Below are 196,958 nucleotides of genomic sequence, written 5' to 3'. Positions count from 1 at the left end.
GCTATAGAAGCTATTGATCGCAGTAGCCACCAGCGAGCCCAGCAGGATGCCCGCCGTCAGGCCGGAAGTCAGCGTCCCGCAGGCATAACCGACATGCCGTGCCGGTACCTGCTCGGCGACGAAGACCCAGGCCCCCGGTACCTCCCCGCCAATCGCGGCGCCCTGGATCACCCTCAGCAGGAGCAGCGCCAGGGGCGCCCAGATGCCGATCTGCGCGTAGGTCGGAAGCAGGCCCATGATCAGGGTCGGCACCGCCATCATGAAGATGCTCAGGGTGAACATGCGCTTGCGCCCGAGCAGGTCGCCGAAGTGGGCCATGATCACGCCGCCCAGCGGCCGCGCCAGGTAGCCGGCGGCGAACAGGCCGAAGGTTTGCAGCTGACGCAGCCATTCCGGCATGTCCGCCGGGAAGAACAGCTTGCCGACCACGGTGGCGAAGAACACGAAGATGATGAAGTCGTAGAACTCCAGCGCTCCACCCAGGGCGGAGAGGGACAGGGTCTTGTAGTCGCTGCGGGTCAATGGACGCTGGGCCGGCGCCTCGGGAGCATTCGCGGATGGCATGTCGGGATTGTTCTCTTTATTCGTTCAGCAAGCATGAGCGGGGTTCGACCGGCAGGCGTGTCGACCTGCGACCCGGGGACGCAGGAGCGAAACCATAGCAAATCGACGAATGTCCACACAGTCGGTCGAAGAGAGAACCGGGCGGTCGTCGGCCGCCCTACTCCTCTATATAATGCCCGGGCGCCTCTGAAAGCTGTCCCAAGACCTTGCACCGGCAGGCGTTTTGGGAGAGTTTTCCCCTAAACCGCGCTTGAACAAGAAATCCGGGGGGCACGAGGCCCTTACCTATGATCGAGCTTGAACAAGAAGACCCCATTCCCCAGGGAGACCTGGCCTTGCAGATTACCGCGCTGCCGCGCGAAACCAACGGTTTCGGCGATATCTACGGCGGTTGGCTGGTATCCCAGATGGACCTGGCGGGAACCGCCATGGCCAGCAAGATCGCCGGCGGCCGTATCGCCACCGTCGCCATCGACCGCATGGCCTTCATGGTGCCGGTCGCGGTAGGTGCCCAGCTTTCCTTCTATACCCAGACCCTGGAAGTCGGTCGCAGCTCGATCCGCATGCTGGTCGAGGTGTGGAGCGACGACCCGTTGTCCAGCGAATGGCGCAAAGTCACCGAGGCGGTGTTCGTGTTCGTCGCCATCGATGGCAGCGGGCGCACCCGCCCGGTCCCGCCACGCCGGGGCTAGACGCAGGAACGCCGGCTATCGCCGGCGTTCTTGTTTGCGCGTTCCTCAGGCCCGCACGGGGTTGCCGCGTACCGGCGCATCCCCGGCCACGTAGTACTTCGCCGTGCTGCGCGGCAGCGGCTGGCGACCGCGGATCCTGTCGGCGATCTTCTCGGCCATCATGATGGTGGTGGCATTGAGGTTGCCGGTGATGATCAGCGGCATGATCGACGCATCCACCACTCGCAGTCCTTCCATGCCGTGGACCCGTCCCTGGCCATCGACCACCGCCATGTCGTCGCTGCCCATCTTGCACGAGCAGGATGGGTGGAAAGCGGTCTCCGCATGGTTGCGGATGAACTCGTCGAGTTCGGCGTCCGACTGCACGTTCACCCCTGGGCTCAACTCGCGGCCCCGATAGGGGTCCAGCGCCGGCTGGTTCATGATCTCGCGGGTCAGCCGGATGCCGTCGCGGAACTCCTGCCAGTCCTGCTCGTGGGACATGTAGTTGAACAGGATGCTCGGATGCTGGCGCGGGTCCCTGGACTTCAGGTGGATGCGCCCGCGGCTCGGCGAGCGCATCGAGCCCATGTGCGCCTGGAAGCCGTGCTCCTGCACGCCCTTGCTGCCGTTGTAGTTGATCGCCACCGGGAGGAAATGGAACTGGATGTTCGGCCATTCGAACGCTTCGCGGGTTCGGATGAAGCCGCCAGCCTCGAACTGGTTGCTGGCGCCGAGGCCCTTGCCGAGGAACAGCCACTGGGCGCCGATGGCCGGCTGGTTCCACCATTTGGTCGCCGGGTAGATCGACACCGGCTGCTTGCAGGCGTACTGCAGGTAGAGTTCCAGGTGATCCTGCAGGTTGGCGCCGACGCCCGGCAGGTCATGCACCACCGGGATGTCCAGGTCGCGCAGCAGGGCCGCCGGGCCGACGCCGGAGCGTTGCAGCAATTGCGGCGAGGCGATCGCGCCGCTGCACACCAATACTTCGCGGCGGGCGTGGGCGGTGACCGGGTTGTCGCCGTTGCCCACCAGGTAGGAGACGCCGATGGCGCGCTTGCCGCTGAACAGGATGCGGTCGCTCAGGGCGTGGGTGACGATGGTCAGGTTGGGCCGGCCGCGGGCCTGGTCCAGGTAGCCGCGCCCGGTGGCGGCGCGACGGCCCTCCGGGGTGACGGTCCGGTCCATGGGGCCGAAGCCTTCCTGCTGGTAGCCGTTGAGGTCATCGGTTCGCGGGTAGCCGGCCTGCACGCCGGCCTCGACCATCGCATGGAACAGTGGGTTGTTGCCGGCCTTCGGCGTGGTCACGCTGACCGGGCCGTCGCCGCCATGGTAGTCGTTGGGGCCGATGTCCCGGGTTTCCGCCTTGCGGAAGTACGGCAGGCAGTCGAGGTAGCTCCAGTCCTCGAGGCCCGGCTCCTTGGCCCAGCCGTCGAAGTCCAGGGCGTTGCCGCGGATGTAGCACATACCGTTGATCAGCGAGGAGCCGCCCAGGCCCTTGCCGCGACCGCACTCCATGCGGCGGTTGTTCATGTAGGGCTCGGGGTCGGTCTCGTAGGCCCAGTTGTAGCGCCGCCCCTGCAGCGGGAAGGCAAGGGCCGCCGGCATCTGGGTGCGGAAGTCGAAGCGGTAGTCGGGACCGCCGGCTTCGAGCAGCAGGACGCTGACGTCGGCATCTTCGGTGAGGCGGGTAGCGAGTACGTTACCGGCAGAGCCGGCTCCGATGATGATGTAGTCGAATTCCTGGGACATGCAGGCCTTCCTCTTTTCTCGGCATGACACCGGCCGCGACGCTGGCGCGCCGGTGTCTGGAAGTTCGGAATGGCCGGTGTCAGGGAGCGTTGCCTGGGACCGGCCTGGTTAGGGGTTCGAGCGCTGCGTCGAGGCTCAGAACACCGAGGCGTAGTCGCCCAGCTCCACTTGCACGGACTTGATGCGAGTGTAATGAGCCAGGGTGGTGAGACCGTTCTCGCGACCGACACCGGATTGCTTGTAACCGCCGACCGGCATTTCCGCCGGCGACTCGCCCCAGGTATTGATCCAGCAGATGCCGGCTTCCAGGCGATGGATGGCGCGGTGGGCGCGGGCCAGGTCCTGGGTCACGACGCCGGCGGCGAGGCCGTACTCGGTATCGTTGGCGCGGCGGATCGCCTCGTCTTCGTCGTCATAGACCAGGATGCTCATCACCGGGCCGAAGATTTCCTCGCGGACGATGGTCATGTCGTCGCTGCAATCGGTGAACACGGTCGGCGCGACGTAGGCGCCATTGCCGAACGCTCCATCGGTCACACGCTCGCCGCCGCACAGCAGGCGAGCCTTCTGCGCCTTGCCGGACTCGATGTAGCCGAGCACGCTTTCCATGTGCGGGAAGCTGACCAGCGGGCCGAAGTTGGTGTTCTCGTCCTGCGGGTCGCCGAGACGGATGCGCTGCACGCGCTCCAGTACCTTGGCTTCGAAGCGGGCCTGCTGGGAACGGTGGATGAACACCCGGGTGCCGTTGGTGCAGACCTGGCCGGAGCTGAAGAAGTTGGCCATGACGGCGATGTCGGCGGCACGGTCGAGGTCTGCGTCGGGGAAGATGATCAGCGGGGACTTGCCGCCCAGCTCCATGGTCACTTCCTTCAGCGACGAGCTGGAAGCGCTGGCCATGACTTTCTTGCCGGTGGAGGTGCCACCGGTGAAGGAGATCTTCTCGATCAGCGGGTGCTCGGTCAGCCACTGGCCGACTTCGCGTCCGCTGCCGGTGAGCACGTTGAACACGCCGTCCGGCACGCCGGCCTCGGTGTAGATCTCGGCCAGCTTGAGGGCAGTCAGCGGGGTGACTTCGCTGGGCTTGAAGATCATCGCGTTGCCGGCAGCGAGGGCCGGGGCGGATTTCCACAGGGCGATCTGCACCGGGTAGTTCCAGGCGCCAATGCCGGCGACCACGCCCAGCGGCTCGCGGCGGGTGTAGACGAAACTGGTTTCGCGCAGGGGAATCTGCTCGCCTTCGATGGCCGGGACCAGGCCGGCGTAGTACTCGAGCACGTCGGCGCCGGTGACGATGTCCACCGAGCGGGTTTCCGCCAGCGGCTTGCCGGTATCCAGGGTTTCCAGGGCGGCCAGTTCGTCGTTGCGCTCGCGGAGGATGTCGACGGCGCGACGGAGGATGCGCGAGCGCTGCATGGCGGTCATCGCCGCCCACACCTTCTGCCCCTCGACGGCGCTCTGCACGGCCCGCTCGACGTCTTCCCTGGAAGCCCGCTGGACCTTGGCGAGCACTTCGCCGTTGGCCGGGTTGATGGTCTCGAAGGTGGCGCCACTGCTGGCCTCCACGTAGCGACCGCCAATGTAGAGCTTCTGTTCTTCGAATCGGGCCATGTTGCAGTCCTCTCTTATCGGTATCGCAGGCGCAAGGCGGCGCCGCGGGGGTTTTCGTCCCTACCCCGACTGTTTTGCCAACTGCTGGTCGAGGTAGTCGTAAGCGATGTTCAGGGCCTCGTCGGTATCGAAGGCGTCGCCGGTCAGCGCGCCACGCAACCACAGGCCGTCGATCAGGGCCGCCAGGCCGCGTGCCGCGGCGCGGGCGTCGTCCGCCGAGAGCTGGCGGCGGAACTGGTAGCACAGGTTCGAATACAGGCGATGGTCGTTGACCCGCTGCAATCGACGCAGTGCCGGCTGGTGCATGCTGGTCGCCCAGAACGCCAGCCAGGTCTTCATCGCCGGACCATTGACCTGGCTGTCGTCGAAGTTGCCTTCGACGATCGCTCGCAGGTGCGCCCTCGGACTGTCGTCGTAGAGCGCCGCGCGGCGTTCGCGTACGGCCTTGCTCAAGGCGCTGAGCAGGTGCCGCATGGTCGCTTCCAGCAAGCCGTTCTTGTCCTGGAAGTAGTGGCTGATGATGCCGTTGGAAACACCCGCCAGGCGGGCTATCAGGGCGATGCTGGCGTCTCCCATGCCGACCTGATCGACCGCCTCCAGGGTGGCGTGAATCAGTTGCGAGCGGCGGATGGGCTGCATACCGACCTTGGGCATTGCTATCTCCTCTCGTCGATGGGTGCGTGCGGGCACCGACCGACGTCATTGGTGGCCAGTCTATTTTGTTTTTATTGAACGTTCAATCAACTAAGAATAAGCTCGGCGTCCATGAGCGGCTCCCAGCCTGCGTGCAACCTGGCCCGCGCCGTTCATCACCTCGTCGCCGAAGTCCGCCAAGGATCGCAGAATCCGGGCTTCAAGTGGGGTGGCAATGCTGTGTCTGTAGTCCGCGGCCATAAGCCGCCATGCTTTCACTGCCATGGGGTCATCCTCCAATGAGTACTGCTTCGCCAATAAAAACAAACGAGCAGGTACGTCTGAATCCGATCGTGTTCTTCGGCTCGACCGCACTGATCCTGGTTCTGACCGCCGCCCTCATCCTCTATCCCGACAGCGCCGGAGCCTTGCTCGGCCGCATCCAGGCGTGGCTGTCGCACAGCTTCGGCTGGTACTACATGCTGGCCATCGGCGCCTACCTGTTCTTCGTCGCCTGGGTGGCCTTCTCGCGCTTCGGCACCCTCAAGCTCGGCGAGGAGCATGAAAAGCCGGACTTCAGCTACGGTGCCTGGGCCGGCATGCTGTTCTCCTCCGGGATCGGCATCTCGCTGCTCTACTTCGCCGCATCCGAGCCGATCGACCACCTCTACCACCCGCCCGAAGGCGTTCCCGGCAGCCCTCAGGCGGCGCGCCAGGCGCTGCAACTGACCTTCCTCCACTGGGGCCTGCACGGCTGGGCGATCTATGCCCTGGTCGGCCTCGCCGTCGGTTATTTCGCCTACCGCCATCGCCAGCCGCTGGCGTTGCGCTCGGCGCTCTATCCGATCCTCGGCGAGCGCTGGGTGAAAGGCGCCGCGGGCCATGCGGTGGATTGCTTCGGCATCTTCGTCACCCTTCTCGGGCTGGTGACCAACCTGGGCATCGGCGCCTTGCAGGTGTCGTCCGGTCTCGAGTACCTGACCGGCATGCCGCACAGCAAAGGCACCCTGCTGGCGGTGATCCTGGTGATGAGCCTGGTCGCCACCCTGGCGGCGGTATCCGGTGTCGAGAAAGGCATCCGCCGGCTGTCCAACCTGAATATCGTGCTGTTCAGCTCGCTGCTGCTGTTCGTGCTGGTCTGCGGTTCGACCCTGGAACTGCTCAACGGCTTCGTACAGAACCTCGGCGACTATCTCGACGGCCTGGTGCTGAAGACCTTCGACCTCTACGTCTACACCGGTGCCGGCGCCGGCAAGAGCGAGGAATGGCTGGGCCTGTGGACCCTGTTCTACTGGGCCTGGTGGATTTCCTGGGCGCCCTTCGTCGGTATGTTCATCGCCCGCATTTCCCGCGGTCGCAGCGTGCGCGAACTGGTCTGCGGGGTGCTGCTGATCCCGCTGGGCTTCACCCTGGCCTGGCTGTCGGTATTCGGCAACAGCGCCCTGGACCTGGTGATGAACCACGGCGCGACCGACCTGGGCAAGGCCGCGCTGGAACAGCCGTCGATGTCGATCTACCTGCTGCTGGAACACTATCCGCTGTCGAAGATCGTCATCGGCCTGTCGATCTTCGTCGGCTTCGTGCTGTTCCTCACCCCGGCGGATTCCGGCTCGGTGATGCTGGCCAATCTCTCGCGCAGCGGCGGCGAGCTGGACGAGGACGCGCCGAACTGGCTGCGCATCCTCTGGTCGGCCGTCGTCACGCTAGTCACCATCGGCCTGCTGTTCGCCGGCAACTTCACGGCGATGCAAACCGTCGTGGTGCTCGCCGGGCTACCGTTCTCGGCGGTGCTGATCCTGTTCATGTTCGGCCTGCACAAGGCCATGCGCGCCGACTACGAGGCCCAGGTCGGCGACCGCCGCACCTACCAGCCAGTGCCGGCGCCAACCCAGCACCAGACCTGAATCCGGCGCCGCTAGGGCGCCCTCGCCAATCAGGTGCGTACTTGGCCCGGCGTTTCGCCGGGCCTTTCTTTTCTGCCGCCCGGCGCCCGGCGCATGCCGCAGGAAACGGCGCGCGGGAGCGTGCGAAAGGAAGAACAGACGGAAAAAGCGCGGAGGATAAACGCGAATGCCCGGCAGCGCCGGGCATTCGCAGCGGTCCCGAGCGGGCCTTGGGGGTCAGCCGAGGTTCTTGCCCAGCAGCGCGTGGTACAGCTCGCTGTCGCCGAGCACCCCGACCACCCTGTCCTGCTCCTGCAGAACCAGCTTGTGGCCGGTCTGGTAGCGAATCTGCAGGGCATCGCGCATACGGATGCTGACATCCACCAGGGTCGGTTCGCGGCGCAGCTTCTCCACCGGGTCGCCCTGGCGCCAGCGTTGCAGGTCGATGACGTTGCTGCCCTGGCGCGCGCCCTTGAGCACGTCGCCTTCGCTGAGACCGATCCAGCAGTCGCGGCCCTGGTCGAAGCAGATCTCGTCGTTCTGCCGGATGCACTGGTCGAGGCCACGCATCAGACTCTGGCCGCACAGCACGTTGAGCGGGTTGGTATGGGCGACGAAGGTACGCACGTAGTCGTCCGCGGGGCTCAGCACGATCTCTTCCGGCTTGCCGTGCTGGATGATCCGGCCGTCCTTCATGATCGCGATGCGGGTGCCGATCTTCAGCGCCTCGTCGAGGTCGTGGCTGACGAACACGATGGTCTTGTGCAGTTGCCGTTGCAGCACCAGCAGTTCGTCCTGCAATTGCTGGCGGATCAGCGGGTCGAGGGCGGAGAACGGTTCGTCCATCAGCAGGATGTCGCCATCCATCGCCAGCGCGCGAGCCAGGCCGACGCGCTGCTGCATGCCGCCGGAGAGCGAGTCGGGACGCTTGTCGCGCCACTGCGAGAGACCGACCAGCTCGAGCTTCTCGTCGATCAGCTTCTTCCGCTCGGCGGCCGGGCGGCCCTGCATCTCCAGGCCGAAGCCGACGTTCTCGGCCACCGTCAGCCAGGGCATCAGGGCGAACTTCTGGAACACCATGGCGATGCGCTTGGTGCGCATGGCCTTGAGGGTCGCCGGCGAGCAGTTGGCGATGTCCACCTGCGAACCTTCGTGCTCGATCAGCAGCTTGCCGCGGCTGACCTTGTTCAGGCCGTTGATGCAGCGCAGCAGGCTCGACTTGCCGGAGCCGGAAAGTCCCATCAGCACGCAGATCTCGCCGCGGTTGACGTCCAGGCAGGCGTCCTCGACGCCGAGCACCTGGCCGGTGCGCTTGAGGATCTCGGCGCGGCCGAGGCCCTGGTCGAGGAGCTTCAGGGCTTCCTTGGTGTGGGTGCCGAAGATGACGTCCACATGGTCGAATCGGATCGCGGTCATGGCTTATTTCCCCTTCACGGCGCGCTGCTTGCACACCCGGTCGAGCAGGATGGCGAGCAGGACGATGGCCAGGCCGGCTTCGAAGCCGAGGGAGATGTCGGCGGTGTTCAGCGCGTTCACCACCGGCTTGCCGAGGCCATCGGCGCCGACCAGCGCGGCGATCACCACCATCGACAGGGAGAGCATGATGCATTGGGTGATGCCGGCGGCGATGCTCGGCATCGCGTGCGGCAGCTCGATGCGCGTCAGCAGTTGCCAGCGCGAGCAGCCGAAGGCCTTGCCGGCGTCGAGCAGCTCCGCCGGCACGTCCTGGATACCCAGGCAGGTCAGGCGGATCGGCGCGGCGACGGCGAAGATCACCGTGGAGATCAGGCCCGGCACCACGCCGAGACCGAACAGGGTCAGGGTCGGGATCAGGTAGACGAAGGTCGGTACCGTCTGCATCAGGTCCAGTAGCGGCCGCAGCGCGGTGTAGAACCACGGCTTGTGCGCGGCGACGATGCCCAGCGGCACGCCCACGGCGATGCACACCAGGGTGGCGAATATCACCTGGGCGAGGGTTTCCATGGTCTCCTGCCAGTAGCCCAGGTTGAGGATCAGCAGCAACGAGGCCAGGGCGAACACGGTCAGCCCCCAGCTGCGCTGGATGAAATGCACCAGCCCTACCAGCAAGGCGATCAGCACCAACGGGTTGAACCAGAGCAAGCCGTTGGTGACGCCATGGATGAGGAACTCCAGGGTGTCGGAGATCTTGTCGAAGAACGATGCGCCATGCAGGGTCAGCCAGTCGACGAAACCGGCGATCTGCTCTCCCAGCGGGAGCTTGTGATCAGTCAGGAACATAATCAGGGTCCATCAAGAGCGGGAAATGAACGACCGGTCGCCTACTTGGCGAACGCCAGCTTGGCCGCGGCTGCGGCAGGCTGCCCGTCGCGCGTGGTGACACCGGCCAGCCAGGCATCCAGCTGTTCCGGGTGATCCTTCAACCAGGCCTTAGCGGCTTCCTCGGGTTTCTTGTTTTCGTTGAGTACCGCGTCCATCAGCTTGTTCTCCATCTCGAGGGTGAAGCTGAGGTTCTTCAGCAGTTGGCCGACGTTGGCGCACTCCTGGGCGTAGCCCTTGCGCACGTTGGTGTAGATGGTCGCGCCGCCATAGTTGGGGCCGAAGAAGTCGTCGCCGCCTTCCAGGTACTTCATCTGGAAGCGGGTATTCATGGGGTGCGGCTCCCAGCCGAGGAACACCACCCACTGGTTGCGCCGGATGGCCCGCTGCACCTGCGAGAGCATGCCCGCCTCGCTGGATTCCACCAACTTGAACTTGCCCAGTTCGAAGGCGTTCTTGTCGATCATGCTCTGGGCGACGCGGTTGCCGTCGTTGCCCGGCTCGATGCCGTAGATCTTGTTGCCCAGCTTGTCGGAGAACTTCGCGATATCGGCGAAGCTGCGCAGGCCGCCGTCGTAGACGTACTGGGGAACCGCCAGGGTGTACTTGGCGCCCTCCAGGTTGGCGCGCAGCGTCTCGACCGTGCCTTTCTCGGCGTACTGCTTGATGTCGTTGGTCATGGTGGGCATCCAGTTGCCCAGGAATACGTCGAGGTCGTTGTTGGCCAGGGAGCGGTAGGTCACCGGCACCGAGAGCAGATTGACCTTGGTCTTGTAGCCGAGGGACTCGAGGACCTGGCGGGTGACCGCGGTGGTCACTGTGATGTCGGTCCAGCCGACGTCGGCGAAACGCACCGACGCACAGGATTCGGGCTCCGCGGCCTGGGCTGCCAGCGGTGCGCACAGAGACACGGCCAGCAGCCAAGACTTGCAACCTTTCATAGCGAACTCCTCTGCAGGGTAAGGCGCCGGCGCTACCCCGAAGGGCGCGGCGGTCTGTCTGTATCGGGCCGACCGGTAGCGGCCCTCAGCGGGCAATTCGTGAACGATCATGAAACAGGACGCATCCGTCGCCTACAGGGTGGGTCGCAACCAGTGCAGGCGGGGTCGCATTCAGTACCCGCTGTGTCGCATTCAATCATAGTGGTCTTTGCCGGCGACCAGCGGATGCCGTTTTCGGAGCGGCGCGAGCCCGTTCTCATTCCGACGCCGTGCAGGTGCAGACGCCCCTCGGCCGCAGAGGTTCCCCGATCCGGGCGCGGACGCGGCGCTTTTGGACATGGCCGGGTCGGTGGCGGATGCGGCCCGCCCCGGGGAAAGCCCGATGATGCGCAGGAATCGCGGGCGGAGGAGCCGCCACCCCCACTACGCAGGCACGGATGCCGCGGCAATCCCGGAGGCCGGCATGGCTATCAGTGTGTTCGACCTTTTCAAGATCGGTATCGGCCCGTCCAGTTCGCATACCGTCGGCCCCATGCGCGCCGCCGCGCTGTTCACCGCTGCCCTGCGCCAACGCCAGGCGCTGTCGGCGGTGCGGCGTCTCGAAGTGCGCCTGTACGGCTCGCTGTCCGCCACCGGCGTCGGCCACGGCACCGATCGCGCGGTGATCATGGGCCTGATGGGCGAATGGCCGGATCGTATCGACCCGACCCAGATCGCCCCGCGCATGGCCGCGCTGCTCGATAGCGGCCTGCTGCAACTGGACGGCCGCGTGGCGGTACCGTTCGACTGGGTGCGCGACATGCGCCTGCTCGACGAGAACCTGCCCTACCACCCCAACGCCATGACCCTGGTCGCCTACGGCGAGCAAGGCGAACTGCACCAGGAGACCTACTACTCGGTGGGCGGGGGCTTCGTGGTCGATGCGGCACAGGCCGCCTCGGGACAGCTCGACCAGGACCACACGGTGCTGCCCTACGACTTCTCCAGCGCCGAGGAACTGTTGCTGCTGTGCAAGCGCCACAACCTGCGGGTATCCGAGCTGATGCTGGCCAACGAACGCATCTGGCGCAGCGAGACCGATATCCGCGAAGGCCTGCGGCGCATCTGGCAGGCGATGCGCGATTGCGTCGACAACGGGTTGCGCAACGAAGGCATCCTTCCCGGCGGGCTCAACGTGCAACGCCGCGCCGCGCGCCTGCACCGCAACCTGCAGGAGATCGGCAAGCCCAACGTGATCGGCTCGACCCTCAGCGCCATGGAATGGGTCAACCTGTTCGCCCTGGCGGTGAACGAGGAGAACGCCGCCGGCGGACGCATGGTCACCGCGCCCACCAACGGCGCGGCGGGGATCATCCCGGCGGTGCTGCACTACTATATGAAGTTCAATCCCGACGCCCAGGACCGCGACGTCGTCGACTACCTGCTGGCCGCCGCCGCGGTGGGCATCCTGTGCAAGAAGAACGCCTCGATCTCCGGCGCCGAGGTCGGCTGCCAGGGCGAGGTCGGCTCGGCCTGCGCGATGGCCGCCGCCGGCCTGGCGGAAGTCCTCGGCGCCACCCCGGCGCAGGTCGAGAACGCTGCCGAGATCGGTCTGGAACACAACCTCGGGCTGACCTGCGACCCGGTTGGCGGGCTGGTCCAGGTGCCCTGTATCGAGCGCAACGCGATCGCCGCGGTGAAGGCCATCAACGCGGCGCAAATGGCCTTGCGCGGCGACGGCCAGCATTTCATCTCGCTGGACAAGGTGATCCGCACCATGCGCGACACCGGCGCCGACATGCACGACAAGTACAAGGAAACCTCGCGCGGGGGCCTGGCGGTGAACGCCATCGAGTGCTGAACCGGAATTGCTCACGAAACGATCGAGACGCCACTTTTTGGCGCATATGACGCGTGACCGGGCGGTCGCCATCCGTCACACTGCGGGGTAACGGCTCGCCGCCCGTCGTTACCTTTGTCGCCACGGCCGCTGCCCCGCCTTCTCGCCGGGGGCCGCCCTGGTGCTACCGAAATGCTCAAGCGCGCGGCGCGCCGCCAGTCGTCGCCCATGCTGTCGTTGTGCCAGGCCCGAGTGGAAATGCCGGGCTAAAGCCTTCCGGCTTTTTTGATTGAACGCCCAATCAATATAGGCATGGCATTTGCCTTGCTCTGGTTACAAGCAACGCCGACGGCGTGGCCCAAGCAGCCACCCGGAAATTCCAACAATCATAAAAAAAGCCTCGTGAGAGGCCTGCTTGCTCAGCGTGAGGAGATACACCCATGACCACGTACGCGCCCGGAGTTCCGCCACAGAACCGAAATCCGCAGTCCATCGGCTTCCTGCTGCTGGATAACTTCACCCTGATCTCCCTGGCCTCGGCGGTGGAACCGTTGCGCATGGCCAACCAGCTCTCGGGACGCGAACTCTACCGCTGGCATACGCTGAGCCTGGACGGCCGCCAGGTCTGGGCCAGCGACGGCCTGCAGATCACCCCCGACGCCGGTACCGACAACGCCCCGGCAGTGGATTGCGTGATCGTCTGCGGCGGCGTCGGCATCCAGCGCAGCGTCACCCGCGAGCACGTCACGTTCCTCCAGGCCCAGGCCCGCCAGGGTCGGCGCCTCGGCGCGGTGTGCACCGGCAGTTGGGCGCTGGCCCGCGCCGGCCTGCTCGACGGCTACGATTGCAGCGTGCACTGGGAATGCCTGGCGGCGATGCAGGAAGCCTTCCCCCGGGTGGCCATGAGCACCCGCCTGTTCTCCATCGACCGCAACCGCTTCACCTCTTCCGGCGGCACCGCGCCGATGGACATGATGCTGCACCTGATCGGCCGCGAGCATGGCCGCGAGCTGTCGGCGGCGATCTCCGAGATGTTCATCTACGAGCGCATCCGCAACGAGCAGGACCACCAGCGCGTGCCGCTCAAGCACATGCTCGGCACCAACCAGCCGAAGTTGCAGGAGATCGTCGCGCTGATGGAGGCCAACCTGGAGGAACCGATCGACCTCGACGAACTGGCGGTCTACGTCAACGTCTCGCGTCGCCAGCTCGAGCGGCTGTTCCAGAAGTACCTGCACTGCTCGCCGTCGCGCTACTACCTGAAGCTGCGCCTGATCCGCGCCCGCCAGTTGCTCAAGCAGACGTCCATGTCGATCATCGAGGTGGCCTCGGTCTGCGGCTTCGTCTCCACCCCGCACTTCTCCAAGTGCTACCGTGAGTACTTCGGCATCCCGCCGCGTGACGAGCGCCAGGGCCAGCCGCTGGGCCAGCCGGTGGTGCTGATGCCGATCCCGCAGGACCTGGCGCTGATGCCCAACTCCTCGGCGCTGTCGGCCCTGAGCCAGGCGCAGGGCGAGTCGACCTTCGCCAGCGTGCGGATCTGACCGCGCGTCCCTGCCCGCCCCGTCCACGGGGCGGGCAGGGCCTTGTCAGCCCCGCGGCACCAGCGCCGGCAGCAGTTGCCGGGAAATCGCCTCGCGCACCGCCGGCAGCAGCGTGGCGTGCCCGCCGAGCATGTCCTCCACCAGCCGCCGCAGCGCCTGGGCGCGCTCCGGGCTGAGGCCACGCACGGCGTATTCGCAGGCCTGCTCCGGAGTCGAGTCCGGCGGCACGCTGAAGCCCAGCGCCTGCAGGCGTTCGCGGAAATCGTCCTGGTCGATCAGATCGGCGTGCATCATCGCGGCAGCTCCTTCGATGGGGATTGCCATCGATTCTGCTGAGCCCACGTCGCTCCCGGCAAGGGGGCTGTCCCGCCTGGACATGGGCAGGTCGTTTTCGGCTAATTCGACCGTCAGCGACACCGCCACAATCACCTCCAGCGGCTTGCGGAATGCAGCGGACGGCTTCCGGAAAACGCCAGACTCACACTGAGGGCCGTTCCTGGCTCCTTTTTCATCCCCCTCCGCGCGTCGGGCGCGGCAGGGGGATCTTTTTACCGGGAGCCGGCTAGCCGGCGCCGAGTCCCGCCCGACAGTGTTCCCAGAAGTGCTCGAAGCCCGGCGAGAGGAACTTGTCGCGCTGGCGCAGCATGTAGAAACGCCGGCGCAACGGCGGCAGGCTGCTGCGCAGTTCGACCAGCGCGCCGGAGGCCAACTGTTCCTCGACCACCCAGCGCGACAGGCAACTGATGCCCAGCCCGGCGGCGACGCTGTGCTTGATCGCCTCGGAGCTGCCCAGGTCCAGGCTGTCTTCCAGGTAATGCAGGTGGCCCAGCAGGGCGTGGCTGACCTCCTCGCGCGTGCCCGAGCCGGGCTCGCGCAGCAGCCAGCGCGCACGGCGCAGGGCCTCGCGGGAGACCTGGGTGCGCAAGGCCAGCGGGTGGCCGGGCGCCGCCACCACGATCAGGCTGTCCTCGAGCCAGGGCTCCACCCGCAGGCCCGGCTCGTGGCAGGGGCCTTCGATGAGGCCGATGTCCGCCGCGAAGGTCACCACGTCCTGCACCGCCGAACCGGTGTTGCCGATGCTGGCGTTGACCCTCACCCCCGGCTGCTCCCGCTCGAAGGAGGCCAGCAGGCGTGGCAGCACGTAGTTGCCGATGGTGCTGCTGGCCGCCACCGTCAGGCTCGCCTGGGGCGCGGCGGAAACCGCGAACTGCTGCTCCAGTTGCGCCACCCCGTCGAGCAGGCGCAATGCCTGGGGCAGGAAGCGGCGGCCGACCTCGTTCAGTTGCAGGCGCTTGCCGACCCGGTCGAACAGGCGCGTGGAAAGCTGCGACTCCAGCTCGTTGAGCGCAGCGCTGGTGGCCGACTGCGACAGCGAGATGGATTCCGCCGCCGCCGTGGTACTGCCGCAGCGAGCCACCGCACAGAAGATCTGGAGCTGACGGAAACTGAGGGCCATGGACTCACCTACCTGTTTTTCAGGTATTTAATACAGAAACTATTCGTTTCACAAATTCATGCCCGCTACCTAACCTGCGTCCCGTGACCTCACCTGAGGAGCAAAGGATGCACACCCTCCCCGTCAAGACCGGTACCAGACCCCTGGCCCAGGTCCAGAAACTCATCCCCGGCCTGCTGCTCAGCGCCGCCCTGGCCGGCGCGGCGATCCTCCTGGGTCGTTCGCAATGGTTGCAGCACAACGGCATCAGCGCGCTGACCCTGGCCATCGTGCTCGGCATCGTCGTCGGCAACACCCTGTACCCTCGGATCGCCGCCGGCAGCGCCGCCGGCGTCGGCTTCTCCAAGCAGATCCTGCTGCGCGCCGGGATCATCCTCTACGGCCTGCGCCTGACCTTCCAGGACATCGCCGGCGTCGGATTGCACGGCGTGCTGCTGGACGCCCTGATGCTCGCCAGCACCTTCGGCCTGGCGTGCCTGCTCGGCACCCGGCTGTTCGGCCTGGACCGCACCACCACCCTGCTGATCGGCGCCGGCAGTTCGATCTGCGGCGCCGCCGCGGTGATGGCCACCGAGCCGGTCGTGCGCGGCCGTGCCGAACAGGTCGCGGTGGCGGTCTCCACCGTGGTGGTGTTCGGCACCCTGGGCATCTTCCTCTATCCGGCGCTGTTCCAGCTCGACCAGGACTGGGGGCTGCTGCCGCGCGACCCTGGCACCTGGGGCGTGTACATCGGTGCCACGGTGCACGAGGTGGCCCAAGTGGTCGCCGCGGGTCGTTCGATCGGCATCGAGGCAGCGGATACCGCGGTGATCGCCAAGATGGTCCGGGTAATGATGTTGGCGCCCTTCCTGATCCTGCTCTCGGCCTGGCTGGCACGCGACAAGGCGCACCGCCGGCAGCACAGCGGCGCGACCAAGATCACCATTCCCTGGTTTGCCGTCGGCTTCGTACTGGTCGCCGGGCTCAACTCGCTGGTCAGCCTGCCGCCGGCGCTGGTCAGCCACGTCAACGACCTCGACACCTTCCTCCTGGCCATGGCGATGGCCGGCCTCGGCCTCGGCACGCACCTCTCGGCGATCCGCCGCGCCGGCCTCAAGCCGCTGCTGCTGGCCGCCCTGCTATTCGCCTGGCTGGTACTCGGCGGTGGATTACTCACCCGCCTGGCGCTCGCCTGAGTCCTCCGCCAGGAAGCCCTGCACGGCCCGCCGCAAGGCCTCGTGCAGGGCTTCCACCTCGTCGATGCCGTGGCCGCGCAGGCAGCCATGGACCAGCCCGTTTCCCGGATAGAACCCTGCCTCGCCACCCGCCGCGCGTAGCGCTGCGCCATAGCGCTCGCCGTCGTCGCGCAGCGGATCGAATTCGGCGACCGCCACGAAGGCCGGCGGCAGGCCAGTGAAATCAGCGGCCTCCAGGGGCAGCGCCAGCGGCTGTCGGTGCAGCGCCGCCAGCGGCAGGTAGGCGTCCAGGCACGCCTGCACATCGCCGAGGCCGAGCAACGGCGCGTCGACGCAGTCGATCCGCGAGGGCGATGGCGCGGCGGACAGCAAGGGATAGAGCAATATCTGCGCAGCCGGCGACGGCGCGCCGCCATCGCGCAGGGCCAGGCACAGCGCCGCCGCCAGGTTGCCGCCGGCGCTGTCGCCGGCCACCAGCAGGCGTCGCCCATCCAGCGCTTCGTCCAGCTCGCCCAGGCTCAGCGCCTGCCAGGCACGCAGGCAATCCTGCAATGCCGCCGGGAACGGATGCTCCGGCGCCAGTCGGTAATCCACCGCCAGCACCAGCAGGCCCAGGCGCGCCGCCAGGTCGGCGCAGATGAAATCGTGTGAATCGAGGCCGCCGAGCATCCAGCCACCACCGTGCAGGTAGAGCAGCGCCGGCCAGCCACCGGGCGGTGCCGGGCGGTCGGGGCGATAGCGGCGCACGCGCACCGGCGGCGCGGCCGGCAAGCAGGAGTCGAGCACCCGCAAACCGGCCGGGCGCGGCGGCGCGAACGCCTGGCACATCCGCGCGTAGGCCGCACGTTGCGCATCCAGGCGCGGACTGTCGCTGGCGAACGCCCGGCTGTGCTCGACGAAGCGCCACATCGCCGGAGACAGCGGATACTTCGCAGCCATCGCGCTCAGCGCAGCGGCGGCAGGCCGATCACCCGACCGACACCTTCCGGCACGGGGAGCGCGCGATGTGCCTCGGCGAGCGCCTCGACCCGCGCCAGCACCTCGCCTGCGAACGGCACCGAGCGCGGGCCGTCGAGGCTGACGTGGAGCAGCATCTGCTCGCTCAGCGCCAGCGCCTGCCCGCTGCCAGGCAGGTACAGGGCATGGTGGATATGCAGGCGCTTGCGATCGTGACCGAGCAGTTGCGTGCGCACCTCGACCCTGGCGCCCTCCTTCACCTCGTGGAGGAAGTTCAGGTGGCATTCCAGGGTGAACAGCGAGTGTCCGCTGGCGTCGCGGTTCTGGCTGTCCAGGCCGATATGCGCCATCAGCGCATCGGTGGCGTAGCTGAACACCAGTAGGTAGAAGGCATCGCGCAAGTGGCCGTTGTAGTCCACCCACTCGGGCAGGACCGGCGTCTCGTAGGTCGTCAGGGCTTGGCTCATGGCAGGCTCCGTGGTTGCGCTCCGCCCGGCGGGGCGGAAGGCGCGTCATGTCACTCGGCGAAGGCGAAGCCGTGCCGGGCCTTGGTTTCCCTGATCGCCCCGAGCACCGCCAGCAGGCAGTCGTCGCGGTAGCGCTCGAGCTCGGCGATGCTGCGCGCGCCCTGCTGCTCGGCGGTGCCCTCCACCACCCGGTCGATCAGGGCCTCGGTGAGTTCCGGCGCCGGCAGGTAGGTCCAGGGCAATTGCAGCGCCGGGCCGAACTGCGCCATGAAGTGGCGCATGCCGGCGTTGCCACCGGCCAGGGTGTAGGTCAGGAAGGTGCCCATGAACGACCAGCGCAGGCCGGCGCCGAAGCGGATCGCATCGTCGATCTCGCCGGTCGTGGCCACGCCGTCGTTGACCAGGTGCAGCGCCTCGCGCCAGAGCGCCTCGAGCAAGCGGTCGGCGATGAAGCCGGGCACTTCCTTGCGTACGTGCAGCGGACGCATGCCCAGCGACTCGTAGACCCGCATCGCCGCCCGCACGGCCTCGACAGCGGTGCGTTCGCCGCCGACCACCTCCACCAGCGGCAGCAGGTAGACCGGGTTGAACGGGTGGCCGACCAGGCAGCGCTCGGGGTGGCTCGCCTCGGCGTAGAACTCGCTGGGCAGCAGGCCCGAGGTGGAGGAACCGATCAGCACGTCGGGCCGCGCCGCGGCGCTTATCCTGGCGTGCAGGTCGAGCTTCAGGTCGAGCCGCTCGGGGGCGCTCTCCTGGATGAAATCGGCGTCGCCCACGCATTCCTCGATGCTCGCGACGAAGCGCAGGCGCTCCTGCGCCGCGCCGGGCGCCAGGCCCTGTTTCCGCAAGGCCGGCCAGGCATTGGCGACGCGCGCGCGCAACGCCGCTTCGGCGCCCGGCGCCGGATCCCAGGCGACGACGTCGAGGCCGTGGGCCAGGGCGCGGGCGATCCAGCCGCTGCCGATGACGCCGCTACCGAGGGCGGCGAAGGTCTTGATCTCGGTGACGAAGGACATGGACATCTCCAGAGGTTGTTCCCGCCCCCAACGGGGCGGGGAGGAAGAAATCAGCGCGGCTTCAGGTTCATCCTGCGGCGCCCTTCCGCCGGGCTCAGGGCGCGCCCGCCGAGGCGCTCGATGATCTCGATGGCGCGCTCCACCAGGCTGCCGTTGCTCGCCGGCACGCCCTTGTCCAGCCAGATGTTGTCCTCCAGGCCGACCCGCACGTTGCCGCCCAGCAACATGGCCTGGGCGACCATCGGCATCTGCGTGCGGCCGATGCCGAAGCCGGCCCAGGTCGCCCCCGGCGGCAGGTTGTCGGCCATCGCCTTCATGGTCGTGGTATCGGCCGGCGCGCCCCAGGGAATGCCCAGGCAGATCTGGAACAGCGGATCCTCCAGCAGCCCTTCCTTGAGCATCTGCTTGGCGAACCAGAGGTGGCCGGTATCGAAGATTTCCAGCTCGGCCTTGACCCCCAGCTCGGTGATGCGCCGGGCGCCGGCGCGCAGTTGCGCAGGGGTGGAGACGTAGATGTAGTCGCCGTCGCCGAAATTGAGGGTGCCGCAGTCCAGGGTGCAGATTTCCGGCAGCAGCTCCTCGACATGCCTGAGCCGCTCCAGCGGGCCGACCAGGTCGGTGCCGGCACCGAACTCCAGGGGCTGCTCGCCCTTGCCGATCTCCAGATCGCCGCCCATGCCGGCGGTGAGGTTGATGATCACGTCGGTGTCGCTTTCGCGGATACGCTCGACCACTTCACGGTACAGCGCCACGTCGCGACTGGGCTTGCCGGTGGCGGGGTCGCGGACGTGGCAGTGGGCGACGGTGGCGCCGGCCCTGGCCGCCTCGATGGCGGCCTCGGCAATCTGTTTCGGAGTGACCGGGATCGCCGGATGCCGGCCGACGGTATCGCCGGCGCCGGTCACCGCGCAGGTGACGATGACTTCATGGTTCACGGTGGTAGCTTCCTGTATTCGGGGTGTACGAAGCCCCGCCCGGCCGCGCCGGGCGGAACGGATAGGTGCGGGTTACTTCAGCGAGGCCTGGAGCGCGGCCAGGCCGTCCTTGCCGTCGAAGGTGCTCACGCCATCCAGCCAGGCCTTCAGCGGCTCGGGGTTGGCCTTCAGCCACTGGCGCGCGGCGTCGAGGGGCTGGGTGCGATCGAGGATCGGCGCCATCACCTGGCTGACCTGGGCGCTGCTGAAGCGCAGGTTGTGCAGCAGCCGGGCGACGTTACCGCACTGCGCCTGGTAGCCGGCGGCGGTCATGGTGGAGACGGTGGCCGCGCCCTCGTCGGGACCGAACACATCCTCGCTGCCGGTGAGGTAGGTCATGTCGATCTGCAGGTTCATCGGATGCGGCTTCCAGCCGAAGAACACCACCCACTGCTTGCGCTTGATCGCCCGCTTCACCGCCGTGAGCATCCCGGCCTCGCTGGACTCCACCAGCTGGAAGCCCTTCAGGCCGAAACGGTTGTCGTCGATCATCTTCCGGGTGATGCGGTTCGAGCCGCTGCCTGGCTCGATGGCGTAGATGCGGCCGCCAAGCTTGTCCTTGAAGCGGGCGATGTCGGCGAAGGTCTTCAGCCCGCCCTCGGCGACGTAGCTCGGCACCGCATAGGTGGACTGCGCGTCGGCCAGGGTCGGCGGCTCGATCACTTCGATCCGGCCTTTGTCCAGGTAAGGCCTGGCGACCGGCTGCATGGTCGGTTGCCAGTAGCCGAGGAACAGGTCCAGCTGCTTGTCGGCCAGGCCGGCCAGGACGATCTGTTGCGAGGCGCTGGTCTGCTTCACCTGGTAGCCCAGGCCGTCGAGCAAGGCTTCGGCCACGGCACTGCTGGCGACCACGTCGGTCCAGTTCACCGTGCCCAGGCGCACCGTGCGGCACTGCTCGGGTTCGGCGGCCAGGGCGGCGCCACTGGCCAGGATCAGCAGGGCGCAGCCCAGCTGGCGAATCGTCGTCTTCATCGGTCTCCCCTCGTGCGGCTATTGATTGTTTTTCTGCGAGGTGGGCGCCGGCCCCTTGCGAGACCGACCCTGGCGACCAAGGTACGCAGCCGGGACGGCGGCGAAGCGCACTGCGGCGACCAGCTCTTGCACTGCAGCGACCTGGCCATTGCCAAGCGCGGCGGGCCTGCGCTACACACAGGCTGCGCAACCTCAACCCCGGAGCACCCCATGTCCCAGGACTTCTGGTTTCTCCTGCTGCCCGGCTTCTCGGTAATGGGCTTCGTTTCCGCCGTGGAGCCACTGCGCGTGGCCAACCGCTTCCACGCCGACCTCTACCGCTGGCACGTGCTCAGCGCCGACGGCGGTCCGGTGCTGGCCAGCAATGGCATGTCGGTGAACAGCGACGGCGCGCTGGAGCCGTTGAAGAAAGGCGACCTGCTGTTCGTGGTGGCCGGCTTCGAGCCGCTGCGGGCGGTCACCCCGGCACTGGTGCAGTGGCTGCGCAAGCTCGACCGCAACGGCGTGACCCTCGGTGGCATCGATACCGGCAGCGTGGTGCTGGCCGAGGCCGGTCTGCTCGACGGGCGCCGCGCGACCCTGCACTGGGAAGCCATCGACGCCTTCCAGGAGTCCTACCCGCAACTGAGCGTGACCCAGGAGCTGTTCGAGATCGACGGACCGCGCATCACCTCGGCCGGCGGCACCGCCTCCATCGACCTGATGCTCGACCTGATCGCCCAGGCCCACGGTCCGCAACTGGCGGTGCAGGTTTCCGAGCAGTTCGTGCTCGGCCGCATCCGCCCGCGCCAGGACCACCAGCGCCTGCAGGTGGCGACCCGCTATGGCGTGAGCAACCGCAAGCTGGTGCAGGTGATCGGCGAGATGGAGCGGCATACCGAGCCGCCACTGACCACCCTGGAGCTGGCCGAGCGCATCCAGGTCACCCGCCGCCAGCTGGAACGGCTGTTCCGCGTGCACCTGGACGACACGCCCTCGAACTTCTACCTCGGCCTGCGCCTGGACAAGGCCCGCCAGTTGCTGCGCCAGACCGACCTCAGCGTGCTACAGGTGAGCCTGGCCTGCGGCTTCGAGTCGCCTTCGTACTTCTCCCGCAGCTACCGCGCGCGCTTCGCCGCCAGTCCCAGCCAGGACCGCGCGGTGCTGCCGCTCAAGGCTCCCGCAGCCACGCCGCCAGGCGCGCCAGCAGGGCGTCGCACGCCTCGAGCTGAGCGAGGCTGACGAACTCGTCCGGCTTGTGGCCCTGGTCCATGCTGCCGGGACCGCAGATCACCGCCGGGATACCGGCCTGGTGGAACAGCCCGCCCTCGGTGCCGAAGGCCACGGTGGAGAAATCCGTCGAACCGCTGAGCAGGCCGATCAGCTCCGCCGCCTGGCTGTCGTCTGCGGTGAGCAGGCCGGGATAGGCCGATAGCGGCGTGAAGCGGATATCGGTACTTCGCTCTACCGCACGCATCCGCGGCAGCAGTTCGCTTTCGGCATAGTCACGGAGTTCCTCGGCGACCTGCCGCGGGTCGTCCGCCGGCAGCGCGCGGACCTCGAAGTCGAAGCGGCACTCGGCGGGCACGATGTTCAGCGCCCGGCCGCCCTGGATCAGTCCGGTCTGCACCGTCGAGTAGGGCGGGTCGAAACGCCGGTCGTGGCGCTCCGGCGCCGCCAGGCGCGCGCCGATCTCGCCGAGGCGGCCGATCAGCCGCGCGGCGTATTCGATGGCATTCACCCCCTGCGGCGCGTAGGCCGAATGGCAGGCCGCGCCGTGCACCTCGCAGCGCATGGCCAGCTTGCCCTTGTGGCCGAGCACCGGCTTCAGCTCGGTGGGCTCGCCGATGATGCACAGCAACGGCTTGTGCGGACGCCGCTCCAGCGCCGCGAGCAGCGAACGGACGCCCAGGCAGCCGACTTCCTCGTCGTAGGAGAACGCCAGGTGCACCGGCAGGCGCAACGGCGCGGCGAGGAACGCCGGGACGGCCGCCAGCACGCAGGCCAGGTAGCCCTTCATGTCCGCCGTGCCACGCCCGTAGAGGCGACCATCGCGCTCGCTGAGCCGGAACGGCGGCACGCTCCAGGCCTGGCCGTCCGCCGGCACCACGTCGGTATGCCCGGAAAGGCAGACGCCGCCACGGTCGCTGGGGCCGATGGTGGCATAGAGATTGGCCTTGCGGCCGTCGGCGTCGAAGAACAGTTCGCTGTCGACGCCGAAACCCGCCAGGTAGTCGCGGACGTAGTCGATCAGCGCCAGGTTGGACTCGCGGCTGACGGTGTCGAAGGCCACCAGGTCGGCGAGGATGTCGCGGCTGCCGGGCATGTCGGGCTCCAGGGCGCAGGTCTCGCGCTGCGCCGTCGAGGAAGGGAACGACCCGCTCACTCGTCGCCGGGCACGCCGTAGCTCGGCGCACGGGTCGGGTCGAGGGCGCGGGTCACATAGTCCTGCATCTGCGGCTTGTAGGCGAGCCACAGTCGCTCGAGCTGGCCGATGGGGTCGTGCTCGGCCCAGTCGACGCGCAGGTCGACCACCGGCCAGAGCAGGTCGCCGACCACCGACAGCGCCGCCGAATGCACCGGCCCGGCTTCGCCACCAGCGGCCAGCGCGGCACCCATCGCCGCCAGCAGGCGCTCGGCGAGCAGGCCTTCGGCGCTCTCGAAGGCATCCACCATCGCCTCGATCACTTCCGGCGCGGCCAGCAGGTTGCCGGCCGCCACGCATTGCTCGCCGGCCCGCGCATGGTGGACGCCGAGCGCCTCGCGGCCGGTGAACAGCGCGGTGCGGCCGTGCTGGTCGATCACCGTGACCTGGCGATACTGGCCATAGCCGTTGCTGCTCAGCGCCTGGTCCAGCGCTTCGCCAGGGGCCAGGCCCTGGTCGAGGCGGTCGAGGATCTGCGGGCCGAGCGCCGGCAGGGTGATGTTCTGCGTAGCCACCGCGCCGGTGCCGGCGCGCAGCCAGGGACAACGGGCGCCGACGGCGATGCTCGACGAGCTGATGGCGATGCCCAGCTGGCCGGTTTCGGCGCAGCGGCCGACGATGGAAAAGGTCATGGCGCGCGCCTCCTCATTGCTGCCAGTCGTCGGGAATCACCGCGATCACGTCGATCTCCATCAGCCACTGCGGCTGGCCGAGGGCCGAGACCACCAGTCCGGTGGAGATCGGGAACACCCCTTTGAGCCACTTGCCGACTTCGCGATAGACCGGCTCGCGGTAGCGCGGATCGATCAGGTAGGTAGTGGTCTTGACGATGTGCGAGAGGTCGCTGCCGGCTTCCTCCAGCAGTTGCTTGACGTTCTTCATCGCCTGCTCGGCCTGGGCGCGCGGATCGCCGAGGCCGACCAGGTTGCCGTCGAAGTCGGTGCCGACCTGGCCGCGCACGTACACCGTGTTGCCGGCGCGCACGGCCTGGCAGAGATCGTTGTCCAGGGACTGGTTGGGGTAGGTGTCCTTGGTGTTGAACATGCGAATGCGGGTATGGGTAGGCATCAGCTGACTTCCTGGAGGCTGGTTTGCGGAGCTTGCGAGGCGCGGTCCTGTTCCTGGCGCTGGGCGGCGTCGCGGTATGCGAGGTACTTGCGCTGGATGGCGATGTGGTCGGCGACATGGCGCGCGTCGTGCCAGACGCCCCAGATGAACGAGGAGCCGCGCCGCGATAGCCAGGGCAGGCCGATGAAGTACACGCCGGGTTCGCTGGACACGCCACGCTGGTGGCGCGGCTTGCCGTCGCGGTCGAAGGCATCGACCTGCAGCCAGCCGAAGTCGACGGCATAGCCGGTGGCCCAGATGATGCTGCCCACCCCGGCCTCGGCCAGGTCCAGTTCGAGGATCGGATCGGTCACGCACTGCGGGTCCGGCAGCCGGCGGCGCGCCTCGGGCTCTTCCGGCAGGTCGAGGCCGTTGCGGGCGACATAGGCGTCGGCGGCGTCGAGCAACGCCAGGTAGTTCTCGTCGCCGCGCGCCAGGTTCTCCGCCAGGTCCGGCCGGAAGGTCGCGACGCCGTCGACGAAGGATTCGGTCAGTCCGACCAGGGTCACGCCCTGATGCGCCAGGGCGCGGAAGTCCACGGTATGTCCGCCGCGGGCACCGCTCACGGCGATGGTCACATGCTCGCGCCCGGGCTTGGCGACTTCCGCATCCCATTCGCCGAGCACGCCCAGCCACCAGCAGAAGTCGCGGTTGCGGTAGGAACGCGGCGGACGGTCATGGGCGCCCACCGAGAGGTAGACCTGGCGCCCGGCACGTTGCAGCTCGTCGGCGATCTGTACCCCCGACGAACCGGCGCCGACCACCAGTACCGCACCTTCGGGCAGCTGCTGCGGGTTGTAGTAGTGGGCCGAGTGGATCTGCCGGATACGCTCGTCGCGCGGCGCGATCGGCGGGATCACCGGACGCTGGAACGGGCCAGTGGCGGCGACCACGCGGTTGGCCTCGATGGTCCCTGCGGAGGTTTCCACGGTGAAGCCGGGGCGGCCGACATTGCGCACCACCTTCCTCACCTCGACGCCGGTACGGATCGGCGCGTCGAATTTCTTCGCGTAGGCCTCGAAATAGGCCGCCACCTGGTCCTTGCCGGGGAAACCGTCGGGATCGATGTCGAATTCCATTCCTGGGAAGCGGTCGTGCCAGGCCGGGCCGTTGGCCACCAGCGAGTCCCAGCGTCCGCTGCGCCAGGCCTCGGCTATGCGGTTGCGCTCCAGGACCAGGTGCGGCACGCCGAGCCGGCTCAGGTGCTCGCTCATCGCCACGCCGGCCTGGCCGGCGCCGACGACGAGGGTGTCGGTCTTTTCCACGGTCCCGTCCGTGCGCGAGGGCAAGGCGGTGCGATTCAGGTCGGTCATGGCTCGGTTCCTCGGACTCTGGTCGTTCTTGTTCTGCGGTTGCGTGATGGCCGCATTCTGTTCAGAGCCGGGGAATAGCGAAATTATGATTTTTGTAGTCGCTGGCTAGGGAAAAGCTGCACGCCCGCGCGGTCGGCGGGCGGCAGAGGCGTCGCTCAGGACCTGCCGACGATCTGGCGAGCTGGAGAAACCGGGCGAAAACGGCCGGGGAAGCGGAGTCCCCGAACGGCAACCGAGTTTTCCGAAGCCGTTTCCAACGCGGTTTTGCCGACGTACAGAGTCCGCGAAGGTTTTCAGAGGATCGGCGAGACCAGCCGCGCCACGCGCATCCCCAGTTGCTGCAGGCGGCGCACGCTGCGGCGGTCTTCCGGAGTGAATTCGAGCGACTCGGCGAAGTCCGCCTCGAGCATCGCCTCCACCTCACCGGCGAAGCCCTCGTCGACGGTCACCACCATCACCTCGAAGTTCAGCCGGAACGAACGGTTGTCCAGGTTGGCGCTGCCGACGGCGGCGGTGTCGCGGTCCACCAGCACCACCTTCTGGTGGAGGAAGCCGGGCTGGTAGCGGAACACCTTGACCCCGGCACGGATCGCCTCCAGCGCGTAGAGGCTGGACGCGGCATACACCGTGCGGTGGTCCGGGCGCGAGGGTATCAGCAGGCGCACGTCGACGCCGCGCAGCACCGCCAGGCGCAGGGCGGCCATCACCGCTTCGTCGGGAACGAAATACGGCGAGGTGATCCAGACCCGCTCGTGGGCGGCGTTGATCATCTCGACGAAGAACAGCGAGCAGGTTTCCTGGGCATCCGCCGGACCGCTGGCGACTACCTGGCAGAGCGCGCCCTCGCTGTCGTACTGCGGCGGCAGGATCAGCGGCGGCAGGCTGTGGGTCGCCCAGTACCAGTCCTCGGCGAAGCTTTCCTGCAGGCACGCCACCGCCGGCCCGCGCAGTTCCATGTGGGTGTCGCGCCAGGGCGCCAGCGGCGGCTTCTCGCCGAGGTACTCGACGCCGACGTTGTGCCCGCCGACGAAACCGCACTCGCCATCCACCACCACGACCTTGCGGTGGTTGCGGAAATTCACCTGGAAGCGGTTGAGCATGCCGCTGCCGGTGCTGAAGCCATGCACCTGCACGCCGCCCTGGCGCAGCCGCTCGACATAGCGGTGCGGCAGCGCGTGGCTGCCGATGGCGTCATAGAGGAAGAACACCTCGACGCCGTTGGCCGCGCGTTCCAGCAGCAGTTGCTGGAGGCGCTGGCCGAGGGCGTCGTCGCGGACGATGAAGAACTGCACCAGGATCACCTGGCGGGCGGCGGAAATCGCCTTGAACATCGCCTCGAAGCTGGCCTCGCCGTTGACCAGCAGGCGCACCCGGTTGTTCGCCAGGGTCGGCGTGCGGGTCATCCGCACCAGCGCCTTGAGCCCCTTGTAGCCGCTGACCTGGCGGGCCGCCAGGGCCTCCTCGACCCAGGGACGCCAGTCCAGCTCGGCGGCCGCCAGGTGCATCTCGCGGTTGGCCTGGCGCCGCGCCTCGATGTAGGCGTCGAAACGGCTGCGACCGAACACCAGGTACGGCAGCAGGGTCAGGTACGGCATGAATACCAGCGAGGTGGCCCAGGCGATCGCGCCCTGGGCGGTGCGCACGGTGAGCACGGCATGGATGGCGGCGACGAAGCCGAGTACCTGGATACCGACCAGCAGCAGGCCGAGGTAGGTGGTGGAGGTCATTGCGCGAGGTCGATCCTTGTCCACTCCGGTGGCGGCCATCATAGCCCTCTCCGGGGTAGGTCTGGCCAGCCTGGCAAACAGCCAGGGGGCGAGGCGGGATTGGCAGGATCCGTGGGATCGACGTCATTCGGCCGCGCTCGCCCTGCCCTACGCTGTTCCCATCGAAAACCACCGCAGACCGAGGAGCCCGCCATGAGTGACGTCCGTCCCCCGCTTCCCCCCTTCACCGCCGAAACCGCCGCGCAGAAGGTCCGCGCCGCCGAGGACGGCTGGAACAGCCGCGACCCGCAGCGCGTCTCGCTGGCCTACAGCCCCGACAGCGTCTGGCGCAATCGCTCGACCTTCGTCCGCGGCCGCGAGCGGATCGTCGAATTCCTCAGCGGCAAGTGGCAGCGCGAGCAGGAGTACCGGCTGATCAAGGAACTCTGGGCGTTTACCGGCAACCGCATCGCCGTGCGCTTCGCCTATGAATGGCACGACGACTCGGGCAACTGGTTCCGCTCCTACGGCAACGAGAACTGGGCGTTCGACGAGCAGGGCTTGATGTACGAACGTCACGCCAGCATCAACGACCTGCCGATCCGCGAGGACCAGCGGCTGTTCCGCTGGCCGCTGGGGCGCCGGCCGGACGACCATCCGTCGCTCGGCGAACTCGGCCTCTGAACCCGCGCCGGCAGGGGCGCGCGCACTCCCCGTTGGCGGCCCCGGGCGGCCAGCGCCTGTTCCATCCGCGACATTGCCCTCCGTCGTTGCGGTCGCACGCTTGACGCTTTCGGCACGACCCTGGTCGTTTTCGGGCCGGGTCGCGCCGGGCCCCGACGATATGCTGCCCCCAAAGCGTCGGCACAAGTCCCGGCGCGCCCAGCCTGAAAGGGGTATGCCAGATGAGCCCAGCCGAATTGCACGCCGACAGCATCGTCATCGACGGTCTGATCATCGCCAAGTGGAACCGCGAACTGTTCGAGGACATGCGCAAGGGCGGCCTGACCGCCGCCAATTGCACCGTATCGGTATGGGAAGGCTTCCAGGCGACGGTGAACAATATCGTCGCCAGCAACAAGCTGATCCGCGACAACAGCGACCTGGTGATCCCGGTGCGCAGCACCGCGGACATCCGCAAGGCCAAGGAGCAGGGCAAGACCGGCATCCTCTACGGCTTCCAGAATGCCCACGCATTCGAGGACCAGATCGGCTACGTCGAGGTGTTCAAGCAGCTCGGCGTGGGCATCGTGCAGATGTGCTACAACACCCAGAACCTGGTCGGCACCGGCTGCTACGAGCGTGACGGCGGGCTCTCCGGCTTCGGTCGGGAGATCGTCGCGGAGATGAACCGGGTCGGCATCATGTGCGACCTCTCCCACGTCGGCAGCAAGACCTCCGAAGAGGTCATCCTCGAATCGAAGAAACCGGTCTGCTATTCCCACTGCCTGCCGTCCGGCCTCAAGGAACACCCGCGCAACAAGTCCGACGAGGAGCTGAAGTTCATCGCCGACCATGGCGGCTTCGTCGGCGTGACCATGTTCGCGCCGTTCCTCAAGAAAGGCATCGACTCGACCATCGACGACTACGCCGAGGCCATCGAGTACGTGATGAACATCGTCGGCGAGGACGCCATCGGCATCGGCACCGATTTCACCCAGGGCCACGGCCACGACTTCTTCGAGTGGCTGACCCACGACAAGGGCTACGCCCGGCGCCTGACCAACTTCGGCAAGATCGTCAACCCGCTGGGCATCCGCACCGTCGGCGAATTCCCCAACCTCACCGAGACCCTGCTCGAGCGCGGCATGCCCGAGCGCGTGGTGCGCAAGGTGATGGGCGAGAACTGGGTAAGGGTCCTGCGCGACGTCTGGGGCGAGTAACTCCCGGCCCATTCCCGACTCGTCGCCTCTCCCTCCAGGGAGGGGCATTGCATCGCACCCATCTTCCCTCTCCCCGCCTCTCTCCCCGAAGGGAGAGAGGGAGTCAAAAGAATCGGAGCTTACACCATGGCCAAACATGCCCCCCAACTGCCCATCGAGGTCGACAGCGAGACCGGCGTCTGGACCACCGACGCCCTGCCGATGCTCTACGTACCGCGACATTTCTTCGTCAACAACCACATGGGCATCGAGGAAGTGCTGGGCGCCGACGCCTACGCCGAGATCCTCTACAAGGCCGGCTACAAGTCCGCCTGGCACTGGTGCGAGAAGGAAGCCGAATGTCACGGCCTGGAGGGCGTGGCGGTGTTCGAGCACTACATGAAGCGCCTGTCCCAGCGCGGCTGGGGCCTGTTCGAGATCGAGCGGATCAACCTCGAGGAAGGCACCGCCGAGGTCCGCCTGCGGCACTCCGCCTTCGTCTACGTCTACGGCAAGGTCAATCGCAAGGTCGATTACATGTTCACCGGCTGGTTCGCCGGCGCCATGGACCAGATCCTCGCCGCCCGCGGCAGCAGCCTGCGCACCGTGGCCGAACAGGTCTACAGCGGCGCCGAGGACGGTCACGAAGACGGCCTGTTCGTCGTCAAACCCCTGTAAGCCGAGGAAAGGGTCATGGCCTTCGAAGCAATGTTCCAGCCGATCCAGATCGGCAAGCTGACCATCCGCAACCGCGTGCTCTCCACCGCCCACGCCGAGGTCTACGCCACCGACGGCGGGATGACCACCGAGCGCTACGTGAAGTACTACGAGGAAAAGGCCAAGGGCGGCATCGGCCTGGCCATCTGTGGCGGCTCCTCGGTGGTCGCCATCGACAGCCCGCAGCAGTGGTGGAGTTCGGTGAACCTGTCCACCGACCGGATCATCCCGCACTTCCAGAACCTGGCGGACGCCATGCACAAGCACGGCGCCAAGATCATGATCCAGATTACCCACATGGGGCGCCGTTCGCGCTGGGACGGCTACCACTGGCCGACCCTGATGTCGCCGTCGGGTATCCGCGAGCCGGTGCACCGCGCCACCTGCAAGACCATCGAGGTGGAGGAGATCTGGCGGGTCATCGGCAACTACGCGCAGGCCGCCCGCCGCGCCAAGGAAGGCGGCCTGGACGGTGTCGAGCTGTCCGCCGTGCACCAGCACATGATCGACCAGTTCTGGAGCCCACGGGTCAACAAGCGCACCGACGAATGGGGTGGCAGCTTCGAGGGGCGCATGAAGTTCGGCCTCGAGGTGCTCAAGGCGGTGCGCGCCGAGGTCGGCGAGGACTTCTGCGTCGGCATGCGCATCTGCGGTGACGAGTTCCACCCGGACGGCCTGTCCCACGAGGACATGAAGCAGATCGCCAAGTACTACAGCGATACCGGCATGCTCGACTTCATCGGCGTGGTCGGCTCCGGCTGCGACACCCACAACACCCTGGCCAACGTCATCCCCAACATGACCTTCCCGCCGGAGCCGTTCCTGCACCTGGCGGCCGGCATCAAGGAAGTGGTCGACGTGCCGGTGCTGCACGCGCAGAACATCAAGGATCCGAACCAGGCTACGCGCATCCTCGAAGGCGGCTACGTGGACATGGTCGGCATGACTCGCGCGCACATCGCCGACCCGCACCTGATCGCCAAGATCAAGATGGGCCAGGTCGACCAGATCAAGCAGTGCGTCGGCGCCAACTACTGCATCGACCGCCAGTACCAGGGCCTGGACGTGCTGTGCATCCAGAACGCCGCGACCTCCCGCGAATACATGGGCGTGCCGCACATCATCGAGAAGTCCGCCGGACCGAAGCGCAAGGTGGTGGTGGTCGGCGGCGGGCCGGCCGGGATGGAAGCGGCCCGCGTGGCGGCCGAGCGCGGCCACGACGTGACCCTGTTCGAGAAGAAGGAGCAGCTCGGCGGCCAGATCACCACCGCCGCCAAGGCGCCGCAACGCGACCAGATCGCCGGCATCACCCGTTGGTACCAACTGGAGCTGGCGCGCCTGGGCATCGACCTGCGCCTGGGCACCGCGGCCGACCCCGAGACCATCCTCGACCTGCGCCCGGACGTGGTGGTGCTGGCCAACGGCGGACATCCGTTCCTCGAGCAGAACGAACACTGGGGCGCCGCCGACGGCCTCGTGGTGAGCAGCTGGGACGTGCTCGACGGCACGGTCGAGCCAGGCAAGAACGTGCTGGTCTACGACACCATCTGCGAGTTCAGCGGCATGTCGGTGGCGGACTTCCTCGCCGACAAGGGCGCCCAGGTGGAGATCGTCACCGACGACATCAAGCCGGGCGTGGCCATCGGCGGCACCACCTTCCCCACCTACTACCGCAGCATGTATCCCAAGGAAGTGATCATGACCGGCGACCTCATGCTGGAGAAGGTCTACCGCGAGGGCGACAAGCTGGTTGCGGTGCTGGAGAACGAATACACCGGCGCGCGGGAAGAGCGGGTGGTCGACCAGGTGGTGGTGGAGAACGGCGTGCGCCCCGACGAGAGCCTCTACTACGCGCTCAAGCAGGGCTCGCGGAACAAGGGCCAGATCGACGTCGAGGCGCTGTTCGCGATCCAGCCGCAGCCCTGCCTGGACCAGCCCGGCGAAGGCTACCTGCTGTTCCGCATCGGCGACTGCGTGGCCCAGCGCAACACCCATGCGGCGATCTATGACGCGCTGCGCTTGTGCAAGGATTTCTAAGACACGCCTCGTGGCATCCGACCGGCACGGCCGGCCCCCCCCTCTCCCGCAAGCGGGAGAGGGGGCCGATCCAGCGCCGCCTGACGTCCCGCAGGGAGACCAGAAATGCTCGACACCCTCCTTCCCGTCCTACTCTTCGCCGCCCTGGCACTTGCCGTGCTCGGCGCCGCGAAGCGCTTCCTCATGTGGCGCCGCGGCCGACCCGCCAAGGTCGACTGGATCGGCGGCCTCTTGCAGATGCCGCGTCGCTACCTGGTGGACCTGCACCATGTGGTAGAGCGCGACAGGTACATGTCCAGGACCCACGTCGCCACCGCCGGCGGCTTCGTCCTGGCGGCGCTGCTGGCGATCCTGGTACACGGTTTCGGGCTGCACGGCCGGATCCTCGGCTTCGCCCTGCTGGCGGCCACGGCGCTGATGTTCGTCGGCGCGCTGTTCGTCGCCCGCCGCCGCCTCGACCCACCGTCGCGGCTGTCGAAGGGCCCCTGGATGCGCCTGCCGAAGAGCCTGCTGGCGTTCGCCGCGAGCTTCTTCCTCGCCACCCTGCCGGTGGCCGGCATCCTGCCGGAAGGCTTCGGCGGCTGGTTCCTCGCCGGCCTCCTCGCCATTGGCGTGGCCTGGGGCGTGTCCGAGCTGTTCCTCGGCATGACCTGGGGCGGGCCGATGAAGCATGCCTTCGCCGGTGCCCTGCACCTGGCCTGGCACCGCCGCGCCGAACGCTTCGGCGGCGGCCGCTCCACCGGCCTCAAGGCGCTCGACCTGGCCGATCCGCACGCGCCGCTGGGCGTGGAAAAGCCCAGCGACTTCACCTGGAACCAGTTGCTCGGGTTCGACGCCTGCGTGCAGTGCGGCAAGTGCGAGGCGATGTGCCCGGCGTTCGCCGCCGGCCAGCCGCTGAACCCGAAGAAGCTGATCCAGGACATGGTCATCGGCCTGGCCGGAGGCAACGACGCGAAGTTCGCCGGCAGCCCCTATCCAGGCAAACCGCTGGGCGAGCACGGCGGTGGCCCGCACCAGCCGATCGTCGCGCTGGATGGCAAGGCCCTGGTCGACGCCGACACCCTGTGGTCCTGCACCACCTGCCGGGCCTGCGTCGAGGAGTGCCCGATGATGATCGAGCACGTCGACGCCATCGTCGACATGCGCCGCCACCTGACCCTGGAGAAAGGCGCCACGCCGAACAAGGGCGCCGAGGTGCTGGACAACCTGATCGCCACCGACAACCCCGGCGGCTTCGCCCCCGGCGGCCGGTTGAACTGGGCGGCCGACCTGAACCTGCCGCTGATGAGCGAGAAGAAGAGCGCCGACGTGCTGTTCTGGGTCGGCGACGGCGCCTTCGACATGCGCAACCAGCGCACCCTGCGCGCCTTCGTGAAGATCCTCAAGGCGGCCGCGGTGGACTTCGCCGTGCTCGGCCTGGAGGAGCGCGACAGCGGCGACGTGGCGCGCCGGCTGGGCGACGAGGCGACCTTCCAGAACCTGGCCAGGCGCAATATCGCAACCCTGGCGAAATACCGCTTCACCCGCATCGTCAGCTGCGACCCGCACAGCTTCCATGTGCTGAAGAACGAATACGGCGCCCTCGGCGGCGACTACCAGGTACTGCACCACAGCACCTTCATCGACGAACTGCTGCGCGCCGGCACGCTGCAACCGGGCCGCAGCAAGGCCGGCAGCGTCACCTACCACGACCCCTGCTACCTGGGCCGCTACAACGGCGAGTACGAGGCGCCGCGCAACGTGCTGCGCGCACTCGGCATCGAGGTCAAGGAAATGCAACGCTCCGGCTTCCGCTCGCGCTGTTGCGGCGGCGGTGGCGGCGCGCCGATCACCGACATCCCCGGCAAGCAACGGATTCCCGACATGCGCATGGCCGACATCCGCGAGACCGGCGCCGAGCTGGTGGCCGTCGGCTGCCCGCAGTGCACCGCGATGCTCGAAGGCGTAGTCGCGCCGCGGCCGGAGATCAAGGACATCGCCGAGCTGGTGGCGGAAGCGCTGATAGAGCAGGCGGAAGCGCCGGCAAAAAAGCCGGTGCGGCGTGAAGCCGTGGCGGAGGTGCATTGATGAGAGTGTCGAGCTTCACATCGAATCCGCTGCTGACCGGGGCAGCACGGATAGCGGCCTCTCCCTCCAGGGAGGGGGCCGCGGGATCGGGTAGCCGCAGCCACAGGAAGCATTCCGCATGAACGACATCGTCCGTCGCGATCCACGCGCCGAATGGATCGCCCGCAACCGCCTGCATCCGCTGCATGCGGCCATGCACTCCGCCCAAGGCGGCGAGGTGCGCTGGATGGGCCCCCACGGCGTGGTCCGCAAGAACCCGCACGCCGTCGGCTTCGTCGGCCCCAACGGCATCCGCCGCATCGATCGCTCCGGCGGCCAGCAGGGCAGCGGCGCGCGCCGCGCCAGCGCAGTGCAGGAAGCGCAGTTGCCGCTGCATGTGGTCGAGCAACCGGCATTCCTCGTCGCGGTGGTCCCGGACATGGTCGGCGGCCGTCTCTCCAGCCACGACAAGGACCTCCTCGGACTGGCCCGCAAGCTCGCCGGCAACGACGGCGCGGTGCTCGCCGTGGTGTTCGGCGAACACAAGGAAAGCGCCTTCGACAGCGCCGGCGTCGACCGCCTGCTGCACCTCGCCGGCGGCGAGTACGACGGCTACGCGCCCGAGCAGCGAATACTCGCCCTGCGCAACCTGGAGAACCAGCTCGCCCCGCGCCACTGGCTGTTCCCGGACAGTCGCAACGGCGGCGGCGAACTGGGCCGGCGCCTGGCCGCTGCGCTCGGCGAACGGCCGGCCGGACGCGTCTGGCAGGTCGAGGACGGCCGCTGCATCGGCCGCGCCGGCGCCGGCCGCGAGGACATCCAGCGCGCCCTGCCGCGCCTGCTGCTGGCCGCGGCGGAATGCGCCGAGCCGGTCAGCGAGACCCGCCATGAGGTTCGCGAACTGCACATGGCCGCGCAGGTGGCGCGCAACCTGCCACGCATCGAGGACCTCGGCCCGGTGGCCGTGGACCCGGCGCGGATTCCCATGGCCGAGGCCGAGTTCATTCTCTCCGGCGGCAACGGCGTGCAGGACTGGGCGCTGTTCCACCAGGCCGCCGCCGCCCTCGGCGCCACCGAGGGCGCCTCGCGGGTGGCGGTGGACGACGGGCACATGCCGCGCAACCGTCAGGTCGGCGCCACCGGTACCTGGGTCACCGCGCGGGTCTACCTGGCGGTGGGCATCTCCGGGGCGATCCAGCACCTGCAGGGCATCGGCGCCTGCGACAAGGTGGTGGCGGTGAACCGCGACGCCGGCTGCGACATGATCAAGCGCGCCGATCTCTCGGTGATCGGCGACTCGACGGAAATCCTCCGCGCGCTGATCCGCCTGGCCGAGGCACACCGCAACGGCGCCGCCCGCGATGCGGCCTGAACCCGCTTCCACGTACCTTTCATCGGTATCGAACCATGACTGAGCTGAACATCGTCGCGCTGGTCTCCATCGGCGCCCACCCCGCCTCCGGACGCCCGCGCCGCGCCGAACAGGACGCCCGCGCGGTGGAACTCGGCCTGCGCCTGAGCGGCCCGCGCCTGCAAGTGCTGCACGCCGGCGACCCGCACGCCGAGGCGCTGCGCGGCTATCTCGGCATGGGCCTGGAACGCTTGTCCGTGCTGGAACAGCCGGCCGGCGCCGACGCCCTGCCCGCACTGGCCGAGCACCTGCGCGACTCCCGCGCGCAACTGGTGCTCACCGGCAGCCAGGCGGAAACCGGGGAAGGCTCCGGGATGCTGCCCTTCCTCCTCGCCGAGCGCCTGGGCTGGCCACTGGTGGTCGGCCTGGCCGAGGTCGAGAAGGTCGAAGACGGCAGCGCCCAGGTCCTCCAGGCTCTGCCTCGCGGCCAGCGACGCCGGCTGCGGGTACGCCTGCCGTTCGTCGCCAGCGTCGACAATGCCGCGCCGGTGGCCCGGCAGAGCGCCTTCGGCCCGGCTAGGCGTGGCGAGATCGAGGCCCATGAGGTGGAGGTGGTCGACGACCCACTGCTCGCCGAAGACAGCCTGCAACCGGCCCGGCCGCGACCGAAGCGGCTCAAGGTAATCAAGGCGAAGACCGGCGCCGAGCGGATGAAAGCCGCCACCGCCAAGGCCTCCGGCGGTACCGGGCAGGTACTCAAGGATCTTTCGGCGGAAGCCGGCGCCGAAGCCATCTTCAAGCTCCTGCGCGAGGAAGGCGTGATCCGCTGAAGCGGGTCAGAACGCACTGTGCGCCAGATCACAAGTTATGACGTGGTGACGATAAATTATTGTATTACGATAATTTATTCCCTAGTTTCGCCATCCAGACGCGAAACACACAGGGGAACCCGGCATGGCGCTGTCCACGTATCTCAGCAACCACAAGCTCTATCTGCTCGGCATGCTCTGCGCCATCCTGGCCTGGGGCATGGCCTGCATCGAACTCGGAGCGAACACCCACCTCTGGTTCTCCGGCCTCAGCGAGCAGGGTTACCTGCAGGCCTGGAGCGATGAAATGCCGCGCCTGGCCAGCGACGGCTTCGTCCTGTCCTGGAGCAGCCGGGCGCTGCTGATGCTGCTGGACTACCTGCCGACCCTGCTTTCCGCGTTCGGCCTGGCGCTCACCGGCCTGTTCTTCCGCCGCCTGGCCAAGGGCGAACGCTGGTCGCAGCGCAACGCCAGGACCCTGGTGCACATCGGCCTGCTGTCCTTCCTGGCACTCTTGCTCCAGCCATTTATCAATACGCTGCAAGGTCTTGTACTATCTCTCGACCTGCCCGACGGCGAGCGTGTCCTGAGCGTTTCGATAGGACTCACTTCCGAAGCGGCCTACGAGTTCCTCAAGGCGATCTTTCTCTGCTCGTTCGGCCTGATGATGAGCGAAGCCAGGAAACTGGACGAAGAAGTAAGAGCCTTCATATGACGACCCCATGATCATCATCCGACTAGACGTCATCCTGGCGAAGAACAAGGTCCGCTCCAAGGAGCTGGCGGAAGCCATCGGTATCACCGAACAGAACCTGTCCCTGCTGAAGAACGGCAAGGTCAAGGGCATCCGCCTCGACACCCTGGAGAAGATCTGCGCCTTCCTGGACTGCCAGCCGGGCGACATCCTGGAATACGTCGCGGACGACTGATCCCCGCTCCCCCCTTTCCCAACCAGAAACCATGAACAGACACCTGAACCTCTCGGGCGTTGCGCTCGCGCTCGCCCTGATCTCGGGCTGCGGCCCCTCCGTCCGCTACCAGTACGTGATGCCGCCGAGCGAGGCGGGACGCACCTGCGTCGCCCAGTGCCGCACGCAACAGAGCCAGTGCGAAAGCCTCGCGCGCCTGGAATGGCAGAACGAAAACCGCCTGCGCGAAGCGGAACGGCGCAGCTACCACTATTGCAGCCAGGGCAAGAGCAAGAAGCAGGCGCGCAAGGAATGCCTGGCACCAGGCTATTCCTCCTCGTTCGGCTACAACGGCTTCGGCGGCTCCGGCAACTTCAACTGCGGTTCCGACTACGACCGCTGCTTCACCGACATCTGCGGCGGCACCATCCGCCGCATCGTCGAGCAACCCTAATGATCCCCACCCACCGGAGTATCCCCATGAGCCGACGCCTCTTCCCTTTCCTGCCGTGCCTGTTCCTGGTCGGCTGCGCCCAGGGCTACCCCTCCTTCTCCGGCAGCCTTCCGGACTTCCGCGTCAGCGGCGACGAACGCAGCTACGCCGAGCGCGCCGATGACTGCCTGAAGCGGCGCAACTGCCCGCCGGCCACCGATCGCGATCCCTTCGTCGCCGACCCCGGGCACTACTCGCTGGGCGGCAGCTTTCACTGGTGAAGCCGGGTGCCGAAGCCTGGCAACCGACCACGGACCTGGCTTCGGCAGGCGCTTTTCTTTATCCTGCGCGCCCTTTGAACGACTGGGACGAGATCATGCTGGAGAACACCCTGGAACGCCTGGAAACCCTGGTAGCCGAGCTACTGCAACAGAACCAGGCCCTGCGCGACAGCCACGACCAGCTTCAGCAGCAGCTGCGCCAGGCCACCGAGGAAAACGAAACCCTGCAACTCTCCATGCTCGAGCAGGAAGAAAAGCAGAGCGGCACCCAGGCCCGCCTGGAAGCCCTGGTCGAGCGCCTCAGCGCGCAGCAACCGGTTAGCGCATGAGCCGCGACGGCGTCCAGGTCCTGTCGATCCTCGGCCGGGACTATTCGATCCGCGTGCCGGCCGGCGAGGAACGGGCCCTCGCGGACGCCGCCGCGTTGCTGCAGGCGGAAGTGGACGCCAACAAGCGCAAGTTTCCCTACGTCACCAGCAACGAGCTGGTGGTGCTCTCCGCGCTCAACCTCTGCGCCCGCCAGCTCGGCGCGAACGACGGCGAGTCGCCGCGCCTGCGGGCGGTGGAGCAGCGCCTGGAGGCGCTGGTCGAGCGGATCGCCGGGACATCGAGCTAGTCGCGCGCCTGCGGACTCGCCCAATACAGCTGCCGATGCCCGCGCGCCTGGTAGTCCTTGACCAGCGCGCAGGCCTCGTCGCGCGTCAGGTCGCGGCGCATGACGAAGGCATTGCCGTTGTCGTCCTGGCGCCACAGGCACCAGCGCGTTTCCTCCGCCGGCTTCGCCGCCACCGCCTCAGGCCTTCAGGGTCGAAGTCTTGCGCAGGCGCAGCGCGAGCATGACCAGCAGCACGCCGAAGAACACCGCGTAGGCGCCGATCACCCAGACCACCGCCAGCGCCCCGGCGCCGGGGTTGGCGATCATCAGCACGCCGAACAGCACCGAGATGGCGCCAGAGAGGATCATCCACCACTCGTTCTGGATCGACTTGCGCAGGCGGATCGCCGCGACGATCTGGAAGATGCCCATCGCCAGCGCCCAGCCGGCGATGATCAGGAGAAGGCCGATGGCGGTCAGTTGCGGCCAGAAGAACGCAACCAGGCCGGCCGCCACGCCGATCACCCCGACCAGCGCCAGCGGCCAGTTGAACTGCCCATCGCTGCGCATGTTGAACGCGGCGATCAGGGCGAACGCCCCGTCCACCAGCGCGTAGGCGCCCCAGAACAGCACCAGCACGGTCAGCGCCAGGGCCGGCGAGAGCAGGGTCAGGACGCCGAACACCAGCGCCGCCACGCCGCGCAGGGCCACCAGTTTCCAGTGCTTGCCCAGTTCGGCCCACAGGGGATTGTTTTCCACGCTTGCCTCCAGAGGGCGCCCTTGAGCGGCCCGTTCAGGTTGAGTCCTCCCACCTTAGTCCTTTTGCCGGGAGGCTGTCAGGGGGCGGAGGCGGGAGGCAAGGCGTGCGCGCGGGCTCAGGGCCGGGACTTCTCCGGCGGCCGCTGGCGGCGCCAGCAGGCGAACAGGTTCCAGGCCAGCAGCAGGCTGACGAAAGCGGAACTGACGTAGAACAGCAGGTTGTCCATGACCTTTCCTCCGCAGCGGCGCCCCGCCAGGGGGCGCCTCGTCCGGCTTAGCTGCCGGCCACCTTGCGCACGTGGGCGGACTCCTCGCCAAGGTTGTTCAGCATGCGCTCGCTGTACCAGTCGAGGAAATTGATCACGCCGAACTCGTAGGTCTTCGAGTATGGACCAGGCTGGTAGGCGTCGGAGTTGATCCCGCGCTGGTTCTCCTCGGCCAGCCGACGATCCTGGTCGTTGGTCGCGTCCCATACCTCGCGCAGGCGCGCCACGTCGTAGTCGACGCCTTCCACCGCGTCCTTGTGCACCAGCCATTTGGTGGTGACCAGGGTTTCCTGGGCGCTGATCGGCCACACGGTGAAGACGATCAAGTGGTCGCCCATGCAGTGGTTCCAGGAGTGCGGCAGGTGCAGGATGCGCATCGAGCCGAGGTCGGGGTTCTTGATCCGGCCCATGAGCTTCTTGCTGCCCTGCTTGCCGTCCATGGTCATCGACACGGTGCCGTCCAGCAGCGGCATGCGCACGATGCGATTGCGCAGGCCGAAGCTGGCGTGGGCGTACGGGATCTTCTCGGCGTCCCAGGCGCTGGTGCAGGCCGCCACCTGGTCCTTGAACGCCTGGCTGGCGCGCGGGTCGGTGACGTCGTCCCACTCCAGCAGGGTCTTCAGCAGCTCCGGGTGGGAGCCGTTGCAGTGGTAGCACTCGCGGTTGTTCTCGATCACCAGCTTCCAGTTGGCGGCTTCGCGGATGGTGGTCTGCACCGCCACCTTGGCGTTCTCCATGTCGTACGGCTCCATGTAGTGCTCGAGCGTCGCCAGGAAGTCGTCGATGGCCGGCGGGTTCTCCGCCAAGCTGATGAAGATGTAGCCGCCGGCGGTCTTCACCTGGATCGGCTTCAGGCCGTACTCCTTCATGTCAAAGTCGGCGCCCATCTCGGTGCCGGCGAACAGCAGGCGGCCATCCAGCTCGTAGGTCCACTGGTGGTAGGGGCAGACCAGCTTGGCCACCTTGCCCTTCTCGCTCACGCACAGGCGCGAGCCGCGGTGCCGGCAGACATTGTGGAAGGCATGCACCTGGCCTTCGGCGCCACGAATCACCAGGACCGGGTTCTTGCCGATCTGCAAGGTGAGGAAATTGCCCTTGGCGGGAATCTCGCAGGTCATGCCGGCGATCAGCCATTCCTTGTGGAAGATCTCCTGCATGTCGATCTCGAACAGGCGCTGGTCGCAGTAGAAGGGTTGCGGCAGCGAGAAGCTGTGGTCGCGGCTGCGCAGCATGTCGGCGGTGGCCTTGCGGGCCGGTTCCAGGGGATCGCCGAGACTCAGGGTGGAAGTGACGTCCATCGGTAACTCCTCATGCCGCCCCCGCGCGGGTGGCGGCGGAAAAAGTGGCTGATACGGTTGCTACGCAAGGTGGCGTTCACAGCCTTCCTCATCCCGGCGCGGCGTCCGGAATCCCGCCCTGCCGATGGACGGGCCCCGCCGTGGCGGGAATGAAGGTCAGTCGCTCTACACGTCCGGGCTCTACCCTCCCGGGGTTCATGCAAACCCTCGTCTCGGCTGGTCTGGAGTGTGGGCCCGCGCCCGCCGCCGACCTTATCCATGGGCGACATGACCGCATCCGTTTCCGACGCTCCGGGCCGCGCCCCAGCAGGCAGGTCGCGATAAGCATGTAAATGTCGCTGGCAGGTAAATGAGCGGCCACGGCGATGCGCACAATCCGCCCCATCAGGCCATCGTTCGGCCCCGTGCGCACGGAGAGATCATCATGTCGAGCAACTTCCTCAATCCGGTCACCACCCAGACCTGGGCCAACGGCCGGCACCTCGTGCGCTGCGTCAAGGTCATCCAGGAAACCTGGGACGTGCGCACCTTCTGCTTCATGGCCGACCAGCCGATCCTGTTCTTCTTCAAGCCGGGCCAGTTCGTCACCCTGGAGCTGGAGATCGACGGCGAGCCGGTGATGCGCTCCTACACCATCTCCAGCTCGCCCTCGGTGCCCTACAGCTTCTCCATCACCATCAAGCGGGTGCCGGGCGGGCGGGTTTCCAACTGGCTGCACGACAACCTCAAGGAAGGCCAGGAGCTACCGGTGCACGGTCCGGTCGGCCTGTTCAACGCCATCGACTTCCCGGCCGACAAGGTGCTGTTCCTCTCCGGCGGGGTCGGCATCACCCCGGTGATGTCCATGGCGCGCTGGTTCTTCGACACCAACGCCAACGTCGACATGGTCTTCGTCCACAGCGCCCGTTCGCCGAAGGACATCATCTACCACCGCGAGCTGGAGCACATGGCCTCGCGGATCGACAACTTCAGCCTGCACATCATCTGCGAGCGCCACGGCCTCGGCGAAGCCTGGGCCGGCTACCGTGGCTACCTGAACCTGCGCATGCTGGAACTGATCGCCCCGGACTTCCTCGAGCGGGAAATCTTCTGCTGCGGCCCGACGCCCTATATGAGCGCGGTGAAGCACCTGCTGCAGGGCCACGGCTACGACATGAGCCGCTACCACGAGGAAGCCTTCGGGCCGACTCCGCCGGAGGTCCGCGCCGACGTCAGGGAACTGGCCGCGGAAGCCGCCGAGGCGCCGGAGGTACCGGTCGCCGACCAGCACCAGGTGGAATTCACCGCCACCGGCAAGAGCATCCGCGTCAGCCCCGGGGAAACCGTGCACGCCGCCGCCGCCAAGCTCGGCCTGCACATTCCGAAGGCCTGCGGGATGGGCATCTGCGGCACCTGCAAGGTAATGAAGACCGCCGGCGAGGTGGAGATGGAGCACAACGGCGGGATCACCGACGAGGATGTCGCCGAAGGCTACATCCTCTCCTGCTGCAGCGTGCCCAAGGGCGACGTGGTCATCGACTACTGAGGGCGCGAGGGAAACGCCAGGCGCTCCCAGTAGCGCCGCCGCGGCAGTTCCTCGGCCGGCAGCCAGCGTCCGGCGCAGGCCTGCAGCGGCTCGGCGGGAGCCTTCAGCAGCGAGTCCAGGGCCAGCACGTAGCGCCCCGTCCCCGCGCAGCGGAAGCACAGGTCGTCGTCGAAGCTGTCGAAGCACGGGTACTCGCCGAGGTCGTCGCGGTAGCGACGCAACGTCCGCTCTTGCACGTCGAGCAGCAGCAGGCGCCACTGGTCCCGCTCCAGCTCGCTTTCCTCGTAGCGCTGGACGTGCCGGGTCAGCGCCAGGTAGCGACCGTCCGCCGACCAGATCATTGGCGCCGCCAGGTTGCCCAAGCCGATGCCCGACGCGGTCAGCAGGTAGCCGTCGCGGCTGAACCCGGCGCGCACGTCCTCGTCGCGGTGCATGCCCTCGTAGTGGAAACCGAAGCCCCAGGCGGCATCCTTCGCGCCCACTGACGGCAAGACGAAGTCGCCGTCGCTCCAGGGCCGCGGCGGTGCGTCCAGCCAGCGCGACGCGGGGCACAGCCGCCAGGCCGTGCCATCGAACGCCACCCGCGCCTGCTCGTAGTAATGCCGCCAGTCGTCGTGGAAGCGGCCGAATGCGTGCCAGGCGCCGGGCTCGGGCAAGCCTTCGTCGAAGCGGCGCAACAAGCCGGGGTCGCCTTCGCCCGGCCCGCCCGGCGGCTGGTAGGCGTTGCGGCCGAGCAGGTGGAGCAAATGCACCTGGCCATCGATGAAACCTTGCAGGTGTAGATCGGCCAGCGGCTCGGCGAGCCACTCCAGGCGCCGCTCCCGGCTATCGAGTATGGCCAGGCGCTGCGGCAGGGTCGGCGCCTCGGCGAAGGCCACCACGGCCAGGTAGCGACCGCAATCGGACACGCGGTGGTCGAGCGTCCACTCGCCATCCAGGCGCCAGTCGCCCAGGCGCAAGGCATAGGCGCCGCGCTCCGCCTCCTGATCGTCGCGCAACCACTCCCAGACGGCCCGGCTGCCATCGGCCAGCGGTGCGCTCTGCAACAGGCATCCCGGCCTGCCGGCCGCGCCATCCAGGGGCAGCAACAGGTCCAGGCGCGGCATGTCGGCCTCGCGCCAGCGCGGCCGGTCGTCCGCATCGCGAGCGTGCAGAAGGTAGAGGCTGGAATGGCTGTACGAACCCAGCGTGCCGTAGCGTTCGTAGGTCAGGCAGGGTTGCGCCAGGTCCAGGCCGAAACGCAGCCAGCCATCCTCCAGCCCGAGCAGTTCGGGTCCACCGGCATGGGGCTCGGCGGGCAACGCCGACCACGGCGCGCCCAGCGCACGCAGGCCGCCGTCCTCTCGCCAAAGCCAGTAGGTATCCTGCCCCAGGGGCTCGCCTGCTGCCTGCAGCGCCAGCGCCCGGCCGTCATCGTTCCAAGCCAATGGCGGCGCTTCCCGCGACAGGTAGAGGCCGCTGGCCTCGCCGTTTATCCACAGCTCGCCGCGGTTGGCGCGCAGCGGCGCGAAAGGATCGTCCAGGGCCAGCAGGCTGGCCGGCAGCCAGGGGCGGATTTCCAGCGCGGGCCCGCCAAGCGGGGACGGTAGCGGTTGCGCGCGCAGATCCCCGCTCCAGCGCTGCCATTCGCTTTCGGGCAGCCAGAGGTCACCGATGGCAACGAAGGCCTCGGCCTCGCTGCCGGCCTTGAGCGCCTGCAGCTCGAGGCGCTGCGGTGCGTTGGACGTCAGCGGGCTGTGCCGGCCGATCACCTCGCGCTCGGTGACGCTGTCCAGCTCCCAGAAGTTGTCCACGGCACAGCGGTAAAGCAACCGCTCCTGCCGGTCGAAGATCGCCAGGCCCCACGCGCCTCGGCTCGGTATCGGCGAAACGAAGTGGCGGCCATCGCTGGAAAAGCGTGCCGAAGGATTGCAGTCGGGGATGAAGCAACCGTCGGGCATCAGGTAGTGGCATACCAGCGGGCCGCCCATGGCGATCTCGCCGCCGTCGAACAGGCGGATCGGCTCGCCCTCGGGGGTTCGCTCGGGCGCTTCGCCGCCCCAGGCGCTACCTCCCGCCGGCAGCGGTACGTCCAGCGCCTGCGGAGCCTGGCGCTCCAGGCGCAGGCCACGCTCGAAACGGATCTGCAGCAGCACGCCGCCGATCACCGCCAGCAAGCCACCGCCCAGTCCCAGCCAGAAGCCCGGCAGTGCCTGGCCCAGGGCGATGCCGCCACCCAGAACCCAGAAGAACAGCGCCTGTTGCAGGCGATACGGCACCTTGCCGCGCCAACGATCCATGGCCCACTCGGCGCCCAGCAGCAGCGCCCAACCCAGCGCTACCAGCGGCAACGGCAGGAGGACGCCAAGGGCCACCAGCACGGCGATCCAGGCGATCTCGCCGAGGCCTTCGAGCAACAAGCGGCCGAGCGGCTTGTCTGACATCCGATCATCCATGATCCATCCCACTTTCCTGGCAAAAGCCAAGGGTAATCAAGGCTCCGGCCAACCACCAGAGCCATCGCGCAGCTCTGTCCTTCTCATACTTGAAAACACCAGGGCGCCAAGGTTGTCCACATTCGGACTGGAATTCCATACAGGTGTCTTCTCGCCACCTTGGCGTTCTCGACGATCGATTGTAAGCATTTGAAGTTAAAGGTAAAAACGACAACTTCAAGTTGGTTTCAGGCTCCAGGAACAAAGCCCTTGCCGATCTCTGGAGAGGCCTTTCGAGGGTAGGTTGATCACAGACTTATCCACAGACCGTGTGGTCCATGAGACCCCCTGATACCCCGCGGGTCAACGATCGCTATACCGACGATGTCCACTCGCCCTGGCGCATGGGCTCCGCCAGCACATCCGGCTACCCTCCGGGTGAATCGCGCTTCTCCTCCGCTCGCGCTAGGCGCAGTCTCCTGCTCATTTAACGATCAATCCGCCAGAGACCCCGCCGTCCGGCCGCCCCAAGCGTGAGCGAACAATTTTTCCACAGGGCTTTACACTCCCCTTGGGGAAAACCAGAAAAATATTCACAGGATGAAGAAAAAACCTGGCCTATTCTGGCTCTTCATCCCTTCCCGCCCGGCCTGACCATTTATTGACCAACTCCATGCAGGCCTTACCTTATAAGGCTTACAGAACTATCCATACAGGTTGTCCACAAGGCTTTCCAGGCCTTTTGTGAGCAACCCTGCGTTTGTGCACATGCCCCCTAAAGCAAGCCGGCAGCCTGTTGACAGAAAATCCGCTCAATTCTTGACCAATAGCCTGGAAGGCGCGGGCCCTCTGGCTCCCAGCATTCTATAAACAGGCTCTGCACACTGACCTCAACAGGAATTGGGGGAAATTCCCGGCGGCGGCCGCAACCGCTGTTCCAGCGCCATCGGAGCGGGAGAATTTTGTCTTTTTCCTCAAGCCGTTACGTCCGCGCAGGGGGTTTGCGGCATTTGCCCCCACTTCGCTCCTTGCTTTTCTATCCACAGGCCTGTCTGGGTCCCGCAGGGACAATGCCCGTCACCGTTTCGTCAGCGCTTTTCACCTGAACCTTCATCGTCCTTTCACAAACGGCTGTTTTCGCTCAAAAACCGACCAACCTCCGAAGAGCCCGGCAGGGCGCCGCGCGGAAGCGACTGCGAACACGTTATTCACATTCGACTCCACAGTGTTTGTGGATTGGCCAGGTTCTCCTGGCATGGGAGTGGAACCGCGTGGATAAAGGCTTTCAACACCCCCGGCGGAGATAGGGAGGGTGTTGCCGGGGGCACTTTTGCATAGCTCCCGAACAGTTAGCCCACAGAGTTATCCACAGGAGATGAGGAAAGAGCGGCCGCCCCGGTTCATAGAGGCGGCCGAGAGCGGACTCAGGCGCCCATCACCAGGCGGATGTCCCGCGCCAGTTCGCGGACCCGCTCGATATCGGTATCCCAGGAACACATGAAACGCGCGCCACCTTCACCGATGAAGGTGTAGAAGCGCCAGCCGCGCGCGCGCAAGGCTTCGATCGCCGGCTCGGAAAGCTGCAGGAACACGCCGTTGGCTTCTACCGGGAACATCAGGCTGACGCCGGGAACGTCGGCCACCAGTTCGGCCAACAGCCGCGCGCAGCGGTTGGCGTGATCGGCGTAGCGCAGCCAGGCATCGTCCTGCAGTACGCCGACCCAGGGCGCGGCGAGGAAGCGCATCTTCGAGGCCAGTTGGCCGGCCTGCTTGCAGCGGTAGTCGAAGTCCTCGGCCAGGTCGCGGTTGAAGAACAGGATCGCCTCGCCCACCGCCATGCCGTTCTTGGTGCCGCCGAAGCAGAGCACGTCGACCCCGGCCTTCCAGCTCAGCTCCGCCGGCGAGCAGCCGAGGAAGGCGCAGGCGTTGGAGAAGCGCGCGCCGTCCATGTGCAGGTGCAGGCCGAGTTCCTTGCAGGTGGCGCTGATCGCCTTCAACTCGTCCGGGCGGTACACCGTACCGACCTCGGTGGCCTGGGTGAGAGTCACCACGCGCGGCTTCGGATAGTGGATATCCTGGCGCTTGAGAGCGATGTCGCGGATCGACGCCGGGGTCAGCTTGCCGACCTCGGTCTGCGCCAGCAGCAGCTTGGAGCCGTTGGAGAAGAACTCCGGCGCGCCGCACTCGTCGGTCTCGACGTGGGCGGTCTCCGAGCAGATCACGCTGTGGTAGCTCTGGCACAGCGCGGCCAGGGCCAGGGAGTTGGCGGCGGTGCCGTTGAAGGCGAAGAACACTTCGCAATCGGTCTCGAACAACTGGCGGAAGTAGTCCGAAGCGCGCGCGGTCCACTGGTCGTCGCCATAGGCGCGCTCGTGGCCGCGGTTGGCTTCGGCCATCGCCGCCCAGGCTTCGGGGCAGATACCGGAATAGTTGTCGCTGGCGAACTGTTGGGTGTTATCGGTCATGTGGGCCTCGGATGGAACGGTTGCCGAGCCCTCGTGGGGCTCCGTGCGGTCGCGCCGGTACGGGTAGGTGCCGGCACAGTCTGTCAGGGTAGCTTGGTCAGCTTCATCTGCTCGACGAACGGCACCAGCACCTGGCGCATCGCCGTGGCGCTGCCGCCATTGGGCATGTCGCGGGTGCTGAGGGTCAGTACGTAGCGGTTCTTGATCACTCCGCTGAGGGTCGAGACGCCCTCCTCGCCCTTGGCCGGGACCATCACCCCCAGCGGGTCGCCCATTCGCGTGGTATCGATCAGCGGCAGGTAGTCCTCGCCGCCGAAGCGCTCGGCGGTGCCGTTCTTCAGGGCGGTCTCGCGGGTCTTGTGGAGCAGGGTCAGGTTGGTCTGGGTCATCTCGCGCAGCTTGTCCTGCGCCGCCCGATAGGCCACCGCGTCGCCCTCGGTCGGCGGCGCCGGCAGGCCGGTGTCGGTGAGGACGATCTCCAGGCGCTTGCTGCCGTCGGCGGCGCCGAAGACCACGGTGGCATCGTTGTAGCCGCACTGGCGGGAGAGGAAGTCGTAGCCGAACAGTGGCTTGCCGGCCGGCGGCAAGGCCACTTCGAGTTCATGGCCGGTGCAGGAATCGGCCGGCAGCGCAGGCGCGGCGGCCTGCTTTTCATCGCCGCCCCCGCACCCTTGCAGGGATGCGCCGAGCAGCACGGCGGAAAGGAAGATCAGCGGGCGTTTCATGGTGTTCTCGCAAGACGAAGAGCACGCAGTTTAGCGCCAGCCCGGGGCGTTCCGCATCGGTTGCCGAATCCCACCGCCATGTCGCAAACGCACCTCCCCGTGGCGTGCATAGGCATCTGGGCCGGCAGGGCCGGTCATACCATCGCTGGCAAAGGGACCGCGTGTCCCGTTGCAGCCATTCCGGCGCGGTTCCGGCGCCGCAGGGAGACCCAGCGATGTTCAGCAAGCATGACCAGATCCGCGGCTACGACGACGAACTGCTCGCCGCGATGGACGCCGAAGAGGCCCGCCAGGAAGACCATCTCGAACTGATCGCCTCGGAGAACTACACCAGCAAGCGGGTCATGCAGGCGCAGGGCAGCGGTCTGACCAACAAGTATGCCGAGGGCTATCCGGGCAAGCGCTACTACGGCGGCTGCGAACACGTCGACAAGGTCGAGCGGCTGGCCATCGACCGCGCCAGGCAGCTGTTCGGCGCCGACTACGCCAACGTCCAGCCGCATTCCGGTTCCTCGGCCAACGCCGCGGTGTACCTGGCGCTGCTCAACGCCGGCGACACCATCCTCGGCATGAGCCTGGCCCACGGCGGTCATCTCACCCACGGCGCCAAGGTGTCCTCCTCCGGCAAGCTGTACAACGCCGTGCAGTACGGCCTGGACACCGCTACCGGGCTGATCGACTACGACGAAGTCGAGCGCCTGGCCGTGGAGCATAAGCCGAAGATGATCGTCGCCGGCTTCTCCGCCTACTCCAAGACCCTCGACTTCCCGCGCTTCCGCGCCATCGCCGACAAGGTCGGCGCGCTGCTGTTCGTCGACATGGCCCACGTCGCCGGGCTGGTCGCCGCCGGCCTCTACCCGAACCCGATCCCCTTCGCCGACGTGGTCACCACCACCACCCACAAGACCCTGCGCGGCCCGCGCGGCGGCCTGATCCTGGCGCGCGCCAACGAGGAGATCGAGAAGAAGCTCAACTCCGCGGTATTCCCCGGCGCCCAGGGCGGCCCGCTGATGCACGTGATCGCGGCCAAGGCGGTGTGCTTCAAGGAAGCGCTGGAGCCGGGCTTCAAGGACTACCAGGCGCAGGTGATCCGCAACGCCAAGGCGATGGCCGAGGTGTTCATCGGCCGCGGCTACGACGTGGTTTCCGGCGGCACCGACAACCACCTGATGCTGATCAGCCTGGTTCGCCAGGGCCTGACCGGCAAGGAAGCCGACGCCGCCCTCGGCCGGGTCGGCATCACGGTGAACAAGAACGCCGTGCCGAACGATCCGCAGAGCCCGTTCGTCACCTCCGGCATCCGCATCGGCACCCCGGCCATCACCACCCGCGGGCTGCAGGAAGCGCAAAGCCGCGAGCTGGCCGGCTGGATCTGCGACATCCTCGACCACCTCGGCGATGCCGACGTGGAAGCCAAGGTCGCCACCCAGGTCGCCGGTCTCTGCGCGGACTTCCCGGTCTATCGCTGAGCCCCCCGAAGACGGTCGGGGAGCCCGACGCGCCCCGGCCCAACCCTCTCCGCGGGAGAGGGAGCAACAGTTCAGGAGCATCCACATGCAACGCTACTCCGGCTTCGGCCTGTTAAAGCATTCACTGAGCCATCACGAGAACTGGCAACGCATGTGGCGCACGCCCACGCCGAAGCCGGTCTACGACGTGGTCATCGTCGGCGGCGGCGGGCACGGCCTGGCCACCGCCTACTACCTGGCCAAGGAACACGGCATCAGCAACGTGGCGGTGGTCGAGAAAGGTTGGCTGGGCGGCGGCAACACCGCGCGCAACACCACCATCGTGCGCTCCAACTACCTGTGGGACGAGTCCGCGCTGCTCTACGAACACGCGATGAAGCTGTGGGAGGGCCTGTCCCAGGACCTCAACTACAACGTGATGTTCTCCCAGCGCGGGGTCTACAACCTCTGCCACACCCTCCAGGACATGCGCGACGGCGAGCGCCGGGTCAGCGCCAACCGCCTCAACGGCGTCGACGGCGAACTGTTGAACGCGCAGCAGGTGGCGGAGGAGATTCCCTACCTGGACTGCAGCAAGAACACCCGCTACCCGATCATGGGCGCGACCATCCAGCGTCGCGGCGGCGTCGCCCGCCATGATGCGGTGGCCTGGGGCTTCGCCCGCGCCGCCGATGCCCTCGGCGTGGACCTGATCCAGCAGACCGAAGTCACCGGCTTCCGCAAGCAGGACGGCGCGGTGATCGGCGTCGAGACCAACCGCGGCTTCATCGGCGCGCGCCGTGTCGGCGTGGTCACCGCCGGCAACTCCGGGCACATGGCCAGGCTCGCCGGCTTCCGCCTGCCGCTGGAGTCGCACCCGTTGCAGGCGCTGGTCTCCGAGCCGCTGAAGCCGATCATCGACAGCGTGATCATGTCCAACGCCGTGCATGGCTACATCAGCCAGTCGGACAAAGGCGACCTGGTCATCGGCGCCGGCATCGACGGCTACAACGGCTACGGCCAGCGCGGCTCTTACCCGGTGATCGAGCACACCCTGCAAGCCATCGTCGAGATGTTCCCGGTGCTCTCGCGGGTACGCATGAACCGCCAGTGGGGCGGCATCGTCGACACCACCCCGGACGCCTGCCCGATCATCGGCAAGACTCCGGTGCAGAACCTGTTCTTCAACTGCGGCTGGGGCACCGGCGGCTTCAAGGCCACTCCCGGCTCCGGAAACGTCTTCGCCGCCACCCTGGCCAAGGGAGAACCGCATCCGCTGGCCGCGCCCTTCTCCATCGAACGCTTCCACAGCGGTGCGCTGATCGACGAGCACGGCGCGGCGGCAGTGGCGCACTGACAAAAGCCGCCCGAAGGGCGAAATCCGCTGCCCCTCGCCCTTCAGGGAGAGGGTGCCGGTCAACCGGCAAGAACAGTTTCCGGAGGCTACAAAATGCTGAATATCTTCTGCCCCCACTGCGGCGAACTGCGTTCCGAAGAGGAATTCCACGCCAAGGGTCAGGCCCACATCCCGCGCCCGCTCGACCCGAACGCCTGCAGCGACGAGGAATGGGGCGACTACATGTTCTTCCGCGACAACCCGCGCGGCCTCCATCACGAGCTGTGGGTGCACGCCGCCGGCTGCCGCAAGTACTTCAACGTCACCCGCCATACGGTGACCTACGAGATCCTCGAGACCTACCTGATCGGCGAGCAGCCCAGCGTCGTCGCCGACGGTGAGAAGAAACCCGCCGTACAAGGGGAACCGGCATGAGCCAGATCAATCGCCTGTCCAGCGGCGGCCGCATCGACCGCAACCGCCCGCTGACCTTCAGCTTCAACGGCCAGCACTACCAGGGCTATGCCGGCGACACCCTGGCCGCCGCGCTGCTGGCCAACGGCGTCGACATCGTCGGCCGCAGCTTCAAGTACTCGCGGGCGCGCGGCATCGTCGCCGCCGGCGCCGAGGAGCCCAACGCGATCCTGCAGATCGGCTCCCGCGAAGCCACCCAGATCCCCAACGTACGCGCCACCCAGCAGGCCCTCTACGGCGGCCTGGTGGCCACCAGTACCAACGGCTGGCCGAACGTGCAGAACGACCTGATGGGAATCTTCGGCAAGGTCGGCGGCAAGCTGATGCCGCCCGGTTTCTACTACAAGACCTTCATGTACCCGCAGTCGATGTGGATGACCTACGAGAAGTACATCCGCAAGGCCGCCGGCCTGGGCCGCGCGCCGACCGAGGTCGATCCGGACAGCTACGACTGGATGAACCACCACTGCGACGTGCTGGTGGTCGGCGCCGGCCCGGCCGGCCTGGCTGCCGCCCTCGCCGCCGCTCGCAGCGGCGCGCGGGTGATCCTCGCCGACGAGCAGGAAGAGTTCGGCGGCAGCCTGCTGGACACCCGCGAGACCCTCGACGGCAAGCCCGCCGCCGAGTGGGTCGCGGACGCCGTGGCCGAGCTGCAAGGCCTGTCGGAGGTCATCCTGCTGCCGCGCTCCACGGTCAACGGCTACCACGATCACAACTTCCTCACCATCCACGAGCGGCGTACCGACCACCTCGGCGAGGTCGCCCCGCTCGGCCAGGTCCGCCAGCGCGTGCACCGCGTGCGCGCCAAGCGCGTGGTACTGGCCGCCGGCGCCCATGAGCGGCCGTTGGTCTACGGCAACAACGACCTGCCCGGCAACATGCTCGCCGGCGCGGTTTCCACCTATGTACGGCGCTACGGCGTGGCACCGGGCAAGAAACTGGTGCTGGCCACCAACAACGACTACGCCTACCGCGTCGCCCTCGACTGGCAGGAAGCCGGCCTGCAAGTGGTGGCCATCGCCGACGCCAGGGCCAATCCGCGCGGCGAGTGGGTCGAGGAAGCACGCCAACGCGGTATGCGGGTGATCACCGGCAGTTCGGTGATCGAGGCTCGCGGCGGCAAGCGGGTCAGCGGCGCCAAGGTCGCCCGGATCGACTTGCAGGCCATGCGCGCCAGCGGCGGCGAATGGCTGGACTGCGACCTGATCGCCAGCTCCGGCGGCTACAGCCCGGTCGTGCACCTGGCCTCGCACCTGGGCGGCAAGCCGGAATGGCGCGAGGAAATCCTCGCCTTCGTCCCCGGCGACGGCCTGCAGAAACGCATCTGCGCCGGCGCCGTGAACGGCGTGTTCGGGCTCGCCGAGGTGCTCGCCGACGGCTACCAGGCCGGGAGCCGCGCCGCCCTCGACGCCGGCTACAAGACCGCCGCCGGCAGCCTGCCGAAGGTCCAGCCGCGCCGCGAGGAAGCACCCGTCGCGCTGTTCCAGGTGCCCCACGAAAAGCCCACGGCGCGCGCGCCGAAGCAGTTCGTCGATCCGCAGAACGACGTCACCGCCGCCGCCATCGAACTGGCCTGCCGCGAGGGCTTCGAGTCCATCGAGCACGTCAAGCGCTACACCGCGCTGGGCTTCGGCACCGACCAGGGCAAGCTGGGCAACATCAACGGCCTGGCGATCGCCGCGCGGGCCCAGGGCAAGAGCATCGCCGACACCGGCACCACCATGTTCCGTCCGAACTACACCCCGGTGACCTTCGGCGCCGTCGCCGGCCGCCACTGCGGGCACCTGTTCGAACCGGTGCGCTTCACCGCCCTGCACGCCTGGCACGTGAAGAACGGCGCCGAGTTCGAGGACGTCGGCCAGTGGAAGCGGCCGTGGTACTTCCCGCGCCGCGGCGAGGACATGCACGCCGCCGTGGCCCGCGAATGCCGCGCGGTGCGCGAGGCGGTCGGCCTGCTCGACGCCTCGACCCTGGGCAAGATCGACATCCAGGGCCCGGACGCGCGGGAGTTCCTCAACCGGGTCTACACCAACGCCTGGACCAAGCTCGACGTCGGCAAGGCGCGCTACGGCCTGATGTGCAAGGAAGACGGGATGGTCTTCGACGACGGCGTGACCGCCTGCCTGGCCGACAACCACTTCGTCATGACCACCACCACCGGCGGCGCCGCCCGCGTACTGGAGTGGCTGGAGCTGTACCACCAGACCGAATGGCCGGAGCTGAAGGTGTACTTCACCTCGGTCACCGACCACTACGCGACCCTCACCCTGTCCGGCCCGAACAGCCGCAAGCTGCTCGCCGAAGTCACCGACATCGACCTGGACAAGGACGCCTTCCCCTTCATGACCTGGAAGGAAGGCAAGGTCGCCGGGGTGCCGGCGCGGGTGTTCCGCATCTCCTTCACCGGCGAGCTGAGCTACGAGGTGAACGTCCAGGCCGACTACGCCATGGGCGTGCTCGAAGCGCTCGCCGAGCACGGCGCGAAGTACGGCCTGACGCCCTACGGCACCGAGACCATGCACGTCCTGCGCGCCGAGAAGGGCTTCATCATCGTCGGCCAGGACACCGATGCCTCGGTCACCCCGGACGATCTCAACATGGGCTGGGCGGTGGGCCGCAGCAAGCCGTTCTCCTGGATCGGCTGGCGCGGCATGAACCGCGCCGACTGCCTGCGCGAGGATCGCAAGCAACTGGTCGGACTCAGGCCGAGCAACCCGCAGGAGGTACTGCCCGAAGGCGCACAACTGGTGTTCGACACCCAGCAGGCGATCCCGATGAAGATGGTCGGCCACGTCACCTCCAGCTACATGAGCGCCAGCCTCGGCCACGGCTTCGCCCTGGCGGTGGTGAAAGGCGGCCTCAAGCGCATGGGCCAGAAGGTCTACGCGCCGCTGGCGGACGGCCGCTTCATCGAGGCGGAGATCTGCTCCTCGGTGTTCTACGACCCCAAAGGGGAGCGGCAGAACGTGGATTGACCGGAGAGGGATGCGCTCCTCTCCCCGGCCCTCTTCCCGAAGGGAGAAGGCAGACAGGCTACCAGGGCGCGCGGCGCCCCAAGGTGAAAACGAATGAGCAAGGCAAACGTCTACCAGCAACGCCCCGAACCCGGCGTCCACGCCGAATCGCCGCTGCACCATGCCGAGCTGCACAAGCTCGCCGGCAAGACCGCCGCGAAGGCCGGTATCGTCCTGTGCGAGAAGAAGCTGCTCGGCCACCTGGTGCTGCGCGGCGATGCCGCCGACCCGGCCTTCGCCGCCGCCGTGCACCAGGCCCTCGGCCTGGAACTGCCGGTGGCCCTGACCCTGGTCGCCAGCGGCGAGACCTCGCTGCAATGGCTGGCCCCGGACGAATGGTTGCTGATCGTCCCCGGCGGCGAGGAATATGCCGTCGAACAGCGCCTGCGCCAGGCCCTGGGCGAGGAGCTGCACTACGCGGTGGTCAACGTCAGCGGCGGGCAGACGCTGCTCGAACTGAGCGGAGCGAACGTCCGCGAACTGCTGATGAAATCCACCAGCTACGACGTGCATCCGAGCAACTTCCCGGTGGGCAAGGCGGTCGGCAGCATCTTCGCCAAGTCGCAATGCGTGATCCGCCATACCGGCGAGGACACCTGGGAGCTGGTCGTGCGCCGCAGCTTCGCCGACTACTTCTGGCTCTGGTTGCAGGACGCCAGCGCCGAATACGGCCTGCAGGTAGCGGCATGAGCAGCCTTACCCGCTCCCCGGGAGGGGATACCGGACCCGGAGCCTCGCGATGAGCCGTACCCCCGACACCTGGATCCTCACCGCCGACAGTCCCAGCCTACTGGGCACCGTCGACGTGGTGACGCGCTACCTCTTCGAGCAGCGCTGCTACGTCACCGAGCACCATTCGTTCGACGACCGCCTGGCGCAACGCTTCTTCATCCGCGTGGAGTTCCGCGCCGGCGACGGCTTCGACGAAGCCTCCTTCCGCGCCGGACTGGCCGAACGGGTGGCACCGTTCGGCATGCGTACCGAGCTGACCGCGCCGGGCTACCGCAGCCAGGTGGCGATCATGGTTTCCAAGGCCGACCACTGCCTGAACGACCTGCTCTACCGCCAGCGCATCGGCCAGTTGCCGATGGACGTGGTGGCGGTGATTTCCAATCACCCGGACCTGGAGCCGCTGGCGCGCTGGCACGGCATTCCCTACCACCACTTCCCGCTCGACCCGAACGACAAGCCGGCCCAGGAAGCCAGGGTCTGGCAGGTGCTCGAAGAGAGTGGCGCCGAGCTGGTGATCCTCGCTCGCTACATGCAGGTGCTGTCGCCGGAACTGTGCCGACGCCTGGACGGCTGGGCGATCAACATCCATCACTCCCTGCTGCCCGGCTTCAAGGGCGCCAAGCCGTACCACCAGGCCTACCAGAAGGGCGTGAAGCTGGTCGGCGCCACCGCCCACTACATCAACAACGACCTCGACGAAGGGCCGATCATCGCCCAGGGCGTCGAGACGGTCGACCACGCCCACTACCCCGAGGACCTGATCGCCAAGGGCCGCGACATCGAGTGCCTGACCCTGGCGCGGGCGGTGGGCTACCACATCGAGCGGAGGGTATTCCTCAACGCCAATCGGACCGTGGTGCTGTAAGCGCGCCCTCTCTCCCCAACCCTCGCTGAAGGAAGAGCGCCAGGGAGAGGGGCGCTTCCCACGGCCTCGCGTCCCGAGCAACACCGACAGCCCGCCGGCTGCCAGCATTCTCCGGCCCTGTCGCGCAACAGACGACTTTCCAGTGCAAAGCCGCGCGGCCGTGGACGCCGCGCATTTGTACCCACAACGACAAAGAGGAAACGCGTATGTCTGGCAATCGTGGTGTGGTCTATCTCGGCCCGGGCAAGGTCGAGGTGCAGAACATTCCCTATCCGAAGATGCAGGACCCGCAGGGCCGGCAGATCGACCACGGGGTGATCCTGCGGGTGGTCTCCACCAACATCTGCGGCTCCGACCAGCACATGGTGCGCGGCCGCACCACCGCGCCGGAAGGCCTGGTGCTGGGCCACGAGATCACCGGCGAGGTGGTGGAGATCGGGCGTGGCGTGGAAACCATGAAGATCGGCGACCTGGTCTCGGTACCGTTCAACGTCGCCTGCGGTCACTGCCGTACCTGCAAGGAACAGCACACCGGCGTCTGCCTGACGGTCAATCCGGCGCGGGCCGGCGGCGCCTACGGCTACGTCGACATGGGCGGCTGGGTCGGCGGCCAGGCCGAATACGTGCTGGTGCCCTACGCCGACTTCAACCTGCTGAAACTGCCCAACCGCGAAGCGGCGATGGAGAAGATCCGCGACCTGACCTGCCTTTCGGACATCCTCCCCACCGGCTACCACGGCGCGGTCACCGCCGGCGTCGGCCCGGGCAGCACGGTCTACATCGCCGGCGCCGGTCCGGTCGGCCTGGCCGCGGCGGCCTCGGCACGCCTGCTCGGCGCGGCGGTGGTGATCGTCGGCGACGTCAACCCGACCCGCCTGGCCCATGCCAAGAAACAGGGCTTCGAGATCGCCGACCTGTCCAAGGACACCCCGCTGCACGAACAGATCGCCGCTCTGTTGGGCGAGCCGGAGGTCGACTGCGCGGTCGACGCGGTCGGTTTCGAGGCGCGCGGCCACGGCCATTCGGGCTCGCAGCAGGAAGCCCCGGCCACCGTGCTCAACTCGCTGATGGGCATCACCCGGGTCGCCGGCAAGATCGGCATCCCCGGCCTGTACGTCACCGAAGACCCGGGCGCGGTGGACGCGGCCGCCAAGCACGGCGCCCTGAGCATCCGCTTCGGCCTGGGCTGGGCCAAGTCGCACAGCTTCCATACCGGCCAGACCCCGGTGATGAAGTACAACCGCCAGCTGATGCAGGCGATCATGTGGGACCGGATCAAGATCGCCGACATCGTCGGGGTGGAAGTCATCACCCTCGACGATGCGCCGAAAGGCTACGGCGAGTTCGACGCCGGGGTGCCGAAGAAGTTCGTCATCGACCCGCACAACCTGTTCCGCGCGGCCTGAACCACCGGCAACAACCGACGCGGCCTACGGGCCGCGTCTTCGTTGGCGCTATCCGGGGGAACTGCCGGCGATAAAATGGATCGGTGATACTGCTGCCATCCATTCGCGTCCCGGAGACCGCCATGAGCACCGATAGCCCGATCAACCGCGTCGAACAGGTACAGGTCGACGACCTGGCCTGCTGGCGCATCCACACCGCCCATGGCGAGGCGCTGATCGCCCAGCAGGGCGCGCAACTGCTCAGCTACCAGCCCCACGAACAGCCGCCGCTGGTCTGGCTCAGCGACGAGGCCGGCTACCGGCGCGGGCAGTCGGTACGCGGCGGGGTGCCGGTGTGCTGGCCGTGGTTCGGTCCGCTGGAGCGCAACCCGCAGGAAGTCCGCGGCCAGGTGGAAGATGGCCTGAAGGCGCCCGCCCACGGGCTGGTCCGGGCGGTCGACTGGGAAATCGACGACATCGCCGAGGAGGACGGCGACCTCTGCGTCAGCTTCCGCCTCGACGCCCCCGATGGCCTCCCCGGCTGGCCGCACCCGGCGGCGCTGCGCATGCTGTTCCGCTTCGGCGAGCGCCTGACCTTGCGACTCACCAGCGAGAACCTCGGCAGCAAGCCGCTGGTGCTCAGCCAGGCACTGCACACCTACTTCGCGGTCAGCGACAGCCGCGAGATCGCCATCGAGGGCCTGGAAGGCGCGCGCTACATCGAGACCCTGGAGAACTGGGAAGAACGCACTCAGCACGGCGCGGTACGGGTCAAGGGCGAACTGGACCGCATCTACCTCGGTCTCGAACGCGACCTGCTGATCAAGGACCCGCGCTGGGAACGCAGCATCCACCTGCACGCCCTCGACTCGCGCTCGGCGGTGGTCTGGAACCCCTGGGTGGACAAGTCCCGGCGTCTCTCGCAGTTCGCCGACGACGCCTGGCAGCAGATGCTCTGCATCGAGACCGGGCGGGTCTGGGACGACCTCATGGTGGTCGCCCCCGGGCGCAGCGAAAGCTTTGGCGTGCAGATCTGGAGCGAGCCGCTGAAACGACCCTGAGCGGGTCGGCGAGCGGACGGGGCGGCTCGCGTCGTCCGCCATGGGCCGTTGCGCAGGTGCCGGCCCTACAGGTCCGCTTCCTCCACTACCTTCACCTGCGCCTTGTCGATGGCGTAGGCGGCATCGGCCAGGTCATTGCTCACCTGCTCGATCTTCAGCGTGCCGCTGACCCACAGCGGGGTGTAGATATCGGCCAGCTTCAGCCCCTGTGGATAACGCACCAGGACGATCTGGTTCGGCGGCGGCGGCGGCACGTGGATGCAGGCGCCCGGATAGGGCACCAGGAAGAATTCGGTGACGCGGCCCTTGGCGTCGTTCTCCAGCGGCACCGGGTAGCCGCCGAGGCGGATCGCCTTGCCATCCAGGCTGGCGACGGTCTTGGCCGAATACATCACCGCCGGCATCTTTCGGTCCGACTGCTTCAGGCCACCCTTGCTGGTGAAGGTGCCGGCGGCCTCCGGGGTGTCGTGAATGATGTCGGGCATTTCTTCCAGCGCCTTGCGGTCGGCCGGCGGCATCAGTTCCAGCCAGTCGGTCTCGGGCAGTTCGGCGTGGGCCAGGGGTGAGGACAACAGGGCGAGCAGCAACAGGCGGGCGAACGGGAAGCGGCGCATGATGGCGGGAATACCGGCGAAGTGAGGAAACGCCGGCCCCCGCGGGGGCCGGCCAGAGCCATCAATTCTTCTTGATCAGGCCGTAAATGACCAGCAGTACGACGGCGCCGACCACCGCGCCGATGAAACCGGCCGCCTGGCCGGCCTGGTAGAAGCCGATCGCCTGGCCGCCGTAGGTGGCCAGCAGCGAACCGCCGATGCCGAGCAGGATGGTCATGATCCAGCCCATGCTGTCGTCACCTGGCTTCAGAAAGCGTGCAACGAGACCAACGATCAGTCCGACGATGATGGTTCCGATTAATCCCATGACAGTCCCTCCTTACGGGTGTATGCGCATGTATTGCGCCTGCCATGGGACAGTGTAGAAAAGCCTTGGGTTCAGTGCCGCCCGCCAACCCAAGGATGGGCGGACGGCAATCGCTCACGCCTCGATCAGCGCCTCGACCTCGGCGATGCGCGCCTGCAGCGTCGCCCGGTCGGCACAGCGCAGGGTGGCGTGGCCAACCTTGCGGCCGTTCTTGAAGGCCTTGCCGTAGTGATGCAGGTGGCAATCGGCGACGGCGACCACCTGATCCACCGGGGGCACTGCGCCGATGAAATTGAGCATCGCGCTCTCGCCGACCTTGGCGGTCGAGCCCAGCGGCAGGCCGGCGACGGCGCGCAGGTGGTTCTCGAACTGGCTGCACTCGGCGCCTTCGATGGTCCAGTGCCCGGAGTTGTGCACGCGCGGGGCGATCTCGTTGGCCTTCAGGCCGCCGTCCACCTCGAAGAACTCGAAGGCCAGCACGCCGACGTAGTCGAGCCGGGCCAGCACGCGGCCGACGTAGTCCTCGGCCAGCGCCTGCAACGGATGCCCGCTGCTGGCCACGGAGAGCTTGAGGATGCCGCTGTCGTGGGTGTTGTGCACCAGCGGGTAGAAACGCGTCTCGCCATCACGGGCGCGCACCGCCACCAGCGAGACTTCCCCGGTGAACGGCACGAAGCCCTCGAGGATGCACGGCACGCTGCCCAGTTCGGCGAACGCGCCCTGCACGTCGGCCGGCTGGCGCAGGACCTTCTGGCCCTTGCCGTCGTAGCCCAGGGTGCGGGTCTTGAGCACCGCCGGCAGGCCGATGGCGGCCGCGGCGGCATCGAGGTCGGCCTGGGACTGGACGTCGGCGAAGTCCGGGGTGGGAATGCCGAGGTCCTTGAACATCGACTTCTCGAACCAGCGGTCGCGGGCGATGCGCAGCGACTCGGCGTTCGGGTAGACCGGCACGAACTGGGAGAGGAAGGCCACGGTTTCCGCCGGCACGCTCTCGAACTCGAAGGTCACCAGGTCGACCTCGTCGGCCAGTTGCCGCAGGTGCTCCTGGTCGCCGTAGTCGGCGCGGATGTGCTCGCCCAGGGAGGCCGCGCAGGCGTCCGGCGCCGGGTCGAGGAAAGCGAAGTTCATGCCCAGCGGGGTTCCCGCCAGGGCCAGCATGCGGCCCAGCTGGCCGCCACCGATGACACCGATTTTCATGGTTCGAGCCTTACCTTCTCAGAGCCTGTCTCACGCATCGCGCGGGTCGGGATTGTCCAGCACGGTTTCGGTCTGGTTGGCGCGGAACTGCTTCAGCGCCTCGTGGTACTGCGGGTGCTTGGCGCCGAGGATGCTCGCCGAGAGCAGCGCCGCGTTGACCGCGCCGGCCTTGCCGATGGCCAGGGTGGCGACCGGTACGCCGGCGGGCATCTGCACGATGGAGAGCAGCGAGTCGACACCCGACAGCATCGACGACTGTACCGGCACGCCGAGTACCGGCAGGTGGGTCTTGGCCGCGCACATGCCCGGCAGGTGGGCGGCGCCGCCAGCGCCGGCGATGATCACTTCGAGGCCGCGGCCTTCGGCTTCCTCGGCGTACTGGAAGAGCAGGTCCGGGGTGCGGTGGGCGGAAACCACCTTCACTTCGTAGGGGATGCCCAGCTTGTCCAGCATGTCCGCGGTGTGACTGAGGGTGCTCCAGTCCGATTTGGAACCCATGATCACGCCAACCAGTGCGCTCATCGTCGTGCCTCTCTCAAATGCGCCGTCCGGCGCGTCAGAAACCAACAAGCCACGCTTCGTCGAGGGGCGTGGCTTGTACTGGGCCGAGCCGGCGGGCAGTGCCGGTTCGAAGGCGGCGCAGTATACCGCAAAGGCAGGCCGGGCGCGCGCCGGGGGCTACCGTCCGTCCCGTTTTTTCGCGCCATGGCGGGAAACTTGCCGCAACTCAATGCGCGCCTGCCACGAGCGGCCAGACTGGTTGTCGCGGCGCGCTCCGAGGGAGCGGCGGCCGCGCCGGTTCCGCAGCCTGTCGCGGTGCCCGTCAAAGGCACCGCGACAGGCGCTCAGCCCCGTCCAAGGAGATGACCATGACCCTGCCACAGACCATGAAAGCCGCGGTCGTGCACGCCTACGGCGCGCCGCTGCGGATCGAGGAAGTCAAGGTTCCGCTGCCCGGCCCCGGGCAGGTACTGGTGAAGATCGAAGCCTCCGGCGTCTGCCACACCGACCTGCACGCCGCCGAGGGCGACTGGCCGGTGAAGCCGCCGTTGCCGTTCATTCCCGGTCACGAAGGCGTCGGCTACGTCGCCGCGGTGGGCAGCGGAGTGACCCGGGTGAAGGAAGGCGACCGGGTCGGCATCCCCTGGCTGTACACCGCCTGCGGCTGCTGCGAGCACTGCCTGACCGGCTGGGAGACCCTCTGCGAGAGCCAGCAGAACACCGGCTACTCGGTGAACGGCGGCTATGCCGAATACGTATTGGCCGACCCGAACTACGTCGGAATTCTGCCGAAAAACGTCGAATTCGCTGAAATCGCGCCGATCCTCTGCGCCGGCGTCACCGTCTACAAGGGGCTCAAGCAGACCAACGCGCGCCCCGGCCAGTGGGTGGCGATCTCCGGCATCGGCGGCCTCGGCCACGTCGCCGTGCAGTACGCCAGGGCCATGGGCCTGCACGTCGCCGCCATCGACATCGACGACGCCAAGCTGGAACTGGCGCGCAAGCTCGGTGCCAGCCTGACGGTCAACGCCCGGCAGGAAGACCCGGTGGAGGTGCTCCAGCGCGACATCGGCGGCGCCCACGGGGTGCTGGTCACCGCGGTATCCAACAGCGCCTTCGGCCAGGCCATCGGCATGGCGCGCCGCGGCGGCACCATCGCCCTGGTCGGCCTGCCGCCGGGTGACTTCCCGACGCCGATCTTCGACGTGGTGCTCAAGGGCCTGCACATCGCCGGCTCCATCGTCGGCACCCGCGCGGACCTTCAGGAAGCCCTCGACTTTGCCGGCGAAGGCCTGGTCAAGGCGACCATCCATCCGGGCAAGCTGGACGACATCAACCAGATCCTCGACCAGATGCGCGCCGGGCAGATCGAGGGGCGCATCGTCCTCGAAATGTGACCTGCGGGGCGGCGTCCCGGCGCCGCCCTTGCCTGTCTACTCGACGCTGCCCAGCCCGCCTTCCAGCTTGCGCCAGAGCAGGCGGATCGCCGCCTTGCGTACCAGCGCGCAGCGGTACAGGCGGATTTCCTGCGGCACGAACCATTGCGGCCCGCCACAGATCGCCAGCTCGCCGCGCTCCAGTTCGTTGACCACGCTCAGCCGTGGCACCCAGGCCACGCCCATGCCTTGCAGCGCCATGCTCTTCAGGCTGTCGGCCATCGCCGTCTCGTAGACCGTGGTGTAGCGCAGGTTGCGCTGTCGCAGCAGCAGGTTGACCCCGCGGCCGAGGAAGGCGCTGGCGCTGTAGGCGAGCAGCGGCACGCTCTGGCCGTTCTCCAGGTCGAACAGCGGCAGGCCCTCGGCGTTCACCGCGCAAACCGGCAGCATCTCGGTGCGCCCCAGGTGCAGCGAGGGGAAGATCTCCGGGTCCATCTGCAACGCGGCGTCAGGGTCGTAGAACGCCAGCATCAGGTCGCAGCTACCCTCGCGCAGGGAATGCACCGCCTCGCCGACGTTGGTGGCGATCAGCCGGCTGGCGATGTTCAGCCCCTCGTTGCGCAGCCGCGCGATCCACTGCGGGAAGAAGCCCAGCGCCAGCGAGTGGGCGGCGGCGAACTGCAGCACCTCGCCCTGCCCGCCTTCCAGGTGGTGCAGGTGGCGCACCACCTGGCCGAGCTGCTCGACCACGCTGCGCGCGGTGACCAGGAACAGCTGCCCGGCCTCGGTCAGTTCCACCGGCGTGCGCTGGCGATTCACCAGGGTCAGGCCGAGGGCGTCCTCCAGGCTGCGAATGCGCCGGCTGAAGGCCGGCTGGGTGACGAAGCGTTTCTCCGCCGCCTGGGAAAAGCTGCGGGTGCCGGCCAGGGCGATGAAATCCTCCAGCCACTTCAGTTCGAGGTTCACGACGGGAAAGGCTCCGGTAAGGCGATGACACGTCCGCCATCATACCAGCGTCACATCCAACATTATGCCGTTTGTGCATGAGGCAGCGTTTAACAGCATTGGCCACGAAATCGTCACATCCTTAGTCTAGTGGGCATCGCGGCACTGGCCGTGTCCCTCTGAGACAAATCCCGTCATGTCCCCCGTTGCATCTTCCCGTATCGAGAAAGACCTGCTCGGCACCCTCGAAGTGCCCGCTGACGCCTACTACGGCATCCAGACCCTGCGCGCCGTGAACAACTTCCGCCTCTCCGGGGTGCCGCTGTCGCACTACCCGAAGCTGGTCGTTGCCCTGGCCATGGTCAAGCAGGCCGCCGCCGACGCCAACCGTCAGCTCGGCCATCTCCCGGAAGACAAGCACGCCGCCATCAGCGAGGCCTGCGCCCGCCTGATCCGCGGCGATTTCCACGAGCAGTTCGTGGTGGACATGATCCAGGGCGGCGCCGGCACCTCCACCAACATGAACGCGAACGAAGTGATCGCGAACATCGCGCTGGAAGCCATGGGCCACACCAAGGGTGAGTACAAGTACCTGCACCCGAACAACGATGTGAACATGGCGCAGTCGACCAACGACGCCTACCCGACCGCCATCCGCCTGGGCCTGCTGCTCGGCCACGACACCCTGCTGGCCAGCCTCGACAGCCTGATCCAGGCCTTCGCCGCCAAGGGCGTCGAATTCGCCGGCGTACTGAAGATGGGCCGCACCCAGTTGCAGGACGCCGTGCCGATGACCCTCGGCCAGGAATTCCACGCTTTCGCCACCACCCTCGGCGAAGACCTCGACCGCCTGCGTCGCCTGGCGCCGGAGCTGCTCACCGAAGTGAACCTCGGTGGCACCGCCATCGGCACCGGCATCAACGCCGACCCCGGCTACCAGAAGCTCGCCGTCGAGCGCCTGGCCGCCATCAGCGGGCAGCCGCTGAAGCCGGCCGCCGACCTGATCGAAGCCACCTCCGACATGGGCGCCTTCGTGCTGTTCTCCGGCATGCTCAAGCGCACCGCGGTCAAGCTGTCGAAGATCTGCAACGACCTGCGCCTGCTCTCCAGCGGCCCGCGCACCGGCATCAACGAGATCAACCTGCCGCCGCGCCAGCCGGGCAGTTCGATCATGCCGGGCAAGGTCAACCCGGTGATCCCGGAAGCGGTCAACCAGGTCGCTTTCGAAGTGATCGGCAACGACCTCGCCCTGACCCTGGCGGCCGAAGGCGGCCAGTTGCAACTGAACGTGATGGAGCCGCTGATCGCCTACAAGATCTTCGACTCGATCCGCCTGCTGCAACGCGCCATGGACATGCTCCGCGAGCACTGCATCACCGGCATCACCGCCAACGTCGAGCGCTGCCACGAACTGGTCGAGCACAGCATCGGCCTGGTCACCGCGCTGAACCCGTACATCGGCTACGAGAACTCCACGCGGATCGCCAAGACCGCCCTGGAGAGCGGCCGCGGCGTCCTGGAACTGGTACGCGAGGAAAAGCTGCTGGACGAAGCCACCCTGGCCGACATCCTGCTGCCGGAAAACATGATCGCGCCGCGCCTGATTCCGCTGCGCGCCTGATCCGATACGAGATCGAGCGCGCCCAGGTCCGGCTGTCGACGCAGCCGGGCCGCAGCGCAGCCGATCGAAGAAGGCTCACCGGTAGAGGGGGAGTACTACCCCCTCGACCTTTAGGGATGGATACCCTTCATCCCTTCTTTTATACCCGGCGCCCCGGCCCAGCCGCGGCGCCACGCTCACCGGTCGAGAGGGATACCAACTTTCCCTCTCTACACTCTGAGGGACACGGCGACCTGCGGTGTCCCTTCTTTTTTTCACCGCTCAGGACGGCCCGCAGATCTTCCCCGTTGCCGAGGTGTTGTGTGGCTGCGCTCACCTGTGGATAACGTCTACGTCATACGTCCTACGAAGGCATATCCCCTCTCAACACCCCGTCAACCCTTGCTCCCGCCGCTCCTCCGGGAAGAAATAAGGCCTCAATACCCGTACCCCGACGCTGTTGCCGGCAAACGCCGCCACCAACCACAACCAGCCATGCAGGCTGCCGGAAGCGATCCCGCTGAAATACGCGCCGATGTTGCAGCCATAGGCCAGGCGCGCGCCGTAGCCGAGCAGCAGCCCGCCGATCACCGCCGCCGCCAGCGAACGGCGCGGGATGTCCAGGTTCGGCGCGAAGCGTCCGGCCAGGCCGGCGGCGAGCAGCGCGCCGAGGACGATGCCGATGTCCATCACGCTGGTGATGTCTTCCCACAGCGGCGCGGCCAGCGCCTTGGCGTTCGCCGGCGTCTGCCAGAAGGCCCAGGCGCCGACGTCCAGGCCCACGCCCTGGGCGATCTTCGCGCCCCACAGGGCGAAGGCCGACGTGATGCCCCAGGGGCGTCCGGCGAGGTACAGGGTGAGGAAGTTGAGCAGCGCCAGCGCAAGCGCGCCCCAGACCAGCGGCCAGGGGCCGCGGAGGAAGCGCCGCCAGCCGCGCCATTCGGCGCTCGGCGGGGTTTCCAGGGTGCCGTGGCGGGCCTTCTCCATGCGTACCGTGACCCCGGCGATGCCGATGAACACCGCCAGGCTCAACACCAGCGCCGGTGCCAGGCCCAGTTCGGCGACCAGCGAGATCGGCGGCAGCGACGGCAGGGCGAACCACCAGCCGACATGCTGGGTGGCGATCAGCGAGCCGAGGATGAAGAACAGCAGGGTCACCAGCATCCGCGCGTTGCCGCCGCCGACGGTGAACAGGGTGCCGGAGGCGCAGCCGCCGCCCAGTTGCATGCCGATGCCGAAAATGAAGGCGCCGACGATCACCGAAGTGCCGACCGGCGAGACGAAACCGCTCACCGGCTGGCCGAACAGGCTGCCCGCCGCCAGCGCCGGGAAGAACAGCAGCACCGCCAGCGCCAGCATCACCATCTGCGCGCGCAGCCCGGCGCCACGCCGTTCGCGGATGAATACCCGCCAGGCGGAGGTGAAGCCGAAGGCGGCGTGGTAGAGGGTTAGGCCCAGGGCGCCGCCGACGATGAAGAGGATGGCCTGGCGCGCGCTGACCGCGTTGAACAGGAACAGCCCGCCGAGCACCAGCAGGGCGAAGGCGATCAGGGGGGCGGCGAGCTTGCGCTCGGGCGCGGCGGAAAGGGCGACACTCATGGCTACTCCTGGGCGCGAGGGTGATCCGGGGGCATTCTAGTCAGTCGCGACGACGGGTCCAACCAGGGCCTCCCGCCGCCAGGCCTTGCGCAACGCCCGCAGCGCTTCGTCGATACGCGCCTCGGGTACTGCCGCGAAGCCCAGCACCAGGCCCGCGCGGTCGTCTGGCGCAACGCTGGAGTCGTCCATCCAGTAGTCGCTCAAGGCGCTGACTTCCACCCCGGCGGCTGCCGCCGCGGCGATCAGGGCCCGCTCGCGCGCCAGGCTGTCGACCCGCACGCACAGGTGCAGCCCCGCCTCCACCGCCGGCAACGGCTGGCAACCCGGCGCCTCTGGCCAGCCCCGCAGCAAGGCGTCGCGGCGGGCGCGGGCGGCGCGGCGCATGCGGCGGACGTGGCGCTGGAAATGCCCCTCGGCGATGAAGTCGGCCATGACCCGCTGGGTGCCCACCTCCGAATGGCGTACCTCGATGGCCCGCCGCTGGCGGAAGCGCTCGACCAGCGCCGGCGGGACCACCAGGTAGCCCAGGCGCAACGCCGGGAAGGCGATCTTGCAGAAGGTCCCGACGTAGAGCACCCGGCCCTGTCGGTCCAGCGCGGCCAGCGGCGCCAGCGGCGTACCGCTGTAGCGATACTCGCCGTCGTAGTCGTCCTCGACGATCCAGCCGTCGGCGCGCTCGGCCCACTCCAGCAGCTCCAGGCGCCGCGCCAGCGACAGGGTGACGCCGGTGGGGTACTGGTGTGACGGCGTGACATAGGCCAGGCGGCAGCCTGCGATGCCCGCGAGCCGGTCGCTGCGCAGGCCCTCGGCGTCGATGTCGATCCCGTGCGGTACCGCGCCGGTCGCGGCGAAGGCCAGGCGCGCCGCGCGGTAGCCGGGGTTTTCCACAGCCACCGGATCGCCGTTCTCGAGCAACACCTGGGCGCACAGGCGGATGGCCTGCTGCGCGCCATGGGTGACGATCACCTGTTCCGCCTCGCAGCGCAGGCCGCGAGCGCTGCGCAGGTAGGCGGCGATCAGCTCGCGCAGGCGCGCCTCGCCGGCCGGGTCGCCGTAGCCCAGGCAGTCCGCCGGCGGGTTGCGCCAGAAGCGCGCCTGTAGCCGCGCCCAGGTGTCGAAGGGGAACAGGTCGAAGGCCGGCACGCCGACGCGGAACGCTCGCGGCGCGCCTTCCGGTGGCGGCGCCAGGGCCGCCGGGCCGCGCGGCGCGGGAGCGCTCGGGGCGACGGCGGGGGCCCTGCCTGGGATTTCCTGCAACTCGGCAACGTAGGTGCCGTCGCCTGTGCGCCCGTCGATATAGCCCTCGGCGTGCAACTGTTCATAGGCCCGCACCACGGTGTTGCGCGAGACCTTCAGGGCCTGGGCCAGCTCGCGGCTGGCGGGCATCCGCGTGCGGCTGCCGAGGCGGCCATCGAGGATCCGTTCGCGCAGCGCGGCGTAGAGCTGGCGGGCCAGGCCCTGGGCGGGATCGAGGTGGATACCGGCGGCATCGAAGGGCAGTACGGTGGCCATGGCGGTCTCGGAGGGAAGAAAGCGCCAGTGTGGATTGGACCTGTGGAATTGACCAGCAATGGATCTTCTAGAGGACCATTTCCCGGCCTAGTCTGGAGGCACCTTTACCCGGACATGGAACCGAGCCATGAGCACGTCCCTGCAGATTCGTCCCGTCGGCGCCGCCGACCACGCCGCCTGGCTGCCGCTGTGGGAGGGCTACCAGCGCTTCTACAAGACCGAGATCGCCGCCGCTACCAGCGACGCCACCTGGCAGCGCTTCCTCGACGCCGACGAACCGATGAACGCCGCCCTCGCCTGGCTCGACGAGCGCGCCGTGGGCCTGGTGCACTGGATCTACCACCGCTCCTGCTGGACCGTCGGCGACTACTGCTACCTGCAGGACCTGTTCGTCGCCGAGGGCCTGCGCGGCGAAGGCATAGGGCGCCGGCTGATCGAGCATGTCTACGCCGAGGCCGGCGCCGCTGGCTGTTCGCGGGTGCACTGGCTGACCCACGAGAGCAACAGCGACGCGATGAAGCTGTACGAGCGCATCGCCGACAAGTCCGGTTTCCTTCAGTACCGCAGGATTCTCTGAGGCCCACCATGCGCGAACCCTTGAACTGGCGCCCCGTCGCCACTCCGCCCCACGCCCCGCTCGACGGCCGCTTCGTCAAGCTCGAACCGCTCGATCCGCAACGCCACGGCGACGACCTGTGGGACGCCCTGCAAGGGCCTGGCGCCGACCCGCTGCTGTGGGAATACCTGGCCTACGGCCCGTTCGCCGAGCGCACGGCGTTCGACGCCTGGCTGGCCGGCCAGGCGACCAGCCGCGACCCGCTGTTCTTCGCCGTGCGCGAGCGGCGCACGCAGCGCGCCGTCGGCCTGCTCAGCTACCTGCGGATCACGCCGAAGGATGGCGTCATCGAAATCGGCCATATCGCCTTCGGCGCGCCGATGCAGCGCACACCGGGGTCTACCGAGGCGGTCTACCTGCTCGCCGAACTCGCCCTCGGCCGCCTCGGCTACCGCCGCCTGGAGTGGAAGTGCAATGCCGGCAACGCCCGTTCGATGCGCGCCGCCGAGCGCCTGGGCTTCACCTACGAAGGCACCTTCCGCCAGCACATGGTGGTCAAGCAGCGCAACCGCGACACCGCCTGGTTCTCCCTGCTCGACAGCGAATGGCCGGCGCGACGGGCGGCGTTCGAGCGCTGGCTCGATCCTTCCAACTTCGACGCCGAAGGCCGCCAGCGGCAGACGCTGGAGGCGCTGCGCGACTAGCCCCTGGCAGGGACTGCCGGTCGCTCAACGGTACTCCGGCAGCCAGTGCAGGCTGGCCAGGATGTGCGCGACCGCGTTGGCCACGCCGAACAGCAGCACCAGCACGATCGCCGGCGTGCCGCCCCAGGCGCGGAACAGCGGGCTGCCGAAGCGCTTGCGCGACGCCCGCGCCATCAGCGCCGGAACGATCACCGCCCAGAACGCCGCGGCCAGCCCGGCGAAACCGATGGCGTAGATGAAGCCGTTGGGGAACAGCAGCCCGCCGATGGTCGGTGGGACGAAGGTCAGCAACGCGGTCTTGAAACGTCCGAAGTGGCTGTCGTCGAACCTGCACAGGTCGGCCAGGTAGTCGAACAGACCGAGGGTCACGCCGAGGAAGGAGCTGGCCACCGCCAGGTTGGAGAAGGTGGTGAGCAACGCGTTCAGCGAATCCGACGCGGTGATCCGGTGCAGGTATTCCACCAGGGTGCCGACGTTGCTGCCGCCGGCGATGATGCCCTTGAACTGCTCGCGCGGGATGGTGCCCAGGGTGCTGACCTGCCACAGCAGGTAGATGGCCAGGGCGATCAGGGTGCCGATCCACAGCGAACGGCTGATCCGCTGCGGGTCCTTGCCGTAGTACTTCATCAGGCTCGGCACGTTGCCGTGGTAACCGAAGGAAGTCAGGCAGAACGGCAGGGTCGCCAGCAGGTAGGGCCAGTAGACCGCGTCCGGCTCGCCGCTGTTGAACAGGATCGCCGGCTGGATGCGCCCGAGCAGGCCGCTGATGGAGAGGCCGAAGGTAATGATCATGCCGCCGAGCATCAGCGTGGTGATGCGGTCCACCGCGCGGGTGCTCCACCACACCACCAGCGCCACCGCCAGGGCGAACAGCAGCCCGGCGAGCTTTTCCGGCAGGGTCACGCCGAGGCCGCTGGACAGGGTGTAGCCGATGATCGAGCCGCCGCCGGAGATATAGGCATAGGTGAGGATATAGAGGACGAAGGCGATGCTCAGCCCGTTGACCACATTCCAGCCCTGGCCGAGCAGGTCGCGGGTGATGGTCGAGAAGCTCGAGCCCACCGGGTAGTTGAGGTTGGCCTCGAGGATCATCATCCCCGACAGCAGCATGCAGAACCAGGTGAGCAGGAACACCGCCACCGACCAGCCGAACCAGATGCCGGACATGGCGATGGGCAGGGAGAACATTCCGGCGCCGACGGCGGTGCCGGCGATGATCATCGAACCGCCGAGCAGCGAGGGCCGGCGGCTGGGCGTTTGAGCTGGAGAGGACGACACCTGGACTTCCCGATAGTCAGCGCCTGCGGCGCGACGCGCCGTTGGCAGAGGCGGCATTCTAGGCGGCGCGCGCGCCGGGCGCACCCTGGCAGGGCGAACAGCCGGCCGACGCGGCAACCGATGCCGATAAAAAAAGGGGAGCATCATGCTCCCCCAGGGACTTTAACCGTCTGTCGCGGTCAGCCCGCAATCTCGATCAGGATCTCGCCCGGGTTGACCCGGTCGCCCTTGGCCACGTGGATCGCCTTGACCGTACCGGCGATGCCGGCCTGGACCTCGGTTTCCATCTTCATCGCCTCGGTGATCAACACCGCCTGGCCGGCCTTGACGCTATCGCCTTCCTTCACCAGCACGTCGACGATGTTGCCCGGCATGGTGGTGCTGACGTGGCCCGGCTCGCTGGCATGCTTGCGGCCGCTGGCGGAGCCGGCGACATATTCGTTGAGCGGCTCGAACACCACTTCTTCCGGCATGCCGTCGATGGACAGGTAGAAGTGCCGCTTGTTGTCGCTCTTCACGCCGACCCCGGTGATGTCGACGCGGTAGGTCTCGCCGTGCACGTCGATGACGAACTCGGTCGGGGTGCCTTCCGCGCCGGCGGCGGCGACGCCCTTGCCGGTGGGAATCGGCAGCAGTTCCTCGGGCTTCAGGGTGCCGGCCTCACGCTCTTCGAGGAACTTGCGCCCGATGTCCGGGAACATCGCGTAGGTGAGTACGTCTTCCTCGGACTTGGCCAGGTTGCCGATCTCGCTGCGCAGCTTGTTCAGCTCCGGCTTGATCAGGTCGGCCGGGCGCACGTCGATGACTTCCTCGCTGCCGATGGCCTGGCGCCGCAGTTGCTCGTTGACCTCGCCGGGAGCCTTGCCATAGCGGCCTTGCAGATACAGCTTCACCTCGTTGGTGATGGTCTTGTAGCGCTCGCCGGCGAGCACGTTGAAGAACGCCTGGGTGCCGACGATCTGCGAAGTCGGCGTCACCAGCGGCGGGAAACCGAGGTCGGCGCGGACCCGCGGGATTTCCTCGAGCACCTCGCCCATACGGTTCAGCGCGCCCTGCTCCTTGAGCTGGTTGGCCAGGTTGGAAATCATCCCGCCCGGCACCTGGTTGACCTGCACGCGGGTATCCACGCCGGTGAATTCGCTCTCGAACTGGTGGTACTTCTTGCGCACCGCGTGGAAGTACATGCCGATCTCCTGGATCAGCTCCAGGTCCAGGCCGGTGTCGTAGGGGGTGCCGCGCAGCGCCGCGACCATCGACTCGGTGCCCGGGTGGCTGGTGCCCCAGGCCATGCTGGAGATCGCCGTGTCGATACGGTCGGCGCCGTTTTCCACGGCCTTCAGCTGGCACATGCTGGCGACACCGGCGGTGTCATGGGAATGCACCACCACGTCCAGCGGCAGGGCGTCCTTCAGGGCCTTGACCAGGTCGCCGGTGGCATAGGGGGTGAGCAGGCCGGCCATGTCCTTGATGGCGATGGAGTCGACGCCCATGTCGGCCATCGCCTTGCCCTGGGCGACGAAGGCCTCGATGGTGTGCACCGGGCTGGTGGTGTAGCAGATGGTGCCCTGGGCGTGCTTGCCGGCGGCCTTCACCGCCTCGATGGAGACGCGCAGGTTACGCACGTCGTTCATCGCGTCGAAGATGCGGAACACGTCGATGCCGTTGACCGCCGCCTTGGCCACGAAGGCGCGCACCACATCGTCGCTGTAGTGGCGGTAGCCGAGCAGGTTCTGCCCGCGCAGGAGCATTTGCAGGCGGGTGTTGGGCAGCGCCGCCTTGAGCTTGCGCAGGCGCTCCCACGGGTCTTCCTTGAGGAAGCGCACGCAGGCGTCGAAGGTCGCGCCGCCCCAGACTTCCAGCGACCAGTAGCCGACGCGGTCGAGCTTGTCGCAGATCGGCAGCATGTCCTCGGTGCGCATGCGGGTCGCCAGCAGCGACTGGTGGGCATCGCGCAGGATGGTATCGGTGACGCCGGTCTTCTTCGCTTGGATGGTGTTGCTCATGTTCTGCTCCTTCCCTTACAGGCCGGCGTGGGCCGCGATGGCGGTGGCGATGGCGATGGCCAGGTGCGACGGGTTGCGCTTGATCGAGTACTGGGTCAGTTCCGGGTGGCTTTCGACGAAGCTGGTGTTGAACTGGCCGCTGCGGAATTCCGGGTTGCGGAGGATTTCCTGGTAGTACGGCGCGGTGGTCTTGACCCCTTGCACGCGCATGTCGTCGAGGGCGCGCAGTCCGCGATCGAGGGCCTCTTCCCAGGTCAGCGCCCAGACGATCAGCTTCAGGCACATCGAGTCGTAGTACGGCGGGATGGTGTAGCCGGTGTAGATCGCCGTGTCGGTACGCACGCCGGGGCCGCCGGGGGCGTAGTAGCGGGTGATCTTGCCGAACGAGGGCAGGAAGTTGTTCTTCGGGTCCTCGGCGTTGATGCGGAACTGCAGGGCGTAGCCGCGATGGACGATGTCGTCCTGCTTGACCGACAGCTCCAGCCCGGAAGCGATGCGGATCTGCTCGCGGACCACGTCGATGCCGGTGATTTCCTCGGTGATGGTGTGCTCCACCTGGACCCGGGTGTTCATCTCCATGAAGTACACCTCGCCGTCGGCGAGCAGGAACTCCACGGTGCCGGCGTTCTCGTAGCCCACCGCCTTGGCCGCGCGCACCGCCAGATCGCCGATGTAGGCGCGCTGCTCGGGGGTGAGCTGCGGGCTCGGGGCGATCTCGATGAGCTTCTGGTTGCGGCGCTGGATCGAGCAGTCGCGCTCGAACAGGTGCACGGTGTTGCCGAAGGAATCGGCGAGGATCTGCGCCTCGATGTGCTTGGGATTGACGATGCACTTCTCGAGGAATACTTCGGCGCTGCCGAAGGCCTTGGTCGCCTCGGAGATCACCCGCGGGAACGCCTGTTCCAGCTCCTCGCGGCTGTTGCAGCGACGGATGCCACGGCCGCCGCCGCCGGAGGTGGCCTTGAGCATCACCGGGTAGCCGATCCGCTCGGCTTCGCGCAGGGCCTCGGCGAGATCGGCGACGTTACCTTCGGTGCCGGGGGTGCAGGGCACGCCGGCGGCGATCATGCTGCGGCGGGCTTCGGTCTTGTCGCCCATGCGGCGGATCACTTGCGCCGACGGGCCGATGAACTTGATACCGCGCTCGGCGCAGATTTCCGCCAGCTCGGCATTTTCCGAGAGGAAGCCATAGCCGGGGTGCAGGGCGTCGCAGCCGCTTTCCACCGCCAGGTTCACCAGGGCGCGCGGGTTGAGGTAGCCGGCCAGCGGGTCCGCGCCGATGCTGTGGGCTTCGTCGGCGCGCTTGACGTGCAGCGCGTGGCGATCGGCCTCGGAGTAGACGGCCACCGAGCGGATGCCCATCTCGGCGCAGGCGCGCACGATGCGGACGGCGATCTCGCCGCGGTTGGCGATCAGGATCTTCTTGATCACGGAGGTCTCCCTCTTCGGGGTTGGGAACCTGGTACGGTCGATCCGGATATTCCGGTCGCTGCATGACCGGCAGGCAGCTCCCGGTCGCGCTTTTACCCTACCCCCGTGAGGGTGATTAACAAAAATCAATAATTATTGGGATAGCCATTAGAAAAGCTTTATAGTCGCCCGACCGATCTCGGTCAGAGTGTGACTGGAATGCGTAAGTCGTTGATGCGTATGACATTACGGCAGCTTCAGGTTTTTCGTGCCGTATGCGAGAGCCGCTCCTACAGCCGGGCGGCGGAGGAAATGGCCCTGACCCAGCCGGCGGTCAGCCTGCAGATCCGCCAACTGGAAGAGCTGGTCGGCCAGCCGCTGTTCGAGTACGTCGGCAAGAAGCTCTACCTGACCGATGCCGCCGAAGCCCTGCTGAAGACCAGCACCGACCTGTTTCAGCGCCTGGAAAGCCTGGACATGCAGCTCTCGGATCTGAAGGGCTCGCTGCAGGGCCAGTTGCGCCTGGCGGTGGAGTCCAGCGCCAAGTACATCACCCCGCACCTGTTCAAGGCGTTCCAGAACCTGCATCCGGAAGTCAGCCTGAGCCTGACGGTGGTCAACCGCACCCAGGTGATCAAGCGCCTGGCCGACAACCGCGACGACCTGGTGATCATGTCCCTGGTACCGCAGGACATGGCCCTGGAGTTCCTGCCCTTCCTGAACAACCCGATCATCGCCGTGGCGCCGCCGGACCATCCGCTGTGCAACGCCGCGAAGCTGGCCCTGAAGGACCTGGAGCCCTTCCCGCTGCTGGTCCGCGAACCGGGCTCGGGCACCCGCAAGGCCTGCGAGGAGTTCTTCCAGCAACGCCGCGCGCACTTCTCGCAGATCCAGGAGATCGCCTCGCTGGAGTCCCTGCGCGAAGGGGTGATCGCCGGCCTCGGCCTGGCCCTGCTGCCGCGCCATGCGGCGCACCAGGAACTGGCCAACGGCTTGCTGCGCGAACTACCGGTGGAGGAATTGCCGCTCTATCGCAGCTGGTGCCTGGTGCACGCCAAGGGCAAGCGCCTGAGCCCGGTGGCCCAGGCGTTCGTCGCCTTCGTCCGCGAGGAGCGGGCGCTGATCAGCCAGCTCGCTGGGCGCTTCGCCGGCCCTGGCGGTTCGAGCTGAGGTAGGCGGCGGCTACCAGCTCGGGGTAGTCGGCCAGTTCCTGGCGCAGGCGCAGTTCTTCGCAGTGGTCCTCGATCGCCCGGCGGAATTGCATGCGCCGCTGGTCTTCGAGCTTGCGGCGGGTTTTCGAATCCACGTGCTGGGCATTGGCATCGCTATGACGGGGCATCTCGCGTCTCCCATGGCCGACTGGCTGGAGTCGCGAGCATCGCGCAGCAATGTGACGGTTTGGCGGCAGGCCGGTGAAGACTGCGTTATGCCTTCCCGGCGGCGCCTCAGGACGGCTCGCCGCGCTCTTCCTGGTTCTTCATCACCTTCGGCGACAGGCGCAGGCTGCGCAGGCTGCGCTTGACGCTCTTGAGGTGGTTGACCAGGTCCGGGCCGCGGGCCATGGCCACGCCCATCGCCAGCACGTCGATCACCACCAGGTGGGCGATGCGCGAGGTCAGCGGGGTGTAGATGTCGGTGTCCTCGTGCACGTCGATCGCCAGATTGACCGTGGCCAGGTCGGCCAGCGGGGTCTGGCTCGGGCACAGGGTGATCAGCGTGGCGCCGGCCTCGCGGACCAGGTTGGCGGTGATCAGCAGGTCCTTCGAGCGACCCGACTGGGAAATGCAGATGGCCACGTCGCTGGGCTTGAGCGTCACCGCCGACATCGCCTGCATGTGCGGGTCGGAGTAGGCCGCCGCCGACAGCAGCAGGCGGAAGAACTTGTGCTGGGCATCCGAGGCCACCGCGCCGGAAGCGCCGAAGCCGTAGAACTCCACGCGCTGGGCGTGGGCGATGGCGGCGATGGCGCGCTCCAGGGCGTGGGTGTCCAGGTGCTCGCGGACTTCCATCAGGCTGTGCAGCGTGGTGTCGAAGATCTTCAGGCTGAAGTCGGCCACCGAGTCGCTCTCGTGGATCGAGAACTGGCCGAAGCTGGCGCCGGCCGCCAGGCTCTGCGCCAGCTTCAGCTTGAGGTCCTGGAAGCCGCTGCAGCCGATGGCGCGGCAGAAACGCACGATGGTCGGCTCGCTGACCCCGACCCCATGGGCCAGTTCGGCCATGGAGCTGTGCATGACCGACGCCGGATCGTTGAGAACGTGATCGGCGACCTTGAGTTCCGACTTGCGGAGCTGTTGGCGGGACTGGGCTATGTGCTGCAGCAGGTTCACAGGCTGGACTCGATTCTCTGTAGTAACCTTGTAGTTATACTACAAACAGTCAGCCACGCCCAGCCAACGCCGTCGGGAGCTTGCCTTGAGTACACCAGCCACTCCAACGTCCTGCGACATCCTGGTCTTCGGCGGTACCGGCGACCTGGCCCTGCACAAGCTGCTGCCGGCGCTCTATCGCCTGCACCGGGAGGACCGCCTGCCGGCCGATACGCGGATCTTCGCCCTCGCCCGCAGCGCGCTGGACAACGCCGCCTTCCTCGCCCTCGCCGAGCGCAACGTCCGCGCGGTGGTGGCGCGCAGCGAGTTCGCCGCCGAACAATGGAAAGGCTTCGCCGCGCGCCTCGACTACCTGGCCATGGACGCCTCGCAGAGCGCCGACTTCGGCCGTCTCGCGCGGCACCTGAAGAGCAGCGAGGGCCGAGTGCTGGTGCACTACCTGGCGACCTCGCCGAGCCTGTTCGCGCCGATCGCGCAGAACCTCTCCATCGCCGGCCTCGCCGGGCCGCAAGCGCGCATCGTGCTGGAAAAACCGCTGGGCCATTCGCTGGACTCGGCGCGGGCGATCAACCAGTCCATCGGCCGGGTGTTCGACGAGTCGCGGGTGTTCCGCATCGACCACTACCTGGGCAAGGAAACCGTGCAGAACCTGATGGCCCTGCGCTTCGCCAATGCGTTGTTCGAGCCGGTCTGGCGCGCGGCGCACATCGACCATGTGCAGATCAGCGTCAACGAGACCCTTGGCGTGGAGAACCGCGGCGGCTACTACGACCACGCCGGGGCGATGCGCGACATGGTGCAGAACCATCTGCTCCAGTTGCTCTGCCTGGTGGCGATGGAGGCGCCGGTGCGTTTCGACGCCGAGGCGGTGCGCAACGAGAAGCTCAAGGTGCTGCAGGCGCTGAAACCGATCTCCGGGCTCGACGTGCAGGACAAGACGGTACGCGGCCAGTACGCCGCCGGCAGGATCGGCGGCCAGGAGGTGCCGGCGTACTACTTCGAGAAGAACGTCGACAACGACAGCGATACCGAGACCTTCGTCGCGCTCCAGGCCGAGGTCGAGAACTGGCGCTGGGCCGGGGTGCCGTTCTACCTGCGCACCGGCAAGCGCATGGCGCGCAAGTGCTCGGAAATCGTCATCCAGTTCAAGCCGGTGCCGCACAGCCTGATCGACGGCGGCGGCGGGCCGGCCAACCGCCTGTGGATAAGGTTGCAGCCGGAGGAGCGGATCAGCGTGCAACTGATGGCCAAGACCCCGGGCAAGGGCATGCAACTGGAACCGGTGGAGCTGGACCTCAATCTGGCCGAGGCCCTCAGCCGCAACAAGCGGCGCTGGGACGCCTACGAGCGCCTGCTGCTGGACGTGATCGAGGGCGACTCGACGCTGTTCATGCGCCGCGACGAGGTAGAGGCCGCCTGGGGCTGGGTCGACCCGATCCTCGCCGGCTGGCGCGAGCACTACCAGAGCCCGCGGCCCTACCCGGCCGGCAGCAACGGCCCGGAACAGGCGCAACTGCTGCTGGAACTGCAGGGTCGACGCTGGCTGGAATGACGCGGACATTGATCCGGCTCAGGATCGCCCGGCGCGCGCTCGGCTAGAGTCGCGCGCCCACGTCGTTGCGAGCCCGAACCATGACCGCCACCGCCCTCCGCCCCGAACTGCTGTGCCCCGCCGGCACCCTGAAAAGCATGCGCTATGCCTTCGCCTACGGCGCCGATGCCGTCTACGCCGGGCAGCCGCGCTACAGCCTGCGGGTGCGCAACAACGATTTCGACCACGCCCAACTGGCCGAAGGCATCGCCGAGGCCCACGCGCTCGGCAAGCGCTTCTACGTGGTGGTCAACATCGCCCCGCACAACGCCAAGCTGAAGACCTTCCTGCGCGACCTGGAGCCAGTGATCGCCATGGGTCCGGATGCGCTGATCATGTCCGATCCCGGCCTGATCATGCTGGTTCGCCAGCATTTCCCGCAGATGCCCATCCACCTGTCGGTGCAGGCCAACGCGGTGAACTGGGCCGCGGTGCAGTTCTGGCGGCAGCAGGGCCTGACCCGGGTGATCCTTTCCCGCGAGCTGTCGCTGGAGGAGATCGAGGAAATCCGCCAGCAGGTGCCGGACATGGAGCTGGAAGTGTTCGTCCACGGCGCCTTGTGCATGGCCTATTCCGGGCGCTGCCTGCTGTCCGGCTACATCAACCGCCGCGACCCCAACCAGGGCACCTGCACCAATGCCTGCCGCTGGGAGTACAAGGCGGTGGAGGGCCGCGAGGACGAGCTGGGCAACGTAGTGGCGCGGGAGCCGACCCTGGGACGCGGCGCGCCGACCGAGCAGGTATTCCTCCTCGAGGAAGGCAACCGTCCCGGCGAACCGATGGCCGCCTTCGAGGACGAACACGGCACCTACATCATGAATTCCAAGGACCTCCGCGCCGTGCAGCACGTCGAGCGGCTGGCGCGGATCGGCGTGCACTCGCTGAAGATCGAGGGCCGTACCAAGTCCCACTACTACGTGGCGCGCACCGCCCAGGTCTACCGCCAGGCGATCGACGACGCGGCGGCTGGCAAGCCGTTCGACCGCGGCCTGATGGACACCCTGGAGTCCCTCGCCCACCGCGGCTACACCGAGGGCTTCCTGCGCCGCCACGTGCACGACGAGTACCAGAACTACCAGCACGGCCATTCGCTGTCCGAGCGCCAGCAGTTCGTCGGCGAACTCACCGGCGAACGCCGCGACGGCCTGGCCGAGGTGGAGGTGAAGAACCGCTTCCAGCGCGGCGACAGCGTCGAACTGATGACTCCGCGAGGCAACCTGAGCCTGCGCGTGGAGGACCTGCGCAACGCCGCCGGCGAAGCCATCGAGGTGGCGCCGGGCAATGGCCACGTGGTCTACCTGGCGCTGCCGGAAGGCCTGGACCTGCGCTACGCGCTACTGATGCGCGATCTCCAGCCCGGCCAGGATACCCGCCAGCCGCAGGCCGAACGCAGCGGCGGGTGTGCCGGCAAGGGCGCTTGCGGCTGCGCTCACTGAGGGTTGAGCAGGAACACCACGTAGCCCCTGAACCAGGGGCTCTTTTCCAGGTAGTCGGGGGCTTGCCAGTCGCCGCCCTGGACCAGGCCGATCCGGTACGGCAGCTGCAGGCGGCTGACCCGCGGGAGGTAGGCGGCGTGGTTGGGAATGCTGTGGCGCCCCTGGTAGGTCTGCACCACCACTTCGTCGACCACGCCCTTGAGCCGGTTGATCGCCGCCGGCTCGGCGTTGCTGCCCCAGTCGAGCAGCCCGGTGATGCTCAAGCGGTATTCGCGGGGCAGGCGCCGGCGCAGGTCGCGGAGGAAATCGACGTACTCGTCGAGGTAGCGGGTACGCGCATCGAAGTCGATCTGGATGCCGACCACCGGGTTGCCGGCACGCTTCCAGCGCTGCACCTGGTTCAGCACGGCCTGGTAGATCTGCGGCGTCCAGCGCAGGGTATGGGCGCGGTACACCACCCAGACCTCGCCCCGCGCCAGGCGCGGCACCGAGATGCCCTGGGCGATCAGCCGCACGCCCTCGCCGGGGCGCCGGCGCGACTGGCTGATCTGTCCCTGCAGGATGTACAGCGTCTCGGCCCGCGCCAGCACCGGCTGCGGCGCGACGCCGCTCCACAGCCAGAAGGCGCCGTAGTCCTCGGCGCGCACCGCGGCCTCGACGGTCGGCAACAGCGGCAGGCCCAGCAACAGGCCCGCCAGCCAGGCTCGCCAGCGCCTCACCAGTAGTACTTCAGTTCCTTGGCCCAGGAGCTGTCGGCGTAGGTCGACTTGAGCGTACGGAACCATTGCTTGCGCTCGGCCTGCGGGATGTCCTGCTGGCCGCAGGTGTTGTAGCCGGCCGGGGCGAAGCAGTTGATCGCGCGGAACAGCGCGTAGGCCTTGTCTTCGCGCGGTGCCTTGGGGTTGTCCATGACCAGGCGATAGCCATCCAGCCGGGAGTACACCGCGCCCTTGAAGCCGCTCGGGGTGCCGCCCAGCTCGTTGGCCTCGGGCTGGCTGTCCAGCGGCATGCCGTCCAGGCCGTTGCGCAGGATGAATTCGCCCAGGCAGTTCAGGCCCTTCGGGTCCTTGTCATCAGCGGCCAGCGCCGCGGCCGACTCGGCGATGGCCGGGCAAACGTAGCCGGACTCGGCCTTGTCGCCCTTCCAGCGGAACAGCTCCAGGCTGTTGCCGGCGCCGTAGACATAGCCGAGGCTGGTGCCCAGCTTGGTCTGCGAGGGGGTTTCGCCGAGCAGCGCGAAGTCCTTGCCGAAGTCGGCGAAGCGGCTGCGGCGCAGGTCCTTGTAAAGGAGAGTGAACAGCGCGCTGTCGCGCTCTTCCGCAGTCGCCCCCTGCTTGGCCTGGCGGCGCAACAGCGCGGCGTCGGCGACGTTGCGCAGGAGGATGCTGCGCAGCAGCGGCTCCTGGACCGGTGAACCTTCGGCGAAGACCTTTTCCAGCTGGCCGCTGCGCTCGTAGTTGAGCGCCAGGGCCAGCTGCAACTGGCCCTTCTGGTACGGCTGCGCGGCCTGCGGCAACAGTTCCAGCCAGAGCGCCTCGGCGGCTTTCCAGTCCTTCTGCTGCTCCAGCGCCAGCCCGCGCAGGGTCTGCTGGCTGAAGCCGACGTAGTCGAGGCTGCCGACCTTTTGCGGCAGCGCTTCGAGGGTCTTCGCCGGGTCCTGGTCGACATAGAAGCGATAGGCCGCCTGCAGGTAGGCGAACAGTTCGGGATGCGCGGCGAAGCTGGCCTGCTGGGCCTGCAGTGTTTCCCAGGTGAAGCTGCGCGGGGTCGACGGATCGTGGGCGCGCATCTGCACCAGGTCGGCCACCGCCAGCAGCAGCGGAGTCTGGATGTCGCCGAGCTGGATACCGGTCAGGAGCTTGTTGTCGACCTCCTGGACCAGGTCTTCCAGGGCCATGTTGCGCTGCCCTTGCTCGGCTTCGGCGAATTGCGCGGCATAGTCCTGGGCCAGCAGCTTCTGGTCGCCGGCCAGCCAATGCACGCGCCGCTGCAAGCCCTTGGCCGAGGCGGCGTAGAGCCCCTTCGGATACGCCTGCAGGTAGGCCTCGAGGGCGCTGCGGGTCTGTTCCAGGCGAGCCTTGTCGACATTCTGCAACTCGGGGAAGCCCATGTCGTCGAAGGCGTTCTGCTGGGCGGCGTTGAGCAGGGTGCGCGCCTGCAGGTACAGGGCGGTTTCCTTCAGCCAGGGCTGCGACACGTCCTGCAACGCCTTGAAGCCCTGTTCGGCTTCGTCGAAGCGGCCGCTGTAGAAGTTGGCCGCAGCCTCCAGGTACGTGGCGAAGGCCTTGCCTGCGGCCGACTCGACGCCTTGCGCGAGCACACCGCCCAGTTCCTCTTGTTCCCAGCCGCAGGCACCGAGCAGGTCCAGGCGGCTGTTGGCCAGGGCCTTGGTCTCCGCCTCGCCCAGCCCGGCGTCACGCACCTGGCGAAGAAACGCCAGCGCGCTGTCCTGGTCGTTGCTGCGGCAGCGGCTGCCCTCGCCCTCGAAGAATTCGGCGCCGGCGATCTTTTCCGGTAGCGCTGCGGCGCCCATCTGCCGGGCCAGTTCGGCGAGCGGCGAGGGCGCTGGCGCAGGCGGCGGTGTCTCCGCCTCGCTCGCCGCCGGCGCAGGCGGCTGGCTGCCGTCGCCGGGCAGCAGGCGGAACAGGCCGAACGGCACCAGGCCGTAGCCTTCGAGCTTCTCTTCCTCCGACGGCGGCGCCTCCACCAGCCGCCAGTGGCCGGCGTCGGCCAGCAGCAGGCGCAGGTTGGCGCGGGTGTCGTTGGCCGGGGCGAGGAACGGCAAGGTATCGCAGACACCGCCGCCGACCAGCGACCAATCGGGATAGCAGGAGTCGTCGCTGCTGGCCTGGGCCAGCGGGGAGAGACCGGCGCCCACCAGCAGGAGGGCAGGAAGAAGCGGCTTCGAGCGCATGAATCGTCCTTAATTCGTGGGAGTCGAAAGTGCTACAGCATACTCCGCCGGATCGCGTTCAACGAGCCTGGCGCAAACCTTCCTCCAGGGCATGGGCCGGCAACGGCCGGCCGATCAGGTAGCCCTGCAGCTCGTCGCAACGCTGGGCCACCAGGAAGTCCCGCTGCTCGATGGTTTCCACGCCTTCGGCGACCACCTTCAGGTCGAGGCTGTGGGCCATGGCGATGATCGCCCGGATGATCGCCGCATCCTCGCTGTTCTGGGTCAGGTCGCGGACGAACGACTGGTCGACCTTCAGGTAGTCCAGCGGCAGGCGCTTCAGGTAGCTGAGCGAGGAATAGCCGGTGCCGAAGTCGTCGACCGATAGCTTCACCCCCATCTCGCGCAACTGGCGGAAGGTCGCCAGGACACTGTCGAGGGCCTCCAGCCACTGGCTTTCGGTCAACTCCAGCTCCAGTTGCGCCGCCGGCAGGCCGCTGTCGGCCAGCGCCGAGCGCACTACGTCGAGCAGGTCGCCCTGGCGCAACTGGTGGACCGAGAGGTTCACCGAGACCCGCAGGTTCAGGCCCCGCTGGCTCCACTCGGCGGCCTGCAGGCAGGCCCGGCGCAGGACGAATTCGCCGATCTCGCCGATCAACCCGCACTCCTCGGCCAGGCCGATGAAGGTCGACGGCGGGATCATGCCCTCCTCCGGATGGTGCCAGCGCACCAGCGCCTCGACCGAGTCCGGGCGGCCGCTGGCCAGGCACAGCTTGGGCTGGTAATGCACGTCCAGCTGGCCCTCCTCGACCGCCTTGCGCAACCGGGTTTCCAGGCGCAGGCGTTCGAGGGTGCTGTCCTGCAGGTTGTCGCGGAAGAACTGGAAGGTGTTGCCGCCGAGTTGCTTGGCATGTTGCATCGCCAGGTTCGCCTGGCTCATGAGCACGGAGATTTCCCGCGCCTGCTCGGAAAACAGGCTGATCCCCAGCGAGGCGCCGAGGATCAGCTCGTGGCCGAGCACGCTCACCGGCTGGCGCAACTGGACCAGCAGGCGTTCGGCCAGGCGCGACAGGGCCGCGGCGCCGGTGCCGCCATCGAGGAGGATGGCGAACTCGTCGCCGGCCAGACGCGCCAGGGTGTTGGCTTCCGGCGCGGTGCGCCGCAGGCGCTGGGCCATCTCCCTGAGCAACTGGTCGGCGACCTCGTGGCCGAGGCTGTCGTTGAGCAGCTTGAAGCGGTCCAGGTCGATCAGCAGCAGGGCCAGCCCGCCCTCCTCCTGGCGCGCCCGTTGGGCCGCCTCGTGCAGCCGCTCGCGGAACAACCGGCGGTTGGCCAGGCCGGTCAGTTCGTCGTAGTGCAGCAGATGACGCAGGCGCTCCTCGACGTCGCGGCGGGCACTGAGATCGGTGAAGAAACCGACGATGTGGGTCGCCTCGCCATTGCCGTCGCGCAGCAGGTTGAGCTGCAGCCATTGGGGATAGGGATCGCCATTCTTCCGCGTATCCACCAGTTCGCCCTGCCACTGCCCGTGCTGGCGCAGCTCGGCGCGGATCTGCCGGTAGTGGCGCTGGGCCTCGGGGGTATTCACCAGCAGGCTGGCGTTGCGCCCGACCACGTCCTCGCGGCGATAGCCGGTGATGCGACTGAAGGCCTGGTTGACCGCCAGCAGGTTGTAGGCCGGATCGAGGATCACGATGCTCTCGCTGGCCGCCTCGAACACTGTCGCGGCCAGTTGCTGCTGCTCTTCCAGGCGCTTGCGCGCGCTGATGTCGCTGCGCGTGCCGAGCATCCGCGTCACCCGTCCCCGCGGGTCGCGAGCCATGGCCCGGCCGCGATCCTCCAGCCAGCGCCAGCCGCCCTCCCGGTCGCGCACGCGGTACTCCACCCGGTACAGCTCGCTACGCCCCTTGAGATGTTCGGCGAGGGCGCGACGGATACGCGGCAGGTCGCCGGGGTGGATGCTTTCGATCAGCCTGCGATAGTCCTCGGGACCGTCCCCGGCGCTGAAGACCGCCTCGAGATAGGAATGCTGGACCCGGCCGCTCTCCAGGTTCCAGTCCCACAACCCCAGTTCGCTGGCCTCCAGGGCCATGGCCAGGCGCGCCTCGCTCTGGCTGAGCGCCTGGCTGGTCGCGCCAAGCTCCTCGGTGCGCGCCTCCACCCGGCGCTGCAAGGCATCGCGGGCGGCGCGCAGCTCGCGTTCGACCAGGCGTCGCTGGCCGACCTCCTGGGCGAGCTTGCGATTGAGCGCTTCGGCCTCGGCGTTGACGCGCTCCAGGTGCAGGTTCAGCGCCTGGGTCTGGAAGCGTCGCAGCAGCGCGCCCTGCACCAGCCGGTGGATCTGCCCGGCGACCACCAGCAGCGCCACCAGCAGGATCAGGCCGAGCACGCCCCAGCCCTGCAACAGGCTATGCGGCTGTAACAGCAGGAAAACGATGGATGGCAGCAGGCCCGGCAAGGCGAAGGTGAGGAAGGCCGGCAGGCTCACCGCATAGGCGACGCTGGCGGAGAGGATCGCCGCCGCCACCAGGCCGAACACCAGCACCTGCTGGAGGAAGGCATCGGCCGGGACCAGCATGATCACCGCGAACGCCAGGGTCAGGCCCGAGGCGCCGGCGCCGCACAGGAAGGTCCGCCGCCAGTGGCGGCTGGCCTGGCGACGGCTGTCGGCCTGCTGGAAGGCGGCGACCTGCAGCAGGCGCAGGACGGCGAGCAACACCAGCCAGACCAGCCAGCCACCGAGCAGCCAGCTGCTGACCTTGCCCCACACCAGGCAGGCGCTGGTCACGCCGCCGAGCAGCATGAGCAGGGTCGGCGTGCGCGAGCCGAGATAAAGGAGCCGGGTACGCTCGATGGCAATTTCGCGGGCGTAGAGCCGCAGTACATCGGTGCTGCCGCCCGGCAGCGCCAAGGGCTCGACATGGACGGTCATAGGCGCTTGTTCTTGTAGTGGTTTGCCTTGAAGTGGCCGGAGCATAACCGAGCAGGGGCAGGCTGCCCAAGGCCGGGATAGAGCATTTTTCCGCAGCCAGGCCCGACGCTGCGCCGGCCTGCGCCGAATGGCGGCCCGGTTTGCCCGGCTTTTCCCCGCCCCGGTAGAATGCCGCGATGAACGACGACCTCTCCCTCCTGCTGAACTCCCTCAACGACCCGCAGCGCCAGGCCGTGGCCGCGCCGCTGGGCCGCCAACTGGTCCTCGCCGGCGCCGGCTCGGGCAAGACCCGCGTGCTGGTGCACCGGATCGCCTGGCTGATCCAGGTCGAGCACGCCTCGCCCTACAGCATCCTGTCGGTGACCTTCACCAACAAGGCGGCGGCGGAGATGCGCCACCGCATCGAGCAGTTGCTCGGGATCAATCCGGCGGGCATGTGGGTCGGCACCTTCCACGGCCTCGCCCATCGCCTGCTGCGCGCGCACTGGCGCGAGGCCGGGCTGAGCGAGAACTTCCAGATCCTCGACAGCGACGACCAGCAACGCCTGGTCAAGCGGGTGATCCGCGAACTCGGCCTCGACGAGCAGCGCTGGCCGGCGCGCCAGGCCCAGTGGTTCATCAACGGGCAGAAGGACGAGGGCCTGCGGCCGCAACACATCCAGCCCGGCGGCGACCTGTTCCTCGCCACCATGCTGAAGATCTACGAAGCCTACGAGGCGGCCTGCGCCCGCGCCGGGGTGATCGACTTCTCCGAGCTGCTGCTGCGCGCCCTGGACCTCTGGCGCGACCATCCCGGCGTGCTCGAGCACTACCAGCGGCGCTTCCGCCATATCCTGGTGGACGAGTTCCAGGACACCAACGCCGTGCAGTACGCCTGGCTACGGATTCTCGCCAAGGGCGGCGACAGCCTGATGGTGGTCGGCGACGACGACCAGTCGATCTACGGCTGGCGTGGCGCACGGATCGAGAACATCCAACAGTTCAGCGACGACTTCGCCGACGCCGAGGTGATCCGCCTGGAGCAGAACTACCGTTCCACCGCGTCGATCCTCAAGGCCGCCAACGCCCTGATCGCCAACAACCAGGGACGCCTGGGCAAGGAGTTGTGGACCGACGGCGAGGACGGCGAGTCGCTGAGCCTGTACGCCGCGTTCAACGAGCACGACGAGGCGCGCTACGTGGTCGAATCGATCGAGAGCGCGCTCAAGGGCGGCCTGGCGCGCAGCGAGATCGCCATCCTCTACCGCTCCAACGCCCAGTCGCGGGTGCTGGAGGAAGCCCTGCTGCGGGAGAAGATTCCCTACCGCATCTACGGCGGCCAGCGCTTCTTCGAGCGTGCCGAAATCAAGAACGCCATGGCCTACCTGCGCCTGCTCGACGGCCGCGGCAACGACGCGGCGCTGGAACGGGTGGTCAACGTGCCGGCACGCGGCATCGGCGAGAAGACCGTGGAGAGCATCCGCGAATTCGCCCGCGGCAACGATGTGTCGATGTGGGAGGCGATTCGCCTGATGATCGCCAACAAGGTCCTGCCCGGCCGCGCCGCCAGCGCCCTGACCGGCTTCGTCGAGCTGATCGAGAATCTTTCGGCGAAGGTCATGGACATGCCGCTGCACCTGATGACCCAGACGGTGATCGAGCAGTCCGGACTGATCAGCTACCACAAGGAAGAAAAAGGCGAGAAAGGCCAGGCCCGGGTGGAGAACCTCGAGGAACTGGTCAGCGCCGCCCGCGCCTTCGAGAACAGCGAGGAAGAGGAAGACCTCACCCCGCTGCAGGCCTTCCTCAGCCACGCCTCCCTGGAGGCCGGGGAAACCCAGGCCGACGCCCACGAGGACAGTGTCCAGCTGATGACCTTGCACAGCGCCAAGGGCCTGGAGTTCCCGCTGGTGTTCCTGGTCGGCATGGAGGAAGGGCTGTTCCCGCACAAGATGAGCCTGGAGGAATCCGGCCGCCTGGAAGAGGAACGCCGCCTGGCCTACGTCGGCGTCACCCGCGCCATGCAGCGACTGGTCCTGACCTACGCGGAGACCCGCCGGCTCTATGGCAGCGAGACCTACAACAAGGTTTCGCGCTTCATCCGCGAGATCCCGCCGTCGCTGATCCAGGAAGTGCGCCTGTCCAATACCGTCAGCCGCCCCTACGGCGGCACTTCGCGCAACGCCGGCGGCAGCCTGTTCAGCGGCGCCGGGGTGCCGGAGACGCCCTTCTCCCTCGGCCAGCGGGTGCGCCACGCGCTGTTCGGCGAAGGGACTATCCTCAACTTCGAAGGCGCCGGCGCCCAGGCCCGGGTGCAGGTGAACTTCGAGAGCGAAGGCAGCAAGTGGCTGATGCTCGGCTACGCCAAGCTGGAAGCCCTGTAGCGGCGCAGCCCGTGGAGAAGGCCCGGAGGAGGACGACATGCTGGCATCCTGGGCCTTCTGGGCACTGCTTTCGGCGCTGTTCGCCGCGCTGACCGCGATCTTCGCCAAGATCGGCCTCGACCGGGTCGATTCGGACTTCGCCACCTTCATTCGCACCCTGGTGATCCTCGTCACCCTCGGCGGCATCCTCGCGGTCCTGGGCAAGTTCCAGGCCCCGGGCAGCATCCCGCCGCGCAGTTGGCTGTTCCTGGTGCTCTCCGGGCTGGCCACCGGTGCCTCCTGGATCTGCTATTTCCGCGCCCTCAAGCTCGGCCCGGCGTCGCTGGTGGCGCCGCTGGACAAGTTCAGCGTGGTGCTGGTGGCACTGCTCGGCGTGGCCCTTCTCGGCGAACGCCTGGACCTGCGCCAATGGCTCGGCGTAGCCCTGGTGACAGCGGGCGTGGTGGTCCTGGCAATCCGCCCATAAGCCCGCTGAATGGCGCTTCGACCTTGGTATAAAGGCGAAAAATCGCGGAAACCCTAGACTGGCGGCCTCTAATAATTCGTCGTCTGAGGTTCGTTCCATGTACCGTGATCGCGTGCGCCTGCCCTCCCTGCTCGACAAGGTGATGAGTGCGGCCGAAGCCGCCGACCTGATCCAGGACGGCATGACCGTCGGCATGAGCGGTTTCACCCGCGCCGGCGAGGCCAAGGCCGTACCCCAGGCGCTGGCCATGCGCGCCAAGGAACGTCCGCTGCGTATCAGCCTGATGACCGGCGCCAGCCTCGGCAACGACCTCGACAAGCAGCTCACCGAGGCCGGCGTGCTCGCCCGGCGCATGCCGTTCCAGGTCGACAGCACCCTGCGCAAGGCGATCAACGCCGGCGAAGTGATGTTCATCGACCAGCACCTCTCGGAAACCGTCGAGCAGTTGCGCAACCACCAGCTGAAGCTGCCGGACATCGCCGTCATCGAAGCCGCCGCGATCACCGAGCAGGGCCACATCGTGCCGACCACCTCGGTGGGCAACTCGGCGAGCTTCGCGATCTTCGCCAAGCAGGTCATCGTCGAGATCAACCTGGCCCACAGCACCAATCTGGAAGGCCTGCACGACATCTATATCCCGACCTACCGGCCGACCCGCACGCCGATCCCGCTGACCCGCGTCGACGACCGCATCGGCAGCACGGCGATCCCGATCCCGCCGGAGAAGATCGTCGCCATCGTCATCAACGACCAGCCGGACTCGCCATCCACCGTGCTGCCGCCGGACGGCGAGACCCAGGCCATCGCCAACCACCTGATCGATTTCTTCAAGCGCGAGGTCGACGCCGGGCGCATGAGCAACAGCCTCGGCCCGCTGCAGGCCGGTATCGGCAGCATCGCCAACGCGGTGATGTGCGGCCTCATCGAGTCGCCGTTCGAGAACCTGACCATGTACTCCGAAGTGCTGCAGGACTCGACCTTCGACCTGATCGACGCCGGCAAGCTGCGCTTCGCCTCGGGCAGCTCGATCACCCTGTCGCCGCGGCGCAACGCCGACGTGTTCGGTAACCTGGAGCGCTACAAGGACAAGCTGGTGCTGCGCCCGCAGGAAATCTCCAACCACCCCGAGGTGGTCCGTCGCCTGGGCATCATCGGCATCAATACGGCGCTGGAGTTCGACATCTACGGCAACGTCAACTCGACCCACGTCGGCGGCACCAAGATGATGAACGGCATCGGCGGCTCCGGCGACTTCGCCCGCAACGCGCACCTGGCGATCTTCGTCACCAAGTCGATCGCCAAGGGCGGCAACATTTCCAGCGTGGTGCCGATGGTCAGCCACGTCGACCACACCGAGCACGACGTCGACATCCTCGTCACCGAGCAGGGCCTCGCCGACCTGCGCGGCCTGGCGCCTCGCGAACGGGCCCGGGTGATCATCGAGAACTGTGTCCACCCGTCCTACCAGGCACCGCTGCTGGACTACTTCGAGGCGGCTTGCGCGAAAGGCGGCCACACGCCGCATCTGTTGCGCGAGGCGCTGGCCTGGCACCTGAACCTGGAAGAACGTGGACACATGCTGGCCGGCTGAGGCTGAACCGTTTCATCCGCAACTATTTCCAGCGCCCGGACGATTAATTCTTCCGGGCGTCTGGACAGGGCAGAAAAAACCACGTAAAAACATATTTCGGCGGCCTTTTCTCTTGCCGCCATCGCAACACGCCGACCCGGCCCTTCCGCTTTTCCTGCTGTAACACTTCGTTGTTTCTTTCGGTAACGCACCATGACGGTGCAGAGCGGTACAGTTACGCACCGAAACAACCCATACAGTTCGGAAACACACCCCGGTGATCCAACGCAATTCTCCGCAACTGTTCCTATTCTTGTTGACCTGTTAGTCAGATCATATTGCTCAGTTAATCACTAGCAACCTGACTACCCACCACAAGTGGGAAGGATCGACACATCATGGAACGTACCCTCGGTTCCAACACTTTCGACATCGCTCGCTCCAACCGCCGCAGCAGCAGCCTGCTGGGCACCATGAAACTGTGGCAGCGCCGCATCCAGAGCCGTCGCCAGCTGGCCCGCCTGGACTCCCGCCTGCTCGCCGACGCCGGCATCAGCGAAGCCCAGCGCTACGCCGAGCTGAACAAGCCGTTCTGGCGCTAAGCGATACTGTAACGCCCCGGTTCGGCCCAGCCTGAACTGTACCGTAGGCCGCTCCTTACCGAGCGGCCTTCACGTATCTGGAAGAAGCCTTTTCCTCCAGCAGTTCACGGTACAGCTCGCTCCAGCGACGCCCCATCTCTTCGGCGGTGAACAGTTGCCGATAGCGGGCCTCCGCGTTCCTGCCCATTTCCTCCGCCTGCTGCGGATGCTCCCAGAGCCAGCGCATCGCTTCGCGAAACGCGGCCGGCTGGCTGGGCGGCACGACCAGTCCGGTCTCGCCATGGATATTGATGTAGCTGGTGCCGGTGCCGATCTCGCTGGAGATCATCGGCTTGCCGTACATCGCGCCCTCCAGCAGGGAGATGCCGAACGCCTCGGAACGCAAGTGTGACGGAAAGACCATGGCGTAGCTGAGTTGCAGCAGGGCGACCTTGTCCTCGTCGTCCACCTGCCCGAGGAAGTGCACGTTGCGCAACCCCAGCGCCGCGGCCTGGGCATACAGCTCGGCCTGCAACGGCCCGGCACCGACGATCACCACCGGGTAATCGGTGCCCTGCAACGCATCCAGCAGGATATGCAGGCCCTTGTAGTAGCGCATCACCCCGACGAACAGGAAGAACCGCGGCCCGAGTTTCTCTCGCCAGTGCTCCAGACGCTGTGCCGCAGGCTTCGGGTAGCAGGCCTTGTCCAGGCCGTAGGTGATCACCCGGGTCTTTTCCCGGTACTGGCGGAGCACGTCGCTGGTGCTGAAGTAGTTGGGCGACGCCACCGCGATCCGATCGACGCTATGAAGGAAGCGACCCATCAGCGGCCGGTACAGTTTCAACAGGACGCGCTGGCGGATGATGTCCGAATGGTAGGTGACCACGCTCGGCTTGTTCATACCGGTGAGGAAATGCACCAGGTCCATGAACGGCCAGGGGAAGTGGTAGTTGACCACGTCCGCCTCCGCCGCCAGCTCGCGGAACTGCTTGAACACGCTCAGGGAAAACCCGGTGGAGGCGAGTTGCAGGTCGAGCCTGGCGCGATGCACCACATGTCCACCGAAGGGCACGACAGGCGGATGCGGATCGCTGCTCAGGGTCAGGACGTGGTTGTCGATCCCCCACGACCCGCTGCTCTCGCAAAGCTGGAAGATCACCTGTTCGATCCCGCCTACCGTCTCGCTCAGGTAGGTCTTGTAGAAGTGCAGTACCCGCATTCAGCCCTCCACGGCACGACGATAGGCTGCAGCGGTGAGATTCGCGCAACGTTTCCAGGAAAACTGCTCCGCCCGTCGCAGGCCGGCTTCCCGGCAGCACTCCCAGTAGACGGTATCCTCGGTCATGCGGACCAGCATGTCAGATAGCCCATTGGCATCATCCGGGTCAATATAGCTGCCCGCCTCGCCGGCCACCTCCGGCATTGCGGAGAGTCGCGTGAGCAATACCGGCGTGCCGCTGGCCATGGCTTCCAGCACAGGCAGGCCGAAGCCTTCGTAGATCGAGGGGAAGACCAGCGCCCGAGCGCCCGACATCAACTCGGCGACCCGCCCGTCCGGCAGGTAGCCGAGCAGCCGCACCGTCCCCGAAGCCAGCGCCTGGCGCAGTTCGTCGTCGAGCGAGCGACTTTCCCATCCCGGCATGCCGACGATCACCAGCGGAAAACGCTGGCGGACCGCCGCCGGCAGTTGCCCATGGGCGCGCAGGGCCAGCGACAGGTTCTTGCGCGGTTCGAGGGTTCCTACGCAGAGGAAATATCCGCGCGGCACCAGGCCATGCGCGCGCAAGGGCTCGCGCAGGGACTCCCGGTCCCGCGGACGGAACCGCGCGGCATGGCCGAGGGGCGCCACCACGAAGCGCTCGCGCGGCAGGCCGAAATACGCCTGCGCCTCGTCGGCGATCGCCTGCGAGTCGGTCAGGATCAACCGCGCCTTTTCCATTCCGCGCGCCAGCCGGCGTTCTATTTCGCGCAAGCGGGCGGCGGGTTGCGTCGCCGGATAATGCAGGTGGGTCAGGTCGTGCAGGGTCATCAGCATCGGCCCGTCGAAGTCCAGCGGCCAGAGACTGGGCTCATGGTAGAGATCGACCGGCGGCCGACCGCTATCGAAACGCCGCTGCTCCAGCCAGCGTCGTGCCCGGTAGGCTCCGGGCAGGTTGCGCAGCCAGGGCGACAGACGCGAATAGCCGGGCAGCGCCGCCGCCGGCAGGTCGCCGCTCCAGCCCCATCCATGAAACAGGGAAAACTCGAAGTCCGCGTGCGCCTGCAACGCGCCCAGCAACTCGACCAGGTAATGTCCGATGCCGGTCCGCGGCGCCTGGAGAATCCGCGCGTTAACCGCAATCCGCATGTACTGCCTCGCCATGCGTCGGGGCCTTGCCGAGGGCGAGCAGGATCCGCGCGATCAGTTGCCGACTCGCTTCGTGCCAGCCGATCCAGCGCCATTCGCCGACCGGTCGCTCGGCCGGGAACTCGCCCGTGGCTTCGAAGCGGGTGACCAGGTTCGCCAGGGTCTGCGGATCGGCGAGGTCGAAGTAGGCCATGAATTCGCCGCCGATCTCGCGGAACACCGGGATGTCGCTGCCCATCGCCGGCAGGCCGCGCTGCATGGCCTCCACCAGCGGCAGGCCGAAACCTTCCACATAGGACGGGAAGACCAGCGATGCGGCATGGGAGTATGCGTACTCCAGGCTCTTGTCGGAGAGGTCGTTGAACATGAACAGGCGCTTGTTCAGCTCCGGATGCTGCCGCACCCGTTCCACCAGCGCCTCGCACTTCCAGCCGATGCGTCCGGCGATGCACAACCGCACCTGCGAACCCTGGGCCCAGGCGCGCTCGAAGGCATCCAGCAGGTAACCGTGGTTCTTCCGCGGCTCGATGGTGCTGACCATCAGGAATACCGGCGCCTTGGCCTTGAACATGCGCAGCAGGTCGGGCTCGACGGAGGCGCCGTCCTCCACCAGGTCCAGCTCCGAACCCAGGTGGAAATAATCGAACCAGCGTTGCGCGACCTTCTCCGGGCCGATGCGCCGCAGCATCTCCGCGCGCACTTCGTCGCGGATGGTCTCGGAAATCGCGACGTAGCCGTCGGCGGTGGCCGCGATCCAGTCGAACCAGTGGTTGAACACCTTGACCAGGCCGGCATCGCAGAATTGCGGATGGGTCAGGGGAATCAGGTCGTAGATCACCGAGACGATGCCCACGCCCTCGCTCTTGAGGCGTTCCGCCAGCGGGAAGAAATCGGCGTGCCAGGAGGAGTCCAGCAAGACCAGTTGGTCGCCGGCCCGATGTTCGAGCGGGGTCGCGCGCACGGGTGCAGGCTGCTGCTTGCCGAGGATGCGGTCGAGCAGGCGCAGCGGAATGCTGAGGAAGGCGAAGGCGAACAGGCGGCAGGCTACATAGAGAAGGCGCCGGGCCCACGGCGAGGAACGGAACGGGCGGCGCTTTTCCAGGGTGCGCTGGCCCAGCCAGAAGTAGTTGGCGGCTCGCTCCACCAGGATGCGCAGGCGTACCAGCGGCGAATGCGGCCGCGGGTCCAACGGCGCCAGGCTGTGGACCTGGTACAGGGTGCCGTCGAGCATTGCCACCGGGATGCACTCCACCGTCTCGTCGGCTTCCGGCAACTCGCGGATGACGTTGCGCACCACCCGCTGAATACCGGAATTGACCTTGGGATGCTCGAACACATAGGTGCATTCGACCAACAGACGCGTCATGGAGTGCTCTCCGCGGAAGTGGGGTCCAGAGCCGCCTCGCCGGAGCGGCTGATATGGGTTTCGGCGCCCAGCCAGGAGCAACCGACGAAGTCTTCCTGGCGGTTGTTGATGACATGGAAGACCAGGCCGTAGTCGCGCCATTCGAAGTTGCGGTCCAGGTGCGAGTCCAGCCGCGACAGGCTCAGCGCCACCGAGTAGTGCCCCTTGCCCAGGCGCATGTCGAAGGCGAAGCGGTAGGTGATGCGCTCGCCGGCCTTCAGGTCGGTGAGGGCCTTGTCCAGGCGGTGGGTATTGATCCCGTACATCGGCTGGCCGAGGCGGTCCTTGATCATGAAGCCGAGGATCAGCCGCTCGATGTCCTGGCGAACCTCGACCTCGACTTCCAGCGTCACCGCCTGGCCTACCTCGACCACCTCCAGCGCGCGCTGCCGCTGGTCGACCATCCGTACGTCGAGGATCGCTGCCTCGCCGGTGCCGGAAATCGTCCGCACCTGGCCGTCGGCGAGCATTTCCTGGCGCACGGTCTGCCCCTCGCGCTCGGCGAGCAGGGCGTTGTAGTAGTCCATCACCTCTTCCGGCCGCCCGCGCATGGCCATCCGTCCCTGCTCCAGGAGGATCGCGGAGTCGCAGATGGACTGGATCGCCGAGCGGTCGTGGGAAACGATCAGCAGGGTGGTGCCGGCCTTGCGGAAACTGCGGATGCGCTCGAAGCTCTTGTGCTGGAAATAGGCATCGCCGACCGACAGGGCCTCGTCGACGATCAGGATGTCCGGCCGCCGGGCAGTCGCCACGCTGAACGCCAGGCGCATCTGCATGCCGCTGGAGTAGGTGCGCACCGGTTGCTCGATGGCCTCGCCGATTTCGGCGAAGGCCTCGATCTCCGGCATCAGCGCCTGGATTTCCTCGACCTGCATGCCCAGCAGTTGCCCGGCCATGAAGACGTTCTGCCGGCCGGTGAAGTCCGGGTGGAAGCCCATGCCCAGCTCGAGCAGCGCGGCGACCCGGCCGGCCACGCGGATCTCGCCGCAGGTCGGCTGGGTGGTGCCGGCGATCATCTTCAGCAAGGTGCTCTTGCCGGCGCCGTTGACCCCGACGATGCCGACCGCTTCGCCCGGCTCGATGGTGAACTCGACCTCGCGCAGGATCCAGTGCAGGTGGTGGCGCGGAGGGCTGAAAGGCACCAGCCATTCGAACAACCGGCTCCAGCGATTGGGATACTGTTTGTAGGCCTTGCCGAGGCCGGATACGCGTATCTGTCCCATCAGAGTTCATCCACCATTTCGCCGACCCGCTGGCGGAACAGACGCAGGCCGAGCGCGCACAGCAGCAGCGCCAGCAGGGTGATCGGCAGCAATGAAGGCCAGTCCGGCCATTGCCCGTGGAGGAACAGCTGCTGGTAGCTGCGCATCAGCGCGGTCATCGGATTGAGTTCGATCAGCGAGCGGATACCCTCGGGCAGGATGCCGATCGGATAGACGATCGGCGTCAGCCAGAACCAGAACTGCAGGCAGATGCCGAACAGCTGGCCGACGTCGCGGAAGAACACGTTGAGCACCCCGAGGATCATCCCCAGTCCCGCCGCGAACAGCACCTGGATCGCCAGCAGCGGCACCAGCGCGAGCAATGCCGCGCCCGGCAGGCGCCCGCTGAGGGCGAGAAAGCCGAGGAACAAGGCGAGGATGATGGCGAAATTGACCCCGGCGTTGAGCAGTACGATGACCGGCAGGCAGATGCGCGGGAAGCTGATCTTCTTCAGCAGGTTGGCGTTCTCGATGAACATGCTCTGGCTGCGCGAGGTGATTTCCGCGAACAGGCCCCAGGTCAGCAGGCCGGCGCAGAGATAGACGCTGTAGGCCAGGCCGTCGTCGACGCCCGGCAGGCGCGCGCGCATCACCTGGGAGAAGATCACCGTGTAGACGACGATCATCGACAGCGGATTGAGCACCGTCCACAACGCGCCGAACAGCGACCCGCGGTAGCGCGACTGGAACTCGCGCTTGACGCTGCCGAGAACGAAGCCACGATAGCCCCACAAGGAACGAGACAAGCCAAGAAGCATCAGACCACCCTGCCGTACTGGTCCTCGAAGCGGACGATGTCGTCCTCTCCCAGGTATTCGCCGCTCTGCACCTCGATCATCACCAGGTCGATGACCCCCGGGTTTTCCAGGCGATGCCGGTGGCCCGCGGGAATGTAGGTCGACTCGTTGCTGTTGACCAGCCGCGCGCCATCGCCATTGGTGACCCTGGCCATGCCTTGCACCACGATCCAGTGCTCGCTGCGGTGATGGTGCATCTGCAGCGACAAGCGCTCTCCCGGCCTGACCACGATTCGCTTGATCTTGAAGCGCGGCCCCTCCTCGAGGACGGTATAGCTGCCCCAGGGACGGTTGACGGTCCGATGCAGCCGATAGGCCTCGTGCCGCTCGTCCTTCAGCCGCTGCACCACCCTGCGCACCTCCTGGACCCGGTCGGCGCGGGCGATCAGCAGCGCATCGGAAGTATCCACCACGACCAGGTCGTCGACCCCGACCGTGGCGACCAGGCGCCCGTCGCTCTGCACGAAGGTGTTACGGGTGTCGACGAACAGGGTGTCGCCGCTGCCGCGATTGCCCTCTGCGTCCGCGTCGAGCAGCGCGCTCATCGCGCCCCAGGAACCGATATCGCTCCAGTCGAAGGCCGCAGGCACCACGGCGACTCGCGCGGAGCGCTCCATCAGCGCATAGTCGATGGAAATGTCCGGCAGCGCGGCGAAGGCTTCGCCCGCCAGCTCATGCTGGATGCCATCGGCCATCTTCACCGCCGCACTGGCGGCCAGGCAGGCCCTGGCCTGCTCCAGCAGGGCCGGGGCATGCTGCGCCAGCTCGTCGACCAGGGTCGAGGCCGTGAAACAGAACATCCCGGAGTTCCACAGGAAACCGCCACTTTCCACGTAGCGACGGGCGGTTTCCTCATCGGGTTTCTCGACGAAGCGGCGCACCTTGGCCGCCCCCTGTTCGTCCAGCCGGTCGCCCAGCTCGATATAGCCGAAACCGGTTTCCGCTGCGTCCGGCACCACGCCGAAGGTAACCAGGTGCCCGGCGACGGCGAGACGCGCGGCATGCCTCACCGCCTCGCGGAAGGCCTCCTCGTTGCGGATCAGGTGATCCGCCGGCATCACCACCAGTACCGCCGCGTCGCCATGTTCGGCTTGCAGCGCCAGGGCGGCGACGGCAATCGCCGGAGCGGTGTTGCGCCCGGTCGGTTCGAGGATGAAATGTCCCCGGTGCCGCCCCAGGCGGGCCGCCTGGAACTGGTCCTTGCTCTGGAAGTAATGCTCGCGGTTGGTCACCGTGACGATTTCGCCATGCCCGGCCAGGAGCCCGGCGGCACGTCGGTAGGTCTTGCCCAGCAGGGTCTGGCCATCGGGCAGGCGCATGAACGGCTTCGGCTGTCCTTCACGCGACACCGGCCACAGGCGGGTACCGGCGCCGCCGGAAAGCACCACGGGAATCAGCATGGCTTACTCCCGGGAAACGCGTCGCAGGTCCGCCTCGACCATCATCCGGATCAGCTCGTCCAGGCTGGTCCTGGGCTTCCAGCCGAGCACACGCTGGGCCTTGGCCGGATTACCCAGCAGCACGTCGACCTCGGCGGGCCGGAAGAACGCCGGGTCGATCTTGAGGAAGTCGCGGTAGTCCAGGCCCACATGCTCGAAAGCGATCTGGCACATGTCGCGCACGGTGGTAGTGACACCGGTGGCCACCACGTAGTCGTCGGCCTTGTCCTGCTGCAACATCAGCCACATGGCTTCGACGTAGTCCCCGGCAAAGCCCCAGTCGCGCTTGGCGTCGACGTTGCCCAGGCGCAATTCCTGCTGCTTGCCGAGCTTGATGCGGGCCACCGCGTCGGTAACCTTGCGCGTGACGAACTCGATGCCGCGCAGCGGCGATTCGTGGTTGAACAGGATGCCGCTGGAGGCGTGCAGGCCGAAGCTCTCGCGATAGTTGACGGTGATCCAGTGGCCATAGAGCTTGGCCACGCCGTAGGGGCTGCGCGGGTAGAACGGCGTGTTCTCGTCCTGGCGCTCGGCCTGGATCAGGCCGAACATCTCGCTGGTGGAGGCCTGGTAGAAGCGCGTTTCCGGGCTGAACTGGCGGATCGCCTCGAGCAGGTGGGTCACGCCCAGGCCGTCGACGACGCCGGTGGTCACCGGCTGGTTCCAGGAAGCCCCGACGAAGCTCTGTGCCGCCAGGTTGTAGACCTCCTGCGGCTGCGCCTTGATCACCGCGCGCTGCACCGAACAGGCATCGGCCATGTCGCCGTCCTCGTACTGGATGTCGCCTTCGATCCCCAGTTCACGCAGGCGCCAGCGCGTGTCGCTGCTGCGCCGCGCCACCAGGCCGTGGACCCGGTAGCCCTTCTCCAGCAGCAGCTTGGCCAGGTACGCTCCGTCCTGACCGGTGATCCCAGTTACCAGTGCACTTCTTGTCATTCTTCTCGTACCCGTGACTCCCAGTCGGACAGGATCGCCCGCAGGGACTGTTTTATGGTTATTTCAGGCTTCCAGCCCGTGGCGTCGTGCAGTCGAGCATGGCTGCCGCGAACCCGACGCTGTTCCGCCCGGCGCATCCGGGCAGGGTCCTGAACGATTTCCAGCTCGACCTGGGCGATGTCCGCCAGCAGTTCGATCAGCTCGCGAATCTTCTGCTCCTGCCCGGAACAGACGTTATAGACGGCGCCCGCCTCGCCGTGGGAGAGCAGGCGCAGATAGGCTGACAGCACGTCCTGGACATCGAGGAAATCACGGCTGACGTCGATGTCCCCCACTTCCAGCCGATTGGCCTGCAAGCCCTGCTTCATCCGGGCGATCTGCCGCGCGGCGCTGGCAATCACGAAGCTGTCCTTCTGCCCCGGCCCGATATGGTTGAACGGCCGCGCCACCAGCACCCGCCAGCCTTCGGTGATACCCCACTGCAGGCACAGCGACTCGGCCGCCAGCTTGCTGACCGCATAGGGATTGCGCGGGTGGGGGATGAGTTCCTCGTGGATCGGCAACGCCGCCTCGGCCACCTGGCCGTAGACGTCGCCGGAGCTGATGTACAGGAAGGTACCGGAGAAGCCCCGCGCCTTAAGCGCCTGGAGCAGGTTCAGGGTGCCAAGGAGGTTGATCTGCAGGGTCCGCGCAGGATCGCGGAAGGCCTCCGGCACATAGGTCTGCCCGGCCAGGTGGATGACCGCATCCGGCAGCTCCGGCCAGAGGTCGCCCAGCGAATCCGGCTCCAGCAGGTCGTAACGATGCGGTACGGGAAGGAGCGCCCACGGCGTGTGGGCCGCTGCCAGATAAGCTTGAAGATGCTTGCCTACGAAACCGGAGAGCCCGGTGACGAACAGACGCTGAGTCAAGGAAGCGGGCCTTTTATCTGATGCTACGCTCGGCGACGCTCTTCCTAGGAATACGACGTTCCAGAGGTCATGCCGGATAGCGTGTTGTTCTGATTATCGCGCTCCAATCTGTGCCAAGAATGCGCCAATTTCAACCGCTTATTCGTGACCGGTAGGTTCTCACTCGAACGGCATGACGTTTTCTCCGTCAGCCTTCACGTTTTTGCGAAAGGTATGTTTAGAATGCCTCTCGATTTCGTGCTTGACTGCCTCCTGTTCTGTTGATCGAACAGGTCGCGGCTGCGATAACAGAACAAGAACACGATGGGTCGACCAGTCCGCCGGGAAGGCTTCCGGACAACGAAGCAGCGCCTGGCCTCGCTCATCACCACCAAGCTGTCGAACGGGCAGTTTCATCACGAGATGCCATGAATTTCATCCTTTACTCGGATATCAACGAGCGCTCGATCGGCCACAACCTCGGTCGCCCCGAATACAGCTACTACTTCGTCCTCAAGGCCTACCGGCCAATCCTCGAATCGCTGGGACAGGTCCACCTGGTACAGAGCACGGACGAAGTCGACCCGCTCTATCGGCAACTGCATGAACAGGGCGAAGACTGCCTTTTCCTCTCCTTCACCCCGCCGCACAAGGCGGCGCGGGGCCTGCAATGCCCGATGCTGTGCGTGGTCGCCTGGGAGTTCGAGTCGATTCCCGACGTGGCGTGGGACGGCGATCCGGCGCAGGACTGGAGCCAGGTCCTGGCCGGCCATGGCGCAGCCATCACCCTCTCCGAGCAGACTGCCCGCGCGGTTCGCCGGGTGCTGGGCGAAGATTTTCCGGTGCTGGCGCTGCCGACGCCGATCTGGGAGGAGTTCGCCGCGATCCGCCAGCAAGGCGAACGGAATCCGGTCAAGTCCGGCGAGACCCTGCAACTCAAGGGCTGCGTCATCGACAGCCGCCTGCTGGGCCTTTCCGCCGACGGCCTCATCGCACCGATCAGGGAAGAGACCGAGGACGAGATCCTCGAGGACCTCCCCGAGACGCCCGCCGAGCCCGAGCCCGAACCGGTCCCTGAACCAGAACCAGAGCCAGAGCCAGAGCCAGAGCCGGTTCCTCTCGACTGGAGGCGCCGACTGGTCATCAGCAAGCACTACCTGCTGCTGTGGTACCGGGAAGCCGTCAGCGACCTGGTACCCATACCGGTACGCCGCTGGCTGTTCCGTCACCTGCGCCGGCCGCTGCCGCCCCCGCCAACGGCGCTGGAAACGCTGCCGGAGCCATTGCCCCAGGCCACCGAGCCGATGCCGCCCGCCGAGCCCGAGCATCCGCCGGCGCTGCTGCCGGACGTCGACCAGCACCAGCAGGTCGTCGTGGACGGGGTGGTCTACGTCTCGGTGTTCAATCCGCTGGACGGGCGCAAGAACTGGCATCACCTGATCACCGCCTTCTGCTGGGCATTCCGCGACACCAGCGATGCCACGCTGGTGCTGAAGATGACCCAGAGCGACCTGACGACCTACCACGTCGAACTGCTCACCCTGCTTTCCCAACTGTCGCCGTTCGCCTGCCGGGTCATCGCCCTGCACGGCTATCTCGACGCCGCGGAGTACGCCCGTCTGTACGGAGCCGCCAGCTACTACGTGAACGCCTCGCGCTGCGAGGGCCTGTGCCTGCCGCTGATGGAATTCATGTCCTGCGGCACCCCGGCGATCGCTCCGGACCATTCGGCGATGGCCGACTACATGGACGCCCAGGTGGGCTTCGTGGTCCGCTCCAGCCAGGAGCCCGCGGCCTGGCCGCAGGATTCGCGCCGGTTGTACAGCACCCGGCGCTACCGGCCGAGCTGGGAGTCCCTGAAGGAGGCCTACCTGGAGAGCTACCGGGTGGCCCGGGAACAGCCGGAGCGCTATCGGCAGCTGTCCGCCGCGGCCAACCAACGCATGCGCGGCTACTGCGCCGGCGACGTGGTCCGCCAGCGCCTGGAACCCTTCCTTTCCGCTCGCAAGGCAACCCCTGCGCCCGGCGTCGAACTGGCGGCCACCGCCACAGGCAACGTTCCATGCTGATCATCATCCACTCCGAGACCAACAAGACCACCATCCGGCAGAACCTCGGGCGCCCGGAGTACAGCTATTACTTCGTCCTCAAGGAATTCCGTCCGCTGCTGGAAGAGATCGGCCAGGTGGTCGAAGTCAGCGATCCCGACGAACTGGTGGACCGCCTCTACCACGACTGCCGCAAGCGCGGCGAACCCTGCGTCTTCCTCTCCTTCTCGCCGCCCCATCGCACGCCGATCCACCATGCCTGCCCGACCATCCCGGTGTTCGCCTGGGAGTTCAGCACCCTGCCCAGCGAAACCTGGCACGGCGAACCGCGCCACGACTGGCGACACGTGCTGCGCCACAGCGGACGGGCCATCACCCATTCCAGCTTCACGGTCGACGTGGTGCGCGCCGCCATGGGTCGCGACTACCCGGTACTGAGCGTGCCGGCGCCGGTCTGGGATCGCTTCGCCAACCGCGCCTCGCAGCAGGCGGGCCGTCCCGAAGCCCGGGATGTGCGCCTGCGCCTGGACGGCCTGCTGGTGGACAGCCGCCAGCTGGACCTGGCCGTCCATGCCGACCCCGAGCCCTCGGCGGAGGTCCTGGCCCTGCCGGACCGCGCGGCGAAACAGGTCGAGCTGAGCCTCGACGGGGTCATCTACACCTCGGTGTTCAACCCCTACGACGGGCGCAAGAACTGGCAGGACATGATCAGCGCGTTCTGCGCCACCTTCCGCGACCAGCCCGACGCCACCCTGGTGCTGAAACTGACCCACCACAACGTCGGCGAAGCGCTGGCCGACATGCTTCACCACCTGTACAAGAACCAGTCCTACCGCTGCCGCATCGTGCTGATCCACGGCTACCTCGCCGACCCGGACTACGAGCGGCTGGTCGAGGCCACCAGCTACGTGGTGAACACCTCCTACGGCGAAGGCCAATGCCTGCCGCTGATGGAATTCATGTCCAGCGGCAAGCCGGCCGTGGCTCCGCGCAATACCGCGATGATCGACTACATCGACGCCGACAACGCCTTCATCGTCGACTCCTCGGAAGAAGCCACCGCCTGGCCCCACGACCCGCGTGCGGCCTACCGCACGCTGCGCTACATCACCGACTGGGAGTCGCTGTGCCGGGCCTACCGGGCCAGTTTCGAGGTCGCTCGCCAGGAGCCGGAGCGCTACGCACGCATGTCCGCGCATGCCAGCGCCAGCCTCGAACGCTTCTGCAGCCGCAAGCTGGCCGTGGAGCGCCTGCGTCGCTTCCTCGACGAAGCGGCACAAGGCGACCCCGCCGCCTTGCAAAGCATCCCGGCATGATCCGCGCCCTGCTCCAACGCTGGCGTTCCCGTCCCGCTGCGGCGAGCGAACCGGTGTCGCCACGCATGTGCGGTCTGCGCGATGCGGTGCTGGATGGCTGGTTCCGCAGCGAAACCGGCGAACTGCTCGCCGGCTTCGCCATCGGCGCCCAGGACACCCTGCTCGATCTCGGCTGCGGCGAAGGCGTCGCCACCCTCTTCGCCGCCCGCCAGGGCGCTTCGGTGATCTTCACCGACAGCGAGGAGGACAAGGTGCGGAGCCTGGCGCAGCAGGTCGAGGCGGTGGCCCGGCGGCCCTTCACCGGCCTGGTCAGCGACAGCGATCCGCTGCCGCTGCGCGACGCCTGCGCCGACAAGCTGGTGTGCATGGAAGTGCTCGAACACGTGGCCAACCCAGCGCGGGTGATGGACGAACTCGTGCGTCTCGGACGCCCTGGCGCGCAGTACCTGCTGAGCGTGCCGGACCCGGTCGGCGAACACCTGCAGCAGGGCATCGCCCCGGCCGACTACTTCCGGGCGCCCAACCACATCCACATCTTCTCCCGCGACGACTTCGCGCGCCTGGTGCAGGACGCCGGGCTGGTCATCGAGCACCGCCAGGCCAGCGGCTTCTTCTGGGTGATGGGCATGATCTTCTTCTGGGCCAGCGAACGGGCCGCCGGCCGTGAGCTCGGCGGCGCCGTCCGCGACCGTATCCAGCCGCCCTACCCGGCGCTGATGGAAGACTGGGCACGGCTCTGGGAAAACCTCCTGGCCCGTCCCGACGGTCTGGAGATCAAGCACCTGCTCGACCATTTCATGCCCAAGAGCCAGGTGATCATCGCGCGCAAGCCGCTCGACCCCGGATCGTCGCGGACATGAGCGGCAAACGCATCCTCGACATCGAACTGTTGCGCGGGCTGGCCGTGCTCGGCGTGGTATTCCACCATCTGCACGGCAACCTGTTCAGCGGCTCCCCGGCACTGCTGGACGGCATCAACCAGCGCGTCCAGTTCTGGTGGGGCGTGGACCTGTTCTTCGCCATCTCCGGCTTCGTCATCGCCCGCACCCTCATCCCGCAACTGCGCGAGGCGCCCACACGCCAGGCATTCTGGGAACAGGCGCGGTACTTCTGGATCCGCCGCGCCTTCCGCCTGTTGCCCTCGGCCTGGCTGTGGCTGGCGCTGATCCTGGCCTGTTGCCTGCTGCTGAACCGCTCCGGAGCCTTCGGCAGCCTGTCGGCCAACCTCGCGGCGAGCCTCGCCGGTTTCCTCCAGGTCGCCAACTTCCGCTTCGCCGACAGTTTCTACCGCTACGAATACGGTGCCAGCTTCGTCTACTGGAGCCTTTCCCTGGAGGAACAGTTCTACCTCCTGCTGCCGCTGCTGATCCTCTGCCTGCGTCGCTACCTGGGCTGGGCCCTGCTGGCGCTGGTGCTGGTCCAGTTCTTCAGCCTGCGCACGCCGCTGCTGATGGTATTGCGCACTGACGCCCTGGCCATCGGCGTACTGCTCGCCCTCGCCTCCCTGCAGCCTGGCTATGCCCGCTGGAACCCCACCCTGCTGGGCCGCGCCTGGAGCGGGCCGTTGCTGCTGGTCGCCGTGGCCGCGGCCCTGGGCGTGCTGGCCAGCGAAGCGTACAGCCTGGTCGCCGTGCGGATCGGCGCCATCGCGCTATTGTGCGGACTGCTGGTGTGGATAGCCTCCTACGACCGCGACTACCTGCTCTCCAACGGGCCGCTGAAGCGCTTGCTGGTCTGGGTCGGCGCGCGCTCCTATGCGATCTACCTGATCCACATCCCGGCGTTCTATCTCAGTCGCGAACTCTGCTTCCGCCTGGGCTGGGACGCCGGCGAGCGGCCCCTGTCGCTGCTCGGCACCAGCCTGGTCCTGATCGTCGTACTCAGCGAGCTCAACTACCGCTTCGTCGAGAGCCCCTGCCGCGACCTGGGCTCCCGCCTGGTCAAGCGCCTGAGCGCCGCCCGCCGCGTCGCCACCACTTCCGGAGCCACCTCATGCTGAACTTCCTCAAGAAGATCGTCTCGCCGCCCAGCCCCGCCGCCCAGCCCGTCGCCGCGCCACCCACCCCCGCGCCGGTCGACCCGTACATGCTCGGGTTGCGCGACGCGGTGCTCAGCGGCTGGTTCAACCAGGAGACCGACGAGCTGTTCAGCGGCTTTCCGATTTCCGCCGAGGACACCGTGCTCGACGTGGGGTGCGGCGACGGCGGCAACGTTCATTTCTGCGCCATGCGCGGCGCTCGCATCATCATCGCCGACATCGACGCGGAAAAGATCGCCAGGACCCGCGAGCGCCTGGCCGATACCCCGGCCCGCGAACTGGAATGCCTGGTCAGCGACTGCGACCCGTTGCCCCTGGCTGACGCCACGGCCACCCGGGTGGTCTCCACCGAGGTCATCGAGCACGTCGACGATCCGCGGCAGTTCCTCGCCGAGCTGGTGCGGGTCGGCCAGCCCGGCGCACTCTATCTGCTCAGCGTGCCGCATCCCACGTCGGAAGACCTGCAGAAAGACTTCGCCGCCGACGAATACTTCCGCAAGCCCAACCACATCCGCGTGCTCGGCGAGGAGCAGTTCGCCGCACTGGTGCGCGAAGCCGGGCTGGAAATCCTCAGCCACAGCCGCTACGGCTTCTACTGGTCGCTGTGGATGCTGCTGTTCTGGGAGGCCAAGGTCGATTTCGGCAATCCCGACCATCCCCTCCTCGAACACTGGGCCAGGACCTGGCAGGCGCTGCTCGACTCGCCGCGCGGTCCGGCCATCAAGCAGGCCCTGGACGCCGTGGTCGCCAAGAGCCAGGTGATCATCGCGCGCAAGCCCGCCCAGGCGTAGAGCCACCGGAACAGTTCCGCTACAGCCGGGCGGAACAGTTGCCGGGGCCACCGAACTGTTCCGTCCAACTCCCGCGTGGTTGCCCCTGAGCAAGCCAGCGGTCCCGGCGCATCATGAGGTTCCACACCCCGCCCCCATCCCCGGGATGGGAAGGAACGCACGATGAGGACATCCCCGCACCCGCACGCCGGGAGCTCCAGCGGTCTCCCGGCTGCCCATCCACATCTCGCCGCCCTGCTGGAAAAATTGAATTCCTGGCGACAAAACGCTCGATCGCGCAAGCATCTTGCGCAAATGTCCGAACACGACCTCGCCGACCTGGCGATCAGCCCGAGCGAACGCTACGTAGAGATTTCGAAACCTTTCTGGCGCTGAGCCGCTGGTGACGTGGCGCACAGTTGGTTAGTCTCAGCGTTGACACGGCCGCGCGGATGCGGCCGTCTACGCTGACTTCGTTCGGAGCAACTCACATGAAACGTCTGCGCCTGATCGGTGCCGCTGCCCTGCTCGCCTGCGCCTCCAGCGCGTTCGCCAGCAGCTTCGTGGTCACCACGGATACCCTGGTCCGCGCCACCGGCATGACCTCCAATGCCACTTCGGACATCACCAATTCCTTCCGCGACGACAAGATCGTCCTCGAAGCGCGCGACGACGCCGCCAGCTTCGTCGCCAGCCAGGGCGACATCCGCGGCTCGCACCTGGAAGCCGCACTGCGCCACATCCGTGGCAAGCTGCCGAGCCTGGCCGCCAACGACATGCAACTGGCCCAGGCGATCCTGACCATCTGAGTCGCCCGCCCCGCCGCCGCAGCCGCCCGGCTGCGGCGATGACCCGGCCGACCGGCCACACTGGCTCCGCGCCGCACATTCCGTTAGCCTTGGCGGCTGTTCCAGTCCTATTCCGCTCAACCCCATGCGTTACCGGTTCTCGTTGTTCTTCTGTTGCCTGCTGGCGCCCGCTGCGCACGCCTTCGATACCACGACGGCGTTCACCGCGAAGTCTCTTTACGTCACCAGCAAGCTGACCAGCACGCCGTTCGAGAACAAATTGTTACGCGATGCCCGGGGCGATGCGGCCAGTTTCGTCGCCAGCGATGGCAGCATCCGCGGTGCGCGCCTGGAAGCGGCATTGCGCTGGCTGCGTGTCGCGCACCCCGAGCTGGCGGCCAGCGATCAGGAACTGGCCGAAGCAATTCTTGCCCAATAGGCGATCACCACCGTTCCGGAGAACCTCCATGCGCCGTAGCTCCATGCGTCATAGCCCCCTGTTCGCCGCCCTGCTGCTGGCGCTCTGCGCCACGGCCGCGGAAGCACGCTCGGTGGTCGCGACCAGCAATATCATCGTCCGCGCCCTCGACCGCAGCATCGACTTCACTTCCGACACCACCACTTCCGTGCGCGACATGAAAGTGGTCACCGAGGCGCGCGACGACGCCGCCAGTTTCGTCGCCAGCGACGGCGCCATTCGCGGCGCCCAGCTGGAAGCCGCGATGCGGACCCTGCGCAGCCGTCTGCCGGAAGCCCGTGAAGCCTCCGACCAGGTACTTGCCGAAGCCATTCTCGCCCTGTGAGGAAGGCCTGCGCCTGGCTGCTGGCGCTGGCCCTCTGCGGAGCCGGCAACGCGACGGCGGCCCTGCGCCTGAAACTCGACGCGCCTGGGCTGGACCCTGCGCAGCGCGAGGCCAGCCAGCAACTCTTGGACGAAGCCGCGGACAAGCTGCCGCCGGCCTTCCGCGAACGCCTGGACCGCGAGATCGAGGTCGAGTGGCGCGACGACCTGCCCGCCAACGGCATGGGCCAGGCCCGTGGCCCGCAGCGCATCGCGCTGAACCGCAAGTACCTGGCCGATCTCACCGACGGCAGCGCCGCCAGCCGCCAGACCGGGCGCGTGCACGGCACCGAGCGGCGCGAACTGCTGGCGACCCTGCTGCACGAGCTGACCCACGTCTACGATCGCGCGCGCCTGTGGTCGGCGGAGGAAAAACGCGAGATCCGCCGCTGCACGCGCCAGGAAGAAACCCTCGGCCGGATCGCCCAGCCCACCGATTGCCGCGGGCAGAGCGGGCGCCGCTTCACGCTCTCCGACGACCCGCGCCTGCTCGATCTCGCCGGCTGGCCGCAGCGCGCCGGCCAGCGCGGGCGGCGCGAGGCGCACAATGGCTTCGTACTGCGCAGCCCGGACGTCTACGAGCTGAGCAATCCGCGCGAGTTCGTCGCGGTGAACATGGAGTACTTCCTTCTCGATCCCAGCTACGCCTGCCGCCGCCCGGCGCTCTACCGCTACTACCAGCAACGCTTCGGCTGGGCGCCGGAACACAGCGCCTGTGCGCAGAGCTTCGCCTACCTCAACGCCGGCCGCGACTTCGGCCAGCAGCCGCTGGGCCAGCTCGACCCCGAGCGGGTCTACGAGGTCGACTACCTGCTGGCCGAGGCCAACGACAACCTGGTCAGCCGCTGGGGCCACACCATGCTCCGCCTGGTGATCTGCGCCCCCGGCCGGCCGCGTGGGCCGGACTGCCGGCTGGACCTCGACCAGCATCTGGTGCTGTCCTACCGCGCCTTCGTCGGCGACCTGCAATTGTCCAGCTGGGACGGCCTGACCGGCGCCTATCCGTCGCGCCTGTTCGTCCTGCCGCTGTCGCAGGTGATCGAGGAATACACCAAGGTCGAGCTGCGCAGCCTCGCCTCGGTGCCGCTGAAGCTGGACCGCGAGGAGGTCGCCAGCCTGGTCGAGCGCGCCGCGCAGAGTCACTGGAGCTACGACGGTCAGTACTACTTCATCTCCAACAATTGCGCGGTGGAAACCCTCAAGCTGCTGCGCAGCGGCATCCCCCGGCGACCGCTGCAAAGCCTGGACAGCATCACCCCCTACGGCGTGCTCGAGATGCTGGAGAACCGCAAGCTGGCCGATCCCAGCGTGCTCGACGACCCCAAGGAAGCCCTGCGCCTGGGCTACCGCTTCGACTCCTTCCGCGACCGCTACCAGGCGATGTTCGACGTGCTCAAGCAGCGCCTGCACATTCCCCAGGACAAGGTCGAGGACTGGCTGGCGCTGCCGGCCAGGGAGCGCCAGCCCTGGTTCGCCAAGGCCGACCTGCGCGCCAGCGCCGCGCTGCTGCTGCTCGAGCAGGCCTCGCTGCGGCGCCAGCTGCTGCTCGCCCAGGACGAGTTGAAGCGCCTGTACCTCGGCCATCTGGACAAGCCGGCCGGCGACCAGCGCCTGGAAGTGGCCGGCAAGACCTTCCAGCAGATCCTCGACGACAGCGGCTTCCTCAGTCGTCCGGCGGAACTCCTGGAGGGCGGCTACGGCCTGCCGCAGGCCGCCGAGTGGAAGCACCTGGAAGAGCAGACCCGCGAACGCCAGGCGCGCCTGCGCCGGCTCAGCGACGACCTCGACCGCGAGGTCCGCGCCCTGCTCGATCCCGAGCGCCGCGCCGAGCTGGAAGCCAACGAGGCCAACATCAAGGAGGTCGGCGCGCACCTGCGCGAGCTGCACAAGGCGGCCGGCGGGCTGATGCTGCCCTGAGGGAGGCGCCTGCAGGACGCGTCCCGGGCGCTCTTCCAGCGCCTCGCAGACGGCGGATAACGCTCTGCGTTATTCGCCCTACAGGTGCCACCTCCGGTCTTCGCTCACGGGGCGTCCGCTCCGGCGATGAACTCCTCGTCCTCTTCGGGCAACTGCGGGTCGAGGTGTAGCCATGGCAGGCGGCTGCCGACCCAGATGTGCCGGTTGGCGGGGGCGCGCTCGGGATGGTCGAGGCTGGCCACGGTGAAGTCCAGGGTATCGGCGCTGAGCCGGGTGAACAACGCCAGGTTGGCCCCGCAACGCGGGCAGAAGTAGCGCGTGCAGCTGGCCGACGAGGCATATTCCGCCGCTTCGCCCGCCAGCCAGCGGAACGCCGCGCGCGGCACCGTGGCCCAGGTGGTGACGATGCCGCCGGTGGTGCGCCGGCAGATCGAGCAGTGGCAGTGAGCGACATCGTCCAGCGGCGCGGCGACGGCGTAGCGCAGATAGCCGCAATGGCAACCGCCGGTATGGGTCTCGGGCATGGCGAATCCTCCTCGCGGGAGTGCCAGCATAAGCCGGACTTGCCCTGTGCCGCAGCCACCTCGCAAGATGAGCGGATTCCACTATCCGGGGGTGCCCGTGACCGCTCTGCTCTACTCCCTCTGGCCGCTGTTCGCCCTCATCGTCGGCGGTTACGCCCTGCGCCGCTGGGACTTTCCCGGCGAAGCCTTCTGGCCTGCCGCAGAACGCCTGAACTACTTCATCCTGTTTCCCGCGCTGCTGTTCAGCAACCTGGCGACCGCGCCGCTGGACGACCCCGGCCTGGCCCGCCAGGCCCTGGCCGTACTGCTCGGGCTCGGCGTCGCCTGGCTCGCCCTGCTGCTCTGCAAGCGCTGGCGCGGCTGGGACGCCGGGCGCTTCGGCGCCATCGCCCAGGGCGTATTGCGCTTCAACACCTATCTCGGCCTGGCCGCGGTCGGCAGCCTGTACGGCAAGCCGGGCCTGACCCTGGCCGCGCTGATGCTGGCGCTGATGGTGCCGACGGTGAACGTGATGTCGGTCTGGGCGCTGACCGCCGAGCGCGGCATCAGCCTGCGCGCGCTGCTGCTGCCGATCCTGAAGAACCCGCTGATCCTCGCCTGCCTCGCCGGCGCACTGGTCAACCTGGCCGGCGTCGGCCTGCCCGGCGGCAGCGATCGCCTGCTCAACCTGCTGGCGGTGGCCAGCCTGCCGCTGGGCCTGCTGTGCGTCGGCGCGGCGCTGAAACCCCAGGAACTCGGCGGCGAAGTCGCGGCCCTTGGCTGGAACTGCGCGGCGCGGCTGCTGGCGATGCCCCTGCTGGCCTTCGCCATCGCTCGCGGGCTGGGCCTGCCGAGCATGGAAAGCGCCGTGCTGGTGCTGTTCTTCGCCCTACCGACGGCGCCCACCGCCTATGTGCTGACCCGCCAACTGGGCGGCGACGGCCACCTGATGGCGGGCATCATCACCTTGCAAACGCTGCTTTCCGGCGCCACCCTGGTCGGCGTACTCCTCGTGCTGCAAGGAAGCCCATGACGACAGGACGCGTGGCCGCCGCCCTCACGGCGCTCTGCCTGCTCTGCCAACCGGCCTTCGGTTTCATCAAGGTGTTTCCCGAATTCGACGACGAACCCGGCGCCGCCACCTTCTTCTGGGCGGCCGTCACCACCGTCGGCCCGTTCATCGGCAGCACCGTCAGCGCACAGGAGTCCAGCGCTGACGAGGGCGACAAGCTCGTCCAGGCGCGGGACGACGCCGCCAGCTTCGTCGCCAGCGACGGTGCGATCCGTGGCGCGTACCTCCAGGCGGCCTTGCAGGTCCTGCGCCAGGCCCCGGAATACGCCGGGTACAGCGACCTGCAACTGGCCGCGGCGCTCCTCGCGCGGCAGCCCTGATCGACCACATATCCGAAATTACCCGCACGTTTCCCGCCGTTATCCAGCGAAAGCTGCCTGAAAGCTTCCCGCCGTAGCATCCGCCCACCACCGGCAGAAGACCGGTCACGACGGCGCGTCCATGAGACGCCCGCTTACCCGTACAAAAACAACAATGGTGATTGCCATGCCCCGTTCCGCACACGCCTACAGCCGCACTCCGTCCGCGCGACGCCTCCCGCCCGCCGCCTGCTGACCGCACGCCGCACGCCCGTCCGCCGTCTTCCCCGGAGTGAATCCATGCTGACCCTGCTCGCCTTCGCCATGGTGGCGACCTTCATGTTCCTGATCATGACCAAGCGCCTGTCCGCGCTGATCGCGCTGATCCTGGTCCCGATCGCCTTCGCCCTGATCGGCGGTTTCGCCGCCGGCCTCGGCCCGATGATGCTCGACGGCATCCGCACCCTGGCGCCGACCGGCGTGATGCTGATGTTCGCGATCCTCTACTTCGCCATCATGATCGACTCCGGGCTGTTCGACCCGGCGGTGCGCAAGATCCTCCGGCTGGTCAAGGGCGACCCGCTGAAGGTCTCGCTGGGCACCGCGGCGCTGGCGATGATCGTCTCCCTCGACGGCGACGGCTCGACCACCTACATGATCTGCGTGGCCGCCGTGCTGCCGTTGTACAGCCGCCTGGGCATGAGCCCGCTGGTGATGGCCTGCCTGATCATGCTCTCCAGCGGCGTGCTCAACATGACCCCCTGGGGCGGCCCGACCGCACGCGCGGCGAGCGCCCTGCACGTCGACCCGGCGGATATCTTCGTGCCGATGATCCCGGCGATGATCGCCGGGCTGCTGGCGATCTTCGCCATCGCCTGGATCTACGGCAAGCGCGAGCGCGCCCGCCTCGGCGAGCTGCACCTGCCCACCGACCACGAGGACCTGGCGGAGATCAGCGTGTCGCAGTATCCGGAGGCGCGCCGGCCCAGGCTGCTGTGGTTCAACGCCATTCTCACCGTGGTCCTGATGGCGACCCTGATCGCCGGCCTGCTGCCGATGCCGGTGCTGTTCATGATCGCCTTCGGCATCGCCATGATCGTCAACTACCCGTGCATCCAGGAGCAGAAGAAGCGCATCGGCGCGCACGCCGAGAACATTCTCGCGGTGGTCTCGCTGATCTTCGCCGCCGGGGTGTTCACCGGCATCCTCTCCGGCACCGGGATGGTCGACGCCATGTCCAAGAGCCTGCTGGCGGTGATCCCGCCGGCGCTGGGCCCATACCTGGCGACCATCACCGCGCTGGTGAGCATGCCGTTCACCTTCTTCATGTCCAACGACGCCTTCTACTACGGCGTCCTGCCGATCCTCACCCAGGCCGCCGCCGAATACGGCATCACCCCGGTGGAAATGGCCCGCGCCTCGATCGTCGGCCAGCCGGTGCACCTGCTCAGCCCGCTGGTGCCCTCCACCTACCTGCTGGTGGGGCTGGCCAAGATCGACTTCGGCGACCACCAGCGCTTCACCCTGAAATGGGCCGTGCTGGTGTGCCTGGCAATCCTCGCCATGGCCCTGCTGCTGGGCCTGTTCCCCCTGTTCAGTAACTGACCGAGACGAGTGACCGCTTCATGGAATGGCTGACCAGCCCGGAAATCTGGATTGCGTTCTTCACCCTGACCGCCCTGGAGATCGTCCTCGGCATCGACAACATCATCATGATCTCGATCCTGGTCGGGCGCATGCCGAAGCACCTGCAGCCACGCACCCGCTTCTTCGGCCTGGCCCTGGCGATGGTGACGCGGATCCTGCTGTTGCTGTCGATCACCTGGGTCATGCGCCTGACCGCCGACCTCTTCCACCTGTTCGGCCAAGGCATCTCCGGACGCGACCTGATCCTGTTCTTCGGCGGCCTGTTCCTGCTCTGGAAAAGCAGCTCGGAGATCTACCAGGGCCTGGAAGGCGAGGAAGAAAGCGGCGAGGAACCGAAGGGTTCGGCGGGCGGCTTCATCGGCACCGTCATCCAGATCGCGATCATCGACATCGTCTTTTCCCTGGACTCGGTGATCACCGCCGTCGGTATGGTCTCCCACGTGCCGGTGATGGTCGCGGCGATCATCGTCGCGGTACTGGTGATGATGCTCTGCGCCGGCGCCATCAGCGACTTCATCGACAAGCACCCGTCGCTGAAGATGCTCGCCCTGTCGTTCCTCATCGTGGTCGGCACGGTGCTGATCGCCGAAGCCTTCGAAGTCCATGTGCCGAAGGGCTACGTCTACTTCGCCATGGCCTTCTCCCTGGCCGTGGAGGCGCTGAACATCCGCATGCGCGGCGCCGCCGCGCGCAAACGGGGCGAAGAGCCAGTGAAGCTGCGCAAGGAAGTGCTCGGCGACTGAGCCGCTCAGGCCGGCTCGAAACGCTCGCCGCGGAATACCCGGCGAGCCGCGCCGCGACTGATCCGGCCGTGGGCCTGGCGGCGCTCCGCGCGCAGCGCGTCGGCCGCGCTGCTCGCCTGGTCCGCGAGGCGCCGGGCGATCAGCAGGATCGCCAGGCGTTTGTTGGCGTGCTGGCTACGCTGGCTCTGCACCCTGACGCTGATGCCGCTGGCCAGGTGGGTGGCGCGCACCGCCGAGTCGGTGGTGTTGACATGCTGGCCGCCGGGGCCGGAAGAGCGCAGGGTCTCGAAACGGATCTCGCCCTCCAGGCTGGCCGGCGGCGCGGCGAAACGCTCCGCGCCGATGAACCAGTTCTTGCGCGCATGCCTCGCCCGGTAGGGACTGGTGCAGATCCACTGGATACCGCCGCACCAGTGCTCGGCGAGCGCTTCGGCGGCAATGCCGCGCAGCCCCAGGAGCAGCGAACGCCAGGTGCGCGGACGCTCGCCGGCCACCTCCTCGAGCACCTCGACCTCGACGCCGGCTTGCGCCGCCTCGAGGCACAGCCGCTCGAACGCCTTCGCCACCGCCAGGCAGCATTCCGCCGGGCCCTGGGCCGCGGAGAGTTGCAGCAGGATCATCGGCAGCACTCCCCACGGGTCTTGTAGGTCAGCACCGGCTTCAGGCGGGCGACCAGGCGCAGCAGGCCGGCTTCGAGCAGCGCACCGACCACCGAGTCGATACCCTTGTAGGCTTCCGGCGCTTCCTCGTAGATCAGCTGGCGGTCGCCGCAGATCACCCGGCTACCAAGGCGCGTGCGGCCCAGCTGGTCGACGCTGAAGCGCGCCGCCAGGCGTTCCCGACACTCGCCGCGCTGCCATTTGCGCCCGGCGCCGTGGGCCAGGGAGAACAGGCTCTGCGCGCTCGGCACGGGCTCCACCAGGTAGCTGTAGTCGCCGCGCGAGCCGGGGATCACCAGCACACCCTGGTCGGCCGGGGTGGCGCCCTTGCGGTGCAGCCAGCCGTCGACGCCATCGACCTGTGCCAGCGCCACCAGGTTGTGGTTGACGTCGAGCAGTTCCAGGCCGTCGCAGCGCAAGCGTTCGAGAATGCGCCGGGCGATGAGCTGGCGGTTACCCTCGGCGAAGCGCAACGCATCGGCGTGGCGCGCCAGGTAGGCGGAAGCTTCCAGGCTGCCGTCGAGCAGGCCGGCGTGGCCGTGCAGGCTGACATGCTCTTGCAGGATCGCCTGGCCGAGCCCGCGCGAGCCGCTGTGCACCAGCAGTTGCAGGCGATCGGCATCGAGGCCGAGGGCGTGCAGGGCAGCCTGGTCGAACACCGTCTCGACCTGCTGTAGTTCGGCGAAGTGATTGCCGCCACCGATCGTGCCGAGCGCGCGCCAGTGCTCGCGGGCCGGCAGCTCCAGGGCTTCGATGCAATCGTTCCAGGTCTCGTCCAGCGGCAGGTCGAGATTGCCCAGGCGCTTTTCCAGTTTGTCCGCCGACAGCTTGCCGGGGGCCAGGCCGGTTTCCCACAGGGCCATGCCACAGCCGATGTCGTTGCCGACCAGCGCCGGGTAGAAGCGGCCGACGGAGAAGAACGCCGCGCCGACCGGATAGCCGCGACCGGGATGCAGGTCCGGGAGACCGACGACGCGGCGCATGCCGTCCAGCTCGGCGGTGGTTTGCAGTTGCTGGATCGCCTTGCCTTCGATCCAGGTGCTGTCCGAGGCGATCAGTGCGACGCCCGCGGACAAAGGCTTGATGTAGTTGCCCATAATCCAATCCATGTGATTGAAACGGTAGATCCGGGGGGCAGACCGAAGCCGAGCGGGCACTCGCGGAAGGGCGAAGGGCGTCTAACGGAGAAGTGAAAACCTGGGGAGCGGTGACCGCGGCAGCCGATGACCTCTCGCCGGAAGCTTGCGCGGACGCAAGGGCGGGAATCGTTCAGCGGTGCAGGGGGTCGAGCGGTAGGTTTCGGTGGCCGTTAGGCCAGGCGCAGCCTGCAAAGGGTAGAGAACTGAATCATCGATGTAACCTCCTTTGCGGTGCGTGAGTGGGGGAAATGAAGGGCGAATCCTAGGCGTTTCATTCCCGCCGCGCAAGCCCCGGAAAGGCTCCGCGGTGGAAATGAGCGGCGCATCACTGCGCCGAAAGGGCCTGCACGGCGCCGGGCACCTCGCTGTTCCAGCGCTGGTAGAGCGCCCGCAGCTCGCCGGACGCCGCCATCTGCCGTACCCGCGCGTCATAGACCTCGCGCAGGAGCCGGCCGCTGGCGCTGTCGGCGAAGGTCATGAAGGACTCCTTGCCGGGCGGCAGTTGCGCGATCGGATAGGCATCGGCCGCCAGGTGCGCTTCGCTGCGCTGCTTTTCCAGTTCGTCCGGCTCGTCGAGGAAGAAATCCAGCTCGCCGTTCTGGACCTGCTCGGTGCAACGCTCGGGGCGGACGCACTCGACCAGGGTGAAGTCGCGCTGCTCCGCGGGGATCAGGTTGTAGCTGTGGCGCCAGCCGACGCGCTTGCCGGTGAGGCTGGCGCGGCCGGAAAAGGGCGTCTTCGCCGCATGCATCACGCCGTGGTACTCGATGTCGATCGGCAACTGGGCGTACAGCTTGCCCTCAACGCCGGGGATCTCGCCCGGCACGCCATCGACCATGGAGCCCGCGGTCATCAGCTTGTTGGCACGGTTCCAGGGCATGTTGATGAATTTCACGTCGAGCCCGTAGGGCGCATAGACCTGCTTCAGCAGGTCCCAGTACAGACCGCTGCCGTCGGCGTTGGTATAGCCTTCCCAGGCCGGCGCGGCGAAGGTCGCCTTGCGGATGTGCGCCTGCTCCAGGCTATCGCCCAGCGCATCGGCCTGAACCACCGGCGCTCCCCCTACCCCGAGCGCCAACACCGCTGCCGAGAGGCAGCCACTGATCCCCGCAAATCGCATCCGCACCACTCCTCTGTATCCCTCTAGACCGGGGCTTTTCAAAAGGTGCAAAGGATACCCTTCCTGTCGGCTAATTCCATGGCCTGTGGCGCAAACGCATGCATCGAACGGAAGGCGAAAAAATCCTCGCCGTTTCGCGGCGCGCACGCTTGAATGAAGGGTAGGCGCCCTGCCGCTCGGGCTGCCGGGACGAACTCCCGCGGGGGGCGCCTGTCCAAATATGACGTTCGTGTTACAACTCGCCTGAACGCTGCCTTTCCATCGTGGCCGTTGGCGCCGTTGTCCGGGCTCTGCGGCGCAACGCACGCGGGACCTGGCGCGAGGTTGGCCATTCGTCGTAGTGCCAGGGGGGCCACGCCATGCTGAAACTGCTCGACCTGCTCTCTGCCGTCGCCCTGCTGGTGTGGGGCACGCATATCGTCCGCACCGGAATTCTCCGGGTCTACGGCGCCGACCTGCGGCGCATCCTCAGTCGCAGCGTGGAAAAACGCCCGCTGGCGTTCGCCGCCGGCATCGGCGTCACCGCTCTGGTGCAAAGCAGCAACGCCACCGCCCTGCTGGCCACCTCCTTCGTCGCCCAGGGCCTGATGGCACTGGCGCCGGCCCTGGCGATCATGCTCGGCGCCGATGTCGGCACCGCGCTGATGGCGCGGGTGCTGACCCTCGACCTGTCGTGGCTGTCGCCATTGCTGATCTTCTTCGGCGTGATTTTCTTCCTCAGCCGCAAACAGACCCGCCTCGGCCAGCTCGGCCGGGTATTCATCGGCCTCGGCCTGATCATCCTGGCGCTCCAGCTGATCGTCGCCGCCGCCGAGCCGATGACCCAAGCCAAGGGCGTCAAGGTACTGTTCTCCAGCCTGACCGGCGACATCATGCTCGACGCCCTGACCGGCGCGTTGTTCGCCATGATTTCCTATTCCAGCCTGGCCGCCGTGCTGCTTACCGCGACCCTCGCCGCGTCCAAGGTGATCTCGCTGAAAGTCGCGCTGTGCCTGGTGGTCGGCGCCAACCTCGGCAGCGGCATCCTGGCCATGCTCAGCGCCACCGCGCAAAACGCCGCCGGTCGCCGGGTGGCCCTCGGCAGCCTGTTGTTCAAGGTCGCCGGCTGCCTGCTGGTGCTGCCCCTGGTGGGGCCGCTGGCGGACTGGATGGATCACTGGCAGTTCAGCACAGCCGAACTGGTGATCGCCTTCCACGTGCTCTACAACGCCGCGCGCTGCCTCGCCTGCCTGCCGCTGACCAACGCCATGGCCAGCTTCTGCACCCGGGTGATGCCCGACCGTGCCCTTCCCGACGACGTCGCCCGGCCGCGCCATCTCGACCCCGCCGCCCTCGACACGCCGAGCCTGGCGCTGGCCAACGCGGTGCGCGAGACCCTGCGCATGGGCGACACCGTCGAGCAGATGCTGAACAATCTGATGCAGATCATCCGCGGCGGCGATCCGCTGCTCGGCAAGGACATCCGCAAGCTCGACGACGACGTCGACGCCCTCTACACCGCGATCAAGCTGTATCTGGCAAGGATGCCGCGCGAGGACCTGTCCGAACGCGACAGCCGGCGCTGGGCGGAGATCATCGAGCTGGCGATCAACCTGGAGCAGGCCGGCGACATCATCGAGCACATGCTCGCCGCCGTGCAGGACAAGAAGACCTCGCGCAGCCGCTCGTTCTCCGACACCGGCCTGGAAGAGATCGGCACCCTGTACCAGCAGTTGGTCTCCAACCTGCGCCTGGGTCTCTCGGTGTTCCTCAACGGCGACCTCGACAGCGCCAAGCGCCTGCGCCGGGCCAAGCAGCGCTTCCGCCTGCAGGAACGGCGCTACGCCCATGCCCATGTCGACCGCCTGCACCAGCAGGTGGTACAGAGCATCGAGACCAGCTCGCTGCACCTGGACCTGATCAGCGACATGAAGCGTCTCAACTCGCTGTTCTGCGCCATCGCCTACGCCGTGCTGGACAACCCTGACGCGCCGAGCAGCGCGGCCGACGAGGGCGTTCGCCAGGACGAGGACGACTGGGCCGACGAGGTCGACGACATGACCTCGGCGCCGCTGGCCGAGCCAGCGCTCGTCGAGGAGCGTGCGGAAACACGCCGTTCGCGACATTAGCCGTTCTGCGGGTAGGTTCGTCATGAAGCATCCGCTATTCTCGGTATTTTCAGTTCCAGGCTCGGCCCATGCGTTCGTTGTCCACCCTGCTGCTGTTCTGCCTGCTCTGCCCCTGGTCGTACGCCGACCAGCGCAGCGAGGTCGAAGCCTTCCAGCTGGAAAACGGCATGGGCGTGCTGCTCAAGCCCACCGAGCAGCGCCGGCACGTCTCGATCCGGCTGGTGGTGGGGGTCGGTTTCGCCGACTTCTCGTGCCGTGAAAAGCAGTTGCCGCACCTGCTCGAGCACCTGTTCTTCAGCGGCCTGAACGGCGGCGACGAGGCCGACCTGGAAGCCCGCATGCAGGCCCTCGGCGGGCAATGGAACGCCTATACCAGCGAAGGCGACACCACCTTCGTCATCGAGGCGCCTGCCGCCACCCAGCGGCAGGTCCTCGACCTGTTGCTGGACACCATCACCCGCACCGAACTGGACGAGCCGCGCATCGCCGCCGCCAAGCGGGTGATCGAGCGCGAAGGCGGTGGCCATTACTCGCACCTGCAGCGCTGGCTCGACCGCGAGAACCTGGGCCGTGGCGCCATGGACCAACTGGCGGTGGAACTGGGCCTGGCCTGCTCCCAGCGCGCGCCGTTGGCGCCGCTTGGCGCGGAGCAGCTGGAGCGGCTGCGCAGCGACTGGTACGTACCGGGCAACATGACCCTGATCCTGGTCGGTGACCTCGACCCGCGCCTGCCGGCCTATCTGACCCGGACCTTCGGCACCCTGGAAGACCACGAGCTCCCCGAGCGCCGCGAGCTGCCGGCGGCCAACGGGCATGCCGAGGCCAGGCGCACCCTGATCACCCGGCCATTCGGCGAGGGTGCGATGCTGCACTGGATCTATCCGGAGCCGGACGACGCCGACCCGGACGCCATGGTCCTGCTCCAGGCCTATATGAACGACGCGCTGTACGCCGACCTGCGTGTGCGTCGCGGACTCACCTACGGGCCATCGACCGATCGCCAGGTGTTCGCCAACCAGGGCTTCTTCAGCCTCGACGCGGATGTCGAGCGCAGCGACCTGCCCGCCACCGAGGCCGCCCTGCGCGAGTTGCTCGACGGCATCCGCCAGCATGGCCTGGACCCGGTGCGTTTCAAGCGGGTGCAATTCGCCGAGCGCGCCAGGCTGGCCTGGAGCACCCAGGGCAACGCGGCGCTGGCGGACTATTACTGGGGCTCGCTGGCCGACTACGAGGACGGCCATTTCCCCAATGAGGAGCGCCGCCTGGCGAAGGTCAGCCTGCAACAGGCGAACGCGCTGGCGAAGCGGCTGTTCGACGGCGAAGGCTACCTGCGCATCGAAAAGCCGCTGTTCGACGACGACATGCTCTACCCGTTGCTACTCGCCGCCGGTCTCCTGGCCAGCGGCCTGCTCTGGTTCGGCCTGCGCCGCCGGCGCGCCTGACCGGGCTACAGGGCCAGGCGGTGGATGACCTGGGTCGAGTCGTCCGGGTCGCGCTGGCCGACGAAGCCCAGTGCGCAACACAGGTCGCGCATCGCCCGGTTGGCCGCCGAGTCCACCGAATACATCTGGCGGAAGCCGTTGCGCCGCGCCACGTCGATCAGATGGCGCATCAGCACGGCGTCGAGGCCCAGTCCCTGGTAGTCGTCGGCGATGGTTACCGCGCATTCGCACTGCCCTTCCTCGCAGCAGGCGGCGTAGCGGCTGATACCGACCTCGCGCAGCTCACCGTCCTCGTGCACCAGGGCAACGAAGGCCATGCTCTGCTGGTAGTCGATGTCCATCAGTTGGTCGAGCAGCGCCGGGCTGGCTTCCTTGATCTCGCCGAGGAAGCGGAAGTGGCGGGTCGCCGGGGACAGCCGGTTGATGAACTGGCGTTCGCGCTCCCGGTCCTCCTCGCGCAGGGGACGGATCAGCACGTGGCGGCCATCGTCGAGGGACTCGACCCAATGGTCGCCCTCCACCGCCGCGAACGCGGAAGACCGGCTGGCATTTTGTACATTGGACATGATGCGATCTCCAGGAAGGGAAGGAAGTCGGTACAACCACTTCCTTCCTGTCTACGCGGTTTGGCGCAGCTCCGGTTGATCGACATCAACGCCGCCGCCGCAGCCCCGGCGGGAGCCGACGCACGGCATGCGGCGAAACGCCTCAGGCGTTGGCCAGCTCGGCCTCGGCGATCTCCTTGCCGCGCCGGCGGAACAGCACCAGGGTGGCGAGCAGCCCCAGCAGCGCCGCGCCACTGAGCCAGATGCCCGGAGCCGCGCGGTTGTCCAGGGTGTGGATCAGCCAGGTGCAGACCGCCGGGGTGAAACCACCGAAGGTCGCCGTAGCCAGGCTGTAGGCGAGGGAGAAACCGGTGGTGCGCACGTCCGCCGGCATCACCTCGGTCAACGCCACCACCATCGCGCCGTTGTAGCTGCTGTAGAGGAACGACAGCCACAACTCGACGCCGAGCAGGCCGGCGAAACTCGGCTCGCGGACCAGCCAGGACAGCGCCGGGTAGGCGGTCAGCAGTGCCAGCGCGGAGGCACCCAGCAACAATGGCTTGCGCCCGATGCGGTCGGAGAACGCGCCCATCACCGGCAGCCAGATGAAGTTGGACAGGCCGATGCACATGGTCACCAGCAGGCTGTCGAGGTCCGACAGTTGCAACTCATTCTTGCCGAAGGTCGGCGTGTAGGCGGTGATCAGGTAGAACGATACGGTGGTCATCACCACCATCGCGGTACCGGCCAGCACTACGCCGAAGTTCTGCCCGATGGAGCGCAGCACCTGCGACAGCGACGGGCGGTGGGTGCGCGCCTCGAACTCCGGCGTTTCCTCCAGCGAGCGACGGATGACGAACAGCGCCGGAACGATCAGGCAGCCGATGAAGAACGGTACGCGCCAGCCCCATTCGCCCATGTCCTGCGGGCTCAGCCACTGGTTGAGGAGCACGCCGAGCAGGCCGGCGAAGACCACCGCGACCTGCTGGCTGGCCGACTGCCAACTGACGAAGAAGCCTTTGCGTCCTGGCGTGGCGATCTCCGACAGGTAGACCGAAACCCCTCCCAGCTCGACGCCGGCGGAAAAACCCTGCAGGAGCCGGCCGAACAGCACCAGCAACGGCGCCGCCACGCCCAGCGTGGCATAGCCGGGAACGAAGGCGATCAGCAGGGTGCCCATGGCCATCAGGCCGAGGGTAATGATCAGGCCCTGGCGGCGGCCGTGGCGATCGATGTAGGCGCCCAGGAACACCGCACCCAACGGCCGCATCAGGAAGCCGGCGCCAAAGGTGGCGAGGGACAGCATCAGGGAGGCGAACGGGTTGTCGCCGGGGAAGAAGGTCTTGGCGATGGCGGTGGCGTAGAAGCCATACACCATGAAGTCGTACATCTCGAGGAAGTTGCCACTGACCACACGGAAAATGGCGACGCCTTTGGATTTATTAGAGGCCATGGGACACACACTCAGGCAGACACGGGGAAGCGGTCCATGGCGGCGTCGATGGCCACGCAGGCGGGTACGTCATCCATCGACCGAGTTGTAACCATATGTGTAAAAACTCCTGTCGAACAATCTAAAATTGCCCGAAAGGTGCGAATTGAAGGGGTTTGAAAGGCTGCCGAAAGCTTCGCGACCATCGGTCGGGAAAGCGACGCCTTTTTCCCTGGTCGCCCTCCGCGAAAGGAGAGCGGAGCCTCTGTCGGGCGAAGGAAACATTCGCCGCGCGGTAGCTGTCCTTCGTTCATACCCAGGAAACCCGGCCGGGGTTATGCTGCGCGCCCCGGCCGGCTGGCCGAGCAGATCCGATCGAGAACCCGCTGTTCCCCATGCCCAACCAACAACGCCCCATCCTCAAGGCCCGCCTGGAGCAACTGATCGCCCTGGTCGGCGGCCTGATGGCCCGCTATCCACGCACCATCGCCCTGTTCGGCTTCTGTTCGGGCGTGTTCAGTTTCATCATGGTCGACCGGCAGAAGGGCTTCGCCCAGGTACTCGCAATCATCATGCTGGTCAGCTGGGTCTGGTTGATCCTCGAGAACCTCCTGCGGGAGACCTTCGCCCGCCGCTTCGGCTGGGAGATCCCGGCGCCGCTGCTGCGCTACGCGACCCAACTGATCCACCAGGAAAGCCTGTTCTTCGTCCTGCCGTTCTTTCTCATCACCACCACCTGGAACAGCGGTCAGGCGCTGTTCACAGGGACGCTGGCCGCCGCGGCGCTGATCTCCATCACCGATCCGCTCTACTATCGCTGGCTGTCCAGGCGTCGCTGGGTGTTCCTCGCCTACCACACCCTGACCCTGTTCGCGGTGTTGTTGACCTCGCTGCCGATCCTGCTGCACCTGACCACCCCGGAAAGCTACCGGTTGTCGCTGGGCATCGCCGTCGTGCTGTCCTTCCCCAGCCTGCTCGTGACCTTCCCGCTACAGCACTGGTGGCGCGGCTTCCTGCTTCTCGGCCTGACCCTGGCGGTGGGCCTGGCCGGATGGTTCGGCCGCACCTGGGTACCGCCGGCCACCCTGTGGCTGACCGAAGTGGCGGTGAGCAGCCAGTTCGACGACCAGAGCCGCACGCCCGGCGACAGCCTGGAGCAGGTCGGCGCCAGCCAGTTGCGCAGCCAGGGCCTGTTCGCCTATACCGCGATCAACGCGCCGCGCGGCCTCGACGAGCGCATCTATCACGTGTGGATGTTCAACGGGAAGGAGTTCGACCGCATCGCCCTGGATATCCACGGCGGCCGCAAGGAGGGCTACCGGGCCTGGACCCACAAGCAGAACTTCCCCGGCGACCCGGTCGGCCACTGGCAGGTGAAGGTACTCACCGAGGCCGGACAGATGATCGGCACCCTGCGCTTCGACGTCACCCAGTGACGTCGAAGCCTGGCGACCTCAGGCGAAGAACCAGTAGCACACGCCGATGGAGGCGATGACCCCGGCCAGGTCCGCGGTCAGCGCGCAGCCCACCGCGTGGCGCGCGCGCTGCAGGCCGACCGAGCCGAAATAGACGGCGAGCACGTAGAAGGTGGTCTCGGTGCTGCCCTGCACGGTGGCGGCGACCAGCGCCGGGAAACTGTCGACGCCGTGGGTCTGCATGGTCTCCAGCAGCATCGCCCGCGCCGCGCTGCCGGAGAACGGCTTGACCAGCGCGGTGGGCAACGCCTCGACGAAGCGGCTGTCCCAGCCCAGCCCCTCGACCGCCCAGCGTATCCCGCCGAGTACCACTTCCAGCGCCCCGGAGGCGCGCAGCACGCCAACCGCGCAAAGCATCGCGACCAGGTAGGGCAACAGGTTCCTGGCAACGTCGAAACCTTCCTTCGCCCCCTCCACGAAGCTCTCGTAGACCGGCACCTTCTTCAGCGCGCCGACGATCAGGAACAGCACGATCAGGCTGAACAGCGTCAGGTTGCCCAGCAGCGAGGACAGCTGCGCCAGCGCGGTGGCCGAGAGCGTGCCGAGCACCGCCATGAAGCCGGCCAGCAGCAACGCGCCGGGGATCAGGTAGGCCAGCACCACCGGGTCCCACAGGCGCAGGCGCTGCATCAGCGCCACCGACAGCAGGCCGGCCAGGGTCGAGGCGCTGGTGGCCAGGAGGATCGGCAGGAATACCAGGGTCGGATCGGCCGCGCCCTGCTGCGCGCGGTACATGAAGATGGTCACCGGCAGCAGGGTCAGGGACGAGGCGTTGAGCACCAGGAAGAGGATCTGCGCATTGCTCGCGGTGGTGCTGCTGGGATTGAGTTCCTGCAGCGCCTTCATCGCCTTCAGGCCGATCGGCGTGGCGGCGTTGTCCAGGCCCAGGCCATTGGCGGCGAAGTTCAGGGTGATCAGGCCGATCGCCGGATGCCCCGGCGGCACTTCCGGCATCAGCCGACGGAACAGCGGACCGAGCAGCACCGCCAGGCGCTCCACCAGACCGGCCTTCTCGGCGATGCGCAGGAAGCCGAGCCAGAGCGTCAGGGTGCCGAACAGCAGGACCATCACCTCGACCGCCAGCTTGGCCATGGCGAACAGGCTCTCCACCATCGCCGCGAACACCGTCGCATCGCCGCCGATCAACCAGCGCGCCAGCGCGCTCGCCGCCGCCACCAGGAAAAAACCCAACCACAAGCCGTTCAGCATTCAGAATCCCCCGCGTTGCGCGGATGATAGCGGCGCAGGCGGTGCCGGCGCCAGAAACGCCGAGGCCCCGGACGATGCCGGGGCCTCCTGGGCGGGAAGCCGCCTTATTCGAGGGTGGCCTGCTTGCCCTTGGCTTCGCCGACCGCCTGCCGCAGGTGCGGCAGCGAATCCCAGTAGCGCTGGCCCTTGGCCGCGTCGTACATGCCTTCCCACTTGGAGATGACCAGCACCGCGAGGGCATTGCCGATCACGTTGAGGGCGGTACGCGCCATGTCCATGATGCGGTCCACGCCGGCGATGAAGGCCAGGCCCTCGAGCGGGATGCCGACGCTGCCCAGGGTGGCGAGCAGCACCACGAAGGACACGCCCGGCACGCCGGCGATACCCTTGGAGGTCACCATCAGGGTCAGCACCAGCATGATCTGCTGGCCGATGGACAGGTCGATGCCGTAGAGCTGCGCGATGAAGATCGCCGCGATGCTCTGGTACAGGGTCGAACCATCGAGGTTGAAGGAGTAGCCGGTGGGCACCACGAAGCTGCTGATCGCCTTCGGCGCGCCGTAGGCTTCCATTTTCTCGATGATGCGCGGCAGCACGGTTTCCGAGCTGGCGGTGGAATAGGCGAGGACCAGGTCGTCCTTGAAGATGCGGATCAGGCGCATGATCGAGAAGCCGAACATCCGCGCGATCAGGCCCAGCACCACCAGGGCGAAGAAGACGATGGCCACGTAGACCAGGATCACCAGCTTGGCCAGCGGCAGCAGCGAGGCGAAGCCGAAGTTGGCGACGGTCACCGCGATCAGGGCGAAGACACCGATAGGGGCGTACTTCATGATCATGTGGGTGACCTTGAACATGGTCTCGGAAACGCCCTGGAACACCTTCACCAGCGGCTCGCGCAGGTCGTTGGGCAGGCTCGACAGGCCGAGGCCGAACATCACCGAGAAGAAGATGATCGGCAGCATCTCGCCACGGGCGATGGCGGCGAAGACGTTGGAGGGAATCAGGTTGAGGATGGTCGCGATGAACGCATGGTCATGCTGCACTTCCTGGGTGGTCTTCTGGTACTGGGAAATGTCCACGGTACCCAGGGTGCTCATGTCGATGCCGGTGCCGGGCTGGAACAGGTTGGCCAGCAGCAGGCCGACGACGATGGCGACGGTGGTGACGATCTCGAAGTAGATGATGGTCTTCAGGCCGATGCGGCCAAGCTTCTTCGCGTCGCCGACGCCGGCGATGCCGACCACCAGCGAGGAAATCACGATCGGCACCACGATCATCTTGATCAGACGGATGAAGATGTCGCCGGCCGGTTGCAGCACGTTGGCGATCCACCAGGCCTTTTCGGCGCTGAAATGGTTGAGCACTGCGCCGACGGCGATACCGAGTGCCAGACCGATCACGATCTGCCAGGCGAGGCTTAGCTTGGCTTTACCCATGTTTCGTCACCCTTAATTCTTGTGGAAGTCGGGAGTCGCTCCAACGGGAGAGTCGCTCCCGACAGGCGAAAGGGCGCAATGATTCATGCGCTCCCCTACCCCGTCTAATGCCGTAAGTGACTGCCCCATGCCGAATCGGCATGAGAAATCACTAATGAAACGTCCGTCCCACAGGAAATTGCCCTTGATTTTCGTACAAGAACAGGGAGCGGAAGGCACTCCGTGCAAGGCCCGGGAGCCTCGTGCCCATCCTGGGAAGTTGAAAGTCGCTCATCATCGCTGCGATGGATGGTCGCAGGACACGCAACGCCGTCCGGCACGCCATCGCCGGCTGTGGATAAGCGGCACTCTGTGGATAACCGCGCGGTAAAGCCCTTCTGGGAGGGCGCCTCGGAACGCGCGGGTGGTCGATTGTAAAACGACTCAGCCATCCATAAGCATTGATCGATATCAGGGAAGTTCGCGGAGTATCGGTGCGGAAGTCGACGCTCCGCCGGACGGCGGAGCGTCGTACCCCTTCTATATATAGAAGCGCGCCGGAAGGCAGCGAGACATCGGTGGCTCCCCTCCGGCGCGTTTTCGCCTGGCCCGACCCCGAAGGAGGTACTCCCTGTACCCCTGGCACCCGCCGGATCGACCTCACCCAGCGCATCCCGGTCCCCTGGCCATGCCCCGCTGCGGGCGGGGCGGTGTCACGCAAGCCCGTTCCGCCTCAGTACCAGTTCGGATCGGCCTTGAGTTGTTCGTCGAGGATCTTCTGTACCGCCGGCTCCGGCTTGCCCAGCCAGCGGAAGCTGGCGTGCTTGCTCGGCGACTTGTCCTGCGGCAGCCCTTCGGGCACCTGCACGTAGAGCCCGTAGGCATGACTCTTGTCCCAATCGAAGGCGACCAGCAGGCGCTGGCCCTTGCAATCGGACTTCTCGCAGAGACCGCCGACCAGATACTTGTCGCCCTGGTCGTCGACGGCATGCATCGGCGTAGCGGTTCCCGAGAGATTCATCACCCAGTCGGGCAAGCGGCTCTCGTCTTCCACCAGGTTCTGCCAGGCCTTGCGGTATCCGGCATCGGTGCTCTGCAATTCGTTCAAGCGGTATTCGCCGTCCCTGTCGGCCGCCACCGCCAGCGAACTGGCGGCGGCACCGAGCAGCAGTGCGTTCATCAGGTTACGCATGAGTCGCATCGCTTTCTCCTTGGCATCCGGCTAGCCGCGACGGCGTCCGAAGAAGAACGAGACCACGAAGAGCACCAGGAACAGCACGAAGAGGATCTTCGCGATTCCGGTGGCGGCACCTGCGATGCCACCAAACCCGAGGACGGCAGCGATGATGGCGATGATCAGAAAGGTGATAGCCCAACTAAGCATGATGTTTTCTCCTGTGTGCCTTCGGAACTGTCGGTACCGCCTCGGGGCCGGGCCCATCGGGGTAGCGAACCGGCCTGTGTCCATTTTTTCTTCAGGGAGACCGTGACTACCTCATTGCACGCCCCATGCCAGCCTTTCTAAAAAATAAAAAATACTTTTAATTCAATAAGTTATAAAACAACCCAGGTAGTCTGCGCAGTTCATCCTGCACGACGCGACAAATTATTCCGGGCGTTTTGCACGATCGGCGCGGTACGCTGTCACATGCAACAGGGAAGCGACCCGGCACCTGCTACCCGGAGCCATCCGTGGAGCCGCCACGGCTTCCCGAAAACCCAAGAACAGCAACATCGGCAGGTTGCACGCCGCCCGGATGGGCGGCGGGGCGCTCTGCAACTTGCATGGGCTTTCCGGGGACTAACCCAGAAGCCGAATGGCAGTGAATTCCCTAGAGGATAAAAAGCAACGATGGAAACCACTTCCGAAAAACAGGGGCGCATCCTGCTGGTCGATGACGAGTCGGCGATCCTGCGCACTTTCCGTTATTGCCTCGAAGACGAAGGCTACAGCGTGGCCACCGCCAGCAGCGCGCCGCAGGCGGAGGCCCTGTTGCAGCGCCAGGTATTCGACCTGTGCTTCCTCGACCTGCGCCTGGGCGAAGACAACGGGCTCGACGTTCTCGCCCAGATGCGCGTCCAGGCGCCATGGATGCGCGTGGTGATCGTCACCGCGCATTCGGCGGTGGATACCGCGGTCGACGCCATGCAGGCCGGCGCGGTGGATTACCTGGTCAAGCCCTGCAGCCCGGACCAACTGCGCCTGGCCGCCGCCAAGCAACTGGAGGTGCGCCAACTGACCGCGCGCCTGGAGGCCCTGGAGGACGAAGTGCGCCGCCAGGGCGACGGCCTGGAATCGCACAGCCCGGCCATGGCCGCGGTACTGGAGACCGCGCGCCAGGTCGCGGCGACCGACGCCAACATCCTCATCCTCGGCGAATCCGGCTCCGGCAAGGGCGAACTGGCACGCGCCATCCACACCTGGAGCAAACGCGCGAAGAAGCCCCAGGTCACCATCAACTGCCCGTCGCTGACCGCCGAACTGATGGAAAGCGAACTGTTCGGGCACAGTCGCGGCGCCTTCACCGGTGCCACCGAAAGCACCCTGGGCAGGGTCAGCCAGGCTGACGGCGGCACCCTGTTCCTCGACGAGATCGGCGACTTCCCGCTGACCTTGCAACCCAAGCTGCTGCGCTTCATCCAGGACAAGGAATACGAACGCGTCGGCGATCCGGTGACCCGCCGCGCCGACGTGCGCATCCTTGCCGCGACCAACCGCGACCTGGGCGCGATGGTCGCCCAGGGCCAGTTCCGCGAGGACCTGCTCTACCGCCTCAACGTGATCGTGCTCAACCTGCCTCCCCTGCGCGAACGCGCCGAGGATATCCTCGGCCTGGCCGAACGTTTCCTCGCCCGCTTCGTCAAGGACTACGGCCGCCCCGCCCGCGGCTTCAGCGAAGCCGCCCGCGAGGCCATGCGGCAATACCCCTGGCCGGGCAACGTACGCGAGCTACGCAACGTGATCGAGCGCGCCAGCATCATCTGCAACCAGGAACGGGTGGATGTCGACCACCTCGGTTTCAGCGCTGCGCAATCTGCCAGCAGCGCGCCGCGGATCGGCGAATCGCTGAGCCTGGAAGACCTGGAGAAAGCCCATATCACGGCGGTGATGGCCTCCAGCGCGACCCTCGACCAGGCCGCCAAGACCCTCGGTATCGATGCCTCGACCCTGTACCGGAAGCGCAAGCAGTACGGCCTATGAGCATGCCGCTGCCGATGAAGCTCCGGACCCGGTTGTTCCTCAGCATTTCCGCGCTGATCACCGTCTCGCTGTTCGGCCTGTTGCTCGGGTTGTTCAGCGTGATGCAGCTCGGCCGCGCTCAGGAGCAACGGATGTCGCACCACCACGCGACCATCGAGGTGAGCCAGCAGTTGCGCCAGCTGCTCGGCGACCAGTTGGTCATACTGCTCCGCGAAAAACCCGACGGGCAGGCCCTGGAGCGCTCGCAAAACGACTTCCGACGAGTCCTGGAACAGGGCCGGGCGAATACCGTCGACGGCGCCGAGCAGGCCGCCCTGGATGGCGTTCGCGACGCCTACCTGCAACTGCAGGCGCACACCCCGGCGCTGCTCAAGGCGCCCATGGCCGACAACGACGGCTTCAGCGAAGCCTTCAATACCCTGCGCCTACGCTTGCAGGACCTGCAGCAACTGGCGCTGGCCGGCATCAGCGACGCCGAGACCAGCGCCCGCCACCGAGCCTACCTGGTCGCCGGCCTGCTTGGCCTGGTGGGCGTCGCCATCCTGCTGATCGGTTTCGTCACCGCCCACAGCATCGCCCGGCGCTTCGGCGCGCCGATCGAAACCCTGGCGCGGGCGGCAGACAGGATCGGCGAAGGCGATTTCGACGTGACCCTGCCGATGACCAACGTCGCCGAGGTCGGCCAGTTGACCCGGCGTTTCGGCCTGATGGCCGAGGCCCTGCGGCAGTACCGCAAGACCAGCGTCGAAGAGGTGCTTTCCGGCGAGCGGCGCCTGCAGGCGGTACTCGACAGCATCGACGACGGCCTGGTGATCTTCGACAACCAGGGGCGCATCGAACACGCCAACCCGGTCGCGATCCGCCAGCTGTTCGTCTCCAACGACCCCCATGGCAAGCGGATCGACGAAATACTCAGCGATGTCGATGTCCAGGAAGCGGTGGAAAAGGCCCTGCTCGGCGAAGTCCAGGACGAGGCGATGCCCGACCTGGTGGTGGACGTCGCCGGCGAGTCGCGCCTGCTGGCCTGGTCGCTGTATCCGGTCACCCATCCCGGCGGGCATAGCGTCGGCGCGGTGCTGGTGGTCCGCGACGTGACCGAGCAGCGCGCCTTCGAACGGGTCCGCAGCGAATTCGTCCTGCGCGCCTCCCACGAACTGCGTACGCCGGTGACCGGCATGCAGATGGCCTTCAGCCTGCTCCGCGAACGCCTGGACTTCCCCGCGGAGTCACGGGAAGCGGACCTGATCCAGACGGTGGACGAAGAGATGTCGCGGCTGGTCCTGCTGATCAACGACCTGTTGAACTTCTCGCGCTACCAGACCGGCATGCAGAAGCTCGAACTGGCTTCCTGCGACCTCGTCGACCTGCTCACCCAGGCGCAGCAGCGTTTCACTCCCAAGGGCGAGGCCCGCCGGGTCTCGCTGCAACTGGAGCTGGGCGATGAACTGCCGCGCCTGCAGCTCGACCGCCTGCAGATCGAGCGGGTGATCGACAACCTGCTGGAAAACGCCCTGCGCCATAGCAGCGAAGGCGGGCAGATCCACCTGCAGGCCCGGCGCCAGGGCGACCGGGTGCTGATCGCGGTGGAAGACAATGGCGAAGGCATTCCCTTCAGCCAGCAAGGACGGATCTTCGAGCCTTTCGTCCAGGTCGGACGCAAGAAGGGCGGCGCCGGCCTCGGCCTGGCGCTGTGCAAGGAAATCATCCAGCTGCATGGCGGGCGCATCGCGGTGCGCTCGCAACCGGGCCAGGGCGCGCGCTTCTACATGCTGCTGCCGGTGTGACCGGGGCCGCTCCCGGCAGGCTTTTCCACAGGCCTCAGGAAGTCGGCACCGCCAGCAGCAGCGCGGCGGTTTCCAGGTCCGGCTCGCCATCGAAGCGGGCCGGACGGTATTTCATCTGGAAAGCGCCGATGACGTCGCGGGTGTCCTTCTCCAGCTCGCCGGTCTGCGGCACCAGGTAACCGTGCCGCGCCAACTGCTGCTGGAACCAGCGCACATCCGGCAGCTGGCCGTTCAGTTCGGCGAGCCGGCGCGCCAATTCGCCGGGCTTCGGCCAGGGCACCAGACCGGCATCGGCGAGGCGCTTCCAGGGGAACAGCGGACCCGGATCGACCTTGCGGCCCGGCGCGATATCGCTGTGTCCGATGATCCGGTCCGGGGTGATGCCGTGGCGCTTGGCGATGTCCTTCAGCAGGGGGATGAGCGCCTGGATCTGCGCTTCGCTGAACGGATACCAGACCCGCCCCTGGGGTGTATCGCGATAGCCCTGGTTGACGATCTCGATGCCGATCGAGGTGGCGTTCAGCCAGGTCCGGCCCTGCCATTCACTGACCCCGGCGTGCCAGGCGCGGCGGTTCTCATCCACCAGGCGGTAGACGGTGGCCGGCTCGTCGTCGCCGATCAGGTAGTGCGCGCTGACGCCGCCGTGGGTGAGGATGCCCAGCGAATGCGGCAGATCGGTGGAGGTGTAGTGGAGGACGATGAACTGGACGCGGCTGTCCTGGTTCGCCGAGGTGTAGTCGGTATTCAGGCGCGGGCCGCTGGAGCAGCCGGCCAGCAGCGACAGGGTGAAAGCCAGTAGAACGAACGAACGCATGATGACTCCGAAAAAAATGGGCAGCGCGGTCAGGCGGCGATGTGCAACACGCTGCGCAGGTTGTCCAACAGCATATCGACGCTGAGCATGATCAGCAGCATGCCGGCCAGGCGCTCGATGGCGGTCAGCCCGCGCGGGCCGAGGAAACGCTGGAGGAACGCCGCCTGCAGCAGGATCAGCGCAGTAGCGGCCCAGGCCAGCACCACCGCCAGGTAAAGCTCCCACAGCGGACCGTCGAAGGTGGTGCGCAGGGTGATCAGCATCGCCAGCGCCGAGGGCCCGGCCACCGCCGGGGTGGCCAGGGGTACCAGCAGCGGCTCGCCGTCGGGCACTTCGCCGAGCAGCCCTTGGGGCGACGGGAAGATCAGGCGCATGGCGATCACGAACAGGATGATGCCACCCGCGATCCCGGTCGCCTCGCGGGACAGGCCGAGGCCGCTGAGGATGTGCTCGCCGAGGGTGAGGAAGAGCAGCAGCAGGCCCAGGGCGAAGGCCAGCTCGCGAAACGCCACGCGCAAGCGGCGCCCGGGGGCGACGCCTTTCAGCGCGGCGAGGAACACGGCGATGTTGCCGAAGGGATCGGTGACCAGAAAGATCAGGACGGCGACGCCGAACATATCCATGGGAGTTTCCAGAGCGGGACAGCCGGTCATTCTACCGGGCGGGACCATTCTAGCGAGCCGCGGCAACACCTGCAGGCGAGCCCGTCCCGAGTCGCCGGAATGTGCGCTGGTCGCCCTTCAGGCCACTTCCAGGCGATCCCGGCCGGCGCGCTTGGCTCGATACAGCGCTTGGTCGGCGCGCTCGAAAACCACTTCGCCGGCCTCGTTGCCTTCGAACGCGGTGATGCCGGCGGAACAGGTGATGCTCAGGGGCTCGCCCTTGAAATGGAACGGACAGGCGGCGATCGCCGCGCGCAGCCGTTCGAGCAGTTGCCGGCCGGCTTCCAGGGACGTGGCCGGGAGCAGGACGACGAACTCCTCGCCGCCGAAACGGGCGATGAAATCGGCCTGCCGCAACCGTTTGCGCAATTCGCCGGCAATGATCTTCAGCACCTTGTCCCCGGCCAGGTGGCCGAAGTCGTCGTTGATCCGCTTGAAGTGGTCGATGTCCAGCACCGCCAGCAGCAGATCGCCGCCGTCCCGGTGCCGGCGCGCCACCTCCTGTTCCAGGCGCTCGCTGAGCGCCGCGCGGTTGGGCAGCCCGGTCAGCGGATCGGTCAGGGCTTTCTGTCGCTGGTCCTCCAGGTGGCTGTGGAACGCCTTGGCATCCTGTTCCATGCTGTTGACCCGTTCCATCAGCGCCTGCAGGCGGCCGGACACCTCCTGTTCGTGCTCGGCCTGTTCGCGCTGGTGTTCGTCCATGGAGGCGAGCAGGCCGTTCAGCCGGCTGTCCACCGCCAGCTTGAGGCTGTTCAGGTCGGTCGCCTGCTGCACGCTGGCCTGCAGGCCACTGACCTGCTCACGCAGCGATTGGTCGAAGCCGCGCGCGTTGTCCAGCACGTCGGTATAGCCGGCGTGGGCGTCGCCCAGGTGGCCGAGGAAGCTTTCCAGGCGCTCGTTGAGTTGCCGCAGGTATTCCTCGAAGTCGCGCTGGCCACTGTCCGCCAGGGACAGCACCAGCACCGCCAGGTCGTCGAGTACCGGCACCAGCTCATACCAGTTCAGGCTGCCATCGATCCGCTCCCGCAGCGCCTCGGCCTGGGGCTGGTGGCTGCTCGGCAGGGACAGGCCGTCGAGCAGCCGCAGCAGGCTGGCCTCGATGTGCGGCGCCACCGCGCTGTAGCCGGGCTCCGGTATCGGCGGCGGCAGTTCGTAGGCCTCGTCTACCGCCTGCCCGTCGAGGTTATCCACAGGGGTGGCCGGAGCTTCGGGCGCGCTTTCAACGTCCGCCGGCACTGCGGGCGGCGACTCCGCACCCGCGTCTTCCAGCGTCTCGCTAAAGCTCAGGCCGGCCGGCAGCGGCAGGCTGTCGAGCCAGATTTCCCGAGGCTCATCCAGCAGGATCTGGTTCGGCTCGCCACGCTCGGCGACCCCGACCCAACCCGCTGGCGCGCTTTCGATGGCGGCGACCGTGCGGGCGGGCAACGGCTGCGGCGGACCGCCTGGCGCCTCGTCGTGCTCGGCGACCGGCAGGGACGGCGCGGCCGCCGCCGGTTGGATCGGTGTATTGCTTGCCGCCACAACGGACGGCACCGATGCGCTCGGCTCCGCGGCGGTTTCCGACTCCTTGCCGCCGAACAGGCGTTGCAACAGGCTCGGGCGACCGTCTTCGGCATCGCCGCCCTTGCGCTCGGCCAGCGCCTGGCGTTGCAGCCTGCTCAGCTCGCTGAGCAGGATCGGAATCTCGCGCGACTGCCGGGCGCGCTCCTCGATATCGCGGGCGAACTGCTTCAGCGGCTTGCGCAGTTCCCGCGGCAGGTTCAGGGCCAGCAACTGCTGGGCCAGTTCGCCGAGGGCATCGATGTTCTGCTGGGTGCGTTGCTGGCGGCGTTGTTCGGAGTCGAGCACGGCCTTTTCCAGGCGCGGAATCAGGCCCGACAGGCCGGCGTCCATGTCGTCGCGACGGAGGATCTCGCGCAGCTCCTTCATGCACTGGTCGACCGCCTTGTCGCTGCCTTCGGCCGCCAGACTGCTACGCACCAGGCCGCGACGCAGCAGGTCGATGCGGGCATCCCAGCGCCGTTGCAGGCGCTCCTGCTGCTCGATGTTCTCCAGGTACTTGTCTTTCCAGCGCTGGACGTCGTCGCGACTCATGGCGGACTCCCGGCATCCCCGCGCACGACCAAGGCCTTGTCGCGCAGGTTGTCCGGCAGGCGAATCTCCACCGATACCGGCAGATGGTCGGAGATCGGCTGGTCGAGCACGTCGACCCGCTCGAGAGCGAGATCGGAACTGAGCAGGATGTGGTCGAGATTGCGCTGCGGCCGCCAGCTGGGAAACGTCGCCTCGACCTGCGGCGCCATCAGGCCGAGGTCGCGCAGGGGCGAGTTTTCCAGAAGATCGACGGCATGGGTGTTCATGTCGCCCATCAGCACCTGGTGGCGGTAGTCGCCGATCAGCTCGCGGATATAGGCGAGCTGGCGGGTGCGGGTGCGAGCGCCGAGAGCGAGATGCATCATCACTACCACCAGCGCGTCGGCGCCTTCGCCAAAACGCACGAAGATCGCGCCGCGCCCCGGCGGACCGGGCAACGGATGATCTTCCAGCAGGGTCGGCCGCCAGCGGCTGAGCAGGCCGTTGCTGTGCTGGGCGATACGCCCGAGGTTGCGGTTGAGCTGCTGGTACCAGTAGGGGAACGCCCCCAACTGGGCCAGGTGCTCGACCTGGTTGACGTAGCCGGAACGCAGGCTGCCGCCGTCGGCTTCCTGGAGGGCGACGAGATCGTAGTCGGCGAGCAGTTCGCCGATCCGCTTCAGGTTGGTCGCCCGCCCCGCGTGGGGCAGCAGGTGCTGCCAACCGCGGGTCAGGTAGTGGCGGTAGCGCTCGGTGCTGATACCGACCTGGATGTTGAAGCTGAGAAGGCGCAGGCGGCCGTCGTCGGGCAGCTCCCGCGAATCGTCACAGGAGGGGTTCACTCGCGGGTCGCAGCTGCCTGCGACCCGAGGTTCACGCTGCCAGCGGCGCAACATGCCGAATCACCTTGCCTACTTCTTGGCCGCTGCGCGCTCTTTCTCGATCAGGTAGTCGGCCAGCTTGAGGGTTTCCTCCGGACCACCGGCGGAGCCGATGTCGAAGCGGTATTTGCCATTGACCACCATGGTCGGTACGCCGGTGACCTGGTAGGCCATCGCCAGCTTCTTGGCCTTTTCCATCTGGCCCTTGATGGCAAAGGAATTATAGGTGCTCAGGAATTTTTCCTTGTCCACGCCCTTGCCGGCGAGGAAATCGGCCATTTCTTCCGGAGTGGCGAGCTTCTTGTGCTCCTTGTGGATCGCCTCGAACACGGCGTTGTGTACGTCATGCTCGACACCCATGCTTTCCAGGGTCAGGAACATCTGCCCATGGACGTTCCAGATACCGCCGAACAGGGCAGGCAGGCGCACGAAATGGACATCTGCCGGCAGCTTCTCGCTCCACGGCACGATGGTCGGCTCGAACGCGTAGCAATGCGGGCAGCCATACCAGAACAGTTCCACCACTTCGATCTTGCCCGGCTGGGACACCGGCACCGGGCTGCTCAGCTCGACGTATTCCTTGCCGGCGGTATAGTCGTCGGCCTGGGCGGCCATGCCGAACAGGCTGGCCATGGCCAGCATGACGGTGAGAATCAGGTTACGCATCGTTCACTCCTAGGCGAGGTCAGTGCCGCTCTCCGGCCGGGTTCGGCCCGGTCAGTTCGACCGGGGGGAGCGGTCACGGGTTCCAGCATTGTAGCGATGGCGGACGCAAAAAAGGGCAGCCGAGGCCACCCTTTTTCATACATCTTTTTTGCCGTGCTACGCAGCGATCAGTGCAGACCCTGGATGTAGCTGGAAATCGCGGCGATGTCCTTGTTCGACAGCTTGGCGGCGATGGACTGCATGATCTTGGTGTCGCCGTCGTTGGTGCGGGTGCCTTCGCGGAAGTCGGTCAGCTGCTTGGCCACGTAGGTCGCGTGCTGGCCGCCCAGGTGCGGGAAACCGGCGGTTGCGATGCCGACGCCGCTCGGGGAATGGCAACCGGTGCAGGCCGGCATGCCTTCGGCGATCTTGCCGCCGCGGAACAGCGCTTCGCCCTGGGCCACCAGGTTCGGATCGGCCATGCCGACGCTCATCTTCTGGCTGGCGAAGTAGGCGGCGATGTCGGCCAGGTCCTGGTCGCTGAGGTTGGTCAGCAGGCCGGTCATTTCCAGCACGGTACGCTTGCCGTCCTTGATGTCATGCATCTGCTTGAGCAGGTAACGCTCGCCCTGGCCGGCCAGTTTCGGGAAGTTCGGCGCCGGGCTGTTGCCATCCGCACCGTGACAGGCGCCGCATACCGCGGCTTTCGCCTGGCCCGCGGCGGCATCGCCAGCGGCATGGGCAAGGCCGGTCAGACCCAGGGTCAACAGCAGACTCACGAGAAGTTTGTTCATCAGCTAATCCAATTACGGCTAAGGGTGAAAGATAGTGGGCTTCGGCTACTTCTTCACCATCCACTGGATGGTTGCCTGGTAGTCTTCGGCACTGCAGTCGGTGCACAGGCCGCGGGGCGGCATGGCGTTGAATCCGTTGGTCACATGCTGGACCAGGGTCGGCATGCCCTTGGCCAGCCGCGGCTCCCAGGCGGCATGGTCGCCCTTTTTCGGCGCCATCGGCAGCTGGCCGTCGTGACACGCGCCACAGGTCCGGTTGAACACTGCTTCCGGGTCCTGCGCCGCCTGCGCCGTAACGGCCACCGCAACGACTGTCGCTGCGAGCAGCAGTTTCTTCATGATCGTCCTCATCAGGGGGAACGCCCGCGTTCTACCGCGCGGAAAATGCTCTGTCCGTTCCCGCGCGCGCTCGACCCTGGGGGATAAAGCGCACACAAAATCCGCGGCATTATATACTTCCGATACCGAAACGGAAACGAAACAGCCCCCCGCGACACCGAGTCGCACCCCTGTGGATAACCCATGTCAGAGAAGAACCCCATCGTCGGCCTGTGCCAGAAGGCCAGCTTTCTCATCAGTGCCGCCCAGGTCGACCAGTGCCCCCCCGACGAGGGCCTGGAAGTCGCTTTCGCCGGGCGCTCCAATGCCGGCAAGTCGAGCGCGCTGAACACCCTCACCCACGCCAACCTGGCGCGCACCTCGAAAACCCCGGGACGTACCCAACTGCTCAATTTCTTCGCCCTGGACGACTCGCGGCGCCTGGTGGACCTGCCCGGCTACGGCTACGCGAAGGTGCCGATCCCCCTGAAGCAGCACTGGCAGCGCCACCTGGAAGCCTACCTGAGCAGCCGCGCAAGCCTGGCCGGGGTGTTCCTGATGATGGACATCCGCCATCCGCTCACCGACTTCGACCGACTGATGCTGGATTGGGCACAGGCCAGCCAGCTGCCGATCCATGTACTGATGACCAAGGCCGACAAGCTGGCCTTCGGCGCGGCCAAGAACGCCCTGCTCAAGGTACGCCGGGAAGTCCAGCAAGGCTGGGGCGACGTCGCCACCCTGCAACTGTTCTCCGCGCCCAAGCGCCAGGGCGTCGACGAGGCGCAAATGGTCCTGGCGCAATGGCTGGGCCTGCTGGACGAGGAACAAGAGGCGTTCGGGGAAGCCTGAATTCCAGGCAAAAAAAACCCCGAGCTTCGTATGGGGAGGGGGAAGTTCGGGGTTCAAGTCCGGACCGCTAGGGCGGGGTCCAGGAATCTGCCAACACTAAACACTGCAAAGGAGCATCGAAGGGCTCAAGAAGCCATTCGTGTGTTCTGACTGTCGGCAAAACGGGAAAGTTCAGCGCGCCGCGAAAAACTTTTCCACGGCACCCTCCGCGGGCACTCCGGACCTGCTCGCAAGGCCCGCCACACGGGCCTCGCAACCGTTCATCAGTGGGCTTCGTCCCAGTTCGAACCGACACCCGCCTCGACCACCAGCGGTACGTCCAGGGTCGCCGCGCCGCTCATCAACGGGCGGATTCCCTCGCGCACCTGCTCGACCAGGTCCTCGCGCACTTCCAGCACCAGTTCGTCGTGCACCTGGAGGATCACCCGGGCATCGAGGCCGCTTTCCAGTAGCCAGTTATCCACAGCGACCATGGCGCGCTTCATGATGTCCGCCGCGGTGCCCTGCATCGGCGCGTTGATCGCGGTGCGCTCGGCGGCCTTGCGCATGGCACCGTTCTTCGAATGGATCTCCGGCAGGTACAGGCGACGGCCGAACAGGGTTTCGACGAAGCCCTGCTCCGCGGCCTGGGCGCGGGTCCGTTCCATGTACGCCAGGACGCCGGGGTAGCGGGCGAAGTAACGGTCGATGTAGGCCTGGGCCTCCTTGCGCTCGACGCCGATCTGCTTGGCCAGGCCGAAGGCGCTCATGCCGTAGATCAATCCGAAGTTGATCGCCTTGGCGCTGCGTCGCTGGTCGCCGCTGACGTCTTCCAGCGGCACGCCGAAGACTTCCGCCGCGGTGGCGCGGTGTACGTCCAGGTCGTGGCGGAAGGCATCCAGCAGGCCGTCGTCCTTGGCCAGGTGGGCCATGATCCGCAGCTCGATCTGCGAGTAGTCCGCGGCCAATAGCTTGTAGCCCTGCGGCGCGACGAACGCCTGGCGGATGCGCCGGCCCTCCGCGGTGCGGATCGGGATGTTCTGCAGGTTCGGGTCGCTCGACGACAGCCGCCCGGTAGCCGCCACCGCCTGGTGGTATGAGGTATGGATGCGCCCGGTGCGCGGGTTGATCTGCTCGGGCAGGCGGTCGGTGTAGGTGCTCTTGAGCTTGCTCATGGAGCGGTACTGCATGATCACCTTGGGCAGCTCGAAGTCCTGCTCGGCCAGTTCGGCGAGCACCGCCTCGGCGGTGGACGGCTGGCCGGTCGCGGTCTTGCTCAGCACCGGCAGGCCGAGCTTGTCGTAGAGGATCGCGCCGAGCTGCTTGGGCGAGCCGAGGTTGAATTCCTGCCCCGCCAGGTCGTATGCCTGGCGCTCCAGGGCGACCATCTTCTCGCCCAGTTCGCGGCTCTGGATGCCCAGCAGGTTGGCGTCGACCAGCGCGCCGTTGCGCTCGATCCGCGCCAGCACCGGTACCAGCGGCATCTCGATATCGGTCAGGACCCTGGCCAGGGACGGGATCGCCTCCAGCTTCTGCCACAGGGCCTGGTGCAGGCGCAGGGTCACGTCGGCGTCCTCCGCCGCATAGGGCCCGGCCTGTTCGATGGCGATCTGGTCGAAGGTCAGTTGCTTGGCGCCCTTGCCGGCGATGTCCTCGAAACGGATGGTGCTGTGGCCGAGGTACTTCAGGGCCAGGCTGTCCATGTCGTGGCGAGTGGCGGTGGAGTCCAGCACATAGGACTCGAGCATGGTGTCGTAGGCTACGCCCCGCAGCGCGATGGGGGTGCTGGCATTGGCCAGGACATTGATGTCGTACTTGGCATGCTGGCCGACCTTGAGCTTCTTCGGATCCTCCAGCAGCGGTTTCAACGCACGCAGCACCGCGTCACGGTCCAGTTGCTCGGGAACGCCCATGTAGCTGTGGGCCAGCGGCACGTAGGCGGCCTCGCCCTCCTTCACGGCGAAGGACACCCCCACCACCTGCGCCTGCTGGGCGTCGATGCTGGTGGTCTCGGTATCGAAGGCGATCAGCTCGGCCTCCTCCAGCTTCTTCAGCCAGGCGTCGAATCCGGCCTGGTCGAGCACCACGTCGTAGTCGACCTCGGCCTGGATAGGCGTTTCCGCCTCGCCGTTCTCGCCGGCCTCCTTGGCCTCGCGCAGGAGGTCGTCCAGCCAGTTCTTGAACTCCAGCTCGCGGTACAGGGCGATCAGCGCTTCGCGCTGCGGCTCGCCGGGATACAGCTTGTCGATCTCCACGTCCAGTTCGACGTCGGTCTTGATGGTCGCCAACTGATAGGACAGGAACGCCTGCTCGCGATTTTCCTCGAGCTTCGCCGGCAAACCCTTGGCGCCGCGGATCGGTAGCTCGGGCACCTTGTCCAGGCTGGCGTAGAGCACCTCCAGGCCGCCACCGACGCCGGTCAGCAGGCCCAGCGCGGTTTTCTCGCCGACGCCGGGAACGCCGGGGATGTTGTCGACCTTGTCGCCCATCAGGGCGAGGAAATCGATGATCAGCTCAGGACCGACGCCGAATTTCTCTTTCACGCCATCCACGTCGAGGCGGCTACCGGTCATGGTGTTGACCAGCGTAATGTGCCCGTCGACCAGTTGCGCCATGTCCTTGTCGCCGGTGGAAATCACTACCGGGCGGCCGGCCGCGGCGCTGCTGCGCGCCAGGGTGCCGATCACGTCGTCGGCCTCGACCCCCTCCACGCACAGCAACGGCAGGCCGAGGGCGCGGACGCTGGCATGCAGCGGCTCGACCTGGACCCGCAGGTCGTCGGGCATCGACGGCCGGTTGGCCTTGTACTCGGCGAACAGCTCGTCGCGGAAGGTCGGGCCCTTGGCGTCGAAGACCACCGCGAACGGGCTGTCCGGGTACTGCTTGCGCAGGCTCAGGAGCATGTTCAGCACGCCCTTCACCGCACCGGTGGGCTTGCCGGTCGAAGTGGTCAGCGGCGGCAGGGCATGGAAGGCGCGGTACAGGTACGAGGAACCGTCCACCAGGACGAGGGGCGCTTGGCTCATGAGGGGAATCAACCTTTTCCGGAGACCAGGGCGTGTAGAATGAACCCTGGACGATTCGATAAAGGAGCAAGGTTACCATGCGTACGCTGAACCGCTTGATGCTCGCCGGACTGCTGGCGTTCGCCCCGCTCGTCGCGATGGCGGCGGACGACGACGCGCCCTCCGGCGAGCCCGACGTAACCATCCGCCAGGAGGGCGACAAGACCATCCAGGAATACCGCGTGAATGGCTTCCTCTACGCCATCAAGGTGGTTCCCAAGCATGGCAAACCCTATTTCCTGGTCCGCGCCGACGGCAGCGATGGCAACTTCATTCGCTCCGACCAGCCGGACAAGCTGATTCCACAATGGGAGATCTTCAGCTGGTGATGTGCACTTCCAACCTGGCGAGGCCGCGCTGACATGTCGGTGTTCACCCCACTCGAACGCTCGACCCTGGAAGCCTTCCTCGCCCCCTACGACCTGGGCCGCCTGCGGGATTTCCGTGGCATCGCCGAAGGCTCCGAGAACAGCAACTTCTTCGTCAGCCTGGAACACGGCGAGTTCGTCCTGACCCTGGTCGAGCGCGGGCCGGTGCAGGACCTGCCGTTCTTCATCGAACTGCTCGACGTGCTCCACGAGGACGGCCTGCCGGTGCCCTACGCCCTGCGCACCCGCGACGGCGAGGCCCTGCGCCGTCTCGAAGGCAAGCCGGCGCTGCTGCAACCGCGCCTGGCCGGCCGCCACGAGCGGCAGCCGAACGCCCACCACTGCCAGGAAGTGGGCGATCTGCTCGGCCACCTTCACGCCGCCACCCGCGGGCGCATCCTCGAACGCCCCAGCGACCGTGGCCTGCCCTGGATGCTGGAACAAGGTGCCAACCTCGCCCCGCGACTACCGGAACAGGCCCGCGCCCTGCTCGCCCCGGCCCTGGCGGAGATCGCCGCGCTGGATGCCGAGCGTCCAGCGCTGCCGCGCGCCAACCTGCATGCCGACCTGTTCCGCGACAACGTGCTGTTCGACGGCCCGCACCTGGCCGGCCTGATCGACTTCTACAACGCCTGCTCCGGCTGGATGCTCTACGACCTGGCGATCACCCTGAACGACTGGTGCTCCAATGCCGACGGCAGCCTGGACCCGGCCCGCGCCCGCGCCCTGCTCGCCGCCTACGCCAACCGCCGGCCGTTCACCGCGCTGGAAGCCGAGCACTGGCCGAGCATGCTGCGGGTCGCCTGCGTGCGCTTCTGGCTGTCGCGACTGATCGCCGCCGAGGCGTTCGCCGGACAGGACGTGCTGATCCATGATCCGGCGGAGTTCGAGATGCGCCTGGCGCAACGGCAGAACGTGGAGATTCATTTGCCGTTTGCGTTGTAGGCAGGAACCGCAGGAGCACGGCCGTCCTGCGGCCGCTCCCCCTTCAAAACCCATGCGGTTTGGCGTCTTGGGTGAGGCCGAGTTGACATCCTGTCGAGGCTTCGTCGTTCAGCCCACCCCCGGCCCGGCCATCCTGGCCGGTCGTTCGCATTGAAAAACGCATGCGGTTCGGCGTCTTGGGTAAGGCCGAGCTGACATCCTGTCGAGGCTTCGTCGTTCAGCCCACCCCCAGCCCGGCCATCCTGGCCGGTCGTTCGCATTGAAAAACGCATGCGTTTTTCAAGTGCTCACCCACATTTCGAGTGTCCGCAGTTGAGGCAGGTGGCGCAGCCGTCCATCTGTACCACCGCCATGCTGTTGCACTTGCCGCACAGTTGCGCGCCGGCGGGGAAGCCTTCGCCCGGCTCGACCTTGCTGGTGCCCTGGGCGGCCTCGTAGGCGGCGCGTTTTTCCGCGAGGAAAAGACGCTGTTCCTCGTCCAGTTCAGGGCCACGCAACAGGCCGATGGCCGTCAGGTGGCGCTCCAGCACGCCGCCGATCTCGGCGACGATGGAAGGCATGTAGATGCCGCCTTTCTTCAGGTAGCCCCCGCGCGGGTCGAATACCGCCTTGAGTTCCTCGACAAGGAAGGTGCAGTCGCCGCCCTTGCGGAAAACCGCGGACATGATGCGGGTAAGTGCGACGATCCACTGGAAATGATCCATGTTCTTCGAGTTGATGAAGATCTCGAAGGGACGCCGCTGCTCGTGCGCCGTGCCCGCGTTGAGGACCATGTCGTTGATGGTCACGTAGAGCGCGTGCTCGAACAGCGGCGACTTGATCTTGTAGGTGGCGCCGATCAGGGTATCCGGGCGCTCCAGGGTCTCGTCCATCTGCACCACCGACGCGGCTTCCGCGGCGGCGGCAAGGGCCTGCTCCTCGGCTTCGTTGACGACCTTGAAGCCCTTGATCTTCTGCGTGATCTTGACTGCTGACATATCGATTCCCCCGGCCTCAGTACTTGCCGTAATAGCCTTCTTTCAAGGCGTCGAAGAGGTTGGCGGCGGTATGGATCTCACCGTCGTACTCGACCTGCTCGTTGCCCTTGAACTCCACCACGCTGCCGTCCTCCAGTTCGAAGCGGTAGCGGGTCTTCTCCAGGTCGGACTCCTTGACCAGCACGCCCTGGAACGCCTCGGGATTGAAGCGGAAGGTGGTGCAGCCCTTGAGTCCCTGGTGCCAGGCGTAGCGGTAGATGTCCTTGAAGTCCTCGAACGGGTAGTCGGTGGGCACGTTGGCGGTCTTGGAGATCGACGAATCGACCCACTTCTGCGCCGCCGCCTGGATGTCCACGTGCTGCGCCGGGGTGACGCTGTCGGCGGTGATGAAGTAGTCCGGCAGGCGTCGCGCCGGGTCGTCGCTGTCCGGCAGGGCCTGGGCGTTGACCAGGGTCCGGTAGGCCAGCAGCTCGTAGCTGTAGACCTCGACCTTTTCCTTGGTCTTGCGGCCTTCGCGGATCAGGTTGCGCGAATAATGGTGGGCGAAGCTCGGCTCGATGCCGTTGGAGGCATTGTTGGCCAGGCTCAGGCTGATGGTCCCGGTCGGCGCGATGGAGCTGTGGTGGGTGAAGCGCGCGCCGGTTTCAGCCAACGCCTCGATCAGTTCCGGAGCATGTTCGGCGACCCGTTGCATGTAGCGGGAATACTTGGCGTGAAGCACGCTGCCGCGGATGCGGTCGCCGGCCTTATAGCCATCGGCGGCCATTTCCGGACGCTTGCGAAGCATTTCCGCGGTGACTTCGTAGTCCTGCGCCAGGATCGGCGCCGGGCCCTTCTCCCTGGCCAGCTCCAGGGCCACTTCCCAGCCCACCAGGGCCATTTCCCGCGCCACTTCCTCGGTGAATACGCAGGCCTCGGGACTGCCGTAGCGCAGCTTGAGCAGGGTCAGGGTCGAGCCCAGGCCGAGGAAGCCCATGCCATGCCGGCGCTTGCCAAGGATTTCCTGGCGTTGCTGTTCCAGCGGCAGGCCGTTGATTTCCACCACGTTGTCGAGCATCCGGGTAAACACCCGCACCACTTCGCGGAAACGGTCCCAGTCGAAGCGCGCCTCGTCGCCAAATGGCTGCTCGACGAAGCAGGTGAGATTCACCGAGCCGAGCAGGCACGAGCCATACGGCGGCAGCGGTTGCTCGCCGCAGGGGTTGGTGGCGCGGATCGCCTCGCACCACCAGTTGTTGTTCAGTTCGTTGACCCGGTCGATGAGGATGAAGCCCGGCTCCGCATAGTCGTAGGTGGAGACCATGATCATGTCCCACAGGTGACGGGCGCGGACCTGGCCGTAGACCTTGCAGGCGACCATCCCGTCGGCGCGCTGGACGTAGTCGTCCTGGATCGGCCATTCGCGCCAGACCACCGCGTTGGGGTCGTCGAGGTCGATCTCGTCGCGTTCCTTCACGTGCACGGGGAACACCAGCGGCCAGTCGGCGTCCTGTTCCACCGCCTGCATGAACTGGTCGGTGATCAGCAGGCTCAGGTTGAACTGGCGCAAGCGCCCGTCCTCGCGCTTGGCGCGGATGAATTCGCGGACGTCCGGGTGGCTGACATCGAAGGTGCCCATCTGCGCGCCGCGGCGGCCGCCGGCGGAGCTGACGGTGAAGCACATCTTGTCGTAGATGTCCATGAACGACAGCGGCCCGCTGGTGTAGGCTCCGGCACCGGAAACGTAGGCGCCGCGCGGGCGCAGGGTGCTGAACTCATAGCCGATGCCGCAGCCGGCCTTGAGCGTCAGGCCGGCCTCGTGGACTTTCTCGAGGATGTGGTCCATGGAGTCCTGGATGGTCCCGGACACCGTGCAGTTGATGGTCGAGGTGGCCGGCTTGTGCCCCAGGGCGCCGGCATTGGAAATGATCCGGCCGGCCGGGATGGCGCCGTTGCGCAGGGCCCAGAGGAAGCGCCCGTACCAGTGTTCGCGGGAGGCCTTGTCCTCGACATCGGCAAGGGCGCGGGCGACGCGTTGCCAGGTACCGTCGACGCTGGCATCCACCGGCGTACCGTCCTTGCTCTTGAGCCGGTACTTCTTGTCCCAGATATCCTGCGACGCGTCCTGCAGGGCGATGGTCCCGCGTTCGGTGCGGGGACTGCGTGCGTCTGTCTTGGCCATCCGCTGATTAACCTCCCGATGGTTGTTGGGGCGTCCGAAGCCGGCCACCGTACGCAACATCTAGTTATCCGTACCTGACGGGAATCAATATCTTGTGTCAGGTAGCAACAGACAACCTTAGTCATCGGGACGCCGCGCGCAAGAGGGCGCGGCCATCAGTCACGGGTTTTCAGAGCTTTTCCAGACAGCCGGCAAATTCGCCTGCCAGGTTGTTCAGAAGATTCTCATAGCCGTTGGCGTCCACGCTCACGTTCACGCCCAGGTCGTCCAGTTCGGCCAGGCGCACCGGCAGGCCTTCGCTGAGGGTGTCGGCCAGCCGCGGTCGAAGCGGCGGCTCGCTGAAGATGCAGGCCGGACCGGCGGCCTTCAGCTGGGCGCGCATGGCGGCGACATGGCGTGCTCCCGGCTGGACCTCCGCGGATACCGCGAACACGCCGGTATGGCGCAACCCGTAGGCTTCCTCGAAATAGTCGAAGGCTTCGTGGAAGACGAAGAAAGGCTTGCCGGCAAGCTTGCCCAGGCGTTCGCGGAGTTTCCCGTCGAGCCCGCCGAGGCGCTCCTCGAAGGCCTTCAGGTTGGCCCGGTAGCGCCCGGCGTTGGCCGGGTCGACCTGGGCCAGGTCCTCGGCCATCCGCGCGGCGATGGTGCGGGCGTTGGCCGGCAACAGCCAGAGGTGGGCGTCGAGCATGCCGGGACGATGGTCATGGTCGTGCTCGTCGTGCCCGGCATGCTCCTCTTCCTCGAAATTGACGAACTTGCGCAGGTGCATGCCCGGCAGGTCCTGCACCGCGACGCTGGTGCCCTGGCGGCCGGCGAGCACCTTGGGCAGGAAGTTCTCCAGGTCCGGGCCGATCCAGTAGAACAATTGCACCTCGCGCAGCCGCCGTACGTCGGAAGGACGCAGGGCGTACTGGTGTGGCGAGGCGCCCGGCGGCAGCAGTACGTCCGGCTGGCCGACGCCGTCCTGGATGGCCGCGGCGACCAGTTGCAGCGGTTTGATGCTGGTCAGCACGCTGACCTCGGCGCGCGCCGGCGAAGCCAGCAGGAACAGGGCGAAGCAGGCGGACAGCAGGGCAAAGGGACGCAGGGTCACGGCGGCACTCACATGAAAGGTGGTTAGCGGGTAATATAATAACGTCTCTACCCTCGAGCGTCGCAGCCCATGTACAAGATTGCGCCCAAGACCCCGCTGGCCTGCCAGCCCCATGACCACAGCCAGTGCGTCAGCACCGCGCTGGCCGAGGCCGATGCGCTGTGCGCGCGCCAGGGCGTGCGCCTGACCGAACTGCGGCGGCGCGTGCTGGAACTGGTCTGGCAGAGCCACAAGCCGCTGGGGGCCTACGATATCCTCGCGGTGCTCAGCGAAACCGACGGCCGCCGCGCCGCGCCGCCGACCGTCTACCGCGCGCTGGACTTCCTCCAGGAGAACGGCCTGGTGCACCGCATCGCCTCGCTCAACGCATTCGTCGGCTGCAACAACCCGGAGCACAGCCACCAGGGCCAGTTCCTCATCTGCCGCACCTGCCACACCGCGATCGAGCTGGAACAGCCGGATATCAGCCGGGCCATCGTCGCCGGAGCGAACAGCGTCGGCTTCGCCGTTGAAAGCCAGACCGTCGAGGTGGTCGGCCTCTGCGGCACCTGCCGGGACCAGAAGGACGCCTGATGGACAACGCGCTGGTGCGGCTGACCCAGGTCGGCGTGTCCTTCAACGGCCAGGCGGTGCTGAGCGATGTCGACCTGGCCATCGAGCCCGGCCAGATCGTCACCCTGATCGGCCCCAACGGCGCCGGCAAGACCACCCTGGTACGCAGCGTGCTCGGCCTGCTCAAGCCGCACGTCGGCGAGGTCTGGCGACGGCCGCGGCTGACCATCGGCTACATGCCGCAGAAACTCCACGTCGACGCCACCCTGCCGCTCAGCGTACTGCGCTTCCTCCGCCTGGTACCCGGGGTCAGGCGCGAGCAGGCGCTGGCGGCGTTGCGCGAGGTCGGCGCGGCGCACGTGCTGGAGCGCCCGCTGCAAAGCATTTCCGGTGGCGAACTGCAACGCGTGCTGCTGGCCCGCGCTCTGCTGCGCAAGCCCGAACTACTGGTGCTCGACGAGCCGGTGCAGGGCGTCGACGTTGCCGGCCAGGCCGAACTCTACCGCCTCATCGGCAAACTGCGCGACCGCTACGGCTGCGGTGTGCTGATGGTCTCCCACGACCTGCACCTGGTGATGAGCGCCACCGACCAGGTGGTCTGCCTGAACCGCCATGTCTGCTGCTCAGGGCACCCCGAGCAGGTCAGCGGCGACCCGGCCTTCGTCGAGCTGTTCGGCCAGGACGCTCGCAGCCTGGCGATCTACCACCACCATCACGACCACGCCCACGACCTCCACGGCGAGGTGGTCAAGGCCGGTCCCGGCGCCTTGCCTCCAGGCACCCGCTTCACTCCTGTCCACAAGCACGGCCCCGACTGCAACCATGGCTGACTTCCTGCTCAACGCCCTCCTCGCCGGCCTCGCCCTGGCCCTGGTGGCTGGCCCCCTGGGCTCCTTCGTGGTCTGGCGGCGGATGGCCTATTTCGGCGATACCCTGTCCCACGCCGCACTGCTCGGGGTAGCCCTGGGTTTCCTCCTCGATGTCAGCCCGACCCTGGCTGTGACCGTCGGCTGCGTGCTGCTCGCGGTGCTGCTGGTGACCCTGCAGCAGCGCCAGCCGCTGGCCGCCGACACCCTGCTGGGCATCCTCGCCCACAGCACTCTGTCGCTGGGCCTGGTCACCCTGAGCTTCATGAAGGAAGTGCGGGTCGACCTGATGGCCTACCTGTTCGGCGATCTGCTGGCGGTGAGCGCCAGCGACCTGCTGTGGATAATCGCCGGCAGCGCGCTGGTCCTGGCATTGATCTGCTTCCTCTGGCGGCCGCTGCTAGCGATCACCGTGCACGAGGAACTGGCGAAGGTGGAAGGCCTGCCGGTCGGAGCGATCCGCCTGGCGCTGATGTTGCTGATCGCCATCGTCATCGCCGTGGCGATGAAGATCGTCGGCGTGTTGCTGATCACCTCGCTGCTGATCATTCCCGCCGCCGCCGCCCAGCGCCATGCCCGCAGTCCCGAGCAGATGGCGGTCGGTGCCAGCCTGCTGGGACTGGTCGCGGTGTGCGCCGGCCTGGCCCTGTCCTGGTTCAAGGATACCCCCGCCGGCCCCTCGATCGTGGTCAGCGCCGCCGGCCTGTTCCTGCTGAGTTTTGTCCTGCCCCGCCGCACGGTGTAGAATCTGGCGATTTTTTGACCAAACGAGAACCCGCAGGAATGATGTCGTCCTTCTTTCGCCTGCTGTCCATCCTGGCGGCGGCGCTGCTGGTCAGCGCCTGCCAGGGCAATGCGTCGTCGCAACCGACGCCGGTGGTCGCGCCCCAGGCGCAGCCCGCCGATCCCTATGCCGAACTGCAGGAAACCCTGGCCGCCGGCAAGCTCGAACAGGCCGAGCAACAATGGCTGGCCCTGCGCAGCGCAGCCGCCGGCGACGAGCGCGTCGAAGCATTCCGCCGCCAGTTGGCCGAAGCCTACATGCAGCGCGGGGAAACCGCGCTGCGCCAAGGAGACCTCAACACCGCCACCAGTGCCCTCGGCCATGCCCGCGGACTGATGCCCAAGGCGCCGGCGCTGACCGCCGGGCTGGACGGTGCGATCAACCGCGCCAAGGTCGATCCCGCCCGCGCCGAGCAGGCCCGACGCATGCAGCAGGCGGCCCAGCAGCAGATGCAGCAGATCATCCAGACGCCGCCCGACGGCGAACTGAAGCCGCTGCCCGGCGCTCCCCACCTGATCGATCCGCAAGCGGCCAGCAGCGCCGTGCCCCTGCCGATGCTCGACGGCCCCGGCCAGGGCGGGCTCGGTGCGGTGCTCGATGCGGTGGCCGCGGATGTCGTCGCCTACCGTTGCAGGGTGCATATCGAAGTGCGCCGGGACAGCGACTATCCGCTGGTTTCCGACCAGCTCCTGGCGCGGGTGAAGAAGCTCTCACCCGATTTCGACCTGCATCTCAGCCATGTCGTACAGGCCGACAAGCCGACCCGATTGATACTTACCCCCCGGAATTGAGGCCGGTCCAGCCCCGGCCGCAGCAGAAAGCGCTTGTCGGGAGCGAGCCAGACGCTTATTCCATTTCAATGATTTTTCATCACCAATAAATATTAATAATGCATAAGAAAGCAAGGTAAAATGTTCGGTTTAGCTGACCGCCCATGCTTCCCGCCAAGCCCGTGCTCCAGCCGTAACAGCATCGCCGCACCCACAAGGTTCGCCCAGTGATCGAATTCCACGACGTCCACAAGACCTATCGAGTTGCCGGTCGGGAAATCCCCGCCTTGCAACCGACCCGCCTGAACATCCAGGCCGGGCAGATTTTCGGCCTGATCGGCCATTCCGGTGCCGGCAAGAGCACCCTGCTGCGCCTGATCAACCGCCTCGAGGAGCCCAGCGGCGGCCGCATCCTGGTCGAGGGCGAAGACGTCACCGCCCTCGACGCCGAAGGCCTGCGCCGTTTCCGCCAACGCGTCGGGATGATCTTCCAGCACTTCAACCTGCTGTCCTCGAAGACCGTCGCCGACAACATCGCCATGCCCCTGCGCCTGGCCGGCGGCTTCAGCCGTGCCGAAGTCGATGCGCGGGTCTCCGAGCTGCTCGCACGGGTCGGCCTGTCCGACCACGCGCGCAAGTATCCGGCCCAGCTCTCCGGCGGACAGAAACAGCGCGTCGGCATCGCTCGCGCCCTGGCCTGCCGGCCGAGCATCCTGCTCTGCGACGAGGCCACCAGCGCCCTCGATCCGCAGACCACCGCCTCGGTCCTGCAACTGCTGGCGGAAATCAATCGCGAGCTGAAGCTGACCATCGTCCTCATCACCCACGAGATGGACGTGATCCGTCGTGTCTGCGACCAGGTCGCGGTCATGGACGGCGGCGCCATCGTCGAGCAGGGCGATGTCGCCGATGTCTTCCTCCATCCGCAGCACCCGACCACCCGCCGCTTCGTGTTCGAGGCCGAACGGGTCGACGAGGACGAGCGCCACGACGATTTCGCCCATGTGCCGGGTCTCATCCTGCGCCTGACCTTCCGCGGCGAAGCCACCTATGCGCCACTGCTGGGCACCGTGGCGCGGCAGACCGGGGTCGACTACAGCATCCTTTCCGGACGCATCGACCGCATCAAGGACACGCCCTACGGCCAGTTGACCCTGGCCCTGGTCGGCGGTGACCTGGAAGCCGCCATGAGCCAGTTGAACGCCGCTGACGTACATGTGGAGGTACTGCGCTGATGGACTTCTTCGAAACCATGAGCTTCGCCAACATCGACTGGTACGAAATCTGGCTGGCCAGCGTCGACACCTTCTGGATGCTCGGCGGTTCGCTGCTGTTCACGGTGGTCCTCGGCCTGCCCCTCGGCGTCCTGCTGTTCCTTACCGGGCCACGGCAGATGTTCGAGCAGAAGGCGGTCTACACCCTGCTCTCGCTAGTGGTGAACATCCTCCGTTCGTTGCCGTTCATCATCCTGCTGATCGTGATGATCCCGCTGACCGTACTGATCACCGGTACCTCGCTGGGCGTCGCCGGGGCCATCCCGCCGCTGGTGGTGGGCGCCACGCCGTTCTTCGCGCGCCTGGTGGAAACCGCGCTGCGCGAGGTCGACAAGGGCATCATCGAGGCAACCCAGGCGATGGGCGCCAGCACCCGGCAGATCATCTGGAACGCCCTGCTGCCGGAAGCCCGGCCGGGCATCATCGCCGCCATCACCGTCACCGCCATCACCCTGGTCTCGTACACCGCGATGGCCGGAGTGGTCGGCGCCGGCGGGCTGGGCGACCTGGCGATCCGCTTCGGCTATCAGCGCTTCCAGACCGACGTGATGGTGGTCACCGTGGTGATGCTGCTGATCCTCGTCCAGATTCTGCAAACCGTGGGCGACAAGCTGGTGGTGCACTTCTCGCGCAAGTAAGCTTGCCGGCCAAGCCCAAAACCCTGAGCGCCGCGGTTATCCACAGCCGCCAGGAACACCTCGAAAGGAGTTGAAGATGAAAAAACTGCTTGCTGCTTTCTCCGCTGTCGCGGCGCTCGGCCTCACCGCCGCCCAGGCCGCCGAGACCCTCACCGTCGCGGCCACCCCGGTGCCGCACGCGGAGATCCTCAATGTGGTCAAGCCGCTGCTGGCCAAGGAAGGCGTGGAACTGAAGGTCAAGGAGTTCACCGACTACGTGCAGCCGAACGTGCAGGTCTCGGAAAAGCGCCTGGACGCCAACTTCTTCCAGCACCAGCCGTACCTCGATGAGTTCAACAAGGCCAAGGGCACCGACCTGGTCGCCGTGACCGGCGTACACATCGAGCCGCTGGGCGCCTACTCGAGCAAGTACAAGAAGCTCGACGAACTGCCTTCCGGCGCTACCGTGGTGATCCCCAACGACGCCACCAACGGCGGCCGCGCCCTGCTCCTGCTGGACAAGGCTGGGGTGATCAAGCTCAAGGACAACAAGAGCATCACCGCCACGCCGAAGGACATCGTCGACAATCCGAAGAACATCAAGATCCGCGAACTGGAAGCCGCGACCCTGCCGCGCGTGCTGACCCAGGTCGACATGGCGCTGATCAATACCAACTACGCCCTGGAAGCCAAGCTGAACCCGACCAAGGATGCGCTGGCCATCGAAGGCAGCGACTCGCCCTACGTGAACATCCTCGTCGCGCGGCCGGACAACAAGGACAGCGACGCCATGCAGAAGCTGGCCAAGGCCCTGCACAGCGCCGAGGTCAAGCAGTTCATCCAGGAGAAATACAAAGGCGCGGTGGTGCCGGCGTTCTGAGCCACGCTGCGTAACCGCCCCTGGAAAAAGCCCGGTCTTCGACCGGGCTTTTTCGTTTCCGGCCCGGCCGCACGTCTGCCTGCCGTGCCACGACAGCGGTCATTCGGTCGTTTTCGGGGAATGTAGTGAAAAAAACATTCCGTCACATATTGAACAATCTGAAAAATTCACTACACAATCGACCCACCTTCGAGGATGCCCCATGCAAGAACTAAAACAACGCCTGGCCTCCCCGCCCGCCGAACTGACTCCCGCGGAGCGCAAGGTGGTGCGTGCCCTGCTCGATGACTACCCGCGCCTCGGCCTCGGCCCGATGACGCGCCTGGCCCGGCACGCCGGAGTCAGCGACCCGACGATCATGCGCCTGGTGAAAAAGCTCGGCTTCGCCGGCTACGGCGACTTCCAGGAAGCGCTGCTGGCCGACGTCGACGACCGCCTGCGCTCGCCGCGCACCCTGCTCGCCGAACGCCGCGAGCGGATGGGCCGCGACGACACCTGGGCGCGCTACCTCGACCAGGCTGGCCAGAGCCTGCAACAGACCCTCGGCCTGACCCGCCCCGATGACATCCAGCGCCTCGCCGACTGGCTGCTCGACAGCCGCCTGCGCGTGCACTGCCACGGCGGACGCTTCAGCCGTTTCCTCGCCGGCTACCTGGTCACCCATCTGCGCCTGCTGCGCCCGCAATGCCGATTGCTCGACGACGGCGCCCTGCTCCCCGACCAGCTCTACGACCTCGGCCGCCAGGACCTGCTGGTCCTGTTCGACTATCGCCGCTACCAGAGCCAGGCCCAGCACGTGGCCCAGGCCGCCAAGGCACGCGGCACACGGCTGGTGCTGTTCACCGACATCTACGCCTCGCCGCTGCGCGAACACGCCGACCTGATCGTCAGTTCGCCAGTGGAATCCGCCTCGCCCTTCGACTCGCTGGTGCCGGCCATGGCCCAGGTCGAGGCACTGGTAGCGACCCTGGTGGCGCGCATGGGCGCGCCGCTCGACGAACGCCTGGAGGGCATCGACCAGCTCCGCAACGCGTTCAGCAGTCATCTTCTGGAGGAATGACCCGATGTTCAGCCTGCCCCACCACTCGCCGCGCGACCTGCCGTTCGGCCGCCGGCAGACCGCCATCCTGTTCGTCGACATGCAGCGCGCCTGGGTCGAGCCGGGGCGCGACCCGCACGTCGATCCGCAGGCGGCCGGCTACTTCTACGAGCGCGTGCAGAACCAGGTGATCCCCAACCAGCAGCGCCTGCTCGGGGCCATGCGCGCAGTGGACGAGAACGTCCTGCACACCGTCATCGAGAGCCTCACCGCCGATGGCCGCGACCGCTCGCTGGATCACAAGCTGTCGGAGATGCACCTGCCCAAGGGCAGCCCGGACGCCAGGGTGATCGACGCCCTGGAGCCGACCGCCAACGAGATCGTGCTGCCGAAGACCTCTTCCGGCGTTTTCAACTCCACCGCCATCGACTACGTACTGCGCAACCTCGGCACCCGCCACCTGATCGTCTGCGGGGTGGTCACCGACCAGTGCGTGGACATGGCCGTGCGCGATGCCGCCGACCGCGGCTACCTGGTCACCCTGGTCGAGGATGCCTGTGCCACCCATACCCCGGAACGCCACCAGGCCTGCCTGGAAGCGATCAAGGGCTACTGCTGGATCAGCGACACCGAGACCGTCCTGCAACGCATCGCCGCCCTCGGCCGGAGCAACCTGTGAACCGCCTGCAGCCGGTACGCCTGGTCAGCTTCGTCACCACCGACCTGGCCGGCATCACCCGCGGGCGCTCGCTGCCCCTGGCGACCCTGGAAGAGCAACTAGCCAGCGGTTGCGGCTGGGTACCGGCGAACAGTTCGCTGACCCCGCAGGACCTGATCGACGAGAGCAGCCCCTGGGGCAGCCACGGCGACCTGCGCCTGCTGCCCGACCCGAACAGCCGGGTGCGCGTCGAGCAGGGTCCCGACGCCGCTGCGCCGGCGCTCGACTACCTGCACGGCAACCTGGTGGAAACCGACGGCACGCCGTGGCCGGCCTGCCCGCGCGGCCTGCTGCGGGCCGAGGTGGAACGCTATCGCGACAGCGGCCTGCAGGTCATCGCGGCGTTCGAACACGAATTCAGCCTGCTCGGCCTGCCCGGCGAGCGTCCGGCCGCGGCGTTTTCGCTGCAGGCCCAGCGTGCCGCCGGGCAGTTCCCCGGCTGGCTGGTCAGCGCCCTGGCCCAGGCCGGCACCGAGCCGGAGATGTTCCTCCCCGAATACGGCCAGCGCCAGTACGAAGTCACCTGCCGCCCGGCGCAGGGCGTGGCCGCCGCCGACCGCGCGGTGAACGTCCGCGAGGTCACTCGCGAAGTGGCGCGGCAGATGGGCCTGCGTACCTGCTTCGCACCGCTGCCGGCACCCGGCGCGGTGACCAACGGGGTACACCTGCACCTGAGCCTGCAACATGCCGACGGCAGCCCGCTGCTGTACGAGCCCGGTCGACCCAACGATCTCTCCGAACTCGGCGAGCACTGGGCCGCCGGCGTGCTCGCGCACCTGCCGGCGCTGTGCGCGCTGACCGCGCCTACCGCCGCCTCCTACCTGCGCCTGAAACCCCACCACTGGAGCGCCGCCTACGCCTGCCTGGGACTGCGCAACCGCGAAGCGGCGCTGCGCATCTGTCCGGTGGTGAGCGTCGGCGGCAAGCCGTTGGGCAAGCAGTACAACCTGGAATTCCGGCCGATGGACGCCACCGCCTGTCCGCACCTGGCGATGGCCGCGGTGCTGATCGCCGGCCGCCTGGGCATCGAACGACGCCTGCCGCTGCGCGCCCTGGCCGATGTCGATCCGCACGGCCTCAGCGACGAAGAGCGCCAGGCCCGCGGCATCCAGGCCCTGCCGGCGACCCTCGGCGATGCGCTCGACTGCCTGCAGCGCGACGAGACGCTCTGCGCCGAGCTGCCAAAGCCGCTGCTGGACACCTACCTCGCCATGAAGCGCCACGAACTGGCACTGACGGCGGGCCTTTCCGACGACGACCTGTGCCGCCACTATGCCGAGCTTTACTGACAACCCCGAACTCGGCATCTACCAGCTGCCTCCCTACCGCTTGCTCAACCCCGAAGGGCGCAGCCCGGTGGTCCTGGTCTGCGAGCACGCCAGCCGGCACATCCCGCTGGAGTTGCAGCGCCTCGGCCTGGCCCAGGCCGCGGCGGAAGAACACATCGCCTGGGATATCGGCGCCCTGGCGCTGGCCGAAGAGCTTTCCCGGCGGCTCGACGCGCCATTGCTGGCGGCCGGCTACTCGCGCCTGCTGATCGACCTGAACCGACCGCTGGAGGCACCCGACAGCATTCCGCCGCACAGCGAGATCTACCCGGTTCCCGGCAACCGCGAGCTGTCCGAGACGGTGCGCCGCTATCGCCAGGATTGCCTGTTCCATCCGTTCCACCAGCGCCTGACGCAACTGCTCGACGAGCGCCAGGCCGCCGGCGTGCCGACCCGCGTGGTCGGCGTGCACAGTTTTACCCCGGTGTACCACGGCAGACCCCGCCCGCTGGTTGCCGGGGTGCTTTATCGCAACGCCGGCGCCTACGCCGGGCGCATCCTCGACGGTTTGCGCCGGCACGGCCTGGAAGTCGCCGGCAACCAGCCCTATGCGATCGACCCGGCGGAAGACACTACCGTTCCGGTGCATGGCGACGCACGCGGTCTGGAAGCGGTGCTGCTGGAGATCCGCAACGATGGATTGCGCACGCCGGATGCGGTGAGCGCCTGGGCCGAGCGTCTGTATCCCTGGCTCTGATGCGATGACCGGCGCCGCCGGTCGCCAATAACGAGAAAGAGGCCCGCTTCGCGTGCGGCGCCGATAACGACAATACGCTGCCTTTTCCCGAGGAGCCCGTCATGGCCATCGAACAGTTCGGATACCGGCAACAGCTGCGCCGCAGCCTGTCCCTGAGCGACCTGATCATCTACGGGATGATCTTCATGATCCCCATCGCCCCGTTCGGGGTCTACGGCTGGGTCCATGCCGACGCCCACGGCATGGTGCCGATGGCCTACCTGGTGGGCATGCTGGCGATGCTCTTCACCGCCCTCAGCTACGGAGCCATGGCCAAGGCCTTTCCGATTGCCGGCTCGGTGTATTCCTACGCCCAGCGCGGCATCCACCCCCATGTCGGCTTCATCGCCGGCTGGGTGCTGCTGCTCGACTACCTGCTGATCCCGCCGCTGCTCTATGTGTTCAGCGCGCTGGCGCTGAACCACTTGTTCCCGGCGATCCCCAAGCTGGCCTGGATGCTGCTGTTCCTGGTCTCGGCGACCCTGGTCAACCTGCGCGGCATCACCTTCGCCGCCCGCGCCAACCTGTTGTTCCTGATCGGAGAGCTGGTGGTCCTGGCGATCTTCCTGGTGGTCGGCTACCAGGCGCTGGAAGGCGGCCTGGGCAACGGCCGGCTGACCCTCGAGCCGCTGTATCGCCCGGAGGCCTTCGATCTCGGCCTGGTGATGAAGGCCGCCTCGATCGCCGTACTGTCGTTCCTCGGCTTCGACGCCATCTCCACCCTCGCCGAGGAGGTCAAGGGCGATCCCGCGCGACAGATCGGCCGCGCCGCGCTGATCGCGCTGTTCATCATGGGCGGCATCTTCATCGCGCAGACCTGGCTGGCCACCGACCTCGCCGCCGGGATGAACTTCAAGTCGGCGGACACCGCCTTCTACGAGATCGCCGAAGCGGCCGGTGGCCAGTGGCTGTCGATGCTGACCGCGGTAGCCACCGCGCTGGCCTGGGGTGTCACCGTGTCGATCACCTCGCAGGCAGCGGTCTCGCGCCTGCTCTACTCGATGGCCCGCGACGGCAGGCTGCCGCGCGCGCTGGCCAGGGTCCATCCGCGCTACCAGACGCCGCACGTCAGCCTGTACCTGGTGGCGGTGCTGTCGCTGGGAATCGGCTGGGCCTTCCTCGACGCACCGGACGTGCTCACCTCACTGGTGAACTTCGGTGCCCTCACCGGCTTCTGCCTGCTGCACCTGAGCGTGATCAACCACTACTACCGCCGCCAGCGCTCCGGCCAGTGGTTGCGGCATCTACTGTTCCCGCTGGTGGGCCTGGCGATCATCGCCTACGTGCTGTACAGCATGAGCCTCGACGCACAGTTGCTCGGACTGGCCTGGATCGCGGTGGGGCTGGTCTACCTGGCGTTGCTGCAACGCGGCGGGCGCCAGGCGCCAACGGAGTTGGCCAAGGATCTCTGACGCCTCGCGAGGGCTGCTTCAGGCCGGCTCTTCGCCGACGAAATCGCTGCGGCTGAGGCCATGCCGCAGCATCTTTTCGTTGAGTGTCCGGCGCGGCAGTTGCAGCAACTCCATCACCGCCTTGATGTCCCCGCGGCACTGGCCGAGCGCCTGGCGCAGGCACTCCGCCTCGAAGGCTTCCATGCGTTCCGCCAGCCCCGAGGTAAGGCCGCCGCCTTCCTCCGCGTCCCCACGCTCCAGGCCGAGGACATGACGCTCGGCGGCGTTGGCCAGCTCGCGTACATTGCCAGGCCAGTCGTGGGCCATCAGCCGCGCCAGTTCCGCCGGCGCGGCGGGCTGCGGCTCGCGGCCGAGGCGCTGGCTGGCAACGCTGGCGAAATGTTCGAAGAGCAGCGGGATGTCCTCGCGACGCTCGCGGATCGGCGGCAGGCGCAGCTCGGCGACGTTCAGGCGATACACCAGGTCCTCGCGGAAGCGTCCGGCACGTGCTTCGGCCAGCAGGTCGGGCTTGGTCGCGGCAATCACCCGCAGGTCGACGTGGATGCTCTGGTTCGAGCCGAGCCGCTCCAGTTGCTGCTCCTGCAGGACGCGCAGCAGCTTGACCTGCTGCGCCAACGGCATGCTTTCGATCTCGTCGAGGAACAGGGTGCCGCCATGGGCATGCTCGAGCTTGCCGATGCGCTTGCCCTGCGCGCCGGTGAAGGCGCCGCTCTCATGACCGAACAGCTCGCTCTCGAACAGTTGCTCGGGAATCGCCGCGCAGTTCAGAGCCACGAACGGCTTGTCGGCGCGCGGCCCGAAGTCGTGCAGGCAGCGGGCAACCAGTTCCTTGCCGCTGCCGGTCTCGCCACGGATCAGGACGTTCACCGGGGTCGGCGCCAGGGCCAGAACCTGCCGGCGCAACGCTTCCATCGGCTTGGACACGCCGAGCAGACGCGCATCGACCTGGTCCTTGAGACTGGCCTGCTCCTTCAGGCGCCGGTTCTCCAGCACCAGGCGGCGCTTTTCCAGCGCGCGCCGCAAACTGCCGAGCAGGCGCTCGGGCGTGAAGGGTTTCTCGATGAAGTCGTAGGCACCCTGGCGCATGGCCTCCACCGCCATCGGCACGTCGCCGTGCCCGGTGACCATGATCACCGGCAGGTCGCGATCGACCGCCTGCAGGTTGGCGAGCAGTTGCAGGCCGTCCATGCCGGGCATGCGCACATCGCTGATGACCACCCCGGCGAAGGACTTGTCCAATGCTCCCAGGCATTCCTCGGCGCGCAGGCACAGGCGCACCTCGAAGCCGGACAGCTCCAGCCATTGCTGCACCGCTTCGCGGATCGTCGCTTCGTCGTCGACGAAGATCACCTGGTCGCTCATGTCGTTACGCTCGTGTCATCGGGGGCCGCCGGCAGGATCAGGCTGAACACCGCTCCCGCCTCGGCATTGGCGACCTGCAGGCGGCCGCCGAGTTCGTGGACGATCCCATAGGATACCGCCAGGCCGAGGCCGAGTCCCTCTCCCACCGGCTTGGTGGTGAAGAACGGATCGAAGACGCTGCCCAGGTGCTCGGCGGGAATCCCGCCGCCGTTGTCGGCGACGCTCAGCACCCAGTCGCCGCCAAGCCGTTGCAGGGCCAGGCGGATCCATGGCCGCTCCTGGCCGGCAACGGCATCCAGGGCGTTGCGCAGCAGGTTGACCAGCACCTGTTCCAGGCGGATCGCGTCACCCATCACCCAGGCCGGCCAGAGCAGCGCCTGCTCGATCTCCACCCGTTCGGCGCGGATTCGCGGCAGCAACAACTGCTGCGCCTGTTCGACCACGTGGCCCAACTCGATACGCTCGCGCAGGCCGCCGGCGCTCTTGCGCGCGAAGGTCTTCAGGTGGCCGGTGAGCGCGGCCATGCGTTCGAGCATCTGGTCGATGCGCGGCAACGCCTGGCGCGCCTCGTCGTGGCGTCCGGCGTCGAGCAGCAGGCGCAGGCTGGCCAGTTGCATGCGCTGGGCGGTGAGCGGCTGGTTGATCTCATGGGCCAGGGCCGCCGACATCTGCCCCAGGGCGGCCAGCTTGGCCGCCTGCACCAGGCCGTCCTGCGCGGTACGCAGGTCGGCGGTGCGCTGCTCGACCAGGCGCTCCAGCTCCTCCCGGCTACGTTGCCGCAGGCGGGCGATACGCCAGCGCTGGTGCAGGAACAAGCCGAGGAAGACCAGCGCCAGCCAGGTGCCGGCGGCGGCCAGGCGCGCGGTGGCGACGTCGTCCTGGATGCTCGCGGTGTCGCGCAGCAAGTGCAGGGTCCAGCCGTCGTTGGGCAGGTCCAGCGATTGCCAGAGGTAGTCCTTCTCGCCGTCGGCGCTTTCCACCCGCGCCAGACGGCTGTCTTCGCCGTAGCTGCGCAAGGTCTGGTGGCGCAGGGGGGTCAGGGGCTGGCGATCGTATTGCCGGGTCTCCGCCAGTTCGAAGCGGTCCACGGTATCCAGCGGTTCCAGTTCGCGGTAGCGCCAACCGGCGTGGTTGGCGAGGAACACGATGCCCTTGGCGTCGCTGGCCAGGACCAGGTCGGGGGTCTGGTTCCACTGCCGTTCCAGATCGGGAAACTCCAGCTTGACCACGATTGCGCCCAGGAAGCTGCCGTCCTCGGCGCGCACCGCGTGGGACAGGAAATAACCGGGAATCCCGCTGATCACCCCGACCGCATAGAAACGTCCGGAGCCTTGGGCGATGGTCTGGCGGAAATAGGGACGGAAACCGTAGTTGTGGCCCACGTAGCTGGTCGGCAGGTTCCAGTTGCTCGCCGCCACGGCCAGCCCGGTACGGTCGAGCAGCTCCAGGGTGGAGGAGCGGGCGGCCAGGTTGATGCTTTCCAGCTTGAGGTTGAGGCGCTGCTGCAACTCGCCGTCGATCGGCCCGGCCAGCGCCGCGCGCAGATCCGGATCCAGCGCCAGTACCGCCGGCAGGCTGCGGAAGCGTTCGATCAGGGTCTGCAGCGAGCCGGCGTAGAGGTCCAGCTGCTTGCGCACCTGTTCGCCCTCGGCGCGTAGCGCCTGCTGCCGCGCCTGGCGACCCGCCCAGTCCATGGACAGCAGCAGGCCGCCGAGCAGCGGCAGCAACAGCAGGAACAGGCGCAGCGGACGGGACAAGGACATCGGCGGATCGAAACGGCGGCGGGAAGCGGCGACGATAGCACGGCGCCCGGTTACACTGCGCGCCGTACGAGGAGTCCGCCCATGTCGCTATCCCCCTGGTCCCATTCCTGCTCGGCCGGTTTCACCCTGCGCGGCTGGCGCAGCGAACCGAGCGGCAAGCCGTTGCTGCAGTTCCTCCATGGCAACGGCTTCTGCGGCCGCACCTACGAACCGATGCTGCGTCTGTTGGCGGAGGATTTCGACCTCTGGCTGTGCGACATCCAGGGCCATGGCGAAAGCGACCACGGCGGCCGCTTCCACGGCTGGAACCGCAACGCCGAGATGGCGGTGGAGGCCTTCGAGGCCGGGCGCGGTCCCTATGGCGATGTCCAGCGACTGGCCTGCGGGCACAGCTTCGGCGGCGTCCTCAGCAGCCTCGTCCTGGCCCGCCATCCCACCCTGTTCGCCCGCGCCGTGCTGCTCGACCCGGTACTGTTCACCCCGGCGATGATCGGCGTGATGGCACTTTCCGAGACCCTCGGCCTGCAATTGCGCGGCAGCCTGGCGAAGAAGGCGCGCCTGCGCCGCAGCCAGTGGCCCGATCGCGCAGCCGCCTACGCCGGCTTGCGCGGCCGCGGTATCTTCAAGGGCTGGACCGACGAGGCGCTGTGGGCCTACGTGGAATATGCGCTGAAGGAGAGCGACGGCGGAGTCGAGCTGAAGTGCCGGCCAAGCCGCGAAGCGGAGATCTTCAGCTCCTTCCCCAGGCGGCTGTGGCCGTCGCTGGACAAGATCACCACGCCGACCCGCGTGCTCTACGGTGACCGCACCTACCCTTTCGTCGCCAAGTCGGTGGCGCGCTGGTGCTCGCTCAACCCCCAGGTCAGCGCCCACGCGGTTGCCGGCGGCCACTGCTTCATGCAGGAAGACCCGGCCGCTGCCGCCGAACGCGTACGCGACTTTCTCCTGCCCAATCCATGAACGCTCCTTCCGTGGGGAATCCGGCGCTCATCCATCGGTCCCAGGGAGGATGACCCCCACAGGACCGAGCCATGCGCCCTCTCCTCTTCAGCGCCCTTCTCCTGCTCTCCGGGCATGCCCAGGCCAGCGAATGGAACGACAGCCAGGCCGTGGACAAGCTATTCGGAGCGGCCGGTGTGAAAGGCACCTTCGTCCTCTACGATGTGCAGCGGCAGCGCTATGTCGGCCATGACCGGGAGCGCGCGGAAACCCGCTTCGTTCCCGCTTCCACCTACAAGGTGGCGAACAGCCTGATCGGCTTATCCACAGGGGCGGTTAGATCCGCCGACGAGGTTCTTCCCTATGGCGGCAAACCCCAGCGCTTCAAGGCCTGGGAGCACGACATGAGCCTGCGCGACGCGATCAAGGCATCGAACGTACCGGTCTACCAGGAACTGGCGCGGCGCATCGGCCTGGAGCGGATGCGCGCCAATGTCTCGCGCCTGGGTTACGGCAACGCGGAAATCGGCCAGGCTGTGGATAACTTCTGGTTGGTGGGACCGCTGAAGATCAGCGCGATGGAACAGACCCGCTTTCTGCTCCGACTGGCGCAGGGAGAATTGCCATTCCCCGCCCCGGTGCAGTCCACCGTGCGCGCCATGACCCTGCTGGAAAGCGGCCCGGGCTGGGAGCTGCACGGCAAGACCGGCTGGTGCTTCGACTGCACGCCGGAACTCGGCTGGTGGGTGGGCTGGGTGAAGCGCAACGAGCGGCTCTACGGCTTCGCCCTGAACATCGACATGCCCGGCGGCGAGGCCGACATCGGCAAGCGCGTCGAACTGGGCAAGGCCAGTCTCAAGGCTCTCGGGATACTGCCCTGACGCTCTGCCGCCTCAGTCGCCGACCTTTTTCTGCCGGGACTGCCGCCACTCGTCGAGGCGAATCACCTCGGCGCTATGCACCGGCGGGTTGTCGACCTCGGCGGCCGCCTCGAAGCGATGCGGGGCCAATTCGATGGCGCCGAGGTGATAGCCATACATGACGATGCGCCCGGCGTAGCGTTCCTCGCCGCTGACGGTGAATTCGAAACCGAACTCGCGGCTTAGCCGCCACTGACCACGGTGGTCACGGGCCAGGCGCAGGCGCCGGCGCGCGACATTCTCGTCGAGCAGTTCCACGCCCTGCTTGGCGCAATGCTGTTTGGCCAGCAGTAACGCCCGCTCGCGCACGCCATGGGCGCGCCACCACCAGGCTGCGGCGGCGCCCAACAGGAGCATGACGAAAAGGTTACCCAGGGTCACGAGCGGAATCCGGTGTAGGGGGACGGCCAGCTTACCCGTTCTCCCGGCAGGCAGCGAGTGGGGGGTGTTTTCGCCATGTGAATTAGCCCCCATACTGCGCCGACTCAGCTGTAGGAAGTCGTCTCATGCCACGTACGCCCCACCTGCTCGCCATCCAGTCCCATGTGGTCTTCGGCCACGCCGGCAATGCCGCGGCGGTGTTCCCGATGCAGCGCATCGGAATCAACGTCTGGCCGTTGAACACGGTGCAATTCTCCAACCACACCCAGTACGGTCAATGGACCGGGCAGGTGCTGCCGCCGGAGCAGATTCCGGCGCTGGTGGACGGTATTGCCGGCATCGGCGAACTGGGCAACTGCGACGCGGTGCTGTCCGGCTATCTCGGCAGCGCCGCCCAGGGCCGCGCCATTCTCGACGTGGTGGCACGGATCAAACAGGCCAACCCTCGGGCGTTGTACCTCTGCGACCCGGTCATGGGCCACCCGGAAAAAGGCTGCATCGTGGCCCCGGAGGTCAGCGACTTCCTGCTGGAAGAAGCCGCCGCGGTCGCCGACTACCTGTGCCCCAACCAGTTGGAGCTGGACAGCTTCTGCGACCGCCAACCGAACTCCCTCGCCGACTGCGTGGAAATGGCACGGAGCCTGCTGGCACGCGGTCCCAGGGCAATCCTGGTAAAGCACCTGAACTATCCGGGCAAGTCCGGCGACACCTTCGAGATGCTGCTGGTGGCCGCCGATCAGGCCTGGCACCTGCAACGCCCGCTGCTGGCCTTCCCGCGGCAACCGGTCGGGGTCGGCGACCTGGCCTCGGGGCTGTTCCTCTCTCGCCTGCTGCTCGGCGACGACCTGCGTAACGCCTTCGAATTCACCGGCGCCGCGGTCCATGAAGTGCTGCTGGAAACCCAGGCCTGCGGCAGCTACGAGCTGGAGCTGGTGCGGGCGCAGGATCGGATCGCACACCCAAGGGTTCGTTTCGACGCAGTGCGCCTTTAGTCTCCATCCCAGTGGGTGAAAATCATCCACAGGCAGCTCAAAGAACGTATTTCCCCAGCATCAACCCACCGACCACCATCACCGCCATCAGCACGAAAGCCATGCCCAGGCGCCGCTCGATCAGGGTCTTCAGGCGTGGGCCAGCCCAGAACAGCAAAGCGCAGGTAGCGGCGAAGCGCAGGCTGCGGGCGACAAGGCTGAGGCCGACGAACAGCCAGAGGTCGAGCTGGGTCACTCCGCTGGTAATGGTGATCACCTTGTACGGCAGCGGCGTGAAGCCGCCGCCCAGCAGCACCATCAGCCAGCCCAGTTCGTTGTAGCGTTCGGCGACCTGTTCGAAGTTCTCCAGCAAGCCGTAGAACGCCAGGATCGGCATGGCCACGCTCTCGAACAGCAGCAAGCCGATGAAATAGCCGGCGATGCCGCCCAGCACCGAGCTGATCGCGCAGATCGTCGCGTAGCGCCAGGCCTTGGCCCGGTTGGCCAGGACCATCGGCACCAGCAAGGCGTCCGGCGGAATCGGGAAGAACGAGCTTTCGGCGAAGGTCACCCCGCCCAGGGCCAGCTCCGCGCGGGGATGGCCGGCCAGGCGCAGGGTCCAGTCGTAGAGACGGCGCAACATGTCAGGCCGACTGCGGCAGCGGTGCGTCGGCGCCGCGCTCGTCACGGTCGAGTCCCAGGCGATGGACCATGCCGCAGGCGATCTCGCGCTCGCCCATGATCACCAGGTTGGCGCCGTTCTGCTCCAGGTAGTCCACCTCGGCGTCGAAATGCGCCCGGGCGACGATGTCCAGCGGCGGGTTCACCGCGCGAGCGTGGCTGGCGATCTGCCCGGCCTCGAAGCCGTTGGGAATGGCGATCAGCAACCAGCGCGCCTCGGCGATGTTGGCCAGTTCCAGCACGCCGGGACTGGCGGCATTGCCGAGGACCACGCTGTAGCCCTGTTCGCGCAGTTCGTCGGCCTTGTCACGCTTGTCCACCACCACCACGAAGGGCGTCCCGGCGGCGCGCAGGCGAGCGCTGACCAACCCGCCAACCCGGCCATGACCGATCAGCACCGCATGCTCGCGCTCCAGGATCGGCGGCGGCAGGTCCTGCGCCGGCATCTCGCGAACCCCGCCAGCGGCCTCCGCCAGGCGCTGCTCCTTGCGTTGCTGCAGGCGATCGATGGCGATGAACAGCAGCGGATTGACCAGGATCGACAGGATCGCCCCGGCCAGCACCAGGTCGCGGCTCTGCTCCGGCACCAGTTCGAGGCCAATGCCCAGGCCGATGAGAATGAAGGAAAACTCGCCGATCTGCGCCAGGCTGGCGGCGATCACCAGTGCGGTGCTGTTCGGATGGCCGAAGGCGCGGACGATCAGGTAGGCGGCCACCGACTTGCCGAAGACGATGACCAGGAAGGTGGCCAGGACCGTCAGCGGCTCCTGCAACAGGATCATCGGATTGAACAGCATCCCCACCGAGACGAAGAACAGCACCGCGAAAGCGTCGCGCAGCGGCAACGAGTTCTCCGCCGCCTCGTGGCTGAGTTCGGACTCGTTGAGGATCATCCCGGCGAAGAAGGCGCCTAGCGCGAAGGACACCCCGAACAGCACCGCCGAGCCATAGGCGATGCCCAGGGCGATGGCCAGCACGGCCAGGGTGAAGAGTTCCCGCGAACCGCTGGCGGCGATCCTCTCCAGCACCCAGGGCACCACCCGGCGACCGCCGAAGATCATCAGGGCGACGAAGGCGGCGACCTTGCCCAGGGTAATCAGCAGCGGCCAGAGCAGACCGGCTTCGCCGCCGTCGGTCTTGCCGCCGAGGGTGCCGGCGAGCGCCGGCAGGAGTACCAGGGTCAGGACCATCGCCAGGTCCTCGACGATCAGCCAGCCGATGGCGATCCTGCCACGCTTGGTGTCCAGCAACTGGCGCTGCTCCAGGGCGCGCAACAGCACCACGGTACTGGCCACCGACAGGCTCAGGCCGAATACCAGGCCGCCGCCGAAGCTCCAGCCGAGCAGCTTGGCCAGGCCGATGCCAAGCAGCGTGGCGACGCCGATCTGCACCAGCGCCCCGGGAATGGCGATGGCCTTCACCGAGAGCAGGTCCTTGAGCGAGAAGTGCAGGCCGACGCCGAACATCAGCAGGATCACGCCGAGTTCGGCGATTTCCTGCGACAGCGCCTGGTCGGCGACATAGCCGGGAGTGAACGGCCCGGCCAGGACGCCCGCGAGCAAGTAGCCGACCAGCGGCGAAATGCGCAGGCGATTGGCCAGGGCCCCGAAGAGGAAGGCGAGGACGAACCCCGCGGCGAGTGTAGTGAGTAACGGCGTATGGTGCATCAGGACTCCCGGCAACACGGGGAACGCGTCCTCCGCGGCCTGGCCGGCGGACGACGACGTTCGAAATGGATCACGGACCCGCGCCCGTGACGGCAAGGCGGAAAGGCTTTCCGCCAACGGAGCCGGGCAGAGCGACCGGCCCATGGCATTCGAGCGACCCGACGGCGGCTATGGTTCCTGGAGAAACCCGGCGCGATACCGACAGGTTAACCCGTTGACGTTGCTGGAGTTTTAACAGGCACGCCGGTTTCTTATCAAGAAATGTCAGGAATGGACGCCAGCAGAGGCAAACTTCTGCGTTTTTTTATGAAAAGCTGCGAAAATTCGCGAAACGGCATCAGGTCCGAAGCGGGCTCGACCGGACACCGGCAGCCTTCTTCAACCGTCTTCGCGAATCGCCTGGTAGCGGGCCTCCAGCTCCGCGCGCAGCTGGCGGCGTTGCTGGGCCTGGGCGAAGCGGCGCTTCTGCTCGGCGGTTTCCAACTCCAGCGGACGGACGGCCACCGGCTTGCGCTCGTCATCCAGGGCGACCATGGTGAAGAAACAGCTGTTGGTATGACGCACGGACTGCTCGCGGATGTTTTCGGTGATGACCTTGACGCCGATCTCCATGGAAGTCCGCCCGGTGTAGTTGACCGAAGCGAGGAAGGTCACCAGTTCGCCGACATGCACCGGCTCGCGGAAGATCACCTGATCCACCGACAGGGTCACCACGTAGCGACCGGCATAGCGACTGGCGCATGCATAGGCGACTTCGTCGAGATACTTCAGGAGGGTACCGCCATGGACATTGCCGGAGAAATTGGCCATGTCCGGGGTCATCAGCACGGTCATCGACAGTTGGTTGTTTCCGGGTTGCATAGCGCTTTTTCTCTCATCAGGACGGGCGGGGGACACCATAGACGCAAACGAAGACGGCAGCGGCCACAAATTTTCAATCGTCATGATCGAAATCGCGCCGGGTCGTGCAGACATCCGCGGGCTTTTCTAGACTGGCCCTTTTCCACCGGGAATCGCGCCAATGCCTGCCGCCATTCGCATCCTTCTCCTGGCCCTGGCCGTGCTTGCCGGCATCGGTGCCGCTGCCATCCAGGCCGAGGATACGCCCTGCGCCACAGCCGCGGAATGCAACACGCGCGGCACCCAGGCTTATCGACAGGGGAGTTATCCACAGGCGCTGGACGCCTTCGCCTGGCAATTGCGTCTGGCCGAGCGCCAGGAACAGGGCGGAGCCGACTCGGAACAGGCGCTGAACAATCTCGCGCTGACCAGCCTCAAGGCCGGACAACCGGGACGCGCCCGCGCCTGGATGAACCTGGCGCTGGATCGCGGCTACAGCGGCAAGGCCACGCGCCACAACCTGGAACAGGTTGCCCTGAAAGTCGACTACCCGTCCCTCCAGGGCCTCGCCGGGCACTACCTGCGCTACGCCGGGCAGGCCGAATGGGAAAGCCTGCAGATCGAACCGGTGAAGGGCGGCTACCGGGCGAGCTTCGCCCTGATGCGCATCGGCAATCCGGAGAAACTGATGGAATATGGGCCCGCGGCGATCGGCGAGTTGTCCGGTCGGCTGGAGGGGCAAGGCGCCCTCTACCGGCTGCGCAGCGAAGGCCTGGGCGCCGGCTGCAGCCTGCTGGTATGGCAGGAAGGCATCGACCTGCGAGTGGTGGAGAGCCTTGGCGGGGACTGCCAGGGTTACGGCGGCATGGGCATCGCCGCCGCCGGTAACTGGGTGAAGATATCCAGTCAGGCCAGGGACGACTGAAACTTTTCCACAGGCCGCTCCAGCGGAGCGACCCGTGGAAAATCCACTCAGCGGCCAGCGGACAGGCCGAAGTCCACCGCCAGGTCGGCGCCCGTGATCGCTTCGGCCTGAGGGCCGCAGAGATACCAGACCAGCTCGGCGACTTCTTCCGGGCGGATGAAGCGTGCCGCCTTGCCCTGTGGATAATCCTTCAGCAGCGCGCGCTTGTAGCCATCCGGATTGCCCATCCCATAGCGTTCGGCCTGGTAGTCGAGCATCGGTGTGGCGATATCCGCCGGCGACACGGCGTTGACCCGCACGCCCTGCTCGGCCAGTTCCAGCGCCAGGGTCTTGCTCAGCATGGTCAGCGCCGCCTTGCTCGCGCAATACGCCGCCGAACCCCGGTAGGCCTGGCGTCCGGAGTCGCTGGAGATGTTGACGATGCTGCCCTGGTTTTCCTTCAGGTAGGGAATCGCGGCCTGGCACATGTAGAAGGAGGCCTTGAGGTTGACTCCCAGGACCAGGTCGAAATCCTCCTCGGTGAAGTTTTCCACAGGCCCCTCGCGCCAGACGCCCGCAGCATTCACCAGGGCGTCGAGACGTCCGGTGCGGGCGAGAATCTTCGACATCAGGGTATGGCAGTTATCCGCGCTGCGCAGGTCGGCGACCCCGCTGGCGTCCAACGGCACCTGCGCGTTCAGCGCGTGCAGGCCCTCCTTATCCACATCCGTGGCGGCGATGCGCCAATGACTCTGGGCGAAACGCTTGGCGATTGCCCGGCCCAAGCCGCCGGCTGCACCAGTGATAAGAACGACGGGCGTGCTCATCTGCTTTTCCTTACTCCTGTGCCGCGTGGAAAACACCGACGGCCAATCGGCCGCCCGCTTCAATGACTGACCGGCAACGCCGGCAGCCGTTCATTCAGGCCTGGTTGAGATACCAGCGCCAGTCCTGCTCGCCGACCTCGCCCATGAAGGCACGGTATTCGGCCTGCTTGATCGCCAGGTAGATCTTCAGGAAATCCTCGCCGAGCGCCTCGCGCGCCCAGGCCGAGCCCTCCAGCGCGCGCAGCGCGGTCAGCCAGTCGCTCGGCAACGCCTGGGTGGCTTGAGCGTAGCCGTTGCCGGTGATCGGCGCACCGGGGTCGAGTCGCTCGCGAATACCCAGGCGCACCGCCGCGAGCAACGCCGCCGCCGCCAGGTAGGGATTGGCGTCGGCGCCGCAGATGCGGTGCTCGATGTGCCGGCTGGACGGCGGGCCGCCGGGAACCCGCAGCGACACGGTGCGGTTGTTGATTCCCCAGGTCGGCGCCAGCGGCGCGTAGCTGTTCGCCTGGAAGCGGCGGAACGAGTTGGCGTTCGGACAGAACAGCGCCAAAGACTCCAGCAGGCACGCCTTCATTCCACCGATGGCCTGGCGCAACAGCGGGGTCCCGGCCGGGTCCTCGCTGGCGAACAGATTGTTGCCAGCGGCGTCGGCCAGGCTGACGTGCAGGTGCAGGCCGTTGCCGGATAGATCGGCGAACGGCTTGGCCATGAAGCAGGCCTGCAACCCATGGCGATTCGCCACACCCTTGACCAGGCGCTTGTAGCGCACGCCTTCGTCGATTGCCTGGAGCGCGTCGAAGCGGTGCTGCAGGGTAATCTCCACCTGCCCCGGCGCGTACTCCGAGATCGCCGTGCGCGCCGGCAGGCCCTGGGCCTCGCAGGCGGCATACAAGTCATCGAGGAATGGCTGCAACTGCTCCAGCTCGTAGACGCCATAGACCTGGGTCGCCCGCGGCCGCTGGCCATTCATCTGCAACGCCGGCAACGGCCGGCCGTCGCTGTCGCGTTCGCGGTCGAGCAGGTAGAACTCCAGTTCCACCGCCATCACCGGGTGGAAACCCTCCGCCTGCAGGCTGTGGATAACCCGCTGCAGCACATGCCGGGGATCGCCCGCCGCGGCCGGTAGCCCGAACTCGGGATGCATGCTGACCTGCACCTGTCCGGTCGGTGACCGCCGCCAGGGTTGCAGGGTCAGGCTGCCGGGCAGCGGGAAGGTCCAGCAATCGGCATCGCCGACGTCCCAGACCAGGCCGGTCTCCTCGACGTCATCGCCATTGATGGTCAGGCCGAGGATGGTGCTCGGCAGCGGCCGCCCGCTTTCGTAGACCGCCAGCAGCTCGTCGCGATGCAGCAGCTTGCCGCGCGGCACGCCGTTGGCGTCGATCAGGAACAGCTCGATGCTGCGCACCTCGGGGTGTGCGGCGAGGAACTCGCGGGCTTCCCGCGGATCGGCGAAATGCATCTCAGGCCTCCCGCGCGCCGGGTATGGCGAGCAGCTCGCCGAGCGCCTCGTCGAGGCTGGAGAGCAGGCGGTCGACGTCTTCTTCGCGAGTGTCCGGGCAACACAGGGTCATGTTGTGGAACGGCGTGATGAGGATGCCGCGGTTGATCAGATACAGGTGCAAGGCCATCTGCAGGCTGTCGTGGAACGCCGCCTCGGCGGCCGCGCCGTCGCGTGGGGATTGCGGGCAGAACTGGAACTCGCTGCGCGCACCGAGCTCGGTCACCGACCAGGCCAGGCCGTGCTTGTGGATAATCCTGCGGAAGCCCTCGGCCAGACGCGCCGCCAGGGGCAGCATGTGGGCGTAGGCGGCATCGGTCATCACCTCTTCCAGGTTGGCGCGCATACAGCGCATCGCCAGGGCGTTGGCCGACAGCGTGGTACCCATGCCGCTGTGGCCGTGGCCTTCGCTCTGCTCGCTGGCGCGTGCCCTGGCCAGTTGCATGGCGTTGGCCATCGCCGCGCTGCAACCATACACCGAGCACGGTACGCCGCCGGCGATCGGCTTGCCGAGGGTGATGAAGTCCGGCTCGAGCTTCCAGGCGCGGGTACAGCCGCCAGGACCTGTGGAGATGGTGTGGGTCTCGTCGATGATCAGCAGCGTGCCGTGACGACGGGTCAGCTCGCGCAGCTTCTGGTGGAAGCCGGGTTGCGGCAGGACCATGCCGATGTTGGTCATCGCCGGCTCGCAGAGCACGGCGGCCACGTCTTCGCTGGCCAGCGCCCGCTCCAGGGCCTGGAGGTCGTTGAACGGCACCGCGCGGCTGAACTGGGTGAGGTCGTGGGCCTGGCCGAGCAGGCCGGAGCGATGCACGGTGCGGCCGTCGCGGCAGCGAACCAGGGTGTCGTCGACCGTGCCGTGGTAGCAACCGTCGAATACCAGCACCACCTTGCGACCGGTGATCGCACGCGCCCAGCGCAGGACGAAGCGGTTGGCGTCGGTAGCGGTGGTCGCTACCTGCCAGAACGGCAGGCCGAAGCGCTGCGCCAGCAGCTCGCCTGCGACGATGGCATCCTCCCCCGGAAGCATGGTGGTCAGGCCGTTCGCGCCCTGCTCGGCGAGCGCCCGGGCGATCGGCGCCGGAGAATGGCCGAACATGCTGCCGGTGTCGCCCAGGCAGAAGTCCACGTAGGCGTGGCCGTCCACATCATGGAAACGCGCGCCGTGGGCACGCTCCACGAACAGCGGACAGGGTGTTGACCAATCGCTCATCCAGTGCATCGGTACGCCGTCGAACAAGGCGCGCCGGGCTCGCTCGGCGAGCGCGACGGACTGTGGATTCTGCGCAAGGAAACGTTGCTGCTCGCGGGCCATGAAGGTTTCCACGGCGGCTTCGGCGATGCCACTGGCGGTCATTTCGAACACCTCGTTTTTTATTTCGCACAACTTTCATTTGTGATCACAAAAAAGTCAATACAGTATTTGAAAGCACTGATAATCTGTTTTCCATGTCAATTTTGTGATCACAAAAATGAATGACTTTTCGAAGTGGACAGGTCAGGTCGCGCTCATCAGCGGCGCCGGCAGCGAACTCGGCATCGGTTTCGCCATTGCCCGGCGGCTGGCCCGCGAAGGCGTGCGCCTGCTGATCACCGCCAGCAGCGAGCGGATTAGGCAACGAGCGGAGGAACTGAGCGCATGTGGTCACGACGTGCGCGCCGCGAGCGCCGACCTGACCGACGAAGCCCAGGTGCAGGGCCTGCTGGACTGGGCCGAAGCCCAGTGGGGACGGGTCGACATCCTGGTGAACAATGCCGGCATGGCCCAGTTGGACAGCGCGGAGCCCTTCAGCGCAGTGGAAGCGACCTCGCTGCGGGATTGGCAACTGTCCCTGTCGCGCAACCTGACCAGCGCTTTCCTGCTCACCCGCGGCCTGCTGCCGGGCATGCGCGAGCGCGGCTACGGGCGGATCGTCAACGTCGCCTCCACCACCGGAACCCGCGGCAGCAACCCGGGCGAAGCCGCGTATAGCGCGGCCAAGGCCGGTCTGGTCGGCTGGAGCATGGGCCTGGCGCTGGAGGTGGCGAAGAGCGGCATCACGGTGAACAGCGTCGCGCCGGGCTGGATCGCCACCGCCTCGAGCACCGCCGAAGAACGCCAGGCCGCCCTGGCCAGCCCCAGCGGACGTGCCGGCCGGCCCGAAGAGGTGGCCGCCGCGGTGGCCTTCCTCGCCTCGCCCGAAGCCAGCTTCGTCAACGGCGAACTGCTGGTGGTGGACGGCGGCAACTGCCTGATCGAAAACAAACGGAGCTGAACATGCGCAACTGCAACCTGACGCTTTCCCAGCTTCCGGCGCCACCGGCGACCCGGAGCTGACCATGGCCGAGAATCTCCAGGAACGACTCTACCAACGACTGCGGGAAGACTTGCTGGCCGGACGTTTCCAGCCCGGCGAGCGACTGAAGATCCGCGACCTGGCGAACCAGTGGGGCACCAGCCCGATGCCGGTTCGCGCCGCCCTGCAACGGCTGGTGGCGGAAGGGGCGCTGGAGGGCGAGGCACAACGCTCGCTCAGGGTGCCGCTGATGACCCGCGAGCGTTTCCTGCAGATCCTCCAGGTGCGCCTGTCCCTCGAAGGGCTGGCGGCCGAAAGCGCCAGCGGCCGGCTGGACGAGCAGGCACTGGAAGGGCTCGAAGGATGTCTGCGGCGAATGGAGGACGCCTTGCGCCGACGCGAGGTACAGGCCTACCTGGAAGCCAACAGCGAATTCCACCTGACGCTCTACCGCGCCTGCGGCAACCCGGTGCTGCTGCGTCTCATCGAGACGCTCTGGCTACAGGTCGGGCCGTTCTTCAACCGGCTGTTCACCGAGGCCGACCTCTCCCTACGCCTGAACGATTTCCACGAGGACGCCCTGGACGCGCTACGCCGCGGCGACGGCCCGGCCGCGCGCGCGGCGATCGAACAGGACCTGGCCTACTTCGGCCAGTACCTGCTGAACCTCCTGGAGCTGGAGGCCCGGCCACGAAAGCGACACCGCTCCGGCGAGCACGCCTGACGGGAGATAAGCGCCGCTACTGCGGGCGAATGGTGCGCACATTGTCCTTCTTGATCAGGATGGTGTCGCCATTCAGCTGTTCGAACTCGTAGTAGTCATTGTATTTGTCGTAATCCGACTGATCCTTGACCAGGACCTCGCTGCCATCTTGCAAAGTGACCACCGCCTGGTTGGCGCAACCCGCCAGGCTGGTCAGCAGCAATGCAGCGAACAGAGCTTTGAACTTCATAGAATCTCCACACGGGGCAGCGCACTTGCCTACATCCGGAGCGACAAGTGCGGAATTGCCCTTGTGACCGTGGCAATCGAGGGAAATTCCTTAGCGCAGCGGCGCTTTGTCGGAGACGAAGCGCCGACGGCGGCGCGCAGGGCCTCCAGGCAGCCTCGCGCGACGTCGGGAAGTCAGCCGCAAAGGCACGTTGCAGAGCCTTTGCGGCGGTTCAGGTTCAGCTCTCCAGCCAGACGTCGCGAGCCCAGACCCACACCGAATCCCAGCTTTCATCGGTGAGGTCGCCATCGGCCCAGAGCACCACCTCGCCGTCCTCCGCCACGCAGTAGTAGCTGCCGTCGTCCTCGCAAAGCGGGATCAGCTCGCGCGGAACGCCCAGGTCCCAGGCAGTGGCCGCCACTTCGGGCAGGTAGGTGTGCGAGTGCGGATCGGTCACGGTCACCGGCTCCAGGCGGCCGTAGACCACATCGCTGACCAGCAGGAGGAATTCGCGGAATTCGGCGGGAATGCCGATCAGCAGCTCTTCCTCGATTTCCACCAGCAGTTCTTCTTCCGGCAGTTCCAGGGGCACCGGAACCGGTTCGTTGAGTTCACGCAGTTTTTCGATGACGTCTTCCACGACAGGCTCTCTCGCAACGGGTGGCGCGCTTTTTATACAGTAGCCGCACCGAGCGCAAGACAAGTGTCGTGGCTGGCCTTCGGCCATGGCGCCGGACGAATGGTCGGTCAACCCGCCAACGGAAATGAAAAACCCCCGCTCCCTGGCGGGAGCGGGGGTTTCGGCGGCCCCCCGAAGGGACCGCAACTACTCGGGATCAGTTCTGCCGGATACCGGCCACCAGCCATGGCTGGTTCTCGCCCTGGGCGCGCTCCATCCGCCAGCTTTCGCTGAAGGCTTCGCCCTGGTCGAAGCGCGAGGTCTTCGACACACCGCTGAAGGTCAGGGTGGCGATGGTCTTGTCGGCCTGGTCGTCGACGCCGTCCAGTTGCACGACCAGATTGTCGATGTAGGTGGACTGGTAGGCGTCGCCGATCTCGGCGCGCTCCTGCTTCAGCCATTGCAGCATCTGCGGGGTGACGAACTCGGCGATCTTGTCCATCTCGTTGGCATCCCAATGCTGCTGCAGGGACATGAAGTGTTCGCGAGCGGCACCGACGAAGCGCTCCTCGTTGAACCAGCTCGGCGCGTTGATCACCGGGCTCGGCGCAACGGCGGCAGCGGCGGTGGCGCCACCGAAGATCGGCGCCTGGGCCGGCATTTCGCGCTGCATCGGCGCGTGCCCGGCCATCGCCGGCTGCCCCTGGTTCTGCTGGCGTCGGCGAGCGGCGATGAAGCGGAAGGCAATGAAGGCCACCAGGGCGATCAACAGGATATCGAGCATCTGGATGCCTTCGAAGCCGTCGCCCATGAACATGGAGGCGAGCAGGCCGCCGGCGGCGATACCGGCCAGCGGGCCGAGCCAGCGCGAAGCACCGCTGGCGGCAGCGGCGGGACGGGCGGCGTTGGGGGCGGCAGCAGTGGCGTTCGGCGCAGTGGCCGGCTGCGCCTGGCGGGTCTGGTGGCTGGGTGCCGAGCCGAGGCTCTTGCCGCCGCCGAAGCGCTTGGCATTGGCATCCAGGCTGACGGTCAGCGCCAGGCAGAAGGCGAGGGCGATGCTGAGAACACGCTGCATTGTAGTCTTTCTCTCTTGGGGGAATCGACGCGCGTCATGTTGCGGCGGTACGGGCGGCAGGACCAGCCGGATTTTGTTTCGGGCTATTGCTCCGCGGCCGCCGTTTTTTCGCCCGCCGCGTCTGGCTCGCGGGTCGGCGCCAGGGTACACCGTCGTTGACGAGGATGACAGGCGCTATCCCGGATCGGCGGACGAACGCCCGCCCGGCGGCTGGAAAGGCGCAGCGCAAAGCCTTGCAGAAAGGTCTGTTACAGTTTTTTTCAGTACCCCGATCAAGCACTTGCCAGTGCTAGTCTGCGGCTCTGCGAGGCTTCCCGGTCGCGCGTTTGCCGACCCATTCCCACTCGAGCGAGGACCGCCGCCATGCATGCCGTCGATTTCATCCAGGACCTCGCCGTGATCATGCTGGTGGCCGGTGTGGTCACCATTCTCTTCCACCGCCTGCGCCAACCGGTGGTCCTCGGCTACATCGTCGCCGGTTTCATCATCGGCCCGCACACCCCGCCCTTCGGGCTGATCCACGACGAAGACACGATCAAGACCCTGGCCGAACTCGGGGTGATCTTCCTGATGTTCTGCCTCGGCCTGGAATTCAGCCTGCGCAAGCTCTTCCAGGTCGGCGCCACGGCGTTCATCGCGGCGTTCCTGGAAATCGTCCTGATGATCTGGATCGGCTTCGAGATCGGTCGCTTCTTCGAGTGGAGCACCATGGACTCGCTGTTCCTCGGCGCGATCCTGGCGATCTCCTCCACCACCATCATCGTCAAGGCGCTCGGCGACCTGAAGATGAAGAACGAGCGCTTCGCCCAACTGATCTTCGGCGTGTTGATCGTCGAGGACATCCTCGGCATCGGCATCATCGCCCTGCTGTCGGGAATCGCCGTGAGCGGTTCGGTGGAAACCGGCGAGGTGTTCTCCACGGTCGGCAAGCTCAGCCTGTTCATGATCGTCGCGCTGGTCGTCGGCATCCTCCTGGTGCCGCGCCTGCTGGCCTACGTGGCGAAGTTCGAGAGCAACGAGATGCTGCTGGTCACCGTGCTCGGCCTGTGCTTCGGCTTCTGCCTGCTGGTGGTGAAGCTGGAGTACAGCATGGTGCTCGGCGCCTTCCTGATCGGCGCGATCATGGCCGAGTCGCGCCAGTTGGTGCAGATCGAACGGCTGATCGAGCCGGTCCGTGACATGTTCAGTGCGATCTTCTTCGTCGCCATCGGCCTGCTGATCGATCCGAAGATCCTCGTCGAGTACGCCTGGCCGATCGCCCTGATCACCGTCGCGGTGGTGCTCGGCAAGATGTTTTCCTGCGGCATGGGCGCGTTCATCGCCGGCAACGATGGACGCACCTCGCTGCGGGTCGGCATGGGCCTGTCGCAGATCGGCGAGTTCTCCTTCATCATCGCCGCCCTGGGCATGACCCTGAAAGTCACCAGCGACTTCCTCTACCCGGTGGCGGTAGCGGTCTCGGCCATCACCACCCTGCTCACCCCGTACCTGATCCGCGCCGCCGATCCGCTCTCGCAGCACCTGGCCAACGCCATGCCGCAGCGCATGGCGAGGATCTTCGGCCACTACGGCGACTGGCTGCGCAGCATCCAGCCGCAGGGCGACCGTGCGGTGCTGGCGGCGATGATCCGGCGCATCCTGCTGCAAGTCGGGGTGAACCTGGCGCTGGTGATCGCGATCTTCCTCGCCGGCGGCTATTTCGCCGATACGCTTTCCGCCTGGATGAGCCAGTGGGTCGCCTACGATGGACTGCACAAGGCATTGATCTGGGGCGGCGCGCTGCTGGTCTCGCTGGCCTTCCTGATCGCCGCGTACCGCAAGCTCAAGGCTCTGTCGATGCTGCTGGCCGAACTCGGGGTCAAGCCGGAGAAAGCCGGACGCCATACGGCGCGGGTACGCCGGGTGATCTCCGAGGTGATCCCGCTGCTGTCGCTGGCCGGCATGATGGTGCTGCTGGCTGCGCTCAGCTCGAGCATCCTGCCGCCGGGCGAGTTGCTGGTCGTAGTGGTCCTGGTCGCCGGCCTGGTGATCGCAGTGCTCTGGCGCTGGCTGATCCGCGTGCATTCGCGGATGCAGATCGCCCTGATGGAAACCCTCGACCAGGAAAAGGGCAGCCACTGAGAGCCAAGCGATCCCGGCCTGCCGTCGAATCGGCGGATAACCACGCTGCGGTTATTCGCCCTCGCCTGCACCTGATGTCGCTATCGGACCCTTTGCCCTGAAGGATCGGCGGATTTCCGCTTATCCACTCTCCCGGTCGGCGGACTCCCGCTCGGCCAAGACCACCCCGCTCCTCTTCCAACCCAGTCCCCACGCGGCTTTCCCGCGTTGGCACGGCACCTGCTATCGAGCCATCCAATACGTCGCCCTCGCGATGTGCCGGTGTGCTGCGCCCTGATCAGCACATCCAAGACAACAACGAAAAGAGGAAACACGATGGAAAGCGCCAACGCCATTTCCGCGTCTGCCCAGCCCCGCACCACTTCGCAACGCATCAAGTCGATCTTCAGCGGTTCCGTCGGCAACCTGGTCGAGTGGTACGATTGGTACGTCTACGCCGCCTTCTCGCTGTACTTCGCCAAGGCATTCTTCCCCCAGGGCGACATGACCGCCCAACTGCTGAACACCGCAGCTATCTTCGCCGTGGGCTTCCTGATGCGCCCGATCGGCGGCTGGCTGATGGGTATCTATGCCGACCGCAAGGGCCGCAAGGCGGCGTTGCTGGCCTCGGTGCTGCTGATGTGCTTCGGCTCGCTGATCATCGCCCTGACCCCCAGCTACGAAACCATCGGCGTCGCCGCGCCGATCCTGCTGGTGGTCGCGCGCCTGCTCCAGGGCCTGTCGGTCGGCGGCGAATACGGCACCTCCGCCACCTACCTGAGCGAGATGGCGAACAAGGAACAGCGCGGGTTCTTCTCCAGCTTCCAGTACGTGACCCTGATTTCCGGCCAGCTCATCGCCCTGGCGGTGCTGATCGTCCTGCAACAGACCCTGACCGTAGAACAACTGGAAAGCTGGGGCTGGCGCGTCCCCTTCTTCATCGGCGCGCTGTGCGCAGTGGTGGCGATGTTCCTGCGTCGCGGCATGGAAGAGACCGAGTCCTTCTCGAAGAAGAAGGAAGAGCCGAAGGAAAGCCTGCTGCGCACCCTGCTGCGCCACCCGAAGGAAGTGCTGACCGTGGTCGGCCTGACCATGGGCGGCACCCTGGCCTTCTACACCTACACCACCTACATGCAGAAGTACCTGGTGAACACGGTAGGCATGAGCAAGACCGATTCGACCATGATCTCGGCTGCCACCCTGTTCCTCTTCATGCTGCTGCAGCCCATCGTCGGCGCCCTCTCCGACAAGATCGGCCGGCGGCCGATCCTGATCGCCTTCGGCGTACTCGGCACCATCTTCACCTACCCGATCCTCAGCACCCTGCACAGCGTCGACAGCTGGTGGGGCGCGTTCTTCCTGATCATGGCGGCGCTGGTGATCGTCAGCGGCTACACCTCGATCAACGCGGTAGTGAAGGCCGAACTGTTCCCCACCGAGATCCGCGCCCTGGGCGTCGGCCTGCCGTATGCCCTGACCGTGTCGATCTTCGGCGGCACCGCCGAATACGTTGCCTTGTGGTTCAAGAGCGTCGGCCTGGAGAGCGGCTTCTACTGGTACGTCACCGCCTGCATCGCCTGCTCGCTGCTGGTCTATGTGTTCATGAAGGACACCCAGAAGCACTCGAAGATCACGACCGATTGATTGAGCCTCGTGCTCATGGCCCCGACACACTCCGGGCCTTTTTATCCACAGGACGGCGACCTTCGGGTCGCCGTCCTGCTTTTTGGCGCGGCAACCGATTTCCCCACACCCGCCGGCTGTTGGTCCACGGCACGGCATCCCGACCGGAACCCTAGGGCGCGCAACGCCGGCGGAGTAATCCGCCGGTGCCCCTGCGTTCCACGGCGGATAACCGCAAGCGGTTATTCACCCTGCGGCTCGTCATTCCGGCGGGGCTGGAACCTTGGCGCGTAAACGCCGATCTCCTCGCGTTCCCACGGCGGAACAGCGCAAGGGGCCTGCCGTCCCCAGGCAGCGAGGCCCCGTCTGCGAGACCTACCGGGAATAAAAAAACCGCGCTCGAAGGCGCGGCTCTTTTCGTTGTCGGCGAACCGCCTCAGCGGCGCTTCTCGATCTTGAAGAAGAACATCTTGGTCGCCTGGCGGGCGACGATCTTGCCACCGCTGACACGCGGCTCGAAACGCCACTTGGCCATGGCCTGGCGCACTTCGCGGTCGAACATGCGCGACGGCACCGACTCCAGCACCTGGATGTCGTCGATGCGGCCATCGCTGGTGATGGTGAACAGCACCTTCACCCGGCCTTCGATACCCCGCGCCTGGGCCATCCGCGGATAGACCGGAGGATCCATGCGCAGCGGCTTGATGTCGCTGTCGTTGAGGCTGCCGCTGGGCAGGCCGGCCGGGCCTTGCGAGCCGCTGGGCGCAGTCTGCGCGCCGGGCGTGCTCTGCCCGACGGTAGGCGCGGGCGGCGGCGCGGCGCTGGACGGGCTGGGCTGGCTGGATGCTTCCGTGCTTGGCTCGGGTTCCGGCTTGGGTTTGGGTTCCGGCTTCGGCTTGGCCTTGGGAATGGCGTTTTCCACCGGTTTGGGCTTGGGTTTCGGCTTGGGCTTGGGTTTTTCCACCGGCTTCGGCTTCGGCGGCTCCGGCTTGGGTTCCTCGATCTTCGGCGGCGTCGGTTCCGGCGCGGCAGCCGGCGGCTGCGGGGTCGGCTCGGCCTTCTTCTCGAGCTGGACGAAATTCACCTGCATGGTCTTCGGCAGTTCGCCGTGGCCAAGGTTGAGTTCGGCCGGGGTCGGCATCACCCACACCAGCGCACCGATGATCGCCACATGCATCGCCACCGCCGCGCCGGAGGACAGCCACCAGCGCGACTTGGGCGGCTCGCCGGGGACGTCGTCGGGATCGCTGCCATGGGCGTAGGGGATCAGCACTTCCTCGACCGCCACTTCCTCGTCGCGGCGCGCACCGGAGCAGTCCACCACGCGCAGGTTGGGTTCTCCGCGCTGGGCATTCACGCATGGCAGGGACTCGCTTTCGTCTCCCTGGGCAGGAGCGGTGGGATGGTCTTCGGCGAGCGCGGCCAGCGAAAAACGGTCAGGCGACCGTGAAGGCTGTGGCGACATGAGGGCGACCTGCGGAGAAGTGAAAGGTAAGGAAGTAGAGTCTTCTGATAATTATTATCATTCAGTCGCGTCCTCAGAGCAACCTTGGCGGATCATTCTGCGACCATCCGACACGCCAGGAACGCCTCTTCGAGCGCCTCTTCATCCGCGCCTGCGGCGAGGATCAGTTCCAGCCGATTATCCCGTCGCCACGAGGACTTGCCCCAGTTATCCACAAACGGCGCGGCATTCGCTGCATACCAACCGTCCGCGCAATGCAGCACCGCCTTGGCCCGCCGCAGTCCGGACAAACGGCTCAGCCAGGCGTCCACTGCGACCCGATCGAAACGCACCGACGGCGCCAGCCGCCAGCCGATGGCCAACTGGCCGTCCTGCTCGCGCACGGCGCGCAGCGGTCGCTCGGCGGGCAGCACCGTTCCCAACTGAGCAGGCGCGTCCGGCAGGGCCGCCCAGGTCGTCGCGCTACCTTCCCCGGCAACGCTGGTCGGCAGATCGCGCAATGCCAGGTGGCCGCGCACGCTCCAGCGCAACGGCAGGACCGGCAGGCGCGCGCGCACGGCGCAGCGCTGCGTCGCGTCGAGCGCTTCGGATTTGTTCAGCAGCAACATGCCGGCCGCTTCCAGCGCCTGTTCCTGTGCCTCCGGCAGCGGTTGGCCGGAGGCCAGCGCGGCGGCATCCAGCACCACTACCAGGGGTTGCAGGGCCAGGACGCCGGACCAGGGAGGAGCCTGCAGCTGCTTCCACAGCGCCAGCGGATGTCCCAACCCGGAGGGTTCGATGAACAGCCGGTCCGGTCGTGCCCGACGCAACAAGCGACCGAGCCCCACCTGGAACGGCACGCCATTGACGCAGCAGAGGCACCCGCCCGCCACCTCGCCGATGGCCACGCCGTCGACGTCCGTGGCCAGCAGCGCGGCATCCAGGCCGATCTCGCCGAACTCGTTGACCAGCACCGCCCAGCGCTCGCCCGCCGGCTTCTGCGCCAGCAGCGAGCGGATCAGGCTGGTCTTGCCGGCCCCCAGGGGGCCGCCGATCAGGTGTGTGGGTATCTCTCGAAGCATCTGCGCAACCGGAATGTGAAAGCCTGTGGATCAATGCGGTCCTTGCCTGCGGGGAGCCAGGCCCCGTGCTAGAGTCGCGCCCGTCTGCAATGGAGTCCTCGCATGCGTCCGTTCCTGTTCTTCCTGTCCTGCCTGCCGGGCCTGGCCCTGGCCGAAGCCTGCATCGTCCATAGCCAGGCGAAGAATCTCGATGTGAAGGTCTGCCAGCAGAACCGCAGCATCCCGGCCAAGCTGTTCCGCGAAGGCTTCTGCCAGCCACAACTGCAGGGCCAGAAGGTCGAGGTGGCGTTCGCCGAGGAGTGTCCGACGGGCGCCTTCGGTGTCTGCCGCGACGCCAGGGTACCCAACGCGCCCTATCGGCAGGACATCTTCTACTACGGCATCGCGACCGACGCACGCTACCTGGAGCCGTTCTGCGCCAGCCAGAGCCAAGGCCGCTGGGAAGAGCCTAGCGCCGCGAAAAAGCCCTGAGCGCGTCATCAGCCTGTCACAGCGTCCGGGCTAAATGGGAGTCGGGTACCTCAGCACCCTTCGTCCCCATCCCCAAGGTAGGACGACTTTTTGGTGATAGGCCATCTGCGGATGGCCTTTTTTTATTCCTCGAAAGACACTTGTCCACAGGCTCAGGCAAGCCAGTCCAGGGTCAACAGCAGGCGCGCCAGCCCGGGCTCCGCTCGCGGCGAGCGATGCACCAGTCCGGCACCTTCGTTACCCTCCCAGCGTTCGCCCTTGAGCAGCGCCACGTCGCCTGTGGACAAGCTATGGATAAGCTGTTCATCGACAACGTCCGCCTGTGCTCCACCAAGCAGCCGACGGTCCAGGCCGGACTCGTCCAGCCATTCGCTGGCAGCGCCCTGGTAGGTGGTGACCAGCCGCAGCGGCACGTGGTCGACATGGAAACGCGGGCACATCGGTTTATCCAGAACGCGCAGGCGCAGGCCGATACGCCGCGCCCCGGTCAGGCAAAAGAAGGCCTCGACCAGCCAGCCCAGGTCGTCGAGGAAATCGGCTTGTCCCGGCAGTTGCCGCGCGTCGAGCAGGCCGTCCAAGGCGGGTAGCCGTTCCTCTTCCATCTCCAGCGTCTGGCTCAGCGCCAGTCCCGGCCGGTTGCGTACCAGGGCGGCGGCGAAGTCGCGCAGCGCCGGGTTCAGCCGGCGTGTCCAGACCGCCAGGTTGACCCCGTCGCGAAGCACCTCGGCCAGCACCTGGGGGTCTTCGCCGAACGCCTGGCGCGGCAACGGACTTTCCTGTGGCAGTGCGCTCATGCGGCGTGCCCCCAGTCCTCGAAGGGGTCGTCCAGGCCCTGCCAGCCCGGAATGCCCAGGTTCATCTCGGCATCATCCAGCAGGCAAGCATCGAGGGCTGCGCGCAGGGCCGTGAAGTCCAGGTTCTGGCCGATGAAAACCAGCTCCTGGCGACAGTCGCCGACGCCTTCCTCCCAGTGCCGCATGATCGCCCGCAGGCCCTCTTCGTCCTGTGGCCACTGTCCGGTCGGCACGAAGCGCCACCAGCGGCCCGCCAGGCCGTAGCGCATCAGGCCGCCGGCCTGCGACCAGCTGCCAGCCTCGCGGGGCCGGCTGGCGAGCCAGAAGAAGCCCTTGGAGCGCAGCAGCCGCCCCTGCTTCAGCGGATTGTGCAGGAAGGCGTGGAAGCGCGCGGGGTGGAACGGACGGCGCGCCCGGTAGGCCATGGAGGCGATGCCATATTCCTCGGTTTCCGGCAGGTGCTCGCCGCGCAGTTCCTTCAGCCAGCCCGGCGCGGACGCCGCGCGATCGAAATCGAAGCGACCGGTATCGAGGATCTTCGCCAGCGGCACCTGACCCATCACCATCGGCAGGATCTCCGCCTCGGCATTGAGCTGGCGCAGGATCGCCAGCAGTTCCTCGCGCTGCTCGCTGGAGATCAGGTCGATCTTGCTGACCAGGATCACATCGGCGAATTCGACCTGGTCGATCAGCAGGTCGGTGATCGAGCGCTGATCCTCCTCACCGAGGATTTCGCCACGGCTGGCCAGGCTGGCGGCCTCCTGGTAGTCGCGGAGGAAATTCATCCCGTCGACCACCGTGACCATGGTATCCAGTCGCGCCACGTCGGACAGGCTGCGGTCCAGCTCGTCGCGGAAGGTGAAGGTCTCGGCCACCGGCATCGGTTCGGAAATCCCGGTGGACTCGATCAGCAGGTAGTCGAAGCGGCCTTCCCGGGCGAGACGGCCGACCTCTTCCAGCAGGTCTTCGCGCAGGGTGCAGCAGATACAGCCGTTGCTCATCTCCACCAGGCGCTCTTCAGCGCGGTTCAGGCTGACATCGCGCTGGACTTCGCTGCCATCGATATTGATTTCACTCATATCGTTGACGATCACCGCAACCCGGCGGTTCTCGCGGTTCTTCAGCACATGGTTGAGCAGCGTGCTCTTGCCGGCGCCGAGAAAGCCGGACAGCACGGTGACAGGTAGGCGTTGGTTCACGGTTGGTAACCTCTTCAGTTGTGCCGCACGTGGCGTTCGCGCTTCTCCTGGCGCTCTTTCGCCTCGATGCAGAGGGTGGCGGTGGGACGCAACAGCAGGCGGCGCAGGCCGATCGGCTCGCCGGTTTCCTGGCACCAGCCGTAGTCGCCGCGGGCCAGGCGCTCCAGCGCTTCGTCGATCTTGTCGAGCAGCTTCTTCTCCCGCTCCAGCAGGCGAAGTTGCCATTGCCGCTGTTCCTCGCGGGAAGCCAGGTCGGCCTCGTCGCTGGGGCGTTCGAGATCGCGCAGCTCGCCGAATTCGCCTTCGATGCGCGCCTGCAGTTCCTGGCGCTGGCGCAGCAGCAGGTCGCGGAAGAAGTCCTGCTGGGCTTCGTCCATGTAGGCAGCGTCGGGCTGGGCAAGCAGTTCCTGTTCGGTCATAGGCTGAACCTGGGAAATTTAAAATGTTATACTATAACAATTAACACCACAATCGATGGCCCGCCAATCGCCTTCCGGCTACCCTGGGCCCACGTCATCCCGGGATCCACCGATGCGCCGCGTCCTCCGCCTTTACTGCCTGGCCCTCCTGCTGCTCGCTCCGGCGGCACAGGCGCAGGGCTTTCTTCCCGGCACCCGCCCGGCGGAATGCGCTTACCTGCGCACCGTTCTGGCCTGCATGGATCGGCTGGGCAACCACTACAGCGTCGCCACCGGCGGCAACGACACCTGGTTGCGCGGCTACGACGCGGCGAGCGGACGACGCTGGGCCCAGACCAATACGCGCTACGGGCGCCTGACCTTCTTCAGCGGCATCGCCAGCGACGGGGAAATCTGGGTCGGCCTCAGCCGCAACATCGGCTGGACCAGCGTCAGCCGCCTGAGCAGTTCATCGGGCCAGCGCCAACGCCTGACCTGCGGGCGGGTCAGCGGCTGCAGCGAAGGCCCTAGCCGGGAGGCTGCGCGCTGAGCGCCGCCAGGTAGCTGCCGGCGGGAGGGCGTTGCCGGAAGTAGCCCTGCACGCCAGCGAAGACCGCCTCGGCCAGGCGCTGGCGATGGCGTTCGTCCATCAACCGGCGACAATCGCCGCGATTCGAGATGAAGCCGGTCTCCACCAGGATCGAAGGGATGTCCGGCGACTTGAGCACGGCGAAGCCGGCCTGCTCGACACGCTTCTGGTGCAGCGCGGTGACGTCCGACAACTGGCCGAGAACGCTGTGGCCGAGGTCCAGGCTGCTGGCGATGGTCGAACTCAGGGCCATGTCGAGGATCACCCCGGCGAGTACCTTGTCGCGGCCCTGTAGCGGCAGGTTGCCGCTGTTGCCGATCAGGTCGGCGCCGTTCTCGCGATCGGCCATCCAGCGCGCCATGGTCGAGCTGGCGCCATGCTCGGAGAGGGCATATACCGATGCGCCGGAGGCGGTCAGTCGCGGCGCCGCGTCGGCGTGCACCGAGACGAACATGTCGGCGTTGTAGCGCCGAGCCACTTCCGGCCGCTTGCGCAGCGGAACGAACACGTCGCCGTTGCGCACCAGGCGCGCCTTGAAGCCTTTCTCGCGGTCGATCCGCCGCGCCAGCAGGCGGGCGATGGCCAGCGCCACGTCCTTTTCGCGCTCGCCCTTGCTACCGACCGCGCCGGGGTCCTTGCCGCCATGGCCGGCATCGACCACCACGAGGATGTCGCGGCCCGTCGAGGGTAGCGGGCGGGCCAGCGCCAGCATCGGCTCGGGGGGCGCCGCCAGCGCCTGTGGATAAAGGTCCAGGACCAGGCGATGACCCTTTCCTGCCTGCGGTTCCAGGGCGAAGCTGCGCGGCCTGACCGCCTGGCGCAGGTCGAGGACGATGCGCGTCCCGCCGCCACCCAGTTGGCCGCTGCGGATGGCGCGCACGGGGCCGTCCAGCGGCAGCTCGGAGAGCGTTGCGAGCAATTGCGCGTCGGGCAGGTCGAGGATCAACCGCTCGGGGGCCTGCAGGGAAAAGGTTCGATAACGCGGCGGGCCGTCCAGTTCCAGCACCAGGCGCCAGCTTTCCGAGGAGTTCCAGGCGCGGGCCTGGCGGATTCGTACATTGGCGCTGGCGGCCAGGAACGGCTGGAGGGCCAGGCCGGCGAGCAGGCTTTGCAGGAGGCGACGGCGCTTCATCGACGAAATACCCGATTGCAAGGGTCGGCATTAGCTAATACGTTATATTATAACATTTAAGCCATTTCCAGGCCTTGCCTGCCCTTCTTCGAGTTCTCCATGAATGCCTTGACGCTTCCCGATATTGCCCGCCAGACCACCACCGCCGATCTTCCCCTGGACTGGGTCGGCATGCAGGGCATCGCCCTCCCCGTGCAGATCGGCGGGCAGAGGGTCGCCGCCGAAGCCGATGCCGGTGTCAGCCTGGACGACCCGCAGGCCCGCGGCATCCATATGTCGCGCCTCTACCTGGCGCTGGCCGAACTGGAACAGGGCGAGCTGGACCTTTCCTGCCTGCGCGCCGTCCTGCAACGCTTCCTCGACAGCCACGCCGGCCTGTCGCGTCGCGCCTACCTGCGCCTGCGCCTCGCGCCGCTGCTGCGGCGTCCGGCGCTGGTCAGCCCGCTGAGCGGCTGGAAACGTTATCCACTGGTGCTGGACACGCGCCTGGAAGGCGATGACTTCCAGGCCGAAGTCCATCTCGAGCTGACCTACTCCTCGACCTGCCCCTGTTCGGCGGCACTGGCCCGGCAATTGATCCAGGAGCGCTTCGACCAGGACTTCGCCGGACAGCCGCTCGATCATGCCAGCGTGCTCGCCTGGCTCGGCAGCAGCGCCGGCATCGTCGCCACCCCGCACAGCCAGCGCAGCAGCGCACACCTGCGCATCGGCCTGGCGGAAGACTGCATCGGACTGCCCCTGGAAGAGCTGGCGGATCTCGGCGAAAGCGCCCTCGGCACCGCGGTGCAGACTGCGGTGAAACGCGCCGACGAGCAGGCCTTCGCCCTCGCCAACGGACAGAACCTGATGTTCTGCGAAGACGCGGTGCGTCGGCTGCACCGCGCCCTGCAGGGTTATCCACAGGCGAGCCGGTTCTCCGTACGGGTCGTCCATGCGGAAAGCCTGCATGCCCACGACGCCGTCGCCGAAAGCCACTGGCAGCGAGGTGCCGCATGATCCGCAAGAATCCCTCCGGCGACCTGCCGGTGATCGACGAATCGGCCTATGTGGACAAGACCGCGATCATCTGCGGCAAGGTGATCATCCAGGCCAACGTCTTCGTCGGTCCCTACGCGGTGATCCGTGCCGACGAAGTCGACGCCGACGGCGGCATGCAACCGATCGTGATCGGCGCCAACTCGAACATCCAGGACGGCGTGGTGATCCATTCCAAGTCGGGTGCCGCGGTGACCATCGGCGAGCACAGCTCCATCGCCCACCGCTCCATCGTCCACGGTCCTTGCGAAGTCGGCGACCGGGTCTTCATCGGCTTCAACAGCGTGCTGTTCAACTGCCGGGTCGGCGATGGCTGCGTGGTCCGCCACAACGCGGTGGTCGACGGCTGCGACCTGCCAGCGGGTTTCTACGTCCCGTCCACCGAGCGCATCGGTCCGCGCACCGACCTGGCGAGCATGCCGCGGGTCAGCGTTTCCGCCAGCGAGTTCTCGGAAGACGTGGCGCGCACCAACGTCGACCTGGTACGCGGCTACAAGTCGCTGCAGAACGAGTTCTGAACATGCAAAGCCTGCTGATCCGCAATGCCCGGATGGTCAACGAGGGACAGGTACGCGAAGGCGATCTGCTGGTCCGCCACGGTCGCATCGAACGCATCGCCGGCTGCCTGGAAAACTGCGGCGCCAGCCGGGAGATCGATGCCGCCGGACGCTACCTGCTGCCGGGAATGATCGACGACCAGGTGCACTTCCGCGAGCCGGGTTATCCACAGAAGGGCTCGATCGCCAGCGAATCCCGCGCCGCCGTGGCGGGCGGCATCACCAGTTTCATGGACATGCCCAATACCCGCCCGGCGACGCTGAGCCTCGAAGCGCTGGCGGAAAAGAAGCGCCTCGCCGCCGCCCATAGCGTGGCCAACTACGGTTTCCACTTCGGCGTCAGCCGCGACAACCTCGACACCGTGGCCGCCCTCGATCCACGCGAGGTCGCCGCGGTGAAGGTGTTCATGGGCGCCTCCACCGGCGACATGCTGGTGGACGACCTGCCGACCCTGGAGCGCCTGTTCGCCAGCGTTCCGACCCTGCTGCTGAGCCATTGCGAAGACACGCCGCGGATCGAAGCCAACCTGGCGCGCTGGCGACAACGCTTCGGCGAACGTATTCCGGCAGCCGCCCACCCGCGCATTCGCGACGCCGAGGCTTGCTACCGTTCCACCGCCCTGGCGGTGGAACTGGCGCAACGACATGGCACGCTGCTGCATGTCCTGCACTTATCCACAGCGCGCGAATTGGCCCTGTTCGAGGACAAGCCGCTGTGCCAGAAACGCATCACCGCGGAAGTCTGCGTCCACCACCTGCTGTTCGACGACAGCGACTACGCCCGCCTCGGCCATCTGCTCAAGTGCAACCCGGCGATCAAGAGCCGCGAGGACCGCGACGCCCTGCGCAGGGCGCTGGCCGGCAACCGCCTGGACGTGATCGGCACCGACCACGCGCCGCACGCCTGGGCCGAGAAGCAGCAGGCTTATCCACAGGCGCCGGCCGGCCTGCCACTGGTCCAGCATGCGTTGCCGGCACTCCTGGAGCTGGTCCGCGAAGGCTGGCTGTCGCTGGCCACCCTGGTGGCGAAGACCAGCCACCGGGTCGCCGAACTGTTCGCCATCGCCGATCGCGGTTTCCTCCGCGAAGGCTACTGGGCCGACCTGGTGCTGGTCAGCGAACTGGAGCACCCGGCGCTGGCCAGCGCCATGCCGCTGCTGTCGCGCTGCAACTGGACGCCGTTCCGCCACCGGGCATTCCACCATCGGATCGATACCACCATCGTCTCCGGGCAACTCGCCTGGCACGCGGGACGCCTGTCCGACGATTGCCAGGGACTGCCCCTGCGGTTTTCCCGCTGAAGTCTTGTCCACAGCCTGCTGTGGATATCCGTTCGCCCACGGCCCTAGCGCAGGGCTTTCACCGCCGCGCCAAGGAAGGCATAGGTCTCCTCCTCGCGATCGTCCATCTCCGGCTTCGGCCAGGCGCTCCAGACCACCGCCACGATCTTCTCCTTGCGGTTGATGTAGAGGTACTGGCCGAAGATGCCCTGGGCTTCGAAGGCGCCGCCGTCATGCTCGGGCAGGGCCTTGGCGCCCACCGGGAAGGTCCACCACTGGTAGCCGTAGCCGAGCGCGTATTCGCCATCGTAGAGCTTGCCCGGGGCCAGGTGGGAAGAAGCCTCGACGCGACTGGCACGATCGACCCAACCCTCGGGAAGGATACGTTCGCCATCGATCACCCCATCCTCGAGGACGAACTGGCCGAAGCGGCCATAGTCGCGCAGGGTCGCGCTCAAGCCGCTGCTGCCGATCTCTTGCCCGGCCGGCGATTCAAGTTGCCAGAAGCCGTCGCTCTCCATGCCCATCCGCGCCCAGATCCGCTCGGACAGGTAGTCGCTCACCGGAATGCGGGTCGCCGCGTGCAGCAGCTCGCTCTGCAGGTGCGACTCTCCGGTGCTGTAGGTGAAGTGGGTACCGGCCGGGTACTGCCGCGTCAGGCTCGCCAGCAGCCGCAGGATGCCACCGGGACGTTCGGCGAGCTGGGCGTCGAACATCTGCCGGCGGTCGGACTTCGGATCGCGATAGGTCTCGTTCCAGCGGACCCCGGAACTCATCTGCAGGACCTGCTCCACAGTCACCCCCTGGTAGGCGGAGCCGGCCAGGCTCGGCAGGTACTTGTCCACAGGCTGGTCGAGAGCCAGCAGGCCCTGCTGCACGGCGGCGCCCACCAGGGTCGAGGAGATCGACTTGACCACCGAGAACGAGGTCCAGCGCGTGCGTTCGTCGTTGCCCAGGCCGTAGCGCTCCAGGGCGACCTTGCCATCCTTGAGGACCAGCACGCCGCCAACGCGGTTGCGCCGCATGAAATCGTCGACGCCGTATTCCTCGCCGCCGATCCGGTAGCGCGGCGCGATGGCCGCACCCGCCGGCAGCGGACGGACCTTGGTCCCCTTGTGGATAACCCGGGTCGGATAGACCTTGTCCATGTTCCGATAGGTGTCCGGCTGGTATTCCGGGATCAGTTCATAGAGATCGGCGGCACGGCCGATCCGCGGGTTTTCCACAGCCGCGTCGGCGCCGGCCGAGCCGCTTGCCGAGACGAACAGCGCCAGCAGGGCCGGCCGGAAGACGGATATACAGCTACGCATGGACGTTTTCCTTATGACCGGAAGCAGCTCCGGCTTCGTCGTTTTTATGGATGTGGACTGGCGTCGCAGGGTTATCCACAGGACGTTCAGTCGCTCGGGTCCCGTATCGGACACGCCCAGAGTTCGACCGCCGGGCGCTCAGGGTCCGGCGGACCGATCCAGCGCGCCAGCGCATCGCAGCGCCCCTGACGGCAGATCCGGTAGTCGCCGGCCTCCGGCGTGCGCCCCAGTCGCAAAGGTTGCAGCGGCGGCAACACACGGCGGTAATGCCAGGCGCCGTCACGCAGCACGGCGCCCTCGGGAATCTCCATCCCCGCCCCGCTGCCCCGCACCCGGGCCTCTTCCAGCAGCAGGCCGCGCTCGCTCAGGCGATAGTCTTCTTCCCAGAGCACCTTCTCGACCGTATGTTGCCAGGCCAGGGTGAACGACTGCAGCGGCAGCGTCGCCCAGACGCTGCCGGCCATGCCCAGGCACAGCGCGATCACGCCACCGCCTCGCGCGCACGCTGGCGCCAGAGGTGCCAGCCGATCACCAGCGCGCCGAGGACGAAGCCCAGCTCGTCGCTGATCGGCAAGGCCAGGACCAGGCTGGCTCCCGCGGCGAACGCCACCAGGCGCTCCCACCAGGCCAGCGGCCCCTGCAGGTAGCCGATGGAAGCCATGCCCCACAGGCCGATGGCCAGCACCGCCTTGCAGGTGACATAGAGCGTCGCCCCCCAACCGCCTTCCTGCAGCATCAGCGCCGGGGAATACACCGCCATGAACGGCACCACGAAACCCGCCAGGGCGATGCGCACCGCCCAGAAGCTGATCTTCAATCCCCTTTCCTTGGCGATCGGCGCCGCCGCGAAGCAGGCCAGCGCCACCGGAGGGGTGAGGTCGGCGAGGATGCCGAAGTAGAAGACGAACATGTGCGAGACGATCAGCGGCACCCCCAGTTCCAGCAGCGCCGGCGCGGCGATGGAGCTGGTGATGATGTAGTTGGGGATGGTCGGGATGCCCATTCCCAGGACCAGGCAGGTGACCATGGTCAGGACCAGCGACAGCAGCAGGTTCTCCCGTCCCAGGTCGAGCACGTAGCTGGCGAAGGTGGTGGCGATGCCGGTCAGCGAAATCACCCCGATGATGACTCCCACCAGGGTGCAGGCGATGCCCACCGGAATCGCATGTCGCGCACCTTCTGCGAGGGCGCGGACGCAGATGCGCAGGGTTTCCCGGCCGCCACGGACGAACCAGCAGGCCAGGGCCAGGGCCGCGATCACAACGAAGATCACTCCGATGCCGAGGCGGAAGAACCCCGCGCAGAGCAGCCCCAGCGCCACCCAGAAGGCGATGCGCAGGCCGAGCGAGGACACCCGCAGGATGATCGCCGAACCAAGGATGACGATGGCGGTCAGCGCCAGACCAATGGTTCCGGAGAACAGCGGCGTGCGCCCGGAGAACAGCAGCGCGATCAGCACCAGCAACGGAATCAGCAGGAACCAGCGCTCGCGGACGGCACCCCAGGCGCTCGGACACTGCTCGCGCGGCAGGCCCTTGAGGTCGGCCCGGCGGGCCTCGAGATGGACCATCCAGTACACCGAGCCGAAATACAGCAAGGCCGGGATCAGCGCCGCCTTGGCGATCTCCACGTAGGGGACGTTGATGGTCTCGGCCATGATGAACGCCACCGCCCCCATCACCGGCGGCATCAGTTGGCTGCCCATGCTCGCGGTCGCCTCGACGCCGCCGGCGAACGCCGGCTTGTAGCCGAAACGCTTCATCAGCGGGATGGTGAACTGTCCGGTGGTGACCACGTTGGCCACGCCGGAGCCGGTGATGGTGCCCATCAGCGCCGAGGAGAATACCGAGACCTTGGCCGGCCCGCCGACCCGGTGGCCGAACAGGCCCATGGCGAAATCGGTGAACAGGCGGATCATGCCGGCCTGCTCGAGGAAGGCGCCGAACAGGATGAACAGATAGATGTAGGTTGCCGACACGTAGGTCGGCGTGCCGTAGAGACCTTCGGTACCGAACGACAGCTGGTTGACGATCTGGTCGAAGCCGTAGCCGCGGTGGGCCAGGTCGCCCGGCAGGTGTTCGCCGAACAGGCCATAGGCAAGAAACAGCGCGCAGATGATCGGCAAGGCGATGCCCATCACCCGTCGCGCCGCCTCGAAGACCAGGACGATCAGTACCACGCCGACGACCATGTCGGCCTGGGTCAGCTCTCCGGAGCGCTGGATCAGGTCGGCCTCGAAAACCCACTGGTAGACCGCCGTGCCCAGGCCGGCCATGCCCAGCAACCAGGCCAACGGCTGCCAGGGGCGACGTATGCCGAAGGCGGGATAGCTGATGTACACCACCAGCAACAGCAGTCCGACGTGCATTGCCCGCAGGACCTGGGTGGAAATCAGGGGAAAGGCCGCGGTGACGACCTGGAACACGGAAAAGGCCAGGGCCACGGCGAACAGCGCGCGCGGCCAGTTTTCCGCCTCGAGGTGCAGCCCGTTCTGATGATCGCTCATGCATCGACTCCCTACAGCCGGAAACGCGGGGAACCCGGTCCGCCGCACGGACCGGGGCTACGGAGAAACGGGCCTCACTCGGGCAGTACGCCCTTCTCCTTGTAGAAGCGCTCGGCGCCGGGATGCAGCGGAATCGGCAGGTTCTTCGCCGCCTTGTCCAGGGCGATGTCCTTGGCGGCAGCATGGGCGGTGACCAGGCGCGGCAGGTTGTCGAACATCAGCTTGGTCATCTGGTAGGCCAGCTCGTCGCTGACCCCGGAGTGGCTGACCAGGATATTGTCGATCGCCACCGTCGGCACGTCCTGCTCCTGGCCGTCGTAGGTGCCGGCGGGAATGCTCGCGGCGTGGTAGGCCGGGCTGTCGATCTTCGCCACCACGTCCGCCGGGATCGCGACGAAGGTGATCGGCATGGTCGAGGCCAGGTCGCGGATGGCCGCCATGCCCAAGCCGGAGGATTGCAGCGTAGCGTCGAGCTGGCGGTTCTTGATCAGCTCCACCGACTCGGCGTAGGGCAGGTACTCCACCTTGCCCATGTCCTCGTAGCTCAGGCCGGCGGCCTTGAAGATCGCCCGGGCGTTCAGCTCGGTACCGCTCTTGGGCGCGCCCACCGAAATGCGTTTGCCTTTCAGGTCGGCCAGGGTCTTGATGCCCGAGGCTTGGCTGGCCACTACCTGGATATAGTTCGGATAGGTATTGCCGATAGCCCGCAGCTTTTTCAACGGCGCCTTGAAGCCGGCGTCGGCGACCCCGTTCCAGGCGTCGGCGACCGAGTCGCCCAGCGCCAGCGCCAGTTCTCCACGCCCGGCCTGCAGCAGGTTGAGGTTCTCGACCGAGGCCTTGGTGGCCTGCACCGAGGTTTTCGCGCCCTGGATATCGTGCCCGTAGATCTGCGAGAGGCCGACCCCTATGGGGTAATAGACCCCGCTGGTGCCGCCGGTGAGGATATTGATGAAGGTCGGCGCGGCGAAGACCGCGGTACTGAAGGTCACCGTTGCGGCAAGCGTGAAAAGACCGAAGCGTCTGCTCAGCGACATGGGAAGTCTCCTGTTCTTATCGTTGTTGTCGCGCTGTCGCGGAAGCGTCCCGGCTTCCCTCGACCGCGCAGGACTTCGTGCAGACTAGACCGCCCCGCCACGCAGGACAATCCGCAAGGACCGATTGCGCGACCGGCTCCGCAAGGGAGCCGGTCGCCGGCGTTCAGGCGTACAGGTCGCGCCGCGACCAGGGCAGCTCGTGGGAGCCATCCTCGTGGGGGCGAATGGCGAGGATCTGGTGCAGGTTGATCCAGCCGCGCTTGAAGCCGTAGGCGCATCCGGCCAGGTACAGCCGCCAGATCCGCAGGGTTTCCTCGGGCACCAGGCGAGCCGCCTCCTTCAGCCTGGCTTCCAGGTTGGCGCTCCAGAAGTCCAGGGTCCGGGCGTAGTGCAGACGCAGGCTTTCCACGTCGACTACTTCCAGCCCGGCTTCGCTCATCCGCGCCACCGCCAGCGACAGGTGCGGCAGCTCGCCGTGGGGAAACACGTAGCGATCGATGAAGTCGCCGGCCCCCTTGCCCACCGGGCGGCCGTCGGTGTAGCGCGAGGTGATGCCGTGGTTCATCACCAGGCCGCCGGGACGCACCGCATCGTAGAGTTGCTGGAAGTACAGCCCCAGGTTGGCGTGCCCGACGTGCTCGAACATGCCGACGCTGACCACCTTGTCGAAGCGACCATCGCGCGGCAGGTCGCGGTAGTCCAGCAGCTTGAGGGTGACCCGGTCCTCCAGGCCTTCGGCCTTGACCCGCTTCCGCCCGAGCGCCAGCTGCTCCTTGCTCAATGTGATGCCAGTGACCTCGACGCCGAACTCGCGAGCGGCCAGGCGCGCCAGGCCCCCCCAGCCGCAACCGACATCGAGCAGCTTCTCGCCCGGCTGCAAACGCAGCTTGCGGCACAGGTGACGGAGCTTGGCCAGTTGCGCGGTGGCGAGGTCTTCCTTGCCGGTCTCGAAATAAGCGCAGGAATAGACCATTTCCGGATCCAGCCAGAGCTGGTAGAAATCGTTGGACAGGTCGTAGTGGTAATGGATGGCTTCGGCGTCGGTGTCCTTGTCGTGGCTTTCGCGAACCGGCGGCGCGCCGCCATCGGGTTCGCCGAGCGCTTCGCTGAGGGCATCGCCGATACCGATGACCTGGCTGATCGGTCCTTCGATGTCGAGACGCTTCTCGACGTAGGCCTTGCCCAGCGCATCGAGGCTGGGATGGGTGATCTCGGTTAGCAGCGAGGGATCGCGAATGACCATGGTTACCTGTGGATCCGGCCCCAGATCGAACGCCTGAGCATCGCCGATGCGGATCCGCAACGGCAGTTGCAGGGACAGCAACTCAGAGGGGAGCTGTGCAATCATGCCAAACCTCCTGGTCACAAGACGGAATCACTATAGTCCAGTACCTTGATAGAGTTTTGCTATCGGCTACTTAGCCTCCTATCTATCGATGCAAAACCCCTGAACACTCGGATTCAGGTTAGCAGCCAGTCTGCCTATGAATAATTGACAGTTTTGATATACAAACTTTCCCTTGCTGCAATAACGGAACGACGCATAGTCCGTGTCAAAGGAAAGGAAGCGATATAAGGAACGCCGATGAACGAGACCGTGTCCCTCGAAACACGCGAAGTACGCTTTCTCTCCGTGTTCGACTTCGACGGTACGCTGACATACCGAGACAGCTTCGTGCCCTTCCTGCGCTTCGCCTTCGGCAACCGAGTGTTCGTCCGCCGCATGCTGCGCATGGCAGGACCCAGCCTGGCCTATCTCTGCCGGCGTATCGGCCGCGACGACCTGAAGGCGCGCCTGATCGCCACCTTCCTCACCGATGTGCCCGTACATGTGCTGGAAGAACGGGCGCTGGCCTACCAGAACCGCTTCTGGGAAACACTGATGCGTCCCCACGCATTGACCGCGGTGGCCGACCAGGTCAGCAGCGGCAGCACCGTGACCATCTGTTCCGCCTCCCCTTCGCTGCTACTCAGGCCGTTCGCCGAGAAGCTCGGGGTGCACCTGATCGCCACCGAGCTGGAAGTGGTAGACGGCGTACTGACCGGCAGGATCGTCGGCCGCAACTGCCGGCGCGACGAGAAAGTCTGCCGCCTGGAGCGGCACTACGGTCCGCTGACCCAATACTCCCTACGCGCCTGGGGCGACTCGCGCGGCGATACGGAACTGCTGGCGGCGGCGCTGGAGCGCTTCTGGAAACCGTTCCGCTGACCTGTTGCCGGGTATGGTCTGGTCCGAGTATCAATCCAAAGTGGGAACCAAACCGGGGCGAATGTCGCGATATCCGGCAGGAGAGCAAAATTCGGCTAACGTTCCGATAGGGTAGTTTCTCCTGCGCTCCCAAGCCCGGGCGGTTCCGCTTGCGGCGATACTCCGAAGCCTTCTTCGATGAAATCGTGCACTGGCGCCCGGAATCTCGCTTCGTTCCCTTCTTTTCTCCCCGCCGTTCCCGCACCAGCCACACAACCATCCCCTCCATAGCCCGAGCGGTTCAGCCCTGGCGCCGGCTCCGCGAGCCGGCGCCCCCTTGGCGTTCGTCCGCTCATTCAGCCAAAGAGAACATCATGAACCAGAAAATTCCCCCGCCTTCACAGAAGCTCGACGGCCTGTTCCTGCTGGCCCTGTCGATGGCCGTGTTCTTCGTCGGCGTGACCGAGTTCATGCTGTCCTCCATGCTCGGGCCGCTGGCGCAGGCGTTCCACACCACTACCAGCGGCGCCGCCTGGCTGATCTCCAGCTACGCGTTCTCCTATGCGATCGCCGCGCCGTTGCTGGGCTACTTCTCCGACCGCATGCAACGCAGGAAGCTGCTGCTGCTCGCCCTGATCCTCTTCGCCGTCGATACCCTGGCCATCGTCATCGCCCCGACCCTGGAAATTGCCGTTGTCCTGCGGGTAATCGGGGGCATCGCCTCGGCAATCATCATTCCGACCACCTTCGCCCTGGTCGCGGAGGTGGTCGCCCCGCAAAGACAGGCCGGTGCCATGGGCCAGGTGATGCTCGGCATGACCCTCGGCATTGCCGCCGGCCCGGCACTGGCCGGCCTCCTCTCGGACTTCTTCGGCTGGGCGACGCCCTTCCTGATGGTCTCGTGCGGTTGCGTGCTGGTCTTCCTGATGGCGCGCCAGCGCCTTCCCGTGCAAGCCGTGGCACCGCGCGCCGAGGGCCACGCGCTGGGCTGGTGCAGGCAATGGAGCATCCTCAGGCCACTGATCGCCAAGGGGGCCTGGAACGGCACCGGGGTCGCCGGCCTGCTTCTCTCGGGAGAGGTGCTGCGCCAGCGCTACGGCTTCAGCACCGCGCAGATAGGCGTCAGCATCGCCGCCTTCGGCGTGGGCCTGGCCGTGGGCAACCTCGCCGCGGGTTACCTGCGGCGCTACCTGAAGCGCGACGAAGACATGCTCCTGCTGGTGCTGGCGCTCCTGGTGCTATCGATGTCGACCTTCATGCTCCTGCCGCTACCGTTGCCCGTGGCGCTCTTCTGCCTGGGCGCCTGGGGCACCGCGCTGGGCCTGGGCGCGCCGGCGGGCACGGTGGTACTCGCCTCGCGCTCCGGGCCGGACAAGGGCATGGTGCTGTCGTTCGCCGAGACGTTCAACAACATCGCCATTCTCGCCAGCGTGCCCCTGGCTGTGCGACTGCTGGAGCTGAAGGGGCCGCCCGCCACCCTGTGGGTATTGGGCATCGGCCTGGGGATCGGCGCCTGGTTCACCGTGCTGGACTG

181 protein-coding genes (2 of these 181 cut by a window edge) are annotated in these 196,958 nt (G+C 66.9%); 88 read left to right on the top strand and 93 right to left on the bottom strand.

The genetic code is table 11. The features are described from left to right. A protein-coding gene (locus FOC67_RS27015) for an MFS transporter (RefSeq protein ID WP_009315985.1) crosses the window boundary here: on the bottom strand, positions 1-564 show its 5' portion. Its footprint begins 753 nt before the window's first position; 564 of the gene's 1,317 nt are visible here — the first part of the coding sequence; it begins with the start codon at positions 562-564; its stop codon lies beyond the left edge, outside the window. A gap of 287 nt (positions 565-851) precedes the next feature. Between FOC67_RS27015 and FOC67_RS27010 the strand changes: the two genes are divergently transcribed. After that, positions 852-1,256: an acyl-CoA thioesterase gene (locus FOC67_RS27010; RefSeq protein ID WP_003096677.1), complete on the top strand. Its 405-nt coding sequence runs from the start codon at positions 852-854 to the stop codon at positions 1,254-1,256. A gap of 45 nt (positions 1,257-1,301) precedes the next feature. Here the strand turns inward: FOC67_RS27010 and betA are convergent, their stop codons facing one another. The 3 genes from betA to betI form a co-directional block, all read right to left on the bottom strand. Then, entirely contained in the window at positions 1,302-2,987 is a 1,686-nt protein-coding gene (gene betA, locus FOC67_RS27005; RefSeq protein WP_003136284.1) for a choline dehydrogenase, read from the bottom strand. 135 nt (positions 2,988-3,122) lie between these two features. Then, positions 3,123-4,595 carry a betaine-aldehyde dehydrogenase gene (gene betB, locus FOC67_RS27000; protein WP_003121323.1) on the bottom strand — a complete coding sequence of 491 codons (1,473 nt, stop codon included), beginning with the start codon at positions 4,593-4,595 and terminating at the stop codon, positions 3,123-3,125. A 60-nt stretch (positions 4,596-4,655) separates the two neighbouring features. Next, positions 4,656-5,249 carry a transcriptional regulator BetI gene (gene betI / locus FOC67_RS26995; RefSeq protein ID WP_003096684.1) on the bottom strand — a complete coding sequence of 198 codons (594 nt, stop codon included), beginning with the start codon at positions 5,247-5,249 and terminating at the stop codon, positions 4,656-4,658. 332 nt (positions 5,250-5,581) lie between these two features. On the opposite strand from betI, the gene FOC67_RS26990 reads away from it, so the two are divergent. After that, positions 5,582-7,132, top strand: coding sequence for a BCCT family transporter (locus FOC67_RS26990; RefSeq protein WP_003122396.1), 1,551 nt, complete (start codon positions 5,582-5,584; stop codon positions 7,130-7,132). Positions 7,133-7,348: 216 nt separating this feature from the next. Here FOC67_RS26990 and choV read toward each other — a convergent pair whose 3' ends face one another. The 3 genes from choV to FOC67_RS26975 are packed head-to-tail and all read right to left on the bottom strand — an operon-like array spanning position 7,349 to position 10,350. Then, on the bottom strand, positions 7,349-8,527 hold the full coding sequence (gene choV / locus FOC67_RS26985) for a choline ABC transporter ATP-binding protein (protein ID WP_003096690.1): 1,179 nt from the start codon (positions 8,525-8,527) through the stop codon (positions 7,349-7,351). A 3-nt stretch (positions 8,528-8,530) separates the two neighbouring features. Continuing rightward, entirely contained in the window at positions 8,531-9,370 is an 840-nt protein-coding gene (choW, locus tag FOC67_RS26980) for a choline ABC transporter permease subunit (protein ID WP_003096692.1), read from the bottom strand. A gap of 41 nt (positions 9,371-9,411) precedes the next feature. Continuing rightward, positions 9,412-10,350 (bottom strand): choline ABC transporter substrate-binding protein, encoded by a 939-nt coding sequence (locus FOC67_RS26975; protein WP_003104841.1) that lies wholly within the window; start codon positions 10,348-10,350, stop codon positions 9,412-9,414. Positions 10,351-10,813: 463 nt separating this feature from the next. Between FOC67_RS26975 and FOC67_RS26970 the strand changes: the two genes are divergently transcribed. After that, positions 10,814-12,190: an L-serine ammonia-lyase gene (locus FOC67_RS26970; RefSeq protein ID WP_003111339.1), complete on the top strand. Its 1,377-nt coding sequence runs from the start codon at positions 10,814-10,816 to the stop codon at positions 12,188-12,190. A 419-nt stretch (positions 12,191-12,609) separates the two neighbouring features. Continuing rightward, complete coding sequence (locus FOC67_RS26965) at positions 12,610-13,713, top strand: GlxA family transcriptional regulator (RefSeq protein ID WP_003096699.1); 1,104 nt, start codon at positions 12,610-12,612, stop codon at positions 13,711-13,713. Between the two features lie 45 nt (positions 13,714-13,758). On the opposite strand, the gene FOC67_RS26960 is transcribed toward FOC67_RS26965, so the two are convergent. Both FOC67_RS26960 and FOC67_RS26955 read right to left on the bottom strand, forming a co-directional pair. Next, positions 13,759-14,007, bottom strand: coding sequence for a hypothetical protein (locus FOC67_RS26960; RefSeq protein ID WP_003096701.1), 249 nt, complete (start codon positions 14,005-14,007; stop codon positions 13,759-13,761). A gap of 268 nt (positions 14,008-14,275) precedes the next feature. Then, on the bottom strand, positions 14,276-15,169 hold the full coding sequence (locus FOC67_RS26955) for a LysR family transcriptional regulator (RefSeq protein ID WP_009315993.1): 894 nt from the start codon (positions 15,167-15,169) through the stop codon (positions 14,276-14,278). 107 nt (positions 15,170-15,276) lie between these two features. Between FOC67_RS26955 and FOC67_RS26950 the strand changes: the two genes are divergently transcribed. Beyond that, positions 15,277-16,344, top strand: coding sequence for a YeiH family protein (locus FOC67_RS26950; RefSeq protein ID WP_009315995.1), 1,068 nt, complete (start codon positions 15,277-15,279; stop codon positions 16,342-16,344). On the opposite strand, the gene FOC67_RS26945 is transcribed toward FOC67_RS26950, so the two are convergent. The 5 genes from FOC67_RS26945 to FOC67_RS26925 form a co-directional block, all read right to left on the bottom strand. Continuing rightward, the gene (locus FOC67_RS26945) at positions 16,318-17,283 is read right to left on the bottom strand and encodes an acylcarnitine hydrolase (protein WP_004364692.1); all 966 of its coding nucleotides are present in this window, start codon (positions 17,281-17,283) and stop codon (positions 16,318-16,320) included. The two genes, FOC67_RS26950 and FOC67_RS26945, sit on opposite strands and share 27 nt — an antisense overlap. Before the next feature lie 5 nt (positions 17,284-17,288). Next, a complete protein-coding gene (locus tag FOC67_RS26940; protein WP_003096710.1) occupies positions 17,289-17,768 on the bottom strand; it encodes a thioesterase family protein in 480 nt (159 codons plus the stop codon). Between the two features lie 50 nt (positions 17,769-17,818). Next, positions 17,819-18,784 (bottom strand): L-carnitine dehydrogenase, encoded by a 966-nt coding sequence (locus tag FOC67_RS26935; RefSeq protein WP_003106031.1) that lies wholly within the window; start codon positions 18,782-18,784, stop codon positions 17,819-17,821. 50 nt (positions 18,785-18,834) lie between these two features. Then, the gene (locus FOC67_RS26930) at positions 18,835-19,719 is read right to left on the bottom strand and encodes a 3-keto-5-aminohexanoate cleavage protein (RefSeq protein WP_003096716.1); all 885 of its coding nucleotides are present in this window, start codon (positions 19,717-19,719) and stop codon (positions 18,835-18,837) included. A 72-nt stretch (positions 19,720-19,791) separates the two neighbouring features. Then, positions 19,792-20,730 carry a choline ABC transporter substrate-binding protein gene (locus tag FOC67_RS26925; RefSeq protein ID WP_003096718.1) on the bottom strand — a complete coding sequence of 313 codons (939 nt, stop codon included), beginning with the start codon at positions 20,728-20,730 and terminating at the stop codon, positions 19,792-19,794. Between the two features lie 210 nt (positions 20,731-20,940). Between FOC67_RS26925 and cdhR the strand changes: the two genes are divergently transcribed. Beyond that, positions 20,941-21,951 carry an HTH-type transcriptional regulator CdhR gene (gene cdhR / locus FOC67_RS26920; RefSeq protein WP_003096721.1) on the top strand — a complete coding sequence of 337 codons (1,011 nt, stop codon included), beginning with the start codon at positions 20,941-20,943 and terminating at the stop codon, positions 21,949-21,951. On the opposite strand, the gene argE is transcribed toward cdhR, so the two are convergent. The 5 genes from argE to cls form a co-directional block, all read right to left on the bottom strand. Next, the gene (gene argE / locus FOC67_RS26915; RefSeq protein ID WP_003121330.1) at positions 21,881-23,035 is read right to left on the bottom strand and encodes an acetylornithine deacetylase; all 1,155 of its coding nucleotides are present in this window, start codon (positions 23,033-23,035) and stop codon (positions 21,881-21,883) included. The two genes, cdhR and argE, sit on opposite strands and share 71 nt — an antisense overlap. 56 nt (positions 23,036-23,091) lie before the next feature. Next, complete coding sequence (locus FOC67_RS26910) at positions 23,092-23,766, bottom strand: DUF1028 domain-containing protein (protein WP_009315997.1); 675 nt, start codon at positions 23,764-23,766, stop codon at positions 23,092-23,094. A gap of 13 nt (positions 23,767-23,779) precedes the next feature. Beyond that, the gene (locus FOC67_RS26905; protein ID WP_003096732.1) at positions 23,780-24,202 is read right to left on the bottom strand and encodes a RidA family protein; all 423 of its coding nucleotides are present in this window, start codon (positions 24,200-24,202) and stop codon (positions 23,780-23,782) included. Continuing rightward, complete coding sequence (locus tag FOC67_RS26900; protein ID WP_009315998.1) at positions 24,202-25,554, bottom strand: NAD(P)/FAD-dependent oxidoreductase; 1,353 nt, start codon at positions 25,552-25,554, stop codon at positions 24,202-24,204. Before FOC67_RS26900 ends, FOC67_RS26905 begins: the two co-directional genes overlap by 1 nt. A 293-nt stretch (positions 25,555-25,847) precedes the next feature. After that, the gene (gene cls / locus FOC67_RS26895; protein ID WP_004364699.1) at positions 25,848-27,320 is read right to left on the bottom strand and encodes a cardiolipin synthase; all 1,473 of its coding nucleotides are present in this window, start codon (positions 27,318-27,320) and stop codon (positions 25,848-25,850) included. Positions 27,321-27,473: 153 nt separating this feature from the next. On the opposite strand from cls, the gene FOC67_RS26890 reads away from it, so the two are divergent. From FOC67_RS26890 to FOC67_RS26830, 13 genes are all read left to right on the top strand, one after another. Further along, positions 27,474-27,944 carry a DUF1348 family protein gene (locus tag FOC67_RS26890; RefSeq protein ID WP_003096740.1) on the top strand — a complete coding sequence of 157 codons (471 nt, stop codon included), beginning with the start codon at positions 27,474-27,476 and terminating at the stop codon, positions 27,942-27,944. A 221-nt stretch (positions 27,945-28,165) separates the two neighbouring features. Continuing rightward, positions 28,166-29,143 (top strand): dipeptidase, encoded by a 978-nt coding sequence (locus tag FOC67_RS26885; protein WP_003106042.1) that lies wholly within the window; start codon positions 28,166-28,168, stop codon positions 29,141-29,143. Between the two features lie 126 nt (positions 29,144-29,269). After that, on the top strand, positions 29,270-29,800 hold the full coding sequence (locus tag FOC67_RS26880; protein WP_003107282.1) for a DUF5943 domain-containing protein: 531 nt from the start codon (positions 29,270-29,272) through the stop codon (positions 29,798-29,800). Between the two features lie 15 nt (positions 29,801-29,815). Further along, positions 29,816-31,876 (top strand): dimethylglycine demethylation protein DgcA, encoded by a 2,061-nt coding sequence (gene dgcA, locus FOC67_RS26875; protein WP_003110060.1) that lies wholly within the window; start codon positions 29,816-29,818, stop codon positions 31,874-31,876. A 105-nt stretch (positions 31,877-31,981) separates the two neighbouring features. Next, the gene (dgcB, locus tag FOC67_RS26870; protein ID WP_009316000.1) at positions 31,982-33,943 is read left to right on the top strand and encodes a dimethylglycine demethylation protein DgcB; all 1,962 of its coding nucleotides are present in this window, start codon (positions 31,982-31,984) and stop codon (positions 33,941-33,943) included. Between the two features lie 118 nt (positions 33,944-34,061). Next, positions 34,062-35,294: an electron transfer flavoprotein subunit alpha/FixB family protein gene (locus tag FOC67_RS26865; protein WP_009316001.1), complete on the top strand. Its 1,233-nt coding sequence runs from the start codon at positions 34,062-34,064 to the stop codon at positions 35,292-35,294. A gap of 35 nt (positions 35,295-35,329) precedes the next feature. Then, a complete protein-coding gene (locus FOC67_RS26860; protein ID WP_003105716.1) occupies positions 35,330-36,103 on the top strand; it encodes an electron transfer flavoprotein subunit beta/FixA family protein in 774 nt (257 codons plus the stop codon). A gap of 124 nt (positions 36,104-36,227) precedes the next feature. Continuing rightward, a complete protein-coding gene (locus tag FOC67_RS26855) occupies positions 36,228-36,797 on the top strand; it encodes a hypothetical protein (protein ID WP_009316002.1) in 570 nt (189 codons plus the stop codon). A gap of 7 nt (positions 36,798-36,804) precedes the next feature. Continuing rightward, on the top strand, positions 36,805-37,011 hold the full coding sequence (locus FOC67_RS26850; protein ID WP_003096753.1) for a helix-turn-helix transcriptional regulator: 207 nt from the start codon (positions 36,805-36,807) through the stop codon (positions 37,009-37,011). A 31-nt stretch (positions 37,012-37,042) separates the two neighbouring features. Further along, entirely contained in the window at positions 37,043-37,444 is a 402-nt protein-coding gene (locus FOC67_RS26845; protein ID WP_009316003.1) for a hypothetical protein, read from the top strand. Between the two features lie 26 nt (positions 37,445-37,470). Beyond that, on the top strand, positions 37,471-37,704 hold the full coding sequence (locus FOC67_RS26840; protein WP_003096756.1) for a hypothetical protein: 234 nt from the start codon (positions 37,471-37,473) through the stop codon (positions 37,702-37,704). 95 nt (positions 37,705-37,799) lie between these two features. After that, positions 37,800-38,033: a hypothetical protein gene (locus FOC67_RS26835; RefSeq protein ID WP_003105710.1), complete on the top strand. Its 234-nt coding sequence runs from the start codon at positions 37,800-37,802 to the stop codon at positions 38,031-38,033. Beyond that, a complete protein-coding gene (locus FOC67_RS26830; protein ID WP_009316004.1) occupies positions 38,030-38,320 on the top strand; it encodes a cell division protein ZapA in 291 nt (96 codons plus the stop codon). Before FOC67_RS26835 ends, FOC67_RS26830 begins: the two co-directional genes overlap by 4 nt. Here FOC67_RS26830 and FOC67_RS26825 read toward each other — a convergent pair. The 3 genes from FOC67_RS26825 to gbcA all read right to left on the bottom strand — a co-directional run bounded on the left by FOC67_RS26825 (position 38,317) and on the right by gbcA (position 40,622). Next, on the bottom strand, positions 38,317-38,493 hold the full coding sequence (locus tag FOC67_RS26825) for a hypothetical protein (protein ID WP_003096763.1): 177 nt from the start codon (positions 38,491-38,493) through the stop codon (positions 38,317-38,319). The two genes, FOC67_RS26830 and FOC67_RS26825, sit on opposite strands and share 4 nt — an antisense overlap. Positions 38,494-38,497: 4 nt before the next feature. Then, a complete protein-coding gene (locus FOC67_RS26820; RefSeq protein WP_003096765.1) occupies positions 38,498-39,058 on the bottom strand; it encodes an HdeD family acid-resistance protein in 561 nt (186 codons plus the stop codon). 274 nt (positions 39,059-39,332) lie between these two features. Next, complete coding sequence (gbcA, locus tag FOC67_RS26815; protein ID WP_003096766.1) at positions 39,333-40,622, bottom strand: glycine-betaine demethylase subunit GbcA; 1,290 nt, start codon at positions 40,620-40,622, stop codon at positions 39,333-39,335. 424 nt (positions 40,623-41,046) lie between these two features. On the opposite strand from gbcA, the gene gbcB reads away from it, so the two are divergent. Then, positions 41,047-42,147, top strand: coding sequence for a glycine-betaine demethylase subunit GbcB (gbcB, locus tag FOC67_RS26810; protein ID WP_003096769.1), 1,101 nt, complete (start codon positions 41,047-41,049; stop codon positions 42,145-42,147). Here gbcB and FOC67_RS26805 read toward each other — a convergent pair. The 3 genes from FOC67_RS26805 to FOC67_RS26795 form a co-directional block, all read right to left on the bottom strand. Further along, positions 42,141-44,570, bottom strand: a complete 2,430-nt coding sequence (locus tag FOC67_RS26805) for a hypothetical protein (RefSeq protein ID WP_031627747.1) — start codon at positions 44,568-44,570, stop codon at positions 42,141-42,143. The two genes, gbcB and FOC67_RS26805, sit on opposite strands and share 7 nt — an antisense overlap. 1,415 nt (positions 44,571-45,985) lie before the next feature. Next, the gene (locus tag FOC67_RS26800) at positions 45,986-47,026 is read right to left on the bottom strand and encodes a low specificity L-threonine aldolase (RefSeq protein ID WP_003096773.1); all 1,041 of its coding nucleotides are present in this window, start codon (positions 47,024-47,026) and stop codon (positions 45,986-45,988) included. A gap of 83 nt (positions 47,027-47,109) precedes the next feature. Further along, complete coding sequence (locus FOC67_RS26795; RefSeq protein WP_003096775.1) at positions 47,110-47,751, bottom strand: hypothetical protein; 642 nt, start codon at positions 47,749-47,751, stop codon at positions 47,110-47,112. Positions 47,752-47,966: 215 nt separating this feature from the next. On the opposite strand from FOC67_RS26795, the gene FOC67_RS26790 reads away from it, so the two are divergent. The 8 genes from FOC67_RS26790 (at position 47,967) to FOC67_RS26755 (ending at position 58,066) form a co-directional block, all read left to right on the top strand. Continuing rightward, on the top strand, positions 47,967-49,220 hold the full coding sequence (locus FOC67_RS26790) for a serine hydroxymethyltransferase (protein WP_003148380.1): 1,254 nt from the start codon (positions 47,967-47,969) through the stop codon (positions 49,218-49,220). Between the two features lie 85 nt (positions 49,221-49,305). Continuing rightward, positions 49,306-50,556 (top strand): sarcosine oxidase subunit beta, encoded by a 1,251-nt coding sequence (locus FOC67_RS26785; RefSeq protein ID WP_003096779.1) that lies wholly within the window; start codon positions 49,306-49,308, stop codon positions 50,554-50,556. Between the two features lie 93 nt (positions 50,557-50,649). Then, positions 50,650-50,970: a sarcosine oxidase subunit delta gene (locus FOC67_RS26780; protein WP_003096781.1), complete on the top strand. Its 321-nt coding sequence runs from the start codon at positions 50,650-50,652 to the stop codon at positions 50,968-50,970. Further along, the gene (locus tag FOC67_RS26775) at positions 50,967-53,984 is read left to right on the top strand and encodes a sarcosine oxidase subunit alpha (protein WP_009316006.1); all 3,018 of its coding nucleotides are present in this window, start codon (positions 50,967-50,969) and stop codon (positions 53,982-53,984) included. The genes FOC67_RS26780 and FOC67_RS26775 overlap by 4 nt, the downstream gene beginning before the upstream one ends. Before the next feature lie 93 nt (positions 53,985-54,077). Next, a complete protein-coding gene (locus FOC67_RS26770; RefSeq protein ID WP_009316007.1) occupies positions 54,078-54,713 on the top strand; it encodes a sarcosine oxidase subunit gamma family protein in 636 nt (211 codons plus the stop codon). A gap of 49 nt (positions 54,714-54,762) precedes the next feature. Further along, entirely contained in the window at positions 54,763-55,620 is an 858-nt protein-coding gene (locus tag FOC67_RS26765) for a formyltetrahydrofolate deformylase (RefSeq protein WP_003096786.1), read from the top strand. A gap of 206 nt (positions 55,621-55,826) precedes the next feature. Next, on the top strand, positions 55,827-57,026 hold the full coding sequence (fdhA, locus tag FOC67_RS26760; protein WP_003096788.1) for a formaldehyde dehydrogenase, glutathione-independent: 1,200 nt from the start codon (positions 55,827-55,829) through the stop codon (positions 57,024-57,026). A gap of 83 nt (positions 57,027-57,109) precedes the next feature. After that, positions 57,110-58,066 carry a D-hexose-6-phosphate mutarotase gene (locus tag FOC67_RS26755; protein ID WP_016852274.1) on the top strand — a complete coding sequence of 319 codons (957 nt, stop codon included), beginning with the start codon at positions 57,110-57,112 and terminating at the stop codon, positions 58,064-58,066. A 65-nt stretch (positions 58,067-58,131) separates the two neighbouring features. On the opposite strand, the gene FOC67_RS26750 is transcribed toward FOC67_RS26755, so the two are convergent. The 4 genes from FOC67_RS26750 to purE all read right to left on the bottom strand — a co-directional run bounded on the left by FOC67_RS26750 (position 58,132) and on the right by purE (position 60,706). Next, positions 58,132-58,680 carry a DUF3299 domain-containing protein gene (locus FOC67_RS26750; protein WP_003142080.1) on the bottom strand — a complete coding sequence of 183 codons (549 nt, stop codon included), beginning with the start codon at positions 58,678-58,680 and terminating at the stop codon, positions 58,132-58,134. Positions 58,681-58,741: 61 nt separating this feature from the next. After that, entirely contained in the window at positions 58,742-58,987 is a 246-nt protein-coding gene (locus tag FOC67_RS26745) for a GlsB/YeaQ/YmgE family stress response membrane protein (protein WP_003096795.1), read from the bottom strand. Between the two features lie 114 nt (positions 58,988-59,101). Beyond that, positions 59,102-60,184 (bottom strand): 5-(carboxyamino)imidazole ribonucleotide synthase, encoded by a 1,083-nt coding sequence (locus FOC67_RS26740; RefSeq protein WP_003142082.1) that lies wholly within the window; start codon positions 60,182-60,184, stop codon positions 59,102-59,104. Between the two features lie 30 nt (positions 60,185-60,214). Continuing rightward, complete coding sequence (gene purE / locus FOC67_RS26735) at positions 60,215-60,706, bottom strand: 5-(carboxyamino)imidazole ribonucleotide mutase (protein ID WP_003106314.1); 492 nt, start codon at positions 60,704-60,706, stop codon at positions 60,215-60,217. A gap of 347 nt (positions 60,707-61,053) precedes the next feature. Here purE and adhP point away from each other — a divergent pair, with 347 nt between their 5' ends. Then, positions 61,054-62,082, top strand: coding sequence for an alcohol dehydrogenase AdhP (gene adhP, locus FOC67_RS26730; RefSeq protein ID WP_003096816.1), 1,029 nt, complete (start codon positions 61,054-61,056; stop codon positions 62,080-62,082). Positions 62,083-62,118: 36 nt separating this feature from the next. Here adhP and FOC67_RS26725 read toward each other — a convergent pair whose 3' ends face one another. Continuing rightward, entirely contained in the window at positions 62,119-63,027 is a 909-nt protein-coding gene (locus tag FOC67_RS26725; RefSeq protein ID WP_003122350.1) for a LysR substrate-binding domain-containing protein, read from the bottom strand. Positions 63,028-63,202: 175 nt separating this feature from the next. Here FOC67_RS26725 and aspA point away from each other — a divergent pair, with 175 nt between their 5' ends. Then, positions 63,203-64,627, top strand: a complete 1,425-nt coding sequence (aspA, locus tag FOC67_RS26720; RefSeq protein ID WP_003096822.1) for an aspartate ammonia-lyase — start codon at positions 63,203-63,205, stop codon at positions 64,625-64,627. A 363-nt stretch (positions 64,628-64,990) separates the two neighbouring features. Here aspA and FOC67_RS26715 read toward each other — a convergent pair whose 3' ends face one another. Continuing rightward, positions 64,991-66,205 carry a YeeE/YedE family protein gene (locus tag FOC67_RS26715; RefSeq protein WP_003106317.1) on the bottom strand — a complete coding sequence of 405 codons (1,215 nt, stop codon included), beginning with the start codon at positions 66,203-66,205 and terminating at the stop codon, positions 64,991-64,993. Between the two features lie 36 nt (positions 66,206-66,241). Then, entirely contained in the window at positions 66,242-67,717 is a 1,476-nt protein-coding gene (locus FOC67_RS26710) for a PLP-dependent aminotransferase family protein (protein ID WP_023092781.1), read from the bottom strand. Positions 67,718-67,844: 127 nt separating this feature from the next. On the opposite strand from FOC67_RS26710, the gene FOC67_RS26705 reads away from it, so the two are divergent. Next, complete coding sequence (locus tag FOC67_RS26705) at positions 67,845-68,294, top strand: GNAT family N-acetyltransferase (protein ID WP_003142089.1); 450 nt, start codon at positions 67,845-67,847, stop codon at positions 68,292-68,294. An 8-nt stretch (positions 68,295-68,302) separates the two neighbouring features. Then, positions 68,303-68,977: a GNAT family N-acetyltransferase gene (locus tag FOC67_RS26700; protein WP_009316010.1), complete on the top strand. Its 675-nt coding sequence runs from the start codon at positions 68,303-68,305 to the stop codon at positions 68,975-68,977. Positions 68,978-69,001: 24 nt separating this feature from the next. Here FOC67_RS26700 and mtr read toward each other — a convergent pair whose 3' ends face one another. The 3 genes from mtr to FOC67_RS26685 all read right to left on the bottom strand — a co-directional run bounded on the left by mtr (position 69,002) and on the right by FOC67_RS26685 (position 73,689). Then, positions 69,002-70,255, bottom strand: coding sequence for a tryptophan permease (gene mtr, locus FOC67_RS26695; RefSeq protein ID WP_031627748.1), 1,254 nt, complete (start codon positions 70,253-70,255; stop codon positions 69,002-69,004). Between the two features lie 179 nt (positions 70,256-70,434). Beyond that, the gene (oadA, locus tag FOC67_RS26690; RefSeq protein WP_003105555.1) at positions 70,435-72,258 is read right to left on the bottom strand and encodes a sodium-extruding oxaloacetate decarboxylase subunit alpha; all 1,824 of its coding nucleotides are present in this window, start codon (positions 72,256-72,258) and stop codon (positions 70,435-70,437) included. A gap of 15 nt (positions 72,259-72,273) precedes the next feature. Beyond that, positions 72,274-73,689, bottom strand: a complete 1,416-nt coding sequence (locus FOC67_RS26685) for an acetyl-CoA carboxylase biotin carboxylase subunit (RefSeq protein WP_003096848.1) — start codon at positions 73,687-73,689, stop codon at positions 72,274-72,276. 213 nt (positions 73,690-73,902) lie between these two features. Here FOC67_RS26685 and pycR point away from each other — a divergent pair, with 213 nt between their 5' ends. Beyond that, positions 73,903-74,838 carry a LysR family transcriptional regulator PycR gene (pycR, locus tag FOC67_RS26680; RefSeq protein ID WP_003121355.1) on the top strand — a complete coding sequence of 312 codons (936 nt, stop codon included), beginning with the start codon at positions 73,903-73,905 and terminating at the stop codon, positions 74,836-74,838. On the opposite strand, the gene FOC67_RS26675 is transcribed toward pycR, so the two are convergent. Further along, complete coding sequence (locus tag FOC67_RS26675) at positions 74,792-75,007, bottom strand: PA3496 family putative envelope integrity protein (RefSeq protein WP_003105559.1); 216 nt, start codon at positions 75,005-75,007, stop codon at positions 74,792-74,794. The two genes, pycR and FOC67_RS26675, sit on opposite strands and share 47 nt — an antisense overlap. A gap of 106 nt (positions 75,008-75,113) precedes the next feature. Further along, a complete protein-coding gene (gene hexR / locus FOC67_RS26670) occupies positions 75,114-75,995 on the bottom strand; it encodes a transcriptional regulator HexR (RefSeq protein ID WP_003096857.1) in 882 nt (293 codons plus the stop codon). An 85-nt stretch (positions 75,996-76,080) separates the two neighbouring features. On the opposite strand from hexR, the gene zwf reads away from it, so the two are divergent. After that, positions 76,081-77,547 (top strand): glucose-6-phosphate dehydrogenase, encoded by a 1,467-nt coding sequence (gene zwf / locus FOC67_RS26665; RefSeq protein ID WP_003096859.1) that lies wholly within the window; start codon positions 76,081-76,083, stop codon positions 77,545-77,547. Positions 77,548-77,627: 80 nt separating this feature from the next. Beyond that, positions 77,628-79,022, top strand: a complete 1,395-nt coding sequence (yegQ, locus tag FOC67_RS26660; RefSeq protein ID WP_009316013.1) for a tRNA 5-hydroxyuridine modification protein YegQ — start codon at positions 77,628-77,630, stop codon at positions 79,020-79,022. On the opposite strand, the gene FOC67_RS26655 is transcribed toward yegQ, so the two are convergent. The 3 genes from FOC67_RS26655 to FOC67_RS26645 are packed head-to-tail and all read right to left on the bottom strand — an operon-like array spanning position 79,016 to position 84,847. Next, on the bottom strand, positions 79,016-79,741 hold the full coding sequence (locus tag FOC67_RS26655) for a DUF3142 domain-containing protein (protein WP_009316014.1): 726 nt from the start codon (positions 79,739-79,741) through the stop codon (positions 79,016-79,018). The genes yegQ and FOC67_RS26655 overlap by 7 nt on opposite strands. Next, positions 79,738-81,936 carry a hypothetical protein gene (locus FOC67_RS26650; protein ID WP_009316015.1) on the bottom strand — a complete coding sequence of 733 codons (2,199 nt, stop codon included), beginning with the start codon at positions 81,934-81,936 and terminating at the stop codon, positions 79,738-79,740. Before FOC67_RS26650 ends, FOC67_RS26655 begins: the two co-directional genes overlap by 4 nt. A gap of 58 nt (positions 81,937-81,994) precedes the next feature. Then, complete coding sequence (locus FOC67_RS26645; RefSeq protein ID WP_009316016.1) at positions 81,995-84,847, bottom strand: bifunctional diguanylate cyclase/phosphodiesterase; 2,853 nt, start codon at positions 84,845-84,847, stop codon at positions 81,995-81,997. Between the two features lie 176 nt (positions 84,848-85,023). Between FOC67_RS26645 and uvrD the strand changes: the two genes are divergently transcribed. The 4 genes from uvrD to FOC67_RS26625 all read left to right on the top strand — a co-directional run bounded on the left by uvrD (position 85,024) and on the right by FOC67_RS26625 (position 89,848). Beyond that, positions 85,024-87,210 (top strand): DNA helicase II, encoded by a 2,187-nt coding sequence (uvrD, locus tag FOC67_RS26640; protein ID WP_009316017.1) that lies wholly within the window; start codon positions 85,024-85,026, stop codon positions 87,208-87,210. Positions 87,211-87,247: 37 nt separating this feature from the next. Beyond that, positions 87,248-87,676 carry an EamA family transporter gene (locus tag FOC67_RS26635; RefSeq protein WP_003110349.1) on the top strand — a complete coding sequence of 143 codons (429 nt, stop codon included), beginning with the start codon at positions 87,248-87,250 and terminating at the stop codon, positions 87,674-87,676. 97 nt (positions 87,677-87,773) lie between these two features. Continuing rightward, complete coding sequence (locus FOC67_RS26630) at positions 87,774-89,267, top strand: acetyl-CoA hydrolase/transferase family protein (protein WP_003096875.1); 1,494 nt, start codon at positions 87,774-87,776, stop codon at positions 89,265-89,267. 377 nt (positions 89,268-89,644) lie between these two features. Further along, positions 89,645-89,848, top strand: a complete 204-nt coding sequence (locus tag FOC67_RS26625; RefSeq protein WP_003096877.1) for a DUF1127 domain-containing protein — start codon at positions 89,645-89,647, stop codon at positions 89,846-89,848. A 55-nt stretch (positions 89,849-89,903) separates the two neighbouring features. On the opposite strand, the gene wbpZ is transcribed toward FOC67_RS26625, so the two are convergent. The 9 genes from wbpZ to FOC67_RS26580 form a co-directional block, all read right to left on the bottom strand. Next, positions 89,904-91,049, bottom strand: a complete 1,146-nt coding sequence (gene wbpZ / locus FOC67_RS26620; protein ID WP_009316018.1) for a D-rhamnosyltransferase WbpZ — start codon at positions 91,047-91,049, stop codon at positions 89,904-89,906. Beyond that, on the bottom strand, positions 91,050-92,177 hold the full coding sequence (locus FOC67_RS26615) for a glycosyltransferase family 1 protein (RefSeq protein WP_009316019.1): 1,128 nt from the start codon (positions 92,175-92,177) through the stop codon (positions 91,050-91,052). After that, positions 92,161-93,543, bottom strand: a complete 1,383-nt coding sequence (locus FOC67_RS26610; RefSeq protein WP_003110353.1) for a glycosyltransferase family 1 protein — start codon at positions 93,541-93,543, stop codon at positions 92,161-92,163. The genes FOC67_RS26615 and FOC67_RS26610 overlap by 17 nt, the downstream gene beginning before the upstream one ends. After that, positions 93,540-94,805, bottom strand: a complete 1,266-nt coding sequence (locus FOC67_RS26605) for an ABC transporter ATP-binding protein (RefSeq protein ID WP_003142110.1) — start codon at positions 94,803-94,805, stop codon at positions 93,540-93,542. Before FOC67_RS26605 ends, FOC67_RS26610 begins: the two co-directional genes overlap by 4 nt. Further along, complete coding sequence (locus tag FOC67_RS26600; protein ID WP_003096887.1) at positions 94,805-95,602, bottom strand: ABC transporter permease; 798 nt, start codon at positions 95,600-95,602, stop codon at positions 94,805-94,807. The genes FOC67_RS26605 and FOC67_RS26600 overlap by 1 nt, the downstream gene beginning before the upstream one ends. Next, positions 95,602-97,041 carry a mannose-1-phosphate guanylyltransferase/mannose-6-phosphate isomerase gene (locus tag FOC67_RS26595; protein ID WP_009316020.1) on the bottom strand — a complete coding sequence of 480 codons (1,440 nt, stop codon included), beginning with the start codon at positions 97,039-97,041 and terminating at the stop codon, positions 95,602-95,604. The genes FOC67_RS26600 and FOC67_RS26595 overlap by 1 nt, the downstream gene beginning before the upstream one ends. Before the next feature lie 3 nt (positions 97,042-97,044). Next, positions 97,045-98,016 carry a GDP-mannose 4,6-dehydratase gene (gene gmd / locus FOC67_RS26590; RefSeq protein WP_003096890.1) on the bottom strand — a complete coding sequence of 324 codons (972 nt, stop codon included), beginning with the start codon at positions 98,014-98,016 and terminating at the stop codon, positions 97,045-97,047. Continuing rightward, entirely contained in the window at positions 98,013-98,927 is a 915-nt protein-coding gene (rmd, locus tag FOC67_RS26585; RefSeq protein WP_003096892.1) for a GDP-6-deoxy-D-mannose reductase, read from the bottom strand. Before rmd ends, gmd begins: the two co-directional genes overlap by 4 nt. 159 nt (positions 98,928-99,086) lie before the next feature. Beyond that, on the bottom strand, positions 99,087-99,323 hold the full coding sequence (locus FOC67_RS26580; protein WP_003096896.1) for a hypothetical protein: 237 nt from the start codon (positions 99,321-99,323) through the stop codon (positions 99,087-99,089). Between the two features lie 11 nt (positions 99,324-99,334). Here FOC67_RS26580 and FOC67_RS26575 point away from each other — a divergent pair, with 11 nt between their 5' ends. From FOC67_RS26575 to FOC67_RS26530, 10 genes are all read left to right on the top strand, one after another. Next, positions 99,335-100,975, top strand: a complete 1,641-nt coding sequence (locus tag FOC67_RS26575) for a glycosyltransferase (RefSeq protein ID WP_009316021.1) — start codon at positions 99,335-99,337, stop codon at positions 100,973-100,975. Beyond that, a complete protein-coding gene (locus FOC67_RS26570) occupies positions 100,969-102,270 on the top strand; it encodes a glycosyltransferase (protein ID WP_009316022.1) in 1,302 nt (433 codons plus the stop codon). Before FOC67_RS26575 ends, FOC67_RS26570 begins: the two co-directional genes overlap by 7 nt. After that, a complete protein-coding gene (locus tag FOC67_RS26565; RefSeq protein ID WP_009316023.1) occupies positions 102,267-103,130 on the top strand; it encodes a class I SAM-dependent methyltransferase in 864 nt (287 codons plus the stop codon). Before FOC67_RS26570 ends, FOC67_RS26565 begins: the two co-directional genes overlap by 4 nt. Then, positions 103,127-104,269, top strand: a complete 1,143-nt coding sequence (locus tag FOC67_RS26560) for an acyltransferase (RefSeq protein WP_004351842.1) — start codon at positions 103,127-103,129, stop codon at positions 104,267-104,269. The genes FOC67_RS26565 and FOC67_RS26560 overlap by 4 nt, the downstream gene beginning before the upstream one ends. Continuing rightward, a complete protein-coding gene (locus tag FOC67_RS26555) occupies positions 104,263-105,099 on the top strand; it encodes a class I SAM-dependent methyltransferase (protein WP_003142118.1) in 837 nt (278 codons plus the stop codon). The genes FOC67_RS26560 and FOC67_RS26555 overlap by 7 nt, the downstream gene beginning before the upstream one ends. Positions 105,100-105,261: 162 nt before the next feature. Then, positions 105,262-105,474: a DUF1127 domain-containing protein gene (locus tag FOC67_RS26550; protein ID WP_003096905.1), complete on the top strand. Its 213-nt coding sequence runs from the start codon at positions 105,262-105,264 to the stop codon at positions 105,472-105,474. Between the two features lie 95 nt (positions 105,475-105,569). Beyond that, positions 105,570-105,887 (top strand): DUF2388 domain-containing protein, encoded by a 318-nt coding sequence (locus FOC67_RS26545; RefSeq protein WP_003096907.1) that lies wholly within the window; start codon positions 105,570-105,572, stop codon positions 105,885-105,887. A gap of 124 nt (positions 105,888-106,011) precedes the next feature. Next, positions 106,012-106,305 carry a DUF2388 domain-containing protein gene (locus tag FOC67_RS26540; RefSeq protein WP_003110362.1) on the top strand — a complete coding sequence of 98 codons (294 nt, stop codon included), beginning with the start codon at positions 106,012-106,014 and terminating at the stop codon, positions 106,303-106,305. Between the two features lie 43 nt (positions 106,306-106,348). Further along, positions 106,349-106,669 carry a DUF2388 domain-containing protein gene (locus tag FOC67_RS26535; protein WP_003114112.1) on the top strand — a complete coding sequence of 107 codons (321 nt, stop codon included), beginning with the start codon at positions 106,349-106,351 and terminating at the stop codon, positions 106,667-106,669. Further along, positions 106,666-108,624: a DUF4105 domain-containing protein gene (locus FOC67_RS26530; protein ID WP_003110363.1), complete on the top strand. Its 1,959-nt coding sequence runs from the start codon at positions 106,666-106,668 to the stop codon at positions 108,622-108,624. Before FOC67_RS26535 ends, FOC67_RS26530 begins: the two co-directional genes overlap by 4 nt. Positions 108,625-108,728: 104 nt before the next feature. Here FOC67_RS26530 and FOC67_RS26525 read toward each other — a convergent pair whose 3' ends face one another. Further along, positions 108,729-109,148: a GFA family protein gene (locus FOC67_RS26525; protein WP_003110364.1), complete on the bottom strand. Its 420-nt coding sequence runs from the start codon at positions 109,146-109,148 to the stop codon at positions 108,729-108,731. Between the two features lie 67 nt (positions 109,149-109,215). Between FOC67_RS26525 and FOC67_RS26520 the strand changes: the two genes are divergently transcribed. The 4 genes from FOC67_RS26520 (at position 109,216) to FOC67_RS26505 (ending at position 112,888) form a co-directional block, all read left to right on the top strand. Beyond that, positions 109,216-110,160 (top strand): AEC family transporter, encoded by a 945-nt coding sequence (locus FOC67_RS26520; protein ID WP_003096914.1) that lies wholly within the window; start codon positions 109,216-109,218, stop codon positions 110,158-110,160. Next, positions 110,157-110,519, top strand: coding sequence for a DUF2388 domain-containing protein (locus tag FOC67_RS26515; RefSeq protein WP_003102543.1), 363 nt, complete (start codon positions 110,157-110,159; stop codon positions 110,517-110,519). The genes FOC67_RS26520 and FOC67_RS26515 overlap by 4 nt, the downstream gene beginning before the upstream one ends. Before the next feature lie 279 nt (positions 110,520-110,798). Beyond that, positions 110,799-112,103 carry a CitMHS family transporter gene (locus FOC67_RS26510; RefSeq protein ID WP_003142123.1) on the top strand — a complete coding sequence of 435 codons (1,305 nt, stop codon included), beginning with the start codon at positions 110,799-110,801 and terminating at the stop codon, positions 112,101-112,103. Between the two features lie 20 nt (positions 112,104-112,123). Then, positions 112,124-112,888 carry a TerC family protein gene (locus tag FOC67_RS26505; RefSeq protein ID WP_009316024.1) on the top strand — a complete coding sequence of 255 codons (765 nt, stop codon included), beginning with the start codon at positions 112,124-112,126 and terminating at the stop codon, positions 112,886-112,888. Positions 112,889-112,893: 5 nt separating this feature from the next. Here the strand turns inward: FOC67_RS26505 and prfH are convergent, their stop codons facing one another. The 3 genes from prfH to FOC67_RS26490 all read right to left on the bottom strand — a co-directional run bounded on the left by prfH (position 112,894) and on the right by FOC67_RS26490 (position 115,812). Next, complete coding sequence (gene prfH / locus FOC67_RS26500; protein ID WP_003142124.1) at positions 112,894-113,508, bottom strand: peptide chain release factor H; 615 nt, start codon at positions 113,506-113,508, stop codon at positions 112,894-112,896. Continuing rightward, entirely contained in the window at positions 113,505-114,644 is a 1,140-nt protein-coding gene (locus tag FOC67_RS26495; RefSeq protein ID WP_003110554.1) for an RNA ligase RtcB family protein, read from the bottom strand. Before FOC67_RS26495 ends, prfH begins: the two co-directional genes overlap by 4 nt. Positions 114,645-115,011: 367 nt before the next feature. Then, on the bottom strand, positions 115,012-115,812 hold the full coding sequence (locus FOC67_RS26490; RefSeq protein WP_073666927.1) for an ABC transporter substrate-binding protein: 801 nt from the start codon (positions 115,810-115,812) through the stop codon (positions 115,012-115,014). 353 nt (positions 115,813-116,165) lie between these two features. Here FOC67_RS26490 and FOC67_RS26485 point away from each other — a divergent pair, with 353 nt between their 5' ends. After that, a complete protein-coding gene (locus FOC67_RS26485) occupies positions 116,166-117,914 on the top strand; it encodes a Na/Pi cotransporter family protein (protein ID WP_003136417.1) in 1,749 nt (582 codons plus the stop codon). Positions 117,915-117,982: 68 nt separating this feature from the next. Then, complete coding sequence (locus FOC67_RS26480; protein ID WP_009316026.1) at positions 117,983-119,356, top strand: pitrilysin family protein; 1,374 nt, start codon at positions 117,983-117,985, stop codon at positions 119,354-119,356. Positions 119,357-119,361: 5 nt separating this feature from the next. Here FOC67_RS26480 and FOC67_RS26475 read toward each other — a convergent pair whose 3' ends face one another. Further along, complete coding sequence (locus tag FOC67_RS26475; protein ID WP_003096934.1) at positions 119,362-119,922, bottom strand: GNAT family N-acetyltransferase; 561 nt, start codon at positions 119,920-119,922, stop codon at positions 119,362-119,364. 142 nt (positions 119,923-120,064) lie between these two features. Further along, complete coding sequence (locus FOC67_RS26470; RefSeq protein WP_003096941.1) at positions 120,065-121,354, bottom strand: MFS transporter; 1,290 nt, start codon at positions 121,352-121,354, stop codon at positions 120,065-120,067. 374 nt (positions 121,355-121,728) lie between these two features. Here FOC67_RS26470 and FOC67_RS26465 point away from each other — a divergent pair, with 374 nt between their 5' ends. Continuing rightward, positions 121,729-122,769: a DUF5924 family protein gene (locus FOC67_RS26465; RefSeq protein WP_003136421.1), complete on the top strand. Its 1,041-nt coding sequence runs from the start codon at positions 121,729-121,731 to the stop codon at positions 122,767-122,769. 18 nt (positions 122,770-122,787) lie between these two features. Here FOC67_RS26465 and FOC67_RS26460 read toward each other — a convergent pair whose 3' ends face one another. The 4 genes from FOC67_RS26460 to FOC67_RS26445 form a co-directional block, all read right to left on the bottom strand. Then, on the bottom strand, positions 122,788-124,017 hold the full coding sequence (locus tag FOC67_RS26460) for a nucleoside recognition domain-containing protein (protein WP_003096953.1): 1,230 nt from the start codon (positions 124,015-124,017) through the stop codon (positions 122,788-122,790). Between the two features lie 104 nt (positions 124,018-124,121). Continuing rightward, complete coding sequence (gene gltP, locus FOC67_RS26455; protein WP_003096956.1) at positions 124,122-125,456, bottom strand: glutamate/aspartate:proton symporter GltP; 1,335 nt, start codon at positions 125,454-125,456, stop codon at positions 124,122-124,124. Between the two features lie 712 nt (positions 125,457-126,168). Further along, positions 126,169-126,636 carry an inhibitor of vertebrate lysozyme family protein gene (locus FOC67_RS26450; RefSeq protein WP_003114119.1) on the bottom strand — a complete coding sequence of 156 codons (468 nt, stop codon included), beginning with the start codon at positions 126,634-126,636 and terminating at the stop codon, positions 126,169-126,171. 21 nt (positions 126,637-126,657) lie between these two features. Further along, a complete protein-coding gene (locus tag FOC67_RS26445; protein WP_003096961.1) occupies positions 126,658-126,819 on the bottom strand; it encodes a DUF1328 domain-containing protein in 162 nt (53 codons plus the stop codon). A gap of 468 nt (positions 126,820-127,287) precedes the next feature. Between FOC67_RS26445 and algB the strand changes: the two genes are divergently transcribed. Together algB and FOC67_RS26435 are read left to right on the top strand one after the other, a co-directional pair. Continuing rightward, positions 127,288-128,637 carry a sigma-54-dependent response regulator transcription factor AlgB gene (gene algB, locus FOC67_RS26440; protein WP_003096964.1) on the top strand — a complete coding sequence of 450 codons (1,350 nt, stop codon included), beginning with the start codon at positions 127,288-127,290 and terminating at the stop codon, positions 128,635-128,637. Further along, the gene (locus tag FOC67_RS26435; RefSeq protein ID WP_003096967.1) at positions 128,634-130,421 is read left to right on the top strand and encodes a KinB sensor domain-containing domain; all 1,788 of its coding nucleotides are present in this window, start codon (positions 128,634-128,636) and stop codon (positions 130,419-130,421) included. Before algB ends, FOC67_RS26435 begins: the two co-directional genes overlap by 4 nt. Positions 130,422-130,455: 34 nt before the next feature. Here the strand turns inward: FOC67_RS26435 and ampDh2 are convergent, their stop codons facing one another. The 7 genes from ampDh2 to FOC67_RS26400 all read right to left on the bottom strand — a co-directional run bounded on the left by ampDh2 (position 130,456) and on the right by FOC67_RS26400 (position 136,629). Then, positions 130,456-131,235, bottom strand: a complete 780-nt coding sequence (ampDh2, locus tag FOC67_RS26430; protein WP_003096970.1) for an N-acetylmuramoyl-L-alanine amidase AmpDh2 — start codon at positions 131,233-131,235, stop codon at positions 130,456-130,458. 29 nt (positions 131,236-131,264) lie between these two features. Continuing rightward, positions 131,265-131,858, bottom strand: a complete 594-nt coding sequence (locus FOC67_RS26425) for a MarC family protein (RefSeq protein ID WP_003102836.1) — start codon at positions 131,856-131,858, stop codon at positions 131,265-131,267. A 117-nt stretch (positions 131,859-131,975) separates the two neighbouring features. Next, positions 131,976-133,991: a diguanylate cyclase DgcP gene (gene dgcP, locus FOC67_RS26420; protein WP_009316027.1), complete on the bottom strand. Its 2,016-nt coding sequence runs from the start codon at positions 133,989-133,991 to the stop codon at positions 131,976-131,978. After that, positions 133,988-134,866 (bottom strand): endonuclease/exonuclease/phosphatase family protein, encoded by an 879-nt coding sequence (locus tag FOC67_RS26415; RefSeq protein ID WP_003096975.1) that lies wholly within the window; start codon positions 134,864-134,866, stop codon positions 133,988-133,990. The genes dgcP and FOC67_RS26415 overlap by 4 nt, the downstream gene beginning before the upstream one ends. Positions 134,867-134,881: 15 nt before the next feature. Next, on the bottom strand, positions 134,882-135,517 hold the full coding sequence (gene dsbA / locus FOC67_RS26410; RefSeq protein WP_009316028.1) for a thiol:disulfide interchange protein DsbA: 636 nt from the start codon (positions 135,515-135,517) through the stop codon (positions 134,882-134,884). A gap of 167 nt (positions 135,518-135,684) precedes the next feature. After that, on the bottom strand, positions 135,685-136,290 hold the full coding sequence (locus tag FOC67_RS26405) for a cytochrome c (RefSeq protein ID WP_003102831.1): 606 nt from the start codon (positions 136,288-136,290) through the stop codon (positions 135,685-135,687). A gap of 45 nt (positions 136,291-136,335) precedes the next feature. Next, positions 136,336-136,629 carry a cytochrome c5 family protein gene (locus FOC67_RS26400; protein ID WP_003096979.1) on the bottom strand — a complete coding sequence of 98 codons (294 nt, stop codon included), beginning with the start codon at positions 136,627-136,629 and terminating at the stop codon, positions 136,336-136,338. A 183-nt stretch (positions 136,630-136,812) separates the two neighbouring features. Between FOC67_RS26400 and yihA the strand changes: the two genes are divergently transcribed. Further along, positions 136,813-137,460: a ribosome biogenesis GTP-binding protein YihA/YsxC gene (gene yihA / locus FOC67_RS26395; RefSeq protein ID WP_009316029.1), complete on the top strand. Its 648-nt coding sequence runs from the start codon at positions 136,813-136,815 to the stop codon at positions 137,458-137,460. A 263-nt stretch (positions 137,461-137,723) separates the two neighbouring features. Here the strand turns inward: yihA and polA are convergent, their stop codons facing one another. Then, positions 137,724-140,465 carry a DNA polymerase I gene (gene polA / locus FOC67_RS26390; protein ID WP_009316030.1) on the bottom strand — a complete coding sequence of 914 codons (2,742 nt, stop codon included), beginning with the start codon at positions 140,463-140,465 and terminating at the stop codon, positions 137,724-137,726. A gap of 77 nt (positions 140,466-140,542) precedes the next feature. Between polA and FOC67_RS26385 the strand changes: the two genes are divergently transcribed. Together FOC67_RS26385 and FOC67_RS26380 are read left to right on the top strand one after the other, a co-directional pair. Continuing rightward, positions 140,543-140,833 carry a DUF2782 domain-containing protein gene (locus FOC67_RS26385; protein WP_003096984.1) on the top strand — a complete coding sequence of 97 codons (291 nt, stop codon included), beginning with the start codon at positions 140,543-140,545 and terminating at the stop codon, positions 140,831-140,833. 33 nt (positions 140,834-140,866) lie between these two features. Continuing rightward, positions 140,867-141,817, top strand: coding sequence for a homoserine kinase (locus FOC67_RS26380; RefSeq protein ID WP_003110565.1), 951 nt, complete (start codon positions 140,867-140,869; stop codon positions 141,815-141,817). Positions 141,818-142,104: 287 nt separating this feature from the next. Here the strand turns inward: FOC67_RS26380 and FOC67_RS26375 are convergent, their stop codons facing one another. The 3 genes from FOC67_RS26375 to FOC67_RS26365 form a co-directional block, all read right to left on the bottom strand. After that, entirely contained in the window at positions 142,105-142,794 is a 690-nt protein-coding gene (locus tag FOC67_RS26375) for a hypothetical protein (protein WP_003096987.1), read from the bottom strand. Between the two features lie 16 nt (positions 142,795-142,810). After that, positions 142,811-145,015, bottom strand: a complete 2,205-nt coding sequence (locus tag FOC67_RS26370) for an adenosylcobalamin-dependent ribonucleoside-diphosphate reductase (RefSeq protein WP_009316031.1) — start codon at positions 145,013-145,015, stop codon at positions 142,811-142,813. A 109-nt stretch (positions 145,016-145,124) separates the two neighbouring features. Next, the gene (locus FOC67_RS26365) at positions 145,125-146,048 is read right to left on the bottom strand and encodes a zinc ABC transporter substrate-binding protein (protein WP_003096990.1); all 924 of its coding nucleotides are present in this window, start codon (positions 146,046-146,048) and stop codon (positions 145,125-145,127) included. A 69-nt stretch (positions 146,049-146,117) separates the two neighbouring features. Between FOC67_RS26365 and zur the strand changes: the two genes are divergently transcribed. The 12 genes from zur (at position 146,118) to FOC67_RS26305 (ending at position 157,024) form a co-directional block, all read left to right on the top strand. Continuing rightward, positions 146,118-146,621 carry a zinc uptake transcriptional repressor Zur gene (zur, locus tag FOC67_RS26360; protein ID WP_003096992.1) on the top strand — a complete coding sequence of 168 codons (504 nt, stop codon included), beginning with the start codon at positions 146,118-146,120 and terminating at the stop codon, positions 146,619-146,621. Then, a complete protein-coding gene (gene znuC, locus FOC67_RS26355) occupies positions 146,621-147,430 on the top strand; it encodes a zinc ABC transporter ATP-binding protein ZnuC (protein WP_003099732.1) in 810 nt (269 codons plus the stop codon). Before zur ends, znuC begins: the two co-directional genes overlap by 1 nt. Continuing rightward, positions 147,423-148,211 (top strand): zinc ABC transporter permease subunit ZnuB, encoded by a 789-nt coding sequence (znuB, locus tag FOC67_RS26350; protein ID WP_003096998.1) that lies wholly within the window; start codon positions 147,423-147,425, stop codon positions 148,209-148,211. The genes znuC and znuB overlap by 8 nt, the downstream gene beginning before the upstream one ends. Before the next feature lie 41 nt (positions 148,212-148,252). Next, a complete protein-coding gene (locus FOC67_RS26345; protein ID WP_083842354.1) occupies positions 148,253-149,041 on the top strand; it encodes a PA5502 family lipoprotein in 789 nt (262 codons plus the stop codon). A 206-nt stretch (positions 149,042-149,247) separates the two neighbouring features. Further along, positions 149,248-150,255, top strand: a complete 1,008-nt coding sequence (locus tag FOC67_RS26340) for a methionine ABC transporter ATP-binding protein (RefSeq protein WP_003097002.1) — start codon at positions 149,248-149,250, stop codon at positions 150,253-150,255. Beyond that, positions 150,255-150,932, top strand: coding sequence for a methionine ABC transporter permease (locus FOC67_RS26335; protein ID WP_003097004.1), 678 nt, complete (start codon positions 150,255-150,257; stop codon positions 150,930-150,932). The genes FOC67_RS26340 and FOC67_RS26335 overlap by 1 nt, the downstream gene beginning before the upstream one ends. Positions 150,933-151,008: 76 nt before the next feature. Next, entirely contained in the window at positions 151,009-151,791 is a 783-nt protein-coding gene (locus FOC67_RS26330) for a MetQ/NlpA family ABC transporter substrate-binding protein (RefSeq protein WP_009316033.1), read from the top strand. Between the two features lie 202 nt (positions 151,792-151,993). Then, a complete protein-coding gene (qapR, locus tag FOC67_RS26325; protein ID WP_003097009.1) occupies positions 151,994-152,851 on the top strand; it encodes a transcriptional repressor QapR in 858 nt (285 codons plus the stop codon). A 4-nt stretch (positions 152,852-152,855) separates the two neighbouring features. Next, the gene (locus tag FOC67_RS26320) at positions 152,856-153,509 is read left to right on the top strand and encodes an isochorismatase family cysteine hydrolase (protein ID WP_003097010.1); all 654 of its coding nucleotides are present in this window, start codon (positions 152,856-152,858) and stop codon (positions 153,507-153,509) included. After that, positions 153,506-154,837 carry a glutamine synthetase family protein gene (locus tag FOC67_RS26315; RefSeq protein ID WP_009316034.1) on the top strand — a complete coding sequence of 444 codons (1,332 nt, stop codon included), beginning with the start codon at positions 153,506-153,508 and terminating at the stop codon, positions 154,835-154,837. Before FOC67_RS26320 ends, FOC67_RS26315 begins: the two co-directional genes overlap by 4 nt. Before the next feature lie 67 nt (positions 154,838-154,904). Next, positions 154,905-155,573, top strand: a complete 669-nt coding sequence (locus FOC67_RS26310) for an N-formylglutamate amidohydrolase (protein WP_083842355.1) — start codon at positions 154,905-154,907, stop codon at positions 155,571-155,573. Between the two features lie 101 nt (positions 155,574-155,674). Continuing rightward, the gene (locus FOC67_RS26305) at positions 155,675-157,024 is read left to right on the top strand and encodes an APC family permease (protein WP_003099715.1); all 1,350 of its coding nucleotides are present in this window, start codon (positions 155,675-155,677) and stop codon (positions 157,022-157,024) included. A gap of 18 nt (positions 157,025-157,042) precedes the next feature. Here FOC67_RS26305 and FOC67_RS26300 read toward each other — a convergent pair whose 3' ends face one another. Both FOC67_RS26300 and FOC67_RS26295 read right to left on the bottom strand, forming a co-directional pair. Beyond that, positions 157,043-158,386 (bottom strand): sigma-54 dependent transcriptional regulator, encoded by a 1,344-nt coding sequence (locus FOC67_RS26300; protein WP_003099712.1) that lies wholly within the window; start codon positions 158,384-158,386, stop codon positions 157,043-157,045. Next, positions 158,383-160,149: a sensor histidine kinase gene (locus FOC67_RS26295; RefSeq protein ID WP_003097020.1), complete on the bottom strand. Its 1,767-nt coding sequence runs from the start codon at positions 160,147-160,149 to the stop codon at positions 158,383-158,385. Before FOC67_RS26295 ends, FOC67_RS26300 begins: the two co-directional genes overlap by 4 nt. 81 nt (positions 160,150-160,230) lie before the next feature. Between FOC67_RS26295 and poxA the strand changes: the two genes are divergently transcribed. Together poxA and FOC67_RS26285 are read left to right on the top strand one after the other, a co-directional pair. After that, complete coding sequence (gene poxA / locus FOC67_RS26290; protein WP_009316036.1) at positions 160,231-161,109, top strand: alpha/beta hydrolase PoxA; 879 nt, start codon at positions 160,231-160,233, stop codon at positions 161,107-161,109. 71 nt (positions 161,110-161,180) lie between these two features. After that, positions 161,181-161,969, top strand: a complete 789-nt coding sequence (locus tag FOC67_RS26285; protein ID WP_003161096.1) for an OXA-50 family oxacillin-hydrolyzing class D beta-lactamase OXA-905 — start codon at positions 161,181-161,183, stop codon at positions 161,967-161,969. 12 nt (positions 161,970-161,981) lie between these two features. On the opposite strand, the gene FOC67_RS26280 is transcribed toward FOC67_RS26285, so the two are convergent. Beyond that, entirely contained in the window at positions 161,982-162,482 is a 501-nt protein-coding gene (locus FOC67_RS26280; RefSeq protein WP_003121391.1) for a DUF3301 domain-containing protein, read from the bottom strand. A 32-nt stretch (positions 162,483-162,514) separates the two neighbouring features. On the opposite strand from FOC67_RS26280, the gene pdxY reads away from it, so the two are divergent. Continuing rightward, on the top strand, positions 162,515-163,381 hold the full coding sequence (gene pdxY, locus FOC67_RS26275) for a pyridoxal kinase PdxY (protein ID WP_009316037.1): 867 nt from the start codon (positions 162,515-162,517) through the stop codon (positions 163,379-163,381). Between the two features lie 37 nt (positions 163,382-163,418). Here pdxY and FOC67_RS26270 read toward each other — a convergent pair whose 3' ends face one another. From FOC67_RS26270 to FOC67_RS26260, 3 genes are all read right to left on the bottom strand, one after another. Next, complete coding sequence (locus tag FOC67_RS26270; RefSeq protein ID WP_003097034.1) at positions 163,419-164,003, bottom strand: YqaA family protein; 585 nt, start codon at positions 164,001-164,003, stop codon at positions 163,419-163,421. Position 164,004: 1 nt separating this feature from the next. Beyond that, positions 164,005-165,708 (bottom strand): YbaL family putative K(+) efflux transporter, encoded by a 1,704-nt coding sequence (gene ybaL / locus FOC67_RS26265; protein WP_009316038.1) that lies wholly within the window; start codon positions 165,706-165,708, stop codon positions 164,005-164,007. A 378-nt stretch (positions 165,709-166,086) separates the two neighbouring features. Further along, entirely contained in the window at positions 166,087-166,569 is a 483-nt protein-coding gene (locus FOC67_RS26260; RefSeq protein WP_003097040.1) for an acyl-CoA thioesterase, read from the bottom strand. A gap of 160 nt (positions 166,570-166,729) precedes the next feature. Here FOC67_RS26260 and FOC67_RS26255 point away from each other — a divergent pair, with 160 nt between their 5' ends. Beyond that, complete coding sequence (locus FOC67_RS26255) at positions 166,730-167,473, top strand: hypothetical protein (protein WP_009316039.1); 744 nt, start codon at positions 166,730-166,732, stop codon at positions 167,471-167,473. A gap of 47 nt (positions 167,474-167,520) precedes the next feature. Here FOC67_RS26255 and FOC67_RS26250 read toward each other — a convergent pair whose 3' ends face one another. The 3 genes from FOC67_RS26250 to FOC67_RS26240 all read right to left on the bottom strand — a co-directional run bounded on the left by FOC67_RS26250 (position 167,521) and on the right by FOC67_RS26240 (position 171,137). After that, on the bottom strand, positions 167,521-168,279 hold the full coding sequence (locus tag FOC67_RS26250) for an SDR family NAD(P)-dependent oxidoreductase (protein ID WP_003097046.1): 759 nt from the start codon (positions 168,277-168,279) through the stop codon (positions 167,521-167,523). Between the two features lie 94 nt (positions 168,280-168,373). Beyond that, positions 168,374-169,741, bottom strand: a complete 1,368-nt coding sequence (locus tag FOC67_RS26245) for a glutamine synthetase family protein (RefSeq protein ID WP_003097049.1) — start codon at positions 169,739-169,741, stop codon at positions 168,374-168,376. Between the two features lies 1 nt (position 169,742). Next, positions 169,743-171,137, bottom strand: coding sequence for an aspartate aminotransferase family protein (locus tag FOC67_RS26240; protein WP_009316040.1), 1,395 nt, complete (start codon positions 171,135-171,137; stop codon positions 169,743-169,745). A 115-nt stretch (positions 171,138-171,252) separates the two neighbouring features. On the opposite strand from FOC67_RS26240, the gene FOC67_RS26235 reads away from it, so the two are divergent. After that, positions 171,253-172,035: an SDR family NAD(P)-dependent oxidoreductase gene (locus tag FOC67_RS26235; protein ID WP_003099690.1), complete on the top strand. Its 783-nt coding sequence runs from the start codon at positions 171,253-171,255 to the stop codon at positions 172,033-172,035. Positions 172,036-172,099: 64 nt separating this feature from the next. Beyond that, a complete protein-coding gene (locus tag FOC67_RS26230) occupies positions 172,100-172,780 on the top strand; it encodes a GntR family transcriptional regulator (protein ID WP_003097059.1) in 681 nt (226 codons plus the stop codon). A 16-nt stretch (positions 172,781-172,796) separates the two neighbouring features. Here FOC67_RS26230 and FOC67_RS26225 read toward each other — a convergent pair whose 3' ends face one another. The 3 genes from FOC67_RS26225 to FOC67_RS26215 all read right to left on the bottom strand — a co-directional run bounded on the left by FOC67_RS26225 (position 172,797) and on the right by FOC67_RS26215 (position 174,682). Continuing rightward, complete coding sequence (locus FOC67_RS26225; protein WP_003097061.1) at positions 172,797-173,009, bottom strand: YgdI/YgdR family lipoprotein; 213 nt, start codon at positions 173,007-173,009, stop codon at positions 172,797-172,799. A gap of 217 nt (positions 173,010-173,226) precedes the next feature. Beyond that, a complete protein-coding gene (locus FOC67_RS26220; protein WP_003099687.1) occupies positions 173,227-173,628 on the bottom strand; it encodes an SMI1/KNR4 family protein in 402 nt (133 codons plus the stop codon). Positions 173,629-173,824: 196 nt separating this feature from the next. Continuing rightward, positions 173,825-174,682: a Tim44 domain-containing protein gene (locus FOC67_RS26215; RefSeq protein WP_003109134.1), complete on the bottom strand. Its 858-nt coding sequence runs from the start codon at positions 174,680-174,682 to the stop codon at positions 173,825-173,827. A 363-nt stretch (positions 174,683-175,045) separates the two neighbouring features. On the opposite strand from FOC67_RS26215, the gene FOC67_RS26210 reads away from it, so the two are divergent. Together FOC67_RS26210 and FOC67_RS26205 are read left to right on the top strand one after the other, a co-directional pair. Then, complete coding sequence (locus FOC67_RS26210; protein ID WP_009316041.1) at positions 175,046-176,803, top strand: cation:proton antiporter; 1,758 nt, start codon at positions 175,046-175,048, stop codon at positions 176,801-176,803. A 315-nt stretch (positions 176,804-177,118) separates the two neighbouring features. Next, the gene (locus FOC67_RS26205) at positions 177,119-178,426 is read left to right on the top strand and encodes an MFS transporter (RefSeq protein WP_003109136.1); all 1,308 of its coding nucleotides are present in this window, start codon (positions 177,119-177,121) and stop codon (positions 178,424-178,426) included. 415 nt (positions 178,427-178,841) lie between these two features. Here the strand turns inward: FOC67_RS26205 and tonB1 are convergent, their stop codons facing one another. Both tonB1 and FOC67_RS26195 read right to left on the bottom strand, forming a co-directional pair. Continuing rightward, complete coding sequence (tonB1, locus tag FOC67_RS26200) at positions 178,842-179,870, bottom strand: energy transducer TonB1 (protein ID WP_003136512.1); 1,029 nt, start codon at positions 179,868-179,870, stop codon at positions 178,842-178,844. A 92-nt stretch (positions 179,871-179,962) separates the two neighbouring features. After that, positions 179,963-180,931 carry a GTP-binding protein gene (locus FOC67_RS26195; RefSeq protein ID WP_003122315.1) on the bottom strand — a complete coding sequence of 323 codons (969 nt, stop codon included), beginning with the start codon at positions 180,929-180,931 and terminating at the stop codon, positions 179,963-179,965. Between the two features lie 102 nt (positions 180,932-181,033). Between FOC67_RS26195 and FOC67_RS26190 the strand changes: the two genes are divergently transcribed. Further along, complete coding sequence (locus tag FOC67_RS26190) at positions 181,034-181,402, top strand: hypothetical protein (RefSeq protein ID WP_003097081.1); 369 nt, start codon at positions 181,034-181,036, stop codon at positions 181,400-181,402. 152 nt (positions 181,403-181,554) lie between these two features. On the opposite strand, the gene FOC67_RS26185 is transcribed toward FOC67_RS26190, so the two are convergent. The 3 genes from FOC67_RS26185 to dksA are packed head-to-tail and all read right to left on the bottom strand — an operon-like array spanning position 181,555 to position 183,814. Then, entirely contained in the window at positions 181,555-182,196 is a 642-nt protein-coding gene (locus tag FOC67_RS26185) for a DUF1826 domain-containing protein (protein ID WP_009316042.1), read from the bottom strand. Next, a complete protein-coding gene (gene zigA / locus FOC67_RS26180; protein WP_009316043.1) occupies positions 182,193-183,395 on the bottom strand; it encodes a zinc metallochaperone GTPase ZigA in 1,203 nt (400 codons plus the stop codon). The genes FOC67_RS26185 and zigA overlap by 4 nt, the downstream gene beginning before the upstream one ends. 14 nt (positions 183,396-183,409) lie before the next feature. Further along, the gene (gene dksA / locus FOC67_RS26175) at positions 183,410-183,814 is read right to left on the bottom strand and encodes an RNA polymerase-binding protein DksA (RefSeq protein ID WP_003097086.1); all 405 of its coding nucleotides are present in this window, start codon (positions 183,812-183,814) and stop codon (positions 183,410-183,412) included. Positions 183,815-183,926: 112 nt separating this feature from the next. Between dksA and FOC67_RS26170 the strand changes: the two genes are divergently transcribed. Continuing rightward, entirely contained in the window at positions 183,927-184,343 is a 417-nt protein-coding gene (locus FOC67_RS26170; protein WP_003097088.1) for a hypothetical protein, read from the top strand. Here the strand turns inward: FOC67_RS26170 and FOC67_RS26165 are convergent. After that, positions 184,321-185,514 (bottom strand): N-acetylmuramoyl-L-alanine amidase, encoded by a 1,194-nt coding sequence (locus FOC67_RS26165; protein ID WP_009316044.1) that lies wholly within the window; start codon positions 185,512-185,514, stop codon positions 184,321-184,323. The genes FOC67_RS26170 and FOC67_RS26165 overlap by 23 nt on opposite strands. Before the next feature lie 99 nt (positions 185,515-185,613). On the opposite strand from FOC67_RS26165, the gene folE2 reads away from it, so the two are divergent. The 3 genes from folE2 to FOC67_RS26150 are packed head-to-tail and all read left to right on the top strand — an operon-like array spanning position 185,614 to position 188,407. Further along, positions 185,614-186,510: a GTP cyclohydrolase FolE2 gene (folE2, locus tag FOC67_RS26160; protein WP_009316045.1), complete on the top strand. Its 897-nt coding sequence runs from the start codon at positions 185,614-185,616 to the stop codon at positions 186,508-186,510. Continuing rightward, a complete protein-coding gene (locus FOC67_RS26155) occupies positions 186,507-187,067 on the top strand; it encodes a hypothetical protein (protein ID WP_003099663.1) in 561 nt (186 codons plus the stop codon). Before folE2 ends, FOC67_RS26155 begins: the two co-directional genes overlap by 4 nt. Positions 187,068-187,069: 2 nt before the next feature. Next, entirely contained in the window at positions 187,070-188,407 is a 1,338-nt protein-coding gene (locus FOC67_RS26150; protein WP_003097095.1) for a dihydroorotase, read from the top strand. Between the two features lie 44 nt (positions 188,408-188,451). On the opposite strand, the gene FOC67_RS26145 is transcribed toward FOC67_RS26150, so the two are convergent. The 5 genes from FOC67_RS26145 to cfaB all read right to left on the bottom strand — a co-directional run bounded on the left by FOC67_RS26145 (position 188,452) and on the right by cfaB (position 194,584). Further along, positions 188,452-189,696 (bottom strand): serine hydrolase, encoded by a 1,245-nt coding sequence (locus FOC67_RS26145; protein ID WP_009316046.1) that lies wholly within the window; start codon positions 189,694-189,696, stop codon positions 188,452-188,454. Between the two features lie 86 nt (positions 189,697-189,782). Continuing rightward, complete coding sequence (locus FOC67_RS26140; RefSeq protein ID WP_009316047.1) at positions 189,783-190,181, bottom strand: DUF1850 domain-containing protein; 399 nt, start codon at positions 190,179-190,181, stop codon at positions 189,783-189,785. After that, complete coding sequence (locus tag FOC67_RS26135; RefSeq protein WP_003097101.1) at positions 190,178-192,202, bottom strand: TRAP transporter permease; 2,025 nt, start codon at positions 192,200-192,202, stop codon at positions 190,178-190,180. The genes FOC67_RS26140 and FOC67_RS26135 overlap by 4 nt, the downstream gene beginning before the upstream one ends. Positions 192,203-192,276: 74 nt before the next feature. Beyond that, positions 192,277-193,236 (bottom strand): TAXI family TRAP transporter solute-binding subunit, encoded by a 960-nt coding sequence (locus tag FOC67_RS26130; RefSeq protein ID WP_003097103.1) that lies wholly within the window; start codon positions 193,234-193,236, stop codon positions 192,277-192,279. A 163-nt stretch (positions 193,237-193,399) separates the two neighbouring features. Then, positions 193,400-194,584: a C17 cyclopropane fatty acid synthase CfaB gene (gene cfaB / locus FOC67_RS26125; protein WP_003109143.1), complete on the bottom strand. Its 1,185-nt coding sequence runs from the start codon at positions 194,582-194,584 to the stop codon at positions 193,400-193,402. A gap of 237 nt (positions 194,585-194,821) precedes the next feature. On the opposite strand from cfaB, the gene FOC67_RS26120 reads away from it, so the two are divergent. Both FOC67_RS26120 and FOC67_RS26115 read left to right on the top strand, forming a co-directional pair. Beyond that, positions 194,822-195,445: an HAD-IB family phosphatase gene (locus FOC67_RS26120; RefSeq protein WP_003097106.1), complete on the top strand. Its 624-nt coding sequence runs from the start codon at positions 194,822-194,824 to the stop codon at positions 195,443-195,445. 353 nt (positions 195,446-195,798) lie between these two features. After that, positions 195,799-196,958 carry the 5' portion of an MFS transporter gene (locus tag FOC67_RS26115; protein ID WP_009316048.1) on the top strand. It continues 46 nt past the right edge of the window, so 1,160 of the gene's 1,206 nt are visible here — the first part of the coding sequence; it begins with the start codon at positions 195,799-195,801; its stop codon lies beyond the right edge, outside the window.

The sequence above is a fragment of the Pseudomonas sp. FDAARGOS_761 genome, from assembly GCF_013343155.1.
GTDB lineage: Bacteria > Pseudomonadota > Gammaproteobacteria > Pseudomonadales > Pseudomonadaceae > Pseudomonas > Pseudomonas aeruginosa.
Note: the sequence above shows the minus strand (reverse complement) of the source record. Positions and strands in the feature narration are given on the sequence as shown.

What these genes read in the sequence shown, in the direction of transcription:
- FOC67_RS27010 (WP_003096677.1), top strand. Translation starts at nt 852, where the DNA reads ATGATCGAGCTTGAACAAGAAGACCCCATTCCCCAGGGAGACCTGGCC.
- betA (WP_003136284.1), bottom strand. Translation starts at nt 2,987, where the DNA reads ATGTCCCAGGAATTCGACTACATCATCATCGGAGCCGGCTCTGCCGGT.
- betB (WP_003121323.1), bottom strand. Translation starts at nt 4,595, where the DNA reads ATGGCCCGATTCGAAGAACAGAAGCTCTACATTGGCGGTCGCTACGTG.
- betI (WP_003096684.1), bottom strand. Translation starts at nt 5,249, where the DNA reads ATGCCCAAGGTCGGTATGCAGCCCATCCGCCGCTCGCAACTGATTCAC.
- choV (WP_003096690.1), bottom strand. Translation starts at nt 8,527, where the DNA reads ATGACCGCGATCCGATTCGACCATGTGGACGTCATCTTCGGCACCCAC.
- choW (WP_003096692.1), bottom strand. Translation starts at nt 9,370, where the DNA reads ATGTTCCTGACTGATCACAAGCTCCCGCTGGGAGAGCAGATCGCCGGT.
- FOC67_RS26975 (WP_003104841.1), bottom strand. Translation starts at nt 10,350, where the DNA reads ATGAAAGGTTGCAAGTCTTGGCTGCTGGCCGTGTCTCTGTGCGCACCG.
- FOC67_RS26970 (WP_003111339.1), top strand. Translation starts at nt 10,814, where the DNA reads ATGGCTATCAGTGTGTTCGACCTTTTCAAGATCGGTATCGGCCCGTCC.
- FOC67_RS26965 (WP_003096699.1), top strand. Translation starts at nt 12,610, where the DNA reads ATGACCACGTACGCGCCCGGAGTTCCGCCACAGAACCGAAATCCGCAG.
- FOC67_RS26960 (WP_003096701.1), bottom strand. Translation starts at nt 14,007, where the DNA reads ATGATGCACGCCGATCTGATCGACCAGGACGATTTCCGCGAACGCCTG.
- FOC67_RS26955 (WP_009315993.1), bottom strand. Translation starts at nt 15,169, where the DNA reads ATGGCCCTCAGTTTCCGTCAGCTCCAGATCTTCTGTGCGGTGGCTCGC.
- FOC67_RS26950 (WP_009315995.1), top strand. Translation starts at nt 15,277, where the DNA reads ATGCACACCCTCCCCGTCAAGACCGGTACCAGACCCCTGGCCCAGGTC.
- FOC67_RS26945 (WP_004364692.1), bottom strand. Translation starts at nt 17,283, where the DNA reads ATGGCTGCGAAGTATCCGCTGTCTCCGGCGATGTGGCGCTTCGTCGAG.
- FOC67_RS26940 (WP_003096710.1), bottom strand. Translation starts at nt 17,768, where the DNA reads ATGAGCCAAGCCCTGACGACCTACGAGACGCCGGTCCTGCCCGAGTGG.
- FOC67_RS26935 (WP_003106031.1), bottom strand. Translation starts at nt 18,784, where the DNA reads ATGTCCTTCGTCACCGAGATCAAGACCTTCGCCGCCCTCGGTAGCGGC.
- FOC67_RS26925 (WP_003096718.1), bottom strand. Translation starts at nt 20,730, where the DNA reads ATGAAGACGACGATTCGCCAGCTGGGCTGCGCCCTGCTGATCCTGGCC.
- cdhR (WP_003096721.1), top strand. Translation starts at nt 20,941, where the DNA reads ATGTCCCAGGACTTCTGGTTTCTCCTGCTGCCCGGCTTCTCGGTAATG.
- argE (WP_003121330.1), bottom strand. Translation starts at nt 23,035, where the DNA reads ATGCCCGGCAGCCGCGACATCCTCGCCGACCTGGTGGCCTTCGACACC.
- FOC67_RS26910 (WP_009315997.1), bottom strand. Translation starts at nt 23,766, where the DNA reads ATGACCTTTTCCATCGTCGGCCGCTGCGCCGAAACCGGCCAGCTGGGC.
- FOC67_RS26905 (WP_003096732.1), bottom strand. Translation starts at nt 24,202, where the DNA reads ATGCCTACCCATACCCGCATTCGCATGTTCAACACCAAGGACACCTAC.
- FOC67_RS26900 (WP_009315998.1), bottom strand. Translation starts at nt 25,554, where the DNA reads ATGACCGACCTGAATCGCACCGCCTTGCCCTCGCGCACGGACGGGACC.
- cls (WP_004364699.1), bottom strand. Translation starts at nt 27,320, where the DNA reads ATGGCCGCCACCGGAGTGGACAAGGATCGACCTCGCGCAATGACCTCC.
- FOC67_RS26890 (WP_003096740.1), top strand. Translation starts at nt 27,474, where the DNA reads ATGAGTGACGTCCGTCCCCCGCTTCCCCCCTTCACCGCCGAAACCGCC.
- FOC67_RS26885 (WP_003106042.1), top strand. Translation starts at nt 28,166, where the DNA reads ATGAGCCCAGCCGAATTGCACGCCGACAGCATCGTCATCGACGGTCTG.
- FOC67_RS26880 (WP_003107282.1), top strand. Translation starts at nt 29,270, where the DNA reads ATGGCCAAACATGCCCCCCAACTGCCCATCGAGGTCGACAGCGAGACC.
- dgcA (WP_003110060.1), top strand. Translation starts at nt 29,816, where the DNA reads ATGGCCTTCGAAGCAATGTTCCAGCCGATCCAGATCGGCAAGCTGACC.
- dgcB (WP_009316000.1), top strand. Translation starts at nt 31,982, where the DNA reads ATGCTCGACACCCTCCTTCCCGTCCTACTCTTCGCCGCCCTGGCACTT.
- FOC67_RS26865 (WP_009316001.1), top strand. Translation starts at nt 34,062, where the DNA reads ATGAACGACATCGTCCGTCGCGATCCACGCGCCGAATGGATCGCCCGC.
- FOC67_RS26860 (WP_003105716.1), top strand. Translation starts at nt 35,330, where the DNA reads ATGACTGAGCTGAACATCGTCGCGCTGGTCTCCATCGGCGCCCACCCC.
- FOC67_RS26855 (WP_009316002.1), top strand. Translation starts at nt 36,228, where the DNA reads ATGGCGCTGTCCACGTATCTCAGCAACCACAAGCTCTATCTGCTCGGC.
- FOC67_RS26850 (WP_003096753.1), top strand. Translation starts at nt 36,805, where the DNA reads ATGATCATCATCCGACTAGACGTCATCCTGGCGAAGAACAAGGTCCGC.
- FOC67_RS26845 (WP_009316003.1), top strand. Translation starts at nt 37,043, where the DNA reads ATGAACAGACACCTGAACCTCTCGGGCGTTGCGCTCGCGCTCGCCCTG.
- FOC67_RS26840 (WP_003096756.1), top strand. Translation starts at nt 37,471, where the DNA reads ATGAGCCGACGCCTCTTCCCTTTCCTGCCGTGCCTGTTCCTGGTCGGC.
- FOC67_RS26835 (WP_003105710.1), top strand. Translation starts at nt 37,800, where the DNA reads ATGCTGGAGAACACCCTGGAACGCCTGGAAACCCTGGTAGCCGAGCTA.
- FOC67_RS26830 (WP_009316004.1), top strand. Translation starts at nt 38,030, where the DNA reads ATGAGCCGCGACGGCGTCCAGGTCCTGTCGATCCTCGGCCGGGACTAT.
- gbcA (WP_003096766.1), bottom strand. Translation starts at nt 40,622, where the DNA reads ATGGACGTCACTTCCACCCTGAGTCTCGGCGATCCCCTGGAACCGGCC.
- gbcB (WP_003096769.1), top strand. Translation starts at nt 41,047, where the DNA reads ATGTCGAGCAACTTCCTCAATCCGGTCACCACCCAGACCTGGGCCAAC.
- FOC67_RS26805 (WP_031627747.1), bottom strand. Translation starts at nt 44,570, where the DNA reads ATGTCAGACAAGCCGCTCGGCCGCTTGTTGCTCGAAGGCCTCGGCGAG.
- FOC67_RS26800 (WP_003096773.1), bottom strand. Translation starts at nt 47,026, where the DNA reads ATGACCGATAACACCCAACAGTTCGCCAGCGACAACTATTCCGGTATC.
- FOC67_RS26795 (WP_003096775.1), bottom strand. Translation starts at nt 47,751, where the DNA reads ATGAAACGCCCGCTGATCTTCCTTTCCGCCGTGCTGCTCGGCGCATCC.
- FOC67_RS26790 (WP_003148380.1), top strand. Translation starts at nt 47,967, where the DNA reads ATGTTCAGCAAGCATGACCAGATCCGCGGCTACGACGACGAACTGCTC.
- FOC67_RS26785 (WP_003096779.1), top strand. Translation starts at nt 49,306, where the DNA reads ATGCAACGCTACTCCGGCTTCGGCCTGTTAAAGCATTCACTGAGCCAT.
- FOC67_RS26780 (WP_003096781.1), top strand. Translation starts at nt 50,650, where the DNA reads ATGCTGAATATCTTCTGCCCCCACTGCGGCGAACTGCGTTCCGAAGAG.
- FOC67_RS26775 (WP_009316006.1), top strand. Translation starts at nt 50,967, where the DNA reads ATGAGCCAGATCAATCGCCTGTCCAGCGGCGGCCGCATCGACCGCAAC.
- FOC67_RS26770 (WP_009316007.1), top strand. Translation starts at nt 54,078, where the DNA reads ATGAGCAAGGCAAACGTCTACCAGCAACGCCCCGAACCCGGCGTCCAC.
- FOC67_RS26765 (WP_003096786.1), top strand. Translation starts at nt 54,763, where the DNA reads ATGAGCCGTACCCCCGACACCTGGATCCTCACCGCCGACAGTCCCAGC.
- fdhA (WP_003096788.1), top strand. Translation starts at nt 55,827, where the DNA reads ATGTCTGGCAATCGTGGTGTGGTCTATCTCGGCCCGGGCAAGGTCGAG.
- FOC67_RS26750 (WP_003142080.1), bottom strand. Translation starts at nt 58,680, where the DNA reads ATGCGCCGCTTCCCGTTCGCCCGCCTGTTGCTGCTCGCCCTGTTGTCC.
- FOC67_RS26745 (WP_003096795.1), bottom strand. Translation starts at nt 58,987, where the DNA reads ATGGGATTAATCGGAACCATCATCGTCGGACTGATCGTTGGTCTCGTT.
- FOC67_RS26740 (WP_003142082.1), bottom strand. Translation starts at nt 60,184, where the DNA reads ATGAAAATCGGTGTCATCGGTGGCGGCCAGCTGGGCCGCATGCTGGCC.
- purE (WP_003106314.1), bottom strand. Translation starts at nt 60,706, where the DNA reads ATGAGCGCACTGGTTGGCGTGATCATGGGTTCCAAATCGGACTGGAGC.
- adhP (WP_003096816.1), top strand. Translation starts at nt 61,054, where the DNA reads ATGACCCTGCCACAGACCATGAAAGCCGCGGTCGTGCACGCCTACGGC.
- aspA (WP_003096822.1), top strand. Translation starts at nt 63,203, where the DNA reads ATGTCCCCCGTTGCATCTTCCCGTATCGAGAAAGACCTGCTCGGCACC.
- FOC67_RS26715 (WP_003106317.1), bottom strand. Translation starts at nt 66,205, where the DNA reads ATGAGTGTCGCCCTTTCCGCCGCGCCCGAGCGCAAGCTCGCCGCCCCC.
- FOC67_RS26710 (WP_023092781.1), bottom strand. Translation starts at nt 67,717, where the DNA reads ATGGCCACCGTACTGCCCTTCGATGCCGCCGGTATCCACCTCGATCCC.
- FOC67_RS26705 (WP_003142089.1), top strand. Translation starts at nt 67,845, where the DNA reads ATGAGCACGTCCCTGCAGATTCGTCCCGTCGGCGCCGCCGACCACGCC.
- FOC67_RS26700 (WP_009316010.1), top strand. Translation starts at nt 68,303, where the DNA reads ATGCGCGAACCCTTGAACTGGCGCCCCGTCGCCACTCCGCCCCACGCC.
- oadA (WP_003105555.1), bottom strand. Translation starts at nt 72,258, where the DNA reads ATGAGCAACACCATCCAAGCGAAGAAGACCGGCGTCACCGATACCATC.
- pycR (WP_003121355.1), top strand. Translation starts at nt 73,903, where the DNA reads ATGCGTATGACATTACGGCAGCTTCAGGTTTTTCGTGCCGTATGCGAG.
- FOC67_RS26675 (WP_003105559.1), bottom strand. Translation starts at nt 75,007, where the DNA reads ATGCCCCGTCATAGCGATGCCAATGCCCAGCACGTGGATTCGAAAACC.
- yegQ (WP_009316013.1), top strand. Translation starts at nt 77,628, where the DNA reads ATGACCGCCACCGCCCTCCGCCCCGAACTGCTGTGCCCCGCCGGCACC.
- FOC67_RS26650 (WP_009316015.1), bottom strand. Translation starts at nt 81,936, where the DNA reads ATGCGCTCGAAGCCGCTTCTTCCTGCCCTCCTGCTGGTGGGCGCCGGT.
- FOC67_RS26645 (WP_009316016.1), bottom strand. Translation starts at nt 84,847, where the DNA reads ATGACCGTCCATGTCGAGCCCTTGGCGCTGCCGGGCGGCAGCACCGAT.
- uvrD (WP_009316017.1), top strand. Translation starts at nt 85,024, where the DNA reads ATGAACGACGACCTCTCCCTCCTGCTGAACTCCCTCAACGACCCGCAG.
- FOC67_RS26635 (WP_003110349.1), top strand. Translation starts at nt 87,248, where the DNA reads ATGCTGGCATCCTGGGCCTTCTGGGCACTGCTTTCGGCGCTGTTCGCC.
- FOC67_RS26630 (WP_003096875.1), top strand. Translation starts at nt 87,774, where the DNA reads ATGTACCGTGATCGCGTGCGCCTGCCCTCCCTGCTCGACAAGGTGATG.
- FOC67_RS26625 (WP_003096877.1), top strand. Translation starts at nt 89,645, where the DNA reads ATGGAACGTACCCTCGGTTCCAACACTTTCGACATCGCTCGCTCCAAC.
- wbpZ (WP_009316018.1), bottom strand. Translation starts at nt 91,049, where the DNA reads ATGCGGGTACTGCACTTCTACAAGACCTACCTGAGCGAGACGGTAGGC.
- FOC67_RS26615 (WP_009316019.1), bottom strand. Translation starts at nt 92,177, where the DNA reads ATGCGGATTGCGGTTAACGCGCGGATTCTCCAGGCGCCGCGGACCGGC.
- FOC67_RS26610 (WP_003110353.1), bottom strand. Translation starts at nt 93,543, where the DNA reads ATGACGCGTCTGTTGGTCGAATGCACCTATGTGTTCGAGCATCCCAAG.
- FOC67_RS26605 (WP_003142110.1), bottom strand. Translation starts at nt 94,805, where the DNA reads ATGGGACAGATACGCGTATCCGGCCTCGGCAAGGCCTACAAACAGTAT.
- FOC67_RS26600 (WP_003096887.1), bottom strand. Translation starts at nt 95,602, where the DNA reads ATGCTTCTTGGCTTGTCTCGTTCCTTGTGGGGCTATCGTGGCTTCGTT.
- FOC67_RS26595 (WP_009316020.1), bottom strand. Translation starts at nt 97,041, where the DNA reads ATGCTGATTCCCGTGGTGCTTTCCGGCGGCGCCGGTACCCGCCTGTGG.
- gmd (WP_003096890.1), bottom strand. Translation starts at nt 98,016, where the DNA reads ATGACAAGAAGTGCACTGGTAACTGGGATCACCGGTCAGGACGGAGCG.
- FOC67_RS26580 (WP_003096896.1), bottom strand. Translation starts at nt 99,323, where the DNA reads ATGAAACTGCCCGTTCGACAGCTTGGTGGTGATGAGCGAGGCCAGGCG.
- FOC67_RS26575 (WP_009316021.1), top strand. Translation starts at nt 99,335, where the DNA reads ATGAATTTCATCCTTTACTCGGATATCAACGAGCGCTCGATCGGCCAC.
- FOC67_RS26570 (WP_009316022.1), top strand. Translation starts at nt 100,969, where the DNA reads ATGCTGATCATCATCCACTCCGAGACCAACAAGACCACCATCCGGCAG.
- FOC67_RS26565 (WP_009316023.1), top strand. Translation starts at nt 102,267, where the DNA reads ATGATCCGCGCCCTGCTCCAACGCTGGCGTTCCCGTCCCGCTGCGGCG.
- FOC67_RS26560 (WP_004351842.1), top strand. Translation starts at nt 103,127, where the DNA reads ATGAGCGGCAAACGCATCCTCGACATCGAACTGTTGCGCGGGCTGGCC.
- FOC67_RS26555 (WP_003142118.1), top strand. Translation starts at nt 104,263, where the DNA reads ATGCTGAACTTCCTCAAGAAGATCGTCTCGCCGCCCAGCCCCGCCGCC.
- FOC67_RS26550 (WP_003096905.1), top strand. Translation starts at nt 105,262, where the DNA reads ATGAGGACATCCCCGCACCCGCACGCCGGGAGCTCCAGCGGTCTCCCG.
- FOC67_RS26545 (WP_003096907.1), top strand. Translation starts at nt 105,570, where the DNA reads ATGAAACGTCTGCGCCTGATCGGTGCCGCTGCCCTGCTCGCCTGCGCC.
- FOC67_RS26540 (WP_003110362.1), top strand. Translation starts at nt 106,012, where the DNA reads ATGCGTTACCGGTTCTCGTTGTTCTTCTGTTGCCTGCTGGCGCCCGCT.
- FOC67_RS26535 (WP_003114112.1), top strand. Translation starts at nt 106,349, where the DNA reads ATGCGTCATAGCCCCCTGTTCGCCGCCCTGCTGCTGGCGCTCTGCGCC.
- FOC67_RS26525 (WP_003110364.1), bottom strand. Translation starts at nt 109,148, where the DNA reads ATGCCCGAGACCCATACCGGCGGTTGCCATTGCGGCTATCTGCGCTAC.
- FOC67_RS26520 (WP_003096914.1), top strand. Translation starts at nt 109,216, where the DNA reads ATGAGCGGATTCCACTATCCGGGGGTGCCCGTGACCGCTCTGCTCTAC.
- FOC67_RS26515 (WP_003102543.1), top strand. Translation starts at nt 110,157, where the DNA reads ATGACGACAGGACGCGTGGCCGCCGCCCTCACGGCGCTCTGCCTGCTC.
- FOC67_RS26510 (WP_003142123.1), top strand. Translation starts at nt 110,799, where the DNA reads ATGCTGACCCTGCTCGCCTTCGCCATGGTGGCGACCTTCATGTTCCTG.
- FOC67_RS26505 (WP_009316024.1), top strand. Translation starts at nt 112,124, where the DNA reads ATGGAATGGCTGACCAGCCCGGAAATCTGGATTGCGTTCTTCACCCTG.
- prfH (WP_003142124.1), bottom strand. Translation starts at nt 113,508, where the DNA reads ATGATCCTGCTGCAACTCTCCGCGGCCCAGGGCCCGGCGGAATGCTGC.
- FOC67_RS26495 (WP_003110554.1), bottom strand. Translation starts at nt 114,644, where the DNA reads ATGGGCAACTACATCAAGCCTTTGTCCGCGGGCGTCGCACTGATCGCC.
- FOC67_RS26485 (WP_003136417.1), top strand. Translation starts at nt 116,166, where the DNA reads ATGCTGAAACTGCTCGACCTGCTCTCTGCCGTCGCCCTGCTGGTGTGG.
- FOC67_RS26480 (WP_009316026.1), top strand. Translation starts at nt 117,983, where the DNA reads ATGCGTTCGTTGTCCACCCTGCTGCTGTTCTGCCTGCTCTGCCCCTGG.
- FOC67_RS26475 (WP_003096934.1), bottom strand. Translation starts at nt 119,922, where the DNA reads ATGTCCAATGTACAAAATGCCAGCCGGTCTTCCGCGTTCGCGGCGGTG.
- FOC67_RS26470 (WP_003096941.1), bottom strand. Translation starts at nt 121,354, where the DNA reads ATGGCCTCTAATAAATCCAAAGGCGTCGCCATTTTCCGTGTGGTCAGT.
- FOC67_RS26465 (WP_003136421.1), top strand. Translation starts at nt 121,729, where the DNA reads ATGCCCAACCAACAACGCCCCATCCTCAAGGCCCGCCTGGAGCAACTG.
- FOC67_RS26460 (WP_003096953.1), bottom strand. Translation starts at nt 124,017, where the DNA reads ATGCTGAACGGCTTGTGGTTGGGTTTTTTCCTGGTGGCGGCGGCGAGC.
- gltP (WP_003096956.1), bottom strand. Translation starts at nt 125,456, where the DNA reads ATGGGTAAAGCCAAGCTAAGCCTCGCCTGGCAGATCGTGATCGGTCTG.
- FOC67_RS26450 (WP_003114119.1), bottom strand. Translation starts at nt 126,636, where the DNA reads ATGCGACTCATGCGTAACCTGATGAACGCACTGCTGCTCGGTGCCGCC.
- FOC67_RS26445 (WP_003096961.1), bottom strand. Translation starts at nt 126,819, where the DNA reads ATGCTTAGTTGGGCTATCACCTTTCTGATCATCGCCATCATCGCTGCC.
- algB (WP_003096964.1), top strand. Translation starts at nt 127,288, where the DNA reads ATGGAAACCACTTCCGAAAAACAGGGGCGCATCCTGCTGGTCGATGAC.
- FOC67_RS26435 (WP_003096967.1), top strand. Translation starts at nt 128,634, where the DNA reads ATGAGCATGCCGCTGCCGATGAAGCTCCGGACCCGGTTGTTCCTCAGC.
- ampDh2 (WP_003096970.1), bottom strand. Translation starts at nt 131,235, where the DNA reads ATGCGTTCGTTCGTTCTACTGGCTTTCACCCTGTCGCTGCTGGCCGGC.
- FOC67_RS26425 (WP_003102836.1), bottom strand. Translation starts at nt 131,858, where the DNA reads ATGGATATGTTCGGCGTCGCCGTCCTGATCTTTCTGGTCACCGATCCC.
- dgcP (WP_009316027.1), bottom strand. Translation starts at nt 133,991, where the DNA reads ATGAGTCGCGACGACGTCCAGCGCTGGAAAGACAAGTACCTGGAGAAC.
- FOC67_RS26415 (WP_003096975.1), bottom strand. Translation starts at nt 134,866, where the DNA reads ATGTTGCGCCGCTGGCAGCGTGAACCTCGGGTCGCAGGCAGCTGCGAC.
- dsbA (WP_009316028.1), bottom strand. Translation starts at nt 135,517, where the DNA reads ATGCGTAACCTGATTCTCACCGTCATGCTGGCCATGGCCAGCCTGTTC.
- FOC67_RS26405 (WP_003102831.1), bottom strand. Translation starts at nt 136,290, where the DNA reads ATGAACAAACTTCTCGTGAGTCTGCTGTTGACCCTGGGTCTGACCGGC.
- FOC67_RS26400 (WP_003096979.1), bottom strand. Translation starts at nt 136,629, where the DNA reads ATGAAGAAACTGCTGCTCGCAGCGACAGTCGTTGCGGTGGCCGTTACG.
- yihA (WP_009316029.1), top strand. Translation starts at nt 136,813, where the DNA reads ATGTCAGAGAAGAACCCCATCGTCGGCCTGTGCCAGAAGGCCAGCTTT.
- polA (WP_009316030.1), bottom strand. Translation starts at nt 140,465, where the DNA reads ATGAGCCAAGCGCCCCTCGTCCTGGTGGACGGTTCCTCGTACCTGTAC.
- FOC67_RS26385 (WP_003096984.1), top strand. Translation starts at nt 140,543, where the DNA reads ATGCGTACGCTGAACCGCTTGATGCTCGCCGGACTGCTGGCGTTCGCC.
- FOC67_RS26380 (WP_003110565.1), top strand. Translation starts at nt 140,867, where the DNA reads ATGTCGGTGTTCACCCCACTCGAACGCTCGACCCTGGAAGCCTTCCTC.
- FOC67_RS26375 (WP_003096987.1), bottom strand. Translation starts at nt 142,794, where the DNA reads ATGTCAGCAGTCAAGATCACGCAGAAGATCAAGGGCTTCAAGGTCGTC.
- FOC67_RS26370 (WP_009316031.1), bottom strand. Translation starts at nt 145,015, where the DNA reads ATGTTGCGTACGGTGGCCGGCTTCGGACGCCCCAACAACCATCGGGAG.
- zur (WP_003096992.1), top strand. Translation starts at nt 146,118, where the DNA reads ATGTACAAGATTGCGCCCAAGACCCCGCTGGCCTGCCAGCCCCATGAC.
- znuC (WP_003099732.1), top strand. Translation starts at nt 146,621, where the DNA reads ATGGACAACGCGCTGGTGCGGCTGACCCAGGTCGGCGTGTCCTTCAAC.
- znuB (WP_003096998.1), top strand. Translation starts at nt 147,423, where the DNA reads ATGGCTGACTTCCTGCTCAACGCCCTCCTCGCCGGCCTCGCCCTGGCC.
- FOC67_RS26345 (WP_083842354.1), top strand. Translation starts at nt 148,253, where the DNA reads ATGTCGTCCTTCTTTCGCCTGCTGTCCATCCTGGCGGCGGCGCTGCTG.
- FOC67_RS26335 (WP_003097004.1), top strand. Translation starts at nt 150,255, where the DNA reads ATGGACTTCTTCGAAACCATGAGCTTCGCCAACATCGACTGGTACGAA.
- FOC67_RS26330 (WP_009316033.1), top strand. Translation starts at nt 151,009, where the DNA reads ATGAAAAAACTGCTTGCTGCTTTCTCCGCTGTCGCGGCGCTCGGCCTC.
- qapR (WP_003097009.1), top strand. Translation starts at nt 151,994, where the DNA reads ATGCAAGAACTAAAACAACGCCTGGCCTCCCCGCCCGCCGAACTGACT.
- FOC67_RS26320 (WP_003097010.1), top strand. Translation starts at nt 152,856, where the DNA reads ATGTTCAGCCTGCCCCACCACTCGCCGCGCGACCTGCCGTTCGGCCGC.
- FOC67_RS26305 (WP_003099715.1), top strand. Translation starts at nt 155,675, where the DNA reads ATGGCCATCGAACAGTTCGGATACCGGCAACAGCTGCGCCGCAGCCTG.
- FOC67_RS26300 (WP_003099712.1), bottom strand. Translation starts at nt 158,386, where the DNA reads ATGAGCGACCAGGTGATCTTCGTCGACGACGAAGCGACGATCCGCGAA.
- FOC67_RS26295 (WP_003097020.1), bottom strand. Translation starts at nt 160,149, where the DNA reads ATGTCCTTGTCCCGTCCGCTGCGCCTGTTCCTGCTGTTGCTGCCGCTG.
- poxA (WP_009316036.1), top strand. Translation starts at nt 160,231, where the DNA reads ATGTCGCTATCCCCCTGGTCCCATTCCTGCTCGGCCGGTTTCACCCTG.
- FOC67_RS26285 (WP_003161096.1), top strand. Translation starts at nt 161,181, where the DNA reads ATGCGCCCTCTCCTCTTCAGCGCCCTTCTCCTGCTCTCCGGGCATGCC.
- FOC67_RS26280 (WP_003121391.1), bottom strand. Translation starts at nt 162,482, where the DNA reads ATGGGGGCTAATTCACATGGCGAAAACACCCCCCACTCGCTGCCTGCC.
- pdxY (WP_009316037.1), top strand. Translation starts at nt 162,515, where the DNA reads ATGCCACGTACGCCCCACCTGCTCGCCATCCAGTCCCATGTGGTCTTC.
- FOC67_RS26270 (WP_003097034.1), bottom strand. Translation starts at nt 164,003, where the DNA reads ATGTTGCGCCGTCTCTACGACTGGACCCTGCGCCTGGCCGGCCATCCC.
- ybaL (WP_009316038.1), bottom strand. Translation starts at nt 165,708, where the DNA reads ATGCACCATACGCCGTTACTCACTACACTCGCCGCGGGGTTCGTCCTC.
- FOC67_RS26260 (WP_003097040.1), bottom strand. Translation starts at nt 166,569, where the DNA reads ATGCAACCCGGAAACAACCAACTGTCGATGACCGTGCTGATGACCCCG.
- FOC67_RS26255 (WP_009316039.1), top strand. Translation starts at nt 166,730, where the DNA reads ATGCCTGCCGCCATTCGCATCCTTCTCCTGGCCCTGGCCGTGCTTGCC.
- FOC67_RS26250 (WP_003097046.1), bottom strand. Translation starts at nt 168,279, where the DNA reads ATGAGCACGCCCGTCGTTCTTATCACTGGTGCAGCCGGCGGCTTGGGC.
- FOC67_RS26245 (WP_003097049.1), bottom strand. Translation starts at nt 169,741, where the DNA reads ATGCATTTCGCCGATCCGCGGGAAGCCCGCGAGTTCCTCGCCGCACAC.
- FOC67_RS26240 (WP_009316040.1), bottom strand. Translation starts at nt 171,137, where the DNA reads ATGACCGCCAGTGGCATCGCCGAAGCCGCCGTGGAAACCTTCATGGCC.
- FOC67_RS26235 (WP_003099690.1), top strand. Translation starts at nt 171,253, where the DNA reads ATGAATGACTTTTCGAAGTGGACAGGTCAGGTCGCGCTCATCAGCGGC.
- FOC67_RS26230 (WP_003097059.1), top strand. Translation starts at nt 172,100, where the DNA reads ATGGCCGAGAATCTCCAGGAACGACTCTACCAACGACTGCGGGAAGAC.
- FOC67_RS26225 (WP_003097061.1), bottom strand. Translation starts at nt 173,009, where the DNA reads ATGAAGTTCAAAGCTCTGTTCGCTGCATTGCTGCTGACCAGCCTGGCG.
- FOC67_RS26215 (WP_003109134.1), bottom strand. Translation starts at nt 174,682, where the DNA reads ATGCAGCGTGTTCTCAGCATCGCCCTCGCCTTCTGCCTGGCGCTGACC.
- FOC67_RS26210 (WP_009316041.1), top strand. Translation starts at nt 175,046, where the DNA reads ATGCATGCCGTCGATTTCATCCAGGACCTCGCCGTGATCATGCTGGTG.
- FOC67_RS26205 (WP_003109136.1), top strand. Translation starts at nt 177,119, where the DNA reads ATGGAAAGCGCCAACGCCATTTCCGCGTCTGCCCAGCCCCGCACCACT.
- tonB1 (WP_003136512.1), bottom strand. Translation starts at nt 179,870, where the DNA reads ATGTCGCCACAGCCTTCACGGTCGCCTGACCGTTTTTCGCTGGCCGCG.
- FOC67_RS26195 (WP_003122315.1), bottom strand. Translation starts at nt 180,931, where the DNA reads ATGCTTCGAGAGATACCCACACACCTGATCGGCGGCCCCCTGGGGGCC.
- FOC67_RS26190 (WP_003097081.1), top strand. Translation starts at nt 181,034, where the DNA reads ATGCGTCCGTTCCTGTTCTTCCTGTCCTGCCTGCCGGGCCTGGCCCTG.
- FOC67_RS26185 (WP_009316042.1), bottom strand. Translation starts at nt 182,196, where the DNA reads ATGAGCGCACTGCCACAGGAAAGTCCGTTGCCGCGCCAGGCGTTCGGC.
- dksA (WP_003097086.1), bottom strand. Translation starts at nt 183,814, where the DNA reads ATGACCGAACAGGAACTGCTTGCCCAGCCCGACGCTGCCTACATGGAC.
- FOC67_RS26170 (WP_003097088.1), top strand. Translation starts at nt 183,927, where the DNA reads ATGCGCCGCGTCCTCCGCCTTTACTGCCTGGCCCTCCTGCTGCTCGCT.
- FOC67_RS26165 (WP_009316044.1), bottom strand. Translation starts at nt 185,514, where the DNA reads ATGAAGCGCCGTCGCCTCCTGCAAAGCCTGCTCGCCGGCCTGGCCCTC.
- folE2 (WP_009316045.1), top strand. Translation starts at nt 185,614, where the DNA reads ATGAATGCCTTGACGCTTCCCGATATTGCCCGCCAGACCACCACCGCC.
- FOC67_RS26155 (WP_003099663.1), top strand. Translation starts at nt 186,507, where the DNA reads ATGATCCGCAAGAATCCCTCCGGCGACCTGCCGGTGATCGACGAATCG.
- FOC67_RS26150 (WP_003097095.1), top strand. Translation starts at nt 187,070, where the DNA reads ATGCAAAGCCTGCTGATCCGCAATGCCCGGATGGTCAACGAGGGACAG.
- FOC67_RS26145 (WP_009316046.1), bottom strand. Translation starts at nt 189,696, where the DNA reads ATGCGTAGCTGTATATCCGTCTTCCGGCCGGCCCTGCTGGCGCTGTTC.
- FOC67_RS26135 (WP_003097101.1), bottom strand. Translation starts at nt 192,202, where the DNA reads ATGAGCGATCATCAGAACGGGCTGCACCTCGAGGCGGAAAACTGGCCG.
- FOC67_RS26130 (WP_003097103.1), bottom strand. Translation starts at nt 193,236, where the DNA reads ATGTCGCTGAGCAGACGCTTCGGTCTTTTCACGCTTGCCGCAACGGTG.
- cfaB (WP_003109143.1), bottom strand. Translation starts at nt 194,584, where the DNA reads ATGATTGCACAGCTCCCCTCTGAGTTGCTGTCCCTGCAACTGCCGTTG.
- FOC67_RS26120 (WP_003097106.1), top strand. Translation starts at nt 194,822, where the DNA reads ATGAACGAGACCGTGTCCCTCGAAACACGCGAAGTACGCTTTCTCTCC.